The organism is Zobellella sp. An-6 (assembly GCF_052487945.1).
Window position 1 is genome coordinate 2,042,180 of sequence record NZ_CP199259.1, and the last position, 223,553, is coordinate 2,265,732.

Sequence of the window (223,553 nt, forward strand, 5' to 3'; positions counted from 1 at the left end):
GTGAGCTCAAACGCATCAAGGCCATCGTCGAGCGGGTGGGTGAGAAGGCCGGGCTGCCGGCGGAGCTGATTGCTTCCAAACGGCTGATCCATCAGTACCTGAGCTGGAAATGGCGGCTGGAAGAAACGGAGGACGTCATCCCGGCACTGCTGCTGGGCTGGCGCGGTGAGCTACTGGGCGAGCAGCTTCAATAGCTGGAAAAGGGGGCGCCTGGACGCCCCTTGTCTTTTACAGACTGGCCTTGTCTTTTTCCTTTTCCTTGTCTTCCGGCTCGGGCAGCATGATGTTCAGCTCCAAAACCGACAGGTTTTCCCCTTTCTGATCGAGTTGTACCGAGATCTGATCGAGATCGATGTTCACATATTTACGGATCACGTCGAGGATGTCCTGTTTCATCTGCGGCAGATAATCCGGGGTATCCCGCTGGCTACGTTCGTGGGCAACAATGATCTGCAGGCGCTCTTTGGCGATCTTGGCGCTGTTCTGGGTCTTTCTTGAACGAAAATAGTCCAGTAGAGACATGGTTTAACTCCCAAAAAGTCGGCTGAAAAATCCCTTCTTTTCCTCCTCGAGGAAGCGGAAGGAGCGTTCTTCGCCCAGCAGGCGGGCCACGGTGTCGGCATAGGCCTGGCCGGCATCGGACTCCTGGTCCAGGATCACCGGCTCACCGGCGTTGGAGGCCTTGAGTACCGCCGGAGACTCGGGAATCACGCCCAGCAGCGGGATGGCCAGGATCTCCTGCACGTCCTGCACGCTCAGCATGTCACCGCGACTGACTCGCTCGGGAGAATAGCGGGTCAGCAGCAGGTGTTCCTTGATCGGCTCCATGCCCTTCTCGGCACGGCGGGACTTGGAGGAGAGAATGCCCAGGATGCGATCGGAGTCTCGTACCGAGGACACTTCCGGGTTGGTGGTGACGATGGCTTCGTCGGCGAAATAGAGCGCCATCAGGGCACCGGTTTCGATGCCGGCGGGGGAGTCACAGATGATGTAGTCGAAATCCATGGCCGCCAGGTCGTTGAGCACCTTCTCGACCCCGTCCCGGGTCAGGGCGTCCTTGTCCCGGGTCTGGGACGCCGGCAGAATGTAGAGTTGCTCCACGCGTTTGTCGCGGATCAGGGCCTGGTTGAGGTTGGCATCGCCATTGATGACGTTGACAAAGTCATACACCACCCGACGTTCGCAGCCCATGATGAGATCCAGGTTGCGCAAGCCGATATCGAAATCGATCACCACGGTTTTATGGCCCAGTCTGGCCAGTCCGGTGCTGATGGCTGCGCTGGAGGTGGTTTTACCCACGCCTCCCTTACCAGATGTGACGACGATAATTCGTGCCATAGTGTTTTCCTAAAAAGTCGTAAAATTAGAGTCTGTCGAACTTAAGCTGTTCGCCCGCCAGGGAAATGCTGACGGGTTGTTCCCAATTGGCACCTTGCAAGCCGTCGCTGAGCTGATAATGGCCGGCGATGGAGATCAGCTCGGCCATCAGTTGCTGGCAATAGATACGGGCCGACTCGTTGCCCTTGGCACCGGCGACTGCCCGGCCACGCAAGGGGCCATAGATGTGAATACTGTCATCGGCAATCACTTCGGCCCCGTTGCTGACCGCCCCCAGGATCACCAGGGAACCGTTGGGCGCATAGACCTGCTGACCGGAGCGTACCGGACCACGGTGCACCTTGGTGCCCGGCTGGTTGAGCAGGGCGGCGGGGGCGTCTGGTACCGGTAGCTTGCCGGAGGTCATCACCGCGAGGCCAGCGGCCCGCACCGCGGCCCGGGTGTCGTCGTCCTTGACGCCGCTGACCCCGACCGGTACCAGGTCCAGTTCCTTGATGGCGCCGGCCAGGGCGTTGAAGTCGGGGGTATGCGAGAGTTTTTCTATATTGATGACCAAAGGGGCGGCACGGAAGAACTCCGGCGCCTGGGCTATTTTTTCAGCTAACTGCTGTTTTAGCCGCTGAATGTCGCTATCGGTAATATGGACTACCGACAGGGTAAAGCTACTGCCTTTTAATTCGATGCCACGCTCCGCCATTTGCGGCTTTCCCCCGAGGATGCAATCCTTTTTGTTATTGGTCGTGCTGATGTTATAGTTTGCCACCTTCACTGGCAATAAACCCGACGGATTATAGCAATTTCCATGTTGTGTGTAGTGTATAAAAGCCCGAAAAAGGCAGAGACCTATCTATTCGTCGAGCGGCGCGACGACTTTTCGCGCGTGCCGGCCGCCTTGCTGGAGACCTTCGGCACCCCGCAGTTGGCGATGATCGTCAACCTGGCCACCAAGACCCGGCTGGGACAGGCGGATATCGACAAGGTCAGGCTGGCGCTACGCACCCAGGGGTATTATCTGCAGTTGCCGCCGCCGCCGGAGGATCTGTTGAAGGCCCACCTGACGGCTCAAGGCAAGTCCCCGGCCTGAATCGCTGCGCGTACTGAACAGGAGCCACTTATGTACCAACATCTCGATTTACAGGGGCACCCCCTGCCTTATGCCGTCGGCAAGGTGGTCTGTGTGGGCCGCAGTTACAAGGAGCACGCGGCGGAGTTGAACAACCCGGTGCCGGAGCAACCGCTGTTGTTTATCAAACCGTCCACCAGCCTGGTTGGCCTGGATACGCCGCTGCTGCTGCCGAGGGGACTGGGGGCGGTACATCATGAGCTGGAGGTGGCCTTGCTGATCGGCCGTCGGCTCTGCCACACCGAGCCGGGCCATGCCCTGGAAGCGGTAGCCGGCGTCGGACTGGCCCTGGATCTGACCTTGCGTGACGTGCAGGAGCAACTCAAGGCCAAGGGCCACCCCTGGGAGCGGGCCAAGGCCTTCGACGGCAGTTGTCCCATCAGCCCCTTCGCCCTGCCCGAAGTACTGGATGATTTGCAGCACCTCAAGTTTTCGCTGGCCATCAACGGCCAGGAACGCCAGTCCGGCAATACCGCCATGATGCTCTGGTCCATCGGCGAACTGCTGGCGGAGATGAGCCGCTGCTTCACCCTCAATCCCGGGGATGTGGTGCTGACCGGCACGCCCAAGGGCGTGGCCGAGCTCAAGCCCAATGACCGAATCGAGATGCAGCTCGACGGCCAGTATCGTTTCGAAGCAAAGGTGGCAGGCTAGATGATGCAGCCCGATTTCTGGCATAGCAAGCGGCTCGACGAAATGAGCGAGCAGGAATGGGAAGCCCTGTGTGACGGCTGCGGCAAGTGCTGTCTCAACAAACTCATAGACGAAGACACCGATGAGCTGGTGCACACCAACGTGGCCTGCGAGCTGCTCAATACTCACAGCTGCGCCTGCAGCGACTACGCCAACCGCTTCGCCCGGGTGCCCGACTGTCTGAAGATCACGAGGGACAAGCTGGCCGACTATTACTGGCTGCCCTCCACCTGCGCCTACCGCCTGCTGGCGGAGGGCAAGTCGCTGCCGGCCTGGCATCCGTTGCGCACCGGCTCCAAGAGCGCCATGCACAAGGCCGGCCAGTCGGTGCGGGGCAAGGTGGTGCACGAATCCCAGGCCGGCGATTGGGAAGATCATATCATTACCTGGGCCAGTTGACCGGCTATCGTGATGTGTGAGGCGCTGTCTCTGATAGTAGCTCAGGGATTGACAGAGGACGTTTGTAGCTAACATAGTCGCCGCCTCACGCCTCACGCCTCACGCCTCACGCCTCACGCCTCACGCCTCAACGCACCGGCCAGCCGTACGACAATAAAGAGGGCCGCCAGGCCCGCCAGCAGCGCGAAAATGCCCATCAGCCACTGGGGCATGCTCCAGCCCAGCCAGGACCAGTCCACGTCGGCGCAATCGCCGGTGGGATGGAACAGTGCCGGCAGCCAGCGGTCCAGCGAGGCCCAGGCGGGGAATTCGGCGAAGCTGGAGCATTGGTTGAAGGGGGAGGGGTTGAGCTGGTAACCCACGTGCTCTTCCGCCAGCAGGTACCCCTTGGCGGACGCCGCCAGCCAGCCCGGCAGGGCGAGGTTGCTCAACAGGCCGTGGCGGGGGGCCAACCAGCCCAGCAGTCCGGCGAGGATGACACCGACCAACGCGGCACGCTGATAGACACACATGACACAGGGATGGTAGCCCTGTACATACTGGAAAAACAGGGCGGTCAGCAGCAGCAGGCTGGCGCCGGTGGTGAGCAGGGCCCAGGCAAAACGGGAGCGGGAAAAGGCGTACAAGTGAGGGTCCTCATGGTGTCGGGCTGTGCGGGCAGCAGAAGGGCCCGGGTGGTTGCGCTTGTGAGAAACTGGTCTGCCCTGTTATCATCATTGTCAGTCTCGCCTGCCTTAACAAATTTAACAGAGTGGTTGCATGGTCATAAAGGCACAAAGCCCAGCCAGTTTTGCAGAAGAATATATCATAGAGTCTATCTGGAACAGTCGGTTTCCGCCGGGATCCATACTGCCTGCCGAGCGAGAGCTGTCCGAACTGATCGGGGTTACCCGTACCACCCTGCGCGAGGTACTGCAACGGCTGGCCCGGGACGGTTGGCTGACCATACAACACGGCAAGCCGACCCGGGTCAACAATTTCTGGGAAACCTCGGGGTTGAACATCCTGGAGACCCTGGCCCGGCTGGACGAGGACAAGGTTCCCGAGCTGATCGAGCAGCTTCTTTCCGCCCGCACCCATATCAGCAGCATCTTTATCCGGGGGGCGGTCAAGAACGACCCCGACAGGGTCATCGCCCTCGTCGGGGCGCTGGAGCAACTGGCGGACGAGGGCGAGGCTTTCGCCCGTTTCGATTACGAGTTGCACCACCAGCTGGCTTTCGCTTCCGGTAATCCCATCTATGCGTTGATCCTGAATGGCTTCAAAGGACTCTATTGTCGGGTAGGGCGTTACTACTTCTCCCGCCCGGCGGCCCGGGCCCTGGCCGCCGACTACTATCGGACCCTGGCGGGTCTTGCGGCCGAGGGCAAGGTTGACGACGTGGCCGAGGTGGTCAGGGAGTATGGCAAGGCCTCGGGCCGGCTGTGGCACGAGATGCGCGAACATATGCCGGACAGCCTGGTACAGCACCGATAACGCACAACGCCTCCGTTCGGAGGCGTTGTTGTTTCTAGATGGCGGACGGGTTTTTCTCCGGGCAGCGACCGACGATGGTGGCACTGCCGTCCGGCTCTTCCTGCTCCAGTACGATATCGAAGCCCCATAGCCGGTGTACATGCTTGAGCACCTCGTGGCGTGAATCCGCCAGCGGAATACGGTTGTGAGGGACATGGCGCAGGGTAAGGGAGCGATCACCCTTTACTTCGACGTTGTAGACCTGAAGGTTGGGTTCCAGGTTGGACAGGTTGTACTGGTTTGACAGGGTCTGCCGCAGCTGACGGTATCCCAGCTCGTCGTGGATGGCGGAGATCTCCAGGTAGTTGCGGGTATCGTCGTCCGCCACCGCGAAGAAGTGGAAATCACGCATCACCTTGGGAGAGAGAAACTGGCTGATAAAGCTCTCATCCTTGAAGTTTTCCATGGCGAAATGCAGGGTCTTGACCCAGTCGCTGCCGGCGATGTCCGGGAACCAAACCCTGTCCTCTTCGGTCGGCCGCTCGCAGATGCGGCGCAGATCCTGGAACATGGCAAACCCCAAGGCATAGGGGTTGACGCCGGAATAGTAACGGCTGTTGTAGGGTGGCTGGAATATCACGTTGGTGTGACTGTGCAGCACCTCCATCATGAAGCGGTCGGTCACCAGCCCTTCGTCGTACATGTGCTGGGTAATGGTGTAGTGCCAGAAGGTGGCCCAGCCCTCGTTCATCACCTGGGTTTGTTTTTGGGGATAGAAATACTGACTGATCTTGCGCACTATGCGTACGATCTCCCGCTGCCAGGGTTCGAGCAGGGGGGCGTGTTTCTCGATAAAGTACAGAATGTTCTCTTCCGGCTCGGCCGGATAGCGTCTTTTCTTTTCCTGCTTGGCGTCGTCCATCCGCGGCAGGGTCCGCCACAGCTCATTGACCTGGGTCTGCAGATAGGCTTCCCTGGCTTTCTGTCGGCGCCGCTCCTCCGCCAATGACAACTTCTGGGGCCGTTTGTACCTGTCGACCCCGTAATTCATCAGGGCATGGCAGCTGTCGAGTACGGCTTCTACCTCGGCCACCCCGTATTTTTCTTCACACTCGTTGATGTAGTTCTTGGCGAACAACAAATAGTCGATGATGGACTCGGCATCGGTCCAGGTCTTGAACAGGTAGTTGTTCTTGAAGAAGGAGTTATGACCGTAGCAGGCGTGGGCCATCACCAGGGCCTGCATCGGCATGGTGTTTTCTTCCATCAGGTAGGCGATGCAGGGGTTGGAGTTGATCACGATCTCGTAGGCCAGTCCCATCTGGCCGCGCTTGTAATTTTGCTCGGTCTGGATGAATTTCTTGCCATAGGACCAGTGGTGATAGCCGATGGGCATGCCGATACTCGAATAGGCATCCATCATCTGCTCGCCGGTGATGATCTCTATCTGGTTGGGATAGGTATCCAGGCCGTAGCCGGCGGCGATACGGGCGATCTCCCGATGATAGGTCTCGAGCAGATCGAAGGTCCAGTCTGGGCCGTCGCTGAGCGGCCGGGTTTTTGCTATTGCTTCTGCCATGGTCACCTCACGCCGCTTGTTTCTTGAACAGTTCCCGGAACACGGGATAGATGTCTTCCACCGAGCGAATATGCTCCATGGCGAAATTGGGGTAACTGCGCGCTATGGTTTCGTATTCGTGCCACAGGGTCTGATGGGCCCTGTTGGTGATCTCTATATAGGCGTAATAGCGTACAAGCGGCATGATGTCGTTGTTCAGCAGTTGCCGGCACAGGGGGGAGTCATCGGCCCAGTTGTCGCCGTCGGAGGCTTGCGCCGCATAGATGTTCCACTGGTCCGCCGGATAGCGTTCCTGCATCACTTCTTTCATCATCTGCAGGGCACTGGAGACGATGGTACCGCCGGTTTCCTGAGAGTAGAAAAACTCCTGTTCGTCCACCTCCTTGGCCTGGGTATGGTGGCGGATGAACACCACATCGACATTCTTGTAGGTACGGGTCAGGAAGAGGTAGAGCAGCAGGTAAAAGCGCTTGGCCATGTCCTTGGTAGCCTGATCCATGGAGCCGGATACGTCCATCAGGCAGAACATCACCGCCTGGGTAGAGGGGATGGGGCGCTTGATGAAGTTGTTGAAGCGCAGATCGAAGGTATCGATAAAGGGCACCGCCGCGATACGCCGCTTGAGCTCGAGTATTTCCTCTTCTATATCCTGAATACGGGCATAGTTTTCCGCCGGACGCTTGCTGAGGTCGGCCAGTTCCAGCTCCAGTTCGGCCACCGTGCTCTTCTTGCCGGCCTGCAGGGCGGTGCGCCGGGCCAGGGACTGGCGCAGGGAGCGGATGATGTTGATGTTGGCCGGTACCCCATCCGAGGTATATCCGGCGCGGAAGGTCTTCATTTCGCTGATCTTGTTGAGCTTGTTTTTCTCCAGGTTGGGCAGTTCCAGGCCGTCGAACAGCAAATCCAGGTATTCGTCCTTGGAGATCTCGAACACGAAGTCGTCTTCGCCCTCGCCCTGGTTGCTGGCCTCGCCCTGACCGCCGCCCTTACCGCCGCCACCGAGCGGGCGTTCGACCCGGTCGCCGGTGATGAACTGATCATTACCGGGGTGAACCTGCTCCCGTTTGCCTCCTTTGCCCTGATGAAAGAAGGGTTCCGAGATATCGCGGGTGGGAATGGAGACACTCTCGCCCTTATCGATATCCTGAATACTGCGTTTCAGTACCGCATCCGACACCGCCTTTTTCAGTTGTTGTTTGTAGCGGCGGATAAAGCGCTGCCGGTTGACAGCGCTCTTGTTGCGGCCATTTAGTCGTCTGTCGATAAAATGCGCCATAATTTCCCCCAACATGACTCCATCAGGTTGATTTACGTACCCGCAGGTACCACTCGGACAACAGCCGGACCTGCTTGCGGGTATAACCTTTTTCCATCATCCGAGCGACAAAGTCGTCGTGTTTCTTCTGCTCGTCGGCACTGGTCTTGGCGTTGAAGGAAATGACCGGCAGCAGCTCCTCGGTGTTGGAGAACATCTTCTTCTCGATAACGGTTCTGAGCTTCTCGTAGCTGGTCCAATTGGGATTCTTGCCGGCGTTGTTGGCCCGGGCCCGCAGCACGAAGTTGACGATTTCGTTGCGGAAGTCCTTCGGATTGCTGATCCCTGCCGGTTTTTCAATTTTCTCCAGCTCGGCATTGAGTGCGGCACGGTCGAACAGCTGCCCGGTTTCCGGATCCCGGTATTCCTGATCCTGGATCCAGAAATCCGCATAGGTGACATAACGGTCGAAGATGTTCTGGCCATACTCGGAGTAGGACTCCAGATAGGCGGTCTGTATCTCCTTGCCGATAAACTCCACGTATTTGGGGATCAGGTAACCCTTGATGAATTCCAGGTAGCGGTCGTGCACATCCTGCGGAAACTGCTCCCGCTCGATCTGTTGCTCGAGCACATAGAAGAGGTGAACCGGGTTGGCCGCCACTTCGGCGTGATCAAAGTTGAACACCCGGGAAAGGATCTTGAAGGCGAAACGGGTAGAGAGCCCGGTCATGCCTTCATCCACCCCTGCGTAGTCCCGGTATTCCTGGTAGGACTTGGCCTTGGGATCCGTATCTTTCAGGCTTTCACCATCGTAAACCCGCATCTTGGAATAGAGGCTGGAGTTTTCCGGCTCTTTCAGGCGCGAAAGCACGGTAAATTGGCCCAGGGTTTCGAGGGTGCCCGGGGCACACTTGGCCTGGGACAGCTCGCTGTTGGCCAACAGCTTCTTGTAGATCTCCACCTCTTCAGTTACCCGCAGGCAGTAGGGCACCTTGACGATATAGACCCGATCGAGGAAAGCTTCGTTGTTCTTGTTATGCTTGAAGTGTTGCCATTCCGACTCGTTGGAGTGAGCCAGGATGATACCTTCGAAGGGGAGGGCGGAAAGTCCCTCAGTGCTGTTGTAGTTCCCCTCCTGGGTAGCGGTGAGCAGGGGGTGCAGCACCTTGATCGGTGCCTTGAACATTTCGACGAATTCCATCATCCCCTGGTTGGCCTTGCACAGGGCGCCGGAGTAAGAGTAGGCATCGGCATCGTTCTGGGCGTAATGTTCAAGCTTGCGGATATCGACCTTGCCCACCAGAGAGGAGATGTCCTGGTTGTTGTCGTCACCGGGTTCGGTCTTGGCGATGGCGATCTGGTCGAGCACCGACGGATAGACTTTTTCGACCCGAAAACGGGTGATGTCGCCACCGTACTCGTGCATCCGCTTGACCGCCCAGGGGGACATGATTGGCCGCAGGTAGCGGCGCGGAATCCCATATTCCTGTTCCAGGATGGGGCCGTCTTCTTCCGTGTCGAACAGGCAGAAGGGGTGGTCATTGACCGGAGAGTCCTTGAGCCGGTAGATGGGTACCTTCTGCATCAGTGACTTGAGACATTCGGCCAGGGACGACTTACCGCCACCCACGGGACCGAGCAGATACAGGATTTGTTTCTTTTCTTCCAGCCCTTGAGCCGCGTGCTTAAGATAGGACACGATCTGCTCTATGCTGTCTTCCATGCCATAGAAATCGGCAAAGGCCGGATAGCGGGCGATCACCCGGTTGGAGAAAAGCCGGCTGAATCTCGGCACCTGGGCGGTGTCGATCATTTCCGGTTCGCCGATCGCCATCAGCAGTCGCTCGGCGGCGGAAGCGTAGCAGGCCTTGTCTTCCCGGCACATGTCCAGGAATTCCTGTAGGCTGTACTCTTCTTCCTTCGCTTTTTCATAGCGCGTTTGGTAGTGCTCGAAGATACCCATAGTACTGTCCCCCATAAATCCCGGCCCTGTCATCTTGCGTTATTGCATTAAGAAGAAAGAGCCTTGCGCACACATCTTTCAGTCCTTTACTGAAAGGTTAGACAGGATTTCATTATTGCGCTTGTGTAACGCTCAGAATTACCGACGATTTTGCGAAACAGCTCCCATTTGCGAATTATTCGTATGAGTCCCAATTTGGCCGAGGTGAGGATGTGCAGGGACCGGGCAGGCAAAGGTGACACGGAGCCGCGATAAATGTGTCATTTGTTTCCTGTTACGTTAACGTAATCATGTTGCTCGTTTGCTGTTCAGTTGAACGGTTTGTGATTTTTTTACGTTGACTTCACAATTGTGCCCGGTTAGATTGAAAGGGCATCAAGGTCTAGCCAATTGCTCCAGCCTAAATTCAGCAACTTGTTAGGTATGATGCGTAGCTCTGTTTAAGCACGTTTCCGTTTGTTTGACCCTCGCTTGCGAGGGTTTTCTTTTTGTTATAAAACCAACATGTCTGAAGTTACGTTTACGTAAATGTAGTTTTTATGGTTTTTTCTTTTTCAAAATTATTGAATGTATTGTGCGTTAATTTCCGATTTCTCCCACCACTACCTTGTCCTAAAGTGGCTCCATCCGCTGAGCATGGCAGCGTGTTATGACAGCAAGATGTTAGTTCAGCATGAATCTACAGAAAAAGGAGTGGTCATATGAGCAAGACACTGGTACTGAAGTCCAGCATTCTGGGTGAATATTCGCAGTCAGCAAAACTGATAGACTACATGATCGAGCGGGCCGGTGCCGAGGGCGTGCAGATCCGTGATCTGGCCGCCGAGCCGTTGCCGATGCTGGATGGTGCCGGCGCCATGGCCCTGCGGGGCGGGGATCAGCTCAGCGAGCAACAGCAGGCTCTGCTGGCGCTGTCAGACGGGCTGGTGGAAGAGCTCAAGGCCGCCGATACCCTGATCATCGGCGCTCCCATGTACAACTTTCATATTCCGGTACAGCTCAAGGCCTGGATCGATCTGGTCTGTCGTGCCGGCATCACCTTCCGTTACACGGAGCAGGGGCCGGAAGGACTGGTGAAAGGCAAGAAGGCGGTGGTGGTGACCACCCGTGGCGGCATGCACAAGGACAGTCCCTCCGACCTGATCACCCCTTACCTGCGCACCGTGCTGGGTTTTATCGGCATCACCGAAGTGGAATTCGTCTATGCGGAAGCCTTGAACATGGGCGAGGACGCACAGAAGGCGGGCCTGGATCAGGCCAGGCAAAGCCTGGAAGCCCTGGTCGCTTAACCCTTGTCTTATGCCAACATACAAAAAACGGGCTGCCTGGGCAGCCCGTTTTTTTTCAGCCATAGAGCCGACGGATGCCCTGCTCAAGTATGCCGACGGTCTGGTCCACATGGTGTTTTTCGATGATCAGCGGCGGCGACATGGCGACGGCATCCCCCAGGGCGCGCAACATCACCCCCTGCTCCCAGGCCGCGGACTGGATCATGGCTCCGCTGGCGCCGGCTTGACCCGGCAGCGGCTCGAACTCGACGGCGGCGATCAGGGCATAGTTGCGAATGTCGATGACCCCCGGCAGCCCTTTCAGGCTGTGCAGACCCTGCTCGAAGTAACTGGCGATGTCGCCGCCCTGGGCTCCCCGGCGCAGCAGGCCGCCCTGCTCGTAGATATCCAGGGTGGCCATGGCGGCGGCGCAGGCCAGCGGGTGGGCCGAATAGGTATAGCCGTGGAAGAACTCCACTCCCGGGCCGCCGCCATCCACCACTGCCTGGTAGATATGATCGCCGGCGAACACCGCGCCCATGGGGGCGGCACCATTGGTCAGACCCTTGGCCGTGGTCAAGATATCGGGCAACACGTCGAAGGTCTGGCTGGCAAAGGCTTCGCCGGTCCGGCCGAAGCCGCAGATCACCTCGTCGAAGATCAGCAGTATGTCGTGCCGGTCGCAGATTTCACGCAGGCGCTTGAGGTACCCCACCGGCGGCGGCAGCACGCCGCCGGCGCCGGTGATGGGCTCGACGATGACGGCGGCGATACGGCTGGCGTCGTGCAGCCGGATCAGTCGCTCCAGCTCATTGGCCATGTCTACTCCACCGTGCATCGGCAGGCCGCGGGAGAAGGCGTTCAGGGCGAGATCCTGGGTGTGGGAGAGGTGATCCACCGGCAGCCACTGGCCAAAGGCCTTGTAGTTGTTGGTGATGCCCCCCACCGAGATGCCGCCGAAGTTGACGCCGTGGTAGCCCCGCTCCCTGCCGATAAACAGCTGCCTGCCGCCCTGGCCCCGGGCATGGTGATAGGCCAGCGCCATCTTGAGGGCGGTATCCACCGACTCTGAGCCGGAGTTGGTATAGAACACCTTGTTCAGGTTGCCCGGGGCCAGGGCGGCCAGACGCTCGGACAGTTCGAAGGAGAGGGGATGGCCGAAGCCGAAACAGGGGGCGTAATCCAGGGTCCTGGCCTGCCGGGCGATGGCCTCGGCGATATGGGGGTGGCCGTGGCCGGCGTTGCAGCACCAGAGGCCGGCGGTCATGTCCAGTACCTGGCGTTGATCGTCCGTGGTCCAGTACATGCCTTTGGCGCCGGTGAGCATGCGTGGTTGTGCCTTGAAGCCCTTGTTCGGGGTGAAGGGCATCCAGTGGGCGGCCAAACTCTGATGATTCATGGGTCTCTCCGTTATTCGAGTGATTTGCGGTCGGCAAGGTACCGTAGCGGGAGACAGTGTGATCAAAGTGTTAAGGTTTAAAAATCACGTCGTTTCAATGTTCAGTTTGAGCGGGCTAGACATAACCGGAGAAGCCAGGAAGACAGACACAAAAAAACCTGCGCGAGGCAGGTTCAGTAACTGGTGCGTTCTAGTGGACTCGAACCACCGACCCCCACCATGTCAAGGTGGTGCTCTAACCAACTGAGCTAAGAACGCAAAATCTTTGTGCCGTAATCTGGTGCGTCCTAGTGGACTCGAACCACCGACCCCTACCATGTCAAGGTAGTGCTCTAACCAACTGAGCTAAGGACGCATATCATTGCCGTTGTAGTAAACCTGGTGCGTTCTAGTGGACTCGAACCACCGACCCCCACCATGTCAAGGTGGTGCTCTAACCAACTGAGCTAAGAACGCAGGCCGTCTTCAGGCGCTGCGTATACTAGCCAAGGGCGGGGGCAGGGGCAAGCATTTTTTCTTATCGAACAAACGGATGAAGAACTATTGTTCAAGTCGGTGAAATATCGCACCGGGCCAGGAAGCGTTGCCACAGCCGGGCATGGGCCAGGGCCTGCTCCCGGTAGCGGGTGTAGACCAGGCTGTCGAGCCCCCGGGCGAAATGGCGGCGGTAATCGGCCAGCCTGTCGTTGCTTGGCATTGGCGGGCTCAGGGTACGTTCCAGCAGGGGGGCCAGTTGCACGAACTGGCGATCGAGCCGGCTGAAGTAGGCCTGAATGCCCCTGATGTAGTAGTGCTGCATGGCGTTGCGTAGCCGTTCGGCCTGCTCCCGGCCCCGGGGACCGCAATCGAACTGCTCAAGCTGCCGCAGGAAATCGATGCTCTGCTCGAGGTAATGGGCGGCACTGTGCAGGGAGTAGAACAACTGTCCCAGGTAATCGTTGTCATAGAGGCCGCTGAGGGCGTGATTCAGTTCCCGGCCGGTGAGAGGAACCGGCTCGGCCAGCCCCCGAGCCTGGCGATAGAGGCGATCGAACAGGGCAAAGGCCGCCACTGTCTCCTGATAGCCACCCTGCTCGGCAAAGCGCAGAGCCCGGGCACGGGGCATCAGGGCGGCGCGGATTTCCGGCTCGGCCACCATCATGTTCCAGTGGTAGCCGGGCAGCAGGGGGGCTTTCAGGGACTCGACCTCGGTCAGCCAGTCCTGCAGGGACGGATCCTCGGCCCGGACCAGGCAGTCGCGCAGTCCCTGCTGGAACTGCAGGTGATAAAGCAGTATGGCGGCGGCACTCTGACTCTTGCCCACCGGGCTGTTGTGCTCGCCGACCAGGCCGAGCAGCCGGCACTCGCCGAGCTTGAGGGTATCGAGCAGGCCGGCGGTGACCCGTTGTTGCTGCTGCTGCAGCCGCCGCTGGGGCGGCAGTGGAGGCAGAGGCGCGGGCGCGGGCAGGGACGGGGGCGAGACCTCCAGCACATTGGCCACCCGGGCCAGGTAGGTCTGGAAGTGCCGCTCCAGTTCGTTGTGGGGGTTACAGGCCGTCAGCCAGAGACAGAGCAGCCCGATCACGTTGTTCCACCCTTTCATAGATAATGCGCAACCGCCAGATCAACATGAATGCCGCTACCGATAAGCCTATCAGAAAACCGATCCAAAAGCCGTGCGGGCCCATGGCCGGGACCAGCCAGTCGGTGAGGCCCAGCACCATGCCCACGGGCAGGCCGCACAGCCAGTAGGCCACCAGGGTGATATAGAAAATCACCTGGGTGTCCTTGTAGCCTCGCAGGGCGGCGGCGGCGATGACCTGGGCCGAGTCGGAAATTTGGTACAGTGCCGCCAGCAGCAGCAGGCTGGAGGCGAGTTCGAGTACGCCCGCGTTATCGGTATAGATGCCGCTTATCCGGTCCCGGCCAAGCATGGTGGCCAGGGCGGTGAACACCGCCAGCGCACAGCCGAACACCAGGCCGGCGATGCTGGCGACCCTGGCCTGGCGGGTGCAGCCTTCGCCCAGGCTGTGACCGACCCGGATGGTCAGGGCCATGCCGAGGCTCAGGGGCAGCATGAACACCAGGCTGGAGAAGTTGATGGCGATCTGGTGGCCGGCGACCACTTCAGAGCCCAGTGGAGCCAGCAGCAGTGCCACCACGGTGAACAGGGTGACTTCGCAAAAAATGGCCATGGCGATGGGAAAGCCCAGGCGGAAGATACGGCTGATCTGGCGCCAGTCCGGGTTACTCGGCGCCCGGAAGACGGTAAAGCGTTGCAACAGGACACAGCGGCGGCTATAGATCACCATGGCCGCCAGCATGGCCCAGAACACCAGCGCCGAGGCATAGCCACAGCCCACACCGCCGAGGGCCGGCAGGCCCAGCTTGCCGTGGATCAGCACGTAATTGGCCGGCACGTTGACGGCCAGGCCGATAAAACCGATGACCATGGTCGGCAGGGTGTGGGACAGGCCTTCGCTGAAGTTGCGCAACACCTGGTAGAGGGCATAGGCCGGCATGCCCCAGAGGATACCGTGCAGATAACCGCTGGTCTTCTCGGCCAGCACCGGCTCGACATTCATCCAGTGCAACGCCAGGGGAGAATAATAGAGGGCGAGCCCGGCGGGCACCATCACCAGCAGGGTCAGCCAGAATCCCTGGTGCACGGCACCGGCCACCTCCCGATGGCGACGGGCGCCGTTGAGTTGCGATATGATGGGGGTCAGCGCCATCACCACCCCCTGTACCAGCAGGATGATCGGCAGCCAGAAGCTGGTGGCCACTGCCACCGCCGCCATGTCGGTGGCGCTGACCTGACCGGCCATGACGGTATCGACAAAGCTCATGGCAGTCTGGGCTATCTGGGCGACCAGTATGGGGCCGCAGAGCCGCAACAGGTGCAGGGTTTCGCAAAGATAGGGCTTAAGCGCCATCCTGTGGTTCTCGCTCGGCATCATGATGGGACGGATCGCTGCCGACTCACGGATTCTCGGGTCCGCTGGGTAAAGAAGGCTCGGGGAGGCCGGCAGGTGTTGGCAATATAGCCTTGTTCGTGGCATTTTCCCAGTATCTTCAACTATCTATCAATATTGGATAAGAACTATGTTTACCGGAATTGTGCAAGGTCAGGGAACTGTGCTTGAGATCATCGACAAAACCGATTTTCGCACCCATGTGGTCCGGCTGCCGGAGGCCTTGCTGCCCGGGCTGGAACTGGGCGCCTCCGTGGCCCATAACGGTTGCTGCCTGACCGTGACCCGCATCGAGGGGGACAGGGTGAGCTTCGACCTGATGGCGGAAACCCTGAGGGTCACCAACCTGGGGCGGCTTGAGGTGGGCGACAGGGTCAACCTGGAGCGGGCGGCACGCTTTGGCGACGAGATCGGCGGCCATGCCATGTCCGGGCACATCATGGCCCAGAGCGAGCTGCTGGGGCGGCAGGAGAGCGAAACCAACACCAGCCTTTGGTTTGCCTTACCGAGCGAGCTTGGCAAGTATGTGTTTACCAAGGGGTATGTCGGTATCGACGGTATCAGCCTGACCCTGGGTGAGGTACGTTCGGATCGCTTCGTCGTACACCTGATCCCCGAAACCCTGGCAAGGACCAATATGGGAAGCATCCAGGTGGGGCAGAAGGTCAATATCGAGATCGATCCCCAGACTCAGGCGATTGTGGACACGGTTGAACGGGTGATGGCGACGCGATAGTGTTATGCCAACATGCATGTGGAAGACCACACTCCGCCCGGTTCAAAAGTACTGCTCGTCGTCCGCATCCACGGTAACCGTCACCTCCTCGGTCTCCCTGTTGCATTTGATGGTGATATGCATGGAGTTACAGCAGGCCAGACAATCTTCGTAGTAGTCCTGATCGCCGTCGGAAGCATCCACCATGATGCGGGTATGATGCCCGCAATGGGGACAAACGATGTTTTGCTCGAAATAATCACGCATGGGCTTGTCCTCGGATCAGGCCTCGGGAAGTCCCCGGCAGGAGCGGCCGCCGTCCAGGGCGATGATCTGCCCGGTCAGGTAGCCTGGCCCCCCCAGCAGAAAGGCGGCGGTCTCGGCGATTTCCCGGGGTTCGCCCAGCCGTCCCATGGGAATGGACGCCAATACTCGCTGTTTTTGCTCATCGTTCAGTTCATGCTCGGGCCAGATGATGGCGCCGGGGGCGATGCCATTGACCCGCACCCTTGGGGCCAGTTCGACGGCCAGGCTCCGGGTCAGGGTGGCCAGGGCATTCTTGGCCATGCTGTAGAGCAGGTGGTGCTGTAGTCCCTTTTCGGCATGGATGTCGACCATGTTCACTATGGCGCCCCGGTTCTGCTTCAGCGCCGGGGCCAGGGCCTGGATCAGGAAATAGGGGGCGGCGGCGTTGGTGGTGGACAGCTCCTGCCACTGGGCCGGGGTCGCCTCACCGAAGGGAGTAGGGTAAAAGGCGGACGCATTGTTGACCAGACCGTCGAGGCGGCCGAAGCAGCTCAGTGCCCGATCGGCCATGTCCTTGAGTTCATCGAGCCGGGTCAGATCCTGGTACAACAGGCGAACGCTGTCGGGCCTGTGTTCATTGAGTTCCCGGGCAAGGCTGGTCGCCGCTTGTTCGCTGTGATGATAGTGCAGGACCAGCCGATAACCTGCTTGATGCAGAAAACGACTCATTTCGGCACCGATTCGCTTGGCAGCACCGGTAATCAACACCACGGGGTGGGGCATAAAGTCTCCTAGCTGGCTACGACCCGATAAAGACACTCTTTGGCTTCATCGACATAGGGCTCGCCAAAGTGGTTCACATGATTGAGCAGGTGATACAGGTTGTAGAGTTCACGCCGTTCGCCATAGCCTTCATCCAACGGCCAGACAGCGTTATAGCCTTGGTAGAACGCATGAGGAAACTGGCCGAACAACTCGGTCATGGCGATATCCGTTTCCCGATCACCGAAATAGCTGGCGGGGTCAAACAGCACCCCCATATGTTCGCTGAAGGCAAGATTGCCACGCCACAGGTCACCGTGCAACAAGGAGGCGCGAGGGTGATGGTTGGCCAGGCGCAGCTTGATGGCCCCGACAATTTCCTCGATATCGCCGAAACGGATGCCTTTTTCCTCCAATAATTTCAGTTGCCAGCCAATCCGCTGTTCGGCGAAGAAGGTTGACCACTTCTTGTGCCAGGCATTAGGTTGGACGCTGGTTCCGAGAAAATTGTCTTCGTCCCAGCCGTACATGGGCTGGCTGTGGCTCTGGTGAAGGTGGGCCAGCTGGCGACCGAACATGTGCCAGTCCTGCTCATTCGATTCGCCCAGTATCAAGTATTCCAGTACCAGGAAACTGCTGCTGACGGTGATGCCACAGCAGATAGGCTTGGGCACCAACAGGGTCTGGGTACGCAACAGATGTTCGAGGCTGTTCCATTCGCAGCGGAACATATCCACCCAGGCACGGTCATTTAACTTAACGAAGTAGCTGGTGTGGCCGTCGGACACCCGGAAGGCCTGATTGATATCCCCCCCGGACAATGGTTTCTTATCCAGGATATGGAAGTCAGTGCCGGTTGCTTCCGAGATCTGACTGGCGATCACTTGCCACATAACGCCTCCACTGACGCGTGTTTTGTCAACAGTATAGGCCATGCGGGCCAGGGCAAAACCCACCGGGATCAAAATTGGAGACTTCATGATTAATAAGATAAAAAAATGGTTTGAAGGCACCCTGCCTACTGCCCCCATCGCACTCAGTGAAGAGGTCGCCGTGGCCGCCCTGCTCACCGAGGTGATGTTGGCCGATGGCGAAGCGAACGGGCATGAACAGCGGCGCATGGAGCAGTTGCTGGCCCGCCTGTTCGGCCAGAGCCAGGAAGAAGTGCACGACTGGCTGGAGCAGGGCCGGACCCAGCAGCAGGAGGCGGTGTCCCTCTACGAATTCACCTCCCGCCTCAAGACGCTGCCGATAGGGCAGCGGGAGGCCATACTGCACGCGCTCTGGCTGATTGCCTTCACCGATGGCCGGCTGGATCCCCTTGAAGAAGCGGTGATCCGCCAGGTTGCCGATCTGCTCTACATTCCCCACAGTCGCTTTATCCAGCTGAAGCACAAGGCCGAACGGCAGGGCGGGTGACGCAGCCATGGCGACCGCCGGCCGATTCTGCTAGAGTCTGCAGTCCCCGACCTGTGCCGCCGGGTAGCACCATAAGGCGCGCCAGACTGGCAAGGTAAAGCCAGATGGTCGGAACGGTAGACCCCTTTTCACACACTACATGTGCACTTTGGTAGGGTGCACCACTGTTAAGGACATTGCATGCCGACAATTACTCTTCCCGATGGCAGCCAGCGCCATTTCGACCATCCCGTGACCGTGCTCGACGTGGCCCAGGACATCGGCGCCGGCCTGGCCAAGGCCTGTATCGCCGGCCGGGTAGACGGCGAACTGGTGGATGCCTGCGAACTCATCAACCACGACGCCACCCTGGCCATCATCACCGCCAAGGATCAGGACGGCCTGGAGATCATCCGCCACTCCTGCGCTCACCTGCTGGGCCACGCCATCAAACAGCTGTGGCCCCAGACCAAGATGGCCATCGGTCCGGTGATCGACAACGGCTTCTATTACGATGTGGATCTGGACCACACCCTGACCGAAGAAGACATCGAGAAATTGGAGGCCCGCATGCTGGAGCTGGCCAAAACCGAGTATCCGATCGTCAAGAAAAAGGTCAGCTGGCAGGAAGCGCGGGACACCTTCGCCCGTCGGCACGAGCCCTACAAGATAGAAATCCTGGATCAGAACGTCAGCCAGCACGACAAGCCGGGGCTCTACCACCACGAAGAATACATCGACATGTGCCGGGGGCCGCACGTGCCCAACATGCGTTTCTGCCAGCACTTCAAGCTGCAGAAGGTGTCCGGCGCCTACTGGCGGGGCGATTCCAAGAACAAGATGCTGCAGCGCATTTACGGTACCGCCTGGGCCGACAAGAAGGCGCTCAAGGCCTACCTGACCCAACTGGAAGAAGCGGCCAAACGCGATCACCGCAAAATCGGCAAGCAGCTCGACCTCTACCACATGCAGGAAGAAGCGCCGGGCATGGTGTTCTGGCACCACGACGGCTGGACCATCTTCCGTGAACTGGAGCACTTCGTACGCGACAAGCTCAAGGAGTACGGCTACGAGGAGGTCAAGGGCCCCTTCATGATGGACCGGGTGCTGTGGGAAAAATCGGGGCATTGGGACAAATACGCCGAAAACATGTTCACCACCAGCTCCGAAAACCGGGAATACGCCATCAAGCCGATGAACTGCCCGGGTCACGTGCAGATCTTCAACCAGGGGCTCAAGTCCTACCGGGATCTGCCGCTGCGCATGGCGGAATTCGGCTGCTGCCACCGCAACGAGCCGAGCGGTGCGCTGCACGGCCTGATGCGGGTGCGCGGCTTTACCCAGGATGATGCCCATATCTTCTGTACCGAAGAGCAGATCCAGGAAGAGGTCTCCGCCTGTATCCGCATGGTGTACGACACCTACGGCACCTTCGGCTTTACCAATATCGCGGTCAAGCTGTCGACCCGGCCGGAGAAGCGCATCGGCAGCGACGAGATCTGGGACAAGGCGGAGCTGGCCCTGGAAGAAGCGCTCAAGGCCAACGGCATCGCCTATGAGCTGCAGCCGGGGGAGGGCGCCTTCTACGGACCCAAGATCGAATTTACCCTGCACGATTGCCTGAACCGGGCCTGGCAATGCGGCACCGTCCAGCTCGACTTCGCGCTGCCGGGCCGGCTGGGGGCCAGTTATGTGGGCGAAGACAACGACCGCCATGTACCGGTGATGATCCACCGTGCCATCCTGGGCTCCATCGAGCGCTTCATCGGCATCCTGATCGAGGAATACGCCGGGCTGTTCCCGACCTGGCTGGCCCCGACCCAGGTGGTGGTGCTCAATATTACCGACAACCAGGCCGACTATGCCCGCCATCTTGCTAACAGTTTGAATAATGTTGGCATTCGGGCCAAAGCGGACTTGAGAAATGAGAAGATAGGCTTTAAAATCCGCGAGCATACTCTGAAGCGGGTACCTTTCATGCTGGTTTGCGGCGATAAAGAAGTCGAAGCCGGCCAAGTAGCGGTTCGTACCCGGAAAGGACAGGATCTCGGCACCTTCGACGTAGAAGCGCTGACCCAGCTGATTCAGCAGGAGATCCGGACCCGCGGCAAGAACACAGTGGAGGATAGGTTATAAAAGGCGCTAAAAAAGGGGGCAAACCTGCTCCTCGCAACCGACTGAATGAAGAAATCCGACTGAAAGAAGTCCGTCTGGTCGGCCTGGAAGGCGAAGCACTGGGCATAGTGTCCATCAATGAGGCACTCGAGGCCGCCGCCGCCGCAGGCGTAGACCTGGTGGAAATCAGTCCCAATGCCGAGCCGCCCGTCTGCCGTATCATGGATTACGGCAAGTTCCTCTACGAGAAGAGCAAGGCTACCAAGGAACAGAAGAAAAAGCAGAAACAAATCCAGGTCAAGGAAATCAAATTCCGGCCAGGTACCGATGAAGGCGACTATCAGGTAAAACTACGCAACCTGGTTCGCTTTTTGGAAGAGGGCAACAAAGCCAAGGTCACGCTGCGGTTCCGCGGTCGTGAAATGGCGCACCAGGAACTCGGGTTCGATTTGCTCAACCGCATCAAGGCGGATCTGGACGAATTGGCCCTGGTCGAGGCCTTTCCCAAGCTGGAAGGGCGTCAGGCCGTCATGGTGCTGGCCCCGAAGAAAAAACAGTAAGGCCCTGCAAGTAGCCGGGCAACACCGTTGCCCGGCTCGCCTTGCTGTTTGTTGTTATTAACAATGCGGAGTTTTTATGCCGAAAATGAAATCGAACAAGGGCGCTGCCAAGCGCTTCAAGAAAACCGGCTCCGGTGGCTTCAAGCGCAAGCAGTCCCACCTGCGTCACATCCTCACCAAGAAAAGCACCAAGCGCAAGCGTCAGCTGCGCGGCAAGTGTCTGGTAGCTGCGTCCGACGTCGCCCAGATCAAGTCCATGCTGCCGACCGCTTAAGAGGAGAGTGAACAATGCCAAGAGTTAAACGTGGTGTTACTGCCCGCGCTCGTCACAAGAAAGTACTGAAGCAGGCCAAAGGTTACTACGGTGCCCGTTCGCGCGTCTATCGCGTTGCCGTCCAGGCCGTAACCAAGGCCGGTCAATATGCCTATCGTGACCGTCGCCAGAAAAAACGTCAGTTCCGTCAACTGTGGATCGCCCGTATCAACGCCGCGGCCCGTCAGAACGGCCTGTCCTACAGCCGTTTCATCGATGGCCTGAAAAAAGCCTCCGTTGAAATCGATCGCAAGATCCTGGCTGATATCGCCGTACACGACAAGACCACCTTCACCGCTTTGGTCGCCAAAGCCAAAGAAGCCCTGGTTTAAGTCGCTGCGCGATATAGATGAAATAAGGAGGCTCCGGCCTCCTTTTTTGTTGGTCCCCGGCCGGCCCAGTGGTGGCGGAAAAGGGGCATTTCCTTTATTATCAAGGCCTTTCACATTATTTAGCGTCCGCCAAGGCGGGCAAGTACGAGGAACACATGGATCAGCTGGAAGACGTGATCGTCAAAGCACAGGCGGAGATCCAGGCTGCCGCCAACGCCGTCGAACTGGATGAAATCCGGGTCCACTATCTGGGCAAGAAGGGGATCTTTACCGAGCAGTCCAAGGCCCTGGGCAAGCTCTCGGCCGAAGAACGCCCTGCCGCCGGCCAGGCCATCAACCACGCCAAGCAGGCGGTCACCGACGCCATCAACAACAAGCGCGACGCGCTGCAACAGGCCGAACTGAACCAGAAGCTGGCTTCCGAGACCCTGGACATCACCCTGCCCGGGCGCCGCCAGTCGGCCGGCGGCCTGCACCCGGTGACCCGCACCATCCGCCGCATCGAAGCCCTGTTCGGCGAACTCGGTTTCCAGGTGGCGGAAGGCCCCGAGATCGAGGACGACTTCCATAACTTCGATGCCCTCAATATCCCGGCGCACCATCCGGCCCGCACCGATCACGACACCTTCTACTTCAACCCCGAGCTGATGCTGCGCACCCACACCTCCGGCGTCCAGATCCGCACCATGGAGCAGCAGCAACCGCCCCTGCGCGTCATCGCCCCGGGCCGGGTTTATCGCAACGACTACGATCAGACCCACACCCCCATGTTCCATCAGGTGGAAGGCCTGCTGGTGGACGAGAACGTCAGCTTCACCCACCTGAAGGGCGTGCTGCACGATTTCCTCAACAATTTCTTCGAGGCGGATCTGCAGATCCGTTTCCGTCCCTCCTACTTCCCCTTTACCGAGCCCAGTGCCGAAGTGGACGTGATGGGCAAGAACGGCAAGTGGCTGGAAGTACTGGGCTGCGGCATGGTGCACCCCAATGTGTTGCGCGCGGTCGGCATCGATCCCGAGCGCTACAGCGGCTTCGCCTTCGGCATGGGGGTCGAGCGCCTGACCATGCTGCGTTACGGCGTCAATGACTTGCGCGCCTTCTTCGAAAATGATCTGCGTTTTCTCAAGCAATTCCGGTAAGCGGCAGGAGCAATAATGAAATTTTCAAAATCATGGCTGGATGAATGGGTGGCGACCGGTCTGGATGCCGAGGCTCTTGCCGAGCAGATCACCATGGCCGGCCTGGAAGTCGACGACATCACCCCGGTGGCCGGTGCCTTCAGCCAGGTGGTGGTGGGGCAGGTGGTCGAGTGCGGCCAGCACCCGGATGCGGACAAGCTCAGGGTGACCAAGGTCGACGTGGGCGCAGAAGAACTGCTCGACATCGTCTGCGGCGCCCCCAACTGCCGCCAGGGCCTCAAGGTGGCGGTGGCTGTGGTCGGTGCCGTGCTGCCCGGCGACTTCACCATCAAGAAAGCCAAGCTGCGCGGCCAGCCCTCCCACGGCATGCTCTGCTCCTATAGCGAACTGGGCATGGATGTGGACTCGGATGGCATTATCGAGTTGCCGGCCGATGCGCCCATCGGTGCCGGGGTGCGCGATTACCTGCGTCTCGACGACGCCATTATTGAAGTGGATCTGACCCCCAACCGGGCCGACTGCCTGAGTCTGGCCGGCTTGGCGCGGGAAGTGGGCGTGCTGAACCAGCAGGATGTGAACTGGCCCGAGATCCCAATGGTACCGGCCAGCATCGACGAGCGGGTCGAGATCCGGCTGGACGCCCCGGCGGCCTGCCCGCGTTATCTCGGGCGGGTAGTGAAGAACATCGACGTCAAGGCCGAAACGCCCCTGTGGATGCAGGAAAAACTGCGTCGCTGCGGCATCCGCAGCATCGATCCGGTGGTGGACATCACCAACTTCGTGCTGCTGGAGTGGGGCCAGCCCATGCATGCCTTCGATCTGGCCCGGCTCGATGGCGGCATAGTGGTGCGCCAGGCGGAGCCGGGCGAGAAGCTGATCCTGCTCGACGGCAATGAGGTCAGCCTGAACGGCGATACCCTGGTGATCGCCGACAGCCAAAAAGCCGTGGCCATGGCCGGCATCTTCGGCGGCGAGGCCACCGGGGTGAATGAAAACACCCGGGACGTGTTGCTGGAATGCGCTTTCTTCAGCCCGCTGTCGATCACCGGCCGGGCCCGCAGCTATGGCCTGCACACCGACTCCTCCCACCGTTTCGAGCGGGGCGTGGATTACCAGCTGCAGCGCAAGGTGATGGAGCGGGCCACCGCGCTGTTGCTGGACATCTGCGGTGGCGAGGCCGGTCCCGTGGTCGAAGCGGTGTCCGAGGCGCACCTGCCGGTGCGTGCCAGCATCACCCTGCGCCACGGCAAGCTGACCCGGCTGCTGGGGATCAACATTCCCGCCACCCAGGTCACCGACATGCTGGCCCGCCTGGGACTGGAGGTCACCCCCACCGGCGATGACTGGCAGGTAGAGGTACCGAGCTACCGGTTCGATATCGCCATCGAGGAGGATCTGATCGAGGAAGTGGCCCGCATCTACGGCTACAACCGCATTCCCAACGTGGCGCCCCTGGCCCGGCTCGACATGTCCCGCCAGCGGGAGGCGAGCCTGCCGCTGGGTCGGCTGAAGGACGCCCTGGTGGATCTGGGCTATCAGGAAGCCATTACCTACAGCTTCGTGGACCCGGAGCAGCAGCGGCTGCTGTTCCCCCAGGTCGCGCCCCTGGTGCTGCCCAACCCCATCGCCGCCGACATGTCCGCCATGCGGGTGTCCCTGTGGCCGGGGCTTATCCAGGCGGCGGTCTACAACCAGAACCGCCAGCAGGCGCGGCTGCGTCTGTTCGAACAGGGTCTGACCTTCATCCCCGATGAGGCTGCCGAAAACGGCGTGCGCCAGACCCCGGTGCTGGCCGGTCTGTTGCTGGGCCCGGTGGTGGACGAGCACTGGGACATGGCCGCCAGGGGCGTGGACTTCTTCGACCTCAAGGGCGACGTGGAAAGCCTGCTGGCCCTCGGTGCCGATGAGCTGAGTTTCGCCTTCGCCCGCACCGACATCGAGGCCCTGCACCCGGGACAGTCCGCCGCGCTGTTGCGGGCCGGCCGTCAGGTGGGACTGCTCGGCGCCCTGCACCCCAGTCTGCTGAAGAAGCTGGGTCTCAAGTCCCAGGCCTATCTGTTCGAGATCGAGCTTGCGGCCCTCACCGAGCGGGTCGTGCCCGAAGCCGGTGAGGTGTCCCGTTTCCCGGCCAACCGCCGGGATCTGGCCCTGGTGGTGGAGCGGTCGACCGCTGCCGGCGATATCCTTGATTTAGTTAGGAAAGTTGGCGGAGATCAATTGGTTGGCTTAAACTTGTTTGACGTGTACCAAGGACAAGGTATTGCCGATGGCAAGAAGAGCCTGGCGCTCAGCTTGGTGTTGCAGGATACCCAACGGACTTTGGAAGAGAAGGAGATCGCCGAGACGGTGGCGCGCATCGTGTCCGCCCTTTCCGACGAGTTTAATGCTTCCTTGAGGGATTAAGCGTATGGCGTTAACCAAGGCCGACATAGCAGAGCATCTGTTCACCGAGCTTGGCATGAGTAAACGTGATGCCAAGGAGATGGTCGAAGCGTTTTTCGAGGAAATCCGCAGCGCGCTGGAGCAGGGTGAGCAAGTCAAGATTTCCGGTTTCGGCAATTTTGAACTACGCAACAAGGGGGAGCGCCCCGGGCGCAATCCCAAAACCGGGGAAGACATTCCCATCTCGGCCAGGCGGGTGGTCACCTTTCGCCCCGGCCAGAAGCTCAAGGCCAGGGTAGAAAACGCGACACTGCTCGACAACCCAGAGTAACCCTCCAAAGCCAGGCACATCGCCTGGCTTTTTGTTGGTTAGACTAAGGCAGCATTGGCCTGTGCTTCGCTATGCTGTTAGCCTAACCACAAGTTCATCCAGCAGAGGCATGCCTCCGTGCGCAAAGGCAATATTGTAATCCTCACCGGGGCCGGCATCTCGGCCGAGTCGGGCATCAAGACGTTCCGGGCCAGCGACGGCCTGTGGGAAGAGCATCGCATCGAGGACGTCGCCACCCCCGAGGGCTACCAGCGGGATCCCGAACTGGTGCACAGCTTCTACAATGCCCGCCGGGCGCTGCTGCAGACGGTAGCACCGAATGCCGCCCACCATGCCCTGGCCCGGCTGGAGGCGGAATGGCCGGAGCGGGTAACCCTGGTCACCCAGAACATCGACGATCTGCACGAACGGGCCGGCAGCCGGAATGTGCTGCACATGCACGGGGAATTGCTCAAGGCCCGCTGTCCCCATTCCAACCAGACGGTGGCCTGGACGGGCCCGCTGCACCACACGGATCTGTGCCACTGCTGCCAGTTTCCCGAGCCGCTGCGGCCGCACGTGGTCTGGTTCGGCGAAATGCCGCTGCTGCTGGATCGCATCTATCAGGCCCTGAGCGAGGCTACCCTCTTCATCGCCATCGGTACCTCGGGCAACGTCTACCCGGCGGCGGGCTTCGTGCACGAAGCCGCCATGCACAACGCCCATACCATCGAAATCAACCTGGAGCCGAGCCTGGTCAACAACCATTTCGACGAACACCGCTACGGCCCGGCCACCCGGATGGTGACCGCCTATGTGGAGGAGCTGCTGGCGGGCAGGAAAAAATAGCAAAAAGCCCGCATGATGCGGGTTGCCGACAGCACTTCGGGCTGGTCTAGACGGGCAACACAAATGCCAAAACAGGCGGGTAAAGGGAACAGCGCCGCTGAGCGTCACATACCAGGGATGGCATGTGTCGAGCGTCACAAGGATGTGCTTGCAGCGTGTCGGCGGAGTTGGCCCTTTGGCCGACTCATGCCGGTAAAACAGATGACGTTGTCATCCACTGGAAAGCCCGCATCATGCGGGCTTTGATCGTTATGGGGGAGGGGAAGGTCCTTAGTTGGAGCGCAGCCGTACCCAGTGCCCTTCGTAGATCGCGAGCACTTCGTCGCCCAGGTCGTCCTGGAAGTGGCCCTTGGCCACGGTCTCGCCGCTCGGGAACAGCACCTGGTTTTCGGCCACCTCGGCGGGCAGCAGGGCCTTGGCGCCCTGGTTGGGCACCGCTATGCCCAGCTCCTCGATGATGCTCGCCGCGATTTCGGGGCGCATCAGGAAGTCGATAAACTGGTGGGCGGCATCCACCGACTTGGCGTTGCTCGGAATGGCGGCGCTGTCCACCCAGAAGATGGCGCCTTCCTCCGGATAGATGTACTCCAGGTTCATGCCATCCTGCTGGGTCTTGTAGGCCTGGTCGCTCCAGATCAGGCCGAGGGAGGCCTCGCCGGTCACATAGGGCATGCGCGGGTTGTCGGAGTTGTACAGCAGCACGTTGTCCTTCAGCGCCTGCAGCTTTTCGTACGCGGCCTTGATTTCCGCCGGATCCTTGCTGTTGGCGGAATGGCCCAGGGTCAGCAGCGCCATCTGGAAGTTCTCGCGAATGTCGTCGGTCAGCATCAGCTGGCCCTGCCAGCGGCTGTCCCACAGATCGGCCCAGGAGTCCACCTCGGCGTCGGCCAGTTCGTCCCGGTTGAGGGCGATGGCGGTGCTGCCGAAGGCGTAGGGCACGCTGTAGCGGTTGCCCGGATCGAACTCCCGGTCGAGCAGGCTCGGCTCCAGCTGCTCCAGATGGGGCAGCTTGCTCTTGTCGAGCGGCTGGAGCATGCCTTCCCGCGCCATCTTGCTCAGCATGTAGCTGGAGGGGAAGATCAGATCGTAGCTTTCGCTGGCCCCGCTGGTCTGCAGCAGTTTCAGCTTGGCATAGAGCGCCTCGTTGGAGTCGAAGGTGGCGTAATCCACCTTGACGCCGGTTTCCTTGGTGAACTGGGTCAGCACGCCGTCGGGCAGATATTCGGCCCAGGCGTAGACGGAAAGACGGTCTTGGGCCTGCGCCACCAGGGGCAGGCTGGCGGCCACCGCGATGGCCAGAGGACGAAACCAGGATTGCATATCAGCGTTTATCCCTTAACAGAAATTGAGACGTCACCACCAGCACCAGCGACACCGCCAGCATGATGGTGGCCAGGGCGTTGACCTCGGGGGACACGCCCACCTTGACCATGGAATAGATTTTCAGCGGCAGGATCTCATAGGCCGGACCGGTGACGAAGGAGCTGACGATCACATCGTCCAGGGACAAGGTGAAGCTCAGCAGCCAACCGGCGGCAATGGCGGGCCTGGCCAGCGGGAAAATGATTTTCCTGAAGGTCACTAACTCACTGGCACCCAGATCCTTGGCGGCTTCCAGCATGCGCAGGTCGAACCCCTTGAGGCGTGAATACACGGTGATCACCACAAAGGGAAGACAGAAGGTGATGTGGGCAAACAGCAGCGACCAGAAGCCGAGCGAAATGCCCAACACCACGAACAGGGCCAACAGCGAGATGGCCATGACGATGTCCGGCGACATCATCACCACGAACAGCATGCCGCCCACGAAGCCCTTGCCGCGGAAGCGGTAACGGTACAGGGCCACCGCCGCCAGGGTGCCGATCAACGCCGCAAAGGTGGCGGACACCAGGGCGATGGTCACCGAATGGCGGGCCGCCTCCATCAGGCCGGCGTTGTCGAGCAGGCGGCTGTACCAGTCCCAGGTAAAGCCGTCCCAGCGGATACCGTAGCGGGAGCGGTTGAAGGAGTTGGCGATCAGCACCCCGATAGGGATGTACAGATAGGCGAACACCAGCAGCAGGAAGCCGCCCTTGAACCACTTAATCATCGATGGATACCTTCTTGTTCAGCAGCTTGCCCACCCGGTAGTAGACGAAGATCAGGGCCGCCATCAGCACCGTCAGGGTCACGCTGGTGGCCGAGCCGAAGGGCCAGTCGCGGATGTTGAGGAACTGGGTCTTGATGATGTTGCCGATCAGCAGGTTCTTGGCACCGCCCAGCAGGTCCGAGATATAGAACATGCCCATGGCCGGCAGGAACACCAGCAGGCAGCCGGCCACGATGCCGGGCATGGTCAGCGGCACTATCACCCGGAAGAAGCGGGACCAGGCACCGGCGCCCAGATCCCGGGCCGCCTCCAGCAACCGGCCGTCCAGCTTTTCGATGGCCGAATACAGCGGCAGTACCATGAAGGGCAGCAGTATGTACACCAGGCCGATGATCACCGCCACTTCGGTGAACATGATGCGCAGGGGCTGGTCGATAAGGCCGAGTCCGAGCAGGGTATTGTTGAGCAGCCCCTTGGTGCCGAGGACCACCTTGAGCGCATAGGTGCGGATCAGGGAGTTGGTCCAGAACGGCACTATCACCAGAAACAGCAGCAGCGGTCGCCAGCGCCGGGGGCACTGGGCGATGATAAAGGCGAAGGGATAGCCCAGCAGCAGGCACAGCAGGGTGGCGGTGCCGGCCATGAACACCGAGTGCCACAGCACCTGGAAATACAGGGGATCGAACAGCCGGCCGTAGTTTTCCAGGCTGAACACCAGACTTACCAGGCTGGCGTGATCCCGGGTCAGGAAACTGGTGCCGATGATCATCAGATTGGGCATGAACACGAACAGCAGCAGCCAACCGACGATCAGACCGACCGCGACGTTGCGAAAACCGTTAGTGTTGTTCATAGGGCAGGACCACCTCCCAGCGGTCGACCCAGTGAATGTCCACCTGCTGGCCGATGCGATAGTCGAAGTCGGGATCGTCCTCGTCGAAAAACTCGGAGATCAGTACCCGGTGGCCGGACTCCAGCTCCACCAGGGAGTCCAGGGTAGCGCCCTTGTAGTGGCGGTCGATGATGCGCCCGGGCACGCCCTCGGAAGGGGCATCCGGGCTGCGCACCTTCATGCGTAAATCCTCGGGACGCAGCAGCACGCACACCTTGTCGCCGGCATCGAAGGGGTACTGGCTGTGCACCAGGCAGCGCCGCCCTTCCACCTGGGCGTGCCAGGCGCCGGCCTCGCCGGCGGGGGTGAGCAGCTCGCCATCCATGATATTGATCTCGCCGATGAATTTGGCCACGAACAGGTTGGCGGGGGATTCGTAGATCTCCTTGGGGGCACCGTCCTGCACGATTTTGCCGCCCTGCATCACCACGATGCGATCGGACATGGACAGGGCCTCTTCCTGATCGTGGGTGACGAACACGAAGGTGATGCCGAGCCGGCGCTGCAACTGCTTGAGTTCGGTCTGCATCTGCTTGCGCAGCTTGTAGTCGAGGGCACTCAGTGACTCGTCGAGCAGCAGCACCTTGGGTCGGTTGACCACGGCGCGGGCGATGGCGATGCGCTGCTGCTGGCCGCCGGACAGCTGGTGGGGATAGCGGTTGGCCATCTGCTCCAGCTGCACCATCTTCAGCGCCTCCATCACCCGGGGGCGGATTTCCGCCGCCGGTACCTTCTGCATGCGCAGGCCGAAGGCCACGTTGTCGAAGATGGACATGTGGGGGAAGAGGGCATAGCTCTGGAACACGGTGTTGACGTGGCGCAGCTCGGCAGGCACCCGGGTGATGTCTTCCCCGGCCAGGTGGATATGGCCGCTGTCCGCGTCCTCCAGTCCCGAGATCAGGCGCAGCACCGTCGTTTTGCCGCAGCCGGACGGGCCCAGGATAGTGAGGAATTCGCCGTCATAAATGGATAAGTCCAGGTTGTCTATGATAGCTTTGCCGTCGAACTGCTTGCTGATACCGGTCAGGGAGACCAGCGGGGGGGTGTGTTCGGCCATTTGCCCTTATTCACCTCGATGAAAACGCGCCGCGTTCTGGTTTGAAAATGAGCGCGCATTCTAGACCCCGGCCCTCGGAAAGCAAAGCGAATTTTTATGCGTGAACGATGCGGATTTGCTGTTTGTGCTTTCGACAAATTCCCCAATTTTTATAATGGGTTAGCCTGGCTTTCCCCGGCGGCGTCATCCGTTATAATGTCGCCACCCTTGAAATGAGAACGCATTATGAATGAACCACGATTTGCCCGGTTGCAGCGCTCGCTGGAGCAGGGCTTCGAACTGGCCCCCAAGGCCGTGCTGCAGGAAGCCTGGGGACGGATCCATGGCGCCAAGCTGCCGATCCTGCTGGCCGCCATCGGCGTGGTCGGCTGCTGGCTGCTGCTCAACCAGCTGCTGGTGCTGACCGGCGGGGAAGGGGAAGAGTCCGTGTGGAGCGCCAGCCTGCTGGGCCTGGCCATCTCCATGGTGATGGCGCCCATGAGCGGGGGCCTGGACATGATGGGCATCCACCGGGCGGTGGACAGGCCCATCCGCCCCAGCCAGATCTTCGACTATTTCCGCTCCCTGCTGCCCCTGGCCCTGGCCAGCCTGCTCATGGGCATCATCACCAGCCTGTTCCTTCCCCTGGGCCAGAGCCTGGGGCTGCCGCCCATGCTGACCATGCTGCCGACCCTGGTACTGAGTGTGGCGCTGATGTTCACCTTTCCGCTGATCCTGGAGAAGGGCCTGAACCCGCTGCAGGCCATCCTGACCTCGCTCAGGCTGTTTGCCCGCCAGTGGATGGCGTTGCTGCTGCTCCATATGCTGCTGGTGCTGTGCTTCATGGCGGCGGTGATGACCTTCGGCATCGGCCTTATCTGGGTAGCCCCCCTCTACATAGTGGTCAAGGGCATCATCTACCGCGAAGCCTGCGGCGTGGAAGGCGCCGGCCCGACGGCGCGCGAAGGCGAGCCGCAGCCCTCTTCCTTCAACCAGTCCAAGGATCGTTTCGACGCATGAAGACGCCAGCGATAGTCATGCTGCTGGCCCTGGCCAGCACCGGTGCGCAGGCCGAGTCCCTTACCCTGGGATACAGCGGCTTTTACAAGCATATGGAAACCGTGGCCAAGGCCAGGGTGGAGCGGGCCGAGCTCGGCTTCTACCTGAGCCGGCAGGATGGCCAGGGCCTCTGCCATATCGAGTCCGGCACCGTGCAGGTGGCCGGGGCGATCCGGGGTGAGGTAGAGCCGCTGCCCCACGGCCAGTTCCTGCTGCCCTTCGACAAACAGCTGGATCTGGACAAGGCGGTGGTGGCCCTGGAAGTGGAGCGGCCGCAGCGGTGCGATATATCCATCCGCATCCAGGCCGAGCTGCCCGCGGGGGACGTCAGCCTGGCCGAACTGCGCCAGATACGGGATGAGATGCATGTGCTGCTGCAGAAGATGGCGGGCTGGCCGGGGAAATATTTTGTGCCGGAACTGAAAGGGTTACACCTGACACCGGCCGAGCCGGGGCAGAGCCTGAATGGCGAGGCGAGGCTGGAGCTGTCCGACCAACAGCTGGCCGCCGAGCGGAGCCTGGCGCTGCCGGCGGTGCGGATCAGTCCCTGGCTGTAACTCAAAAAGGCGCCTCGGCGCCTTTTCTTATTTCACTTCAATAATCTGCAGCCGCTCGCCGAAATCGGCTTCGTTTTCTTCACCGTCTTCGTCGATAAAGCGGGGCGAGAGCTCCGGCTTGTCGAAGGCGAGATCGCCGCCGTCGATCACCCCCGAATCCCGGTCGACGCCCTTGAAGTCGAACAGCTGGTGATCCAGCAAGTGGGAGGGCACCAGGTTCTGCAGCGAGCGGAACATGCTTTCGATGCGGCCGGGGAAACGGCGATCCCAGTCCTGCAGCATGGTCTTGATCGCCTGGCGCTGCAGGTTCTCCTGGGAGCCGCACAGGTTGCAGGGGATGATGGGGAAGGCCCTGGCCTCGGCGTAGCGCACCAGGTCCTTTTCCTTGCAGTAGGCCAGAGGACGGATCACCACGTGCTTGCCGTCGTCGCTCACCAGCTTGGGCGGCATCGACTTCAGGGTACCGCCGTAGAACATGTTGAGCAGCAGGGTTTCCAGGATGTCGTCCCGGTGATGACCCAGGGCGATCTTGGTTGCGCCCAGCTCGGTGGCGGTACGGTACAGGATGCCGCGGCGCAGGCGGGAGCACAGCGAGCAGGTGGTCTTGCCTTCCGGGATCTTGTCTTTGACGATGGAGTAGGTGTCTTCCTCGACGATCTTGTACTCCACCCCCAGCTCGTCCAGGTAAGCCGGCAGCACATGCTCGGGAAAGCCGGGCTGTTTCTGATCCAGGTTGACCGCGACGATGTCGAAACGGATGGGGGCATGGGCCTGCAGGTTGCGCAGTATGTCGAGCAGGGCGTAGCTGTCCTTGCCGCCGGACAGGCAGACCATGACCCGGTCGCCGTCCTCGATCATGTTGAAGTCGGCGATGGCTTCGCCCACGTGGCGTCGCAGCCGCTTCTGCAGCTTGTTGAAGTTGTACACTTGCTTGGCAGTTTGAACTGACATGATGACCCCGGCCAAAAAAACTGGGGCTATTATAGTGACTGGCGCCCCGAGGGCAAGGCGCCAGTGGCGGGATCGGACGGCCGTTGCGTCGTCGGCGCCGAATCAAGACTCCGATGCCGAAGACCGACGACGAAAGGCGCTCGGCGTCTGTCCGGTTACCCGGCTGAACTCGCGGTTAAAGTTGGATTTCGTCTGAAAGCCGGAATTGAGATAGACCTGAGTAATGCTTTCATCGCTGGTCAGCAGCCGCTCTTTGGCATGCCCAATCCGGTATTCGTTGAGCACCTTGGAAAGGTTACGGCCATGAACCTGATTCACGGCCATGGATATCTGCCGTGCCGGAATGGTCAGTTTTCGCGACAGGCGGCTCAGGGTTAAATCCGGATCGAGAAACGCCTGCTTTTCACGCATCAGCGTATCCAGTTTAGCGATGATTGCGTTGGCTTCGCCATCGCTGAGTACAGCTTGCGTCGGGGGATCGAGCTCGGATGGTGCGCTTTCAGCAGCCTCGTTCGGTTGAGTACTCCGGCCGACCATCACCACCGCCAGGGCCAGCGTCGGCAGCAGCAAGGTGTAACCGGTGGCGAGAATATAGATGGCATGGGCCCCATCATAGCGGGCAAAATCCAGTGTCAGTGCGCCATCGATGCAGGCCGAGAACAGCAACATGCAGCCGGCCATCCGTTCGGCATATTTCACCCATTCCACATCCGACAAGCGCACTTCCGATGCCATGGTGCCTGATGAGCGAAGCAGCGCGATCCCGTAACCGATATAGAGCATCGTCAGCATCAGATCCAGGGGGGCATGCCAGTAGGGATAGCCCAGCGCAGCGGCCGCCACGACGACCGGGCCCGCCCAGTGCAGTGGCGACAGCCGCCCCGGCTGATGGGCCCGTTTGCAACAGTACCATGCCGCCATGGGGACCAGAGCGGCACAGACCGGCTGCAACATGCGGAATATCGCCATATCCAGCGCCCATCGGAGTCCGACGATGGCGGTTGTCAAGGCACATAGACCGGCGAACAGGCCGGCCGATTTTCCTTCCCGGGACGGTTTTACCCACAAGATGACAGCCAGTAAAAACAGCAGCAGTGAGACAACAAAGGGCAGGGGAACGGCGATCATAAGGTTTCCATTTTACGGCAGAGTCCGTTAGCCGGTGTATCAAGCCTACCCATTTCCATGTATTGCGTGAAGTGCCCGATGTCCCGAAACCCGTTTTGGGAAGTCCTGGAACCGGATCGAGGACGCCGGAGCGCTGCGGTTGAGTCATCGTACCCCTGTCCGCCCGCCCCGCCCGCCCGGCTCGTGGCGTGCAATTCCAACGAGGAGATGACTAATGAAATGGTATTGGCAGACCTGGCAACGGAGCCTGGTCTTTTCAGGCCGGGCATCACGCCGGGCATTCTGGATGTTCTTTCTGATTAACCTGCTTGTCAGCGTGGCGCTGGTGGCTCTGGAAATGGGCGGGGGCACTCCGGCATGGCTGGAGATTGCCTACAGCATCGCCAGTTTTGTTCCGCTGTTGGCGGTGACGGTGCGCCGTTTGCACGATACCGGGCGTTCTGGCTGGTGGGCGGCGATATTTTTTGTCCCGGTGATCGGTGTCATCGCGTTGCTGCTGATGTTGGGGCAGCAAGGTGATCCACGAGCCAACGTATATGGCATGGCTTCATGACAGGAGAAAAGACGATGAGATCAGCCCGTGTAATGTCAGGAATGTTGCTTGCTCTGAGCAGTGCTTTGGCCGTAGCGCAGGAGACACCATCCGACGCTGACCTCCTGCCCGCCGACGTCCGGGGGATGGTTGTGATCCCGACCGTTGCAGAAGGCAGTCTGCTCTATTTGCACGGCATCGCCGGAGAAGGTGCCTATATCAGCCGCAACGAGGCGGGAGACCTCTGCATGGTGAAGCCGTTGCACATAGTGGCGGGCCACTTTGAAGAGGGCGGGATCCGCATTCATGAAACCGGGCCCCTGACGTTGCGTATCTACAGTGATCGGATTTCTGCTTCGCTGAAAAAAGGCGAGCAGGTGACCAGCGAAAGCCTGCGTGTGACCGACGAGGAGGACGATAACGGCAGCGACGTGGTGATTGAAAATGGCATGAGTCGTCGAATGCATTTCATTCTCAACCCCCGCCGAAAATGGACGTCCTGGCTGCGTGGTGAAACGCCGAAATCCAACTGCGAAACGGTAGCGGAAGAGGAAATTGAACGGCTGCTGAGTCAACGCTGATACCCGCCTCGGCCAACGAATTGGGGCCGTCGGCCGAGGCGGATACGCTGGTGAGACTCGAATGTCTGTCGCCTTGGGTCAAGAACGCCGGTTTTAATGGTTAGGCTGCATCGGGGCGCAGCACCAGCACGTCGCAGTTCAGCTTGTCGATGACATGCTCGGCGGTGTTGCCGAGCAGGGCGGCGGACAGCCCGGTACGGCCCACCGAGCCCAGGATCACCAGGCTGGCATTGATTTCGTCGGCACAACGGGGGATCACTTCTTCCGCCAGCCCTTCCTGCAGGTGCAGCACCTTGGGCTCCAGCTCGAAGCGCACCGCATATTCATAGAGCGCCCGCTCATGGTGTTTCTTCACCGCTGCGTTGTAGGCGTGGGGGTCGAAGTCGGGCAGCTCCAGCGCCATGTTCACCGGGGTAATGGGGTAGGCGTTCACCAGGTGCAGGGTAGAGGACAGCAGTCGGGCCACCTCGGCACTCTCGCCGATGATCTTGTTGTTGAGCGCCTCCTGGGCCGTGTCGTCGCTGCAGCAGTTGACCGCCGCCAGCACATGGCCGCCCATGGGCCAGTCCCGCTCCTTGACCAGCAGCACCGGACAGGGGCATTTGCGCAGCAGATGCCAGTCGGTGGGGGTGAAGATGAAGGACTGGATCAGGGCATGCTTGTGGGTGCTCTTTACCACCAAATCGTGGTTGCCGTCCTGCACCTGCTGGATGATGGCCTCGAAGGGGCGGCTGTGCCAGACCACTTTCAAATCGAAGCGGATTTTGCTGTCCGCATAGGGCTCGAGCAGGGTCTTCAGCCATTCTTCCCGCCCCTGGACCACCCCTTCGCGCATTTCGTCCCGCTCTTCGCTGGACAGCATGGAGGTCATCTCGTAGGAAAAGTCGTAGATGGGCAGGAACAGGGTGACGGCGGCGTCGTCCTCGAGGGCGGCGACGGATACCGCCCGGTGCAGGGCCGGCTGGGTCTCGGCGACCGGATCGACGACCACCAGAATGCGTTGATACTTGATCATAAACAGCCCCTTGGTTGCGAGTGATGCTCAGGTCGATGCCGGTGCGCCGGCCAAACAGGCCAGTTCGGACAAATCCAGGATACGGATATACTTGCCGTCCACCTCGATCAGGTTGCTCTTCTGGAAGCGGCCCAGCAGCCGGCTGACCGTTTCGACGGTAAGGCCGAGGTAGTTGCCGATATCACCCCGGGTCATGGTGAGGCGAAACTCGCGGGGCGAGAAGCCGCGCTGGGAATAACGGGTGGACAGACCGTGGAGAAAGGCGGCCAGGCGTTCTTCTGCGGTCTTTTTGGACAGTAGCAGTATCATCTGCTGGTCGCCATTGATTTCGTTGCTCATCAGCCGCATGATCTGCTGCCGCAGCCGGGGCATCTTGCCCGACAGATCGTCCAGGATCTCGTAGGGGATCTCGCACACCATGGCGGTTTCCAACGCCTGGGCGAAGGAGGGATGGGTGCCGGTGTTGATGGCATCGAATCCGACCAGGTCGCCGGCCAGGTGGAAGGCGGTGATCTGCTCATCGCCCTGCTCGGTGATGGTGTAGGACTTGACGGTGCCGGCCCGGATGGCATAGAGCGATTTCAGCTCCTCACCGGCCTTGAACAGCTCCTGGCCCTTCTGGATGGGTTTCTTGCGCTCTATGATGTTGTCCAGCTCGTCCAGCTCGTCGGAATTGAGACCGAGCGGAATGCATAACTGGCTGATGCTGCAGTCCTGGCAGTGGATGGCACGACCGGTGGGGGCTGCTTTGATGACTTTAGACTGATTTCCCATGGGCTCGACACTTTATCTTGGTATCACAGCACAATCATAGCACCGATGGCGGGCACTTAATAGCTTAGTAAAGCACCGGCAACACCTGGATTACTGTAAACAAACCGTAAAAAATCAATAAGATGCCAGAGCATAGCCGAAAAGTCGGGTGGTTCAGCCAATGCCGCAGGCTCCCCGCCAGCCCCCCCAACGCCAGCAGGGTGGGCAGGGTGCCGAGGCCGAACAGTGCCATCACCAGGGCTCCCTGGCCCATGCCGCCGGACACCGCGCTCCAGGTCAGCGCCGAGTACACCAGGCCGCAGGGCAGCCAGCCCCACACCATGCCGAAGGGCAGGGCGGCCAGGGGATGACGAAAGGGGACGAAGCGGCCGGCCAGGGGCCTGAGATGGCGCCACAGGTGGTTGCCGAGCCGCTCCAGCTGCAGCAGCCCGAACCACCAGCGCGCCAGATAGAGGCCGAGTAGTATCATCATCACCCCGGCCAGCAGCCGCAGCCACATCAGGCCCTGTTTGCCCAGGCTGAGATCCGCCAGGCCGGCGAAGACGCCGCCCACCAGGGCCCCGGCCAGGGCATAGCTCAGGATGCGGCCGGCGTTGTAGCTCAGCAGGTAGAGCCAGTGCAGGCGGCGCTGCTCCTTGGGGACAGCCATGGAGAAGGCCGCCGCCACGCCGCCGCACATGGCGATGCAGTGACCGGCGCCGAGCAGGCCGATCAGCAGCGCGGCCCAGGGGTCAAGCTGGCTGGTCATGGTCGTCCCTGGGTTGGGCCTGGCAATGGGCGTCCTTGTCGTCGTCGAACAGGATGTTGCTGCCCTGGCGGTCCAGATCCTCGAACTGATCGCTTTTCACCGACCAGAAAAAGAGGGCGATGGCGATGGCCACGAAGATAAGGGCGATGGGAATGATCAGGTACCAGATTTCATGGTCGTTCATGAGCGTGACAGCCTCAGGGAGTTGGTCATGACGATAAGCGAGCTGGCCGACATGCCTATCATGGCGAACCAGGGCGACACATGGCCCATGGCCGCCAGCGGCAGTATCACCAGGTTGTAGCCCAGCGCCCAGGAAAAATTCTGCTTGATCACCCGCCGGCAGCGGCCGGCCACCCGGCGGGCGGTGAGGAGGTGCCGCAGATCGTCGCCGAGCAGGATGGCGTCGGCGCTGTTCTTGGCGATGTCGGTACCGCCGGCCATGGCGAAGGAGACAGCAGCACCGGCCAGCACGGGGGCGTCGTTGATGCCGTCGCCCGTCATCAGGCAGACCTCGCCGGCGGCATCCCGGGCGCGCAGATAGGCCAGCTTGTCGTCGGGGCTGGCATTCTTGACCAGTTCGTCCACCCCCAGCCGGGCGGCCACCTTGTCCGCCTGGCCGGAGCCGTCGCCGGTGAGGATGGTGGTGGCCAGCCCCTGCTCCCGGCAATGGCGGATCAACTGCTCGGCATCGTCCCGCAGCGGATCGGTCAGCTCGAAGCGCGCCACGGGGCCCTGCTCGTCGGCCAGATAGACGCACAGCGCGTCGTCTTCGGCGCCGGGGTTGAGCCAGGCGGCGCTGCCCAGGCGCCAGCGCTGGCCGTCAATCACCCCGCGCAGGCCCCGGCCGACAAGATTTTCCCGTTCGCTTACCGCCAGCCGAGGATCCCGGTAGGCGCGAAAGGCGCGGGCGATGGGGTGCTCGGACTGGGCTTCCAGGGCGGCGGCGATGGCCAGCACCTCGGCCTCGGCGCGCGTGTCCAGCAGACTGACCGAGGCCAGGGCCACCTCGCCCCGGGTCAGGGTGCCGGTCTTGTCGAACACCATGCGGGTAGCCTTGGGCAGGGTATCCAGCACATGGCCCCGGCGGGCCAGAACGCCGGCACGGGACAGGCGGGCACTGGCCACGGTCAGTGCCGTGGGGGTGGCCAGCGACAGGGCACAGGGGCAGGTGGCCACCAGCACCGACAGCATCACCCAGAATGCCCTGTCCGCATCGAGCTGCAGCCAGACCAGATAGGTGGCCAGGGTCACCAGCAGCAGCCCCGCCACGAAGTAGCGGGACAGCTGATCGGCCAGCACCGCCACCCGTGGCTTCTCCAGCAGTGCGTCGTCCTGGGCGCGCAGGATTTCCGATACCCGGGCGTCGGCCAGGGGGCGCAGCACCCGCAGCCGCAGCGGGGACTCCACATTGGTGGTGCCGGCAAATACCCGCTCGCCGGTGCCGCGGCGCACCGGCAGATGCTCGCCGGTGAGCATGGACTCGTCCACGCTGGTGCTGCCCTCGAGAATTTCCGCATCCGCCGGGATCTGGCTGCCCGGAGCCACCAGCACCAGCTGGCCCGGGACCAGGGTCTTGGCGGCGACTTCCCGTTCGCCATCGGGCGTTTCCAGCCGGGCCAGCATGGGGATATGGTGGCTCAGGTTGGCGCTGCTCTCCGACGCCTTGCGCTTGGCGCGCATCTCCAGGAAGCGGCCGGTGAGCAGCAGGAAAGCGAACATGGACACGCATTCGTAATAGACCTCGCCGGTGTCGGTGACGGTGGCGTAGACGGAGGCGACGAAGGCGAAGATCATCGCCAGGGACACCGGCAAATCCATGTTCAGCGCCCGGTTTCTGATGCCGCGCCAGGCATTGCGGTAGAAGGGCAGGGCGGAGTAGGCCATCACCGGTACCGACAGCCAAAGGCTGACCCAGCGGAAATACTGCACCAGATCCACATCGATGTCGGGAAAGAGATCCTCGTAGAGGGCGAAACCCACCATCATCACCTGCATGCTGGCGATGCCGGCCACGCCCAGGCGCAGCAGGTAGGACTTCACCTCCTGCCGGTAAGCCTGCTCCTGCACCTGGGGCAGGAAGGGGCGGGCCTGGTAGCCGATTTCCGCGAAGGCGGCCAGCAGCCGGCTCAGGGCAACCTGCTCCGGATCCCAGCGCAGCCGGGCCCGCTCGGTGGTGCTGTTGACCTGGATGAGCCGGACCCCCGGCAACTGGGACAGATGGCGTTCGATCAGCCAGGCGCAGGCGGCGCAGCTCAGGCCGCTTATCGACAACTGCGCCTCTTTCAATTGGTCCCGCTCGCTCACGAAATCCTGCTGGATGTCGGCCAGATCGTAGTGTTGCAGCCGTTTCAGCTCGTCGGGCACGGCCTCGGCCCTGGACGCCGGCGCACTGCGGTGCAGATAATAGCTGCCGAGGCCGCAGTCGACGATGGTATGGGCCACCGCCTGACAGCCCGGGCAGCAGCAGGCCTGCTGCTCACCCTCGAATTCGAAGCGGAAGTCGACGCCGGCCGGCACCGGCTCTCCACAGTGGAAACAACCGGTCATGCTCAATGCCCGGCGCGGATGACAAGCCGGTCGGGGATGGGCAGACGGATGCGCTGCTGCATTCGCCAGCGACCGTCGAAAGCCTCTATCTGCAGGTTCCACTGGCCTTCCATCAGGGGGTGCTCAGGGCGGTAGCGGTAAATGCCGTCGCCGCTGCTGGTGAGCAGGCGCGCCAGATCCTGATCGGCCAGGGTGGGGTGGCTGAAGCGGATGCGCACGGCTTCCCCTTCGACGTGCTGCCCCTGCAGGCGCAGGGACAGCACCCCCTCCTGAAACGCGAGTTCGGCCGTCAGGCCGAGGCGCTCGGCCTCCTTCAGTTCGCTCAGATCCTGGTTGATGGCCCGGCCTTTTTTGTAGTAGTCATCCACTACCATGCTGTCGGCCCCTTGGTAGGCGATACGAAAGGTATAGAGGCTGGCCACCACGGCGCACAGGGGCAGGGTGATCAGGAACCAGGGCCAGAATTGCTGATACCAGGGACGTTGCATAACGAATTCCTACGACAAAAAAGCGGACACTAATATAACAAAAAGCCCCGGCGAGCGGGGCTTTTTCCATCAAGCCCGGTGGGCCTATCAGTTACTGTTCAGGCTGTAAACGTAAGCCGCCAGCAGGTGTACCTTGTCCTCGCCCAGGATGTTGTCCCAGGCGGGCATGACACCGGCACGGCCATGACGGATGGAGTCTTCCACCGCCGCGCGGGAACCGCCATACAGCCAGATACCGTCGGTCAGGTTGGGCGCGCCCATGGCCACGTTACCGGTGCCGTCCATGCCATGACAGGCGGCACAGACCGCGAAGCGGGCCTGCCCCTTCTGGGCTTCAACCTCGTCTACCCGGCGACCGGACAGGCTCAGTACATAGGAGGTCACTTCCTTCACGCCATCCTCGCCCAGGCTGTCGCCCCAGGCGGGCATGGCGCCCTTGCGGCCGTGCATGATGGTGGTCTTGATCTGGTCAGGATTGCCGCCATACAGCCAGTCCGCATCGGCCAGGTTGGGGAAGCCGCGAGCACCGCGGGCATCGGAACCGTGGCACTGGGCGCAGTTCTGCAGGAACAGACGCTGGCCCACCTTGGTGGCGTTTTCGTCCTGGGCAAGGTCGGCGATGGCGCGGTAGGTCTGACCGTCGGCCTCGTAGGCCAGCTCCCGGAAGCGGGCACCGAACACCTCATCGGCCTTGACCATCTCCCGGTCATACTGCACCAGCTTGCCCTGTTCACGGGCGTCGGCCGCCGCGGCGCGGGACTCTTCCAGCGAGCGGATGTCCTGGTTGGAACTCTGCCAGCCCAGCAGGCCTTTGAAGTTGCCCAGGCCCGGGTACAGCGCCAGGTAGAACAGGGAGAACACGATCATGAAAACAAACAGGTAGCTCCACCACTTGGGCAGGGGGTTGTTTATTTCCGAGATACCGTCGAAGGTATGACCGGTGGGGGCGCCTTCTTCGATGCCCATTTTGTCCTTGGTACACCAGATCAGCAGTGCCAGACAGCCGAAAATGGTTCCCAAGCTAATCACGGTTACAAAAACACTTAGAAAAGTACTCATTATTTATTAGCTCCTGCGCGATCCTGCTCAGTACCCCGGCGTTTTCCGTGCGCTTTCTCTTCCTCATCGAAGATAGAGTTGGCGGCGTCGTCAAACGAGCCTTTGCGGCGCTTGCTGTAGGCCCACCATACGATGCCTGCAAACAGCACCAGCAGCGCCAGGGTCTGAAAGCTGATCAACATGGGCTTCAGGGCTTCCAAGGTACTGATATCCATCATCGACTCCGATTATTTAAGGGCGTGTCCCAGGGACTGCAGATAGGCAATGATGGCGTCCATCTCGGACTTGCCCTTCACCGCGGCCTCGGCACCGTCGATATCGGCATCGGTGTAGGGCACACCGAAGCTATCACGGAACAGGCGCAGCTTGTTGGCAGTGTCCTGGCCGTCCAGGGTGTTGGTTTCCAGCCAGGGGAAAGCGGGCATGTTCGACTCGGGCACCACGGCGCGCGGATCGAGCAGGTGCACCCGGTGCCACTCGTCGGAGTAACGACCGCCCACCCGGGCCAGATCGGGACCGGTACGCTTGGAGCCCCACAGGAAGGGATGCTCCCACACACTCTCGCCGGCGACGGAATAGTGGCCGTAGCGTTCGGTTTCGGCCCGGAACGGGCGGATCATCTGACTGTGGCAGACGTGACAGCCTTCGCGGATGTAGATATCACGGCCTTCCATCTCCAGTGCGGTGTAGGGGCGCAGGCCTTCCACCGGCTCGTTGGTTTGCTGCTGGAAGAACAGCGGCACGATTTCCACCAGGCCACCGAAGCTGATGGCGACCACGGTCAACAACGCCAACCAGGTTACGTTCTTTTCGACCAGTTCATGACGGCTTTTCATTCACGAGTCTCCTTCTTAGGCCGGTTGGGGGATGGCTTGCAGGGAGCCTTGCGGCGCCTTGATGGTGCGGTAAGTGTTGTACAGCATCAGCAGCATACCGGCCACGAAGAAGCAGCCACCGAGGAAGCGGACGAAGTAGAACGGATAAGACGCCTGCAGACTTTCCACGAAGCTGTAGGTCAGGGTGCCGTCTTCATTCACCGCCCGCCACATCAGGCCCTGCATCACGCCGCTGATCCACATGGCGACGATGTACAGTACGGTGCCGATGGTCGCCAGCCAGAAGTGCACGTTGATCAGCTTGATGCTGTACATGCGGTCCTGGCCGAACAGGTTGGGGATCAGGTGATAAACGGAGCCGATAGACACCATTGCGACCCAACCCAGGGCACCGGAGTGCACGTGACCGACGGTCCAGTCGGTGTAGTGGGACAGGGCGTTCACCGTCTTGATCGCCATCATCGGGCCTTCGAAGGTGGACATGCCATAGAAGGACAGGGACACGATCAGGAAGCGCAGCACCGGGTCGTAGCGCAGTTTGTGCCAGGCGCCGGACAGGGTCATGATGCCGTTGATCATGCCGCCCCAGGAGGGCACGAACAGGATCAGCGACATCACCATGCCGAGGGACTGGGCCCAGTCGGGCAGGGCGGTATAGTGCAGGTGGTGCGGGCCGGCCCAGATGTAGAGGGTGATCAGCGCCCAGAAGTGCACGATGGACAGGCGGTAGGAATACACCGGCCGACCGGCCTGCTTGGGCACGAAGTAGTACATCATGCCGAGGAAACCGGCGGTGAGCAGGAAGCCCACGGCGTTATGGCCATACCACCACTGGATCATGGCATCGGCCGCGCCGGAATACATGGAGTAGGACTTCATGCCATTCAGCGGCATCGCCATGCTGTTCACGATATGCAGCACCGCCACGGTCAGGATGAAGCCGCCGTAGAACCAGTTGGCCACATAGATGTGGGAGGTGTTGCGCTTGTACAGGGTGCCGAAGAAGACGATGGCGTAGGCCACCCACACCACGGCGATGGCGATGTCGATCGGCCACTCCAGCTCGGCGTATTCCTTGCTGGTGGTGTAACCGAGCGGCAGGGTGATCACCGCAGAGAGGATGATGGCCTGCCAGCCCCAGAACACGAAGGATGCCAGGGAGCCACCGAACAGGCGGGTCTGACAGGTACGCTGAACCACGTAAAAGGAGGTTGCCATCAGGGCGCTCACACCAAAGGCGAAAATAACCGCATTGGTGTGCAACGGACGCAACCGGCTGTAGGTCAGCCAGGGAGTTTCAAAGTTGAGGGCAGGCCAGATAAGTTGTGCTGCGATAAGCACGCCCAACGACATACCCACAACGCCCCAGATCACGGTCATCACCGTCATCTGGCGAACTACTGTGTAGTTGTAGTTTGGTTGATTATTAGTTTGACTCATCGTTATAGTTCCGCTTCCACTGCTGTTATTCAGGTTTGTGCTCACCCAGGGTGCTCACGTCGGAAGGATTAAAGACAACCGTTTTTCACCGGTATGCTCAGGCACCCCGAGGCTCTCGTTAACTGTTTGTTAACAAAGAAAATCGGGAGGTACTGAAAACACCGCGCAGATGATAAATGAGTGGCTGCAAAAATAACAGTATAAACAGTAATATGATTACCACTTAACCCCGCCATAAGGCATAAGGGACCGCCTTGATCGAGATCAATCGGTGTAGTGAGTTGTATGCAATACAGGACATAAATTGGTATGAGAGACCGTCTGACCGGCCCTAAGCTGGTGCAAATCTTGTTGGTGCTGGGGATTCTGTCGGGGGCTTTTTGGTTGCGCACCTGCGCCGACGGCCACGATACCACTGTATTAGAGAAAGAAAATGTTGATTTTTGTGACATATCTCACGAAAGCTGTCTGCAGAGCCTGGAGGGGCTGCAGGCCGAGGCCCGCCTGCATGCCGAGCACCTGGCCGCCGAGCAGCCCTTCCGGCTGGAGGTGCGTTTCTCCGACCCGCAGGTGCAAGTGACCCGCAGCGTGCTGGAGGGGGAGAGCATGTACATGGGGACCCTGCCGGCCCAGCTCGAGCAGGGCGAGCCCGGCCTCTGGCGGGGCCAGGCGCTGGTGGGGGCCTGCACCGAGGCCCGCATGATCTGGGCCTGGGTGCTGGATGTCGAGCAGGGGGAAGAAAGCCGGCGGCTGAAATTCCTGTTCGAGGTGCGTCGCTGAACCTCAGCGCCCGCCCTTGTTGGGCGACACCAGGCCGTGGCGGTTGATCTTGCGGTGCAGGGTGGCCCGGCTGATGCCCAGTGCCTCGGCCGCCCGGGTGATGGTCCACTGGCAGCGCTCCAGGGTGTCCAGCAACAGTTGTCGCTCCTGCTGCTCCCGGGCCGCCGCCAGGGGCGGACGCGCTTCCTCTTCCCGTGATGGTGCGAAACCGGCGCCAAGCACCTCGTCGGGCAGGTGTTCGGGCCCGATCATGTCTTCATCGGCCATGGCCAGGGCATACTGCAGCACGCTCTTGAGCTGGCGGATATTGCCGGGCCAGGCATAGCCGAGCAGCCGTTGTTCCACGTCGGCGCCGAGCGCCGGGGCCGGCCCGGCCGCCAGCTCCGCCAGCAGCCGCCGGATCAGGGCCCGGCGGTCCTGCCGCTCCCGCAGCGGCGGCAGGCCGACCCTGAGCGCGCTGATCCGATAGTAGAGATCCTCCCGGAAGCGTCCCTCGGCCACCAGTCCGGTCAGCTCCCGGTGGGTGGCACAGATCACGTTGAGCTCGACCGACACCGGCCTGAGCTCGCCCACCGGGGTCACCTCCTGCTCCGCCAGCACCCGCAGCAGCCGGGTCTGCAGCGCCAGCGGCATGTCGCCGATCTCGTCCAGGAACAGGGTGCCGCCGGAGCTGGCGGCGATCTTGCCCTGCTTGCCGCCCTTGAGTGCCCCGGTAAAGCTGCCGGCGCCGTAGCCGAACAGCTCGCTTTCGATCAGGCTTTCGGGAATGGCGGCGCAGTTGAGGGTCACGAAGGGCTGGTCGCGCCGTGCGCTGCTGTTATGCAGGGCCCGGGCCCAGACTTCCTTGCCGGTACCGGTTTCCCCCTGGATCAGGATGCTGATGCCCCTGTCCACCATCCGCCGGCAGATGGCGGCCTGGCGCAACAGGCCGGGATCCTCGCCGGCGGCCTGCTCCAGCGGATCCGGCTCCCGGCTCGTGTTGACGGCGGGGGTAGCACGGAAGGCCGGTGCCAGTCGCCAGGCCTGCCACCGGCACAGGCCGAGGGGACAGGGCGAGTCGGGCCGGCTGGCCAGCAGGGGCTCGAGCCCGACCCCGAGCAGTTCGCTCACCGGCTGGCCCAGCAAGGGGCCCCGCTGGTGGAAGGAGAGCAGGCGCAGCAGGGCGGTGCTCAGGCCCCGCACCCGGCCGCCCTCGTCCAGGGCCAGCAGGGCGGTGGGCTCCGCCACCGGCCCCCGGGTGCTCACCGCCACCAGCAGGGTGTCGGCGTGGTGGCGGCGGAACAACAGGGCTTCCAGCTCGTCGGCGGTCTGCTGCACCAGTCCCAGGGCCAGTTGCTGGCGAACCTTGCTGCCCTGGGCGTAGGTGGAGATGTCGATGGCCCCCAGCAGGCTGCCGTCGCCGGCGAACAGGGGGGCGGTGGAGCAGCTGAAGGGGTAGAGGCCGGCATCGAAATGCTCCCCCGCGTAGACGGTGATGGGCTGGCCGGTGGCCAGGCAGGTACCCAGGCCATTGGTGCCCACCAGGGCCTCGGTCCACACCGAGCCCGGGGCCATGCCCTTGCGGGCCAGCTCGGGGCTGGCGTCCGCATCCTGGTAGCTGGCCACCACCACGCCCTGGGCGTCGGTCAGCAGCAGGTTGTAGCCGGCCTCGACGGCGCTGCGGCGCAACCGGGTCAGGGCCGGGGCCGGGACCGGCTGGTTCAGCAGCACGTCCAGGGGCTCGCGCAGGGCCTTCAGCTCGGTGGCGCTCAACCGGGGACGGGGATGGGCATGGCCGGGATCGAGCCGGTACTGCTCCAGGCAACGGCGCCAGGAGCCGATAATCAGCGGATCCGCTATCCGGTTGTCCGGCCCCAGGCGCTCGCCCAGCAATCGGGCAACGGCATCATCCGGTAACGACATGGCACCTCTCCTCGCTCTTTCCTTTGTTTCAGTATCGGCCAGCTTGCGACAGCTGTAACACCCCGGCTGCGACAGCTGTCGCAGGGCTGCAACACCTGGGTGCCGATAGCAACCGCTCGGATCCCCGGCACAGCCTGTAAACACGCCATTAACACCCTTTTATCATCTTTGGCACAGCCTTTGCGAGTGCTCCTTCGTCATCACCACAGCGAAGGAGGGGATATGAAACCCGAACGCACCCAATTGCACTGGATGTATCAACAGATGCTGGTCAGTCGCTTCTTCGAGGAAGCGATCGAGAAAATCTACATGGAAGGCAAGAGCCCCGCCTTCAACATGGCCAAGGGGCCCATCCCCGGCGAAATGCACCTGTCCAACGGCCAGGAGCCCTGTGCCGTGGGAGTCTGTGCCCACCTGTCGGCCAGCGACATCGTCACCGCCACCCACCGGCCCCACCATATCGCCATCGCCAAGGGGGTGAACCTGAACGAGATGGCGGCGGAGATCTTCGGCAAGGAAACGGGGCTGAGCGGCGGCCGCGGCGGCCATATGCACCTGTTCGACGGCCGGGTGAACTTTTCCTGCTCCGGCATCATCGCCCAGGGCATGGGCCCGGCGGTGGGCGCGGCCCTGTCGCGCAAGCTGCAGGGCAAACCCGGGGTGGCGGTGGCCTTTCTCGGCGAAGGCGCGGCCAACCAGGGCGCCTTCCACGAAACCCTGAACCTGGCGGCGGTATGGCAGCTGCCGGTGGTGTTCGTGATCGAGGACAACGCCTGGGGCATCTCGGTGGCCAAGCGCCAGTCCACCGCGGTGGACCGTAACGACGGCCGCGCCGCCGCCTACGGCATGCCCGGCACCTTCGTGCCCGGCAACGACCCCGTCGCCATCTTCGCGGCGGCGGGCGAGGCCATCGACCGGGCCCGCCGGGGCGAGGGGCCCAGCCTGATCGAAATCGAAACCTACCGCCTGGCCGGCCACTTTATGGGCGACGCCGAGGGCTACCGGCCCAAGGGCGAGAAGGAAGCGCTGCAGGCAAGGGATCCCATTCCCGCCTTCCGCACCCTGCTGCTCGAAGAGGACGCCCTGACCGAGGCGGAAGACCAGCGCCTGGTGCAGGCCGCCCGCGAGCGGGTGGACGCCGCCATCCGCTTCGCCCGGGACAGTGCCTACCCGGCGCCGGAAGCCGCCCTGGAAAAGGTATTCGTGTGATGCATGAGGAACTCACCATGAACCAAGCAACCACCATGAGCGCCGCCGTCTGGCACGGCCGCCAGGATATCCGCCTGGAGCGGGTCCCGCGTCCGGCGGCGCCGGCACCGGGCTGGGCCCAGATCAGGGTGCACTGGTGCGGCATCTGCGGCTCCGATCTGCACGAATACCTGGCCGGGCCGGTGTTCATTCCCGTCGATGAGCCCCATCCGCTCACCGGCCTCAAGGGGCAGTGCATCCTCGGCCACGAGTTCTGCGGCGAGATAGTGGCCCTGGGCGAGGGCGTCGCGGGTTTTGCCGCCGGCGACCGGGTCACCGCCGACGCCTGCCAGCACTGCGGCGAGTGCCGCTACTGCCGGGAAGGCAAGATCAACCTGTGCGAGCGGCTGGCCTTTACCGGCCTGATGAACGACGGCGCCTTCGCCGAATACGTCAACGTGCCCGCCAAGCTGCTGTACCGGCTGCCCGCGGGCTTTCCGCTCGAGGCGGGCGCCCTGATTGAACCGCTGGCGGTGGGCATGCACGCGGTCCGCCAGGCCGGCGACATCACCGGCAAGACCCTGGTGGTGGTGGGCGCCGGCACCATAGGGCTGTGCACCATCATGTGCGCCCGGGCCGCCGGCGCCGGCCGCATCATCGCCCTGGAAATGTCGACGGCGCGCAAGCAGAAGGCGCTGGAGGTGGGCGCCAGCCTGGTGCTGGATCCCGCCAACTGCGACGCCGTGGCCGAGGTGAAGGCACTGACCGGCGGCGACGGCGCCGACCTGTCCATCGAGTGCATCGGTCACAAGCAGACCGCCAAGCTCGCCATCGACGTGCTGCGCAAGGCCGGCCGCTGCGTGCTGGTCGGCATCTTCGAGGAGCCGAGCGAGTTCAATTTCTTCGACATCGTCGCCACCGAGAAGCAGGTGGTCGGCGCCCTGGCCTACAGCGGCGAATTTGCCGAGGTCATCGCCCTGATCGACCAGGGGCGGATGGACGTCACGCCGCTGATCACCGGGCGGATCCCGCTCGATCACATCATCGAGCAGGGCTTCGAGGAACTGGTACACAACAAGGATCGCAACGTGAAGATCATCGTGAGCCCCGGCCGGGCCCACGCCACAGAAGGAGCCGCATCATGACCGCCACCACCAAGGAACGCAAACTGACCATCGCCCGGGCCATGGCCGAGGCCATCGCCCAGGAGATGCGCACCGATCCCACCGTGTTCGTGATGGGCGAGGACATAGGCCCGCTCGGCGGGGTGTTCGGCAACACCCGCGGCCTCTACGACGAATTCGGCCCGGAGCGGGTGCGCGACACCCCCATCTCGGAAACCGCTTTTATCGGCGCCGCCGTCGGGGCGGCCTCCGACGGCATGAGGCCCATCGTCGAGCTGATGTTCGTCGACTTCTTCGGGGTCTGCATGGACGCCATCTACAACCTGATGGCCAAGAACACCTACTTCTCCGGCGGCAAGATCCCGGTGCCCATGGTGCTGATGGCCTCCACCGGCGGCGGCTACAGCGACGCCGGCCAGCATTCTCAGTGCCTGCACGCCACCTTCGCCCACCTGCCGGGCATGAAGGTGGTGGCCCCCTCCAACGCCTACGACGCCAAGGGGCTGATGATCGCCGCCATCCGCGACAACAACCCGGTGGTGTTCCTGTTCCACAAGGCGCTGCAGGGCATGGGCTGGCTCGGCACCGAGAAGGACGCCATCGTCCACGTGCCGGAAGAGGCCTACCAGTTGCCCATCGGCCAGGCGGCGGTGGTGCGCGAAGGCCGCGACGTCACCATCGTCGGCATCACCTCCGGGGTGCACCACGGCCTGAAGGCGGCCCGCCTCCTGGCGGAGGAGGGCATCAGCGCCGAGGTGGTGGACCTGCGCGCCCTGGTGCCGCTGGACCGCGACACCGTGCTGGCCTCGGTGGCCAGGACCGGCCGCCTGCTGGTGGTGGACGAGGACTACCACAGCTTCGGACTGAGCGGCGAGATCATCGCCTCCGTCGCCGAACGGGGCCTGGCCCTGAAGGCCCCGCCCAAACGGCTGGCCTTTCCCGACATTCCCATTCCCTTTACCCCGCCGATGGAGCAATGGGCGCTGCCCAGCGCGGACAAGGTCGTCCAGGCCTGTCGGCAACTGATGCAGGAGCAACAAGCATGAGCCACGCCATTCTCATCCCCCATGATCTCTGGGAAGAAGCCGACGACGCGGTGATCACCGCCTGGCTGTCGTCCGACGGCGACGCGGTCGAGGCCGGCCAGGTGGTGGCCGAGATCATGGTGCAAAAGATACAGCACGACATCCTGGCCCCGGCGGCCGGCCGCCTGCGTATCCTTAAGGAAGCGGACGAAGTGGTCGCCAAGGGCGAGCAGATCGCCGAACTGGAGGACGCATCATGACCACGGTTGCCGACATCCGCCGCACCCCGCTCAGGGGCATGCGCGCCATGATCGCCGGCGCCATGCGCAAGAGCCTGGACGAGGCGGCCCAGCTCAGCCACCAGGGGGAGTGCGACGTCACCGCCCTGCTGGAGCACAAGGCGGCCCTGGACGAGGCGGGCATCCGGGTGTCGCTGGAGGATCTGCTGGCCCACGGCCTGATCCGGGCGCTGCGGCGGCATCCGCTGCTCAACGGCCGGCTGGAGGGCAACGAGATCCTGCATTACGACGCGGTGCACCTGAGTTTTGCCATGGCCCTGAGCGAGACCCAACTGGTGGCCCCGGCGCTGTTCGACGCCGAGCGGCTGAGCCTGACCGAGCTGGCGGCGGCGCGCAAGGCGCTGGTGGCGCGGGCCCGGGCCGGCCGGCTGTCGGTGAGCGAGATGACCGGCGGCACCTTCACCCTCACCAACCTGGGTCGCTCGCGGGTGCGCTTCTTCACCCCGGTCATCAACCTGCCGCAGCTGGCCATCCTCGGCATCGGCGAAACCCGGCGGGTGCCGGTGGTCGGCGCCGACGGCGAGATACGGGTGCGCTCCCTGATGGGGCTGTCACTCACCTTCGACCACAGGGCGGTGGACGGCGGACCGGCCGCCGCCTTCTTCGACACCCTGTGCCGGTTGCTGGAAGGAGAACCCGATGAGCCTGCCCAACCCTGATGCCCTGCCCGGCGGGCTGCCGCCGCTGCTGAGCCCGGAGCAGGGGCTGGCCCGGGAGCAGCAACTGCTGGAGGCGGTGGTGCGCGGCGGGCGGGACTACGGCTTCCTGCTCTGGCGCAGCCGCCGTGCCCTGGTGGTGCCCACCGCCTCGAGCCGGCTGCCGGGCTTCGAGCTCGCCGGCCAGCGCCTGGCCCGGCGCGGCTGGCCCCTGGTGCTGCGCCAGACCGGGGGCGATCTCACGGTGCAGAGCCCGCACCTGCTCAACGTGGCCATGGTGTTCACCCTCACCCCGGCCCCCGGGGCCATCGGCCAGGCCTACCGGCGCTTCTGCCGGCCGCTGCTCGCGGCCCTGGCAGAGATGGGCATCGACGCCTACTGTGGCGCCGTGCCCGGGGCCTTCTGCGATGGCGATTACAACCTGGTGGTGGACGGCCGCAAGCTCGCCGGCACCGCCCAGCGGTGGCGCAAGGCGCAGGGGCGGGAGACCCAGGCGGTGCTGGCCCATGCCGCCATCCTCTGCGACGAGGACGAGGGCGAGCTGTGCCGGCTGACCAACGACTTTTACCGCTACTGCCGGCAACCCCAGCGGGTGCGGGAAGACCGGCACGTGACCGTCTCCCGCCTGCTGGGGCTGGGGCCCGGTCACAGCGCCATGGCGCTGCTGGGGCGCACCCTGCAGCAGCATCTTTCACGGAGGAATGAAGATGAAGGACAAGCATGAACGGATACCGGTGGCCGAGGTGGAGGCCAGCGCGGATCTCGGCCGGCGGCGCTTTCTGGCCGCGGGCAGCATGGTGGCCCTGGGGGTGGGCGCCCTGTCGGCCTCCGGCCTCGAGGCCTCGGCCCGGGAAGCCCTGGCCCGGGAGTTCACCCTGCTGGGCGCCGAGGCCGGCAACACCCTGCTGGTGCTGGCCCGGGACATCTTTCCCCACGACCACATCGAGGACCGCTACTACCGGCAGGCCCTGGCGCCGCTCGAGGCCCAGGCCGCCGACGACGCTGAGCTCAGGCAACTGCTGGCCGAGGGCACGGCCACCCTGGACGAGCTGGCCGGGGCGCGTTTCCAGCGGCCCTACGCCGCCATCGAGCGGGAGAGCGACCGCCTGATGCTGCTCTACCTGATCGAGCACGGCGCCTTCTTCCAGCGGCTGAAGGGCCACCTGGTCACCGGTTTCTACGACAACAAGGAAGTCTGGCCCCTGTTCGGCTACGAGGGCTCGTCCTGGGAGCAGGGCGGCTACCTCAACCGGGGCTTCAACGACATCGACTGGCTGGAGCAGGACGCCTGAGCGGGCGGCCCCGGCCAACAACCATCCCAAGGAGAGCATTATGAGCGCGACCTTCTCACTGGACGACGACAGCGTCGTGGTGATCATCGGCTCCGGCGCCGGTGGCGGCACCCTGGCCGACGAACTGACCCAAAAAGGCGTCAAGGTGGTGATCCTCGAAGCGGGCAGGCACTACACCCAGGCCGACTTCGAGAACGACGAATGGGCCATGTTCCACAAGATTTCCTGGCTGGACAAGCGCATTTCCGCCGGCGGCTGGCACCACGCCGAAACCTACCCCAACCTGCCGGCCTGGATAGTGAAGGGGGTGGGGGGCTCGACCATGCACTTCTCCGGCCTGGCCCTGCGCTTTTTGCCCCACGACTTCGAGACCCGCAGCGTCTACGGCGAGGTCAAGGGCGCCAATGTGCTGGACTGGCCCATCGGCTATGACGAGCTGGCCCCCTACTACGACATCGCCGAGCGCAAGATGGGGGTGGCGGGCAGCCGGGCCAGCGGCCTGCCGGAAATGCCGCCCAACAACCATTACCAGGTGATTGCCGCCGGCGCCCGCAAGGTGGGCTACAAGGACATCAGCCGGCCGGTGGCCTCCAACACCCGGCCCAACGACGGCCGCCCCGCCTGCCAGCAGATCGGCTTTTGCATGCAGGGCTGCAAGATAGGCGCCAAGTGGTCGACCCTGTATGCGGAGATCCCCCGGGCGCTGAAGACCGGCCTCGCCGAGCTGCGGCCCCAGAGTATGGTGCTGCGCATCGAGCACGACGCCCAGGGCAAGGCCAGCGGCGTGCTCTACGCCGACAAGGACGGCAAGCTGCAGCTGCAGAAGGCGCGGGTGGTGTGCGTGGCGGGCAATTCCATCGAATCGCCCCGGCTGCTGCTCAACTCCGCCTCTAGCCTGTTCCCCGACGGCCTGGCCAATTCCTCCGGTCAGGTGGGCCGCAACTACATGACCCACACCACGGCGGCGGCGGTGGCCATCCACAAGGGGCCGGTGCGCATGTACCGGGGCTTCGACATCGCCGCGGTGATCTCGGACGAGGCCGAGCTCAAGCCGGAGCGGGGCTTCCTCGGCGGCTACCACCTGGAAGGCCTGGCCCTGCACCTGCCCTTTACCGCCGCCTTTATGAAGCCGGGCGGCTGGGGCCGGGAAGTGACCTCGGCCCTGGAGCAGTACGACCACATGAGCTGCGTCTGGGTCTGTGGCGAGGACATGCCCCAGGAGGAGAACGGCATCAGCCTGCATGCCAGCGAAAAGGATCAGTACGGCCTGCCGGTGCCCGTGGTCACCAAGACCGATCACACCAACGACGCCATCATGCGCCGCCACGGCCTGGCCCAGTGGCGCAAGGTGTCGGAGGCGGTGGGGGCCACCCGGGTGATCGACATGCCGCCCTATCCGGCCAGCCACAACATGGGCACCAACCGCATGAGCGCCAAGGCGCGGGACGGGGTGGTCAACAAGTGGGGCCAGAGCCACGACGTGGGCAACCTCTTCGTCTCCGACGGCAGCCAGTTCACCTCCAGCTCCGCCGCCAACCCGACCCTGACCATAGTCGCGCTGGCGGTACGCCAGGCCGAATACATCGCCAACGCCATGAGCCGGCGGGAACTCTGATCCCGCCCCGAACCAGAAAGGAAGCAACAATGATAAAACAAGGACTGACCGGCAGCCTGATCGGGGCCGCCCTGGCCACCCACCTCCCGGCCGCCGCCGATCCCATGCCGGGCATGAAGGGCCTGCAGCACATCGGCATTACCGTGCCCCGACTGGAGCAGGCGGTCGACTTCTTCGAGCAGGTGCTCGGCTGCGAGCCCTTCTTCACCTTCGGCGAGTTCAGCTCCGAGGACGACTGGATGGAGCGCCACCTGAACGTGCACCCGCGGGCCCGCATCCGCGATTTCCAGATGGTGCGCTGCGGCAACGGCACCAACCTGGAGGTGTTCGAATACAGCGCCCCGGATCAGAACCGGCGCGGGCCGCGCAACAGCGATATCGGCGGCCATCACCTGGCCTTCTACGTGGACGACATGGCCGCCGCCGTGGCCTACCTGACAGAGCGGGGGATACGGGTGCTGGGTGAACCCAGCACCTTCACCGAGGGGCCGGCGGCGGGGCTGACCTGGGTCTACTTCCTGGCGCCCTGGGGCCTGCAGCTGGAGCTGGTGAGCGCCCCCGGCGGCATGGCCTACGAGCAGGGGCTGGAGCGCGGACTCTGGGATCCGCGCACGCCGGAGAAATAGCACCATTTGAGCCGGTTTCAGACTGCTGACAAAGCTTCGTCGTTCTCTGTTGTCACTCCCGCGAAGGCGGGAGTCCAGTGCACCATGTCATGGATCTTCGCCTTCGCGGAGATGGCTAGAGTTAAAACGGCTGCGCGAAAGGGAAATATCTGGAAAAAAGCAGGTAATGAACCTTGTCATCAAGCCAAGCCGGCCACCGGGCCGGCTTGGCTTATTCCAGGCTCTCCCGCAGAAATTCCTGCAGCTGCAGCCAGGAGTCCTTGTCGGCCTGGGCGTCGTAGCCGAGCGGCATGTTGAACTCGGCGGCCACGCTGTCCGCCCTGGGGTTGGTAAAGGCGTGCAGGGCGCCCGGGTAGTCCACCAGCAGGTAGTCGGCGCCGGCGGCGTCCATTTCCTGGCGGAAGGCGGCCACCTGCTCCGCCGGTACCAGGGGATCGGCGGCGCCGTTGAACACGGCGATGCGCACCGGGCTGCCGGCGGGCAGGGGCTTCGCCAGCGGTGTGAGCGAACCGTGGAAGCTGGCCACCGCCTTCAGTCCGGCGCCAACGCGGGCCATGTGCAGCACCACACCGCCGCCGTAGCAGTAGCCGATGGCGGCGATACGGCCGTCGTCGACCCGTTCGTGGGCGGCCAGCCAGTCCCGGGCGGCGTTGAAGCGCTGCTCCGCCAGGGGAAGGGAGGCCAGGGACGCCTTGGCGAACTCGCCCGCCTCGGACGGGTGTTCGGTGTTCCGGCCGTCGCCGTACATGTCCAGGGCCAGGGCGGCATAACCCAGCTCGGCCAGCATGTCGGCCCGTTGGCGCACATAGTCGTTGTGGCCCCACCACTCGTGCACCACCAGCACCCCGGGCAGGGGCGCGGGCAGGCTGTCGTCGTAGGCCAGGTAGCCCAGGTAGGACTGGCCGTCGAACTGGTAGCGGACCTCTTCGGTGACCACGGCGGCCCGGGCGGAGGCGCCCAGCACCAGCAGCAGGGGGATGGCCATTGCCTTCATGATGTTGTCTCCTTTGGGAGTGGCGTCACTCCCATTGTAGACCCGCCGGCTTGGGGGTATGGGCTACAGGGTTCATACTTTGAAGGAGAGGCGCTGCGGAGGAGGTAACCATCATGGAACTGTCAAGGCTGCACAGCGGCATGCTCTGTGCCACCCGAAAAGGCCCGGGTTGGGTGATGTCGATCGATGCCGAACACCATCGATTACACCTGAAGGCCCAAGGGGAAGAACGGGAGTTCGACGTCGATCTGGATGACGTGCTGGACGATCCCCAGGTACACAACCCGGAAGATACCTACTACTGACCATCTGACCCGCTTCGGCGGGTCAGTTTCTTAACAACTCGGCCTAATAACCTTGGGGAAGCCGGCCAAAGTGCCCACGTCACCGACACGCTGTAAATACTTCCCTGTACGCTCGCACATGCCATCCTTGGCATGTGACGGTCGGTGGCGCGGACACTTCGACCTCCTTTAGGTCATGGGCGTTGTCTGTTGCAGGGTTCCTTTGACCCGGCTTATTCCTCCTCCTGCTCTGTCGTTGCCAACTGCTGGGCGATCCAGGCGCGGGCCGTCTGCCGGAGCCGCACCGCCGCCGCGAACACGTCCTCGTCCTCTTGCCGGGGCGGCAGGGGTGCGCCCACTTCCACCTCCAGGGCGCCGTGCCGGGGCCACCAGCGTTCGGCGGGCAGCACCCATCGGCTGCCGCGGATGACCACCGGCACTACCGGCACGGCCGCGCCGGCGGCGGCGAGGAAACCGCCCAGGTGGAAGGGCAGGAGCCCCGGGCGGGCGACGAAGGTCCCCTCGGGGAACACCAGCAGCGAGCGCCCGCCCTTGACCAGCTCGGCCAGGCGGTTGGCGTCCTCCACGCTGCGCCGCAGCTCGAAGCGCTCGACGAAGGCCACCCCCAGCTTTTTCAGGTAGGTGCCCGCGACGAGCTGCTCGTACAGTTCCTGCTTGGCGACGAAGGCGTAGGGCCGGGGCAGGGCCGCCACCAGCAAGAGGCCATCCAGGTAGCTGGCGTGGTTGCACACCAGCACGCAGGGGCCCGCCGGCAGCCGCTCCAGCCCCGCCACCCTGAAGGGGATGCCGGTCAGGCGCAGCAGCCAGCGGGCCGCCCGGCCGCCCAGGCGCCAGGCCGAGGTGGGCGAACGCGTGGCGAGGGTCGCCAGCCAGGTCGGGGGGGCCAACAGCCCGAGCATCAGCATGGCGTACAGGGCGAAGGCGGCGCGGGCCAGTTTCCCGCCCAGGCGGCGCAACCAGAGCGCGGCGCTGCCTACCCCTAAGCGCAGCAGTTGCACCCGGGCCGTGGGCGCGGCCTTGCCGATGCCCCCCTGCAGGTAGAGGCTGCGGCAGGCGGCGCGGCGCACCTTGCCGCTGGACGTCTTGAGCACCGTTCGGGGAGGGGCCAGCACCACCTCGTCGGGCGGCTCGCCCAGTACCTGCAGCACGACATTCACCACGGCCTGGCGCAGGCGGTCGAGGGCGCCGTCGGCCAGGCGGGTTTCGGCCAGCACCACCAGGCGTTCGGTGCCGGTGGCCGGATCCGGGCTGCCGAACACCGCCACCCCGCCCTTGCGCACCCCCTCCACGGCGGCGACCGCTTCCTCTATTTCCTGGGGATAGAGGTTGCGGCCGCCGCGGATAATGATGTCCTTCACCCGCCCGGTGAGGTAGACCTCACCGGCGGCGACATAGGCACGGTCGCCGGTGTCGAGCCAGCCGTCGTGGAGCAGCCCGGCGGTGGCCGCGGGGTTGCGGAAATAGCCCCGGGTGGCCGAGGGGCCCTGGAACTCCAGCCGGCCCTCGATGCGCTCGCCCACCGCCTGGCCGGCCTCGTCGACGATGCGGATGGCATGGCCGGGCAAGGGGGCCCCGCAGGACACGAAACGCTGGGCGCTCTCGTCCCCCTCGGTGGCGGGCAGGGCACGGTGCTCGCGCGCCAGGGGGTCGCGCCGCACACAGTCGATCAGCGGGCCGCGCCCGAGCGGGGGAAACAGCAGGCCGACCGACGCCTCGGCCAGGCCGTAGACGGGAGTGATGGCTTCTGGTTTGAGGCCATAGGGGGCGAACCGCTCGGCAAAGCGCCGCAGGGTGTCGGGGCTGACCGCCTCGGCGCCGTTGCAGGCCAGCCGCCAGCTGCCGAGATCGAGTCCCTCCAGCGCCGCCGGCTCGATGCGCTTGAGACAGAGTTCATAGGCGAAGTTGGGGGCCGCCGAGAGGGTGCCGCGATAGCGGTGGATGGCCCACAGCCAGCGCTCCGGCCTGGCCAGGAAGGTGAGGGGCGACATCACCACCAGTGGCAGGCCCACATAGAGGCTGCCGAGGAAGGCGCCGATAAGCCCCATGTCGTGGTAGAGCGGCAGCCAGCTGACGAAGACGTCGCGCGGGCTGGCCGCCAGCACCCCCTGCATGGCGCGGATGTTGGCGAGCAGGTTGGCGTGGCTCAGCACCACCCCCTTGGGGTTGCCGGTGCTGCCCGAGGTGTACTGGATAAAGGCGGTGTCCTCGCCGCGAATGTCGACCGGGCGCAGGCCGTCCGCCGGCGCGACCAACTGCTCGGGGGTGGCCAGCCGGCGCAGGCTGCTCACCCGGGCCTGCAGCAGGCGGCCCACCACCATGGCCTCGGACACGGTGATCATCAGCACCACGGCGGCGTTGGCGAGGATGCCGGCATGGCGCAACACATGGTCTTCGAGCTGGGAGGCCCGCGCCGGCGGATAGATGGGCACCGGGATGGCGCCCATCCTCAGGATGCCGAAGTAGCAGTGGAAGTAGGCGAGGGAGGTGGGCAGCATGATGGCCACGGCCTGGCCCGGCGCGACCCCGGCCTGCTGCAGGGCGGCCGCCACCCCCCGGCTGCCGGCCGCCAGCTCGCCGTAACTGAGCCGTTGCTCGGATTCGTCGGTGACCAGGATGCTCTGTACCTGCTGTGGGTGGGCCCGCTCATGCCAGTCGAGCACCTCCGGCAGGGTGGTGGCGGCCAGCAGCCCCCGCTCGTCCGCCACCGGGGCCGGGCGGGAGAGGTCGCCCAGGGGGCGGCGCCGGTTGACCCGGGCCGCGTCGGCGCTTGGCGCCTGCTCGATGGCGAGCAGCAGATCCCGCACCGTGTCTGCCCGCTGCAGGGTGTCTTCCGGCAGGTCGACCGCGAAAGCCTGCTCGATACGCAGCAGCAGCTCCATCCGCGCCAGGCTGTCGAGGGCCAGATCCCGGTCCAGGGAACTGTCGAGCCGGGCGGGCGGCATCGCCGGGGCTTCCGGCTGCAAATCGCGCAGGGTCTGGTCGACCAGCGCGAGCAGTTGTTGCGCGCGGGCGCCGTCGGGTTGGGGGCTGTCGTCTTCGTCTTGCACCGGGTCGCCCTGATTGCGGTGGATCACGCCGCCGGGCCGGATGCGGCGGCATCCGGGTCCAGCCTGTCTCTACCAACTATAGCCGCTGGCGGCCGCCGGATTTATGGGTATATGGTAACCTTTTGTTTTGGTAAACTATTTCACTGTTTTTACGCCACCCCAAGCCATCATGCCCGAGCTTCCTCCCGTTATTCCGCTATTCGACGCCCCCCAGCACCTGGAAGAGGGCAACAGCCTGGTCAACCAGCATATCGCCGAGGTCACCCTGAACCGGGTGGCGGACGCCGCCTTTCTTTACGAACACGCCATGGACTGGCTGCTGGAAAGCCGCTACAGCGAGAATAACTACAAGACCTACCGCAGCGAGCTGACCACCTTTCTGCATTGGTGCTTCGACGTGGAGCAGCTGTCGCCGGTGGCCCTGGGCCGGCGCGGCATCCAGCGTTATGTGGACTACTGCCTGGCGCCGCCGCCGGCCCTGATCGCCTACCGCAACGTGGCCCAGTTCGTACTGGACAAGGACTGGGGCGAACGCCGGCCCAATCCCCTGTGGCGGCCCTTTCTCGGTAAGAAGGCAGACGGCCTGATCCTGCCGTATCGGCTGAGCGACAAGGCGCTCAGGACCAAGCTGGCGGTGCTGTCATCCTTTTACGCCTACCTCATCAACGAGGAGGTGACCGAGCGCAACCCGGCGGTGATGTGGATGCGCCACAGCCGCTTCGGCACCGGCCCGGCACCGGCCGGCCCCGTGGGCGAGGAGGAGGAAGTGCGGGTATTCAGCGATCTGCAGTGGTCCTACGTGATGGGCACCGCCGAGCGCCTGGCCGGGGAACAGCCGGAGCGGCACGAACGCACCCTGTTCCTGGTGTCGCTGATGTACGGCTGCTACCTGCGCATTTCGGAAGTGGCGGCCCGGCCCGGCTTCTCGCCGGTGATGAGCCAGTTCCGCCGCGATGGCAAAACCGGGATCTGGAGCTTCCATATCCCGGTGAGCAAGGGCGGCAAGCGGCGCACGGTGGCGGTATCCCGGGAGCTGCTGGCGGCACTGCAGCGCTACCGGACTTACCTCAGGCTGCCAGCATTGCCGGCACCCAACGACAACACGCCGCTGTTCGTGCGCCACCGGGCCGCGGGGCGGGGGCGGGAGCAGGGCCTGCTCAACGCCAACCTCGGTATCCGCCAGCTGCGCGAGCTGCTCGACGAACTGATGGCCGCCGCCGCCGAGGCCGCCGGGGCGGACGGCTTCGAGCAGGACGCCGCCGAGATGCGCAGCCTGACGGTGCACAGCATCCGCCACACCGGCATTACCCACGACATCAACGACAACGGCCGGCCGCTGTCCCATGTGCAGGCCGACGCCGGCCACGACAGCATCGACACCACCTCCCAGTATCTGCATACCGGCAGGGTGGAGCGCCATGAAAGCGCCGCCAACAAGCGGCTGGACCGGCTGAAGCCCTGAGGGGCGGTGCAACGGAGCCCGGCAGGGCAAGAAAGGGGCAGGGGAGACGGCACCTGCTGGCGGTGGCACACCATCTGACATTTGACGGATGCTTCGCCGATATGCGGGATCTGTGTGACTTCTGACGCTGCCTGAGGGGGACTGTGATGACCGAGTGGGGTTGTGCCGATGCCGTGGCCACCAGGGCGGCAGGGCCTTGGGTTTGATAAGGCGCCGGGATAACAGCGGCGTGCGGTTTAATATCGCGATATCCGGCTCATCGTCGCAACTGTAAATCACCCCCGGAAGCGGTGTTTCCCGGCCAACGTAGTGACGGAGGCGAAAGCCCGCCATACCGCACCGGATAATGCGCAGCTCTTATTGCCGATAATGCAGTTTATCGGCATTTCTTTTGAGGGGGCTGAGCGCCCCCCAAGTGTCAATAAACAGGGGGTATTGATGACCGTTTGCCGCGTGGCCGACCAGCAGATAGCCGAACTGCGCGAGGAGATGCGGGCTGCCAGCTTCTCCACTCTTTGACTTATCGTTGGTGTCGATTGTTTCCTTTTAATTGCATGGTGTAACCTATGAATAAATCAGGGCAGGCGAAAATCTTCATCGAGCGTTACGAATCAATCCCCAGTTCTCAAGAGGAGTATGAAGTTTGGCTCACTGATATGAGTAATGTATTTGATGATCTTGGTCTTTCAGAACAACGCATGGAATTTAGAGTGCCCATTGACACCCCTGGAATTCTTGTTCCTAAGCGCATGAGAAACAGAGGAAATCCCAAACTTCCGATGCGACCTGAGCACGAGTCTAATTGGGAAAGTTTTATCTCCATGAATGCAAAAATCTATGAAACCCTAAAACGTCGCTTATCCAATCGGTATTATGAGGAGAAACCTATGTCAGCCACACACTTTCATGGCCCTGTAAACGCACAAAATTTACAGACAGGGGCCAACAGCAACATTACCCAAACCTTCAACGCCGAAACCATCACGCTGCAAGAGTTGGTGAAGTTGATCGAGGAAAAAGGTACGCCTGAAGAAAGATCACAGCTCGGGACATTTCTGCAAGGCTTAACAGTAGCTGGAAGCATTGAAGGGCTGAAGTTGTTGCTTGGTGCTTGATTGAACGACCAAGGGCCGCCAGTGCGGCCTTTCTTTTCAGATTCGCCACTTCGCATAATGCAACACATTGTTAAATAGAGAACATTGACTTAAGAGCTTGATTTAAGTAGAAAACGGAGCTTTTAAGTTGAAAAATGCGAAACATTACAAAAATTACATCTTTCGTTGGTTCGAGTGCGGGTTAACGGTCGAAGAGACAGCAAAACTTTGCTTCAAATCTGTGATAACTGTCACAAAATGGGACTCAGGCCGCCCCATCCCGCCCGAGTGCCGATTGCTGATGAAGCTGGCCACCGGCAAACGAACAAGCCCCCTGGCCCCGGACTGGGAGGGCTGGCACTTCAGCGGGCCATACCTGATCAGCCCCGAGGGACTGCGATTCACTGCGAAACGGATACAGGCCCTACAGTATGCCGTTGACTCAGCGCAGCACATCGATCCCGAGCGAGCCCGTAGGATTAGAGAAAGGCTAAACCGAGTCCGGGGATAGCCCGGAGTCGAATTCCCCCCGTATTACTATACGGGGGGATAGTCGGCCCCAGGCGCCACAGAACGCCCCCACCCCGCCGGTACCGCATTGCTGATGCTCCCTCTTGTCATACGACCGGCAGAGCCCGAGACGCTGAAGATGCCGTGTAATGGGTCGCTTCGCTCCGGTTTGGCAGGGCGCAGGGTGGGGCCGGAGTGGGCAGCGGATGCGGAGTATGCGAAACGGGCCGGAGTGGGCGGCAGGCGCGGTGCAGTTGTCCAGCTCAACCCCTATGCCCTGGTATGCAGATCCACGGTTATCCTGGGAAGCTCTGGAAAGGCTTGGCATGGCTTCGCCATAAAACAACGAGCTGCCAGATTTTGCAGAGTTTTATCCCGTGAATGTTCAACCAGGTACGGCGTTTTACAGAATTTTATGCGGAACAAGAGTAATGGAAGGAAAAAAAGGCCCCTGCAGGGGCCTGATAGGACGTGGCCTTAGTCTTCCAGTTGGGCCACGGTGATCCCCAGGGCTGCTGCGGCCCGTTCCAGGGTACTACGGCGCGGATTGACCCCCGGCTTTTCCATTTGGGCCACGCTGGACTGACTGACACCCATACGATCAGCCAGCTCCTGCTGACTCAGGCCCTGATAAGCCCGCCAAGCGGCGAGCAGTGACAACCCCTTGTGTAGCTGCAGGCCCACCACTTCATGAGGGATGTAGGCGCCGGCTTCCTCCTGCTGGCCGGTCAGAGCCAGCCATTCATCATAGGGCACCACGGCGAACGCAGGGCGGCCCCCCTGGCTGATGATTTGCACTTCAGTATGTCTGGCCATCGCGTTTCTTTACCTCCTCGATGCTGACAACTTTTACTTCGCCATCAAAGTCAAACAAGACCCGATAGCGCCCCACTCTTAGCCGGTAGTCATATTGATGGTTGGTCAGGCGCTTGACGTTACGGCTTTCCGGAAACTGCTTTAGCTCCTCAACACCGCCATAAATAGCAACGGCATCTTGTTGAGGCAGCTTAAGCAGTTGTTTCCTGGCTTTCTTCGACCAGCTTATTGAGTTCATGACTTATATTATAAGTCTTATTATTATATTGTAAAGGCGATATAAGGTTTTTTATAAGCTTTCCTCCGGCGCGAAACAGAGGGAATGCACGAAGGGAGGCAGGTTAGCCAGCCGGGACGCCCGGCCGCAAGCGTCCGCATCCCCCCGGCTGGCTAAACCGGCTCGATGCGCAGCATGACCGATATTTCGCGCCGGTCGGCATTGTCCAGATCACCCCGGAACGCCCGGCCAATCAGCGGGATGGAACGCAACACCGGCACACCCTGGCTCGACTTCTCCATGTAGTAATCAATCAGGCCGCCGAGCACCACGGTCTGCCCCTCCTGCAGGGTGATCGTGGTATCAATGGCCCGGCTGCTGATAATGGCCCCGAACTGGTTTGTCACCTCATCGACCCGACTCACATCGGTTTTGACGGTTAGATGTATCCGCCCCGCGGAGAGCTGCACCGGCAGCACATCGAGGATAACGCCCACATCACGCCGCTCGATGCTGGCTCCCTGCTCTGTTGTGGCCGCACGGACGACGATAGGCACGTTATTACCGACGTGTATCCTGGCGGCCATGCCGGCATCAACGGCCAGCATAGGCTGGCTGACCATCGACACACCGGACTCGCGAGCCAGCCAGCGGCCAAACAGCGCAAAATCATCGAAATTGGCCTGAATACTGGCATTGCCCAGGTCTATTTTGATGTCCGGCTGCGGATTCCACACAACACCGGAGCGGCTGCCCTGGTAGCCGAAGCGGAACCCGAGTTCTTGGGCACTGATACTGCTAGTCTCGATGATATAGGCCCGGACCACGTATTGCGGCACGTCGACTTCAAACAGGCCCGCGATGGCCTGCACGGCGTCCTTGATAAACAACGGGCAATTGGCATGCACCGCCAGCGGCGAGGCCGTGACAAACGAGCACGGCGCATTGTGCACGGTCTCCAGCCACGCAAAGAGCTGGCGGAGATCATCGGCCAGGGTCGGCCTAGGGTAGCCCAGCCGCACCGGGAACATGCCGTAATCGGGCCGAGCGTTTTCGTCAAACGGATAGATATAGACCACATTGCCCACGGTCTGGATGTAAAGGCCGTTCGCCTTGATAACGGCATCCAGCACATCAACGAGGTTATCAGCCGGGTCTATACCGTACACGCGCGCGTTTATATCAAGCTCGGAATGCAACACAACATTACGACCAAGGGCGATACCCACTAAATCCGAAAACACATCAAGGGTCATGGCTTGGCCGTCTGTCTCAATAGCCTTAACGACAGATACGACGCTCACCAACAAATATACAACGACCACCAACAGCAATCGGCTGATTTTCCTGGCTAACATCCTCTTGATATAACGCATCATCATTTTCTTTAACCTCTATTATGGTTTCAGTTTCTTCTATTGCGCCACTAGCAAATACTTCTTTAAAACCGAGCTGATAAAAGACATAGCCAGCTGCACCCAAACCCACAAATAACATTAACAGGCTAGGAATTATCTTTTTATAAAAGTCCGGAACTATCTTTTTATGAGTATGAATTTCCGCTGAATAATAAGAGCCATAAAATTTCTTATCCCGCGGATGATAAGTCAAATTCAGACATTCCTTTAAACTCGATTCACTTTCAACATCCATCAATTTGGATGACTGATAGCGAACCACTTTTTCACCGTTATCAGGGTTATGAAAATGAATATGACGACCCGTTACCGAACGAATCTGAGAATCAACCAACTTCGGCTGTTGCGTTATTAAATGCAAATCAAAACCGGAATGTCGATGCACGTTCATCTTTGCAATATGCTCGGGCACTTTTGAACCGGCAGTTCTGGGCGGGAAAAACTCTTGCGCTTCATCAACAATAACAACAGAGCCATAGGGCAACTTGTGCCAATCATGGGGATTTTTCATCCGTTGCCAATGCAGATTAAACCGCTTAAGCCGGTCCTTTGTCGACTTAAAGTCAAAATGCTTACAAGCATCCAAAAAGCGCCTTAATTCCGCCGTTTTCTTTTCCGGATAAAGCTTCAAAACCCAATCAACCCAAGTCTGGTAAACCTCGCCCTGGCGCCAATAGCATACAAGAAAAGGTAAATCGTCTTCGGTAACGACATCAGAGCGCTTGTGCACAGCACGGACAATCGGGATAACCCGTTCCAAATCGGTCTCAGACGCAGACGGCAGCCAAGAGCCATAAAACCACCCCGAGAACGAAGCCGCAAAATCAATATCCAGCATCAACGCTTTGATATTGTAGTAATACACCGGGCGGCCTGAATAATCCAAATCCTCGACAACCTCCTTAACAGTATTCAACGACTTGGAAGCCCCAGGGAACCCCGTAATCAGCCTAATCATTTTGCCGCCCTAAAAGACATGATCTTTGAATCGGTAAAATCCATGGCGTAACGCGTCGCCACCGCTGACAGAATAATAGACATGGAATGATCTATTCCACCAATAGCCATAATATTCAAAATATGCCCAGGAATCCCCATCCAATACCCTTGTAGCATGCCAATTACAGAATTAAGACCAACCTGAACACCGGTGTAAACAGTAAAAAAAGCCCCCATGCTAACTAGCAGTCTAGTAATGGACTCACCAACAACGGAAAGCAGACCCAACAATATTGCTGAAACAAACGGCATTATTGCCACCCCCCACGACGAACAAGGATATAAATACAAACCATCCACGCAATAAAGACAATGGCAGGCCGAACATACGCCGCAAAATCACAAAATGGCTGATACGTTATAGCAAAAGGCTTTCCCATAACTGTGATATCAACATCAGCAGGGCATGATGCAGAGGCACTAAATATATCGGTATCAATATTCTCAGTAAAAAAATTAGACATATCAATTTCATCGACTGGAATTTCGGTCCTCGCAAACTCCGGTATTTCCGAGTTATCGAGAGAATTGAAAATTCCATCTAGCCGCGATGCCGTAGACTCAGCACCATCATTGATCGCTGCGATGATGCCTGAATCATCGAAACCAGATCCGCCTGAGCCATCACCATCGCCACCGGCACCGGCACCGGCCTGTGATTCAATAACAGCGAGGATTTGAGCCAGCAGCGCTTTCTGCTCAGCCGTTTGTGTTCTTGTGCCCTCAGTTGCGGCACGGATAGCAACCAACGCGTTATATTGATGGCCCTGGTTATTGATGATAGATAGAGCGCTGCGGTTGAGTCCGTCCTGGTTAGCAATAATGCGATTGAGGGCCGCAGTATAATCACGCGACTGGCCGGAGGCATCTACAGGGGAATCGACAGCGCCGCCAGACGTGGAGCCGCCGCCGGTTTCGAAAGCACCACCGCCGGAGCCAGAACCGAGATCTAGGGGCCGAGTCGGGTCGGTCAACCCACCGTTGGCAGGTGGATACGGATTTGTCGGATTGGGCTTATAAGGCGAGGAATAGCACTGAATGGATCCTGTAGCATCATGATTGCAAACGTCGTCAGTTGTATCAGAAGGATCACAAGAACGACCTGTCAACGTGTGGTCATGAATACCATCACCCACATCGACACAAATACCGGATTTACACGATGACTGGCAACTACTACCACTCGGAAGAGTAATGCACGCCGACGCTAACGATCCAGTCACGGAATACGGCGTATCCATATCCTCACACCCCTCATCTGCCGGCACACAATCAGAACCATCCTCAGTCGGAATGCAATCGGTAACTTCTGTCACATCAACTAATATCGTATATTGACGACCGGTAAAATCAGGATTCTCATAACCAATATAATGGTTTTTATATGTGGGAAAATTCCCCGGATTGGTGCAATACCCTTTGGAACAAAGATAAGTTTTCGCAAACGCCTTTTTAAAGGCTGAACCATAATCAGATAAAACCCCCTCACGATAGAAGACCAACTCAGCACCAGGATAGCCATATCTAGTTACCATTATTCTATAAGTGGATTCCCCCTCAGCTAACGAAATATTAGCCCAACACAGAACAAGAACACCAAGTACCCAACGAGTAACCATAAGCCGTCCGCATCCAATATCAACATGAAACACCTAGATCTAAAAAGGGGGCCGCAGCCCCCTGATAAATTGAGCCGAGATTAACGGCTAACAATGCCCTGGATTTTACGCCAGACGAACACCAGGCCATTGACCCCCATTTTTGCCGCGCCGATACCGGCAACCGCAGCAGTCAGGAGACCAATAGCAGTGAGCGCTTCAGACACATCGATGGCTTCCATTTTTTACCCCTTATTTACGAGTGAACTTACCTAAAAGACCATAGCCACCAGCCACGCATATCATTGTGGCCAGCGCCGCTACAATCGTTGACGAACCGGCCATGACGCCGGAGAGATAATATACCTCCAATGCTTGCGGATTCTGACAAACGCCGTCCACTACCGCATCACAGGCATATAACACCATTATGCTTTTTCCCAGGATACAACGACGTTACGACTGGGATTTTCCGGGTCAGCTTCAAGGATCAGCTTCACCGGCTGCATAAACGGAATGTTTTTCAGGGCCTCGATAGTCTCAGGCGTATTGAGCACACCCAAATCACGAGTATCGAACCCGTAATTGATGATATTCGTTTCCTCTTTGGTAATCGATTTGGCCGGCACCAAATAGGTGAGCTGGGCAAAATCATACGGCTTAGGCACTCCGGTTTTCCGGCTAATGCCGCTACCTTTGGTAACAGAAATCACGGCCATAACTTGCATGGTAGACATATCAACACCCTCTTAAAAAGCCGGCTCAATTGTGCCGTTGGTAGATAACAACTCATAGTTGACCGGTCGCTTTAATCGCGCCGGTATATCGTCAATGCCCAAATGGGAGGTAAGGCGGTGACAAATATCACCAGGGCTTATTCCTTCCCAACGAGCGAGATAATTAATCAGCCGTCCGGCCTGAATGGCGGCAGCCTCGATTGACCGTTGACGGTCGACCTTGAACAGGTTTTTAAACGTCCTGATACGATCAGGCTCCACTTGCTCGACCAATCCAGCCAGGGCAGGATAGGCCCCGGCAAAATACGCATCCGGGTTCAGCAGAACATCCAACGGAATCTCCCGGTCTTTAGACCTAATTTCAACTTCTGCCCGTTGCCAATTCGGATGTTCCTGGGACTGCATTTGCCGACCTTTTTCGTAGGCCCGAAACACTTTGCCAGACTCCCGAGCACCGACATAAAAGGAGCAACCCAAATCCGGCACCATGCCGTAACGCTTTTTGGCGGCTTTAGGGTCAATCAGATTGATATGGCCGGACTCGATATAGGTGTACTTGGGCGGGCGGCCACGACCGCTAAATAAACCGTCCAAGGCCATGTCACGGAAGCCGGCAGCCGAGAACGCCAGCCCCTCATAGTCATCCAGGGCCAAATCCACACGAGTGATCTTGAAACCCGGCAACCGCTGCACAATCCCGTGCAGACGAGCAAAGTCAATGGCCACACAACCGGCGCCACTGATGGACACCAGACAGCCGCCGTTTTCCGCGCCCCAAGCCACGACACCCGCGTTAGCGCCGTCGATTTTGAGCGTAGCCGAGCGGCTGTAACCGTACATGCCGCCCTGACGAGCCTCATAGCCGAAACGAGCCACACCCGTGGGGCTCAGCTCCTCATTGAGTTCCTGAACAAACGCCTCGACCTCAGCGCAGCACAGAGCATCGAGCAGTTGAACCCCGTAATGGTGCACAATATCGTTATAGGCGTCGTTATAGTCGACCCCGACGGCGATACACTCAGCCGAGCCCATGGCCTCGTCAAGCATGTCGGCCATTTCAGCCAAAAAGGCCCGATTCAGCTCCGGGTCAGAACCCGAGAACCGCTCTACACCCACCGGGCGAGGGGTCTTGATGATGGCCCCGGTACGGGCCAAGCTTTTCATGCGCACTAGAGGAGCTGGCGACCAGGTAAAAGACAAGTAATCATGGATAACCCGGTTAGCCATGGCGGAAAGCCCCCGCGTCGTGCAGTTCCTGCCAGTTGTCCGGCGTCACCTCGACCAGCTCGTAATCGTCAAACTCAAAGGCCAGATGCTGGCGAAGGCGGCTCATGCTAGGGAAAAAGTCCACGTCACCACAGATGCAGGCGGAGACCCAGCCTGGGCCAAATTCCGGTTGTTCCTGCCAGTAGATGGTGACGGTCATAACGTTAGCTCACTGTTTTGCTAGTGAAATCAGTCTAAATAACTGGCTTGCTAATCGCAACTAGCCAACAAGCGAGCAAAATCAACTAAGATCCGGATAGAAGTTCAGAAGGAGAACAAAAATATGTACTCAAAAACGCTGATTGACGCCTACATGAAGGCCAAAAACTACATTCAATACAAGCAAGTAGCCGCAGACCTAGGATTTACCACGGCTTACATTGCAGAGATAAACCAGGGACACAAAGAATTCACTGAAGAAACAGCACTTTACATTGCCAAAGAAGTAGGACTAGACGAACAAGAAGTGATACTCAGGATAGCAAGAGAAAAAGCCAAGTCAGAGACCACAAAAGCAGCCTGGGACAAGCTTTTGAAGAAGTACCAAAACAGCCTGCAAGCCGCGTCCGTGCTGGGTTTCATGCTCTTCAGTCAGTGTTTCTCTTACTTCGCATAATGTATATTATGTTAAATAGGAAATTATAAGGTTCAGGGCACCCGGGTTCTACCGCCCGGTTTTAAAGATTTATCGGTACCGTTACTTGGCCCGCTGTGTCCGGTACCCTGCTCGGTTTCGTCATTTCCGGCGATCCTCAGCAAGGCATTTCGCCAGTGTTCGAGGACATCGATGCCCTGATCATCGCCGTCAGCACACGGAAGCTGTAGTCATAGATCCCCGGCTGACCACTTTCCCTCGGGCCCGCCACGTTCAGTACCGCAATCCGCTGGGCCCGGATAAACGCCAGCACTGCCGTGCAAGCCTGCTCAACCGACACCAGCTCCATGTCGATAAGCCGGAACGGCTTTTGCTCGCGGATGCACAGCGCCAGGGTCAGCGCCGTACCGCCGGTTGGCATGCCGTGGTAAAAAATAACGGTGCCATCGGCCTCCTGCAGGTTTCTGCGGGTCCGTTGCCGGTAGCCGCCGGCCAGTTCGATCAACGGATAAACCTCGTCTATGGACCCGTCTTCCGCCCGCCGCCCGGACGGACAATACCCCCCGGCCGGAAATCCCGCCGCCATGGCCGCGTCCAGGGCCGCCCGGTCGGCGCCGGTCTGACCGCCGCTGATGATTTTTTGCAGTATGCTCATTATCGCCCTCATTACTGACAGCACCCTGGGGCCGACTCAATGGAACCCTATGACCACAATGCGCTGGCCAACGCAAATGCCCCATCTGGCCCTTGTGGCCTGAGCGCGCTTTGGCTCGAATGGCGGAGTGATACAACTTACCGATTCATTCTAACCAGGGAGCTGTTATGTACGTACTGATGGATATCATGGTCTCGCCCGGCGGCGTTGGCGTGTCGGTGTCGCCTTATGTGGCCATGTGCCAGCAAATTTTTGAGGATGCCGGTCTGGTTCACACCATGCACGGCTACGGCACCAATGTGGAAGGCGAATGGGATGAAGTGATGGCGGCGGTCAAGCGCTGCCACGAGGTGCTGCACGATGCCGGCGCCGTGCGCATTACCAGCCATATCAAGCTGGGCACCCGCAACGACCGGGCGCAGACCATGGCCGACAAGGTCGCCAGCGTGCAACAAAAGCTGGGCGGCTAGCCGGGCGTTTCACCGGCTGCGGCGGGAAGGCCAACCCTCGGCGCCTGGCCCGCCTCTACCCCAGGTCCAGCGTCAGGCTGCCGTCCGGCTGGAGTCGGAACGCCGTGCCGGTGCGTTCGCCTTCCCGGTTCAATCGCTGCGCCAGCCAGGCCACGTCTTCGGGCCGGGCCCGGCACAGCCGGAACTTGTTCAGCTGCAGCGGCACCAGGCGCAGCGACTGCAAACGGCCGCTGTCCCGCTCCAGCACCGGAAAGAACATCACCACCAGATCGGGCCGGTATTGCTCGTAACCGCGGATGCCCTCGTAGTCGTTGATAAAGTCGCCGCAGCCGTAAAGGATAAGCCGCTCCCGGTACAGCTCCAGCCCCAGCACATGGTGGGATGAATGGCCGTGCACCAGGTCGACCCCGGCTTCGTCGATCAGGGCCCGGGCGAAGTCGCGGTGGGCGGCCGGGATGGCGTAGCCCCAGTTAGGACCCCAGTGGATGGACACCAGCACCCGGTCCCCTGGCCGTTGCCAGCGCCGGATCAGGGCCTTGAGCTCGTCGAGTGCCGGCGCCGTCAGCGTCGGCAAAAAGAATACCCCAGGTCGGTCGACACCGGCCGCCCAGCTTTCCGGCACGCCGCTGGAGGCCAGGGCCAGGGCGAAGATCAGCAGGCGCCCGCCCTCCTCCGACCTAAGTCCGATCCTGGCCGGCGCCCTGGCCTCGGCGAGCTGCCTTCCGGCACCGGCGGTGCGGATGCCCTGTCGTTCCAGCCCGGCCAGGGTGTCGAGCAGCCCCCGCCGGCCCCAGTCCAGCACATGGTTGTTGGCCAGGACACAGACGTCGATGCCGGCGGTGCGGAGGATGGGTGTGTTGGCGGGATGCATACGGTAGTTGATGCCCTTGGGCTGCCAGTCTTCGCTGGTGGTGATACTGGTTTCCAGGTTGATCACCCGCACCGCAGGCCCGACCCGCGCCAGCTCGGCCAGGGCGTCGCCCCAGACATAGGCAAAACCGACCCGTCGCGGGATCCGCCCGCGCCGCTGCTCGGCCAGCCTGACATAGCCGCTCGCCCGGGTCATATAGGCTTCGTGCAGCTTGTCCGGGCAGGAGCGGGGCAGGATCTGGTCGATTCCCCTGCCCGTTATCACATCGCCGCACAGGAACAGGCTCAAGGTTCGCCGGGACATAGGGCTCCTTCCGAGAAAAGACGTACCTTACATCTCCAGTCTGGCAAAAAATGCGTATAAGTCACCAGGCATTTAACATAACGTCATCGGTTGCGCATTTATGGCTGCCTTATCCGATAGCGGGTGCTGCGGCCTCTTAAACCTTATATTCGGCTCATATATCAAGCCGATTAAGTCCTCTATTCGGCTCACCCGTTTTGTTGCTGTCCTGGTGCCGGCGGTCCCGACCCGCTACCATGGCGGCATGATCGGCGGGATAACAAGGAAAGCCCATGGAGATCCTCATCGCGGCCAGCAATGCCCTGGCCAAATGGCTGCGGCTGGAGCTGCCTCGCCTGCCCAGCCCGGACGGCAAGCGCATTGGCACCCAGCCGCTGACCACGGGTTTCGGTCGGGTGTCCTGGCAATGCCATCTGGTGGAGCATGGCCGCCCTGGCGGTCTGCGTCATTACACGGTGATCGCGGTGGAAGCCCACAGCCGCTATGCCCTGCTGCTGCCTTTTTTCGAGCCACCCACGCAGGCGGAGCTGGAGTCGATACTGCTGGAGCGCTGGGGCAACGAGGCGCTGCACCTGGCCCTGGAGAGCGGCGCCGTCAACGACGACGAGCTGCCGCTGATGGTGGAGCGTTTCTTCGCCGAAGACCGGCAGATCACCTGGGTCAACAACAACGACCCCAGCATCAACGGCCATGTCACCGATGCCGGCGAGTGGCTGAAGAGCACCCTGGCCCATGAAGAGCTGGACTACCTGGACGACAACCACTGCTACGGCCTGGGTCTGCATATCAACCAGCAGTACAAACGGATCGGCGGCAACCGCAGCCAGCCCTTCCGGCCGGTGATCCGGCTGCTGGACGATGCCCTGTTCCGCTTCGGCCAGGGGCTGGCGGTGGACTGCTATCCCGACACCCCGGTGGGGGATTTTCCCTGCCCCTATCCGGACCGGCCGGCCCGCAACAACGTGGTGCGGCTGGCCGACTACCGCCGTCGCGGTTAATTCCCGGGCAGGGTGCAATAAGAGGGAAAGCGCACCTGCCGCCAGAGACCCTCGCACAGGGAGGCGGGATCCCGCCAATCGCCGGCCAGCAGCCAGTCGACCAGATGCTCCGCCACCTCCGGATAGTGCACCGGCTCGGCGGGAGGCCGTGCCAGCCAGGTGGCCACGGCACTGCTGTCCAGCCGCTCCATCACCGAGCCCAGGTTCAGCCGCGCCAGGGCCAGGGCATTGGACAACTGCTCGAACTGTCCCCCGACCGGCTTGACCAGCAATTTTTTGCCGAGGCAGAGCGCCTCCGACGGCAGCTCGAAGCCGCTGTTGGCGATGACGCCGCCGGCATCGGCCAGATCACGCTGGAATCCCTGGCGCGACGGCGCACGCCAGTGCAGGTGGCCCTGCTCCCGCGGCTCGGCCCTGGGGTGATAGCAGTAGAAGTGGACATGGGGGAAGCCCTTGAGCAGGGCCGCGATATCCCCCGGCGCCTCGAACGGCAGGTACACCAGCACCTTGTCGGGCAAGACGGCGGTGGCGGACGGCGCCGGCTCTATCAGGGGCGGCAGCAGCCGCTGCCCGAAGTGATGCCAATGCAGACCCAACTGGCAGCCGGCCGGGGCGAAATGGCGGATAAGCCGGCGGTTCAGCCAGCTTTCCCCCTGCCTGGGGACATCGCTCAGAAAGGCGGCCTGGTGGCTGATGCCGATACAGGGTACCCCCGCCCGTCGGGCGGCCCAGGCGGTCACCGGCTCGAAGTCGTTCAGTACCAGATCGTAGTCCTTCAGCGGCAGCGCGCGGATATCCCCCAGCAGTTGCAGCGGGCGGCACAGGCCCAGGGTGGCCAAGGGATCGATGCGGCCCCGGCGGGTGACGAAGGTGAGCCCGGTGCGGCTCTGGTAGGCGCCGAATGCCGCCATGTCGAAATAGTCTTCCGGCGGGCGGCCGCTGAACAGAAAATCCACCGCCAGCCCGCGCCGGTTCAGCACCTCCCCCATGGCCCTGGCCCGGGTGATGTGGCCGTTGCCGGTGCCCTGTACTCCGTAAAGAATGCGCATCGGACTCCTTGCTTAGAAAACCAACATGGCGACCAAGCCGCCCAGCAGCAGGCCGGCGAGGATGTCGGAGGGAAAATGCACCCCCAGCCAGACCCGGGACCAGCCCACCAGCAGGGCCCAGGGCAGCACCGGCCAGGCGGCGGCGCCGAAATGCAGCAGGCTCAGGCTGGCCACCAGCATGGCGGCGGCGGTATGGCCAGACGGCAGGCTGAAACGGTCGGAGGGCGCGATATAGGCCCGGGTGTCCGGCAGGGCCAGCGCCGGCCGGCGCCGCCGGCAACCATTTTTCAGGCTGAGATAGAGCGGCAGCTCCAGGGTGAAGGCCAGCAGCAAGTCCACCACATAGGCCTGCAGCGGCGCCTCCCGGCTCAGCCAGAAGAACAGCCCCAGCAACACATAGGGCGGGCCGTCGCCGGTGCGGGAAATCCAGCGGGCCAGCCAGGCTCTCTGCTGCCAGTAGCGGCTGGCCTGGGTCCGGCGGAACAACCGGTGATCGAAGCGGGTCAATGCATCCAGTACCATGGGCTCTCCTCCCTGCTCGGCTCATGGTCGCGGGGGGAGATGACAGGGGGGTGACCATCGCATGACGATTGCGCGACAAACCGGCACAGATTTTTACACAGAGGCTCGATCTGCCGGCCGGCTCAAGTATACTGGCTGCAATTTACCTAAGTTGATGAGTTTTCGAGTGCAACCACTGAGTCCTGCCGAACTGAATCCTGCTTTCACCCTGCCTGAACTCGCGACCCTGAATGATGCCACTCCCCTGCCGTTCAGCGCGCTGCAAGCCCGGGCCGATTCCGCCTTTGCCACCCTGTCGGGGCTGAACGCCGCCAACCCGGTGCTGCTGCTGAACGGCTTTCCCGGGGTGGATTACGAAGAGTTGGTGCAGGATCTGGTAAGAAAACATGCCAATCATGCCGATCTGTTCGATCTCTGCTACGCGGAAAACCTGCACCACCCGCAAAAGCCGATCTGGCTCAGGCTCAAGGCCGGCACCGGCATCGAGTTCTGCGAGCTGGTTGGCCAACTGCTGGAGCTGTCTTCCCGCCACCTGGAGGCGGAACATATTGTCGAGCGGATCCTGAGAAAGCAGGGGCAGGACGAGAAGATTGCCGATTACCTGTCGCTGCTGTCCCAGCACGTGGCCGCAGGCCAGGGCTTCAGCCATCCCATTCTCATCAACCTGATGGTGCACCGTTACGACAACACCATTCCCATCGTCTATGCCCGCCAGTTCAGCGCCGAGCAGCTGTTCGGCGCCATCCACTTCCAGACCGAGCAGGGCTCGGTGTTCAGCCACCATCACCTGCTGGAGCCGGGGCTCATCCATCAGGCCAACGGCGGCTACCTGATAGTGCCGATCGAAGAGCTGCTGGATCAGCCCAACCTCTGGTTCCGGCTGAAAAACGCCCTGGTCACCCGCCGGGTGGAATGGAGCCGGCCGGCGGAAATGGCGGCCTTCTACTTTCAGCCCGAGCCACCGCCCCTGGACATCCACCTGATCCTGGTGGGAGATCGCATGTCGGTGGCCGAGCTCTATATGCTGGACCGGGAGCTGGATACCCTCGCCTTCCTGCGGGCCGACATCATCCCCGAGTGGGATGCGCAGGCGGATCTGCCCTCCTATCTCGCTTTCCTGGCCCATCTGCGCCGCAAGCACGATCTGCTGGACATGGACAGGGGCGCCATGCTGCGCCTGTGCCGCTACGGCAGCCGGCTCACCGAGCACCAGCACCGGCTGTCGCTGGTGGAGGCCCAGCTGCTCGCCCTGATGCAGCTGGCCGATGTGATCGCCAAACGCGAGCAGAGTGACCTCATCACCGAGGCCCAGGTGGTGCTGGCCCAGCAGGAGCAGGACTACCGGCTGAGTTTCCTGGTGGAGCATTCGGATCTGGGGGTACGCGACGGCCAGTTCCTGTTGCAGACCCGGGGCCGGGAAATCGGCCAGATCAACGGTCTCTCGGTGATCCAGATAGTGGGCCATCCCTACGACTTCGGCGAGCCGGTGCGGCTCACCGCCACCGTGCACCTGGGCGACGGCGACATCGCCGACATCGAGCGCAAGGCGGAGCTGGCCGGCCATATCCATGCCAAGGCCATGATGATCATCCACGGCTACCTGGCCAACCTGTTCGGCGCCGAGCATCCCTCGCCGCTCTCCGCCAACCTGGTGTTCGAGCAGTCCTATCACGAAATCGACGGCGACAGCGCCTCCCTGGCCGGGCTGTGCGCCCTGCTCTCGGCCCTGGCCCGGGAGCCGATTTACCAGCATTTCGCCATTACCGGCGCGGTGGACCAGTTCGGCAACGTCCAGCCGGTGGGCGGCGTCAACGAGAAGATCGAGGGCTTTTTCCGGCTGTGCCAGATCCAGGGACTCAGCGGCGAACAGGGTGTACTGATCCCGGCCAGCAACCGGCTGCAGCTCAATCTGTCCGACGAGGTCTGTGCCGCCATCGCCGCCGGCCGGTTCCATATCTACCCGGTGGCCCATGTGGAGCAGGCCATCGAGCTGCTCACCGGTTGCCCGGCGGGCGAGGTGGACAGGCCCGAGACCCTGTTCGGGCGCATCCGCGAACGGCTGGACGAACTCAACGGCCACACCATGGAAAGCGGCTTTTTGCGACGTTTGTTCCGCAGGAATTAGAGATCGGACTTGTCTGGCGAACAGCTGTTCGCTAAAGTGACGCCAATTTTGTCACCAGGCCCACGTGGTCTGCTCGAATCAGGAAAAGTGAAATGCCTTCACAGAAAGAACTGGGCAAACACGCCTTTACCAAAGACGAACTGCTGGCCTGTAGCCGTGGTGAACTGTTCGGCCCGGGCAACAGCCAGCTGCCCGCCCCCAACATGCTGATGATGGATCGTATCGCCCACATCAGCGACGAAGGCGGCGAGCACGGCAAGGGCGAGATCCTGGCCGAGCTGGATATCACCCCCGACCTGTGGTTTTTCGATTGCCACTTTCCCGGTGATCCCGTCATGCCCGGTTGCCTGGGCCTGGATGCCATGTGGCAGCTGGTCGGCTTCTTCCTGGGCTGGAAGGGTGGTCCCGGCAAGGGCCGCGCCCTGGGCGTGGGCGAGGTGAAATTTACCGGCCAGATCCTGCCCACCGCCAAGAAGGTCACCTACAAGATCACCATGAAGCGGGTGATCTGGCGCAAGCTGATCATGGGCATCGCCGACGGCATCGTGGAAGTGGACGGCCGCGTGATCTACGAGGCCAAGGATCTGAAGGTCGGCCTCTTTACCGATACCTCCAGCTTCTGATCAGGACGAAAACGTTAAGGCCCCGAATATCGGGGCCTTTTTTGTTGAAGGAGAAAATTGTTTACTTCATGAAGAGGCCAGAGCCTTTGTCTTCCATTGCGTCTCGCCAGCCCCCTAACCAATGGCCTTTGGCATCGAAATCGTTGTAGGGGCACTGCTCTTTAGAACGACCACTGACTCCAGCTTGGTAACCGCGGGTACGCGCTCTTTCCAAACGGTCACGTTTTTGTCTCTTCATAGGTATAACCCTCATTTAATCAACAAAAAGTGCACGGCCAATCCAACGGCCGCACCCTATGAATAGTTGAGTTGATGAGTGAGATCAAGGCCAATTTCTGAGCATAGCTCAGCTTACCGGATTAGCGACTGATATTTATGAAGTTTTGATGAAAGGGCAAAAGCCGGAAATGTGAGCCGGCTCACTCAGCCGGCCGCCATTTCCTCCAGCTCCTCCCAGCGGGCGAAAGCCTGCTCCAGCTCGGCTTCCACCGCCGCCAGGACCTGCAACCGGGACTGGGTGACCGCCTCCGGCTGGCCGAAGAAGTCCGGGGCGTTGATCTCCTCCTGCAGGGCGGCGATCTGCTGCTCCAGCTGCTCCAGGCGGGCGGGCAGGCCGTCCAGCTCCTGCTGCAACTTGTAGGACAGCTTCTTGCCGGACTTGGGCGCCGGCTTCTCCACCCGGGGCGCGGGCTTCTCTTCCTTCTCCCTGGCCGGCGTCGCCTCGGCCAGGTGCGCGCGCTGGAACTGCATGTCCTGGTAGCCGCCCACGTACTCGCTCACCCTGCCCTCGCCTTCGAACAGCCAGCAGTGGGTCACGGTATTGTCGATAAAGTCCCGGTCGTGGCTGACCAGCAGCAGGGTGCCCTGGTAGTCGGCGAGCAGCTCTTCGAGCAGCTCCAGGGTTTCCACGTCCAGATCGTTGGTGGGCTCGTCCAGCACCAGCAGGTTGCAGGGCTTGAGGAACAGCCGGGCCAGCAGCAGCCGGTTCTTTTCGCCGCCGGACAGCGCCTTCACCGGAGTACGGGCGCGCTTGGGCTCGAACAGGAAATCCTGCAGGTAGCCCAGCACGTGGCGGCTCCTGCCGCCCACCTCCACTTCCTGCTTGCCGTCGGCCAGGTTGTCCATCACGGTGCGCTCGGGATCGAGCTGTTCCCGGTACTGATCGAAATAGGCCACTTCCAGCTTGGTGCCGCCCTTGAGGGTGCCGCTCTGGGCCTCGAGCTGGCCCAGCAGCAGCTTGATCAGGGTACTCTTGCCGCAACCGTTGGGGCCGACCAGGGCAATCTTGTCGCCCCGCTGCACCAGGGCGGAAAAGTCCTTGAGGATGGGCTTGCCTTCGTAGCTGAAACCCAGCTTTTCCGCCTCGAACACGATTTTGCCCGAGCGGCGCACCTCGTCCAGGGTGACGTTGACCTTGCCCAGGCTCTCCCGCCGCTGGCTGCGCTCATTGCGCAGCGCCTTCAGCGCCCGTACCCGGCCTTCGTTGCGGGTACGACGCGCCTTGATGCCCTGGCGGATCCAGGCTTCCTCCTGGGCCAGGCGCTTGTCGAACAGGGCGTTCTGCTCCGCCTCCACCCGCAACGCCTCTTCCTTGTTGACCAGATAGTCGTCGTAGTTGCCGGGCCAGCTGGAGAGCTTGCCCCGGTCCAGATCCAGGATGCGGGTGGCCATCTTGCGGATAAAGGCCCGGTCGTGGCTGATAAAGACGATGGCGCCGCGAAAATCGACCAGGAAGCCCTCCAGCCAGGCGATGGCGTCGATGTCCAGGTGGTTGGTGGGTTCGTCCAGCAGCAGGATGTCGGGATCGTTGGCCAGGGCGCGGGCCAGGGCCACCTTGCGCAGCCAGCCGCCGGACAGATCCTGGAGCCGGGTGTCGCCGTTCAGGCCGAGCAGGGTCAGGCTCTGGTTGATGCGGGTGTCGAACTGCCAGCCGTCGGCGTGCTCCACCTGCTCCTGCAGCCGCATCAGCTCCTTCATCGCCTTGTCGGAGCCGTCGTGGCTCACCTTCTCCAGCTGGTGATGGTAGGCGGCCAGCAGTTCGCCCAGCTCCGCCAGGCCGCCGGCCACGTAGTCGAACACCGTCTGATCGTCGTCGACCTGGGGCGGATCCTGCTCCAGCCGGGCGATTTTCACCCCCTGCTGCAGCTGGCGACGGCCGTCGTCGAGCTGGATGTCGCCGGCGATCACCTTCATCAGGGTCGATTTGCCGGCGCCGTTGCGGCCGACGATACACAGCCGTTCACCGGCCTGAATGTTCAATTCCACCCCGTCCAGCAGCGGGGCATCTCCGAACGCCAGCTGGGCGTTCTGCAGGGTCAGCAAACTCATGATGTTACTCGGCTAAAGTCGATAAGGTCGTCGGCGGTAAAGGGCCAGCCCAGCTCGGCGCCGTCGGCGCGGCGCAGCACCGGGATGCGCACCGCGTAGGCGGCGAGCCAGCGCTCGTCGTCGATGATGTCCTTGATGTCGGTATCGGCGGCCAGCCCGGCCTGCTCCAAAAGCGTCCAGGCCTGCTCGCACAGGTGGCAGCCGTCGGTGGAAAACAGCGTCATCCGCTTACTCATGGGGTTGGCTCCAGCGGATTTCCCAGCAGTTGTGGATCTGCGGGTTGCGGGCGAAATCCTTGGGCAGGCTGGCCCTGGTGATGTCTTTCGCCGCCAGTCCCAGCTCGGCCAGGGCCTCATGATCCAGCTTGAAGTGGCGCTTGTTGTTGGAAAAGATCAACAGCCCGTCCGGGCGCAGCCGCTTGCTCAGCAGGTGCAGCAGCTCCACATGATCCCGCTGTACGTCGAAGCTGTCCTCCATCCGCTTGGAGTTGGAGAAGGTCGGCGGATCGACGAAGATGAGATCGTAATCGGCGCCGGACTGCCCGGACTGGCTCAGCCAGCCCAGGCAGTCGGCCTGGATAAACTGGTGGCGCCGGCCGGTCAGGCCGTTGAGCTGCATGTTGCGTTCGGCCCAGGCCAGGTAGGTACGGGACATGTCCACCGTGGTGGTGGACCTGGCGCCGCCCAGGCCGGCGTGCACGGTGGCGGTGCCGGTATAGGCGAACAGGTTGAGGAAGTCCTTGCCCCGGGCCAGCTCCCCCAGCCGTCTGCGGATGGGCCGGTGATCCAGGAACAGGCCGGTGTCCAGGTAGTCGTACAGGTTGACCAGCAGACGGGCGTTGTGCTCCTGCACCTCCATCCACTGCTCGCGCCGGTCCAGCTTTTCGTACTGCTCGGTGCCCTTCTGCCGGGCGCGCACCTTGAGCACCACCTTGTCGCCGGTCACCCCGGTCACCGCCATGGCAGCCTGCACCAGATCGAAGAAGCGGGCCCGGGCCTTGTGCTCGGGGATGCTCTTGGGGGCGGCGTATTCCTGGATCACCAGATGATCCCGATAGCGGTCGATGGCGGCGTTGTACTCGGGCAGATCCGCGTCGTACAGCCGGTAGCAGTCGATCTGCTCGGTCCTGGCCCACTTTTCCAGCGCCTTGAGGTTCTTGGCCAGGCGGTTGGCGAAATCCTCCGCCAGCGGGCGGGCGGCCCTGGCATCCTCGGCGATGCGGTAGTTGCGCAGCTCGCAGGCCAGGGCGCCGTTGAACAACTTGTAACTTTTCTCGGGCCGCAGCCGCAGGCAGCTGAGCAGCTCCGGGGAGCTGGAGATCAGGCTCACATGCCAGCCCTTGAACTGGTCCCGCAGCTTGTCGCCCAAGGCCTGGTGCAGGCCCAACAGGGAAGGAAACTCGCTCAGGCGCTCGCCGTAGGGCGGGTTGGAAATCAGCCAGCCCGGTTGTTCGGCGGGATTGGTGAGGTTGTCGACGCTGCCTTGCTCGAAACGCACCAGCGCCGCGACCCCGGCCGCCTCGGCGTTGTCCCGGGCGAAGCCCAGTACCCGCTTGTCCTGATCGAAGCCGAACAGTACCGGAGCTGCCTGTTTGAGGCCGCGGGTGGCGCGCACCGTGGCTTCGGCCTTGACCTGCTGCCACAGGGCGTCATCGTGACCGGACCAGGCCATAAAGCCGAACCGCGGGCGCAGCAGCCCCGGCGCCTGATCGGCGGCCATCAGCGCCGCTTCTATTAATAGGGTACCCGAGCCGCACATGGGGTCGACCAGAGGGGCGCGTCTGTCCCAGCCGCTGCGCAGCAGGATGGCGGCGGCCAGGTTTTCCTTGAGCGGCGCCTCCCCCGCCTGCTGGCGGTAGCCGCGCTGGTGCAGGGCCGGGCCGGACAGATCCAGGGTGATGCTGAGCTGGTTGCGCTTGAGGTGAGCGAGGATGCGGATGTCGGGCGCCCGCTTGTCCACGCTCGGCCGCTCGCCCCGACGCTTGCTCAGGCGGTCGACGATGGCGTCCTTGATCTTGAGGGCGCCGTACTGGGTGTTGGTGATGGCGTTGTTGCCGCCGGAAAAGTCCACCGCGAAGGTCTGGCCCTCCTGGATATGCCGCTCCCACTCGATGTTGGCCGCCCCCAGGTAGAGATCCATGTCGTCGCGCATGGTGAAGTCGGCCAGCTGCAGCATGATGCGCGAGGCCAGCCGTGACCACAGGCAGGCGCGGTAGGCGGTTTCCAGGCTGCCCCGGAAGGCCACGCCGGCCACGGTCTCCTGGAGCTCGCTGGCTCCCAGCTGTTGCAGTTCGTCGGTGAGTAAGGATTCCAGCCCCTTGGGGCAGGTAGCAAAAAACGGCAGCATAGTCAGGCTTGTCTGATAAAAGAAGGCGGTATTATACCTGAAACGACCCGGGGGCTGTAAAAATTGCCGTCGCCCTGCACGGAAGATAGGCATATAGCGGTATTATTGCGCAACCGGAATAAACTTCTGGCAAAGTCCTTGCGTTCAGTGATGGGGATCACTAGTATACGCAGCCTGAGGACGCGGGATGGAGCAGCCTGGTAGCTCGTCGGGCTCATAACCCGAAGGTCGTCGGTTCAAATCCGGCTCCCGCAACCAGTTCTCGGAAAGCAAGACAAGGTTTACCTTATCAAGGTTCAGGCGCGGGATGGAGCAGCCTGGTAGCTCGTCGGGCTCATAACCCGAAGGTCGTCGGTTCAAATCCGGCTCCCGCAACCAACTTGATAACGGACAACCTGACAAGCACGCTGTAAGACGTTAAGTATCGGACGCGGGATGGAGCAGCCTGGTAGCTCGTCGGGCTCATAACCCGAAGGTCGTCGGTTCAAATCCGGCTCCCGCAACCAACTTGATAACGGACAACCTGACAAGCACGCTGCAAGACGTTAAATACCGGACGCGGGATGGAGCAGCCTGGTAGCTCGTCGGGCTCATAACCCGAAGGTCGTCGGTTCAAATCCGGCTCCCGCAACCAATTTTCCGGTTTTCCCCTACCCCACCTTGCGCAGTTCTTCTTCCTGCTCGATTTCCTCCAGACTGATCAACCTGTCGTTCATCACCTTGATGGCGCCGAAGGTCGGCAACTGCTTGCTGTCGTTCAGGGTTGTCGGCACCGACAGGGAGACACAGACCGACGCCGAGGCCGAGGTTTCCACCACCATCAGGGTGAGCCGTTCACCCGCCACCGCCAGGCCGATCAGCTCGCCCAGCTCGGGCTGGTGATAGTCCGCCTGTTGGGTAAAAAACCAGCTCTGGGGCATCAATGGCTTGTAGAAGCGGGCCACCGCCACCCCGTTGAGGGCGGCCTGCACCCGTTGTGCCGGCGCGTGGATACCACCCAGCTTGTCGAGAAAGCTATAGTAGAGGCCGGTGTCTTCCACCGAGAAGCACTGGCTCATGCCGTCGGCACAGACCAGCTGTTTTTGCAGGTAGGGGGTGGCGAACAGCATCTCCTCCCCCAGATCCAGCATCAGGCGCCGCTCATCTCCGAGAAACCAGCGCCAGCTGTCGTTTGGTTGTAGCAGCATCTGAGTCACACCTTGTGAAAAGAAAAAATCTTGTCCCAACGCCTTAATATATATTGTATTTAGCGGTAGTGAGCAAACCTTCATCGAAATGGTGGCCTTTTGCTTACTCTATTCCGGTTCCGGCAGGCCTTCCCTGGCCGCTGTCTATTTCCGTCCGTGCTTTAAAGGTGCCTGGCCAGGGTCTGGATCAGGCCCGGGCCGTGATAAATAAAGCCGGAATAAATCTGCACCAGGCTGGCGCCGGCGGCCATTTTTTCCCGGGCCGCGGTCAGGGAGTCGATTCCCCCTACCCCGATAATGGGCAGGCGGCCGTCGAGGCGGCGGGCCAGCTCGGCGATCACCTGGGTGCTCTTGCCCTGTACCGGCCGGCCGCTCAGGCCGCCGGCCTCGTAGGCGTGGGGGAGATCGAAGATCAAGGAACGATCCAGGGTGGTATTGGTGGCGATGACGCCGTCTATTTCGAAACGCACCAGGCTGTCGGCGATCTGCTCAATTTCCTCGCTGGTCAAATCCGGCGCTATTTTCACCACCAGGGGCACCTGTTTGCCATGGCGCTCGGCCAATTCCTTCTGTTTTTGCTTGAGGGAAGACAATAAATCGTCGAGGGCATCGCCATATTGCAGGGAGCGCAGATCCGGGGTATTGGGCGAGGAAATATTGACGGTGATATAGCCCGCGTGGGGATAGGATTTTTCCATGCAGATCAGGTAATCGTCCTTGCCGTGCTCAATGGGGGTGTCCTTGTTCTTGCCGATGTTGATGCCGAGCACCCCCTGGTAGCGGGACTGTTTGACGTTCTCGAGCAGATAATCGATGCCCCGGTTGTTGAATCCCATGCGGTTGATGATGCCTTCCGCCGGCTTGACCCGGAACAACCGCGGCTTCTCGTTGCCCTCCTGGGGACGGGGGGTGACGGTGCCCACCTCGATAAAGCCGAAGCCCATGGCGGCGAAGGCATCGATGCAGTCCCCGTTCTTGTCGAGTCCCGCCGCCAGTCCCACCGGGTTGGTGAAGGTCAGCCCCATCAGTTGCACCGGGTTCTGGATCAACGGCCGACGGTACAGGGCCGCCAGGGGGCCATGCTGGGTTTTGGCCAGGCCGTTGATGGTCAGCTCGTGGGCGTGTTCGGGGTCGCATTGAAAAAGCAGGGATTTTGCCAGTGAATACACGTTGTTTTCCTCATAAAAAAACCCCGGTCATGGCCGGGGCTTTTGCGTTTTACACCGTCAGACGGCGTTCATGCAGTTGAGATGGAGCAGGTTCAACTCGCGCAGGGCGACCGAGAACTTGGCGAACTCGTGAGCGCCGGAGGTCTTGAAGTCGGCCAGCAGGTGACGCCAGCGGTTGAGCAGCTGCTCATGCTCATTAAGCCACTGGTCGAGCATACTAGCGCATTCACCCTGGGCTTTACAGTTTTTCAGTACCACCGAGGTCAGGCTGCGCTGCTGGTAATCCAGATCCTCGCGGAAGGCGGCCCGGGCCAGCGCCTGCCAGTGGTTGCCCACCGCCTGCTGGTTGATCTGATCCAGGAACCAGTGCAGTTCCAGCTCGGCGCCGAGGTGGAAATACAGCTCGGCCACCACCTGGATATCCCGCTCCTGCTCGGCGGCCACCTGGGCCAGATCCAGGGCGGAGAACAGGCTGCTCATGTGGGAGACCCGCCGCGCCACCGAGGGGGCAACCCCCTGTGCTTCCAGGCGGGCCACGGCGGCCTGGTGCTCGGTCACTTCCGCGTCCACCATCACCTCGTAGAGGTGCTCGGCCAGGGTGTCGTAGGCCGGTTTGAACTGGGCGATGGTTTCCTCGATGCCCAGGTTGCGGTTGCGGCTGCGCAGGAACCACCGGGTTGCCCGGCGTACCATGCGCCGTACCTGGTAAAACATCTCGAGCTGGGTCTCGGCCGCCACCTGGTTGTCGAGGGTTTCGATGTCCCGCAGCAGGGCATTCATGCCGAACACTTCCCGAGCGATCAGGAAGCTGGCGGCGATATCGCTCATGCTGGCGCCGGTCTCGTCCTGCATCCGGTTGGCGAAGTTGAAGCCCATGTCGTTGACCATGATGTTGGCCAGACGGGTGGCGATGATCTCGCCCCGCAGCGGGTGCTCCATCAGTGCCTCGCCGAAGCGTTCCACCAGTTGCGCCGGCATGCTGCCGGGCAGCAGGCGGGCGACATAGGCGTTGTCGGTCAGCTCGGGCACGTTGAGCAACTCTTTCAGCACCATCTTGCCGTAGGCCACCAGTATCGCCAGCTCCGGCCGGGTCAGGCCACGCCCCGCGGCCATGCGCTCGGCCAGCTCTTCGTCACTCGGCAGGTACTCGAGATTGCGATCGAGTTTGCCTTCCCGCTCCAGCCATTGCATGAAGCGTTGGTGCTCCTTGAGCGGGCTGGCGCCGCGGTGCTGGGTGATGGAGATGGTCTGTGACTGACGATAGGCGTTGGTCAGCACGATGTCGGCCACGTCCTGGGTCATGTCGTACAGCATCTGATCCCGGTGCTTCTTGGTCAGTTCGCCCTTGTCGACCAGGGCGTTGAGCAGGATCTTGATATTGACCTCGTTGTCGGAGCAGTCCACCCCCCCCACGTTATCGGTGAAATCGGTGTTGATGCGACCGCCATGGCCGGCGTATTCGATACGGCCCAGCTGGGTGCAGCCCAGGTTGCCGCCCTCGCCCACTATCTTGGCACGCACGTCCTCGCCATTGACCCGCACCGCATCGTTGGCGCGATCGCCCACGTCGGTGTCGGTTTCGCGACGAGACTTGATGTAGGTGCCGATGCCGCCGTTCCACAGCAGGTCCACCTCGGCCATCAGCAGGTGACGGATCACCTCGGTCGGGGTCAGGCTCGCCTTCTGGGTACCCAGCAACTTCTTCATCTGGGGGCTGAGCTTGATGGACTTGGCCGAGCGCAGGAAGATGCCGCCGCCTTCGGAGATCAGGGAGGCATCGTAATCATCCCAGGTGGAGCCGGGCAGGTTGAACAGGCGCTCCCGCTCCTTGAAGGTGGTCGCCGCGTCCGGCTCCGGGTCGATGAAGATGTGCATATGGTTGAATGCACCCACCAGACGGGTGTGGGGCGACAACAACATGCCGTTGCCGAACACGTCCCCGGCCATGTCGCCGACACCGACGCAGGTGAAGTCGGTCTGCTGGCAGTCGATGCCGAGTTCACGGAAGTGGCGCTTGACCGACTCCCAGGCGCCGCGAGCGGTAATGCCCATCTTCTTGTGATCGTAGCCGACCGAGCCGCCGGAGGCGAAGGCATCGCCCAGCCAGTGGCCGTATTCGGCGCTGATCTCGTTGGCGATGTCGGAGAAGGTGGCCGTGCCCTTGTCGGCGGCGACCACCAGGTAGTAGTCGTCCTCGTCGTGACGCACCACGTTCTTGGGCGGGATCACCTCCCCCTGGATGATGTTGTCGGTCACGTCGAGCAGGCCGCGAATGAACAGGCGATAACAGGCCTGGCCTTCCTTGAGGAAGGCGGCCCTGTCACCCGCCGGCAGCTGCTTGCACACGAAGCCGCCCTTGGCGCCCACCGGCACGATGACGGTGTTCTTCACCTGCTGGGCCTTGACCAGGCCGAGCACCTCGGTACGGAAGTCCTCCCGGCGATCGGACCAGCGCAGACCACCCCGGGCCACCTTGCCCCAGCGCAGGTGCACCCCCTCCACCCGCGGCGAGTAGACGAAGATCTCGAACTTGGGCAGGGGCTGCGGCATGTCGCCGATCAGATCCGGCGCAATCTTGAACGAGATATAGGCCTTGTCGCGCCCGTCGGCGGCGGGCTGATAGAAGTTGGTGCGCAGGGTGGCTTCGATCATCTCCATGTAACGGCGGATGATACGGTCGTCGTCCAGGTTGGCGACCTTGTCCAGCTCGTCGATCAGCTGCTGGTGCAGCTTCTGGATCTGCTTGGGATCCTGCTTGAGCCTGGGCGACAGCCGGCGCTGGAACAGGGTGAACAGCAGCCCGGCCAGCTCCGGATAACGGGACAGGGTTTCCTCGATATAACTCTGGCTGAAGCTGACGCCGGTCTGGCGCATGTACTTGGCATAGGCACGCAGTACGCTGACTTCCCTGCCGGACAGGCCGGCGGCCAGCACCAGACGGTTAAAACCGTCGTTTTCCAGCTCGCTGGCCCATACCTGGGCGAAGGCTTTCTGGAAACGCTCCTGGCTGGCGTCCAGGTCGAGCGGGGCACCGGTGTAGAACATGGAGAAATCGAGGATCCAGAAGGTTTCGCCGGCACACTCGATCTCATAGGGGGTTTCCCCTATCACCCGCAGGCCCATGTTTTCCAGCATGGGCAGCACGTCGGAAAGGTGGATGGGCTCGGCCCTGTGGTAAAGCTTGAGTCGTACCCGGTTGGAGTCGCGCTCTTCCTCCTGGGCCCGGTAGAACAGCATGCCGAGGGTATCGTCGTCGCTGAGCGCCTCCAGCTTCTCGATGTCGGCCACCGCCGAGCCCGGCATCACCTCTTCGGTATAGGCACGGGGGAAGGCGTTGCGGTACTTGCTCTTCAGCCGGTTGCCCTCGGCTTCGCCGAAACTGGCGGACAGGGACTGCTCCAGCTTGTCTTCCCAGCTGCGGGCGGCCTCGATCAGGTTTGCCTGGATTTCGTTCACATCAATATCCATAGAGTTGTTCTGCACCCGGATCAGGTAATGGGTGCGGGCCAGCACGCCTTCGGAGAAATAGGTGGTGAATTCCACTTCCTCGGTAGAGCCGAAATAGCGCTGGAAGATACGCTGGGTCTTTTCCCGCAGGGCGGTGTTGTAACGTTCCTTGGTGACGTACACCATGCAGGAGAAGAAGCGGCCGAACAGATCCCGGCGCACGAACAGCCGGGTCATGTCCCGCTCCTGCATGCCGAGCACGCCCATGCCGATCTCGAGCAGCTCTTTCTCGGTGGCCTGGATCAGCTCGTCCCGCGGATAGGTTTCCAGGATGTTGAGCAGCGCCTTGTAGGCGTGGGAACCGCGCTCCAGGCTGGAGGCGTCGATGATACGCTTGAGCTTGGCGCCGATCAGCGGGATCTGCATGGCACTGGTGTTGTAGATACTGGAGGCGTAGAGACCGATAAAGCGGTCTTCGCCGACGACATTGCCCTTGGCATCGAAGCGCTTGACGCCGATGTAATCGATATAGGCGGGCCTGTGTACCCGGGATTTGTGATTGGTCTTGGTCAGGACCAGGATGTCCTTGCTGAGCGCGGCTTCGCGGGCGGTGGCGGTCAGGCTGCTGAGCTTGAGGCCATCGCTGTGCAGGGCCTTGCGCATCAACCCCAGGCCGGATTCCGGTTCGGGGATCAGCTCATAATCGCCTTCGATGGCGGACACGTTGTAGCGGCGATAGCCCATCAGGGTGAAGTTGTGGTCCGCCACCCAGTTCAGAAAGGCCAGGGTTTCCTTGAGATCATCCGGATCCGTCCCCTTGGCCTGCTTGGGCAGGGCCTGGATGATGTCATTGAGCCGGTTGACCATGGCTTGCCAGTCGCCTACCGCCAATGCCACTTCCTCCACCACCGACAGCAGCTCGTGCCGCAGCAGCTCCCTGGCCTCGGCCTCGGGCTGGCGGTCGATCTCGAGCAGGAAGGCGGTTTCCACCCGGTTCTGCTGATCCTGCTCCTGGCGGCCGAGGATCCGCTGCAACTTGCCCTGCTCGTCGCGGATCAGGTGCATCGGCTGGTGCAGCATCAGGTGAGAGGTGATGCCCAGGCGATTCAGCGCCATACGGATGGAATCCACCAGGAAGGGGGCATCCTTGATGATCAGCTCGACGATGGTATGGGGAGACTGCCAGCCATGGCGGGAGAGTTCGGGGTTGTATACCCGTACATAGGGTGCTTGATCGGCACGGGTTTCAAAGGCGTTCCACAGGCTGATGGCCGCACCGTAGAGATCGCTGTCGTTACGGTGATTGAGGTCATCGTGGGTCATGCCGCCGTAAAGCTTGCTGACAAAGGTATTCACCAGGGGCGCGGTATGATCGGAAAATTTGTTTTCTACCAGTTGATTGACGTTTTCAAGCAAAACGGATGTTGCTGCGTCTTTGAATGTCATGGCGTAGTGTTCCTCGGGTACAGGCAATAACCATGGGGGAGTAGCCCCAACGGGACGCGCCCAGTTTAAGCCCGGCCCGGGCCGAATGCGAGCAAAGCAGTGAATTAAGGTCGAAAAATATCGACCAGGTCACTTGTGAGCGGAATATATACAAGGAGATAAAATGCTTTTACAAAAGAATCTGCTGAAAGTGAATGAATTGTTTCAATCCTATTGTGAATATTTAGGCGCGGCTGTCGTTAATTATTAGTAATTGCCGATTAAATAAGAGAAAAAGCCCGTTATTCGAGCTTTTTCTATGCAATGACGCGCGTGATTATGGTAACCGGCTCAACCGCTGCAGTTTATTCTGCCCGTCCAGCTCGATTTCGAAATAGCCGTTCAGACCGTCGTGGCCGACAAAGCCGCGGAAATGATGCAGGGCCAACTGCAGCCGCAGCCCCTGCTCGGTATTCACCGACAGGGCGGCGGCCCGCCCCTGGTAATAACGCAGCAGCTGCGCCTTGGAAATGGCCAGGCGAAAGCGCAGCCTCTGCATCAGACCAGGGCCTTGCTGATCTTTTCGAACAAATCCCGGGACAGCTCCGGCAGGGCCATCAGCCGTTCAAGCCGCTTCCTGATCAGGTGCTGGCGTCCTTCATCCAGACGGGCGAACTGGATAAGGGGAGTGATCAGTCTCGACGCCACCTGGGGATTGCTGTGGTTGAGCTGCTCCAGCACCTCCACCAGCAGATCGTAGCCGGCGCCGTCGGGACGATGGAACTGGACCGGATTGCCGCCGCTGAAGGCGCCGATAAGCGCCCTGACCCGGTTCGGGTTGCCCAGGCTGAAGGTGGGATGCCGCATCAGCTCCCGTACCCGGGCCAGAGTCTCGCTCGCCGGCGCCGTCGCCTGCAAGCGGAACCAGTTGTCCAGCACCAGGCCGTCGTGACGCCATTTGGCCTCGAAGTCGGCCAGCATCGCCTCGCGTTCGGCCAGGCCGGCACGCACCGCCGCCTTCATCGCCGCCAGGGTGTCGGTCATATTGTCGGCGGCGGCATATTGCCGCTCTACCCGGCCCGCCTCCCCGGCCAAGGCCAGGTAGCCCAGGGCCACGTTTTTCAGGGCCCGGCGGGCCATGTCCTGGTGCTCGATACGGTATTGGGGCGTCAGGTTGTCCTCGTAGGCCTGTTGCCACAGGGGTTGCAGCGCCTCGGCCAGCCCCCGTTGCAGGTTGTCGTGCACCCGGGCCAACAGATCGATGTCGACTCGCTCGAACAGCTCCAGCAGACTGCCCAGATCCGGCAGGGTCAGCATCTCCGCCTGCAGCGCCCGGTCCAGGGTGACATCGTCCAGGGTGGCGCGGAACACCTCGACCAGCACCCGGGGCAGTGCCGGTTGTTGGTTGCGTTGCAACTGCGCCACGTGGTCCAGCACCGTCTTGTTGACCAGCATCTGCACCGCATCCCAGCGCACGAACTCGTCGAGGCAGCATTTGGCGAGCAGGGCCAGCTGTTCGTCGCCGTAGTCGTAGTGCAGTTTCACCGGCGCGGAAAAGCCCTGCAACAGGGCCGGGGTCGGCCGGGAAGGCAGCTGTTCGAACAGGAAGTGTGCTTCCGATTCCAGCACATCCAGCACCGGGCCGACGGAGCGGCCACCGCTCATCAGCGGCACGGGCTCGCCCTGTTCGGTATAGAGCGCCAGGCTGAGCGGGATATGCAGCGGCAGCTTCTCCTTCTGGTCCAGGGTCGGCGGGGTATGCTGGCGCACGGTCAGGTGATAGTGGCCGGCCTCGGCATCGTAGTGGTCGGTCACCGTCAATACCGGGGTGCCGGACTGGCCGTACCAGCGTTTGAACCGGTTCAGATCTCGGCCGCTGGCTTCGCTCATGGCCGCCACGAAGTCATCGCAGGTGGCGGCCTGGCCGTCGTGCCGCTGCAGGTAGAGGGCCAGGCCCCGCTGGAAGGCCTGTTCTCCCAGCAGGGTGTGCAGCATGCGGATCACTTCCGAGCCCTTTTCGTACACGGTAAGGGTATAGAAGTTGTTCATCTCGATCACCGCATCCGGACGGATCGGGTGGGCCATGGGGCCGGCGTCTTCGGCGAACTGGGGGCCGCGGATGATGCGTACGTTGCGGATACGGTTGACGGTACGCGAGCCCAGATCGGAGGAGAATTCCTGATCCCGAAACACCGTCAGGCCTTCCTTCAGCGACAGCTGGAACCAGTCGCGGCAGGTGACCCTGTTGCCGGTCCAGTTGTGGAAGTACTCGTGCCCGATCACCCGTTCGATATCCAGGTAATCGTTGTCGGTGGCGGTGCTGGCGTCGGCCAGCACGAACTTGGCGTTGAAGACGTTGAGGCCCTTGTTTTCCATCGCCCCCATGTTGAAGAAATCCACCGCCACTATCATGTAGATGTCGAGATCGTATTCCAGATGGCAGCGCTGCTCGTCCCACGCCATGGCGGCCTTGAGACTGTCCATCGCGTGCCCCGCCCGGTGCAGGTTGCCCTTGTCGACATAGATCTCCAGTGCCACTTCACGTCCGCTGTGGGTGGTGAAGTGGTCGTGCAGCACGTCGAAATCCCCCGCCACCAGGGCAAACAGGTAGGCCGGCTTGGGGAAGGGATCCTGCCACTGCACCCAGTGACGGCCGTCGTCGAGCCTGCCCTGCCCCACCCGGTTGCCATTGGACAGCAGGTAGGGATAGAGGTCGGCGTCGGCGGTGATGCGGGTGCTGAACCGGGCCAGCACGTCCGGCCGGTCGAGGTAATAGGTGATGCGCCTGAAGCCTTGCGCCTCGCACTGGGTACAAAAGGCCGAGCCCGATTTGTAGAGCCCTTCCAGGGCGGTGTTGGCCGCCGGATCGATGCGGGTCTTGATGGTGAGCACGAATTCCGGGGGTAACTGGGACAGGATCAGGGCGTTCTCGGTTTGTTGATACTGCCGGGTCTCCACGCCGTTCACGGCTACCTGCAGCAGCTCGAGCTGCTCGCCGTCCAGCACCAGATCTTCACTGTGTTCGCCGTTGCGCCGGATGCGGCTGATGGCCACCACCTCGGTGGCGCTGTCGTGCAGCTGGATATCCAGATCCAGGGTCTCTATCCAGTAGTGGGGCGGCTGATAATCTTCGCGATATTGAACTTGAGGTTTGGTTTGGGTCATGGCGGAGATCTCGTTAAAGTCATCTGACGGGCTTTAATAAGAAAGCCCGGAGCCGGCAGGGCCGGAACCGGGCGAAGGGTCAGCCCAGCAGCTTGGCCAGATCGGCGGTGATGCGCGCCGCTTCTTCCAGGTAGCTGTCGTCGGGCTCGAAGTCGCCGGGCGCCTGATCGAGGGTGTCGACCGGATCCCGGCCGGCACGGCGCAGGCGGTCGTTCAGCCGGGCCAGGGAGCGGGCGTCCTGCTCATCCAGCTCCGCCTTGCGCTCGGCCAGGTTGAGGGAGACGGCATCCTTGTCCTTGAGCCGCTGATATTCCCTGATGTCCTCGAAGATATAGGCGAACTCCGGATCCTGCTCGATGCGAGCCTGATGCCACTGGCGCAACTTGCCGAGCAAGGGCGTCAGGTCCTGAAGGCGGCCGAACTCGAGGCTGGAGATCTGATCCCAGGGCAGCGCATTCTTTTCCATGCTCTCGCCGGTTTCCTCCGCCTCGATGGCGGTCGGAAACGGGATGTCCGGCTTCACGCCTTTATTCTGGGTACTGCCGCCGTTGATACGGTAGAACTTGGCGATGGTGAACTGCACGAAGCCCATGGGGTTTTCATAGAGATCGTAGATCCGCGCCAGGCTGCGATGTTGCTGCACCGTGCCCTTACCGAAAGTATTCTCACCCAGGATGATGGCCCGGCCGTAGTCCTTCATGGCGGCGGCGAAGATCTCCGAGGCCGAGGCCGAGTATCTGTCTACCAGCACTGCCATGGGGCCATCATAGACCCGCTGGTTGTCCTCATCGCTGTTGACCGAAATCCGGCCCAGGCCATCGCGGATCTGCACCACGGGACCGCTGTCGATAAAGAGGCCGGTGAGCGCCGAGGCCTCGGTCAGGGCGCCGCCGCCGTTGGCGCGCAGGTCGATCACCAGGCCACTGATCCCTTGCTGCTTGAGCTTGTCGATCTCCTTGGTCACGTCCACGCTCAGGTTGACGTAGAAACTCGGGATTTCGACCACGCCGATGCTGTCGCCGTCCACCTCGATGACCTTGCCGCTGGCGGCCCTGTCTTCCAGGCGCACGGTGTCGCGGGTGAGTTCAACCACGCGGGGCGTGGCGGCCACGGCCTGGCCACGCTGGATCTGCAGCCAGACCTTGGTGCCCTTGGGCCCCTTGATCAGGTCCACCACTTCGTCCAGCCGCCAGCCGATCACGTCCACGATCTGCTCAATGCTCTGCCCCACCCCGATGATGCGGTCTTCGGGTTGCAGTTCATTGGATTTGGCCGCCGGCCCTCCGGGCACCAGGGAGCGGATCACGGTGTAATCGTCTTCGGCCTGCAGCACGGCGCCGATGCCTTCGAGAGAGAGATTCATCTCGGTTTCGAAGCGCTCGGCATTGCGCGGGCTCAGATAGCTGGTATGGGGCTCTATGGCCCGAGCAAAGGCGTTGGCGAAGCTCTGGAAAGCGTCCTCGCTCTCGCTCTGGGACAGACGCTTGATGGCATTGTTGTAACGTTTGGTCAGGGTGTCTTTGATCTCGTCCCAGTCCTTCTCGGCCAGGGCCAGGCTCAGGGCATCGAACTTGACCCGCTGCCGCCAGAGTTCGTCGAGCTCACTGCTGTCGCGAGGCCAGTCCGCCTTGCTGCGGTCGAACTGGTACTCTTCGTTGCCATCGAAGCTCATGGGGGTATCGAGCAGTGACAGGGCGTAGACCAGGCGCTCGTACCGCCGCTGCAGGCTCTCGTTGTACATCTCGAAGGCAGTTTCGAGCCGACCGGCCTTCAGCAGATCGTCGAAGCTGTGCCGGTGACGGCCGAAGCGGGCGATGTCGTCCCGGGTGAAGATGTTCTTGCCGAAATCCAGGCTTTCGACGTAACGGTTGAAGATTTCTTCCGAGAAGGCGTCATCCAGCTGGAACTGCTGGTAATGAGAGCGGGTGAACAGGGCGGTAATCCGCTTGCTGGCGGCCGCATGTTGACCTTCCGGTGCCAAAACGGGGATGGCCGAGGCATCGATGGCCGGCGGCACGGCCCAAGCCATGCCCGCAGCCAGAATACCGGCGGCCACCAGGGACAAACGAATTCCGTGACTGGTCAAACCCTACTCCTTAGAGGATAAGATGTTCAAACTTGACGCGTACCGACATCCCGGTCTTGAGCTCCACCTGGACATCGTCCCGGGTCACTTCCTTAATGGTAGCGGGAACCGGAGACTTGCCCAGCAATACTTTGACACTCTGTTCCACGGACAAGTTCGCGGGATCGATCTTACGGGCCTTTGGACGCGGCTTCCGGGCAGCCGGCTTGTCCTTGCGGGCGCCGAACACCTTTTCCTTGCTTTCCTTGAGGGCACCTTTGGCGTGGTCGATGTGCTCTTGAGTCAGTTCACCGCAAGGGTTTCCGTCCAGATCGATCCGACTCATGCCGGCCTTGAGGCCATGCAGGTAACGCCAGCTGGATGTGTACTGGCGCAAAGCGGTACGCAGCAGCGTCTTGGATACCTTGGGGTCTTCCGCCAGGCGTTCCGCCAGGTCCTGAAAAATACCGATCTTCAGCGGTTTGGCCTCGCCGGCCGCGACGAAGCACTGGGGGAAGCGTTCCGCCAGGTAGGCGATGACTTCTTTACTGTTTTTTAGCTTTTCCGAGTTTTCCATGAAATACCTTGGGTTAAGACCTGAGGGCGTACCGCCCGTTGAAACATGCTCATTATAAAGGGCACGCGGACAAAAGCGACCCCGCCGTTACAGCTGCGGCAAGACCGTGGTCACCAGTTGCCGCAGGCCGATTTCGTCGTCTTCATCAAAACGGCCCAAGCGGGGGCTGTCGATATCCAGTACCCCCCAGATGGCCTCGCCTTGCCCCAGGGGCAGCACGATCTCTGAATTGCTGGCGCCGTCACAGGCGATATGGCCGGCAAATTCATGTACATTGGCTACGCGCTGGATCTGACCGCTGGCCACGGCGGTACCGCATACCCCCTTGCCGACCGGAATACGGACACAGGCCGGCTTGCCCTGAAAGGGCCCCAGCACCAGGGTATCCTGTTCGCGCAGGTAAAACCCGACCCAGTTGATCTCGTCCAGAGCCAGGTTGAGCAGGGCGGTCAGGTTGGCGAGCTTGGCGATGCGGTTGGGTTCGCCTTCGCACAGAGCCAGTGCCTGAGCGGTGAGGCTTTGATAAAATGCAGATTTTTCAGACATAAAAGAGAAAGCGCCGTTTATTTTCGCCTAACTTACCTGCCCTTTCTCCAAATGAAAACCCGATGATGGTGATTGATGGATAAAAAAAGTCTCAGCTCCCCGGTTTTGCAGTGGCCGGACATTATCCGCATGATGCAACGCCATCGTACCCTGTTGCTCTATGCCCACCTCTTCGCCCTGGTCGGCACCCTGCTGGCGGTGCCGGTGCCGCTGCTGATGCCGCTGCTGGTCGACGAGGTGCTGCTCGACAGCCCGGGTACCCTGCTGAGCTGGCTGGACCGGATATTGCCTGTCGCCTGGCAAGGCGGCGTCGGCTACATACTGGCGATACTGGTGGCCACCCTGTCGCTGCGCACCCTGTCGCTGGCTTTCAATATCATCCAGGGGCGGCAGTTCGCCCGGGTGGCCAAGCACCTGACCTTTCAGATCCGCCAGCGCCTGGCGCGGCAGCTGATGAAAACCCCCCTGCGCGCTTTCGAATCCATCGGTGCCGGCAGCGTCAGCTCCCACTATGTCACGGACGTAGAAACCCTCGACAAATTTCTTGGAGAAACCCTGAGCAGGCTGCTGATCAGCCTGCTGAGCGTGGTCGGCACGGCGGTGGTGCTGCTGTTGATCAACTGGCAGCTCGGGCTCTTCATCCTGCTGCTCAATCCGGTGGTGGTGTATTTCTCCAGCCGCCTGGGTGCCAAGGTCAAACACCTGAAGCGTAACGAAAACAGTGCCTTCGAACTGTTCCAGCAGGCCTTGGTGGAAACCCTGGACGGCATCCACGAGATCCGCGCCGCCAACCGGGAGCGGCACTACCTGCTGCGGGTGATCGACCGGGCACGTGCGGTGCGCGACACCGCCATCGACTACGCCTGGAAGAGCGAGGCCGCCGGCCGGGCCAGTTTCCTGCTGTTCCTCTCCGGGGTTGAGCTGTTCCGGGCGGTGGGCATGATCATGGTGCTTTACACCGACCTGACCGTGGGCCAGATTTTCGCGGTGTTCAGCTACCTCTGGTTCATGATGGGACCGGTGCAGGATCTGCTCAACATGCAGTATTCCTTCTACGCCGCCAGCGCGGCCCTGAAGCGTATCAACCGTCTGCTGTCCCTGGGGGGCGAACCGGATCCTGCGGGCAGCCTCAACCCCTTTGCGGGTGTGACCACCCTGCCGATAGAGGTCCGGGGACTGAGTTTTTCCTACAACGGTGAGCGCAAGGTGCTGGATGATGTGAGCCTGCAGATCCGGGCCGGGGAAAAGGTGGCCCTGGTGGGAGCCAGTGGCGGCGGCAAGTCCACCTTTATCCAGTTGCTCTTGGGTCTTTACCCCGCCGATGCCGGCGAAATCCGTTTCGGTGGCGTCAACTGCAAGGACATCGGCTTCGCCACCATCCGTGAACACGTGGCCACGGTGCTGCAGCAACCGGTACTGTTCAACGATACGGTCAGGGCCAACCTCAGCCTGGGGGATAAGCACGCCGATATCGACCTTTGGCAGGCGCTCAGGGTTGCCCAGCTGGATGAGGTAGTGGCCGCCATGGCGCAGGGTCTGGACACGGAGCTCGGCCGGCGCGGGGTACGGCTGTCGGGCGGCCAGCAACAGCGCCTGGCCATTGCCCGCATGGTGCTGAAAAACCCCGCCATCGTCATCCTGGACGAGGCGACCTCGGCGCTGGATACGGAAACCGAGCAGAAACTGCATCAGGCGCTGGCGAATTTTCTGAGTGGCAGAACCACCCTGATAGTGGCGCACCGACTGAGCTCGGTACGCCAGGCGGACAGGGTGCTGGTATTTGAAGACGGCAAGATCAGCCAGTCCGGCACCCATCACGAACTGCTGGAGCAGCCCGGACTCTACCGTACCCTTTACTATTGAGGGCTCAGGCGACGACTTTGATATCGGCGGCCTTGTCCGTCTTCCTGGCGGTTTTTTTCTTGGGTCCGGCAAGCTGCTCTTGGTGCTGGGCCAGATAGAGGGCCAGCGCCTCGCGGTCATCCTCGCCCAGGGCTACCGGCGCCGAGGCCAGCAGCGCGTCCAGGTGCTCGGCCAGGTCGAGCAGGCGATCATAAGCGTCCGCTTCTTTCTTGTTGGTGAACGTCATTTTCTCGATTCCGTTTCTCACTACCAAATACTGTATGGTCACGGCCATAATCAACTCCTTATCTGTATATAAATACAGTAATTCGATATCGCTCCGGTTGCAAGCCCCTCGCTCGGACGCGCCCATCGCCATCGGCGGAAAACGATAGATTATCGGGCCTTAGTGAACTTTTTCCCCCTTCTGCTGGCAGCCTCCGGGATTCTGACCAATAGTTTAGGTTGAAGCGCACCTTTTGGTGCCTTCTCACTAGCGCACGGCTCAGCATATGAGCCATTCCCCTAAGCCAGGTACACGGATTTTGTACCTGGCTTTTTTTGCCCGAGTTCACCCACCGGAGCAGGACACCGACGCTGCGCCCCTGGCAATATTATGTTGAGTTTGTGCGTGTAAAAAATAAGGGAAGCCGATGGCTTCCCGATGTCCCGCCGCTATTTCGCTGTGCCCTTCAGCAAGGCCTCGATGCTGCCTACGGCACCGAGCACACTGCTGGCCTCGTAGGGCAGAAACACCCGATCGCCCTGCTTGCCGATCTCCGGCAGTGTTTTCAGGTATTCCAGTCCCAGCAGGTAACCCACCACCAGCTGCGGATCCAGCTTCTCGTTACCGGCGGACAGTACCTTGTCGATGGCCTGGCGTTGGCCGTCGGCCATCAGGATGGCGGCTTCCCGCTCCCCTTCTGCTACCAGGATATTGGAGCGCTTTTCGCCTTCGGCCCGAGCGATGGCGGCTTCCCGCTCCCCGCTGGCCTGCAGCACCAGGGCGCGGCGTTCCCGCTCGGCGGCCATCTGTTTGCGCATGGCATCTTCCACCTCCACCGGGATATTGATGTCCTGGATCTCGACCCGGGTCACCTTGACGCCCCATTTGTTGCCCGCTTCGTCCATCACGAGTTGCAGCTTGTCGTTGATCTCCTGGCGGGACTCGAACAATTTGTCCAGCTCCATTCTCCCTACCTCGGAGCGCAAGGAGGTTTTGGCCAGGATCTCGATGGCCTGGATCAGGTTCTCGGTCTGGTACACCGCCCGCTCCGGATCGATCACCTGGAAGTAGAGGGCGCCGTTGACGGTGACACTGACGTTGTCGGCGGTGATCACCGACTGGGCCGGAAAATCGAGCACGGTTTCACGCCGGTCGATGCGGGTCTCTTCCTGCACCACGGCGACATTTTCTCCTGCTATGGCCTGGTAGCGGCGCACCTTGATGGAACGCGGCTTGTCTACGAAGGGAATGATCCAGTTGATACCGGGAGCCAGGGTCTTTTGGTAGCTGCCGAGCCGCTCTATCACCACTGCTTCGGATTGTTGCACTATCATCAGCCCCTTGATCAACAGCACCAGGATCAATAAGGAAAATATAATTGTTATCAATAACATGACATCCATGGACTCTTCCTCTTCTGTTAATCAATCACGGCGGTAATGCCGTCAAAACGACGCACCACAACCCGTTGCCCGGCCACCAGCTCGGCGCCGGAATCACTCCGCACCAGGAAGAGGTCGCCTTCCAGTTTTAGACGAAACTCCCCCGAAGCCAACTGCACCAGCTCTCCCTGCTGCCTACGGCCCTCGCCGGCCAGGGCGCTGGTTCGCCGGGAGGGAGACAGCCGGCGGAACAGGCGCTTCAGCAGCGGGGCCAGCACGGCGGCGGCCAGGGCGAAGCTGAACCACTGAACCGCGCTGCCGGCGCCCAGCAGCGCGGCGACCATGGCCACCAGAGCCGCCAGCCCCATGGCGAAGGCGAAGAAACCGGTACCCAGTAATTCTGCTAGCAGCAGTAGCAAGGCGGCCATCAGCCAGAGATGCCAGGCAAGCAAAGACGACCTCCAATGAAAGACACAAACGAGACATCGCTACTATAGTGGAGGCCGAGGGGGATGGAAATGGCTTTGGACTAACGCCACGTGAAGCGTGACGGAGAAGGCCGCTTTGCCGGCAACCGCCCCCTGGCTCCCTTGACGCACCGCCGGTGTAAAGGGGAGCAGGGAAAGCTCCTTGCTCCCCTTCAGCTTCGCGGTTTTAAACGGCCGCCCTGGCCAGCTTGAACAGCTCGAAGAAGTTGGCGGTGGTCTGTTGCGCCACCCGCTCCAGGGAAACGCCTTTCAGCTTGGCGATGTATTCCGCCACGGTACGGGTATAGGCAGGCTCATTCTCCTCCCCCCTGAACGGCACCGGAGCCAGCCAGGGGGAGTCGGTCTCCACCAGCAGCCGCTCCAGGGGCAGTGCCTTCACCACTTCGCGCAGGGTATCGGCACTGCGGAAGGTGACGATACCCGAAATGGAAATGTAGAAACCGAGCTCCATGGCCGCTTCGGCCATTTCCAGCGACTCGGTAAAGCAGTGCAGTACACCGCCGACCCGTTCGGCCCCACCGCCGCGCAGTACCGCCAGGGTGTCGTCCTGGGCACTGCGGGTGTGGATCACCAACGGTTTGTCCAGCGCCACCGCCACGTCGACGTGCTGCTCGAAGGCCCGGCGCTGGAGCGCGGCGGTCTCGGGGGCATAGAAGTAGTCGAGACCGGTCTCGCCGATGGCCACCACCGATGGATGGGCGGCCAGCCGGCGCAACAGGGCCGGATCGTTCTGTTCGTCCTGCTGGTGCAGGGGGTGTACGCCGCAGGAGGCGAACACCTGGGGAAAGGGGGCGATGGCGTCGAGCATGGCGGGAAAGGAGGACAGGCCCACACCGATGCACAGCATGTGATCAACGCCGCGTCGGGCGGCCTTGTCGATGACCTCGGCCATGTTCGCATGCTTGTTGCCGTAGTCGAGTTTGTCCAGATGGCAGTGTGAATCAACCAGCAAAACCGTCTCCTGAATGAATAGTGTCATGATGGGGGCCGGTGGCCGGTCGGGCCCAGAGAGCCAGCCACAGGCCGAGCTGCAGGCCGGCGTTGAGCGGACGACCGCTGGCGGGTTGCAGGATCCGTCGCAGTTCGACCAGACCGGCCAGGGTGGACTCGAGTCGCACCGGACCGAGTCGTCCCAGACGCCGGCTCAGCGGCTCGACGTCGGCCAGACGCAGCGGCGCCTGCAGTCCCAGGGCCAGCTGCAGGGCATCCTGCAACAGCAGGTGCAGCCAGTGCAACTGCTCCGGCTGCTCCAGCAGGGATGACTGCAAGCCCGACAGCGCCGGCCCCGGCTGCTGCGCCAGGGCGGCGAACTGCTCGAGCACCTGTTGTCGCTGCCGATCCGCGCCCCGGGCCAGGTAGTCGCGGGTATGCAAGGGCGAGCCCTGGTTCAGGTTGAGTACCGTTTGGTTGGCGGCCAGGCCTTCCCCGGCGAGCCATGCCAGCACCATGGTGGGTGAAGGCTGCGGCAGCAACCACTGCTGGCAACGGCTGCGGATGGTCGGCAGCAACCGTTCCGACCGGGAAGAAGTCAGCACCAGGGTGGCCTCTCCCGCCGGCTCTTCCAGGGTTTTCAGCAGTGCATTGGCGGCCGCTTCGGTCATTTTCTCCGCCTGCATGATGATCGCCACCTTGCCATGGCCCAGACGGGCACTCTCGCCCAGTACCCGCCCCAGCCCACGGATCGCATCGATACCTATGCTGCGCTCCTCGCCGGTGAGCATATGGAGATCCGGATGGTTGCCGGCAGCATGGAGCCGGCAGGCATGGCAGTGACCGCAGGGGGCCACATTAGTATGTTGGCATAATATTATGCGCGACAACTCGCCGGCAAGCAGCCCCTTGCCCAGGCCGGCCATTCCTTTCAACAGCAGGGCATGGCCCAGGTGCCCCTCCCTCACCCGCGCCTGCAGTTGCAGCAGAGAGGCGCTCAGCCAAGGGTACACAAGCGCCGCTCCAAACAGGCCAGCACCTCGGCCTTGACCTTATCCGGGGAATGGCTGGCATCGATCAGCTCGCAACGTGCGTCTTCCCGCACCAGCTCCAGGTAACGTGCCCGGGTGCGCTCGAAAAAGCCGAGTTGCTCCCGCTCAATACGGTCCAGCTCGCCCCGGGCTCGGGCACGGCTCAGGCCCAGGGCCGGGTCGATGTCCAGATAAAAGGTCAGGTCCGGGGCAAAGTCACCCAGCACCGCCTCCTTGATCTGGCGGATCAGACGGGGCGCTATGCCACGCCCTCCCCCCTGATAGGCTTGGGACGAGAGATCATGCCGGTCCCCCACCACCCAGGTACCGGCCGCCAGGGCCGGCTGGATACGGTTTTTCACCAGCTGCACCCGGGCCGCGTACATCAGCAGCAACTCGGCCTCCATGGTCAGGGGCTCTTCGTGCACCTCCTTCACCAGGGCGCGCATCTTCTCCGCCAAGGGCGTGCCGCCCGGTTCTCGGGTGCTGATCACGGTACAGCCCCGGGCCTCCAGCCAGGCCACCACATGCCGCTGGACCGTGCTCTTGCCGGCCCCTTCCAATCCTTCGATCACAATAAAGCGGCTCATGCTCTTACCTTTTCAGAATGTAGCGACGCACGGCACTGTTGTGCTCGCGCAGGGTCCTGGAAAAATAGTGCCGGCCCTCGCCCATGGCCACGAAATAGTAATAGTTGCTCTCCACCGGCTGCAGGGCGGCGATGATGGCCTCCTTGCTCGGCATGGCGATGGGCGTGGGCGGCAGGCCGTCTATCATGTAGGTGTTGTAGGGCGTGTGCGTCTGCAGATCCCGCTTGCGGATATTGCCGTTGAAGCTGTCGCCCATGCCGTAGATAACGGTGGGATCGGTCTGCAGCCGCATGCCGCTGCGCAGCCGGTTGACGAACACCGAGGCGATCAGCGGCCGCTCCTCGGCGATGCCGGTTTCCTTTTCGATGATGGAGGCCAGGATCAGCGCCTCGTAAGGGCTGTTGAGGGGCAGCCCTTTCATCCGCGCCGCCCAGGCCTCATCCAGGAAACGCTGCATTTCCTGGCGGGCCCGCAGCAGAATGGACACATCCGTATCACCCGGGGTGTAGCTGTAGGTTTCCGGCAGGAAGAGACCTTCCAGCCGTCCCTGCTCCACGCCCAGCCGGGCCGCCAGCTCGGCCTCGGACAGGCCGTCCGACTCCACGTCCAGATATTCCGCCTCCGCCAACCGCTTCTGCCAATCGGCCAGGCGCAACCCTTCCACCAGGGTGATCCGCAGGTGATAGATGTCCCCGTCGACAAACTTCATCAGGGCGTCGCGCAGCCGGGTGCCGGGCTCCAGTTTGTAGGTACCCTGCCGCACCGCCGTCAGTTCGGGGTGGAAACGCAGCCACAGGCGGCGATGCAGCTCGGACACCGGCTCCGGGCTCAGGCGGTTGATGAGATGGAAGGTGGTTTCCCCCCGGGCCACCACGAACAGGGGCTCGGAAGACTCGGCGATCACCATCTGCTCCAGCTTCTGCCACTGGCTGAAGCCGTAGATACCGACGCCTGCCAGCACCAGGGTCAGTACCAGCATCAGCCGTCCCAGCCATTTAATCAGTTTGTTCATAGGCTCGCTGTAATTCTCTTACCGTAGAAAAAGAAGAGGTCGTCCAATGTTCCCCGAGGGCGATGACCGGCACCACCCCCATCAGGGCGTTGCTCAGCCAGATTTCGTCGGCTGCCAGCAGGGAGGCCGGCTCCTCGTCGGCCAGCGTCAGCCGCGCTCCCAGGTAATCCCGGCACCAGGCGCGCACGGTACCGCAAACGCCGCCGTTCGACAAATCCGGTGTGAAAATCTGCGTCCCGCGCCGCCAGAACAGGTTGGCGCTCACCCCCTCCCGCACCCGGCCCTCGCCGTCGAGCACCACCCCTTCCGCCCAGCCCCGCCGCTCGAGCTCAGCCTTGAGCAACACCTGCTCCAGCCGGTTCAGGGTCTTGAGCCCCGCCAGCAGGGGACTGGCACCCAGGCGTCCGTCGCACAGGCCGATGACCAGCCCCCGCTCTCGCCAGTCGTAGTAATGAACGGGAAAGGGAGAGCTGTTCAGCACCAGGGTCGGTTCGCCGCAGCCGTCGATGCCATAGCCCCGGGCACCGGGGCCCCGCAGCAGGCTGATGCGCAACACCTGATCTGTCCCATCCAGAGCGGACTCGGCCTGCGCCTTCAGCCAGGACCAGTCCGGTTCGACCATCAGCAGACGGCGGCAGGCTTCCCGCAACCGTGCCTGGTGATAAGACCAGTGACGCAGCCTGCCGGCCTGCGCATGGAGAGTGGTGAAATGCCCGTCACCCAGTTGCCAGCCCCGGGCCAGTGCCGGCAACGGCGCGCCGGTGGTGATGATCTTCTGCATGGTACCCAAATAAAAAAGCCCGGCACGGAGGCCGGGCTGACGTTGGCCAAGAGGCCATTATAAGCGCTTGAAAATCAATGAGCCATTGGTTCCGCCAAAACCGAAGGAGTTGGACAGCGCATACTCGAACTGGCCGGACTTGGCGGTGTGGGCCACCAGATCCAGATCGCATTCATCGTCCGGATTGTCCAGGTTGATGGTAGGCGGCACCATCTGCTCCTTAAGGGCCAAAACGGTAATGATGGCCTCGATGGCTCCGGCGGCGCCCAGCAGGTGGCCGGTCATGGACTTGGTGGAGCTGACCATCACCTTGTAGGCGTGGTCGCCGAACACCTTCTTCACCGCTTTCAGCTCGGCCACGTCTCCCAGGGGGGTGGAGGTGCCGTGGGCATTGATATAGCCGATGGCCTCGGGGGCGATGCCGGCATCGCGAATGGCATTGGCCATGGCGCTGGCGGCACCGCTACCGTCATCGGGCGGCGCCGTCATGTGGTGGGCGTCACCGCTCATGCCGAAACCGACCAGCTCGGCGTAGATCTTGGCACCGCGTGCCTTGGCGTGCTCGTACTCTTCGAGCATCATCACACCGGCGCCGTCGCCCAGCACGAAACCGTCCCGCTCCTTGTCCCAGGGGCGGCTGGCCTTATGGGGTTCATCGTTGCGGGTGGACAGGGCGCGGGCAGCGGCGAAGCCACCCATGCCCATGGGGGTGGAGGCTTTCTCGGTGCCGCCGGCCAGCATGGCGTCCGCATCGCCGTAGGCGATCATGCGCGCCGCCAGGCCGATGCTGTGGGTGCCCGTGGTACAGGCGGTGGTGGCCGCGATATTGGGACCGCGCAGCCCTTTCATGATCGACAGGTGACCGGACACCATATTGATGATGGTGGACGGCACGAAGAAAGGACTCAGCTTCCGGGGACCGCTGGCGATCAGGTTGCTGTGGTTCTGCTCGATAAGGCCCAAGCCACCGATGCCGGAACCGACAGAGACGCCAACGCGATCCGCATTGGCGTCGGTAATTTCAAGACCGGAGTCGGTCATTGCCTGCAAACCGGCCGCCACCCCGTACTGGATGAACAAGTCCATCTTGCGGGCTTCTTTCTTGGCGATGCCGTGCGCTTCGGGATCGAAGTCCTTGACCAGGCCTGCGAATTTGGTGCTGTAATCGGTAGTATCAAAGTGCTCAATGTTGGTGATGCCGCTTTGACCTGCCAACAGGGCCTGCCAGCTGGCATCGACCGAGTTACCGACAGGAGAGAGCATACCGAGGCCAGTCACCACGACTCTGCGTTTGGACACAGGAGCGTCTCCGAATGGGGTTAAAACGGGGAAAAGAACCGAAGCGGCGGCTGCCACTCCGGTACAGGTTTGTTATTCCTGATTGGCGTTGATGTAATCAATCGCGGCTTGAACGGTAGTGATCTTTTCCGCTTCTTCGTCAGGAATCTCGGTGTCGAACTCTTCTTCCAGAGCCATTACCAGTTCAACGGTGTCCAGGGAATCCGCGCCCAGATCATCAACGAAAGAGGCTTCGGGTTTGACTTCTTCTTCCTTAACGCCCAGTTGCTCAACAATGATTTTCTTTACGCGTTCTTCGATGTTGCTCATGACCAGTATTTTCCTTTAGAAATACGCAAGTGCGTGTCGTTGCGGTAGTGTATTAAATTGACCGTAGTTTGCAAGCCTATTTGAGGCTGGTCTAACCAGAATTTATGCTAAAAATGCAGCAAATTCCGTCAAATAGACACTAACTGCCGGGATTTTCATCATACCATGTACATGCCGCCGTTAACGTGCAGCGTTTCGCCGGTGATGTAGCCGGCGTCTTCCGACGCTAAAAAGGCAACAGCGGAGGCAATTTCTTTCGGGTCGCCCAGACGTTGTGCCGGAACCTGTGACAAGATAGCGGCTCGTTGCTCGTCATTCAATGCGCGCGTCATGTCAGTTTCAATAAATCCGGGAGCTACCACATTTACGGTGATACCGCGGGAGGCCACTTCCCGGCCCAGAGACTTGCTGAAGCCGATGAGTCCGGCCTTGGCGGCGGCATAGTTGGCCTGACCGGCGTTGCCCATGGTGCCCACGACGGAGCCGATGGTGATGATGCGGCCGAAGCGTTTTTTCATCATGGCGCGCAATACCGCCTTGGACAGACGGAATACCGAGGTCAGGTTGGTGTCCAGGATGTCCTGCCACTCCTCATCCTTCATCCGCATCATCAGGTTGTCGCGGGTGATGCCGGCATTGTTGACCAGAATGTCGATGTCGCCGTAACGCTGCTTGATGGTGTCCAGCAGTTGGTTCATGGACTCCGCATCGGTGACGTTCAGCACCAGGCCGGTACCTTTTTCACCCAGGTAGGCGCTGATCGCCTCGGCGCCCTTGTCGCTGGTGGCGGTGCCGATCACGGTGGCCCCCCGTTCGGCGAACAGTTCGGCGGTCGCCCGGCCGATACCCCGGCTGGCCCCGGTGACCAGCACCACTTTACCGGAAAAACTCATAATGACTCCTTTAAACCGTGGGGAGGATGGTGGCGAAAAACACGCCGACTCGCCGTAGACCCATCCCTGGGGCTCGACGGCGCCATCCATGGCGCCAACGGTCGGCCTGGTTCCTCTCCACCATCCCTTATCGCATTACGTCGCTTGCAGGAGCCGGGAAAGCCCGTCTCCGTACCTCATTAACCCTTGACGGCGGCCAGCGCCTGCTCCAGGCCGGCGTCGTCGTTCACCGCCAGGCCCTCGACCCGCTTGTCGATACGCTTGGCCAGGCCGGTCAGCACCTTGCCCGGGCCCACTTCCAGCGCCAGGGTCACGCCCTGCTCTGCCATGGCCGCCACCGTCTCGGTCCAGCGCACCGGGCTGTACAGCTGGCGCACCAACGCATCCTTGATGGCGACGGGATCGGTCTCGGCCCTGACGTCGACGTTGTTGATCACGGGCACGGCCGGCGCATTGAAATTCATCTCGGCCAGGGTCTCGGCCAGCTTTTCGGCCGCCGGACGCATCAGGGCGCAGTGGGAAGGCACGCTCACCGGTAGCGGCAGGGCGCGCTTGGCACCGCTTTCCTTCATCAGCGCATTGGCCCGCTCCACTGCCGCCTTGTGGCCGGCGATCACCACCTGCCCCGGGGAGTTGAAGTTGACCGCCGATACCACCTCGCCCTGCTCCGCCTTGGCACAGTTGGCGATGATGGTGTCGTTGTCCAGCCCGATGATGGCGGACATGGCGCCGGTGCCTTCGGGCACGGCATCCTGCATCAGTTGGCCGCGCAGCTCCACCAGCTTGACGCCGTCGGCCAGCGACAGCACGCCGGCGCAGACCAGGGCGGAGTATTCGCCCAGGCTGTGGCCGGCCATCACCGCCGGCACCGCCCCGCCCTGTTGTTGCCACAGCCGCCACAAGGCGACGGAAGCGGTCAGCAGTGCCGGCTGGGTACGCCAGGTCTTGTTCAGCTCTTCCGCCGGGCCGTTCAGCACCAGCTCCGCCAGATCGTAACCCAGGGCCTGGGAGGCCTCGGCGAAGGTCTGTTTGACGATATCATGCTCGGCCAGCACGCCCGCGAGCATGCCCACCGCCTGGGATCCCTGTCCGGGAAAGGTAATGGCAAAAGTCATGGTGTTTCCTTCTCTAATAACGAACCAGGGCCGAGCCCCAGGCAAAGCCGCCGCCGAAAGCTTCCAGCAGCACCAGGTGACCGCGCCGGATGCGGCCGTCGCGCACCCCTTCGTCGAGGGCGATGGGCACGCTGGCGGCGGAGGTATTGCCGTGCTTGTCGAGGGTCAGGATGACCCGCTCGAGCGGCATGTTCAGCTTGCGGGCGGTGGCATTGATGATGCGGTAGTTGGCCTGATGCGGTACCAGCCAGTCCAGTTCGGACTTGTCGATGCCATTGGCCTCCAGGGTCTGCACCACGATGTCGCTCAGCCGCGAGACCGCCACCTTGAACACCTCGTTGCCCTTCATGTGCATGTAGGCGTCCATTTCACTGCCGCTTACCCCGCGCTGACGCTGGGGCAGTTTCAGCAGTTCGCCATAGGCACCGTCGGCGTGCAGGTGGGTGGAGAGGATACCGGGCTCCTCGCTGGCCCCCAGCACCACGGCACCGGCGCCGTCGCCGAAGAGGATGATGGTCGAACGGTCGTCCGGCGCGCACATGCGCGACAGCGCATCGGCGCCGATCACCAGCACGTGGCGCACCTGGCCGTTGCGGATAAACTGATCGGCCACACTCAGGGCATAGCTGAAGCCGGCACAGGCGGCGGCGATGTCGAAGGCCGGGATGCCGGGCACCTCCAGCATGGCCTGCACCTCACAGGCGGCGGCCGGAAAGGCGTTGTCGGCACTGGTGGTGGCCAGCACTATCATGTCCAGTTGCCGGGCACTGATGCCGGCGGCTTCCAGGGCGCGCAGCGCGGCGCCATAGGACATGGTGGCGATGCTCTCTTCCGCCCCGGCGATGCGGCGCTCCCGGATACCGGTGCGCTCGACGATCCAGTCGTCGCTGGTCTCTACCATTTGCTCCAGGTCGGCATTGGTGCGTACCGCCTCTGGCAGGTAGCTGCCAGTTCCCAATATTCTACTGTTCATAGGCGTTATCTTGCGTGACTGTCCTGTGGGGCAGTGTCAAAACGATGCGCGATGCTTGCGGGCAGGTCATGTTCGATTTCGGCAACGGCCTGCAAGATCGCATTCAAGAAGGCGAGTGAACCGGCACTCCCGTGGCTCTTGACCACACTGGCGCGTAATCCTATCAGACTCGCGCCGTTATACTGGTCGGGGTTCAGATGGGAAAGTCGCCTTTTTAACCAAAAAGTCAATATTTTCCATAAGGGGCCACGCCGCTGCCCCAGCCCCAGCAACAGCCGGGCCACCCCCTCGCTGGTCTTGAGGGCCACGTTGCCGACGAAGCCGTCGCAGACGATGACGTCGGTCTTGCCGGCGAAGAGGTCGTCCCCCTCCACATAGCCGCAGTAGTGCAGGCCGGTGATGCCCTGCAGCCGCTGGGCGGCCTCGCGCACCACCTCGTTGCCCTTGTTGGCCTCGGCTCCCACGTTGAGCAGCGCTATGCGGGGCCGGTCGATATCGAGGGTGTGGCGCGCCGCCTGCTCGCCCATCAGCGCAAACTGGACCAGTTGGCCGGCATCGCAGCTGACGTTGGCCCCCACATCCAGCAGCAGGGCGTAGCCGCCACCGGCCTGAGGCAAGCGGGTGATCAGCGCCGGCCGGTCCACGCCCGGCAGGGTGTTGAGCACCTTGACCGCCATGGCCATCAGGGCACCGGTATTGCCGGCACTGACACAGGCCCGGGCCTGTCCCGACGCCAGGGCGTCGAGCGCCTTGCGCATGGAAGAATCGGTCAGATGGCGTAGGGCATAGGCCGCCTTGTGCTCGTTGCCCACCTGCTGGGAACAGAAATGCACGGTCACCCGGGGATGGGACTCCAGTCGGAAGCGCTGTAACCAGGAAGAAAGTTCCGCTTCCGGACCGAACAGGACCAGATGGAGGGTGGGCAGAAGCGACAGTGCCTGCGCGGCGGCAGGCACTGTGACAGGGGGGCCATGATCGCCCCCCATCATATCTAACGCAACGGTCAGCTGCGACAAAAGGCAACCCTTACTTGGCGATTACCTTTTTACCACGATAGAAACCGTCGGCGGTCACGTGGTGGCGACGATGGATTTCACCGGTGGTTTGATCCACAGACAGCGCAGCAGTGCTCAGGGCATCGTGTGAACGACGCATACCACGTCTGGAACGGGTTTTACGGTTCTGTTGTACGGCCATTTGACCTCACTCCTAAATCAGTTACTTACGTTTCAATTCTTCCAGAATCGCGAAAGGATTCGGACGCTCTTCGGTGGTGGGGATATCCCCGAAGCTCATATCGTACTTGCCTTCTGCGCAATGTTCATTCTCATGAACGGGCACCAGGGGCAGGTTGAGGATAAGTTCATCCTCCACGAGCTGAACCAAGTTGATTTCGCCAACTTCATCCACTTCGAAAGTGTCGTAGGCTTCCGGCAACTCCGGCGCCTCTGCATCTTCACGCAGGGGCGTGTATGTAAACTCGGACTCTATAGTGGTATCAAACGGCTCATTGCATCTTTGGCACTGGAGCGTCACCTGTGCGCGGGCCTGGCCCGACATCACGCGCAACCCCTGGGCATCTGTACCAAAGCTCAGAGACACGTCAATATCACCATGGATACCTTGGGTCGATTCCGCCAGTCTGGGCATCAGTACCGCGGCAAAGGCACCTTGATAATCAAGGCGCTTGAGCGCGCAGCGGACGGGATCAACCTTAATGGGCAACTTTACCTTTTCCATAAGGCGCGCATATTATAGCGACAAGTCACGGGAGTCAAAGGGAAAAACAGCCAGGCCGTCAATAACCCTCCGGGCATGACGGACTCGCCCCGGCACACTACAATGCGCCCCTGGTTCTTCTTTCATATTCACATCTGCAAGGTATCCCATGGCCGACCTTATCCTCGCTTCCTCCTCCCCTTACCGCCGGCAATTGCTGGGCAAGCTGGGACTGGACTTTCGCTGCCAGAGCCCGGATATCGACGAGACCCCTCTCCCCCATGAGCCGGCCGAGGCGCTGGTGCGCCGGCTGGCGGAGCAGAAGGCCCGGGCGGTGGCGGCCGGCTGCCCGCAAGGACTCATCATCGCTTCGGACCAGGTCTGTGTGCGGGACGGCCTCGTCCTGGGCAAACCCGGCACCCGGGAGCGGGCCCGGCAACAGCTGCTGGCGGCGGCCGGCCGCAAGCTGACCTTCTATACCGGCCTGGCCGTGCTGGATGCCGCCAGCGGTGACCTGCACAGCCTGGTGGAACCCTTCTCGGTGCAGTTCCGGCCCCTGAGCGAGGCTCAGGTGGAGCGCTACCTGGACAGGGAACCGGCCCTCGACTGCGCCGGTGCCTTCAAGTGCGAGGGCCTCGGCATCAGCCTGTTCGAACGGATGGAAGGCCGGGACCCCAACAGTCTGGTCGGCCTGCCGCTGATCGCCCTGGTGGAATTGCTGGACCGCTTCGGGGTGGATGTGCCCTGAGCGGGAAGCGGGAAGCGGGAAGCGGGAAGCGGGAAGCGGGAAGCGGGAAGCGGGAAGCGGGAAGCGGGAATAGTGGAACAGAGGCCCGGGTTGTCAAGCCCCCGGGCTGTGCTGGCTTCAGGCTGCCCGCTTACCGCCCCGTCGGCCGAACGGTCACAGCCAGCGCGGAAGCTGGCGGATATCGTCAATCAGGGTTAACGGTGCATGTTGGCATAATACATCCTGGCCATGAACGCCATAGGTGACACCGATCCTGTCCATGCCGATGGCCTCGGCCATGGCCAGATCGTAACTGGAGTCGCCCACCATCACCGCCTGGGCCGGCGTCAGCCGCAGCTCATCCAAAATCTGCTCCAGCATCAGCGGATGAGGTTTGGAGCGGGCCTGGTCCGCCCCGCGCAAGGCATGGAAATAGCGGCCCAGGCCGGTCTCCAGCAGAACCCGGTCCAGCCCTTCCCGGGCCTTGCCGGTAGCGACCGCCAGCCGGTAGCCGCTTTGGTGCAGGCCGGCGACGGTGTCGGCGGCGCCCTCGAACAGCGGCGAGGGCGTGCCGTTTAGCTCCAGGTAGTGACGGCGATAGGCCAACAGCAACGCCTCCGCCTCTTCCTCCGCCAGGGGGCCGAACAACAACGGAAAGGCCAGGCGCAGGCTCAGGCCGATGATATCGCGCACCGCGCCGGCTTCGGGCACCGGCAGCCCGCATTCAGCCGCCGCTGCCTGCATGCAGGCCACGATGCGCGCCACCGAATCCATCAGGGTGCCGTCCCAGTCGAAGATCACCAGCTCGTACTTCATGCCGGCTCCAGTTTGTTCAGCAAGCGCTGCAGGCTGGGCTCCAGGGGCGCTTCCAGGGTCAGGGTCTGCTCCAGCCGCGGATGGTAGAAGCGGATGCGGCAGGCATGGAGGAACAGGCGCTCCAGCCCCAGCTCGCGCATCTTGCCGTCGAACTGGGCATCCCCGTACTTGCTGTCGCCGGCGATGGGGTGGCCCGCGTGCAGACTGTGCACCCGGATCTGGTGAGTGCGGCCGGTTACCGGGCTGGCCTCCACCAGGGTTGCCTCCCGATAACGCCGGACGATGCGGTAGCGGGTTTCCGAGGGCTTGCCTTCTTTATCGACCCGCACGATACGCTCGCCAGAAGCCAGCACGTTTTTCCTGAGCGGCGCCGTCACCGCCTTCTGGTGCGGCTGCCACTGACCACGCACCAGGGCCAGGTAGTGCTTGTCCATGGTCTTGTCGCGCAGCTGTTCGTGCAGGCTTTTCAGCATGCTGCGCTTCTTGGCGATCAACAGGATGCCGGAGGTGTCCCGATCGAGCCGGTGCACCAATTCGAGGAAGCGCGCCTCGGGACGCAAGGCCCGCATGCCCTCGATCACTCCAAAGCTGAGTCCACTGCCGCCGTGCACCGCGGTCCCCGCCGGCTTGTTCAACACGATCAGGGCCTCGTCCTCATAAAGGACGGCCGTGTCCAGGGCCTGCACCTTGTCGAGCCGGGCCGAAGGCAGGGCCTCTTCCCGCTCCGCCACCCGCACCGGGGGCACCCGGACCAGGTCGCCGGCCAGCAGTTTGTATTCCGGTTTGATGCGCTTCTTGTTAACCCTTACCTCGCCCTTGCGCAGAATTCGATAAATCAGGCTTTTGGGAACGCCTTTAAGCTGAGTCCGTAAAAAGTTGTCGATGCGCTGCCCTTCATGCTCAGCCTCGATGGTGAGCAGCCGCACGTTTTGCTGTTCTGGTTTCATGGCCGCCATTCTAACATCAGCCCGGGCGCTTTTGCTGTAAAAAAGGCGCCTTGCTAAGGCTGTGGGTAAAGTGTGATAATACATGTGTTTTTCGCGCTTTCCGCAACCGGATGGCGCAGCCTGAATACCCTTGGTTATCCGTTTGATTCGCGACCTTTGGGCTCCCCCCTTTGACGTGATAGACACCTGAAAATGCGCCTCATGCGTATCCAGCCGGGAGGCTGTACCCGTTACGCTAACAGACTCGAGGCCGGTGCCGGTCGGAACCAAATGGCCAGCCGGGGGAATAACAACACTGTGACAACGGTCAAAACCTAATAAAAAAGAGTACTCAATGAAAAGAATGCTGATTAACGCGACCCAAGAAGAGGAGTTGCGTGTTGCCCTGGTGGACGGGCAAAAACTCTATGATCTGGATATCGAGAGCCCCGGCCACGAACAGAAAAAAGCCAACATCTACAAAGGCAAGATCACCCGGGTGGAACCCAGCCTGGAAGCCGCCTTCGTCGACTACGGTGCCGAACGCCACGGCTTCCTGCCCCTGAAAGAGATCGCCCGCAACTACTTCCCCCCCGGTTACAGCTATCAAGGCCGCCCCAACATCAAGGAAGTGGTGAAGGAAGGCCAGGAAGTCATCGTCCAGATCGACAAGGAAGAGCGCGGCAACAAGGGCGCGGCACTGACCACCTTTATCAGCCTGGCGGGCTCCTATCTGGTGCTGATGCCCAACAACCCCCGCGCCGGCGGCATTTCCCGCCGTATCGAGGGTGACGAGCGCACCGAATTGAAAGAAGCCCTGGCTCACCTCAAGCTGCCCGACGGCATGGGCCTTATCGTGCGCACCGCCGGTGTGGGCAAGTCCGGCGAGGAGCTGGAGTGGGATCTGAACGTGCTGCAGACCCACTGGGCCGCCATCCAGGAAGCCGCCGAAAGCCGCCCCGCCCCCTTCCTGATCCATCAGGAAAGCAACGTCATCGTGCGTGCCATCCGTGACTACCTGCGCCGGGATATCGGCGAGATCCTGATCGACAACCCCGTGGTATTCGAACGGGCCAAGCAGCACATCCAACTGGTGCGCCCCGACTTCATCAACAGGGTCAAGCTGTACGAGGGCGAGGTGCCCATGTTCAGCCACTACCAGATCGAGAGCCAGATCGAGTCCGCCTTCCAGCGGGAAGTACGGCTGCCTTCCGGCGGCAGCATTGTCATCGATCCGACCGAGGCGCTGACCAGCATCGACATCAACTCCTCCCGCGCCACCAAGGGCGGAGATATCGAGGAAACCGCGCTGCAGACCAACCTGGAAGCGGCGGAAGAGATCGCCCGCCAGCTGCGCCTGCGCGACCTGGGCGGCCTGGTGGTGATCGACTTTATCGACATGACCCCGGTGCGCCACCAGCGCGAGGTGGAAAACCGCCTGCGCGACGCCGTGCGCCAGGACAGGGCCCGCATCCAGCTGGGCCGCATCTCCCGTTTCGGCCTGCTGGAAATGTCCCGTCAGCGGCTGCGCCCCTCGCTGGGCGAGTCCAGCACCCACGTTTGCCCCCGCTGCCTGGGTCAGGGCACCATCCGCGACAACGAATCCCTGGCCCTGGCCATACTGCGCCTGATTGAAGAGGAAGCGCTCAAGGACAACACCGGCCAGATCCATGCTCAGGTGCCGGTGGACGTGGCCGCCTACCTGCTCAACGAGAAGCGCAAATCCATCGCCGGGCTGGAAAACCGCTACAAGGCAGACATCTTTATCATCCCCAACGAGCAGTTGGAAACCCCCCACTTTGACGTGACCCGGGTCCGTACCAATGACGTGGAAGAGGTCACCAGTTACGAGCTGAAGACCAGCGTCGACAAGCCGGTGTACAGTCCCCGCCAGAACCTGGGCGCGCCCCGCAGCGAGCAACCCGCCCTGCAGGGGTTTGCCGCGCCGGCACCGGCGCCGGTGCCCAGCCGTCCCGAGCCCGTCGATACGCCGGCAGCCACCCAACCCGGCCTGCTGAGCCGCCTGTTTTCGGCCCTGGCCAGCTGGTTCAAGGGGCCGGCCGAACCGGCCCAGAGCGAGCCGGTGCCGGCCGAAAAACCGGCCCGCCAGGCCCGTGGCAATGAGCGCCGCGAAAGAGGCGAGCGCCGCAGCAACCGCGGCAACCGCAAGCCACGGGATGAAGAGCGCGCCGGCAAGGCGCCGGCCGCCGAAGCCCAGGCCGAAGCCAAGACCGACAAGCCTCGCCGTGAACGGCGCAAGCCCCGCCGCGACCAGCAGCCCCAGGAGCGCGCCAAGCCGCAGCAGAAGGAAACCGCTGCCGTTGAACTGGCCCTGGTCGCCGCCCCGGCCCCGGTCCAGGAGCAAGAGCCGGAGCAGAAAGAGCAGGCAGTGGCCGAGCGTCGCCAGCGCCGGCAGATGCGCAAGAAGGTGCGTATCGAAGCAGAAGGCAGGGCTGCCGAGATCGCCGCGCCGACCGCCGAGCAGGAAACTGCCGCCTCGCCCCAGGACATGGAGCAGACCGAGCGCCGCCCGCGCCGCCAGCCCAAGCCCCGGGTAGAGGAAGTCGCCCGGGTTGAGGCCGAGGGTGCCGAGTCCGGCGAACCGTCACAGCCCCACCAGCGCAGCGCCATGCCCAAGCGCAAACGCATCAACGAAGACAGCCGGCGTCAACGTCGCCAGGAAAGCATCGCCGCCCTGATCGCCGAGCACGGGGAAGAAAAATGGGTCGCCCAGGAGACGCCGGAAGAGGTTACCGCCGAGACCGCGCCGTCAGCCCAGGCCCCGGTCGCCGAACCGCAGGCTGAGGAAGCCCGTCCGGCCGCCGAGGCCGTGGAGCCGGCCACCATCGAGGTCGAGCCAGCTCCCGTCGCCACCGAAGCGCAGGTCGAGCAGCAGGCCGCCCGTGCCGAAGCCCAACCCGCGATCGAGCCGGAGGCCGAGCCCGCCGAGGCAGCCACCCAGGAGGCGGCTGCCGTTCGGCACCAGGCGGAGCCGGAGTCTGAACCGGAGGTGGCCATCGAGCCGGAAGCAGCCATCGAGCCGGAAGTAGTCCAGCCTGCCGCCGTGGTTACCGAGCCGGCAAGCGCCGCAGCACAGGAGCCCGTAGCCCAGCCCGAGACCAAGGCGGCCGCCGTTCAGGACACCGCCCCGGTAAACGGCAAGGCCAGGGCCTCCGGCCTCTACCGGGCCGCCCGCCAGGCTTCGGCTCCCATGGCCAAGCCGCCGGTGGTGCCGGAAGTGCCCTACGTCAAACCGGACTATCCCCCCCTGGAGCGCCAGGCCATTGCCACCAGCGGCCGCCCGGCCGGCAGCCGCGCCGCCCGGAGTGTGGCCTCGGCCCCCATGGCCAAGCCGGAATAAGGCATTCAATCCAGTCACTAAAGGCTCCCTCGGGAGCCTTTTTAGTTTGGCTTGGCTGAGCCCCTTATCTTCCTTGCCGTTGCAGATGATCCAGCAAGCCGTCACAGGCCGACTCGATCAAATCCAGCACATGCTCGAAGCCCTGTTCGCCCCCATGGTAGGGATCCGGCACTTCCTGCTCGGGCTGGTGGGCAAAACTCAACAACAGCTTCACCTTGTGCTGGTGTCCGGGTGGGCAGGCTGCCCTGAGATCCGCCAGATTGCTGCGATCGGCGGCCAGGATCAGATCAAAGTCGCCAAAGTCCTCCGCCCTTATCTTGCGCGCCCGGATCCCGCTGAAGTCGTAGCCCCTCGTCTCCCCCGCCGCCCGGGAGCGGCCATCCGGAGCCGCCCCGCTGTGGTAGCCGATGGTGCCGGCCGAGTCGATCACCATCTCCAGTCCCGCTGCCCGTACCTTGTGGCGGAATACCGCTTCGGCGGTGGGCGAGCGGCAAATATTGCCCATGCACACGAACAAAACGCTGACTTTTTTTGTTTTCAATGGGTTGCACCTTATTCGAGGCTGTTTTCCGCCTGCAGTGAGCGATAAACAAACCGAGTATATTCAGTGGATTAGAAGTCATTTTGGGGAATAGTCGCGGAAAAAACAACCTGTTGCCACCGCCCACGACACGGACAGCCGCGCCCTTGTCGCTGGCACCAGATGCCGCGGTGTCGTCAATTCGGGCATATCCTTCATCCCCTGCTACACTTTTGCCTGGGCCAACGGAGGGAATACCATGAGGCATAGCAAACCAAGGACACAAGCCCAAGGCAGGGGTTTGGCGACCGCCGAGCCGGGACTGACTCGCCGCCTGGTACTGACCGGCCCGGACACAGGGCTGGCCGGCACGGTGAAAGTGATGGGAAGGGAGCTGGTGGCCTATGGGCTGACCTCTGCACAAGCCGAGGCGGTTGCCGAGGCTTACAGGGAGGAGCAGAAGCGGTCACCGCAGGGGACAATAAAATGATCTCTGCCCTTCCGGTCGGGCTCCCCTCCCCCGTCATGCGATGGCCGCTACCCGGGATACAGGAGCACCGAAGATGTTGAGACTGCATGGCCTCCCCCTGAGTAACTACTACAACATGGTCAAGCACAGCTTGCTGGAGAAGGGGCTGCCCTTCGAGGAGGCATTCCAGTTGCCCGCCAGGGAGCCCGGCTTCCTGGCCAGGAGCCCCATGGGCAAGATACCGGTGCTGGAAACGGAGCAGGGCTGGCTGAGCGAGTCCATCGCCATCATCGAATACCTGGAAGAGATCCAGGGCTCGCCGCGGCTGCTGCCGGTGGCTCCCTTCGAGCGGGCTCGGGTGCGGCAACTGGCGCTGATGGCCGAGCTGTATGTGGATGCCCCGGCCCGACGTCATCTGGAGCATGTGCTGTTTGGCCGGCCACGCTCGTCCCAGGCCTACCGGGAAGTGCCCGCCGAGCTGGAGCGAGGCATCGAGGCCATCAGGTCACAAGCGGCGGGCTACCCCTGGCTGATCGGTGCCCAGTTCAGCTATGCGGACATCTGCCTGTTCCATGCCCTGAGGCTGGCCAGCCTGGTGGGGGAGCGGGTATACCGCCGGGATCCCCTGGCCGATTATCCGGCCCTGTGCGCCTGGCGGGAGCGGATGATGGCGCGGGAATCCAGCCGGAAGGTGCTCGAGGAGCAACAGCAGGCACTGCTGCAGCTCCAGGGCGACTGAATAAGGATGAACGGGGTGGCGAGAGCCCCCCTATCTCAGAGTTTTAGCCGGTCCAGCAACCCGGGCAGGCGCTGCTGGAGTTCATCACCCAGCTCCTCGCCCAGCTTTTCGTTGAGCCGCTGTTGCAGCCGCTCGGCTTCCCGATCCACCTTGTCTCGCAGGTAGCGATCGAATACCTGCTGCATATCCAGGCCGTACTTCGGAGCCTGGTAGGTGCCGCTGATACGCACCGGCAAGGTGATGTTTTTAAGCTCGGCGAGCTCTTCTCCGTCCTGGCCCTTGAGGGTGCCGACGATGGCGGTGTCGAGCAACACATCCAGAGATTCATCGAGCAGGCTGGTCTCCCCCTGGCCCTGAATGCGCAGCAAGGGCGACGCCATCCTGAGGTTGTCGGTCGCCACCTTGCCGTCGCCGATGCGGAAATCGGCGGTCAGGGCGCTGAAATCGGTTTTCTGCACCGCCTCTTCCACCGGCAGCGGCTGCCCTTTCACCTGGGCATAGCCACGGCGGATCATGGCCGGGATATTGACCCCGTGCAGGGCACCGTCGGTTACCTTAAGCGAACTGTTGCCCTGAACCTGACGTTTGAGGGCGTCGGCGGAAAGACCCCGGCCACGCAAATCCACCACCAGGCTCGCTTCGCCCGCCAGGTAGTCGATATCCATGGCGGCGGCCAGCAACGCCCGGGCGTCGACCCCGGTCAGCTTCTTGTTCAGCCTGAATTGAACAGGACTGGTGTTGATGTCGAGCTCGCCGCTGGCTTCAATCTTTCCCTCGTAAAGCCGGGCTTCCACCTCATCGAGCTTCAGCCTGCCCCGGTCGAGCCGTATCATCAGGGTCAGTTGCTCCAGCTCCAGGCCTTTGGCCAGCACCTTGTCGGCGCTCAGGCTGCCCTCGACAGCGAGCCCCTTGAGGAAGGACAGATCCGGCTCACGCTCGGCCACCGAGGCGGGCAAGGCCGCACCGGAAGCCGTACCGGAGGTCGGGGCGCTGTCCGGCTGCAGCCGCCATTCGGCCAGCAAGGCGTCCATATCCAGCAGCGGCGTGGCCAGGGTGAAATGGATGACCGGGATATCCTGCTGCTGTACCGACAGCGCACCGGACAGCTCCAGAACGCCCAGCTGCAACGCCATCTCGCTGAACTCCGCCCTCTTCTGCTCCAGATCATAGGCCAGCTCGCCACTCAGGCGCAGTTGCTTGGTGCCGGGAATGGCCCGGCCGGTGGCGTCCACCGCCAGTTGCAGGCCCTCCAGGCGCAGCCGATCGAAGCCCGGAGCCAGCCACAACCGGCCACCGGCATCGAGGCTGGCCTGCACTTCGTCGCTGAACAGGTTGCCGGAGAGGCTGAGCGGCACCGACTCGCCGGGAGCGAAGGCATCCAGGGTGAGGTTGACCCGGTTCAGCCGGGTCAGCCGATTGTTCGCCTCGTTCTGGAGCACCACTTCGGCGTCGGTCACGCGTATTCCCGCCAGGCTGATGCTCATGGGCCGGCGCTCGTCTTCCCGCTCCTGCCCCTCGGGCTGCCCGGCGCCCGCCTCGGCCGGCGCCTCCCGCCCGGACAGGCCGCGCAGATCGTCGAGATTGGACACCCCGTCGGCCCGGGTGATCAGGTGCAGGCGGGCGTTGTTCAGCACCATCTCCCCAATTTCGAGCCGATTGTCGAACAGTGGTCGCAGCGCCACATCCAGGCTCACCTCGCCGATGGCGAGGGTGGGCCCTTCCGGGAAGCCGGGCGGGTTGAGCAGGGCGGTGTTGCCCAGGGTGAAGCCGATGGAGGGGAAGAAGCGCCAGTGCAAGTCGCCCTCTATCACCAGGGTACGGCCGGTCTTTTCCCGGGTCTGCTCGATCAGCACCCGTTTGACCCGCTCGGTGTCCACCAGTTGGGTCAGTGCCACCAGCGCCAGCATCAGTAACAAGAGCAGGGCGCCCAGCCCGTACAGCCACTTTTTCATTGTTGTTGTCCCGTGTTGAGGTTCAGTCCTGGTTGATCCGGCTGGCGTCCGCTCCCTTCTGGGCCTTGTACTTGGCACTGGCGCGGCTCATGTAGGGCCGCTCCGCCGGTCCCGACATGGTCTCGAAATTGAGCGCGCCGATCACCATCTTGGGCCGCAGTGCCAGCGGCAGCTTGCCGCTGTTGTAGAACTCCAGCACGATGCGCCCGGACCAGCCCGGATCGATGCGGTGGGCGGTGACATGCACCATGAGCCCGAGGCGAGCCAGGGAGGAGCGGCCATCCAGCCAGCCGACGATGTCATCGGGAAGGGTAACAGACTCATGCGTTACCGCCAGTGCCAATTCCCCCGGATGCAGGAAAAAGGCCTCGCCGTCGTTGATGAAGATCTCGTCGCTCATCACCCGGTTGATGGCCTCGGACACCTGGGCGCTGGGGCCGCTCAGATCGATGTAGGGGGCGGTATGATCCTGGAACACCCGGAACTCGTTGCCGAGCAGCACGTCCACGCTCACTCCGCTGATCCGCTCGGGCAGGGGCTCGGGGGTGATGCGGATGCGGCCTTCGGCCAGGTAACGCTTGATATCACGGTCGCACAGACGCATGAAGACTCCTTGATTCGGTGATTAATCCATCAGCAGGTGACGGATGCGGGACTTGATCATGTCGGTGGCGATGCGGTTCTTGCCGCCGCGCGGCACTATCACGTCCGCATGCTGCTTGGACGGCTCGATAAACTGCAAAAACATGGGCCGCACCGTGTCCCGGTATTGTTGCAATACCGACTCCATGGAGCGGCCCCGCTCTTCCACGTCCCGCTGCAGCCGGCGGATCAGGCAGATGTCCAATGGGGTATCCATAAAGATGGTGGCGTCCATCAGCTCGCGCAGCACCGGATCCGTGAGCAGCAGTATGCCTTCGAGGATGATCACCTTCTTCGGCAGGAAGTGGATGGTCTCGGAGGTGCGGGTATGGGCCACGTAGGAATACTGGGGGATGTCCACCGCCTCGCCCCGGCTGAGGGCGCGCAACTGCTCGGCCAGCAGCTCGTGATCCAGGGCCCGGGGATGGTCGTAGTTGGTCTTTATCCGCTCTTCCATGGTCAGGTGGCCCTGATCCCGGTAATAGCAATCCTCGCTGATCACCCCGATCTCGGCGGCATCCAGCTCCGCCATCAGCTCGTTGTAAATGGTCTGGGCAATCAAGCTCTTGCCCGAGGCGGATGCACCGGCGATGCCGATGATCACACAGCTGCGCTGTTCTGACATTCTGTTACCTGAAAAATGAAAAAAGGTTCACACCAGCCGGGTATAGAGGCTGGTGGGAATGGTCTTGCCGGTAAAGTAGAGGTCGGCGGCTACCCGGGCGGCGATGTCCAGATAGGCCCGGGCAATATGCCCCTCGGGCTCGGCCTCGACCGTGGGCGTCCCCCGGTCCATCTGCCGGCAGAGGTTCGCATCCAGCGGCAACTGGCCGAGCAGGGGCACCTGGTGCTCGGTCGATACCCGCACCCCGCCCCCTTCGCCGAACAGGGCTTCCCGGTGGCCGCAGGCGCCGCACTGGTGGTAGCTCATGTTCTCGATCACCCCCAGCACCGGAATATTGACCTTGCGGAACATATTGATGCCCTTGACCGCGTCGGCCAGGGCCACGTTCTGGGGCGTGGTCACCACCAGGGCCGCCGTGGTGGGCACCTGCTGGGCGATGGTTATCTGGATGTCGCCGGTGCCCGGGGGCAGGTCCACCACCAGGTAGTCGAGCTCGCCCCAGCGGGTCTCGCGCAGGATCTGCGACAGCGCCTTGCTGGCCATGGGTCCCCGCCAGATGGTGGCGTCGTCCGCCGCGACCAGAAAGCCGATGCTGTTGGCCTTGAGGCCGTGGGCCTCGATGGGGCTCATGGTCTTGCCGTCGTCGCTCTCCGGCCGGGCGTCGGCCACGCCCAGCATCAGCGGGATGGACGGTCCGTAGACGTCCGCGTCCAGGATACCGACCCGGGCTCCCTGGCGCTTGAGCGCCAGCGCCAGGTTGACCGCGGTGGTGGACTTGCCCACCCCGCCCTTGCCGGAGGAAACGGCGATGATATTGCGCACCCCGGCCACGCCCTGGACCTCGTTGGCCCGCGCCAGGGTGGCCACGTCGACGCGCAGTTGCCAGCGCACCGACCGAGCGCCGCTCAGGGCGCACAGCTCGGCGTCCAGGCCGTGCAGCGCCGTTTCCACCGTCAGCTCGGCGAAGGGCAGCACCAGGCTGATGACCAGTTCGTCCCGCTCGAGCGCGATGCCGCGCACAAAACCGGCACTGACCGGATCCTGAGCCCAGTGCGGCGGCCTGAATTGCGCGAGCCGGGCGCTAATCTGTTCGTTGTTCATGCTGTTTGGCCTGATAGGGAATACGCCCTGCACTCTACCAAAAAGCCCGGGCCGGCGAAACGCCGGCCCGGGTCGTAAAGGGGATTAGATACGTCGAAGGGCCTACAGCAACCGCTGCTCGGTCGCCGGGTCGAACAACACTGCCTTGCCCATGTCCACCATCAGCTCCATCGGCTCGCCGGCCCGGCCCGCCTCGGCCGGGTGCACCCGGCAGTTGATGCCCTGGCCGTTGAGCTGCACCTCCACCAGGGTATCGGGCCCGGTCGGCTCCACCACTTCCAGCCGCGCCCGGAAGCGGCACACCTGCGCCAGCCCTTGCTGATGGGGGATCACCTGGGTCAGGTGCTCGGGACGGATGCCCAGCACCACCTCCTGGCCCAGCCGCCCGGTCAGGCCGCGGGTATCCGGCCCCAGGGGGAAGACGAAGGCCTCGCCGTCGCCGTTGAGCACCTGCACCCCCAGCCCCTGCTCGCCCGCCACCAGCTCGCCGCAGAGGAAGTTCATCGCCGGCGAGCCCATAAAGCCGGCCACGAACATGTTCACCGGGTTCTCGTAGATCTCCCGCGGCGTACCGAACTGCTGGACGATGCCGTCCTTCATCACCGCGATGCGGTCCGCCAGGGTCATGGCCTCTATCTGATCGTGGGTCACATAGACGATGGTGGTGCCCAGGCGCTGGTGCAGCTTCTTGATCTCGGTGCGCATCTCCACCCGCAGCTTGGCGTCCAGGTTGCTGAGCGGCTCGTCGAACAGGTAGATCTTGGGCCGGCGCGCCAGCGCCCGCCCCATCGCCACCCGCTGGCGCTGGCCGCCGCTGAGCTGGGACGGCTTGCGATCGAGCAGGTGGCTTATCTGCAACAGCTCCGCCACCCGCTGCACCTCCTGCTCCCGCTCGGCCCTGGGCACCTTGCGGATCTCCAGGCCGAAGGCGATGTTGTCGCGCACCGTCATGCTCGGGTAGAGCGCATAGGACTGGAACACCATGGCGATGTCCCTGTCCTTGGGCTGCAGCCCGGTGACCACCCGCTCGCCGATGCGGATATCGCCGGACGTCACCTCCTCCAGCCCGGCGATGGCGTTCATCAGGGTCGACTTGCCGCAGCCGGAAGGCCCCACCAGGATCAGGAACTCCCCGTCCTTGATTTCGATATCGATGCCCTTGAGCACATGGGTATCGCCAAAACTTTTCTTTACGTTCTCAATTGCCAATGCTGCCATGATGGCGTCCTCTTCAATATATTGCCGCGTCGCCATGGTGGACAGACAACGCCCTAGTCGGGTGACGGTCAAAGGGAGCGGCTACGCCGACCGTGACATGCCAGGGATGGCATGTCCGAGCCCCCATGGATGGGTTTACGGCGTGTCGGCGGAGCTGTCCCTTTGGCCGGTGCGCCGCCATTTCCTGTCACCCATGCCGCTTCATCATCCCTTCACCGCGCCGGCGGTCAGGCCGCGCACGAAATACTTGCCCGCCAGCACATACACCAGCAGGGTCGGCAGCGCCGCTATCATCGCCGCCGCCATGTCCACGTTGTACTCCTTCACCCCGGTCGAACTGTTCACCAGGTTGTTCAGCGCCACCGTGACCGGCTGGGTATTGCCGCCGGAATACACCACCCCGAACAGGAAATCGTTCCACACCTGGGTGAACTGCCAGATGACGGTCACCACAAAGATGGGCGCCGACACCGGCAGAATGATGCGCCAGTAGATGCGAAAGAAACCGGCCCCGTCGATGCGCGCCGCGCTCACCAGCTCGGTCGGCACCGCCACGTAGAAATTGCGGAAAAACAGGGTGGTAAAGGCCATGCCGTAAACCACGTGCACGAACACCAGGCCCGGGATGGTGTTGGCCAGCCCCAGCCAGCCCAGGGTCTGGGCCATGGGCAGTATCACCACCTGGAAGGGAATGAAGCAGCCCAGCAGCATGGCGCCGAAGAAAAAGTCCGAGCCCCGGAACCGCCACTTGGTCAGCACATAGCCGTTGAGGGAGCCGAGCAGGGTGGAGATCAGTACCGCCGGCACCGTGATGGCGAAGGAATTCCAGAAGTAGGGCTGCACCCCCGCGCAGCTCACCCCGGTGCAGGCGCTCCCCCAGGCCTTGGACCAGGCCTCCAGCACCCACAGCTCCGGCAGCGCCAGCAGGTTGCCGCCGCGGATGTCCGCCATGCTCTTGAACGAGGTCAGCACCATCACCAGCAGCGGCAACAGGTAGAACAGCACCGCCAGGCCCAGCACGCCATACAGCAGCCCCCGGGCGACGGGATTGGCAGCGGTTTTAACCATGACGTTTCCCCCTCAGTTCGGAATACAGATAAGGCACCAGTATCGCCAGCACCACCCCCAGCATCATCACCGCGCTGGCCGAGCCCAGGCCCATCTGGCCGCGGCTGAAGGCAGTGGTGTACATAAAGGTGGCCGGCAGATCGGTGGCATAGCCGGGGCCGCCGCCGGTCAGCGCCATCACCAGATCGAAGCTCTTGATGGCGATGTGGGAGAGGATGATAAAGGCGCTGAAGAACACCGGCCGCAGATAGGGCAGAATGATGCGCCGGTAGATAGTGAACAGGCCGGCGCCGTCGAGCTGGGCCGCCTTGATGATGTCGTCGTCCACCCCGCGCAGGCCGGCCAGGAACAGCGCCATCACGAAACCCGACGACTGCCAGACGGCGGCGATCACCAGGGTGTAGATGGCCATGTCCGGATTGACCAGCCAGTCGAAGGTGAAGGACTCGAAGCCCCAGTCCCGCATCAGCTTCTCCAGTCCCAGCCCCGGGTTCAGCACCCATTTCCAGGCGGTGCCGGTCACGATGAAGGACAGCGCCATCGGATAGAGGAAGACGGTGCGGATGGCGCCCTCGGCGCGGATCTGCTGATCCAGCAGCACCGCCAGCAGCACCCCGATGGCGAGGCAGATCAGGATGAAGAGCCCGCCGAAGAGCAGGATATTGAGCGAAGCCACGCTCCAGCGTTCGTTGTCCAGCAGCCGCTGGTACTGCAGCCAGCCCACGAAGTCGTACTTGGGCAGGAAACGGGACGAGGTGAAGGACAGCAGCACCGTCCAGGCCACGAAGCCGTAGACGAACAGCACAGTGGTGATCATGGTCGGCCCCAGCACCAGTCTGGGCAGCCAGCGCTGCAGCCGGTCCGCCGTGCCGGCGCCGGCGCGGACAGGGGCCGCTCCCCGCGGCAGGGCCCGGGTCATGGAATACTTGGTCATGTCAAATCCCTGAGATAAGACCGGAAGACGACGGGCGGGCAAGGGCCCGCCCGTCGGGCTCAGATGGCGACCTTGACCGCCCGGGCCATCTGCCGGGCCGCGTCCTCGGCGCTCATGGAGGCGCTGTTGAAGTAGTTGGTCACCACGTCATAGATGGCGCCCTGGATGGCGGAGCTGGTGGCCATGCCGTGGGCCATGCTCGGCACCAGGGTATCCTGCTCGGCGGTGCGCACGAAGTCGTCCATCGACAGGTGGGCACAGCTGTCGAACTTGTCCCGGGGCAGGCCGGTGCGGGCGGGAATGGAGCCCTTGTTGAGGTTGAAGGTTTCCTGGAAGGTCGGCTCCATGATGAGGCGTGCCAGATCCTTCTGGGCCTGGATGTCGTCGTCATCGCGCTGCTCGAACATGGCGAAGCTGTCGATGTTGAAGGTAAAGGCATCCTGGGTGTCGGGCGCGGCCACGCACAGGTAGTCCTGGCCCGCCACCTTGCCGGCGGCGCTGAATTCGCCCTTGGCCCAGTCGCCCATCACCTGCATGGCGGCGTCTCCGTTGATCACCATGGCGGTGGCGATGTTCCAGTCCCGGCCCGGGGCATCGGCGTCGATATAGTCGTGCAGTTGCTTGAACAGGGACAGCACCTCCACCATCTGCGGGCCGGACAGGGTGGCGTCGTCATGCTCGACCAGGGCCTTGCGGTAGAAGTCGACCCCGCCCTTGCCCAGGGCCACCGCCTCGAACAGGGTGGCGTCCTGCCAGGCCTGGCCGCCGTGGGCCAGGGGGGTGACACCGGCCGCCTTCAGCTGGTCGGCCACGGTGATGAATTCGTCCCAGCTGGTGGGCACCGCTACCCCGACCCGCTCGAACACCGCCGGGTTGGCCCACAGCCAGTTGACCCGGTGCACGTTCACCGGCACCGCCACATAGTGGCCGTCGTGGCGCATCACGTCCGCCACCACCTCGGGCAGCAGCTCGTCCCAGCCGCCCTGGCGGGCCACCGTTTCCAGGTTGGCGAGGAACCCCAGCTCGGCCCACTCCTGGATGTCCGGTCCCTTGATCTGGGCGGCGCTGGGCGGGTTGCCGGACACGGCGCGGGACTTGAGCACCGTCATGGCGCTCTCGCCGCCGCCGCCCGCCACCGCGAAGTCTTCCCAGCCGTGGCCTTCCGCCTCCAGCAGCTCCTTGAGCACGGCCGCCGACTTGGCTTCGCCGCCCGAGGTCCAGAAGTGCAGCACTTCCACGCTGCCCGCCCAGGCCGACGGGGCCAGCATACCGCCTAACATCACACCGAGAATGGATTTCCGTAACTGTTTCATTGGGGTTCCCTTTTGTGGTTTCACTCAATGGCAGGCTCCCACCTGGAGCCACCCCGAAATTAAAGCACGGCGGCGGAGGCGCTTGGGTTACATAAGGAAAGCAATTGTAACGAAGTGTTAACGGATCCCGACTTTATTCACACCGGGATCACATTTCAGCCGCTGCCCTTCGGCAGCCGCACCGACACCACCAGGCCGCCCCCGGCCCGGTTGGCCAGGCTCAGCTCGCCGCCGTGGGCGTGCACTATGTTGCGGGCGATGCTGAGCCCCAGGCCGGTGCCGCCGGTATGGCGGCTGCGGGAGGACTCGAGCCGGTAATAGGGCTCGAACACCAGCTCCAGGGCCGCCTCGGGAATGCCCGGGCCCCGGTCGCGGATCTGCACCTCCAGCCAGCCCCCGTCCTCGGTGAGGGTCACCTCGGCGGTGCGGCCGTAGAACACGGCGTTGTCGATCAGGTTGCCGAAGCAGCGCCTGAGCGCCAGCGCCTTGCCGTGAAAGCAGGCCGGTGCCCGTCCCTGCAGGCTGACCTCGGCCCCCATCAGGCCGGCATCGGCGCACAGTTCCTGCAACAGGGCGAAGAGATCGACCCGGGTCGCCGGCTCGCGGATATCGGTGCCCCGGGCACAGTCGAGGGCCCCCTTCACCATCAGCTCCAATGCCAGCAGATCCTGCTCGAACTTGGCCCTGATCTGGTCGTCGTCGAGCAGCTCGGCGCGCAGCCGCAGCCGGGTGATGGGGGTCTTGAGATCGTGGGAAATGGCCGAGAACAGCCGCTCCCGATCGGCCATAAAGCGGCCGATACGGTCCTGCATCAGATTGAAGGCGCGGGCGGTGGCGCGAATTTCCCGCGGACCGCTTTCGTCCAGCTTGGCCACCTCCATGCCCCGCCCCAGCCGCTCGGCCGCCCGCCCCAGGCGGCGCAGGGGCCGGTTGAGCCAGCGGAAGATCAGGGCGCCGGCCAGCAGCAGCACCAGCACCAGCAGGGTGAGGAACAGCAGCCGCTCGCCGTCCAGGTAGGACGTCGGTGCCAGCAGGGTCCGGTCGGGCAGCAGCGCCGCCAGGTAGAGCCAGTCGCCCTCGCCCATGGCCAGCTGCATCACCAGGATGGGCGGCGCGTCCGGGTCGTGGATCTGGCTCTGCTGGGCCCAGCGGGCAGGCAGGTCCAGCAGCCGCACCTCGTTCTTGTACACGTGCAGGGTCTGGGGATGGGACACCCCGATGTGCAGCTCGAGTTCGCCGCCCAGGCGCCGGCGCAGTTCCTGCTCGAAGCGGCGGGTGACGATGGCCTTGACCGGGGAATCGGGAATATCCTGGATCTCGATAAATTCCCGGTTGAGGGACACGAAGAAGCGGGTGCCGCCCATGTCCCTGAGCTGGGACAGCACCAGGTGCTGGTAGTTGCGCGGCAGGGCGCGGAAGAAGTTGACGGTGGAGGCGACGCTGTCGGCCAGCTCCTCGGCCATGCGCGCCGCCGACTCGGCCTTGTCCTTGTTGAGCTGTTGTACCCAGACCGCGTTGCTGACCAGCTGGGCCAGCACCACCCCCAGTATCATCACCAGCGACATGCGCCCGAACAGGGAGTTGGGCCAGCGCAGCCAGCGTCTCATTTCAGCTCCACCGCCACCGCCAGCACATAGCCGGCGCCGCGCACCGTCTTGATGATGTGGGGATCCTTGGCGTCCTCCCCCAGCCGCTGGCGCAGCCGGCTGAGCTGCACGTCTATGCTGCGATCGAAGGGGTTGGCCTCCCGGCCCCGGGTCAGCCCGAGCAGATCGTCCCGGCTCAGCACCTCGCCCGGCCGCTCCAGGAACAGCTGCAGCAGGCTGTAGTCGGCGCCGGACAGGGCATGCTCCTCCCCTTGCGGATCGGTCAGGCTGCGGTTCACCGTGTCGAGCTGCCAGCCGGCGAAGCAGTAATAGCGGTGCTGGCCGCCCGGTGCCAGCCCGCCCACCCGCCGGAAAATCGCTTTAACCCGCGCCAGCAGCTCCCGCGGGCTGAAGGGTTTGGGCACATAGTCGTCCGCCCCCAGTTCGAGCCCGATGATGCGATCGCTCTCGTCCGCCGAGGCGGTGAGCATGATGATGGGCACCTGGGAAACCTTGCGTACCCGGCTGCACAGGCTGAAGCCGTCCTCGCCGGGCATCATCACGTCCAGGATCAGCATGTCCGGCGACGCCAGCTCCAGCGCCTGCAACAGGCGTTCGCCGCTGTTGAGGGAACTCACCCGAAAGCCGCTTCGCTCCAGGTAGGACTTGAGCAGGGCGCAGATCTCCTCGTCGTCGTCCACCACCAGGATGTGGCGGCCCAGCCAGTCGCTCATGCCCCGGTCTCCTCCCCGGCCAGCAGGGCGGCGGCGGCCCCCAGCAGGCCGGGCTGTTCGGCCACCACCACCCAGGTGCCGATGGCTTCCAGGTAGCCCCGGAACCGGCCCTTGGCCTCGAAGCGCTCGCGGAAGCGGCTCTCGGCGAACAGCTCGGTCATGCGTGGCACTATGCCGCCGGTGATATAGACGCCGCCCAGGGCACCCAGGGTCAGGGCCAGGTTGCCGGCCACCGCCCCCAGGATGGCGAAGAAGCGTGCCACCGTTTCGACGCAGCGTTCGTCGCTGCCGGCCAGGGCATGGCGGCCGATGTCGGCGGCGCTGTAGGCTGTTGCCGTTTCGCCGTGGTAGTCGCACAGGCCCTGGTAGAGGTTCTCGAGGCCCATGCCCGACAGCAGCCGCTCGGCGGACACGTGCTCGTACCGGCGCCAGAGGTGGCGCAATATGGCGAGCTCCACCTCGTCGTTGGGCGCAAAGTCCACGTGGCCCCCTTCGGTGACCAGGGGCCGGCCATCAACCAGGCCGCCCACCCCCAGGCCGGTGCCCGGCCCGAGCAGGGCGATGGGGAAACCGGGCCGCGCCCTGCCACCGCCCACCTTGCGTTTGTCCTGCTCCGCCAGGTGCGGCAGGCTGTAGGCCAGGGCGCTATAGTCGTTGATGATGCGCAGCTCATCCAGCGCCAGTGCCCGTTGCAACGCCTGCCGGGAAAACACCCAGCCGCCGTTGGTCATCTCGATGCAGTCCTGCTCCACCGGGCAGGCGATGGCCAGGCAGGCCCGTTTGATGCCCGCCAAAGGTTGGCCCGCCTCGGCCAGGTAGTGGCGGATGGCCGGCTCGATACCGGCAAAGGCCGCGACCTGCAATACCCGGATATCCCGCACCACCAGCGATCCTTCGTCGACCAGTGCAAAGCGGGCGTTGGTGCCGCCGATATCGGCGATCAGACAGGCTGCCGTCATGTCACACTCCTTGTTCAAAACGTTTTAAAAAGGGAAAAAACTGGCGGGGAGTGTATAACAGAAAAAACTCGGGTAACATGCTCGGTCCCACGTAATTGATTCGACAAAATGGAAATTATGGCTACCGATCCACGTAAGATTCTCGTTACCTGCGCCCTTCCCTATGCCAACGGCTCCATCCACCTTGGTCATATGCTGGAGCACATTCAGGCCGACATCTGGGTTCGCTACCAACGAATGCGTGGCCATCGGGTCCATTTCATCTGCGCCGACGACGCCCACGGCACCCCCATCATGCTCAAGGCCCAGCAACTTGGCCTGGATACGGAGCAGATGATCGCCGCGGTGCAGCAGGAGCACAAAGCCGACTTCGACCGCTTCCACATCGGCTTCGACAACTACCACTCCACCCACAGCCCGGAAAACCGCGAATTCGCCGAACTGATCTATGGCAAGCTCAAGGCCAACGGCTTTATCCAGAGCCGCACCATTTCCCAACTGTACGATCCCGAACAGAGCATGTTCCTGCCGGATCGTTTCGTCAAGGGTACCTGCCCCAGCTGCAAGGCGGAAGATCAGTACGGCGACAATTGCGAGGTGTGCGGCGCCACCTACACCCCGGCGGAGCTGATCAACCCGCGCTCGGCGGTGTCCGGCGCCACCCCGGTGATGAAGGACACCGAGCACTTCTTCTTCGACCTGCCCCAGTTCGAGGGCATGCTCAAGGCCTGGACCCGTTCCGGCGCCCTGCAGGAAGAAATGGCCAACAAGCTGGAGGAATGGTTCGAGTCCGGCCTGCAACAGTGGGACATCACCCGCGACGCCCCCTATTTCGGCTTCGAAATTCCCGATGCCCCGGGCAAGTACTTCTACGTGTGGCTGGACGCCCCCATCGGCTACATGGGCTCGTTCAAGAACTATTGCGACAAGCGCGGTGACCTGAACTTCGACGATTACTGGAAGGCGGACAGCGACGCCGAGCTGTATCACTTCATCGGCAAGGACATCGTCTACTTCCACAGCCTGTTCTGGCCGGCCATGCTGGAAGGCAGCGGCTTCCGCAAGCCGAACAACATCTTCGTGCACGGCTACGTCACCGTCAACGGCGCCAAGATGTCCAAGTCCAAGGGCACCTTCATCAAGGCCGACACCTACCTCGACCACCTGGATCCCGAGTGCCTGCGCTACTACTACGCCGCCAAGCTGTCCAGCCGCATCGACGATCTGGACCTGAACCTGGATGACTTCGTGGCCCGGGTCAACGCGGACGTGGTCAACAAGCTGGTCAACCTGGCCTCGCGCAACGCCGGTTTTATCACCAAGCGCTTCGACGGCCTGCTCGCCGCCGACTGCGCCGAACCCGCCCTGTATGCCGAGTTCACCGAGGCCGCCGAGCGCATCGGCCAGTATTACGAGCAGCGCGAATTCGGCCGCGCCATCCGCGAGATCATGGCCCTGGCCGACAAGGCCAACCGCTACGTGGACGACAAGGCGCCCTGGGTGGTGGCCAAGCAGGACGGCAAGGAGGCCGAGCTGCAGGCCATCTGCTCGTTAGGATTGAACCTGTTCCGGGTGCTGCTGACCTACCTCAAGCCGGTGATGCCGACACTGGCCGAGCGGGCCGAGGCCTTCCTCGACTGTCGCCTCGAGTGGGACGCAGTGGCGCAGCCGCTGCTGGCCCACCGGGTCAACACCTTCAGCGCCCTGTTCAGCCGCATCGAGGCGGACAAGGTCGCCGCCATGGTCGAAGCCTCCAAGGAAGATCTGGCCGCCGAGCAGGCCGCCAAGCCCACCGGCCCCCTGGCGGACGATCCCATCAGTGACCCCATCAGCTTCGACGACTTCGCCAAGGTGGACCTGCGGGTGGCGCTGATCAAGAAGGCGGAAGCGGTGCCGGAAGCGGACAAGCTGCTCAAGCTGCAGCTGGATCTGGGCGGCGAGACCCGCCAGGTGTTCGCCGGCATCAAGTCCGCCTACAAGCCCGAAGATCTGGAAGGCAAGCTTACCGTCATGGTCGCCAACCTGGCCCCGCGCAAGATGCGCTTCGGCATGAGCGAAGGCATGGTGCTGGCCGCCGGTCCCGGCGGCAAGGATCTGTGGATCCTCGAACCCCAGGCCGGCGCCCAGCCGGGCATGAGAGTGAAATAAGCTGGAAGCTGGAAGCTGGAAGTGGCGCTGTTTTCAGGCGCCTCTTTAGCCGGTACACAGCCACAGCGTTGGCTGTATTGACAACAAAAAGCCCGGTTTATGAACCGGGCTTTTTACTTCCAGCTTCAGGCATCCAGCCTGACTCTTGGTCACAAGTTTTTGTTGACTTTTGATCAAGCAAAACATCGGCCAAAGCACACAGCTCCTCCGGCACGCCGTAAACCCCTCCCTGGGGGCTCCGCCGCGCCCTCCCTGGCGCGGAGGGCCGGCGGAGCTGTGCCCTTTGCCCTCTCTATCGCCTCGCAGCCGCCTGTTGGCACCACCTTCAGGCAGCGTCGGGGCTGGATAGAGGCAACAGGGATGGCCTCCGCCGACCGTCACCTGCCAGGGATGGCAGGTGCGAGCGTACAGGGATGTATTCACAGCGTGTCGGCGGAGGTGGCCCTGTTGCCTCTTATCTGCGTCAAATCAGACAGCCGGACTTGTGACTAAGAGTCAGGCATCCAGCTTCAAGCTTTTTTCCGTTCAGCATTCGATGATATTGACCGCCAGGCCGCCGCGGGCGGTTTCCTTGTACTTGGTCTTCATGTCCATGCCGGTGTCGCGCATGGTCTTGATCACCTTGTCGAGCGACACCTTGTGCTCACCGTCGCCGCGCAGGGCCAGGCGGCTGGCGTTGATGGCCTTGACCGCGCCCATGGCGTTGCGCTCGATGCAGGGCACCTGCACCAGGCCACCAACCGGGTCGCAGGTCAGTCCCAGGTTGTGCTCCATGCCGATTTCGGCGGCGTTTTCCACGTGCTCTATGGTACCGCCCACCACCGCGGTCAGGGCGCCGGCGGCCATGGAGCAGGCCACACCCACCTCGCCCTGGCAGCCCACTTCGGCGCCGGAGATGGAGGCGTTTTCCTTGTACAGGATGCCGATGGCGGCGGCGGTCATGAAATACTGCACCAGGGCGTCGTCATCCACCGGCTGCACGAACTTGTCGTAGTAATGCAGCACGGCGGGGATGATGCCGGCGGCGCCGTTGGTGGGCGCCGTCACCACCCGGCCGCCGGCGGCGTTTTCCTCGTTCACCGCCAGCGCGAACAAGTCCACCCACTCCATCACGCTCAGGGGATCCTTGTTGTACTGGGACTCGCTGGTCAGCCGGCGGTACAGGGCCGGCGCCCGGCGCTTGACCTTGAGCCCGCCCGGCAGTATGCCCTCGGTCTTGCAGCCGCGCTTGACGCAGGCCTGCATCACCCCCCAGATCTCCCGCAGGCCGCGGACTATCTCCTCCTCGGAACGGTTGACCTTCTCGTTGGCCATCATCAGGCCGCTGATCGACATGCCGTTTTCCTGGCACAGGCGCAGCAGCTCGGCGGCGCTCTTGAACGGATAGGGCGCCGGCCGGGCCACGGCCTGGGCCTGGGCGCCGGCCTTGGTGTCGGCGAACTCCTCCGCCTTGACCACGAAACCGCCGCCGATGGAGTAGTAGGACTGCTCGGCCAGCACGGCGTCACCCTCGAACACCCGGCAGGTCATGCCGTTACTGTGCAGGGGCAGGGTCTTGCGACGATGGAAGACGATGGCGCCGCTGCGGGGAAACGCCGCCGCATGCTCGCGGTTGAGCAGGATGCGCTGGCTGGCGTCCACCTCGGCCAGGAAACCCGGGATCATGTCCACGTCCACGCTTTCCGGGTCGAAGCCCCCCAGCCCCAAAATCACCGCCTTGCCGGTGCCATGGCCGATGCCGGTCTGGCCCAGGGAGCCGAACAATTCCACCTCGACCCGGCTGACCCGGGTCAGGGTGCCCTGCTCCGCCAGACCCGCCACGAAGGCATGGGCCGCCCGCATGGGACCCACGGTATGGGAGGAGGAAGGGCCGATGCCGATACTGAACATGTCGAACACACTGATCATGGGAATACTCCGAAACACAACGAGGCTGGACGCAATCATTCAACTTATATTGAATGATTGTAGGATTATTTGAGTTCCAACCCAACAGATTTTTAATGGCGGGAGAAGAGTACGCAGGATCTGTGACCGGGATCGCCTTTGGTCAGCGGGCGACCTGCAGGGCGAACTGGTGGATGACGGCGGCGGTGATGCCCCAGATCCAGATGCCGTGCCAGGGAATGAAACAGACGGTGTGCAGCCGGCCACGCCTTCGCAGGGTAAAGAGGTGGTGACGGCGCAGATCCAGGGCATAGGCCAGGGGCACCTGGAACACCTCGTCCACCTCCTGCGGATTGAGCACAAAGTGCGGCCTGCCCTCGACCAGGCCGATAAAAGGGGTAAGCGCGAAACCGGAAACGGTGTGCTGGGAAGGCAGGCGACCGAGCGGCCGGCACAGGGCCGGATCCAGCCCGATTTCCTCCTGGCTTTCCCGCAGTGCCGTGTGCCAGAGGCTGGCATCGGTGTCGTCCACCCGGCCGCCGGGGAAGCTGACCTGGCCCGGGTGCTGACGCAGGTGCCGGCTGCGCCGGGTCAGCACCAGCTCCAGCCCCCCCGCCCCGTCGAGCAGCGGCAGCAACACCGCCGCCGGCCGGGCCTGGGCGGGCAGCACAGGATCCGGCAGGGGCTGCAACAGGTTGAAGCGGGTCAGCAGTTGCTCGCGGGTCATAGGGTTTCCAGCACCGGCAAGATCTTGCCCAGCTTGTCGAACAACTCCTGGTATTCGGCACCGGCCTCGGAGTCGGCCACCAGGCCGCCGCCGGCCCAGCAGTAGAGCCGGTGTTGTTCTGCCAGCAGGGTGCGGATGGTGATGCTGGTGTCCATGCGGCCGTGGGCGCTGAGGTAGCCGATACTGCCGCAGTAACCGTGGCGGCGGTGGGGCTCCAGCTCCTCGATGATTTGCATGGCCCGGATCTTGGGCGCGCCGGTGATGGAGCCGCCGGGAAAGGTGGCCGCCAGTAGATCGGTGCCGTCGAGCCCGGGGGCCAGCTCGCCGGTGATGGTGGACACCAGGTGATGCACCGCCGGAAAGGATTCGATGGCGAACAGGGCCGGCACCCGCACCGAGCCGGGCACGCACACCCGGCCGATATCGTTGCGCAACAGGTCCACTATCATCAGGTTCTCGGCCCTGTCCTTGGGGGATGACGCCAGCGCCTCGGCCAGCCGACGGTCCTCGGCGGCCTCGGCACCCCGGGGCCGGGTGCCCTTGATCGGCTTGGTCTCGACCCGCCGCCCTTCGAGGGCGATGAAACGCTCCGGCGACAGGCTGAGCACGGATCCCTCGGGCAGTTGCAGAAAGGCGGAAAAGGGTGCCCGGTTGTGCTCGCTCAGGTGACGATAGGCGGCCCAGGCATCGCCCTCGAAGGGCGCCTCGAAACGCACCGTCAAATTGATTTGATAGCAGTCGCCGGCGGCCAGATAATCCTGCACCCGTTCGAAGTTGGCCCGGTATTGCGCCTGGGACTGGTTCGCCCGCCAGGGACCGGCCAGACGGAAGGGCGCCGCCGCCCTCTCCTGCCGTTGCCGCCACCAGTCCAGCCGGGCTACGAGCGCCGCCTCGTCGCCCAGCACCAGCAGGTGGGCACTTTGCTCCCGGGTATCGATCACCCAGGCCCAGTCGTAGAGACCCACCGCCATGTCCGGGGTGGTTAGCTCGTTGACCGCCAGCGCCGGCAGCCGCTCCAACCGCCGGCCCAGATCGTAGCCGAACAACCCCAGGGCGCCGCCGGCGAAGGGCAGATGGCGCCACGGCGCCGGCAGGCTCAGTTCGCCCAGCAGCCGCTGCTGCCATTCCTTCAACAGGGAAAAGGGGGAAGCGCTCGAAACCTGCACCCGGTCTTGATGATCGATCACCGTTTCCTCGCCCCGGGTGACCAGGGTGGCCAGGGGGTCGGCGCTGATGATATGGAAGCGGCTGTCGGCCCGCTCGGGGGCGGCCGACTCCAGCAGCATGGCCCAGGGCAGGTGGGCGACGGGGGAAAAGAAGTCATGCACAGAGCCGGAAAACGGCTGGCTGTGAACTTGCAGAAGCTGTGCCATTAAATGTAATCCACTCGACAGTTTTGGCATCCGGCCTGAGGCTGGGCTGGCAGCCGGGTGGCGCTAAGCGTATCATAGCGAAGCTTATAACAACACAGAGCTAACGCCGATAACCCAGAGGAAGCCATGAGCATTATCAAGAAGCAGGACTTTATCGACTCCGTTGCCGACGCCCTACAGTACATCTCCTACTACCACCCGCTGGACTTCGTCCAGGCCCTGGAAAAAGCCTACCAGAAAGAGCAGAGCCAGGCCGCCAAGGACGCCATTGCCCAGATCCTGATCAACTCGCGCATGTCCGCCGAAGGCCACAGGCCCATCTGCCAGGACACCGGCATCGTCACCTGCTTCGTGAAGATCGGCATGCAGGTGCAGTGGGACAGCGACCTGACGGTACAGGAGATGGTGGACGAAGGGGTGCGCCGCGCCTACAACAACCCCGATAATCCCCTGCGCGCTTCCATCGTGGCCGACCCGGCCGGCGCCCGCAAGAACACCAAAGACAACGCCCCCGCCGTGGTGCATATCGACATGGTGCCCGGCGATCACGTCGAGGTGGCCATCGCCGCCAAGGGCGGCGGCTCCGAGAACAAGTCCAAGATGGTAATGCTCAACCCCTCCGACGACATCGTCGAGTGGGTGCTGAAGACCCTGCCCACCATGGGCGCCGGCTGGTGCCCGCCGGGCATGCTCGGTATCGGCATCGGCGGCACCGCCGAGAAGGCCGCGGTGCTGGCCAAGGAAGCCCTGATGGATCCGGTGGACATCCACGATCTGATCGAGCGCGGCGCCGAGACCACCGAGGAAAAACTGCGCCTGGAGATCTTCGAGAAGGCCAACAAGCTCGGCATCGGCGCCCAGGGCCTGGGCGGCCTCACTACCGTGGTGGACATCAAGATCAAGTCCGCGCCCACCCACGCCGCCTCCAAGCCGGTGGTGATGATCCCCAACTGCGCCGCCACCCGCCACGTGCACTTCCACCTGGACGGCTCCGGCCCCGCCGAGCTGACCCCGCCGAAACTGGAAGACTGGCCGGAAGTGACCTGGGAAGTGGGCGAGAACGTGCGCCGGGTCAACCTGGACACCGTGACCCGCGACGATATCGCCCAGTGGAAGATGGGCGAGACCGTGCTGCTGTCCGGCAAGCTGCTCACCGGCCGTGACGCCGCCCACAAGCGCATCCAGGACATGCTCAACAAAGGCGAGAAACTGCCGGTCGACTTCAAGGATCGCTTCATCTACTACGTGGGCCCGGTCGACGCCATCGGCGACGAGGCCGTGGGCCCCGCCGGCCCCACCACCTCCACCCGCATGGACAAGTTCACCGACATGATGCTGGAGCAGACCGGCCTGATCGGCATGGTGGGCAAGGCCGAGCGCGGCCCCGCCACCGTCGAGTCCATCAAGCGCCATAAGGCGGTGTATCTGATGGCCGTGGGCGGCGCCGCCTACCTGGTGGCCAAGGCGGTGAAGAAGGCCCGGGTGCTGGCGTTCGAGGATCTGGGGATGGAAGCCATCTACGAATTCGAGGTGGAAGACATGCCGGTCACCGTGGCGGTGGACGCCGAGGGCAACAACGCCCACGTGGCCGGCCCCGCCATCTGGCAGGCCAAAATCGAAGAGCTGGACGCCCAGCTGAAAGCCTGACGACGGCTGGAAGCCTGACGTTATCAAAGCCCGGCACCGCCGGGCTTTTACATTTTTCTTTGAGCGCCACTGTTCAACAGCGCTCATCTCCGCGAAGGCGGGAGTGACCACAGCGTAATACGAGGGTTTGCCGGCAATCTGCAAGCCCGGCTAACCGGTCTCGAATCCCCGATGATGGCCCGGCGCCACCTCTTCCACTTCGATGCCCTCGACCGAGGCGCTGGCGGGGCCCACCTTCAACCAGTCCACCAGCCGCTGCACCTGCCCGGCCTCCCCTTCGGCCACCACCTCCACCCGGCCGTCGGGCAGGTTGTGGGCGTAGCCGCTGAGCCCCAGCTTCTCCGCCTCGCGCTGGGTGTAGAAGCGAAAGCCCACCCCTTGCACCAGACCGCTGACCCGGATTTTTTTCGCCATCTCGCCCATGATTCGGCTCCTCGTTTGTGTTTTACCGCGCCGCCCCCTAGAATTGTGGCCCCTTATTTTCAGCAGCTCCAGCCTATGACCGCAGCCATTACCCTTATCGCCGGACGGGAGAAGTCCCTCCTGCGCCGCCACCCCTGGGTGTTTTCCCGTGCCATCGACAAGGTGCAGGGCCAGCCCAACGCCGGGGACACCGTCGACATCCTGAGCCACAACGGCCAGTGGCTGGGCCGGGGCTTCTACTCGCCCCAGTCCCAGATCCGCGCCCGGGTGTGGACCTTCGATCAAAGCGAAACCGTGGACCAGGCCTTTTTCCTGCGCCGGCTGCAACGCGCCAAGGAGGGCCGCCAGCCCCTTATCGAGGAGCAGGGCCTCACCGGTTACCGCCTGTGCGCCGCCGAATCCGACGGCCTGCCCGGGGTGACCATCGATGTCTACGGCGAGGTGGTGGTGTGCCAGCTGCTCAGCACCGGTGCCGAGCGCTGGCGCCCGGCCATCGTCGAGGCGCTCAAGCAGCTCTATCCGGGCGCCTGTATCTACGAGCGTTCCGACGTGGCGGTGCGCAAGAAGGAAGGCCTGAAGGAGCGCAAGGGCCTGCTGGCGGGCCAGTTGCCGCCCCAGCCCGTGGTGATCGAGGAAAACAACGGGGTACGCATCCTGGTGGACGTGGAAAACGGCCACAAGACCGGCTTTTATCTGGATCAGCGCGACAACCGCCGTATCGCCGGCCGCTACTGCAAGGGCAAGCGGGTACTGAACTGCTTCAGCTACACCGGCACCTTCGGCGTCTATGCCCTCAGGGGCGGCGCCGATGAGGTGATCAACGCCGACGTGTCCGAGTCGGCCCTGGCGCTTGCCCGCCAGAATGCCGAGCTGAACGGCCTGGACCTCGGCCGGGCCCGCTTCGAGCAGGCGGACGTGTTCAAGCTGCTGCGCGATTACCGGGAGCAGGGCCAGCGTTTCGACGTCATCGTGCTGGACCCGCCCAAGTTCGCCGAGAGCAAGGCCCAGCTCAACGGCGCCTGCCGCGGCTACAAGGACATCAACATGCTGGCCTTCCTGCTGCTCAACCCGGGCGGCGTGCTGCTGACCTTCTCCTGCTCCGGGCTGATGACCTCGGATCTGTTCCAGAAGATAGTGGCGGACGCCGCCCTCGACGCCGGCCGCGACGCCCAGATCCTGGAGCGGCTCAACCAGGCCGCCGACCACCCCATCGGTACCGCCTATCCGGAAGGCCACTACCTCAAGGGGCTGGTGGTCCGCGCCTGGTAACGGCCATGGGCCGCTTGCGGCCCCTCGGCTTGATGACGCCGCCATTGTCATGATCGTAGAAGTCGGCCAAAGGGCCAACTCCGCCGACACGCTGTGAATACATCCCTGTACGCTCGCACATGCCATCCCTGGCATGTGACGGTCGGCGGAGCCGTTCCCTTTATCCGCCTGTTTGGACGCCGCTGTTGCCTGCCAAGGTAAGCCCGAAGGTTTGTCAGCCAGGTAGTCTAACCGTTACTATTAGCATTTTCCGTTTGTGACCAAGGAATCCGCAGTGGACCCCATTCGCCTAACCCAATACAGCCACGGCGCCGGCTGCGGCTGCAAGATCTCGCCCAAGGTGCTCGACACCATACTGCACAGCCAGCTGCCCGCCTTTGCCGATCCCCGCCTGGTGGTGGGCAACGCCAGCCGGGACGACGCCGCCGTGGTCGACATCGGCAACGGCATGGGCATCATCTCCACCACCGATTTCTTCATGCCAATAGTGGACGACCCCTTCACCTTCGGCCGCATCGCCGCCACCAACGCCATCAGCGACATCTACGCTATGGGCGGCACCCCCATCGTCGCCATCGCCATCCTCGGCTGGCCGGTCAACCTGCTGCCGCCGGAAGTGGCCCAGCAGGTGATCGACGGCGGCCGCCAGGCCTGCCATGACGCCGGCATTTCACTTGCCGGCGGCCACAGCATAGACGCGCCCGAGCCCATCTTCGGGCTGGCGGTCACCGGCCAGGTGCCGCTCGCGCGGGTCAAGCGCAACGACACCGCCGGTGCCGGCGACCGGCTCTATCTCACCAAGCCGCTCGGCATCGGCATCCTCTCCACCGCCCAGAAGAAGGGGCTGCTGCGGGAAGAAGACGGCCTGCTGGCGCCCGAGGTGATGTGCCAACTCAACAAGCCGGGCCAGGACTTCGCCGCCCTGGAGGGGGTTACCGCCATGACCGACGTCACCGGCTTCGGCCTGCTGGGCCATCTGCTGGAGGTGTGCGAAGGGGCCGATGTCAGCGCCCGGCTGGAAATGGCCGCCATCCCCCTGCTGCCCAACCTGGATCACTACCTGCAGGCCGGCGCCATGCCCGGCGGCACCCTGCGCAACCTGGACGCCTACGGCCACAAGCTGGCGCCGCTGAGCCTGCGCCAGCAGCAGATACTGTGCGATCCCCAAACCAGCGGCGGCCTGCTGGTGGCGGTGCGCCCCGAAGCGGAGCCCGACTTTCTGGCCCTGGCCCGTCGGCACGATCTCGAACTCGCCCCCATCGGTCGACTCACCGCCCCCGGTACCCATCGCATCGAGGTGAGCGGTGACTGAGCTGACCGCCGATTACGATGTGCTGCTGGGTGAAGATGTGCCCATGCTGGATCTGCGCGCCCCGGTGGAATTCACCCAGGGCGCCTTTCCCTCGGCCAGCAACCTGCCGCTGATGACCGACGACGAACGGGCCCGGGTCGGCACCTGCTACAAGCAACAGGGCCAGGCCGCCGCCATCGAACTCGGCCACCGGCTGGTCTCCGGCGAGGTACGCGCGGGGCGGCTGCAGGCCTGGCTCGACTGGCTGGACGCTAACCCCCGGGGCGTTATCTACTGCTTTCGCGGCGGCCTGCGCAGCCAGACGGTGCAGCAGTGGCTGGCCGAGGCCGGCCGGCCCGTCACCCGGGTGGAGGGCGGCTACAAGGCCCTGCGCCGGCGGCTGCTGGCCGTTATCGAGCAAGAGTTCCGCCAGCCCGGCTATGTGCTGGCGGGCCTGACCGGCAGCGGCAAGACCGACTGGCTCAGCCGTACTCCCCTGGCCCTGGATCTGGAAGCCCACGCCCACCATCGTGGCTCCAGCTTCGGCCACTGGGGCGAGCCCCAGCCCACACCCATCGACTTCGAGAACCGGCTGGCCATCGCCCGGCTCAAACAGCGCCGGGCCGGTATCACGCCCTGGCTGGTGGAAGACGAAAGCGCCATGATCGGCCGCTGCCCCCTGCCCCTGTCACTTTACCAGCGGATGCAGCAATCGCCGCTGCTGGTGCTGGAAGTGCCTTTCGAGCAGCGGGTACGGCAGATCCAGCACGACTACGTGGACTTGATGCAGGCCCGCTTCGGCAATGACATGGCCCGCCTCGGCGACTACCTGCAGGGCGGCCTCAAGCGCCTGTACAAGCGCCTCGGCGACCGGGAGTGGCGCCGACTCTCCGCCATCATGGACGAGGCCCTGGCCGCACAAGCCCGCGGCCTGGGCAGCGACGGCCACCGGGCGTGGATCACCGAGCTGCTGGAGCGCTACTACGATCCCATCTACCGCCGCCACCTGGCCGCGAAGGAAGCCCGTGTAGTCAAACGCGGCGACGCCGGGGAGCTGGCCGGCTGGCTGGCCAGTCGGCACCAGGCCGACACTTCGCCCACCATCACATTATGTTAAAAATGGAAACTCAGCATGCTTGAACGAATCACCCTGCCGGTGACCCCCTTCGCCCAGAACTGCAGCCTGATCTGGTGCAGCCAGAGCCGCAAGGCCGCGCTCGTCGACCCCGGCGGCGAGACCGAGCGGCTGCTGGCGGCGGTGGCAGAGCGCGGCCTCGAGCTGGAAAGCATACTGCTCACCCACGGCCACCTGGATCATGTGGGCGCCACCGGCGAGCTGAAGGCAAAGACCGGGGTGCCCATCATCGGCCCCGGCCGGGACGACGCCTTCTGGATAGAAGCCCTGGCGCAGCAGGCGCAGATGTTCGGTTTTCCGCCGGTCCAGGGCTTTGCGCCCGACCGCTGGCTCGCGCAGGGCGACAGCGTCACCGTCGGCGAGGAAACCCTGGAGGTGTATCACTGCCCCGGCCATACCCCGGGCCATGTGGTGCTGTTGCACCGGGCGCAGCGGCTGGCCTTCGTGGGCGACGTGCTGTTCCGGGGCAGCATCGGCCGTACCGACTTTCCCCGAGGCAACCACCAGCAGTTGATCGACAGCATACTGCACACCCTGCTGCCGCTCGGCGACGACGTCACCTTCGTGCCCGGCCACGGCCCGGAAGGCACCCTGGGCGAAGAGCGGCTGCACAACCCCTTCCTGCGCTGAACGCCGCCTTCTGCCACACTGAGGGCAGGAGGTGTCCCATGGTCAAACCCAAGCAGGGGCCGCGCAATCCGCCGGCCCCGCATTTTCCGCCCAAACGCCCCATATCGCCATTCCGGCCCAAGCCGGCGCGGCATCACTCGGCTGCACCCCAATGCTGAAGCAGGGCGTCTTTCAATACCTGCAGTTTGGCCGAATGCTGCCTTGACGGCTGATAGACCAGGGAAAGCGGATGCGGCGGACGAGTGTAATCGGCAAGAATAGCTTGCACTTCCCCCCTGGCGAGGGCCTCCCGGGCATAGAACGCCATCACCTGTACTATGCCGACCCCCTGGCGGGCGGCGTCCAGCAAGGGATCGCCATGGTCAAACACCAGATTGCCATCGACGCCGACCTCGCAGGTCCGGCCCGACTCGCTAAAGCACCAGTTGTCAGGTCGGCCCGTATGCTGGCTGCGTACCCGCAGGCAATTGTGGGCCACCAGCTCGCGGGGATGTCCGGGGATACCCCGGCGTGAAAGATAATCCGGGGAGGCAATGGTCACCCAGTCGAGGGGCGCCAGAGGCCTGGCGATAAGGCGCTGATCCCCTATGGTCCCCGTGCGCAGCACGGCATCGAAGCCCTCGTCCACCAATTCGACCATCCGGTCCGTCATCACCATGTCAACCTGCAACTGCGGATGGCGCTCGAGCAACCGGGCCAGGATCGGCATCAGTACCACCCGCCCGAAGGCGGATGGCGCGCTGAGCTTCAACACCCCCGACGGAGAGCAGCGGCGCTCCTGCAACTGCCTTCTCAGTTCCTCCAGCCCCCCCACCAGCGGCGCACTACGCTGGTAGAACAGGATGCCATCCGGTGTCAGGCTGAGCCCCCTGGTATTGCGGTGCAGCAGACGTACTCCCAGTTGTTGCTCCAGCCGGCTGATGGCACGGGACACCCCGGACTGGGTCACCCCGAGTTGCAGCGCCGCCTCGGTAAAACTCTGGCACTCGGCCACCTTGAGGAACTGGCGAACCGCGTTCAAATCCATGATTAAAGTCATTTCTGAAATCACTTTTAAGCAATTAATAAAACTTAAATCATAGGAAATACTGTCGCAACTATCGTGACAACCAACAACAGGTACAATACATGCCCAAGCAACACACCTCCTCCATTCCCGTTTCCGTCTATTTGCTGGCCTTTGGCATCTTCGCCATGATCAGCTGCGAGCTGCAAGTCCTGGGCATGATGCCCCTCATGGCCCGGGATCTGGATCTCAGCATCCCGCAGGTGGGCTATCTGGTTTCCCTCTATGCCGCCGCCATGGCGATAGGCGGCCCGCTGCTGACACTGCTGCTGGCCGCCCAGCCTCCCAAACGGGCAATCTACCTGCTCTACGCCATCTTTATACTGGGGGAAAGTCTGGGGGCCCTGTCCTGCTCCTACGGGCAACTGGTGGTCTCACGCCTGGTCACCGGTGCTGTTTCCGGTGCCTTCTTCGGCATCGCGATAGGCATGTGCGGCCGTCTCGTTCTCCCCGGCCTCGCCATCCGCGCGGTGGCCATCGTCCTGGCCGGGATCATGGTGGGCACCATACTGGGTCTGCCCCTGGCAAGCCTGGTGGGGGAACACTACGGCTGGCGCGCCAGCTTCTGGCTGGTGGTGGCCCTCGCCCTGCTGGGTGTCCTCGGCAGCGTCGCCCTGCTGCCAGCCTTGCCCGCCGCGACGAGGATAAGCCTGGCCCAGGAACTGGCGGCGTTCCGCAATCGGTCGCTCTGGTATGTCTACTCCACCAGTTTCTGCGTAATAGGCGCCACCTATGCCGCCTTCAGCTACTTAGTGCCCATCCTCACCCAGGTCGCCGGCTTTGCCAGCAGCAGCGTTTCCCTTCTGCTCTTCGTTTATGGCATCGCCATGCTGCTCGGCAACCACCTGGTGGCCATGCTCGCCGGCAGGCGGAACATCCTGATCCTGGCCATTGGATTGGTGCTGCAAATCCTGTTCCTGTCATTGCTGGCCCTCTTCATCCAGCACTCGTGGGTCTCAGTCGCAGCCGTGATCGGCCTCGGGCTGGTGGGAGTCAGCATGAACCCGGCCATGGTCAGCCGGATCATGCAGCTTCCTCATGGCGAACGTCCCCTGGTCAATACCGTCCATGCCTCTGTGATCACGCTGGGCATCATGTTCGGCAGTTTTGCCAGCGGCCAGGTCCTGGAGCAGGGCTACAGCCTGCTCTCCCCCATGTGGGTCGGCGTGGTCGTGGCGCTGGCCGGTCTGCTGACCCTGATGTTGAACACCACCGGAAAAACCGCGCCAGTATCATCGGCAATCGACCGCGGGCAGGAGGTTTCAGGCCCTACCCCGCCAGATGCTCGCTAAGGAACGCCAGGGTGCGGGACCAGGCCAGCTCCGCCGCCTCGGGGTGGTGGCGGGGGGTGGAATCGTTGTGGAAGCCGTGCTGGGTGCCCGGGTACTGATAAGCCTGGTAGCGTACGCCGTGGCGTTGCAGGGCGGCTTCATACTCCGGCCAGGCGGCGTTGATGCGCGCGTCCATCTCGGCCATCTGGATCAGCAGGGCGGCCTTGATGTCGACCACCTTGTCCAGTGCCGGCGGCATGCCGTAGAAGGGCACGGCGGCACTGACCCGTTCCGGCAACTCGGCGGCCAGCTTGTTGGCGATAAAGCCGCCGAAGCAGAAACCCACCACCCCGAGCCGGCCGTTGCCCCCTTCCAAGGGTTGCAGGAAGCGGGCGGCGGCGGCGAAGTCGGCGGCTACCTTGTCGCCGTCCAGTTGCTGCTGCAGGGCACGGCCGTCATCGTCGTTGCCCGGATAGCCGCCCAGCGGGAAGAGCGCATCGGGGGCGAAGGCGATAAAACCGGCCTTGGCCAGGCGTCGGGCCACGTCCTCGATATAGGGGTTGAGGCCGCGGTTCTCGTGCACCACCAGCACCAGGCCGGGCGGAGACGATGGGTTACGGGGCTGTACCAGATAGCCCCGGCCCCTGCCGTGGCCTTCGGGGGAATCGAACTCCCGGTAGCTGGCCAGGATGTCAGGATCGTTGAAGGACACCTGCTGCGCCCGGGCGTAATCGGGCATCAGCGCACTGAACAGGGCGGCGGCGCTCATGCCGCCCACCGCCACGCCGGCCAGGCCGGTCATAAACTGGCGGCGATCGATCTGGCCGTGGGCATATTTATCGTACAGCTCGAAGGCGCGCTTCGGGATCGTGGTGGACTCTCGCGAGGTCATGGCAACAGGCTCCTGCTTGGATGAAGATGCCCATGCAGTATAGCAACCGGGCTCAATCGTCCCAGTCGTCCTCTTCGTCCCCGGCGGGCTCGTCGCGGGACGGAACCGCCACCGCCGGCGCCAGTACCGCTATGGTGTCCAGCAGCCTGCGCCGGGATTGCCAGTTGCCGACAAAGCCGAACCGATAGCGGTTCTCATCGAGCCTGAAGCGGTCTTCCACCTGGGCGCCCAGGGCCTCGTTGATCTGTGCCAGCTCCTGCTCGTTCAGGGACAGGTCCAGAGTGAAGGCGATGATGGCGCCGTCGTGGCCGGGAAGCTTGCCCCGGTTGACCGCCAGCACCCGCTCCCGGGGCAGTGCCATGGCCACCCCGCTCACCCCGTTGACGATATAGAGCCGCTCGGCGTCGAAGGCCAGGTTGATCAAGCGCTGCCGGCTCCAGCTCGGCGGCCACAGACTGATCAGCAGCACCACGCCACCGAAGATCACTCCCACCCAGTGGATCAGGCCGAAGCCGTCCCGGCCATCCCAAATGGCCAGCACCACCGCCGCCAGGCTGGCCAGCAGCACCAGGCCGTGGGTAAGGTAAAAGCGCAGCGCGGGCGGGCAGAGCACGAATTCCAGGGGTTGTTCGAGTAGCTGTTGCAGGGGCAGGCGCTGCACTGTCATCATCTTGTCCATCGGGGTTAGGGGTGACAACCCTAGCAAAAAAAACGGGAGCCATAAATAATGGGCCTGGTCGGACATGAGGGAGAGATACCGATGGTCAGATGGTGCTGGTTACTGTGGCTGCTGCCGGGCGCCCTCTGGGCCGAGGCCATCGGCGGCTATTCCGCCGGTTGTCAGATGAACGCCCAGGCCCTGCCCGGCAGCGGCCCCGGATATTACGTGATAAGAAGCGAACGGCAGCGCTACTACGGCCAGCCGCAGATGATCCACTACCTGCAGGATCTGGGACGCAGGGTCGGCCAGGCCGGGCTGCCGCCCATGCTGGTGGGGGATATCGCCATGCAACGGGGCGGGCCTTTCGCCTATGGTCATCGCAGCCACCAGACCGGGCTGGACGCGGACATCTGGCTGCGCAGTCCACCGGACAATCCCCTGCCCCGACAACTGGAAACCATCGAGGCGGTGGACATGGTCGATCACCGCCACTATATCCTGACCGCCGACTTCCAGGACAACCAGCGCCGGCTGATCGCCCTGGCGGCCCAGGATCACCGGGTGAGCCGCATCTTCGTGCACCCGCTGATCAAGCAGGCCATGTGCCAGGCCTACGATGACGCCTCCTGGCTCCGGAAGATCCGGCCCTGGTTCGGCCATTCCAGCCACTTCCATGTGCGCCTCGCCTGCCCTCAGGGCCAGGCCCGCTGCCAACCCCAGGCGCCGGTACCTGCCGGCACCGGCTGCGGCGCCGAGCTGGCCGGCTGGCTCAACGACAGGGCCGGCGAAATCACCGCCGGCCCGCGCGCGCCCTGGCGCCCCGTTTTACCCAAGGCCTGCGTGGGCTGGGTCAGGCCCTGAAGCCCCGCACCATCCGCTCCAGCCCGGCGTTGGCCTCGCCCAGCAGGCGGCTACTGTCCTGGTTATGCCTGTCCTGGGCCACCAGGGTGCCGACCATGTCGCTGATGCTGACCATGTTTTCATCGATCTGGCGGGAGACGGTGCGCTGCTGCTCGGCGGCACCGGCGATCTGCTCGGTCAGGCCGTGGATGCGGTCCACCGCCGAGGCCAGTTGATCCAGCCCCTGGGTCACCGCCGTCGTATGGCCGGCGGTGGCCTGGCAGCTCTGCCGGGTGGTGGCCATGGCCGACACCACGGACGCCACCCCACCGGTCAGCCGCGCCAGGCGGGCACCGATTTCCTCGGTGCTGGCCTGGGTCCGGGCCGCCAGGGCCCGCACTTCCTCCGCCACCACCGCGAATCCCCGTCCCTGCTCGCCGGCCCGGGCCGCCTCGATGGCGGCGTTAAGCGCCAGCAGGTTGGTCTGCTCGGCGATACCGGCGATGCTGTCGAGGATGGGGGTGATCTGCTGCACCGCCTCGCGCATCTGCGCCACCTGGCCGCTGGTGCCCGCCACTTCCTCCTGCAGCGCCGCCACCGCCGCCGAGGCCTGCTGGACCAGTTCCCGGGATGAGCGCGCCTGACGGTTGACCTCGCGGATAAAGCCGGCGCTGTCCCTGGCGCTGCCGGCCACCTCGTCGGCGCTGGCGCTCATCTGGTTGACGGCGGCCACCACCTGCTCCGTTTCCCGGGCGTGGGCATCGAGCACCTCGCCGCTGCGCCGGGCCCCTTCACCCAGCTGCTGCAGGGCCTGGCGGATATCGCCGCTGGCCTCGCCCAGGCGGGCGACCATCTGCTGCAGATAGGCCATGAAACGGTTGACCGAGTCGCCGATGTCGTCGATCTCGTCCCCCCGGCCCAGGGCCAGGCGACGGCTCAAGTCCGCCTCCCCGGCGGACAGCCGGTCGATGCCGGCCTTGAGCATCATCAGGCGGTTCATCAGCCGATGTAACGCCAGCGCCGCCACCAGCAGCAGCAACAGCAGGGCCGGGAGTTGCAGGCCCAGCAGCAACCGCACCATGGCCTGGCTCTGCTGTTGCAGCCCGGCCGAGGGCAGGCTGGCCGCCATCAACCAGGGCGTGCCGGAAATGGGCTCGAGCAGCAGGGTCAGGGCCTCGCCCCCGGCGCCCTGGTATGCCAGCCGCATCGGCTCCGCCCGTTCCAGATCCAGCGCCGCCAGCCGGCGGGCGATATCGGCACGCTCGGCCTGCTCGGCCACCGTGCTCAGCACCACCTCTCCCGCCATGGCGGAGGTGTTGCTCACCAGGGTTCCGTCCCGCTCCAGGATCAGCACCTGGGCGCCGATGCGCGCCTCGCTGCGGCGCACCAGCTCGTTGAAAAAGCCCAGGGTCACGTCCAGGGTGGCGACCCCGTAGAGGGTACCGTCCCGGTAGATGCCCATGGCGCAGTTGGTACGCGGTTCGGCGCTGGCCCCGTCCCGATAGGCCTTGGCCCAGGCGCACTGCCCCCGGGGCGCCTCGCGCCCGTTCCGGTACCAGGGCTGCCGGTAGTAGGCGGGCGCTTCGGCGGAGTTCCAGTAGCGGTTGACCACCAGCTGCCCTCCCTCGGCGCGATGATAGAAGCTGCTGTGCCTGTCCCGATCCGGCGTTCTCGCCCGGGGCAGGGGCCAGATGCCGCCGCCGAACACCTTGGGCTCGCCGTACTGATCGAGCAGGCTAGGCAACTGGGCATCGATCTGCTCGCTGGCAAGCTCGGGCACCAGTTGGGTGATGGCCCGCTGCTGGGCCTGCACCTGGGCCAGTTCCCGCTGTATCTCCTCTCCTATCAACACCAGCTCGTGGCGGATCAGCTCGCTTTCCATGGCCATCAGCCTGGGGGTGAGCAGCCAGCGCAGCCCGGCGATGGTCAGCAGCAAGACCCCGGCCATAAACAGCAGGAGCAGCAGGTTGTAACGGGTTTTAAGCCTGAGTGGCATCACGGCCTCCTTGTCGTTTGACTAAAAAAATGCCGGGCATCCGCCCGGCCAAAGATCGCCTTCCCCCACCGTCATGGGTGGAACCCACACCAAAACGATCACATTCGAGCATAAAAATACATTCATGACCGTAAAAGACAAGCAAAAACTGGCAGTCCTTTATCGGGAATCAAGCCCGAGAGCGACGACAAATAGCCGATAAGCGTCACTCAATGACCAAAACAAGGCGCCATAAGAGAACCAGCTGCACTGTCAGCAGTACGCAATAAGTGATAGTCATGTGTCACAACGAAGGAAAAAGGTCAAAAATAAGTGATCAAGAACACAAATCCACTAACACAATGTTTTCGAATACGAACAAATAACCCAGAATTCGAGTGGCAGTATGACTGTACACACACAATGGAGTAGGAAAATGTCTATCAAACGACCAAACACCCTGTTCGGAGAATGCCTTGCGGAGTTTATCGGCACCGGATTGCTGATCTTCTTTGGCGCCGGTTGTGTTGCCGCCCTGGTGGTGGCCAATGCCAGCTTCGGACTCTGGGAAATCAGCATCAGCTGGGGGGTGGGCGTGGCCATCGCCATCTACGTGGCGGGCGGCGTGTCCGGTGCCCATATCAACCCGGCGGTCACCCTGGCCTTGACCCTGTTCCGGGGCTTCGACAAACGCAAGGTGCTGCCCTATATAGGCGCGCAACTGGCGGGCGCCTTCTCGGCCGCCGCCCTGGTCTACAGCCTGTACCAGCCGCTGTTTATCGAATGGGAGCAGGCGGCGGGTGTGCTCAGGGGCAGCCAGGAGAGCCTGGCCCTGGCCGGCATTTTTTCCACCTATCCCCACAGCCTGTTGTCCAATGGACATGCCTTTATGGTGGAGCTGGTGATCACCGCCGTGCTGATGATGGCGATACTGGCGCTGACCGACGATCGCAACGGCGGCCCCAAGGGGATGGCTGCGGCCCTGCTGATCGGCCTGCTGATCGCGGTGATCGGCGCCGCCACCGGCCCGCTCACCGGCTTTGCCATGAACCCGGCGCGGGATTTCGGCCCCAAGCTGTTCGCCTGGCTGGCCGGCTGGGGCGACATGGCCCTCTCCGGCGGACGGGACAATCCCTATTTCTGGGTGCCCATCCTGGGCCCGGTGGTGGGTGCCTGCCTGGGTGCCTGGCTGTACGATAACACCATCGCCCGCTTCCTGCCGGCGGACAGGGCCGAGGCCGGCGACGCCCCAGAACAGCACACCGCCCAGGAGCGCAAGGCCACGGCCTGAGCCAGATTTCGATACGACTTCGACAAGGAGAAGCACAGATGTCCCAAGAAAAGCAGTATGTCGTCGCCCTGGATCAGGGCACCACTTCCTCCCGCGCCATCATCTTCGACCAGGATGCCGCCATCCAGGGCGTGGCCCAGCGGGAATTCGGCCAGATCTACCCCCAGGCGGGCTGGGTCGAGCACGACCCCATGGAGATCTGGGCCAGCCAGCGCTCCACCCTGACCGAGGTGCTGGCCAAGACCGGCATCAGCCCGGATCAGATCGCCGCCATCGGCATCACCAACCAGCGGGAAACCACGGTGGTGTGGGAAAAGAGCACCGGCAAGCCGGTCTACAACGCCATCGTCTGGCAGTGCCGGCGTACCGCCGACATCTGCGAGCAGCTGAAGGAACGCGGCCTGACCGACTACATCCGGGAGAACACCGGCCTGGTGCTGGACGCCTACTTCTCCGGCACCAAGCTCAAGTGGATCCTGGACAACGTCGAGGGCGCCCGGGAGAAGGCCAACAACGGCGAGCTGCTGTTCGGCACCATCGATACCTGGCTTATCTGGAAACTGACCGACGGCCGGGTGCACGTCACCGACTACACCAATGCCTCGCGCACCATGCTGTTCAATATCAACAGCCTGGAATGGGATCAGAAGCTGCTGGATGAGCTCGGCATTCCCGCCGCCATGCTGCCCGAGGTGCGCCCCTCCAGCGAGGTGTACGGCAAGACCAACATCGGCGGCAAGGGCGGCACCCGCATTCCCATCGCCGGTATCGCCGGCGACCAGCAGGCGGCCCTGTTCGGCCAGCTGTGCTTCAACAAGGGCATGGCCAAGAACACCTACGGCACCGGCTGCTTCCTGCTGATGAACACCGGCTCGCAGAAGGTCAGCTCCAGCCACGGCCTGCTCACCACCCTGGCGGTGGGCGCCCGGGGCGAGGTCAACTACGCGCTGGAAGGCTCGGTGTTCATGGGCGGCGCCACCATCCAGTGGCTACGGGACGAGCTGGGCCTTATTCGCGAGGCGGACGACACCGGCTACTTCGCCGAGAAGGTGAAGGACAGCAACGGCGTCTACCTGGTGCCGGCCTTCGTCGGCCTGGGCGCCCCCTACTGGGACCCCTACGCCCGCGGCACCCTGGTGGGCCTGACCCGGGGGGTAAACCGCAACCATATCATCCGGGCGGCACTGGAGGCGGTGGCCTACCAGAGCCGGGACGTGCTGGAGGCCATGCAGGAGGATGCCGGGCTCAGGCTGGCCGCGCTCAAGGTGGACGGCGGCGCCGTGGCCAACGACTTCCTGATGCAGTTCCAGTCGGATATCACCAACGCCAGGGTGGTGCGCCCCCGGCAGACCGAGACCACCGCCATGGGGGCGGCCTTCCTCGCCGGCCTGGCGGTGGGGGTCTGGCAGAGCACCGACGAGCTGGCCGACAAGTTCGCGGTCGATCGGGAGTTCAAACCGCAGATGGACAAGGACACCCGCGCCACCCTGTACCGGGGCTGGCAGAAGGCGGTGGCCCGCTCCCTGGACTGGGCCGAGCACTGAGCGAAAACGAACACACCAAGGGCGCCGCGAAGGCGCCCTTTTAGACTGCTTACAAATCTTGGGGCTTACCTACACAGACAGCACCCATGTCAAAAAAGCGGACAAAGGGAGCGGCTCCGCCGACCGTCACCTGCCATGGATGGCAGGAGCGAGTACTTGCGGCGTGTCGGCGGAGTTGGCCCTTTGGCCGGCTCATATCAGTGAAACAGACGACGTTGTCTTCAAGCTGCAAGGGCGCCGCAGGCGCCCTTTCCCTTTAATCGGTCCGCTCAGTGGGCGATATGGCAGGCGACCTGGTGCTCTTCCATGATCTTCTGCAGCGAGGCCGGCGGCGGGGCATCGGTAAAGAGGGCGGTGATCTGGCTGATATGGCCCAGGTTGACCATGGCGTTGCGGCCAATCTTGCTGTGGTCCGCGGCCAGGAACACCTGCCGGCTGTTGTTGATGATGGCCTGGGCGATGCGCACCTCGTGATAGTCGAATTCGAGCAGGGAGCCGTCGGTGTCGATACCGGATATGCCGATGATGCCGTAGTCGGTGCGAAACTGCTGCACGAAATCGCGGGTCGCCTCGCCGACGATGCCGCCGTCCCGGTTGCGCACCTCGCCGCCGGCGATGATCACGGTAAAGTCCTCCTTCTGGCTGAGGATGCTGGCCACATGGATGTTGTTGGTGATCACCCTGAGTTCCTGGTGGTCGAGCAGCGCCCTGGCCACCGCCTCGGTGGTGGTGCCGATATCGATGAACAAGGAGGCGCCGTCGGGGATCTCGGCGGCGATGGCGCGGCCGATGCTGTCCTTCTCCTTGGCATACATCACCTTGCGGGAATCGTAGGCGGCGTTGACCGTGCTCGACATCAAGGAGGCGCCGCCATGATGGCGGCGGATGCGGTTGTGTTCGGCCAAATCGTTCAGATCCCGGCGGATGGTTTGCGGGCTCACGTCAAACTGGGCAACCAGATCCTCGGTGCTGGCAAAGCCTTTCTGCTTGAGCAATTCAAGGATCTGCTGATGACGCAGGGTTTGCTTCACGCGGTAACTCCCTGTAATGGATGAAACTTCATCGCCCGATTGTACTCGTTCAATGCCCAAATGCACAGCAGGCGGGACCCGGCCCGGACGAGACGGGTCATTCGCCATCAATGAGGTAGCGCGGGACGGGAAAGAAAACCGAATCATCACCATACGAACATTCAGGCCCGACAAAAATGCGCGACTTAGTTAAAAAAAATACAAAATGTACTAAAATGTTGCTTGATGTTTGTTTTGTGGTTGGTTATTTTCTTTTTCGAAGATTATAATCCAACTATGGTGACTGACTATGACCCCCACCCCCAAGGCACAGGGACGCCGCGCTCCGGTTCTGGCTTCCCTGGAGGAGAAGAGAAGCATGACCGCTGAGCACACCCTTTATGATCTGATGGTTATCGGTGGCGGCGTCAATGGCGCCGGCATCGCCATGGACGCCGCCGGCAGGGGACTGAAGGTGGCGCTGTGCGAGATGAACGATCTGGCCTCGGCCACCTCCTCCAACAGCAGCAAGCTGATCCACGGCGGCCTGCGTTACCTGGAACACTACGAATTCCGGCTGGTGAAAGAGGCCCTGGCCGAGCGGGAATCCCTGCTGCGCAACGCGCCCCACATCATGTGGCCGTTGCGCTTTCGCCTGCCCCACCGACCGCACCTGCGCCCGGCCTGGATGATCCGCATCGGCCTCTTCCTCTACGACCACCTGGCCAAACGGGAGCTGCTGCCCGGCTCCAACGGCCTGCGCTTCGGCGCAGACAGCCCCCTGGTGGGCGAGATCACCCGGGGCTTCGAGTATTCCGATGGCTGGGTGGACGACGCCCGTCTGGTGGTGCTCTGCGCCATGGCGGCCCGCAGCCACGGCGCCGACATCAGGACCCGCACCCGCTGTGTCCGGGCCGAACGGCAGGACGGCCTCTGGCTGGTGACCCTGCAGGATACCGACACCGGCCGGCAACAGCGCTACCGTTGTCGCGCCCTGGTCAACGCCGCCGGCCCCTGGGCCAGCAAACTGTTCGACGAGACCCTGGCCCTCAAGGCGCCCAAGCAGATCCGCCTGGTCAAGGGCAGCCATATCATAGTGCCGCGCCTGCATGACGAGCCCGAAGCCTATATCCTGCAGAACGAAGACAATCGCATCGTGTTCGTGATCCCTTATGAGGACAACTTCTCCCTGATCGGCACCACCGACGTGGATTACGACGGCAACCCGGCCGAGGCCCGCATCAGCGATGAAGAAGTGCAGTATCTCTGTACCGTGGTCAATGCCCACTTCAAACGCAAGATAAGCGCCGCCGATGTGGTGTGGACCTACTCCGGGGTACGGCCGCTGATGGATGACGAGCATGGCGCAGCACAGAAAGCCTCCCGCGACTACAGCTTCGAAGTGGACGCTCCCGAGGGCGAGGCGCCGCTGCTGTCGGTGTTCGGCGGCAAGATCACCACCTACCGCAAGCTGGCGGAAGCCGCCACCAACGCCATCTGCCGCTTCTTCCCCGAGGCCAGGGGCCCCTGGACCAAGACGGCGGCACTGCCCGGCGGCAACTTCGAGCATCACGACAGCCTGGCCGCCACGCTCGGTCGGCAGTTTCCCTGGCTGCCCGAGGCCATGATCACGCGCTTTGTGCGCAGCTACGGCAACCTCTGCCACCACTTCCTCGACGGCTGCCAGCGGCTCGAGGACCTGGGCGAGGCCTTCGGCGCCTCACTGTACCAGAAGGAAGTGGATTATCTGGTGGAGCATGAGTGGGCCAGGACGGTGGAAGACGTCATCTGGCGCCGCAGCAAGCTGGGGCTGTATCTGACGGAGGCGGAAAAAGCCCGGCTGCAGGGCTACCTGCAGTCCAGGCTGGGAATGGAGCAAAGCCGGTTGGCCGGTTAAGGCCAAGGCGGCACAACTAACCAGCGGCTCCGAATAGTAGATCACCGCCGACAGCGGCCGGGCTGCTAAGCAGACCCTGCGTGCGGTACCCGGTCGATGTCGCACTATCAGAATCCGCTATTCAGGGGGGTCCCCGCCCTCGAGCAGGTGCCTAACCTCCGCCACCGGCAGCGGCCGGTAAAAATAGTAGCCCTGCACCGTCAGCGATCCCAGGCCGGTCAGCAGGGCCAGCTGCTCCTTATGCTCCACCCCTTCCACCACCAGGCTCAGTGACAACTGCCGGGCCAGGGCGACGATGGTCTTGAGCAGGATATAGGCCCGCTCGTTCTGGCTGGCCTCCACCATGAAGCTGCGGTCGATTTTCAGCTCGTCGAGAGGAAACTGGTGCAGACAGGACAGTGCCGAGTAACCGGTACCGAAGTCGTCCAGGGAAATGCGAAACCCCCGTTGCCGCAGCAGTCCCAGCATGGCCACGCAGGATTCCTTGTGTTCCATCATGGTGGTTTCGGTCACTTCCAGCTTCAGCTGCCGGGGCTGGACACCGGCGCGTGTCACACAGGCCTGCAGCCAGTCGGCGAAGTCGGGCTGGCTGAACTGCTGGGCGCCGAGGTTGACCGACACCACCGGCAGCGCCGGACAACGTTGCTGCCACTCGGCCACCTGCTCGCAGACACGTTCTATCACCCAGCGATCCAGCCGTACCGACAGGCCGCCCTGCTCCGCCACCGGGATGAACTCCCCGGGGGAAAGGGCCCCGAGCACGGGATGCTGCCAGCGCAGCAGAGCCTCCAGGCCACAGAGACGGCCACTCTCCGGGCAGATCTGGGGCTGAAAATGCAGGCTCAGCCCGGCACCGTCGGCGGTACTCAGCACATGGTTGAGGCTGTGCTCTATCACCAGCTCCCGGTGGTGCAGCTCGTGCTGGCGCTGATCGACAAACTGAAAGCGGTTGCGCCCCTCCCGCTTGGCCATGGCATGGGCGTACTCCGCCGCCTGCAGCAGGCCCTCCTTGTCCTTGGCATCCCGCGGGAAGACGGCGATGCCGATGCTCGGCTGCAGGCTGACGATGTTCTGATCCGCCAGCACGATGGGCTGGCGCAACAGCCCCAGCAACTTGTCGGCCAGTTGCGCCATGGTGGCATCCTGGGCCTTGCTGTGGCGCAGCACCGCGAACATGTCCCCCTGCAGCCGCACCAGGGTGTCCGCCTCGTCGATGGCCGCCTGCAGGGTGCGCGCCTGCTGGCGCAGCACATCGTCGCCCCAGGTCAGCCCCAGCTGCTCGTTGACCGGCTTCAGCCGGCCGATATCCAGCACCATGAGCCCGACCCGGATCCGGTTGCGCCGGGCCTCGGCCAGGGCCTGATCCAGCCGGCTGGTAAGCAGTTGCCGGTTGCCCAGCTGGGTCAGGGGATCCTTGAAGGTAAAGAGGGTGCGCTCACTCTGGGTGGCCTTGAAGGAACTCAGATCATGGCCGATGGCCACCCTGTGGGTAACCTGACCGCGATGGTCGGTCAGGGTATTGATGCTGAGCCATTGCAGATAGGTTTCGCCCGACTTTCGTCTGTTCCACACCTGGCCGCTCCAAGTGCCGGTGAGCAGCAGTTGCTGCCACATGTCCCGGTAGAAATCGGGATCATGCCGGGCCGACTGCACCAGCCTGGGGGTCTGGCCGATGGCCTCCTCGGGGCTGTAGCCGGTGATCCGGGTAAAGGCGGCGTTGACCCGCTCGATCACGCCGTGGGCATCCGTGACCATGATGGACTCCATCGCATGATCGAACACATGCTGCAGCAGCTGACTCTTGAAATGGATCCTGTGCTCTAGAAAGTGCAGCGTTCCGGCCATGACCGGCCGCTCTTTCACGTAATTGTTTATATTCTGCACGGCTCGGGTATCCTTACCTGATGCACTATGTCGTTGATTATTCTGCCACAATAATCAAATGTGAACGGAAAGTAAAATTCAGCTTTGTCCTTGTTTTTAATCTAGCCGTGCACTCCGCCCTGCAGCTTGTTCCGGATCAAAAAACAACCAGGACGGCGAAAAAAAGGGCGCCGAAACGCCCGGGTGATGACGGCTCAGCGGATCACTTCCCGCCGGTTGAAAGTTTTGTCATTGCCTCGCAGACGGCCCTCTTCCACTATCTTGAGAATCGCGACCGGATTGGTCAGTTCTCCCTCTTTCCATTGCTGTAACCAGGGTTCGACCCCCAGAGAAACCTCTATTTTCTCCTGGGCCGATGCATAGGGAGAGACCAGCACCCCCTTGGCGACCGGACTCAAGTCAATGGCGGGATTCAACAGCGGGATGGCACCGATAGCCGCCTGCCCGATATGCTCGGCCATATTAAACCCCGCTACAACAGCCGGTACATCGTCTCCGTCATAGTAACTGAGCCTGGCCTGCATGATCCCGGAGGTATTAATCGGCAGCTCCAGGGCGGAAAAATCCAGATAACCGTAACGCACCGTCCCTCGTTCAACCAGGTTAACCTCCTGGGCTACCTGAGCCAAACCATCTTTAGTCAACGCCACGACCAGGGTCAGCGGGTGCAGGACCCTAGACTCGGCAAAGGGCGCTTCCTTGAGAAAAACCAGGCTGTCATTGAGCAGGCTGATCCTATGGTCGCCATCCGCCTGCAGCTCAACCTTGGCTTGTAAAGAGTCGGCGATCACGGGAGTCGAAGGGCCGTCGGACGCCAGGCTCACCGACTGCGTATCCATCAGGCCCCCGGCAAATTCTCCACTATAGCTCGCCAACACCCGGCCTTGAGTATCCAATCCCTGCACAATAAAAGACGGGGTTGAGACAAAAGCCACGGGCTTATCGGCATAGACAGCGTCCTGTTCGAAGGCACCGCTCTGACCGGTCAGTTGCAGCGAGGCGGGCACGGTACGGCCTATGGTCTGGTCATCACCGTGAGTCATCAGCGCACTATCTCCGGACGGGATATAACCGGCCTCCCAGTCCTCCACCTGTACCGACGCAACCCCGACAATATCCGGTTCGGCACTCAGGCCACCGCCGCCAAGCCCCTGCGAGAGAGCATAGCCGTGCTCGCCATTGGACACCGTGAATCTAATCAGGTTGTTATCATTGACCTGACTTGCCAACCAGCCAAGCGGCAAGGGATCGTTGTTGATATCGAGGGCAGACACGCTGAAGTTGACCCGCTCCCCCACCTTGGCCAGCGGAGTGCAGCTGTCGGCAAAGAGCTCATAATCGAACCGGTCGGCATTATCCAGGCACTGCCTGGCCTCGTTGACGAGCCATTGCTTGGGCACAAAGGCGACCTGATCCTGGCTGGTGCTGCCCGTCTCCGCCTCCTTCACCGTCAGGGTGATCAGGTCGGCATCCGGATAGCTCAGCGTCACCCCGTTCAGCGGTAACGTCAGGCTCCGGGACTGGCCCGGCTGCAAGCTGGCCGTCCCCTCTGGCCAACGTATTGTTAAGTCATTATTCTGGCCGCTGGCGGTGGCAAAGCTCAAGACCAGCTGCACTTGTCCTGTGGAGGCAGTACAGCCGTTACTCTCCATGCTGACCATGGCTTCACCACCTGCATAGGCGGTATCGGCAGCAAAACGAAAGCCACCACTGCCGTCCCCTGTCGAATTTCTGCCGTTAACGGTGCAGGTACGCTGGCCATCCACATAACAGACCAGCCCGGCAGCCGGCTTGGGGGAAAGATTACCGCCATTACCTTTCGCCTGGTAACCCAGGGTGAAACGATAATTCAGATGCTCCGCCGCTTGTGAGATATCTTGCTGGGCCAGCCCCAAGAAATGATTGAAGTTGGCGATATTGCGCGGTGGATGTCCCTGATTCTGCACATGGATAGTCGCCTTTTCATCGTAGAGTACGGAGCAGTTCTCGTCACCGCATGCCTTGGCCGTCAGCAGGGCGGTACAGCTGTTGAAATGTAATTCATAGTGATGCAGCGACGCCGGCAGAGCGACCTCCGCGGGGCGATAGAAAATGGCCGAACTGCCCTCCATCTCCAGATCCACCACGTTGGCGGCACCATAGATCCTGGTCGAGCCATTCATGTCGAGATCACCCCGGGCATAAACATGGCCAATAATGGAAGCGGAGCCTTCCAGCTCGACCTTGGCGTCATCGGCATTCCCCTGTTCGCCGCCATGCACAAAGATGATCAGCGGCATGTCTTCTGTGCCGATGCGCGCACTCCCCTTGACTTCGACCTTGCTCCTGACATGGAGGCTGCTCGAGCCGCTGCCGCTCGGGATCAGCTGAGCGCTGCCGACGACCTCCAGCCTGTCAAACCAGTATTCTCCACTCTGCTGGTACAGCTGGGCACTCCCTCCCAGTTCGAGGGAGCGGGCCTGAACCGTCCCATACAACTTGCTGCTGCCGAGGATCTCGAGATCGCCCCGGCTGTAAAGATCGCCATGCCAGGTCAGGCTGCCATTCAGTACAATGTCCCTTTCGGAATAGTGATAGAGATTAACCGGGGCATCCTCACTGCCGAGGGGGGAACTGCCGTTGAGGTTTGCCTCGCTCTTGACATAGAGGTTCACTTCCCCCGGCGTGGTCACAATCAGTTTGGAACTGCCGGACAGGCTCAGGGAATCCATCCAGTAATTGCCGGCGGCAAGATATAGATCGGAGCTGCCACTGACTGCCAGCTCTCCCTTGATCACGACATCGCCGTCATTGCTCAAATACAGCTTGCAGCTGCCACTGGCAGAAACGGACTCATATTTATCACCACCGAAGCTCAGGCTACCGGAGCCGCTGCATTTGGCCTCTTTATTGCTGTTGCCCGATTTAAACGCCGGTAATGACAACGGCTCGTCGTTAAATGCCGGCAACGGATAACTGGGGCCGGAATCACCGGTAATGACGCAACTGAAGCCGTCGCACTGGCCATGCAAGGTGCCGCTTTGCTTGTTAAAGTCAAGGTACCCCTTCTTGCCATTGTATTGGCGGGCACCGGTTATCGAGGTGCTCCAGTTCATGGCCAGTGTGCCATTGCTGGCATGACTCTGGGCCGCATAGGGAAACAGGGAAGAAAGATCCTGCGCCAGCGTAGGCGCAGCCAGGCAAAGGGATACAATAAAAACCGTCGTTGCTTTGTTCATTCGATGATTTCAACCTCGAGGTTGCGTTGTACCGTTAACTCGCCGCTGCTGCACTCGCTGTGCGCCAGCACATTCATCTGAGCCGCCGTGCTGCCTGCGCCAACCCGGGCAATGGCGGTACAGCCATTCAAGCTGATCTGTGCGTCCCCTACCGCGTCCGTATCGGCGAGCAACTCAAAGGCTTTCTGCTCCAGTACGCTTTCCGTGGCCATGCGGGCCTTCAGCACCAATACCTCGTAGAGCAGCGCCCTGTTGCCCTGGCTGGTGAAGATGGCCACCCCGGCCATCAGCCCGCCCATCAGCAACATCATAAAAATGGCACTCAGCAGCATGCTGCCGCGCTGGTTAGGGTTCATAAAGCACCTGAATCTGGGTAGGCAAAACCAAGGTCCCTTCCCGGGTTTGTAGTGACAGCTCAAAATCCAGCAGTTGAATGGACTCATCGTAACCCGAAAACCGCGTGCCGGGGGTGATATCGGTCAACATTAAGACCGGCTCCGACCAGGAAGGACCGGTTTTTTCCGCCCGCCACAGCTGGTCATCCGCGATGCAGTAACGCAGTTGCAAGGAAGACAGCAAGGTATAGCGCTTGCCGGCGCTTTCCCGGGGGAAAGACCAGTTTTCCGGCCATGAGCCTTCCGCTTCACTGAAGCTCGCCTGCGCCGGCGCACTCTCTTGCCCGGGAAAAGCGGCGACCCCCTCGGGAAGGGCGGCGGGATAGTCCGCCCAACCGGTGCTGTCGGCCATGATGGCGATATGGCTGTCGGCGATATCTTCGCCCTGGAACTGCAACGGGAACACCAGGGTCATGTCCCGTCCCGTCGCGCTGTCGTTATAGCGGCTGGACGCGATCACCGGCACAAAGTGCACACAACGGTCGTCGTCGCTCAGGTAGACACTGGGTCCATAAGCCACGTTCAGCTCCCGTTTCAGTCGCTCGAGTGCAAAACGGGCATCCGCCAGTCCCTGGGCCCGCTCCCGGCCGCCGACATAGCTGCTGGCCGCATCGGCAATAAAGCGGGAGCCAAACACCGCGGTGATGCCGATTAACACCAGCACCACAACCAGCTCCAGCAGGGTGAAGCCCTTGTCCTTCATCGCAGGTTATACCTGTGCAGGGTAAAGTCGAGGCTGGCGTCGCCCTGACTGGCGATGGTAATGTCCACTACCTTGAAATGGCTATCGGCATCGTTCTCACCGTAACTAACGCAGGCCTGGATGTCGAAACGCTGATAAAGGACCGAATTGGCCAGCCCCAGCCCCGCCGCCAGCTCGGCACCGCTGACCGGGCTCTCGCACCAGGCATGGAAGTCATCCACATCATTGAATTGCTCAAGAGCAGCTTCACCGGACTCCGCTCCCAGGGTTGAACTGCAGGGCGGGCTGCCGGCCTCGATGCCGCAGCGAAGCTGGGTATAGGGATTGTTCTGCTCATCGTATCTCACCGCCAGCACCTGCTCCACCAGGGCCTCGACCAGGGCCACCGCCCGATATTGAAACACTATGTCCAGGCCACGGGGCTGGTTGGCGAAAAACAGGGTAGAGCCGAGCAGCACGATGGCAAGAATCGTTATCCCGAGCACGAACTCCAGCAGGCTGAAGCCACGATCAGGGCGCATGGATATAGCCCTCGGGCTCGATCAGCAGGGTTTTTCCGGCCACCGTGATGGCCAGGGTCCCGGCCAGGCGCTGCAGGCTACCGCCCTGCTCCACGTAGGGCCGTCCCAGGCGGCTGTCCTGACTCAAAAACTGGGCCTCATCGGCGATAACGCCGAATTGCAGCACCAGCGGCAACGCCCGGGTCGCGGAAATCGGGAGCGGCTCGCCAACGCCGACATAACCGCCCTGGGATAACAGCTGGCCATTACCATCGCCAGTAATGCCGGTATCGCCGGCGGACAACAGCCCTTGCCCACAGTCTTTGGCCACACTGAAACGCTCGGCGGTAATCACCACCCGGCCACAGCGGGCAGGACCGGTTCCGGCTTGCAGGGCCTGGGTATCGTTCATCGCCCTGAGCTGGGCCAGGCGCAACAGCCCGACCAGATTATCGGCCTGCACATGCTGTGCATACTGGCTCCCCAATGGCAGGCGCGGCAACGCCACGGCGGAGAGGATGCCGATTAATACCAGCACCAGCACCAGTTCAATTAGGGTAAAGCCGGCTTGCTTCATCAAATAAGATATGAAAAAGGCGACCGGGGTCGCCTTGACGGTTAGCTGTTACAGCCGGAAGTATCAGCTTCAATTGTCGCCGGCGTGGCGCCATCAGCCTGGGTATAAGTGATCTGACAAGTCGCTATATTACGATTGGCGGGGCGGATAGTAATGGCTGCCGGATCCGAACCTTCGACTTCCGCGATCAAGTAGGCGGCAGTGTCGATATCCTGTAGAGCGCCCAAGATACCATCGGTAAAGCCTTCATCTTCAGTGCCCGCGATGGGGTAAGCATCGACAAAAGTTACCCCGTCAAAGCCAGTCACAGTAGTACTGTCTTCTTTCCCATCGAGAATGGCACGAGTATTAGCCAAGGTTGCTGCCGACTGGATAGAGCCTTTTAATGCATTCACATTGGCCTCATAGGCATCCCCTTGCAGGTTGATAAACCTCGGCGCGGCCACGGCGCCCAAAATCCCCAAAATCACAATCACGATCACCAGCTCGATCAGGGTAAAACCCGCTGCTTTTCTCATTCTTTCCTCGTCTCTTAAAAATTGCCTTTTTGTTATGAAAAAGTATCGTTTCTTCATAAAAGCGGATGCTTTAACGCGGCGCTATGATACTTTTCCACCGCTCGCCGATCTAGCCCCTCTGGATGAAAATACGACATTTCCCACAGTTTCCGCATTGATATCCAAACAGGTCTACCTACCCTTGGCCACGTTGACCATATCCCACATGGGGGTGAAGATGCCCAGCGACAGGATCAGCACCATGATGGAGATGCCGACAATCAGTATGGGCTCGATCTTGGCGGTGAGGTTGGCGATGTCGTAGTCCACTTCCTCTTCGTAGAAGCGGCCCGCCTCCGCCACCATCTCGTCCACCCGGCCGGTTTCTTCGCCCACCCTAAACATCTGTAAAATCAAGGGAGTAAAAACCCGGCTCTGGGTCGCCACCGCCGACAGGCTGCTGCCCGAGGCCAGCCCCTCCCCCATGCCGAGGATGGCGCGGGTGAGAAAGGCGTTGTTGGTGGCGGTACCGGCCAGGGTCAGCACCCGGGTGATGGGCACACCGGCGGCCAGCATCATGGCGAAGCTGCGGCAAAAGCGGGCCAGCAGGATGCGCTTGATCAGCGGCCCGACGATGGGAATGTGCAGCTGCCAGCGGTGCCAGCGTAGCCTGCCGGCGGGCGTGCCGATATAGCGCCACAGCAGCACCGCCGCCACCGCCAGGGCCGCCGCCAGATGGCCGATATAGTGGGTGAAGAAATGGGAGGTGCCCAGCAGAAAACGGGTGGTCCAGGGCAAGTCCGCGCCCAAACGGGCAAAAATGCCACTGAAGGCCGGGATCACATAGAGGTTGAGCACCACCATGGCCGCCACCATGGCCAGGGTCACGAACAGCGGATAACGGATGGCCGCCTTGATCCGCCGCCGGGTATCCAGCTCCAGCTGGTAGTAATGGGCCAGCTGCAAGAAAGCCTGCTCCAGCTGGCCGGTGCTTTCGCCCACTTCCACCAGCGACACGAACAGGGCGTTGAACAGATGGGGATGGGCCGCCAGGGCGTTGGCCAGGGTCTGCCCCTGGTTCAGCGCCTGGCTCACCTCGCCCAGCGCATCGCGCAGCACCTTGCTGTCGGTGGTGTCCCGCAGGCCCTCGACGATACGCAGGATGGGGATGCCGGCGCGGGTCAGGGAAGCGAACTGCCGGCTCAGGATCAACAGGACCTCCGGCCTGAGTCCGCCTTTCAGGAACTGGCGCAGCCGCAGCCAGGCCTTGGTGCCCTGCTTGGCTTCCCGCAACTCGATGGGGATAAGGCCGGCATTGCCCAGGCTGTCGGCGGCGGCCTGGGGCGAGGCCGCTTCCAGCCGTCCTTCGCTCAGCTGTCCCTGCCGGTTACGCGCCTTGTAACGGTAGAAGGCCATCAGTCCATCCACTCGGCCAGGCGCAGCACTTCGGCGGCGGCAATCTCGCCCCGCAGCGCCAGCCGCAGGGCCGACTGGGCCAGGGTGGTAAACCCGGGCGTCGCCGCCACCAGGCCGTTGAAGGTTTCGATGTCGTGCTCGCGCAGGGCATCGGCCATCTCGTGGTTGATCTCCAGCCATTCATAAACGCCGACCCGCCCCTTGTGGCCGCTGTGGTTACAGCTGGCACAGCCGGGGGCATGATAGAAACCGCCTTCCGCGACCGCCGGGTTCAGGTGCAGCAAAAATTGCAGTTCGTTCTCCTCCAGCCGGTGCGGCTGCTTGCAATGCTCGCACAATTTGCGCACCAGGCGCTGGGCCAGCACCGCCTTCAGGGTGCTGGCCACCAGGTAGCCCGGCACCCCCATGTCCATCAGCCGTACCGCCGAGCTGGGGGCGTCGTTGGTGTGCAGGGTGGACAGCACCAGGTGGCCGGTAAGGGCGCCGCGCATGGCGATTTCGGCGGTTTCCTGATCCCGCATCTCGCCGATCAGCAGCACATCGGGATCCTGGCGCAGGCTGGTGCGCAGTATGCGGGCGAAGGTCAGGCCGATCTTGGCGTTGACCTGTACCTGGTTGATGCGCGACAGGCGATACTCCACCGGATCCTCGGCGGTGATGATCTTGCGGTCCGGGGTATTGAGTTCGCCCAGCGCCCCGTAGAGGGTGGTGGTCTTGCCGCTGCCGGTGGGGCCGGTCACCAGTATGATGCCGTTGGGGCTGGCCAGGCGGCGCCGAAAGGCGGCGAGCAGGGCCGGCGGCATGCCGGCCTGGGTCAGGCTGCGCACCCCTTGCGATTGATCCAGCAAACGCAGCACCACGGCCTCGCCGTGCTGTACCGGCATGGTGGCCATGCGCACATCCACCGGGTTGTCCTTGAGCCTGAGTTCGAAGCGGCCATCCTGGGGCAGGCGTCGCTCGGCGATGTCCAGCCCGGCCATCAGCTTCAGGCGGGAAACCAGGGCCGGCGCTATGCCGACCTCCTTCAGCTCGGTCTCCTGCAGCACGCCGTCCACCCGCATGCGCAGCCGGATCACCTTCTGATCCGGCTCGATATGGATGTCGGACGCCCCCACCTGCAGCGCGTCCTCGAACAGGGAGTTGAGCAGCTTGGCCACGGTGGCGTCGCTGTCGTCCAGTCCTCCCGCCTCCACTGCCGGGCGGCTGGGCGTGTGCTCCACGTGCAGCTGTTCGGCCAGGTTGGCGATGTCGTCGGTGCGACGATAGAGCTGGTCGTAAAGCGCCAGCAACTGCCCCTGGGGGGCCACCGCCAGGTGAATCTCCCGCGGGGCCAGCAGGTTGGTAATGGCATCCTGGGTGTCGAGATCCGCCGGATCCGACAGCACTACCGTCGCCTGGCTGTCGTCGCCGTCGATCACCAGGGCGCGGTAGCGGCGGGCATACACCTCGGCCAGCAGCTTGACCGCCTGCCGGTCGATCCGGGTCTTGTTCAGATCCAGCAAGGGCAGGTCCAGCTGGCGGGACACGAAGCCGAGCAGCTCCATCTCGCCGAGGATGCCCATCTGCACCAGCAGGGTGCCGATGCGGCCACCTTCGCGCTGCTGCTGCTGCAACACCGCATCCAACTGCTGCAAGGAGATCACCCCGTGCTCGATCAGCAACTCGCCGAGGCGTTTAGTGAGTTTGTGTTGTGCCATGGTGCTCCAATTGCTGCTCGACAAAACGTAGCGAGGCATTGCCCAGATCGGCGCTGGCCCTGGCCTGGGTAAAGGCCCGGGTAAAGTCCTGGCCCAGCTCGCGCTGGCATAGCCCCAGTCCCAGCCACCAGGCCCCGACATGACCGTGATCCAACAGCCGTTGATACAGCTCGACGGCCAGATCGCAGCGGCCGCTGCGCCGGGCCATCTCCGCCTTCAGGCTGTAATAATCCAGGTGGCGGTGCAACAGGGGACTGACGTCGTCCAGCACGCGCAAGGCGGCGGCATAACGCTCCTGGCTGGCCAGCAGCCGGCCCAGGGCCAGGCGCAGGTCCGCATGATCCGGCGCCAGCTCCAGTCCCTGCTGCAGCTGCACCCGGGCCTGATCCAGGGCGCCGCGGCCGAACAGCATGGCCGCCAGCCGCAGCCGGATAGCGTGGGCGTCGGGAAACTCCGCCAGGGCCTGGGCCAGGCGGTGTTCGGCCCTGGCCCAGTCCCCGGCGGCCAGGGCCACATCGGCCTGCTTGTTGGCCTCCGCCAGCCAGCCGGCCCGGTCCAGGGTCACCTCGGTGATGCTGAGTTCGGCTTCCGGGGCGGGCACTTCCACCATCAGATCGGCCCAGTCGACCGAATTCCAGTCTTCCTCGTACGACTCGGCCTGTGCCGGTAGCGCAAAAGGCAGCAAGGTCAGCAGCAAACGGGTCCAATAACGTGAACGCTTCATTACCTTATCCCACTGTGCAGGGCGTTGAGCGGCTCGGGCAGCGGAGGATACCATTTTTCCAGCAGATCCCGCGACCGCTGCAGTTCGTTCTGCCAGGTGTTGTCTTCCACCACCACGGGCCGCAGCATGATCACCAGCTCGCTCTTGCGGGTACTGAGGTTGCGGTTCTTGAAAAGATTACCCAGCACGGGGATCTGGCTGAGCACCGGCACCCCGGACTCGGTTTGCCCCTGGCGTTCCTGCATCAGGCCGCCGATGACGACTATCTCCCCCGAGCGGGCTTCCACTATGGTATCCGACTCCCGGATGGTGCTGCTGGCCAGGGGCAGGCTGACCGAGTTATCGCCAAACTCGATGATCTTGGTGGTGTCGGTCACCTCGGTGACCGACGGATGTATATGCAGCAGCACCTTGTTGTCTCCGGCGATCTGGGGGGTCACGTCCAGCGAGATCCCGGAAAAGAACGGGGTCAGTTCGATATCGGGGGTCACTTCGGTCGTGGCGGAGCTGGTGGTGGTGGTCAGCGAAAAGTCGGTCACGAAGTATTCATCGGTGCCGACCTTGATCACCGCCTTCTGGTTGTTGCTGGTGGTCACCCTGGGGTTGGACAGGGTATTCACCTCCCCTTGAGTCTGCAACAAATTGACCACCACATCGAAGTTGCCGTCCGTGTAAGTAAAGACGGCGCCGCCCCCAAGCCGATTGGTGATCGGGCTGAGAAAGCCCGGATAGGGGAAAGTGTTTCCGGTTGCATTCTGGCCCGAACCGTCGCTGCGGCTGCGCGCACTGAGGTTGTTCCACTCGATCCCCTGCTCATAACCATCGCTGAGTTCCACCTCGAGAATGCGGGCCTCCAGTATTACCTGGCGCTTGAGCTGGCGCTGGGCCTGGTTCAGAAAATCCTCCACCAGCGCCAGCTCGTCGGGGGCGGCGCGCACGCTCACCAGCCCGGCCTGGGGATTGGTCACCACCACCCGGCCCTGCTCGTTGCCGATCAGGCGGGAGAGCGCCGACTCCAGGTCACGCCAGAAGTCGTTGTCGGACTGGGTATTGATACGGGTCGAGCTGCCGCCGCCGCCACCTTCGCCGCCATCGCCATTCGCCAGGCTGCTGCCGCTGATGGCGGTCTGCGACTGGCCGCTGCGCGACAGCATCAGGTAATTGACGTTAAAGGTACGGGTACGCACCCCGTTCGGGAAAATCTGGTAGACGTCCCCCTGTTTTTCCACGCCGTAACCGTAGAGGTTGGAAATGGCGGCCAGGGTATCGGGCAGGGTGACCTGGCGCAGGTTCAGGCTGATGTTGCCGGCCACCTCCGGGTGTACCGCTATGCTGATGCCATGCTGGCTGCCCAGGGCGGCGAAGAAGCTGCGCGCCTCCACCTCGCTGGCGGCAATGTCAAAACGGCGCAGGCGGGGTTCGCCGGCCGGCGCCGGCGCCAGGGGGCGGGCACTCAGCAGTTCCTGCTCCACCGCCGCCGGGACCGGCTCGGGGCGGGTCTTCAGGGCCTCGTCCAATACGGCCTTGGGGAGGGAGCCATCCGGTGCATTAACACAAGCGGCCAAGGAGGCCCCGAGCAGGGCCACGGCAAAAGGTCGTTTCGTTAAGTTCATTGGCTACCCAAAATTGACAGAGACGGAAACAAGGTCAGCTCCAGTGACTCACCCTGACCTTCAAGCAACACCTGATCCCGGCTAATCCGTACCAGGCGATACTCCCCCACGGCGTCGCCCGCATGGTAACGCCGGCCGTCGAGGATGGCGCTGGCCCGGCCGCCACCGCTGAAGATGGCCTCCAACCTGGGGGTGAGCACGCGGTCCGGCCGGGTCTCGGTCGCCGTGATCACCGCCTGCGGCGACAACGGCCGGGTGGGATCCTGCAAGCCGGAGGCGGCGCTCAGAGCCAGCAAAAGCAGTGTATTAACCACGCAACAGCTCCTTGTGTTGACTGATGGTGAAAAAATCCAGGCGAATGCTCCCCTCGGGGTACTGCTCCAGCTCAAACTCCAGGCCCTGCCAGAAAATCCGCCCGGAAAGCTGCTCGAGCCGTTCGACATAGTCGAGCAACGGCAGGTAGCCGCCGCTCAGGTGCAGGCTGAGATCGTGCCGGTACAGGGGCTCCCCCTCCCCGGTGTCGAGGGGCTGGGGCGGCCGGTTGCTGAGCTGGTGCAACACCAGTCCCTGACTCTGCTCCAGTATCGACAGCAGCAGGGTCGCCATCTGCTCCGGCCCCACCAGGGTACGCATCCGTTGCTCTACGTTTTCGTTGAGCCGGCTCAGGCGTTGATTCAGCCGCTCGAGCCGTTGCTGCTCGCTGTCGCCCGACAGCCTGGCGATCCCCTGATTCAGCTCTTCCCGCTGCCGTTGTTGCTCCTCAAGCGTGCGGTTCAGCTGCTGCTGCTGCTGGCGCAGGCTTGCCACCCCGGCAGCCAGGGTCTGCTCATACAGCACCAGCCCCATCCAGGCCAACAGCGCCCAGACCGCCGCCAGCAGCAACCAGCGCTCCCGCCGGGGCCGGGCCATAAACCAGTCATCGACCTGTTGTTTCCAGGCGGTCATGGCGCCGCTACTCCTTCGCTGTACAGGGTAAAAGCCCAGCCTCCCTCGGTCTGCCGAGTGATCTCCAGCCGCCCGAAGGCATGGTCCCGCAGGCTGTCGCTCTGCTCGAAGCCCAGGATCCAGGCCGGCACGGCGGCACTCCTGGCCGCCTCCCCACTCAGTATCATATGCTTGCCATTCAGGGTCAGCCCCTGCAGGGCCACGTCCTGCCAGGGGATCCGGGCCAGATCCCGCAGGGTGGCGCCATAGGACACGAAGCTCTCCCGGTTCAACACCCCCAGCAACCGCTGCCGGGCCCGGATATCCCGCTCCAGGCGCAGCCGTTGTGAATCATCCTGGTTGCGGTTCAGGGCCGCCAGGCTCTGCTGCAGCTGGGCCAGTCCCGTCTCCCCCGCCGTTACCGCGGCCCTTAACTGATGGTTTTGCTCCCGCAGGCGGTAACCGTCGAACGCCGCCCAGGCCGCGACCAGGCCCCACAGCAGCAGGATCGCCCCTGCCCCCCGCAGCCCCCAGGAAAGGGTGGGCCTTTCCTGGGAGGGCCTGAGTCCCGCCTGGTAAAACTCGATGCGCGAGCGCGGGTGCGCACCAAGCGTCGGGCCCTGCTCCTGCAAGATCCCGAGCGCCGGCAGGCAGACCGGGCCCAGCTGCTCCGTGGTCAGCGTCTCGGGCTTGATATCGAAGACCTGGCCGATGGCCGCCTGTATGGCCGGGGTGACCCGCTGAGGCAGGGCCAGGTACCAGCGGTTGGGCACGTTCAGTTTCAGTTGCCCGACGGCATAGTCGATACTGCGCTGCAGTTCCAGCAGCAGGTTGTCGAACACGAACTGATCGATGGCGGCCTGTTCGTCATCCAGCGCCTGAAAACCGCGGATGGTGCGCGAAAAATGCCATTGACGCTGGTGAATGAAGGTCAGGGTCAGCTCCTGGCCGGGGACCTTGTGCAGCAACAGGCCGCGGACCTCGGGCTCCAGCAGGTTGGCCATCGCCAGCTCGTCCACCCCTATGGTGGCGATATCGCACTGGGGCGTCAGCGCCTTGACCAGGGCCGAGAGCCGCTCCCGGCCACAGTAGTACACCGCGATGCGCGGTTGTCCCTGAGGGCTCGGCGGCAGATCGATATAATCGAACAGCAGGGAGTCCACCGGCTCGCTCACCAGCTCGCGCATGCACCAGGGCAAGGCCTGGGACAGCTCCTCGTCCGGCATCAACGGCTTCTCCATTTGGGTCTGCTGATACCAGTGGCGGCTCAATGCCAGATGCAGGCGCCGGCCCTGCCAGCCCTGCTCGCCGATCAGGGCCAACAGGGCCGAGGCCGGCGATTCGGTGCCGCCAATGGGGCGCTGCACCACTTGCTGCGGCTGCTGTTCATCTATCGCAAACAGGCCGTTCTGAGTGAGGTAAACCCCCACCGAAGATGACGTCTTAGCGGATTTGAGCCAGTGAGAAAGAAATGCCATCTGCCCTGCACGAAAGAGGTAAAGCGCCAGTATAAACGGATAAAAGCGGTATAGAAACAAGCCGCTATCTACTTGAAAACAAAAAAGGAGCGCCGCGGCGCTCCTGCATAACAATCTTTGATCGGAATCAATGATCGTGGGCGGCACCGGCCCCTTTCGGAAAGCGGATGCTCTCCACCAGCTCCTGCACCTCTTTCGGGGTCTCGGTGGTCAGCTTGGCCACCACCAGCGACACCGACAGGTTCACCAGCATGCCCAGGGTGCCGATGCCCTCGGGGGAGATACCGAACCACCAGTTTTCCGGGACGCTGGCCGCCGGGTTGATGAACTTGAAGTAGATGATGTAGGCGGCGGTAAAGGTGATGCCGCACAGCATGCCGGCGATGGCGCCTTCCTTGTTCATCTTCTTGTAGAAGATGCCGAGCACGATGGCCGGGAAGAAGGAGGCCGCCGCCAGGCCGAAGGCGAAGGCCACCACCTGGGCCACGAAGCCGGGCGGGTTTATGCCGAGGTAACCGGCGCCGATCACCGCCACCGCCGCCGCCAGCCGTGCCGCCAGCAGTTCCTGCTTGTCGGTCATGTCGGGCTTGAAGCCTTTCTTCAGCAGGTCGTGGGCGATGGAGGTGGAGATCACCAGCAGCAGGCCGGCCGCGGTAGAGAGCGCCGCCGCCAGGCCACCGGCCGCCAGCAGGGCCACCACCCAGTTCGGCAGGCGGCCGATTTCCGGGCTGGCCAGCACGATGATGTCCGGGCTGATGGTCATTTCGTTGCGCTCGTCGCCGGCATAGAACATGCGACCGTCGCCGTTCTTGTCTTCCCATTTCACCAGGCCGGTCTTCTCCCAGTTGCCGACCCAGCCCGGGGCCTGCTCGGCGATCACGCCCTGACCGTCGGTGCCGTTCAGGCCCTCGATCATGTTGGCGCGGGCGAAGGCGGCCACGGCGGGGGCGGTGGTGTACAGGAAGGAGATGAACAGCAGCGCCCAGCCGGCGGAGATGCGGGCATCGCGCACCTTGGGCACGGTGAAGAAGCGGATGATCACGTGGGGCAGGCCGGCGGTGCCCACCATCAGCGCGGCGGTGATGAAGAACACATCGATGCCGGACTTGGTGCCCGAGGTGTACTCGGTAAAGCCCAGCTCCTGGGACAGGCCGTCCAGCTTGTCGAGCAGGTAGACGCCGTCGGTGGTCTGGCCGATGAAGCCCAGTTGCGGCACCGGGGTGCCGGTGACCAGCAGCGACACGAAGATGGCCGGCACCAGGAAGGCGAAGATCAACACGCAGTACTGGGCCACCTGGGTGTAGGTGATGCCCTTCATGCCGCCCATGACCGCGTAGAAGAATACGATGGCCATGCCGATGATAACGCCCAGGTTGATGTCCACCTCGAGGAAGCGGGAGAACACCACGCCCACGCCGCGCATCTGCCCGGCCACATAGGTGAAGGACACGAAGATGGCGCAGAATACCGCCACCATGCGCGCGGTCTGGGAGTAGTAGCGATCGCCGATGAAGTCCGGCACCGTGAACTTGCCGAACTTGCGCAGGTAGGGCGCCAGGCACAGCGCCAGCAGCACATAGCCGCCGGTCCAGCCCATCAGGTAGACGCCGCCGTCGTAGCCGGCGAAGGAGATGATGCCGGCCATGGAGATGAAGGAAGCCGCCGACATCCAGTCCGCCGCCGTGGCCATGCCGTTGGCGATGGGGTGCACGCCGCCGCCGGCCACGTAGAACTCGCCGGTGGTGGCGGCCCGGGCCCAGATGGCGATGCCGATATAGAGGGCGAAACTCAGGCCCACCAGAATAAATGTCCAGGTTTGGATATCCATGTCCTACCCCTTACGCTTCGTCTACGTTGTATTTCTTGTCGAGCACGTTCATTCGCCATACGTAGACGAAGATCAGCACCACGAACACATAAATGGAGCCTTGCTGGGAAAACCAGAATCCCAGCTTGGCGCCGCCGATGGTGAAGGCATTGAGCAGATCCACCAGTACGATGCCGAACAGGAAGGACACCGCAAACCAGACGGCCAGCAATATGGCCATCAGCCGCAGGTTTTCGCTCCAGTAGGCTTTTGCTTTTTCCTGACTTTCGAACGCCATTCTCTTTCTCCTTGAATAGCCGAATACGGTTCGAAAGTAACAGTACTCCGTTAAGGCCCTGTTGAAACTTAGACTTTGGTATTAACGGTTGATTAACAAAATTGAAACACAAGCTCCAGGCCACGGGGGCCTGGTCGAGGCGGGTATCAGAGGTAGGTCAGGGTAAGATAGACCACCAGCGGGATGGTGACTACCGACAGGGCGTTGCCGAGCAGCACTATGCTGGCCATCTTGTCCGGCTGGCAACGGTATTGCTCGCACAACAGGTAGTTGAGCACCGCCGGCGGCAGCATCACCGACAGCGCCAGCAGGCGCAGCCAGTCGGCACTCAGCGGCAGCCACCAGGCCACCAGCAGGAAGCTGGCCGCTCCCGCCAGCAGGTAGGCGAGATTGACCCTGAACGCCATGCCCAGATCGCCCATCTCCCCGCCCGACAGCCGCACCCCCAGGGCGAACAGCATCAGCGGCACCGCTATCTGGCCCAGCAGATCGGCGCTGGTATAGACGAACTCCGGCAGCATGGCCCGATGATCCGACAGCAGCACTCCCAGCATCGCCGCCCACACGTTGGGGTTTTTCAGCCATTGCCAGCGGCCCGCGTCCTTCGACAGGATAAAGAGCCCCAGGGAAAAGTGCAGCAGGTTGGACAACACGAACAGAATGATGATGGCACCCAGTTGATCGGCGCCATAGGCCAGCATCATCAGCGGAATGCCGATGTTGCCCGCGTTACGGAACATGCCGGCTACGACTAAAGTACGTCGTTCCAGGCCACGGAACCGGATCAGGGCCAGCAGCAGGCCGGGCAGTACGATGGTGAGCACACCGGCCAGGATCAACGGCCAGCTTTCGGTCACCGACACCGGGTTCTGGATCAGCGCCGAAAACACCAGCGCCGGACAAAACACCACCACGTTGGCGAGGTTGACGAAGCCCATGTCCGCGTGGCGCTGGTGGCGACCGAAAGCGAAACCCACCGCCACCACGGCGAACACCGGCACCACGATATTGAGCAGGGTAAGAAGCATAAGAAAGGACGGGGCCAAAAGACGCCAGTATGGCGCCTCGGCCCCGCCCTGTCCAGACGCCGGTCTTCACGCTTCCGGCCTCTGTCTTCCAGCTTCTGGCTTAAGTCAGCCGTAACGGCTGAAGGCCAGGCCGTTATCGTCGATTTCCGGCCGCTGGCCGCTGATCAGGTCGGCGATCAGCTTGCCGGAGCCCGGGCCCATGGTCCAGCCCAGGGTGCCGTGGCCGGTGTTGAGCCACAGGTTCTTGTAGCGGGTGCCGCCGATGATGGGGGTGCCGTCCGGGGTCATGGGGCGGAAGCCGGTCCAGAAGATGGCTTCATCCACCTTGCCGCCTTCCGGGAACAGGCTCTTCACCGAATGGGCGATGGTCTCGCGGCGCGCATTGGGCAGATCGCCGTTGAAGTCGGCCAGCTCGGCGGTACCGGCGGCACGGATGCGGTTGTCGAAACGGGTGATGGCCACCTTGAAGGTTTCGTCCATCACCGTGGACTGGGGCGCATCCGCGTCGTTCTTCACTTCGATGGTCAGGGAGTAGCCCTTCACCGGATAAATCGGCAGGCGGATACCCAGGGGGTTGAGCAGGAAGGGCGAGTAGCTGCCCATGCACACCAGCACCTGATCGGCGGTTTCCAGGCCGCTGGCGGTCTGTACCCCGCGGATCCGGTCGCCGTCGTTCACCAGCGCCTTGATCTCGGTGTTGAACTTGAAGGTCACGCCCTTTTCCTGGCATTTCTTCACCAGCGCCTTGGTGAACAGGTTGCAGTCGCCGGTCTGGTCGTCGGGGAAGTGCAGGCCGCCCACCAGCTTGTCCTTGACCCGGGCCAGGGCCGGCTCGCGGGCGATGCACTCGTCCACGTTGAGCATGGCATGAGCCACCTTGAACTCCTGCAGCACCTTGATGTCCTTGGCGGCGTCATCCACCTGCTTCTGGGTGCGGAATACCTGCAGCAGGCCCTTCTTGCGGCCTTCGAACGGCAGTTGCAGCTCTTCCTGCAGGGCGTTGATGCACTGGCGGCTGTACTCCGACACCCGCACCATGCGCGACTTGTTTACACCGTAGGATTTTTCGTTGCAGTTGGCCAGCATGGACAGCATAAACTGCCACTGCGCCGGGTTGAGGCTGGGCCGCACCTTGAGGGGGGCGTGGGACTGGAACATCCACTTGATGGCCTTCTGGGGAATGCCGGGACCGGCCCAGGGGGAGGACATGCCGAACGAAAGCTGGCCGGCGTTGGCGAAGCTGGTTTCCTCGGCCGCATCGGGCTGGCGATCGACCACCACCACCTCGTGGCCCAGCTGGGACAGATACCAGGCGCTGGTCACGCCGACAACACCACTACCCAACACTAATACTTTCATAACACTCCCCTATCAAGATGCGTTCACGGCGCCAATATCATCTAAAAAAGAAATAAAATCCAGAGTAAAAAAAAGCCCGCTCACGGTCGGGAGTCGACGGTAAACGGGCAGTGAATACGGGGGCTCCATCTTCATCTGAACGAAGTTTTTCTTACAATATAAAATTCCAATAAATCACAAAAATTAAGAATAAAATCCAATACAAAAATTAAATGTGACAAGCATCTCAAAACTGCAAGATCCGGGTGTCAGCCGTTATCGACGGGCGGACCGCTCAGTTGGGCGAGCGCCTCTCCCAAGGCCGTCAGCCGGGTCGGCTCCGGCCGCTGCTGTCGGCCCAGCTCCAGCTCCAGCTCCCGGGCCAGGCAAGCCAGCTCCCTGGCCCCCTGTACCTCGGCACCGGCCGCCAATCCACGCAACAGCCCCCGTGCTTCCTCCCAGTCCGGCACGGCCAGGGCGGCCTGCAGCAGCCAGACATCGTCCTGATGCTGCTCGGCAAAGTGCGCCAGGGCCCCCTGCCGGTCGTGGCTCTCCACCGGGGGGCTGGCAGGCGGGCTACCCCCGTCATTGATTTTCGTTTCCCCCTGCCCCCCCAGCACCTGTACCAAGGCCTGATAAAGATCGAGGCGGTTGACCGGTTTGGTGACATAACCGTTCATGCCGGCCTTCAGGCTGGTTTCCCGGTCGCCGCGCATGGCGCTGGCGGTCAGGGCGATGATGGGAATATCGTGATGCACCCTGAGCTTGCGGATCTGGCGGGTCGCTTCTACCCCATCCAGGATCGGCATCTGCAAATCCATCAGAATGGCATCGAAGGTCCGTCTGGCCATCTGCTCCACCGCCTGACGGCCGTTGTCCGCCAGGGTCACCGATACCTCGACCCTGTTCAGAAATTCCACTATCAGCTGTTGGTTGACCCTGTTGTCTTCCGCCAGCAGTATCTGCCGCCCCGCCAGCAGCCGACGATAAGCGTCGGCATCGAGCTGGTCGGCAGGCGCCACCGGCTCATCGGGCTCTGCCGTCTTATTCAGCACCCGGGTCAGGCAGTTGAGCAGACTGCTCTGGGTAACCGGCTTGGACAGGTAGTGGGAAATGCCCAAGGCCCGCATCTGCGCCGAGGGCCGATCCCGGCCGAAGGCACTGATGATGATGACATCGATGCCGCCGAGGGAAGGCTGCTGCACCAGGTGGCGGGCCACGTCCAGGCCGTTGTCCTGTCCCAGGCAGCAGTCGATCAGCGCCAGCCTTAACTCGTGACCCCGTTTCTGGATCATCAGCCGGGCGCTCTCCACATCCTGGGCGGCATACACCACGAAGCCCGCCTGGCGCAGCATCCGGCCCATCACCTCCAGCACCAGGGGATTGTCATCCACCAGCAGCACCTTCTGTCCCGGTATGAACCGCGGCTGCACACCCTCCGTCTTGCCCTCTTCCGCCGGCCTCAACGGCAGGCTGACGGTAAAGGTCGACCCCCGTCCCGGCAGGCTCCACACCCGGATGCTGCCGTCCATCAGCTGTACCAGATGGTGGCAGATGCTTAAGCCCAGGCCGCTGCCACCATACTTGCGGGTGGTGCTGGCATCGACCTGAGTAAAGGACTGGAACAGCTTGTCGAGCTGCTCCGGCACGATGCCGATGCCGGTGTCCCTGACCTCGAAACACAACCTGGGCGCCGGCTCGTGACGGCACGACACCGTCAGCACCACCTCCCCCCGCTCGGTGAACTTGACCGCATTGCTGACCAGGTTGACCAGTACCTGTCCCAGCCGCAACGGATCCCCATAGAGACGATCCGGCACCTCCGGCGACTTGTTGATGATCACCTCCAACTGCTTCTGCTCGGACATGTCGGCGAACAACCCCGACAGCCGTTCCAGCTGCTCGTTGAGATCGAAGGCGATGTCTTCCAGCTCCAACTTGCCGGCTTCCACCTTGGTCAGGTCCAGAATGTCGTTGATCAGCAGTAGCAGGTTGTCGGAAGAGCTTTTGATCTTCTTCAGGTATTCGGCCTGCTGGGCATCCAGCGGGGTCTGCTGCAGCAGGGAGGAAAAACCGATAATGGCGTTCATGGGAGTACGGATTTCATGGCTCATGTTGGCCAGAAAGTCGGTCTTGGCCTGAGCCAGGGAATAGGATGCCCGGCTCGCCTTCCGCAGCTGGCGGTTGCGTACCGAGAGCAGCAGCAAGCCCAGGCTGAAGATCAGCAACAGCACCAGGCTCGAAGCCAGCACCAGCCTGTCCCGGCGGAGGTCGGCCCGCGCTTGCCACACCGCCTTGCGATGCAGCAAGGCCGATATGTCATCGGCAGCGATCTGCCGCCGCAGCCGGATCAGGGTGGCCAGGCTGTCGCGGAACAGGCGATGGCTGTAGAGGACAGGCGCGAGCGCCTCTCCCGCCAGCCGTTCCAGCCGGGCGGCTTCCTCCTCCAGGGCATGAAGGAACAAGCCACCGGTGGCATTCAGGTAGAGCTGGCTGCGCTGCCATAGCCGCTCCAGGGCGTCCCGGGTCTGGCTGTCGCCGGCGATGGCAATACCGTCAACGAAAACCTGCAACCGATAGCGGCTATGAATATCGGCATCCTGCAACAAGCGCAGTTGATCCAGGTAGTGATTGAACTCATTGACGACCTCTTCCCTTTCCGCCGCCGGCAGGGGCTGACGCTCCAGAAAGCGGATGAACTGGGACACCTGCAGTGACAGCGAGCGGACGCGTTCGTCCAGCAGCAGGCCGCTGTCGAACTCGCTCATCACCTTATGGTGAAGATGGTGCAGCTGCTCGATCACCGGCTCGGCCTCCAGCTGCAACTGCAGGTAGTGGCGATACTGCTGGTACTGTTTGGCACCGTAAAATACGACCAGCAGCAGCAAGAGTAGCCCGACAATCAGCAACAGCCGGCGCAGGCTAACAAAAACCAGAGGTGTTACAGGACGCATCATCTGTTGTATCCATCGCTTGGTGATATACTTACAACTCCATACAAAACAATAACATAATGAGAAATAAAGATGTCTGTAGACCACTCGCGGCCAGCCGGCAACATCAGTGCCAAGTGGGGCATATTGGCCGCCAACATCGTCCTCTTCCTGCTCCTGCTCACGACCCTGCCCTTCGAGAACAGTGTCAACAAAGGGTTGAGCCTGCTCGTCTTTATTGCCGTGCTCTGGCTCACCGAAGCGATCCATATTACCATCACCGCCCTGCTGGTGCCGCTGCTGGCGACCCTGCTCGGCATTCTCAATACCGACGCCGCCCTCGGCAATTTTTCCAACTCCATCATCTTCCTGTTCCTCGGTGGCTTCGCCCTGGCCGCGGCCATGCACCGCCAGCAGCTCGACCGGCTGATCGCCGGCCGCATCCTGCTGCTGGCCCGGGGCCGGCTGAGGATGGCGGTGCTGCTGCTGTTTGCCACCTCGGCCTTCCTCTCCATGTGGATCAGCAACACCGCCACGGCCGCCATGATGCTGCCGCTGGCACTGGGCCTGCTTTCCTGCCTGGATGAGGAGGAGCACCGCAGCACCTTCGTGTTCGTGCTGCTGGGAGTGGCTTACAGCGCCAGTATCGGCGGTATCGCCACCCTGGTGGGCAGTCCGCCCAACGCCATTGCCGCCGCCGAGACGGGCCTGGGCTTCAGCGACTGGATGGCCCTGGGACTGCCGGTGGTCCTGTTGCTGCTGCCGGTGGCCATAGGGGTATTGTATCTGCTGTTCCGCCCCCGGCTGAATGATCGCATCGAGCTTGAGCAGGAGCACATCGGCTGGAGTGGCAAGCGCAAGCTCACCCTGGCCATCTTCCTGCTGACGGTCGGCCTGTGGATCTTCTCCACCCCCATCTCGGCCGCTCTCGGTGGCCTGGCCGCCTTCGACACCCTGGTGGCGCTGCTGGCCATCATCCTGATCGGCATCAGCCGGGCCGCCGACTGGAAGGACATCGAAAAGCATACCGACTGGGGCGTATTGCTGCTGTTCGGCGGTGGCCTGACCCTGAGCCACATATTGCGCGAAACCGGCACCAGTCTGTTCCTGGCCGACCATCTGGCCGAGCTGCTGGGCAGTGCCAGCCCCTTCATCACGCTGCTGGCGATCACCGCCTTCGTGGTGTTCCTGACAGAGCTGGCTTCCAACACCGCCAGCGCCGCCCTGTTGATCCCGGTGTTCGTGGCGGTGGCCGAGGGCCTGGGGCTGACGCCGGTGATGGTGGCCTCGGTAATCGCGGTGTCCGCCTCCTGCGCCTTTATGCTGCCGGTGGCCACCCCACCCAACGCCATCGTGTTCGGCTCCGGTCTTATCCGTCAGCAGGACATGATGAAGGCCGGCTTCTTCCTGAATCTGGCCTGTATCGGCCTGCTGGCCTGCTATTTCTACGTGCTCGGCTGAGTAACGGACCCATAACGCAAAAAAGCCGCCGGAATATCCGGCGGCTTTTTATGGGCGCATCCTTGCGGGAGATTACTGTTGCCAGAACGGCTTGCTGACTTCCTGATAGCGATCCGCTTCGTTCAGACCGATGTCTTTCAGCAGGTAGGTCGGCAGCTCGGACAGCTGACGGCGGGTGCGGCTGCGTTGCAGCCAGAGGCCGAGGGTGGCCAGCAGGCCGGGTTGAGTAGCGTGCCTTTCGGTGTGGACAAGGTCCCGGGATGAGTAGTCGATTGAGCTCATGATGCGCCTCCTGATGTGATTCTGGGCACAGGATAGTGAGGCCAATGGCCGCCCTCAACCGACTTTTATTCGATAACAGAATTAGAATTTCTAATGGTTAATATCCCAAAGACAACATATAAACCATTGTTTAATAAAAAATTAACAAAATAAAAACAATGCACTGCCATCACCAATTTTTAGCAATTTTTATCATCACCTAAGTATCCTTTTCAACTACCGCTTTATGCACCGATCCGCCATCTCACACCGGCTTTCCCGGCCTGCCCCGCATAATTATTGGCATACCTTCTTCCTTCCGGCGCCGTCCTCCGCCGAGGGCCATTCTGGCTCGCCACCAGGCCCCGGCAACCTGCTCGCAACATAAAAAATGGGCGGCCTCCGGCACCTTATCTATCCTTAGATGCAAAGAGCCTGTTCGAGGAGTCGTCTTATGCAACGAGAACAATGGGGCAGCCGCGTCGGTTTCGTGCTCGCCGCCGTGGGCTCGGCCGTGGGGCTGGGCAATATCTGGCGCTTCCCTTACATGGCCTACGAAAACGGCGGCGGGGCCTTTTTTATCCCCTACCTGTTCGCCCTGCTCACCGCCGGCATTCCCTTCATGATCCTGGAGTTTACCCTGGGCCACAAATACCGTTCGGGCGCCCCGGGCATCCTCAAGGCCCTCAACGCCCGCTTCGAATGGCTGGGCTGGTTCCAGGTGATGATCTCCGCCATTATCGCCTTCTATTATGTGGTGGTGATCGCCTGGGCCATCTCCTATGTCTATTTCGCCCTCGGCCAGTCCTGGGGCGAAGACAGCAATGCCTTCTTCTTCGGGGAGTTTCTGGGCCTCACCGGCGATAACTCCCCTTCTCGCCTGGGCGGCCTGCAGTGGCACCTGCTGCCCCCCCTGGGCCTGGCCTGGGCCGCCACCTATTACGCCACCTACCGAGGCGTGAAGGGCGGCATCGAAAAGATCAACAAGGTGCTGATGCCCCTGCTGTTTCTGCTGGTGCTGGTGCTGATCGGCCGCATCGTCTTCCTGCCCGGGGCGCTGGACGGCATCAACTGGATGTTCACTCCCGACTTCAGCAAGATCTGGGAGCTCAAGGTATGGTCCGCCGCCTACGGCCAGATCTTCTTCACCCTGAGTGTGGGCTTCGCCATCATGCTGTCCTATGCCAGCTACCTGCCGGAAAAATCCGATATCAACAACAATGCCGCCATGACGGTGCTGATGAACTGCGGTTTTTCCATGCTGGCCGGCATCATGATCTTCGGCGCCCTGGGCTACATGGCCCTGGCTCAGGGCAAGGCCTTGACCGAAGTGGTCAGTTCCGGCGTGGGCCTGGCCTTCGTCACCCTGCCGGCGGCCATCAACCTGCTGCCGGCACCGGGCCTTATGGGCCCCCTGTTCTTCCTGGCCCTGGTGTTCGCCGGCATCAGCTCCCATATCTCCATCGCCGAGGCAGTCACCGCCGGGCTGATGACCAAGCTGGGCTGGAGCAGAGCCAAAACCGCTACCGTCTTCTGTGGCGGGGGCTTTCTGGTGAGCCTGCTGTTTATCACCCAGGGCGGCCTGCTGCTGCTGGATCTGGTGGACTACTTTATCAACAACATCGCCCTGCTCGGCTCCTGCCTGCTCGAATTGCTGCTGGTGGGCTGGCTGTGCCGGCTGGAAGACTTTCGCGCCCATGCCAACCGCCTCTCCGACTTCGCTGTCGGCGCCTGGTGGCTTGTTTGTATCAAGTATGTGTCGGTCGCCATGCTGGTCGTGATCCTGTTCAGCAACCTGTTGGGCGCCTTCCGGGAAAATTACGGCGGCTATTCCAACAACGAAGTCCTGTTCATGGGGTGGGGCATGATAGCGGTGATGCTGATGCTGGCCATCGTTATCAACACCGCCAGCAAGAAGGAGACCAGCGCATGACCACGGGGGCCATTATCATGATGGTGATCGGACTGGGCATCACCTGGGGCGGGGCCGCTCTTTGTATCTACCGGGCAATCCGCCAGCGGAAACGCTGAAAGCCGGAAGCCGGAAGCCGGAAGCCGGAAGCCGGAAGCCGGAAGCCGGAAGCCGGAAGCATCTAGCTTCAAGCTTCAAGCGTCCAGCCTATTTCTCCCGCACCGGCTGGATATAGAGGCGGGCCGGATCGATCAGCACATCCCTGGCCATGAATTCCCGCCCCAGCAGTACCGGGTAGATCATGCGGGTACGATCCTTGAGGGTGAATTCCACCTCCTTCTCCATACCGCCCAGTTGCACCGGCAGCAGGATGACGGGCCGCCGGTCCAGCTTCTTGCTGTTGGCCTGGCGGATGCGCACATAGCGGCTGAGCGGGGCCTCCAGCCGTTCCAGGTGGTTCTTGTGGTTGAAGCTGAACCGGATCCAGCGTTTGCCGTCCTTCCTGAACTCTTCGATGTCGGTGGCACTCATGGAGGAGGTCTTGGCGCCGGAGTCGATACGCGCCTTGACGTTATCGCCCAGCACCGGCAGCCACAGCCACTCCACTCGCCCCAGCAGCCACTTGTCGCCTATTTTGACGTCCTCCAGGCCCGGGGGCTGGGCATGGGCATTGGGGCTCAGCAGACTCATAACGAATACCAGTGAAAACAACCATTTCATCAGCACACTCCTCGGGTGCGGCAGAATTTGACGGCGCTATCTTATCCAAGCCGGTGACGATGGGAAATGGGTTGATACCAAGAATTATCGCTCATTTTATCCTGATCTCGGCGCCGACTCGGGGTATCCTTTGCGGTTTTCATCCATCTGGGCAGTAAGGAATGGACTGGGATCTCGCTTTTACCGGGCGCAACGCCATATTGGCGCCGCTGGCCGAACTGATACCGATAAACAGTGCCGACTGGCCTTCCCTGGCCGAGCTCAACCGACAACTGGCAGGCCCGTTGCCGGTGCGCTTTATCGACGACGACCACTTCGCCGAGCTGGGCTGCTACTACGAGCAGGCGGTGGCCCATGGCCTGGTACCCACCCGCTCCGCCAACTGGCACGATTTCTTCGGGGCGTTGATCTGGTACCTGTTTCCGCGCACCAAGGTCCTGCTCAACCGGCTGCACATGGTCGATATCGCGGCCCACGGGGCCAAGCAACGCACGCCCAGGCGCGACAGGGTGACCCATTTCGACGAATGCGGCCTGGTGCTGGCCGTCCCCGAAGGGGAAGAGATCGCCGCGCCGCTGCGCGAACACGACTGGCCGGGGCTGTTCCTCCGCCACCGCGCCCGCTGGGGCCGGGACTGGCAGCCCTTCGTATTCGGCCATGCCCTCTACGAGCAGGCCCTGGCCCCCTTCGTCGGCCTCACCGGCAAGTGCGTGGTGCTGGAAATGGAGCCCGCCTTTTTCACCCTGCCCCCCGCCGTCCGCCAGGCCCGCCTCGACAGCAGCCTGGCCGAGCATCTGGAGCAGAGCGCGCTGTTCGATCGGCCTCGCCCGCTGTTGCCCCTGCCGCTGCTCGGCATTCCGGGCTGGTGGCCGGCCAACGAGGATCCCGCCTTCTACCTGAACCGGGATTACTTCCGCCCCAAGCGCAACAGATGATCTGGCCCGCGTTTTTTCTTACACTTGGCGCCCCGTCTTCGAGAGGATGATGTTATGTCCGGGCACGATCCCGTTTATGACCACGCGTTCAACCCCCGTTACCTGCACCCCAGATACTGGCCGACCTGGCTGGCCATCGTCGCCCTCTGGCTGCTGGCCTGGGTGCCCGTCCGCCTGCGCGACCGCCTCGCCGCCGCCTTCGCGCCCCTGCTTATCCGCTTCGCCAAGAAGCAGTGCTACATCGCCCGCACCAACATCCGGCTGTGTTTTCCCGAACTGCCCGAGGCGGAGCGGGAACAAATGCTGCGCCGCTCCATCGAGGTGGGGCTGATGGGCTTTTTCGGTTACGGCGAGTGGACCGCCCGCGGCAAGACCTATCTGCAGAACCGCTTCCGGGTGCGGGGCCGGGATCATCTGGACGCCTGCCTGGCGGCCGGTGACAGGATCATCTTCATGATCCCCCACACCTGGGTCCTCGACGCCGGCGGCCTCTATCTCAACTCCCTCGGACTGCCCATGTGCACCATGATGCACAGCGCCAAGAACGAGCTGTTCGACTGGTTCATCAACCGCCAGCGGGCCCGCTTCGGCGGCCTGATCTATGAGCGGGACGCGGGCATCAAATCGATCATCAAGACCCTCAGAGAGGGCAATCACTTCTTCTACCTGCCGGACCAGGATCATGGCCGGGAAGCCAGCCTGTTCGTGCCCTTCTTCGCCGAACTCAAGGCCACCCTGCCGGCCCTGCCCAAGCTGGTGCGGCTCACCGGCGCCAAGGTCTTGCCGGTGCTCTCGGTCTACAATCCCGAACAGCATCGCTACGAGCTCATTATCCGTCCGGTCATGGCGCCCTATCCCACCGCCGATCTGACCGCCGACACCCGGGCCATGAACGCGGAGATCGAGGCCCTGCTCACCGACTGGCCGGAGCAGTACATGTGGTTCCTGAAGTATTTTCAGACCCAGGTGGACAGCGATGAAGGCCGCTACGAAGCGGGTATTCGCCGGATCAGGGGAAAATGATGACCTGGCTTCAGTATCTGCTGCTGCTGGCCGCCGGCCTGCTGGTGCTCTGGCTGGTGGCCAGGATAGACGACTGGCTGATAGCGCGGGAAAAACGGCGTGAGGGGGAAGCGTAAGGTGCCCCCTCACCTTTCTTGCCCCTCACGCCTCACCTTCTTACCTCTCACCCTCTTTAATCAGCCCGGGAAGAACAGGAACTTGGCGCCCACCAGGATCAAAAAGCCGGCAAAGGCCCGCCTTAGCGCCGTGGCGGACAGCTTGTGCGCCAGTATGGCGCCGAAGCGGGCAAAAGGCATGCTGGCCAGGCTGATGCCGATCATCGCCGGCAGATAGACATAACCCCAGGCCTCGGCGGGCAGCCCCTGATGCGGCAACCCATGCACCACATAGCTGAGCGCCCCCACCAGGGCGATGGGAAAACCACACACCGCCGACACCGCCACCGCCCGCTGCATGGGCACCGAACACCAGCTGAGAAAGGGCACCGTCAGGGAGCCGCCACCGATACCGAAGATGCCCGAGGCCCAGCCGATAACGCCCCCCACCGCCACCTGCGCCGGTTTTCCGGGCAGGCTGGTGCCGCCCCTGGGGGCGAGATGAAACAACATCTGGGCCGCCATGGCCCAGGCGAAGAGGCCGATCAGCATCTGCAGGTGCAGGCCCGACAGCTTGTCGGCAGTAAAGCCGCCCAACCAGGCCCCCACCACGATGCCGAGCGACAGCTGTGCCGCCAGCCGCCAGTCGATGGCCTTGCGACCATGGTGGGTGTGGATGGCGCTCAGGGAGGTAAACATGATGGTGGCGAGCGAGGTGCCCACCGCCATGTGCGCCACCAGCTCCCCACCGATCCCCTGCAATTTAAAGCTGAAGATCAGCACCGGCACTATGATGAGGCCGCCGCCCACCCCAAACAGGCCGGCCAGGGTGCCGGCAAAGGCCCCCAGTACCAAGTACATCAACCAGGTCATTCGATTGTCCCCAAGAAACACAAAGGGCCATAAGCTACCCAAGACCACGGCAAAAGCCAATGGCCGCCGGGGATTTTAGAGTCGTTCGCGGCCCAGGCTTATCACCACCCGGCGGTTGCTGTCACGCCCTTCCGGGGCGCTGTTGTCGGCGATGGGCCGCCGCTCGCCGTGTCCCTCGAGGGAAATCGCGCCTTCCGGCAGCCCCAGCTCCATGAATTGGCCCTTGATGGCCTCGGCCCGGCGCTGGGACAACTGCTTGTTGTGGTATTCGGTACCGAAGCTGTCGGTGTAGGTGTTGATCACCACCTCGTTGATCTCGGGATCAGCCTTGACGTATTCGGCGATCATCGCCAGCCGCTGGCGGGAATGAGGGGTCAGTCCGTCGGCGTTGTTGACATAGTTGAGCACGCTGAAGGCGATGTCCTCGAAGCCGTAGGGCAACAGGTTGTGCTGACAGTCGAGAAAAGCGGCGTAACGGGCGCGGAAGTTGACCGACGACAGCCCCACTCCCGTCGCCTGGTTGTTGCGGTACCAATCGTCAAAATAGAAGGTGGGCCAGCGGCCCTGGCTCAGCTCGTCGAGCATGATCCAGGCGGACTGCTGCTCCACCATGGCATCGAACTGCTGATAGAAGGTCACCCGGGTGAGATCCCGCGCGCCCCGCCCCGGCTGCCAGTGGGGCGACTCGCTCCTGAGGGCGGCGGACTGGGTGCGCGGCAGCGCCCGCAGGGGGTTGAGTTCGAACACCAGGTTGATGTTCTTCGACGCCCGGCTGACGAAGGCGCCGGTGCCGAAACCGGGAATGGGATGCTCCAGGCGGCATTCCACCGCCGAGTCCGACGTCAGCCGCCACAGGGATTGTTCGATATCCGCGATAAAGGTACGGGGCTGGGCCCAGGCGCCCGAGCACCAGGCCAGCCCCGCCAGCAGGGGAAAAATGCGCACGCCGTGTCTCCTGTTGACCATTAGGCTCTGTATCGGCAACCGGCGGCACAGCTTTAGTGTTTTAGTTTGATGCCCGCCGCCTCGCCGTAGGCGCGCACCTCCCGGGTCAGCACCGCCTTCTCCTCCGGCGACAGCCAGCAGGCTTCCACGCTGTTCAGGGCCATCTGCAGCAGTTCGCCGTCGGTGGCTCCCAGCCCTTGCTGCAGGGCCTGGTAGTTGGCGTTCATGTAACCACCGAAATAGGCCGGATCATCGGAATTGACGGTCACGCACAGGCCGGCGTGCAACAGCTTGAGCATGGGATGCTCGCCCATGTGCTCCACCACCCTGAGCTTGAGGTTGGACAGGGGGCAGACGGTCAGTGGAATACGCTCCCGGGCCAGCCGCTCCATCAGGTGCCTGTCGTGCACCGCCGCCACCCCGTGATCGATGCGCTCCACCTTGAGCAGATCCAGGGCATCGTGGATGTACTGGGGCGGCCCTTCCTCGCCCGCATGGGCCACCAGCCGGAAACCCTGCTCCCGGGCCGCGGCATAGACGCGGACGAACTTGGACGGCGGATTGCCCTTTTCCGAGGAGTCCAGCCCTATGCCGGACAGCTGGTGACGGAAGGGCTCGGCGTGGTGCAGGGTCTCGAAGGCGCTCTCCTCCGACAGGTGCCGCAGGAAGGACATAATCAAGCGACTGGACAGCCCCCACTGCTGCCGGGCCTGCTCCAGCGCCCGGTGGATGCCGCCGATCACCGCCGCCAGCGGTACCCCCCGGTCGGTGTGGGCCTGGGGATCGAAGAAAATCTCGGTGTGGCGCACCCGCTCGGCATGGGCCCGCTCCAGGTAGGCCCAGGTCATGTCGAAGAAATCCTGCTCGGTCAGCAGCACCTGCATGCCCTGGTAGTAGACATCGAGGAACGACTGCAGATCCTTGAAGTCGTAGGCGGCCTTCAGCGCCCCTTCATCGGCGTAATCGAGGGTGATACCATTGCGCCTGGCGAGGGCGAACACCATCTCCGGCTCCAGGGTTCCTTCTATGTGCAGATGCAGTTCCACCTTGGGTAGTTCGTTGATAAATGTGGACATGGCGTTTCTCCCTTGCTCCCGGATACCTTAAAGATAACAAAATGTTAACCCTTGTTATCGCAAAAACATAACCTTCTGGTCAATAAATTGATACCCGGCCGCCCCCGCTCTGCCGGCACCAGCAAACGGACCTTATTTTGATGATATCTCTGCTCAAGCGTTGTCTGCTCTGGCTGGCCGCCCTGCTGGTGCTGGCGCCGCTGCTGCTCACCCTGGCCTACCGCCATGTGCCGGTGCCGGTGACCCCGCTGATGATAATCCGGCTTGTCGAAGGGGAAGGCCTGTCTAAAGACTGGCAGCCGTCGGCCCGGATTTCCAATCATCTGAAAATGGCGGTGATCGCCTCCGAAGACAACCTGTTCTGTCGCCACAAAGGCTTCGACTGGAAAGCCTTCGGCGATGTGCTCAACGAGTTCCGCAACGACGGCCGGCTGCGCGGCGGCAGCACCATCACCATGCAAACCGCCAAGAATCTCTATCTGTGGCCGGGCAGGAGCGTCACCCGCAAGGTGCTGGAGGCGCTCTATACCCCCATGCTGGAGCTGATACTGACCAAGGAGCGCATCCTCACCCTCTACCTCAACATCGCCGAGTTCGGCCCCGGCGTCTACGGTGCCGAGGCGGCGGCGCGCGCCTATTTCAACACCTCGGCCGCCAACCTGAGCCGCCAGCAGGCGGCCCAGCTGGCGGCGGTGCTGCCCAACCCCAGGGTGTACCACGCCGGTCGCCCTTCGGCCTATATCCAGCGCCGCGCCGCCACCATCCAGACCCGCATCAACCAGTTGGGGCCTCTGCTCGCCTGCATCCGGGAGCCATAAAGCCCTACGCTTTGTCATCGATTTGTCATAAGCTGCCATGACAGTGGGAACAGCGCCGGAACCGACCGGCGACAAGGAGAGCGAATGAATAAAAAAAACCTGATCTGTGATATCGACGGCGTCATCCTGCACAACAACGATCTGATCCCCGGCGCCGACGGCTTTATCCGCCGGGTGCTGGAGCAGGAGATGAACCTGCTGTTCCTCACCAACTACCCGGCCCAGACCCCGAAGGATTTACAGAACCGTTTCTATTCCGCCGGCATCGAGGTGCCCGAGCACTGCTTCTACACCTCGGCCATGGCCACCGCCGACTTTCTCAAGCGCCAGAGCGGCGAAAAAGCCTATGTGATCGGCGAAGGGGCCCTTATCCACGAGCTGTACAAGGCCGGCTTCACCATCACCGACATCGATCCGGACTTCGTGGTGGTGGGCGAGACCCGCAACTACAACTGGAGCATGATCCAGATGGCGGCCAAGTTCGTGGCCGGCGGGGCCCGCTTTATCGCCACCAACCCGGACACCCACGGCCCGCACATGCACCCGGCCTGCGGCGCCCTGTGCGCCCCCATCGAACGGATGACCGGCAAGAAGCCCTTCTACGTGGGCAAGCCCAGCGCCTGGATAGTGCGCGCCGCCCTCAACCACATGGACGCCCATTCCGAAAACACCCTGATCGTGGGCGACAACCTGCGCACCGACATCCTCGCCGGCTTCCAGGCCGGGCTGGAAACGGTGCTGGTGCTCACCGGCGTCAGCCAGGTCGCGGATATTGACAAGATGCCCTTCCGTCCCCAGCATATCTACCCTTCCGTCGCCGATATCGACCTGTTCTGACACACCCGACGCACTTTCTGTACCGCTGCCGTTTCGCCGAGCCCCAGCGGTACCTAGCAACAGAGTATGAAACTGCCCTCTTATGATTGAACAGACACTCACCCAATTACTGCTCCTCCTCGGGTTGACGGTTTTTATCGTGCTGGTGTTTCAACGCCTGCGTATCCCCCCAAGCCTCGGCTACCTACTGGTGGGGGTGTTGCTCGGCTCCCATACCGCCGGCCCGGTGCTGGAGGAACACTACATCAAGCTAATCGCCGAATTCGGCATCGTCTTCCTGCTGTTCACCATCGGTCTGAGCTTTTCGCTCTCCCAGATTTATGCCCTACGCCACCTGATACTGGGACTGGGTACGGCTCAGGTGGCATTGACCACCGCCGTGGTCGCCCTGCTGCTGTGGGCCATGGGCATGCCCGGCATCGCCGCCTTCGTGATCGGTGCCGTCTTTGCCCAGTCCTCGACCACCATCATCAGCAAACAGCTCACCGAGCAAGGGGAGGAGCAGACCCGGCACGGCAGGTTGGGCACCACCCTCTCGGTGTTCCAGGACATTACGGCGGTGCCCTTCGTCATCATCATTCCCGTGCTCGGCGTGGCCGCCGCCCAGGAGGTGGCTGGGGCCCTTGGCATCGCCCTGGTCAAGGCCCTGCTGGCCTTCGCCGCCGTCTTCCTGGTAGGACGTTATTTACTGCGTCCCTTTTTCCATCTGGTGTCCGAGCAACGCTCGGCCGAACTCTTCACCCTGACGGTGCTGTTCGTATCCCTGATCGCGGCCTGGACCACCATGAGCCTGGGGCTTTCCATGGCATTTGGCGCCTTCCTGGCGGGCATGATGCTGGGGGAAACCGAATTTCGCCATCAGGTGGACTCCACCATCAGGCCCTTCAGGGACGTATTGCTGGGACTGTTCTTCGTCAGCATCGGCATGCTGCTCGATCCCGCCCTGCTCCCCGACATCTGGCTGGAAGCCCTGCTCGGTGCCTGCGCCCTGCTGCTTATCAAGCTGCTGCTGGTCACTGCCATCGTCAGATGGGCAAAAATAGACAGCACCACCGCTTTTCGTATCGGCATGATCCTGGCCGTGGGAGGAGAGTTCGGCTTCGCCCTGCTGGCCATCGCCCTCGACGCCCGGGTGATAGCGGTACTGCCCGCCCAGATAGCCCTGACCGCCGTCTTCTTTTCGATGATCCTCGCGCCTTTCCTGATCCGCTTTAACCAACCCCTCGCCACCTGGCTGTTCAGCGCGCGCCATCCCGGCACCATGGGCGAGCAAGGCCACGACGTACCGGAAGGGCATCATCTTAGCCATCACGTCATCGTCTGCGGCTATGGCCGTATCGGCCAGATAGTGAGCCGTTTCCTGGAAAGCGAGCGCATCCCCTACATTGCACTGGATATGGACGCCAAGCGGGTCAAGGACGCCCGCCTTTCCGGTGAGCCCGTTTTTTTCGCCGACTCGGCAGATCCCGCCGTGCTGGAAGCCGCCGGCGCCGGCAAGGCGCGCTTGCTGCTGATCAGCCACGACGACCTGAGCGCGGCCCTGAAAACCCTGGCTTACGTAAGGCGCCACCACCCCGGGCTGCCCATCATGGTGAGGACCCGTGACGAAACCCACGTGGAGGACCTCCGCGCCGCCGGCGCCACCGAAGTCATTCCCGAAACGCTCGAAGCGGGCATGATGATGGCCTCCCACGCCATGCTGTCCCTGCGGATCCCCCTGCATAAGGTGGCGAGCTACATCCAGCAGCAGCGCACCAGCCGCTACCAGATGCTGAGGGAACTCTTCCCCGGTACCACCGCCTCGCTGGAAGGGCTGGACGAGCAAAAGGCGGACCGGCTCTACCCGGTGCAGCTGCAGGCAGAAAGCCCGGCAATCGGCAAGCGCCTGGCCGAGCTCGAGCTGGACAGCCGGGGGGTGATCGCCACCGTCCTGGTGAGGAGCGGCAAGAGATCGCTTGCTCCCGGGCCGGACACCCTGTTGCAAGTCGGCGACGTGCTGGTGCTGTTTGGTCCCCCGGATGAACTGGAGCAGGTTGGCTGGCAACTCGGGGCAGGACAGCCCGGCCCGTCAGGGATGGGCTGAACGGGTATCCGCAGGACCTAAGGGAATGGCGCTCAATGCCTGTCGTGGGCAGCGACAAGCCGGCTTGCATGAACCCCAAAATATGCGGCCCCATGGTGGCGTGACCGACGAATACCTCAAAACGCCCCCGGGCCGCACGCCCCTGCGCCTGCTAACACCCTATTTTAGGGTTGTGTCGTCGGACTCAGGCCATGCAGCCATTCCCGCCAGATGGCCACCAGCAGCGCCATCAGCACGGGCCCCACGAACAGGCCGACGATGCCCATGGTGGTGACGCCGCCGATCAGGCCGAAGAAGGTCGGCAGGAAGGGCAACTTGATGGGCCCCCCCACCAACCGCGGGCGAATGGTTTTATCCACGATAAACAGCTCCACCGAGCCCCAGAGGAACAGGCCCACGCCGGCGACCATCTCGCCCGACCCGATCAGATAGAGCGATGCCAGGGTAAAGCACAGGGGCGCGCCACCCGGGATCAACGCCATGAAGCCGGTCAGCACGCCCAGGGCGACCGGGGAAGGCAGGCCGGCAATGGCATAGGCGATGCCCAATATCACGCCCTCCCCCAAGGCGATCAGCCCCATGCCGGTGACCGTCGAGCTGACGGTGGCGGGCACCATGCGGGAAAACCTGGCCCAGTGCCCCCCCAGCAGCGCTTCGCCCGCCCGATCCAACTGTTTGGCCAGCGCCGGCCCATCCTTGTAGACGAAGAACAGGGTGATGATCATGAACACCAGGATCAAGAGCAGGTGGAAGGCCCGGCTGCCGAAGGCGACCAGCCAGCGGTAGAGGGTACCGAGTTGCTCGCCGCTGAGCAGTTGCACCAGTTCGCTCAGGGCCTGGGGATGGGCGATGTAACGCTCCCAGTAGGGCGTCAGCCAGTCGCCCAGGCCGGGCAGGCGGTAAAGCCAGGGCGGCATGTCCGCCCCCTGGCTGTTGATCACGATCAGCCATTCCACCCAGCCCTTGATTTCCTTGAAGGCGTAGGAGAAAGCGAAGGAGATCGGGATCACCAGCACCATGATGATGATCAAGACCGCGATGCTGGCCGCCAGCAGGGCATTGTGACGACACAGGGCCAGCAGGCGGAGATAGAGGGGCCAACTGGCGAAGCCGATGATCAACGCCCCCAGCACGGGCACCAGGAAGGCGTGGAAGAAGTAGACGGCCAACCCCAGCAGCAAGAGCAGTATCCAGCGAGAGGTTCGGTTATCGGGCAAATGGGTCAACATCGGTCTCTCTATTCCCTGGGCGTATCGGCACTGACGGGCGGAAGGCACATGGTAGCACAGTGAACGGCGATGTGCCCCAACGAAGCCCGGCGGCGATCGTGTTCCGTTTTTCCCGGGGCTTCCAAGGGCTGCGGCATGGGGCAATATCAGGATATTCGGGGTATGAGCACTTTTGTTTTTATAACCCTCATATTATTGGGTTTTTCATGGTTTAAACAGGCACTTTCATGGGAAAGTAAAGCAGGTTTTGGCGTGTAAAGTCCATGTATAATAATGATATTTTTGTGTTTCTGTAAAAAAATCGCATTGCATGATGACTTTGTGTCTGATACTTTTTTTTCGGCGTTTAGATGATGGTTGGCCTCGGCCGGAACCCACTCCAAGATAGCGCCGATGTTCGAATCGGACCCGGGCCTGGGCGGTAACTTGGCTAGCTGCCTTGACGTTAACCCCTCGTCCCCCGTGTCCCTCCATGTCGCTCACTGAACAGGATTCACATCCGGATGCTACTACTGTTTTTGTGCCTTCTGCCTTTCCTCGGAAGCGTTGTCGCGGCTTTCTTACCTTCGAACGCACGTAACACCGAAGCCTGGCTGGCTGGTGGCGTCGCCCTGGTCGGGGTGATCATCAATCTGTTGCTCTACCCCCAGATCACCGAGGGGGTGCTCCGCGTTCAACTGGCCTGGCTGCCCGGTAGCGGACTCGATGTCGTGCTGCGGCTGGACGGCCTGGCCTGGCTGTTTTCGATGCTGATCACCGGTATCGGCCTGTTGGTGGTGATCTACGCCCGTTACTACATGTCGCCCAAGGATCCGGTGCCCCGCTTCTTCTCCTTCCTGCTGGCCTTCATGGGGGCCATGCTGGGCGTGGTGCTGTCGGGCAATTTGATCCAGCTGGTGCTGTTCTGGGAACTGACCAGCCTGACCTCTTTCCTGCTGATCGGCTACTGGCATCACCGGGTCGATGCGCGCCGGGGGGCGCGGATGGCCTTTACCGTGACCGCCTGCGGCGGCCTCTGCCTCTTCGCCGGCGTTTTGCTGATCGGCCACATGGTGGGCAGCTATGATCTGGACCTGGTGCTGGCCGCCGGCGATCTGCTGCGCGAACACCCGCTCTACCTGCCCATGCTGATCCTGGTGGCCCTGGGCGCCCTGACCAAAAGCGCCCAGTTTCCCTTTCATTTCTGGCTGCCCCACGCCATGGCGGCCCCCACGCCGGTCTCTTCCTATCTGCACTCGGCCACCATGGTCAAGGCCGGGGTCTTCCTGCTGATCCGCTTGTGGCCGGTGTTGGCCGGCACCCCGGAGTGGTTCTGGCTGATCGCGGGCGCCGGTGTCTGCACCCTGCTGCTGGGTGCCTTCATCGCCATTTTCCAGCACGATCTCAAGGGGCTGCTGGCCTATTCCACCATCAGCCACCTCGGGCTCATCACCCTGCTGCTGGGCATGGGCTCACCCTTGGCCGCGGTGGCGGCGATCTTCCATGTGGTGAACCACGCCACCTTCAAGGCGTCGCTGTTTATGGCGGCGGGCATTATCGATCACGAAAGCGGCACCCGGGACATGCGGCGGTTGAGCGGGCTCTGGCGCATGATGCCGATCACCTCGACCCTGGCCATGGTGGCGAGTGCCTCCATGGCGGGGGTGCCGTTGCTCAATGGCTTCCTGTCCAAGGAGATGTTCTTCGCCGAGTCCCTGCTGGTGGGGGAGGATTGGTGGATGTCGGTGGCGGCCACGGTGGCGGGGATCTTCGGGGTCACCTATTCGCTGCGCTTCATTCATGACGTCTTCTTCGGCGCCCCGGCGCAGGACTTGCCACACCAGCCCCACGAGCCCAACCGCTGGATGCGCCTGCCGGTGGAGCTGCTGGTGCTGCTGTGCCTGGTGGTGGGGGTGTTCCCCGCCATCAGCATAGGGCCTTACCTCTATGCCGCCGTCTTCTCGGTGCTCGGCGAGCAGACCCCGGAATATAGCCTGGCCGTATGGCACGGGTTCAACCTGCCGCTGTTGATGAGCCTGCTGGCGCTGGTGGGCGGCGTGCTGCTGTACCTGGCGTTGCGCCGCTGGGGCAACCTGGCCCGGAACGAAGGGGTGCCGCTGCTGCACCGCTTCAACGGCAAGCGCGCCTATGAATACACCCTGCTCCGGTTGACCCGGGGCGCTTCCTGGCTGGAACACCGGCTGGCGAGTACGCGCCTGCAGCCCCAGGTGCTACTGATGGTGCTGGTGGCCGTGGCGCTGGCGGCCCTGGCCCTGCGCCCGGCGGCGCTGCTGCCGGGCGAACGGGCCCTGACCCCGCTCGATCCCCTGTTTGTCCTGCTCTGGCTGGTGGGCGGCGCCTGCGCCATCGGGGCCGCCTGGCAGGCCAAGTTCCACCGGCTGGCGGCCCTGGGAATGCTGGGCGCGACCGGGGTGGCGGTGTGCCTCACCTTCGTCTGGTTCTCGGCCCCCGACCTGGCCCTGACCCAACTAATGGTGGAAACCGTCACCACTGTGCTGTTGCTGCTGGGCCTGCGCTGGCTGCCGAGCCGGATCGAATCCCGGGAACTGGGACTGGCGACCCGAGCCCAGGACCGCTTGCGTCGCCTGCGGGATCTGGTGGTGGCGGCGGCGGCGGGCCTGGGCCTGGCCGCCTTGAGCTACGCGGTGATGACCCGGCCGGTGGGGGAAAACATCGCCGGTTTCTTCCTGGCCCGGGCCCTGCCCGAGGGCGGCGGCAGCAACGTGGTGAACGTCCTGCTGGTGGACTTCCGTAGCTTCGATACCCTGGGGGAGATCAGCGTGCTGGCGGTGGTGGCATTGACGGTATACGCGCTGTTGCGCCGTTTCCGGCCCGCCCCCGAGAGCATTCCCTCGCCCAGGCAGCAGAGCAGCCTGAAGAACGATCCCGCCTTCGGCCAGACGGCGGCGGAGCAGGCCGAGCGGGGCTATCTGATGGTGCCGACCCTGTTTATGCGGGCCTTGTTCCCGATCATGGCCCTGGTGGCGGCGTATTTCTTCATGCGCGGCCATAACCTGCCCGGCGGCGGCTTCGTGGCGGGGCTGATCTTCACCGTGGCGGTCATCGTGCAGTACATGATGGCGGGAACCCACTGGGTGGAAAGCCACCTGCGCTACCATCCGCACAACTGGATCGCCGCCGGCCTGGCATGTGCCCTGTTCACCGGCCTGGGCGCCTGGCTGGCCGGCTATCCCTTCCTGACCACCCATACCGCCCATGTCACCCTGCCCTGGCTGGGGGAAATCCACCTGCCCAGCGCCTTTATGTTCGACCTGGGGGTGTTTGCGTTGGTGGTCGGTGCCAGCCTGCTCATCCTGGTCGCCCTGGCGCACCAGTCGGTGCGGAGCCACCGGGTGGAAGAACATCGGCAACAAACCGAACAACAGGAGCCTGTTTCATGGAAATAATCCTTGCCCTGGCCATCGGGGTGATGGCGGCCTCGGGGGTCTGGCTGTTGCTCAGGCCGCGCAGCTTCCAGCTGATCATTGGCTTGCTGCTGCTGTCTTATGCAGTCAACCTCTTTATTTTTTCGATGGGCCGTCTGACCGTGGATCAACCGCCCTTGATCCTGGACGCGGCGGTGGATCTCGTCCAGTACGCGGATCCCGTGCCCCAGGCCCTGGTGCTGACCGCCATCGTGATCGGCTTTGCCACCACGGCACTCTACCTGGTGGTCTTGCTGGGCGCCCGCGGCCTGACCGGTACCGATCACGTGGACGGTAAGGAAGCGGACAAATGAGCACGACCCTGATAGACAAGCTGATGATGCTGCCGGTGTTGCTGCCGCTGTTGACCGGCGCCTTGCTGGTGCTGCAGCGGGAACAGCATCACGAGCGCAAGTGGTGGCTCAACCTGGGCTCGACCCTGGTGCTATTGGTGGTGGCCTCGGCCCTGGTCTGGCTGACCGATGCCCACTCCTCCCCCTGGCCCCAGGGCATCGGGGTCTACCTGGCCGGCAACTGGGCCGCCCCCTTCGGCATCGTGCTGGTGGTGGATCGGCTGGCCGCCCTGCTGTTGCTGCTGACGGCGGTGATGGCGGTGATGGCCCTGCTGTTCGCCTCTGCCCACTGGGGCCGGCTGGGGGTGCATTTCCACTCCCTGTTCCAGTTCCTGCTGATGGGGATCAACGGCGCCTTCCTGACCGGGGATCTGTTTAACCTTTTCGTCTTCTTCGAGCTGATGCTGGCGGCCTCCTACGGCCTGGTACTGCACGGCTCCGGGGTGACCCGGCTGCGGGCGGGGATGCAGTACATCGTGGTCAACCTGGTGGCCTCGGCCTTCTTCCTGATCGGTGTCGCCCTGATCTATGCCAATACCGGTACCCTCAACATGGCGGATCTGGCGCGGCTGCTGCCGCAACTGGCCGGGGATGAACTGAGCCTGCTGGAGGTCGGGATCGCCATCCTGGCGGTGGCCTTCCTGGTCAAGAGCGCCGCCTGGCCGCTCAACTTCTGGCTGCCCACCACCTATGCCGCCGCCTCGCCGCCGGTGGCCGCCATGCTGGTGGTGATGACCAAGGTGGGCGTCTACGTCATTTACCGATTGTGGCTGCTGTGGTTTTCCGCAGACAGCGTCGAAGGGCTGGGCGCCGAGCTGCTGTTGTGGGGGGGCATGGCCACCCTGCTGTTCGGGGCCATCGGCATGCTGGCGTCCCAGGACATGGGCCACATGGGCGGCTACAGCGCGGTGATCTCCTCCGGTACCCTGCTGGCCGCCCTGGGCTTCGGCCAGCCCGGCCTGGTGACGGCGGCGCTCTTCTACCTGCTGAGCTCGACCCTGGCGCTGGGGGCCTTCCTGCTGTTGGCGGAACTGGTCGAACGCAGTCGCAGCCAGACGGATCTGGTGCTGGCACTGAGTTTGGAAGCCTTTATGGTGGAGGATTCGCCCCGGGATCCGGTCGGGGTGAGCATTCCCGCCGCCATGGCCTTTCTCGGCTTGAGCTTCGCGGCCTGTGCCCTGGTGCTCACCGGCATGCCGCCACTGTCGGGCTTCGTGGCCAAGTTCGTCCTGTTCGATACCCTGCTGACTCCCCCTGGGGACGCGCCGGGAGCGGGCCACTGGCTGCTGCTGGTACTGGTGATCCTGTCGGGGCTGGCCGCGACCATCGCCATGATGCGCTTCGGGGTACGGGCATTCTGGGCGGCGGATCGCGGCAGCCTGCCCGCCCTGAGGCCCGTGGAAGCGGCCCCGGTGGCGGCGCTGGTGCTGGGCTGTGTGCTGATGACGGTGCTGGCCGGCCCCATCATGGCGTATCTCGAACGAACCACCGAGGCCCTGTACCAACCGGAGCGCTATATCGAGCGGATCCTGTCGGTACCGGCCAAGCCGGGTCCCACCACGGAGGATGTACGATGATGCATCGCTGGTTGCCTTTTCCCCTGTTGTCATTCGGCCTGTGGCTGATGTGGCTGATGCTGAACCAGAGCCTGGCGCCCGGCCAGCTGTTGCTGGGGGCCCTGCTGGCCCTGGCCGCCCCCCTGCTGGCACGGCCGTTGGGACTGCGGCTGACCCGGCCGGCCCGGCCGCGGGCCGTGGCACGCCTGTTTATCTTCAGCCTGATCGAGATCATCCGCTCCTGCTACGGGGTCAGCCTGATCATCCTCGGGCGGCGGGAACACAATTCCCAGTTTATCCGCGTGCCCTTGACCTTGCGGGATCCGACCGGTTTGGCGGTGCTGGCGTGCATCATCAACTCCACGCCGGGGACCGTCTGGATCGAGATCCTGCCGGAAGGGCATCAGTTGGCCCTGCACGTACTGGATTTGCATGACGAACAGTGGTGGCTCGACACCATCCACCGGGTTTACGAGCAGCCCTTGCTCGAGATCTTTGAAAGCGGGGAAACGCGATGACACTCTTGTTAACGGTTACCATCTATTTTGCCTTGCTGGCGGTCGGTCTGAGCATGGCGCTCTGTACCCTGCGCCTGTTGCGCGGCCCCTCGGCCCAGGATCGCATACTGGCGCTGGATACCCTGTGGATCTGCGCCATGCTGCTGTGCCTGCTGCTGGGGCTCTATTTCGGGACCGAGCTCTACTTCGAGGTGGCCCTGCTGGTGGCCCTGACCGGTTTCGTCTCGTCCATCGCGCTGGCGAAATTCATCATGCGGGGAGAGATCATCGAATGAACGAACTCGAGCTGCTGCCCCTGTGGGCGGCCATTCCGGTGCTGTTGCTGCTGTGGTGCGGCAGTATCGTGATCCTGATCGGCGCCCTCGGCCTGGTGCGGCTGCCGAACTTTTACCGCCGCATCCACGGCCCGGCCATGATCGCCACCCTGGGCACCGGCTGCATCCTGCTGGCGTCCATGCTGTTTTTCACCGGCTTGCAGACCCGCGTCGTGGTACACGAACTGTTGATCACGGCCTTCATTTTGATGACGGCGCCGATCACCGCCATGCTGTTGATGCGGGCCGGCGTCTATCGCGAGCTGAGGGCCAAGCGTCCGCCGGAGAACGGCCGCAAGCACTATGTGCTGCCCGAGGACAAGGAAGAGGATTGAGGGCCGCTACGGCCCTGCCGTCGCTCGCGCGCAGTGGGGCCAGCTCACGGCCATCTTCCCTCGTTCCAAACCGCCGCGGATGCATCACCCGCGGCTCAATGCCCGCCTTCATCCTTGTCGTAGGGATAGTGGACATGGCCGAAGCGGATCACCAGTATGGCCACGGCCAGCACCAGGGCGGCCCCCGCCACCGTGATCAACCGCCAGCTGTCCATGCCCTTCATGTCCAGGATGAGGTAGCGGGCCAGGGCGACGATGGCGATATAGAGCGGAATGCGAATGGGCAGCTTGCCCGAGCGCAGGTAGATGGCCACCATGGCCAGCACTTCCAGGTAGATGAACATCAGCAGCAGATCGGCCAGGGTCACGGTCCTGGCCCGCCACATGGTGTTGACTTCGATCCCCACCGCCACCACGGTAGAGATGGCGACGATAATCAGGCCAATATGCTGAAGCGTATCCAGCACCTTGCTGCCCAGCATCCGTTTATTATCCATAGATCCCCTCCCGGTGTTGTCATTATCCAAAGCTGTCGTTACTTAATGCAGGCAAAATCAGTGCCATAATATCCGGCCGCGAACCCAGCGGTAAACTCCCCGCCAAGGCGGGATTCGGCCTTGTCCCTGGACGGCCGGCCACCTATAATAACCGCTGCCTAACGGACAGAGCTTATAAAAAATTAAACTTTTATGAAATTTTTGAATAAAGCGATTACGCCACCCTAGCCTTAATGCCCCGCTGTTACCGCACCCCGCGGTATCTCTGCTCGCCCTCATGCGAGCGCTTTGCTCTACCCGAAAACTTGAATCCCGTACCGCTGCGCCCGCCTTTCGCGCCGGCCGGTTATGGACTGCCTTTAGTCACAACCCTGGAACCAACAAGAATGCTCCCGAACATCAAGCAAACCTGGTTTTCGAACATACGCGGCGACGTGCTCGCCGGCCTGGTGGTCGCCCTCGCCCTGATCCCGGAAGCCATCGCCTTCTCCATCATCGCCGGCGTCGACCCCAAGGTCGGCCTCTACGCCTCCTTCAGCATGGCGGTGGTGATCGCCTTCGCCGGCGGCCGCCCGGGCATGATCTCCGCCGCCACCGGGGCCATGGCGTTGCTGATGGTCACCCTGGTACGCGAGCACGGCCTCGAATACCTGCTGGCCGCCACCCTCTTGTGCGGCCTGTTGCAGATCGTCGCCGGCTACCTGCGCCTGGGCGAACTGATGCGCTTCGTGTCCCGCTCCGTGGTCACCGGCTTCGTCAACGCCCTGGCCATCCTGATCTTCCTGGCCCAGCTGCCGGAGCTGACCGACGTCGGCTGGCACGTCTACGCCATGACCGCCGCCGGCCTCGGCATCATCTACCTGCTGCCGCTGGTGCCGGTGGTGGGCAAGCTGCTGCCCTCCCCGCTGGTGTGCATCATCAGCCTGACCATAGTAGCCATCGCCTTCGGCATCGATGTGCGCACCGTGGGCGACATGGGCGAGCTGCCCGATACCCTGCCGGTGTTCCTGTGGCCGGACGTGCCGCTCAACCTCGATACCCTGGCCATCATCTTCCCCTATTCCCTGTCGCTGGCGGTGGTCGGCCTGTTGGAGTCGATGATGACCGCCACCATAGTGGACGACCTCACCGACACCAAGAGCGACAAGAACCGCGAGTGCAAGGGCCAGGGCCTGGCCAACCTGGCCACCGGCGTGCTCGGCGGCATGGCCGGTTGCGCCATGATCGGTCAGTCGATCATCAACGTGAAGTCCGGTGGCCGCGGCCGGCTGTCCACCCTGGTGGCCGGCGTGGTGTTGCTGATCCTGGTGGTCTTCCTCGGCCCCTGGGTGTCGCAAATTCCCATGGCCGCCCTGGTGGCGGTGATGATCATGGTGTCCATCGGTACCTTCAGCTGGGGCTCCATCCGGGATCTGAAAGTGCACCCCAAGAGCACCAGTCTGGTGATGATCGCCACCGTGGTGGTGGTGGTCTATAGCCACAACCTGGCCTACGGCGTGCTGGTAGGCGTACTGCTCAGCGCCCTGTTCTTTGCCAACAAGGTGGGGCAAATCCTCTATGTGGGCTCCGAAAAAACCGACGACAACCGCCGCGAATACCAGGTGGTGGGCCAGGTGTTCTTCAGCTCCGCCGAGCGGTTTGTTGCCGCCTTCGACTTCAAGGAGGTGATAGGCCAGGTGCGCATCGATCTCAGCCGCGCCCACTTCTGGGACATCACCGCCATCAGCGCTCTCGACAAGGTCATTCTCACCTTCCGCCGGGAAGGCACCGAAGTGGAATTGATCGGCCTGAATGAGGCCAGCGCCACACTTGTAGACCGTTTTGCTGTTCACAACGATCCCAAAGCGGTAGAAAAGCTGATGGGCCACTAACAAAGAGGAATGACCATGACCACCAACGTCTTGGCATGTATCGACGGCTCCAGCCTCGCCACCGCCGTCTGCGACTGGGCCTGCTGGGCCAGCCTGCGTCTGGCGGCGCCGCTGACCTTCGTCCATGTGCTGGATAAGGCACCGCAGCCGGGCCTGGCCGACCTGAGCGGCAGCATCGGCCTGGGCAGCCAGGAGCACCTGCTGGAAGAGCTGGCCGAGCTCGATGAAAAACGTGGAAAACTGGCCAGGGAGCAGGGCCGCATCCTGCTCGAGGCCGCCAAGCGCCGCGCCATCGACGACGGCGTGAGCGAGCCCGCCGCCCTGCAGCGTCACGGCAAGCTGGTGGAGACCCTGGTGGAATTCGAGCCCGACACCCGGCTGCTGGTACTGGGGCGCCACGGCGAGGAATCCGCCTCGGCCTACGCCCACCTCGGCAGCCACGTGGAGCAGGTGATCCGCGCCCTGCATCGCCCCATCCTGGTGACCCTGGGCGAATTCAGGGCCCCACAAAAGATCATGCTGGCCTTCGACGGCAGCGCCACCACCCGCAAGGGCGTGGATATGCTGGCCAGGAGCCCGCTGTTCAACGGCCTCGAGCTGCACCTGGTGCTGGTGGGCGCCGACACCGACGACAACCGGGAGCAGCTCAACTGGGCCAGCACCACCCTGGCCCAGTCCGGCATCAAGGCGCAGGCCGCCATCGTCCCCGGCGAGGTCGACAAGGCCCTGCCGCAATATCAGCAGCACAACGGCATCGACCTGATGGTGATGGGCGCCTACGGCCACTCCCGCATCCGCCAGCTGCTGGTGGGCAGCACCACCACCGCCATGATCCGCTCGACCCGGGTGCCGCTGCTGGTACTGCGCTGACAACGCCATGAGCAGGCGCCATCGTCCCCCCCGGCCGAAGGCGCATTACACTGTATCCAGGGGCCCGGCAGCCGGGCCCGCCGTCAACCGGGGGAAAATCATGATCACTCAACTGATGGCCTGTATCGATGGCTCCCGCCAGGCCGGCGCGGTCTGCGACCTGGCCAGTTGGGCCAGCCTGCGCCTGTCCGCACCGCTGACCCTGCTGCACGTGCTGGATCAGAGCCAGTATATCCACGAGGCCGACTTCAGCGGCTACCTGGGTATAGAGGCCCGGCGGAAACTGCTCCAGGAGCTGGCCCGCCTGGACGAGCAACGCAGCCGGCTGGCGGTGGAGCAAGGCAGGCTTATCCTCGCCGCCGCCCGTGAGCGGGCCCTGGCGGCCGGGGCTGTCCAGGTGGAGTGCCTGCAGCGCCACGGTGCCCTGGTCGACAACCTGGTCGAGCTGGCGCAGGACGACCGGCTGCTGGTGCTGGGCGCCCACGGGGAGCAGAGCGCCGGCGCCCTCGCGCACCTGGGCAGCCAGGTGGAGCAGGTAATCCGCGCGCTGCACCAACCCATACTGGTGGCCCAGCCGGAGTTCAAGGCCCCGCAAAAGATCATGCTGGCCTACGACGGCAGCCCCAGTGCCCGCAAGGGGCTCGCGCTGCTGGCCCAAAGCCCGCTGTTCCGGGGGCTGGACACACATCTGGTGCTGGTGGGCCCGGACAATGGCGAGCACCGGGCCTTGCTGGACGACGCCCGGGCCTTGCTGACCGGGGCCGGGGCCGAGGCTCGCACCCTTGCCCTCCCCGGCGAGCCGGAGTTGGTGCTGCCCCGTTATCAGCAGGACAACAGCATCGACCTGATGGTGATGGGCGCCTACGGCCACTCCCGCCTGCACCGCTGGCTGCTGGGCAGCACCACCACCGCCATGATCCGCTCGGCCCGGATCCCCCTGCTGGTGCTGCGCTGAGCTCGGGTCCCGGCAGGCCGCCGGCCCGACGGCGGGCGGCCTGCCGTTAACCAAAGGTTAAAAAATACAAATAAAACAAACCGATAAAAATGTGACCCAGACTACAAAAGCCTAAAAAACTGTCCTTTAATAAAATGAAAGAACACTAAAAAGCCGGCCCCTGGATGCGGGCACTGGGTGGCAACCATCGAGCCGGCTCCAGTTTGAATGATGGCAAGAGGTAGTCCTTATGGGTGGCGCTGAATACACGGGTGTGACAAACACCGCTTTTCTCTATCCAGATTCCAGCCTGCACCGACTATGGCAGGAATTGCTGGCCGACGCCGGTATCGAAGTAAACGGTCCCCAACCTTGGGATATGCAACTGAAGGCGCCGGGCGTGCCGGAGCGCATCTTCGCCGAGGGCAGCCTGGGGCTGGGTGAAAGCTACATGGACGGCGCCTGGGACGCCCAGCAGCCCGACGAGCTGATCTGCCGTCTGTTAAAGGCACGCCTGCACCGGAAAGTGCACCCCTCCCGCCTGCTGCTCCATGCGCTCAAGGCCCGGCTGCTCAATCGCCAGACCAGCAAGCGGGCCTGGCAGGTGGGGGAAGCCCACTACGATCTGGGCAACGACTTCTATGCCGCCATGCTCGACGAACGCATGACCTACACCTGCGGCTACTGGCAAAACGCCGCCACCCTGGAACAGGCACAAGAGGCCAAGCTGGATCTGATCTGCCGCAAGCTCGGGCTCGAGCCCGGCATGCGGGTGCTGGACATCGGCTGTGGCTGGGGCAGCTTCATGGGCTATGCCGCCGAACACTACGGGGTGGAATGCGTGGGCGTGACCATCTCCCGGGAGCAGGCCCAGTGGGCCAGGCAGCGCTACCCCAAGCTGCCGCTGGAATTCCGCCTGCAGGATTATAGAGACCTTAACGAGTCTTTCGATCGGGTGGTGAGCGTGGGCATGTTCGAGCACGTGGGCCACAAGAACTACCGCACCTACATGGAAGTGGTCCATCGCTGCCTGCAGGACGGCGGCCTCTTCCTGCTGCACACCATCGGCAAGAACGAACGCCGCCCTCACACGGATCCCTGGATAGACAAATACATCTTCCCCAACGGCGAGCTGCCGTCCATTGGCCAGCTAGGCGATGCGGTGGACAGGTTGTTCGTGGTGGAGGATCTGCACAACTTCGGCGCCGACTACGACAAGACCCTGATGGCCTGGCACGCCAACTTCGAGCAGGCCTGGCCCCGCTTCCGGGAGCAATTGGGCGATCGCTTCTATCGCATGTGGCGCTACTACCTGCTGGCCTGCGCCGGTGCCTTCCGCGCCCGGGACATCCAGCTGTGGCAGTGGGTGCTGGCCAAGGGCGGGGTGGAGCAGGGCTACCGGCGGGTCAGCTAGCGTTACACCACGCCCTGCTCGCGCAGGTACTCCTCGTAGCTGCCGCTGAAGTCGCGGATGCCGTTTTCGCTCAGCTCCAGGATGCGGGTGGCCAGGGACGACACGAACTCCCGATCGTGGGACACGAAGATCAGGGTGCCCTGATACAGCTCCAGCGCCATGTTCAGCGACTCGATGGATTCCATGTCCAGGTGGTTTGTGGGCTCGTCCATCACCAGGATATTGGGCCGCTGCAGCATCAGCTTGCCGAACAGCATGCGTCCCTGCTCGCCCCCGGACAGCACCCCCACCTTCTTCTTGATGTCGTCCTGGCCGAACAGCAGCCGGCCCAGCACACCGCGAATGGTCTGCTCGTCGTCGCCCGCCTGCTGCCACTGGCTCATCCATTCGAACACCGTCAGATCCTTATCGAAATCGGCGGCATGATCCTGGGCGTAATAGCCGATGGTGGCGTTTTCGGACCACTTGAACTGGCCCTGATCGGGGCCAAGCTCGCCCACCAGGGTCTTGACCAGGGTCGACTTGCCGATGCCGTTGGTGCCGAGGATGGCGATGCGCTCACCCACTTCCACCAGCATGTTCAGGCCCTTGAACAGCGGGCCCTCGCCATAGCCCTTGGCCAGGCCCTCCACCTCCAGCACGTTGCGGTACAGCTTTTTCTCCTGCTCGAAGCGGATGAAGGGGTTCTGCCGGCTGGACGCCTTCACTTCCTCCAGCTTGATTTTTTCGATCTGCTTGGCGCGGGAGGTGGCCTGGCGCGCCTTGGAGGCGTTGGCGCTGAAGCGGGCCACGAAGGATTGCAGATCGGCGATCTGAGCCTTCTTCTTGGCGTTGTCGGACAGCAGCCGCTCCCGGGCCTGGGTCGCCGCCAGCATGTAGTCGTCGTAGTTGCCCGGGTAAACCCTGAGTTCACCGTAGTCCAGATCCGCCATATGTGTGCAAACGCTGTTCAGGAAGTGGCGATCGTGGGAGATGATGATCATGGTGCTGTTGCGTTGGTTGAGCACCTCTTCGAGCCAGCGGATGGTGTCGATGTCCAGGTTGTTGGTCGGCTCGTCAAGCAGCAGAATGTCGGGGTTGGAGAACAGGGCCTGGGCCAGCAGCACCCGCAGTTTCCAGCCCGGGGCCACTTCGCTCATGGGGCCGTTGTGCTGTTCCAGAGGAATACCCACCCCCAGCAGCAGTTCGCCGGCACGCGACTCGGCGGTGTAACCGTCGTATTCCGCTACCTTGCCTTCCAGCTCCGCCGCCCTCATGTAGTCCTCGTCGCTGGCCTCCAGGTTGGCGTAGATGGCGTCGCGCTCATGAATGGCGGCCCACAGCTCGCTGTGTCCCATCATCACCACGTCCAGCACCCGCGCCTCTTCATAGGCAAACTGATCCTGGCGCAGCTTGCCCAGCCGCTCGTTCACGTCCAGGCTGACGTTACCGGCGGTGGGCTCCAGATCGCCGCCCAGGATCTTCATGAAGGTGGACTTGCCGCAGCCGTTGGCGCCGATCAGGCCATAGCGGTTGCCGTCGCCGAATTTGACGGAAATGTTCTCGAACAACGGCTTGGAGCCGAACTGCATGGTAATGTTGTTGGTGGAAATCAAGGAGCAGACTCACAGTTAACGAAAGAAGATGGTCCCAGGACCGCAGGGTGCCAAGGATACCGGCACGGACGGGAAAGTTCAAAGTCTGCGCGGCATTAATGGTTGGCCAGCACCGGCACCGACACCAGGGCCGGACAGGCACTCAGGATCACGCACCAGAAGGGGAGCTGCTGCCGGCTCCAGTATTCCGCCGTTTCATTCATGATGTCGAGCAGGGTCAGCCAGCCCGGCTGCTCGCGACAGACGAAGCCTTCCACCTGTTGCAGGCAGAGTACGACGCCCCGTTCGCCGACCAGCTCCGGCTCGGTCAGGGCATCGCTCAGGGCGTCCCAGTTATGTCCGAACCAGGCCGGCAGCGCCAGGGCACCGGCCAGTTGCAGCAGGCAGCCGGCCTTGGAGTCCACCCCGGCGAAGTCGATCGGATAGAAGCCCAAATCCAGCCGGCGGGCGGCCAGTTCCAGGGCCAGCAGGGACTGGGGCTCCAGGCAGCAGGCGCGGGCCGGGCCGGCCTTCAGCAGCCGGGTCAGTTCGGTTTCGTTCATGGTTAACCTTGAGTTCGGTAACACGGCGGTATGATGTTCGGTACAGTCCTGCCCCCTCGCCGGGGTGACGCATAGCCAGGGCGCCATCGGTTGAGCAGGAGCGACCGATGCCCGACGATGGCCTCCCCACCCAAGATGCTCGGCTCAGGCCACCCCTTCACTCGGCAAGCAGTGGACGCTACCGGGCTTCGTTATTCCACTTCCGGGGGAGAGGGCAATATCAGCACACCCTCGAACGGACTGCCAGTCGACCAGTTGCCTTCGACCACCGCGTCTGCCGCATCGAAAATGGTGTGGCCGCAGATGTTCATGGCAACAAACTTGTCCGGCCAGACGAGCAGTGCCGGCGAGTAAAACTTGCCAGCTTTGTCAATGAGCATCACTCTGCTGTTTGTTGGCAAAGAGGACAGCAACTCGATAAGCTCCCCTGCCGTCAATCCCTGGCTGATATCCATAGTGCCCTCCGTTGCGGGCAGCTTTCCCCGGAGCTCTAAGCATAGCCAAAGGCGCCAAATATTGAACCATATCAACAGCCCCCTCCGACCTGGCAACCGATGGGGCTCACTCGCGTTTCAGCTCAACAAAGCTGCGGTAGTGGTCTTGCGTATAATACCAGACCTCGGGCGGATGGCCTCCGGTCACCACCCGCCGGGGGCCGCGATGGCTCAGCCCGGGCGTGTCCACCGTGTATTCCCGGTAATAGCCCCGGGGCCGGGCCGGCAGCCGCCCTTCCCGGTTATGAAAGGTGGTGCCGTCCTGGCGGTAGGGAAAAGGGCCGCCCCGGTCGATAAGGCGCAGGGTCTCGGTAAGCTGCGGATGGCCAGCGGGGTCATAGCCCCCCGACCACAGGCCCTGGAGCAGCAGCGCCAGGCCGAGCAGCAGGGCGCCGCCCAGCAGGCGGAAGTTGAAGCTCCGTCTGCGTCCTCGCCTAGTCATTCAGCACCTCGGGATTGGCAATGTTCACCGGCCGGCCCTCGGCGTAGGCCAGGATATTATCGAAGGCCGCGCCGAAATATAGCTCGTAGCCGCCCTGCTCCACATACCCCAGATGGGGTGAACAGAGCGCATTGGGCAGGGTCAGCAACTGTTGCAGCTGCTCACCGTCCGGCTCCTGCTCGTAGACGTCCAGGGCGGCAAAGCCCGGGCGGCCGGCACTCAGCGCCGCCGTCAGGGCACCGGGCTCGATCAGTTCGGCCCGGCTGGTGTTGACCAGCAGCGCGTCCGGTTTCATCCGGGCCAGGTCGGCGGCCCTAACCCGATGACGGGTCGCCTCGTTCAGCCGCAGGTGCAGGCTCAGCACATCGCTGCTGGCGAAAAAGGCGGCCTGGTCGGGGGCGGCCATCAGGCCGTCGTTTCTGGCCTGCTGCCGTGAGGCTTCACTGCCCCACACCTGCACCTGCATGTCGAACGCCTGACCGAAGCGGGCGATGCGCCGCCCTATCTTGCCGTAACCCCAGATACCGAGGGTTTTGCCGGACAGGGCACGCCCCAGCCCCAGTCCGCCGTTCTGCTGCCAGTGGCCCGCCTTGAGCGCGCTGCAATAGGGCAGCAGTTGCCGGCTGGCCGCCATGATCAGGGCCCAGGTCAGCTCCGCCGGCGCCACCGGTGATCCCACCCCCTCCGTCAGGGCCACGCCGGCCCGGGTGCAGTCCTGCAAGCGGACATGGTGGCTTATCTTGCCGGTCTGGCTGATGAGCCGAAGCCGCGGCAAGCGGGCCAGCAGCTCGGCGTTTATCTCGGTGCGCTCCCGGATCAGCACCAGGGCCTCGAAGGGGGCGAGCCGCTCGGCCAACAGCGCCAGGTCGTTGCAGTGGTCGGTGAACACCGTCACCTGGTGGCCGGCCAGGCGGGAAAAGCAGGGCAGGCTTCTCACCAGATCCTGGTAATCGTCCAGTATGGCTATCTTCATGGCATGTCCTTGTGGTTGGGAATGGGCGGCGTTTTTTTATATCATACAAGGCCTTTTTCACGTCACCCCCATGGAGAGCATGGTGCACTCAGACTACATCACCGCCGAACTGGTCGCCGAGGTGGAGGCCATCGCCCGGGACGCCGGCGCCGCCATCATGGCCATCTACGGCCGGGACTTCTCGGTCGAGGAAAAGGCCGACAAGTCTCCCCTGACCGAGGCGGACGCCGCCGCCCATCAGCTTATCGCCGGTCGCCTGGCCGCCCTGCCCCTGCCACTGCCGCTGCTGTCGGAGGAAGACACCGGCCACTTCGCCGGCCCCGACACCCGGGGGCGCTACTGGTTGGTGGATCCCCTCGACGGCACCAAGGAGTTCATCAAGCGCAACGGCGAGTTCACCGTCAATATCGCCTTGATCGAGCAGGGCCGGCCTGTGCTGGGCGTGGTCTATGCCCCGGCGCTGGGGCTGTGCTACAGCGCCGCCCGCGGCCTGGGCGCCAGCAAGGTGGACGCCGAGGGTCAACGCCGGTCCATCCGGGTGGCCGAGCACCGGGCGGGCACGCCCTGGCGCATCGTCGGCAGCCGCTCCCATGCCGGCGAGGAAATGCCGCGCCTGCTGGCCAGGCTGGGCGAGCACGAACTGGTGCCCATGGGCAGCTCCCTCAAGCTGTGCCTGGTGGCGGAAGGGGCGGCCGACGCCTATCCCCGGCTGGGCCCCACCTGCCTGTGGGACACCGCCGCCGCCCATTGCGTGGCGGAGCAGGCCGGCGGGCGGGTGGTGCAGCTGGACGGCACCCCGCTCGGCTACGCCCATCCCGAACAGCCGCTCAACCCCCATTTTCTGGTACTGGGCCAGAGCGAGCAGGACTGGACCACCCTGTTCTGATACGACAAGGCCGGGGAAACCCGGCCTTGTCTTGATCACAACGTCGTGGTCATGACCGCATCAGTCAGCCAAAGAGCCCACTCCGCCGACACGCCGTCAATCCATCCCTGGAGGCTCCGCCGCGCCCTCCCTGGCGCGGAGGGTCGGCGGAGCCGTTCCCTTTGTCCGCCTGTTTGAGCATGGGCGTTGCCTGTCCAGATAAGCCTGAGGGTTGGTCAACAGTCCAAGGCCGGGGAAACCCGGCCTCGGTTTACATTCCCCCTCAGCGGGCAACCAGCACGTCGCAGGGGGGCATGCTCAGGAAGCTCATGGCGATGCTGCCGATCAGCAGCCGGCTGATGCCCTGGCGGCCGTGGGTCCCCAGCACCAGCAACCGGGGCTGGTGCTTGCTCACCGCGTTATTCAGGCAGGCCTGGGTCTCGCCGGCCATGATCTCGGTACTGATCCGGCTTTGATCGTCGTCGGCCAGAAAGTGGGCCATCTCGGTTTTGACCTCATGCTCGATGCGCGCCTTCTGGTGATCCCGCAGGGTTTCGACGTCCAGCTGGTCGTGGCGGATAAAGCCCATGAAGGGCGGCTCGAACACATGCACCAGGCGCACCTGGGCCTTGGGCGCCAGCTTCAGGCCGGCCTGCAGGGCATGATGGGAGCTGCGGGAAAAGTCGGTGGCGGCCAACACCTGCTGGTAAGGCTGGTCGGGATCGCCCGCCACCATCAGCAGGGGAACGTCGCAATGACGCAGCAGGCGCTCGGCGGTGGTGCCGAGGAAGAGATCCCGCATCGGCTCCATGTGATGCTTGCCCACGATGACCAGATCGGCCTTGAGTTCGGCAGCTTTTCTGGCCAGTGCCCGGTCCGGCTTGCCCAGCAATACGTGCCGCTCGCTGTCGGGCTTGATCTCGCCGGGCAAACCATCGAAGAAGCCATCCAGGGCGGTTTCCGCCGCCTGTTTCAAGCGATGCCGTACCGGTATCTCCACCAGGGGCTCGTAGAGCGTCAGGGCATCGTCCACCACATGTACCAAGTGCAGGCTGGCCTTGAGCTGTAATGCCAGCTCGGCAGCCCTCTTCACCACCCGTTTGGAATCCTGCTCCAGATCGACGGCGACAAGCAGCGTTTTCATCTTGGCTTTCCTTCTCGACAGAGGGAGCGCTCGCAGGCAACTCCTTGATTGGCCTAACATGAAGCATTCCCGCTTTTGGTGACAAAAGCAAATGCCGGCGGTGCGCTGTGCCGCAAGTCCGTCATCGAGGCAGCCGGTCTCGATAGCACCTCGAGCGAGCGGCTCCAGCCGCCGCGCCGGCTTTTGATTCTCCTCGACCGCCCTTTGGTTTACACTAGCGCCCTTTCAGGTTCAATTTTTCGGGAATTTCAGTGTTAACAGCAGAAATCGCCATGCGCTGGCTCACCGCCGGCTATATCGACCATTACATCTGTGAAAACTGCCACGGCATCCATCTGTCCGAGCTGCAGGGTCTGGATGGCGTGCTGGAAAGCCGGCTGTTCGTTGAGCATGAGGACGCCATCATCACCACCGAAGTCGAGATCCGGCCCACCGCCCTGCTGGCACTGGTGGCCGATCTGGGCCGGTTGAACATGAACTACCCCAGCCTCAAGGTGTTTGTCGACATCGTCGACGACAACCTGCCCCGCCTTATCGTGGCGGACTACCTGCATACCCAGGCCGGCCTGGAGCAACACCAGTTCCTGTGGATAGTGCAGCAGACCATGCTGGCCACCCAGCAACTGGTACAGGAAATCACCGAACTGGGCTTTCTGATGCAGGACGAACCGCAGAGAATGCCTTCGGCTGTGCATTAAGCCCGCAGATTGCGCAGGCTTCGAGCACTTGCACAGACACCCGCTAAAAAGCCTTGAACAACCGCCGGCAAGTCGTTACATTACGCCCCGTTCCCAAGCGGGGCCGGTGAAGGTAACACCGATAACAAAAAACGCCGCGACAATTTGGTGAGGTGTCCGAGTGGCTGCCAAGAGGCGAAGCCGGGGCAAAAGCACGCAGCGTGCTGCGTCAGCCCGAGGACAGTCATACAAAGATGAAAAACCGGTGACGGTAACACCGATACAAAAAACGCCGCAACAATTTGGTGAGGTGTCCGAGTGGCTGAAGGAGCACGCCTGGAAAGTGTGTATACGGCAACGTATCGAGGGTTCGAATCCCTCCCTCACCGCCAGATTGAAACCCCGAGCAGAGATGCTCGGGGTTTTTTCGTTACTGCTCAGCCGGCGCTGCGCCCGAACAGCCCCCGGTACAGTCCGCGAAGCCCGCGTTGCAGGGTCCAGAGGACCCCCAGGCTCCACACCAGGAAGGATCCCAGCCACAGCAGCAGGGAGGCCATCAGCAGCGACAGCCGGTAGAGGCCCTTGCCCGCATCCGGCAGTAGCCGTAGCACCCCGCGGTAGCCACCGCGATACCCCGACGACACCTGCTCCAGCCGCAACAGCTCCCGCACCGAATCGGCCCGCCCAAGGGAGTCCATCGCGCCCCGCGCACCGCCGTGGCCGGCGATGTTGCGCACCGCCCGACCGGTGGAGGCCAACTGCCCGGCCGCATCGGTGCCGACGATGCGCCCGGCCGCCAGCGCCAGCTCATCGAGTTCCGCCCGGCCCAGTTGCTTCAACTCCAGCCGCCCCAGGCGCTGGCCCAGCTCCCGTGCCGCCCGGCCGTCGATGGCATCCCGGCTCAGGCGGTAGAGTTGCTCCCCCAGTTGCCGGCTCATGCGACCGCTCTTGCGGGCCACCTTCAACAGCGACAGCCCGGCCCGGGCCGGGGTTGTGGCACCGCCGCTGGCCAGGGTCAGGGCGCTGAGCCCGAGGCCGGTGCCGGCCAGGGCCAGCAACAGGGGATCGTGATCCGGCCAGGCCAGGCCTTCACGGGCCAGATCCCGCAGATCCCCCAGCAGGGTCAGATCGGTGATCACCGCCGCCGCCATGCCTTCGGCGCTGTCGGCCCGACCGGTGCTGAGCCCCTGCCAGATGTCCCCGGCGGAGCGCAGCATCCGGGCCTGCCAGCGATCGGCCGCCTGCAACCGGGCGACCAGGCTCTCGTCCAACGCCACGCCTTGCTCCTGCGCCAATTGATAGAGGGCGAGGGCCAGCTCCAGGTCCTCCTCCTGCAGCGCCTGCTCCATCGCCACCGCGTAGCGGGCCGCCGGCAGCCACTGCAGGCGGAACTGCACCATGGTGAGGGGGTCTCCCTGCAGCCAGAAGATCCGTGCCGCGTCCCGGGCCTGGGGCAGCACGGTGCCGGCGCTCAGCACCAGGCCGGACAGCATCATCACGAACAAGAGTCTTTTTATCAGCCTCATCACCGCCGATACCGAGTGGATCATCCCATCCCCTATTATCGTTGCCCGGGACAGCGTTCGGAAAGAGGTCATGCGGGCGGATGTCGGAGCCCCGCAGAAAGATTATTTTATTTGACGTACAGTTTTTCTCACTGGCGACCAGGGCCGCTATGGGTGTACATAGGCGCTCCTACTGGAGGGTTTACCGCTTGAATACCGTGTCGCAGCTAGAACAAGTCTTTGATGAGGTGGTGGACGCCATCGCCGGGCCGGGTATCGGCATCTTCCCCGGCTTCCTGGACGCGGCGCGGGTCGCGGCCCTGCTCCACGACTTCACCACCCTGCCGCCCTGGCAGCTCACCCCCGCCGGCATCGGCCGGGAGCAGGCCCACCATACCAATGAGCGCATCCGCACCGACAAGACCCGCTGGCTCGAGGGCGACAGCCCGGCTCAGCGTGACTACCTGGCGCTGATGGCCGGCCTGCAGCGGCAGGTGAACCGCCAGCTGTTCATGGGGCTCAAGGACTACGAGTGCCATTATGCCCGCTACGACGAAGGCGACTTCTACAAGAAACACCTGGACGCCTTTCGTGGCCGTGGCAACCGCCGCCTCACCACAGTGCTCTATCTCAACGAACACTGGCGGGATAACGATGGCGGAGAACTGCTGGTCTATCCGGAGAAGGGTCAGGAAACCTTGCATCGGGTGCGACCCGAGGCCGGCACACTGGTGTGCTTCCTGTCGGAGCGGTTTCCCCACGAAGTGCTGCCGGCCCGGCGGGAGCGGCTGAGCATCGCCGGCTGGTTCCGTATCGACGACCCCCTGGCGCCGGCGGTGCTGCGGTAGGTTCCGTCGGTCCCCCAACCAGCCTTTCACTCAGAGAAACAGCCTGGCAATGTCCGCCGTGGCACCTGTACCCACGGTGTCGCCATGTTCCGCCAGCCAGGCGCAGGCCCGGGCCCGGCCCTGATCACGCAGCATCTCCAGAAACGACCGGCTGGTCGTCAGCTTGGATTCCATCGCCAGCCGGCCGACCAGATCCCCGGTATCGATCAGATGCATCCTGGTGCGGGCAAGGCGTCGTTCCAGCCGTCCCCCCGGCCACAGCGTCCGGCGGGAAAACTGACGCGCCAGCGCCAGGCTGTGCAGCTCACGCAGCAAGGTGCTCTTGAACGCCAGCTCCTGGGTGCGATGGTGAATTTCCTCATGGGTCAACGGGAGTTGCGTATGTTCGAAGGGACTGAGCAATACCAGCAGGATATCCGCCGAGGACGCCTCGTAAACCAGGGGAAAGATAGCCGGATTGGCGGCAAAGGCGCCGTCCCAATACGGCTCGCCATCGATCAATATCGCATGGTGCAGGGTCGGCAGGCAGGCAGAGGCCAGCAACATGTCCGCCATCAGCTCGGCCGTCCGGAACAGCCGCAACCTGCCGGTATTGGCATGAGTGGCGGCGATGAACAGTTTCAGCGGGCAATGCTCACGCAACCGGTCAAAATCGATTTGCCGACTGACAATATCCCGTAATGGATTGATACCATAAGGATTAAACTGTTGTGGTGAAAATTGCTGCGTCCAATACAGGATGATCCTGATGGCGGTGGCCAAGCGGCCGCTTTCACTGTCGGCGCCGGCATTGAGCATGGGGGCGCAGTCGGCGACGTCTTCCCAGAAACGGGCCAGCGCCTCCCGGGCGCCCTCGTTGCCGCCCTGCAGCAGGCCGTGGGCCAGTACCACGGCGTTCATGGCGCCGGCGCTGGTTCCGCTGATCCCTTCTATGACAAAGCGGCCGTCTTCCAGCAGGGCGTCGAGTACACCCCAGGTAAAGGCGCCGTGGGCGCCGCCGCCCTGAAGGGCAAGGCTGACGGAACGACGCCGAGATGAACGAAACAGCATAAAAGCCTCCGAATGGTGCCAGGCTCCCGCCGTGCCACTGCCGCGGTGCCTTGGCAACCGTAGTTCCTCACTGCCTGCCCCGATAAGTCACCGGTGCCAGGACTGCACGGGCGGACAGGCCTGCTACCGGAACCCATCCTCCTGTACCATAGCCTCCCCCGCACATCGCTTTGATGACAGCGGCGGAACAAAGGCCCGCCAACCCGGATGAAGGCTGGCAAACCGGCCGGCAAGCTCGCCGCCAGCCGGGCCCCGGATGACCCAGCCCGAACATTTTTAACGAATAATCAATATAACGGCACTTTAATTATCCATTTACCAAATAAATCCTCTTTTAATACGGAATAAAAGTTTAGTTACCTTTTTTTATAAATTTTCTTCATTTCCGCTTTTCATCCCGGTTTGACTCTGGCAACCTTCGTTCATTCATGTAGATCAGCACGTTAAGGACAAGCCCCCATGTGTTCCATTTTCGGTATTCTCGAACTCAAATCCGAACCCGCCGCCCTGCGCAGCCGCGCCCTGGAATTATCCAAGCTGTTGCGTCACCGCGGCCCCGACTGGTCCGGGGTGTACAGCAGCGACAACGCCATACTGGTGCATGAGCGCCTGGCCATCGTCGGCCTGGACAGTGGCGCCCAGCCGCTGCTGAACCCGGCCAAGACCCACGCCCTGGCGGTGAACGGCGAGATCTACAACCACAAGGAGCTGGAAGCCGGCCTTACCTGCGGATTCGAGTTCCAGACCAAGTCCGACTGCGAGGTCATCCTCGGCCTCTATCAGGAAAAAGGCCCCGAATTCCTCGACGACCTCAACGGCATCTTCGCCTTCGTGCTCTATGACCAGGAGAACGACGCCTATCTCATCGGTCGTGATCACATGGGCATCATCCCGCTCTACACCGGCCACGACGAGCAGGGCAACTTCTACGTTGCTTCCGAGATGAAGGCGCTGACCCCGGTGTGCAAGACCATCAGCGAATTCCCCCCCGGCCACCTGCTGTACAGCAAGGAAGGCCAGCCGCGCCGCTATTACCAGCGCGACTGGGAGAGCTACGACGCGGTCAAGGACAATGTCTCCAGCGTGAGTGAGCTGCGCGAGGCGCTGATGGCGGCGGTCAAGCGCCAGCTGATGTGCGACGTGCCCTACGGCGTGCTGCTGTCCGGCGGCCTGGACTCCTCCATCATCTCGGCCGTGGCCAAGATCTACGCCGACCGCCGGGTCGAGGACGACGACAACAGCGAGGCCTGGTGGCCACGCCTGCACTCCTTCGCCGTGGGCCTGGAAGGCGCCCCGGATCTGGTGGCGGCACGCAAGGTGGCGGACCACCTGGGCACGGTGCACCACGAGCTGCACTACACGGTGCAGGAAGGCCTGGACGCCCTCAAGGACGTCATCTACCACCTGGAAACCTACGACGTCACCACGGTGCGCGCCTCCACCCCCATGTACCTGATGGCCCGCCGCATCAAGGCGATGGGCATCAAGATGGTGCTCTCCGGCGAAGGCTCCGACGAGCTGTTCGGCGGCTACCTCTACTTCCACAAGGCGCCCGACGCCCGGGAGTTCCACGAGGAGACGGTGCGCAAGCTCAAGGCGCTGCACATGTTCGACTGCCTGCGCGCCAACAAGTCCATGGCAGCCTGGGGGGTCGAGGCCCGGGTGCCTTTCCTCGACAAGGAGTTCATGGACGTGGCCATGCGCCTGAACCCGGCCGACAAGATGTGCGGCAACGGCAAGATGGAAAAGCACATACTGCGCGAGGCCTTCAGCGACCTGCTGCCCCACGAGGTGGCCTGGCGCCAGAAGGAGCAGTTCTCCGACGGCGTGGGCTACTCCTGGATCGACAGCCTCAAGGCCATGGTGGAAGAGCAGGTCACCGATCAGATGATGGCCACGGCGGCGTTCCGCTTCCCGCTGAACACCCCGGTCACCAAGGAAGCCTACTACTACAGATCCATCTTCGAGGGCCACTTCCCTCAGGATTCCGCCGCCAACTGCGTACCCTGTGGGCCTTCCGTGGCCTGCTCCACCCCCAAGGCGCTGGAATGGGACGAGCAGTGGAAGAACATGGCCGACCCCTCCGGCCGTGCGGTCAAGGGCGTGCACACCCAGTCCTACTGACAGCCGAAGCCCCCCGCGTGGGGGCTTTCTACTTGCACCCCCTGCCGCCGGGCTTACCTTGCGCGTCCCGCTCAGAACTCGGTGATCACGGTCACGCCGGTTCCTTCAAATTTATCCATGTTCATCAGCGCATCAATTGACTGTTCCAGATTGATGGTGTTGCCAATGAGTTTTTCGGGAGCCAGTTTCCCCGATTGCAACATGGCGAGCATGGCGTCATAACGATGTGCCTGCATGCCGTGGCTACCCAGTATTTCAAGCTCGTGGGCGATCACTTTGCTCATGGGAATGGCCGGCGTGCTGTTTTCCGCCAGCATCAGCCCAACCTGTACGTGCTTGCCGCGTTTGCGCAGGTTGCTGATTGAATTGAAGCATGTTGTGGGATGCCCCAGCGCATCCAGGGAAACATGCACACCGCCCCGGCTGATCTCGATAACCGCTTCTGCAACATTGGCGACCCTGGTCGCGTTCAGGGTGGCGACCGCCCCCAGGGTACGGGCCAGCTCGAGCTTTTCGTCGGAGATGTCAACGGCAATGACATGGGCGCCGACCGCATTGGCGATCATGATGGCTGACAGGCCGACCCCTCCACAGCCGTGCACCGCCACCCATTGCCCGGCGGAAGTTTTCCCCTGGTCGACGACGGCGCGGAACGAGGTAACAAAGCGGCAGCCCAAGCTGGCGGCCGTGGCAAAGTCCAGCGTCTCCGGCAACGCCACCAGATTGATGTCCGCCTGGTGAATCCCCACATACTGGGCAAAGGATCCCCAGTGGGTGAAGCCGGGCTGAAACTGCCTGTCACAAACCTGCTGGTTCCCGGAATGGCACTCGGGGCAAGTGCCGCAGCCCCCCACGAAGGGGACCGTGACGCGGTCGCCGATTTTCCATTTACTCACGTCCTTGCCGACCGCCTCGACGATGCCGGCCAGCTCATGCCCCGGAACATGGGGGAGCTGAATATCGGGATCATGGCCAACCCAGCCATGCCAGTCGCTCCGGCATACACCGGTCGCCATCACCTTCACGACCACGCCATGCGTTTCCGGTGCCGGGTCCGGGAGCTGCTGTACCCGGGGTGGAGCGGAAAAGGTTTCATAAACCACTGCCTTCATAAAACACTCCTTTTGCAAAAAACTCTTCCACTATAATGCGCCCTTGCTGAAATTACCTTTCTGTTTAAATTGACCAAATGACAGAAATTGAAATACTCTTTCCCGATACCCGATATGCTTGCAAGGACGTATCCAGATGGACGCGCTTGACAAAATTGATGTCGCCATAGCCGATCGGCTGCAGCAGGATGGAAGGCTGTCCAACGCCAGGCTGGCCGAGCAGCTCGCGCTGAGCGAGGCGTCGTGCTGGCGCCGCCATAAACGCCTGGAGGAGTCGGGCGTTATCGAAGGCTACCAGGCCATTCTGAACCGGCGTAAGCTGGGAGGAGGCGTACTGGCCTTTGTGCAGCTCACTTGCACACAGCATAGCGAGGAGGTGACGGCAGAGTTCGAGAACATCATCCAGGCATGCTCCCGCGTGCTCAGTTGCCACAATACCACCGGAGAGGCGGATTTTTTGTTGCAGGTCGTCGCCAAGGATCTCGATGATTACAGCCGGTTCGTCGAGCAGGTGCTGAGAAAACTGCCCGGCGTGTCGAGCATCCGTTCAAATATTTCCCTGCGGGAAATGAAAGCAACAAACAGGCTACCCATTTCAGAGTTGCTCGTAACCTGACCCCGGGCAGCCCACCTCGGGGACACGTTTTCGCACGACAGTCCGCGGCGCCGAGCAGGCTGGGCCGGCGCGACGGCTTGTTAACCCCCGCCGCCCGGTTTACACTGCCCGCCCGTTCCGCTTTGCCCAAGAATCCATGTCTTCCCATCCCGGCGGCGCCCAGGTGCTGCGACAACAGGGTTTTCTGCCCTTTCTGATCGCCCGGCTGGCGGCGGTGTTCGCCATGCAGATCCAGGCGGTGGTGGTGGCCTGGCAGGTGTACGACCTGACCCGGGATCCCCTGGCCCTGGCCTACGTGGGTCTGGCCCAGTTCATTCCCATGCTGCTGCTGTTGCTGCCGGCCGGTGATCTGGCCGACCGCCACTCCCGCAAGCGCCTGCTCGCCGGCAGCTGGCTGGTGCAGGCCCTGTGCAGCGCCCTGCTGTTGATGCTGTCGCTCTCCCCCCAGCCGGACGTGCGGCTCTACTACGCCGTGCTGGTGCTCTACGGCTGCGCCCGGGCCTTCACCGGCCCCACCCTGCAAAGCCTGCTGCCGCAGATAGTGCCCCGCGACCAGCTGGCCCGGGCCATCGCCGTCAACAGCATGATCATGAAGCTCGCCGTCATCGGTGGCCCCTTAATCGGCGGCCTGCTCTACGCCCTGGGCGGCAGCCTGGCCTATGGCGTTTGCCTCGGCGCCTTTTTGCTCGCCCTGGTGCTGCTGGCCCCGGTGCAAACCCGCTACGCCGGTGGCGCCAAACCGCCGGAAGCCGCCGCCTGGCACCGCTTCACCGCCGGCATCGGCTACATCCGCTCGCGCCCCATCATCCTCGGCGCCATCTCGCTGGACCTGTTCGCGGTGCTGCTCGGCGGCGTGGTGGCGCTGTTGCCCATCTACGCCCAGGAGGTGCTGATGGTGGGACCGGAGGGCCTGGGCGCCCTGCGCAGCGCCATCGCCCTCGGCGCCCTGCTGATGGGAGTGGTGCTCAGCACCTGGTCGCTCAACCGCCGGGTGGGGCCGGCCATGTTTATCGCCGTCCTGGTGTTTGGCGTGGCCAACCTGGTATTCGCCTTCTCCACCCTGTTCTGGCTGTCCTTCGCCGCCCTGCTGGTGGCGGGCGCGGCGGACATGATCAGCGTCTATATCCGCTCCACCCTGATCCAGCTGGCCACCCCGGACGAGATGCGCGGCCGGGTCAGCGCGGTGAACATGCTGTTTATCGGCTCCTCCAACGAGCTGGGGGAATTCCGCGCCGGCACCAGCGCCGCCTGGTTCGGCACCGTGCCCGCCGCCGTCATCGGCGGAGTCTCCACCCTGGCGGTGGCCGGCACCTGGATGTGGGGCTTCAGGGCCCTGCTGCGGGTCGACCGGTTCGGCGACATCGAGCCCCAGGCCACCCCGGCTCACCAGGGCCAGGTCGTCCGGCCCCAGGGATGACAACGGCCGGCGCCGTCGGGACTCAGTCGAAATACCATTCCCAGCGGATGCTGGCGATGCGATCGCCCCGCAGCCGGAAGGTCACGCTTTCGGTGGTTTCGGCGGACTGGTAGCGCAGCAGTTGCGGCCCCTCACGGGCCGGCCGTCCCAGCTCGGCCACCAGCCCCGCCCGGCCGGCACCGATGTTCATGAAGGGCGGCAGCCCCGGCTGGGGACCGGACACCTCCAGCAGTATCGGCATGCCGTTGGGGTTGGCCGCCGCCTCCGACAGATAGGTCTGCGCCACCCATCCCGGACAGCGCAGGGTTTCCACCTCGTCGATAAGGGCGGGCACATGGGGGTTTTCCACCTGCCGGTAGCTGAGCTGGGGCCGATCGCATTCCCGGGCCAGCAACCGCTCGGCAATATCGTTCAGTTGCCTCATGGCCTGCTCCTGCTGGCTGGCGCAACCGGCCAGGGGAAGCAACAACAGCCACCAGATATGACGTTTCATGCGACACCTCCCGGCTCTCCCCAGAGCATAATCCCAGTCCGGCGCCTTTGCATACCGGGGCGTCCAAAGGCTTCTGTCCCCCGGGGCGGATATGGTAGTGTGGCCCATTCCCAGCCATCCAGGTATCAAGCGGACGTGAAATTTCAAGACCCCGTAACGGCGGACCTGCCGGTCGAACGGCTGATGCAAACCGGGCTGCTCAGCTGCGGCCCCGACACCCCGCTGCGCGAGGCGGCCGAGCGCATGGCGTCGCGCCGCTGCAGCTCCATGCTGATCATGGAAGGCGACCGGCCCCTGGGGATCTGGACCGAACGCGACAGCCTGCGCCTCGACTTCAGCGACCCCCAGGCCCTGCTCACGCCCATAGGCCGGGTGATGAGCAGCCCGGTCAGCCAGCTGCACCTTGCCACACCCATGGCGGAAGTGATCACCCGTTTTCGCACCGAAGGACACCGGCACTTCCTGGTAGTGGACGACCAGGGCCGGCCCCGGGGCATCGTCTCCCAGACCGACCTGGCGCTGAAGCAGGGCCTGGAGCCCTACCTCGGCCTGCGCGAGGTGCATGAGGCCATGGACACGCAGCCCCTGACGGTGGCGGGGGAACTGCCTCTGGCACGGCTGGCGGCCAGCATGTACCAGGCCGGACAGGACGCCGCCGTGGTGGCCTGCACCGACGGCGGCTACGGCATCCTCACCGAACGGGACATGGTCCGCTTCGTCGCCCGCCATCCGGGCAACACCCCGGTCGCTGGCCTGGCCAGCCGGCCGCTGCTGACCGTGAACCGGGACGATACCCTGCTGCGCGCCCGGGACCTGCTGATCGACCACCGGGTGCGCCACCTGGCGGTGCTGGACGGCGGCAACCGGGTGGTGGGCCTGCTCGGCTTTCGCAACATCCTCGACGGCGTCGAACAGCGCTACCAGCAGCAGCTGCGCCAGGCACTGGAGCAACGCGACCGGGCGCTGAACCACTCCCGGCTGAACCTGGAGCTGGCCGAGCGGGTGATAGAGGCTTCCCTCGAAGGCATCATCATCACCGACGCCGAGGGCCGTATCGAATTCGTCAACCCGGCCTTTTCCCACACCACCGGCTACAATCCGGAAGAAGTGCTGGGCCGCACCCCGGCGGTGCTCTCCTCCGGCCGCCACGACGGTGCCTTCTACGCCGAGATGTGGCGGACGCTGCGGGAAAAAGGCTACTGGCGCGGCGAGATCTGGAACCGGCGCAAGAGTGGCCAGCTCTATCTGGAACTGCTGACCATCACCGCCATCCGCGATGGCGAGGGGCAGACCAGCAACTATGCCGCCCTGTTCACCGACATCACCCATATCCGCGAAAACGAGGATCAGATCCGCCGGCTGGCCTATTACGATCCCCTCACCCGCCTGCCCAACCGCCGCCTGCTGGAGGATCGGCTGGAGCTGGCCATCCGCCACGCCCACCGCCACCAACGGCGGCTGGCGGTGCTGTTCATCGACCTGGATCACTTCAAGCAGGTCAACGACAGCCTGGGCCATGCCGCCGGCGACGAGCTGCTGCTCGAGGTGTCCCGCCGCCTCGGTGGCCGGTTGCGGGAGGACGATACCCTGGCCCGACTGGGGGGCGACGAGTTCATCGTGCTGCTGCCCGACCTGGAGGAGGCGGACGAAGTCACCCGCGTCGCCCGGCGCCTGATCGACGCCATCGGCGAGCCCTTTCACATCGGCAAGCAGAGCTTCCGCATCGGCTGCAGCCTCGGCATCAGCCTCTACCCCGACGACGCCAGCGGTGCCGAGGAGCTGGTGCACCACGCCGATGCCGCCATGTACCGGGCCAAGCAGGAAGGACGCAACGGCTACCGGTTGTTCCGCCGGGACATGGGCCTGCAGGAGCACCGCTGGTTGCAGATGGAAACGGCCCTGCGCGACGCGGTGGAAAGCGGCGAGGGCCTCATCCTGCATTACCAGCCCCAGGTCGAGCCCGGCAGCCGGCAAGTGCGGGCCGCCGAGGCCCTGGCCCGCTGGCAGCACCCGGAGCTGGGCGCGGTGTCGCCCGCCGACTTCATCCCCCTGGCCGAACGCGCCGGGCTCATGGTTCCCCTGGGCCGGCGGCTGATGCGCATGGCCGCCGCCCAGTTGCGCACCTGGCTCGACGAGGGACTGGCGCCGGTACCGGTGTCGGTCAACCTGTCGGCCCAACAGTTCTGGCAGCAGGATCTGGTGGCCGAGGTCAGCGGCCTGCTCGCGACTCACCGGTTGCCGGCCGGGCTGTTCGGCCTGGAACTGACCGAGAGCATGCTGCTCGACAAGCAACAGCAGGCGGGGCAGTTGTTGCAGGCGCTGCGCGAGCTGGGCTGCCCGGTGGCCATCGACGACTTCGGCACCGGCTATTCGTCGCTCAGCTACCTGCACGCCCTGCCGGTCACCAGCCTGAAGATAGACAGATCCTTTGTCCACCGGCTCGGCCAATGCCGCAGCAGCGCCGCCGTGCTGGCGGCGGTGACCGGGCTGGCCCGGGAGCTGGAGCTGCAGGTGGTGGCCGAAGGAGTCGAAACCCCGGCACAGCTCGAGGCCCTGGGGCGCTATCCCCTGACCCTGGTACAGGGCTGGCTCACCGGCCGGCCCATGCCGGCGGCCGACTTCGCCGCCTGCTGCCTGAGGCCGACGGACCCTATCCGGCCGGCGCCGACGTCCTGATCCTGTCCATCCCGAGCGAACCATGCCATGACCCACCTCATTTTCCGTGCCGCCCCGTTGCTGGCCAGCTTGTTCACCATCTCCGCCTGGGCAAGCCAGTTGGTCGTCCTGCCCGATGGCCGGCAGGCCGTGCTCCATGACGATTTCACCTGGTCCTATGTGGCGCCAGCCGACCAGGCCGATTTGCCCCTGCCGCTGCCACCTCCGGCGACGCCGGCAGGGGTCCTGGTCGAACCCGGCACCGACAAAAACCTGCTGCAGCTCGACAAGGGCGGTATCGAAGTGCTGCTGCAGCCCGCCCGCTACCATCGGGAACACCTGATCATTCCGGTCCGGCTCGCCAACCAGAGCGGCAAATCGGTGGTCTCGGTGGTGGTACGGCTGCGGCTCACCGACGTCGATGGCCGGACGCTGGCCGAAGGAGAACATCGGCTCTGGACCGCCATCAAACGCCTGCCGGAGAGCTACCTCCGGCCTGGCAGCAGCCAGGAGGGCAAGGACATCGAGCTGAAGGTGCCCCGGGCCGACCGTTATCAGCTGACCGCGGAAATAGGCTCGGTGGAATATTGGTAAAACGGGGACAGTACTGAGGCAACCCCATCCGGTTAGGACAAGGC

At 62.8% G+C, this 223,553-nt stretch carries 214 protein-coding genes and 8 tRNA genes (1 of these 222 cut by a window edge); 86 read left to right on the top strand and 136 right to left on the bottom strand.

All coding sequences use genetic code 11. The features are described 5' to 3' along the window. Nucleotides 1–194: the 3' portion of a ribonuclease D gene (rnd, locus tag ACT7DK_RS09450; RefSeq protein ID WP_445398521.1), read on the top strand. 904 nt of this gene lie to the left of the window's left edge; only the last 194 of its 1,098 coding nucleotides appear in the window; its start codon lies beyond the left edge, outside the window; its stop codon occupies nt 192–194. Nucleotides 195–228: 34 nt separating this feature from the next. Here the strand turns inward: rnd and minE are convergent, their stop codons facing one another. From minE to minC, 3 genes are read right to left on the bottom strand one after another with little or no spacing between them, the layout of a single operon-like run. Beyond that, the gene (gene minE, locus ACT7DK_RS09455; RefSeq protein WP_445398523.1) at nt 229–522 is read right to left on the bottom strand and encodes a cell division topological specificity factor MinE; all 294 of its coding nucleotides are present in this window, start codon (nt 520–522) and stop codon (nt 229–231) included. A gap of 3 nt (nt 523–525) precedes the next feature. Then, nucleotides 526–1,338, bottom strand: a complete 813-nt coding sequence (gene minD, locus ACT7DK_RS09460; protein ID WP_445398525.1) for a septum site-determining protein MinD — start codon at nt 1,336–1,338, stop codon at nt 526–528. A gap of 25 nt (nt 1,339–1,363) precedes the next feature. Further along, entirely contained in the window at nt 1,364–2,035 is a 672-nt protein-coding gene (gene minC / locus ACT7DK_RS09465; protein WP_445398527.1) for a septum site-determining protein MinC, read from the bottom strand. Between the two features lie 105 nt (nt 2,036–2,140). On the opposite strand from minC, the gene ACT7DK_RS09470 reads away from it, so the two are divergent. From ACT7DK_RS09470 to ACT7DK_RS09480, 3 genes are read left to right on the top strand one after another with little or no spacing between them, the layout of a single operon-like run. Continuing rightward, nucleotides 2,141–2,422: a YcgL domain-containing protein gene (locus ACT7DK_RS09470; protein ID WP_445398529.1), complete on the top strand. Its 282-nt coding sequence runs from the start codon at nt 2,141–2,143 to the stop codon at nt 2,420–2,422. A 30-nt stretch (nt 2,423–2,452) separates the two neighbouring features. After that, a complete protein-coding gene (locus ACT7DK_RS09475) occupies nt 2,453–3,115 on the top strand; it encodes a fumarylacetoacetate hydrolase family protein (protein ID WP_445398531.1) in 663 nt (220 codons plus the stop codon). A gap of 3 nt (nt 3,116–3,118) precedes the next feature. Then, nucleotides 3,119–3,553 carry a YcgN family cysteine cluster protein gene (locus tag ACT7DK_RS09480; protein ID WP_445402316.1) on the top strand — a complete coding sequence of 145 codons (435 nt, stop codon included), beginning with the start codon at nt 3,119–3,121 and terminating at the stop codon, nt 3,551–3,553. A gap of 113 nt (nt 3,554–3,666) precedes the next feature. Here the strand turns inward: ACT7DK_RS09480 and dsbB are convergent, their stop codons facing one another. Continuing rightward, nucleotides 3,667–4,179: a disulfide bond formation protein DsbB gene (gene dsbB, locus ACT7DK_RS09485; RefSeq protein WP_445398533.1), complete on the bottom strand. Its 513-nt coding sequence runs from the start codon at nt 4,177–4,179 to the stop codon at nt 3,667–3,669. A gap of 133 nt (nt 4,180–4,312) precedes the next feature. Here dsbB and fadR point away from each other — a divergent pair, with 133 nt between their 5' ends. Beyond that, the gene (fadR, locus tag ACT7DK_RS09490; protein ID WP_445398535.1) at nt 4,313–5,029 is read left to right on the top strand and encodes a fatty acid metabolism transcriptional regulator FadR; all 717 of its coding nucleotides are present in this window, start codon (nt 4,313–4,315) and stop codon (nt 5,027–5,029) included. A 34-nt stretch (nt 5,030–5,063) separates the two neighbouring features. On the opposite strand, the gene ACT7DK_RS09495 is transcribed toward fadR, so the two are convergent. The 3 genes from ACT7DK_RS09495 to ACT7DK_RS09505 are packed head-to-tail and all read right to left on the bottom strand — an operon-like array spanning nt 5,064 to nt 9,808. After that, nucleotides 5,064–6,587 (bottom strand): SpoVR family protein, encoded by a 1,524-nt coding sequence (locus ACT7DK_RS09495; RefSeq protein ID WP_445398537.1) that lies wholly within the window; start codon nt 6,585–6,587, stop codon nt 5,064–5,066. Nucleotides 6,588–6,594: 7 nt separating this feature from the next. Next, entirely contained in the window at nt 6,595–7,863 is a 1,269-nt protein-coding gene (locus ACT7DK_RS09500) for a YeaH/YhbH family protein (protein WP_445398539.1), read from the bottom strand. A gap of 22 nt (nt 7,864–7,885) precedes the next feature. Continuing rightward, nucleotides 7,886–9,808, bottom strand: coding sequence for a PrkA family serine protein kinase (locus ACT7DK_RS09505; protein ID WP_445398541.1), 1,923 nt, complete (start codon nt 9,806–9,808; stop codon nt 7,886–7,888). A gap of 701 nt (nt 9,809–10,509) precedes the next feature. On the opposite strand from ACT7DK_RS09505, the gene ACT7DK_RS09510 reads away from it, so the two are divergent. Beyond that, nucleotides 10,510–11,097: an FMN-dependent NADH-azoreductase gene (locus ACT7DK_RS09510; RefSeq protein WP_445398543.1), complete on the top strand. Its 588-nt coding sequence runs from the start codon at nt 10,510–10,512 to the stop codon at nt 11,095–11,097. A gap of 55 nt (nt 11,098–11,152) precedes the next feature. On the opposite strand, the gene ACT7DK_RS09515 is transcribed toward ACT7DK_RS09510, so the two are convergent. The 6 genes from ACT7DK_RS09515 to ACT7DK_RS09540 all read right to left on the bottom strand — a co-directional run bounded on the left by ACT7DK_RS09515 (nt 11,153) and on the right by ACT7DK_RS09540 (nt 15,411). Then, nucleotides 11,153–12,475, bottom strand: a complete 1,323-nt coding sequence (locus ACT7DK_RS09515; RefSeq protein ID WP_445398545.1) for an aspartate aminotransferase family protein — start codon at nt 12,473–12,475, stop codon at nt 11,153–11,155. Between the two features lie 181 nt (nt 12,476–12,656). Beyond that, nucleotides 12,657–12,733 (bottom strand) — tRNA-Val (locus ACT7DK_RS09520). Between the two features lie 20 nt (nt 12,734–12,753). Then, nucleotides 12,754–12,830: transfer RNA gene (locus ACT7DK_RS09525), tRNA-Val, on the bottom strand. A gap of 24 nt (nt 12,831–12,854) precedes the next feature. Beyond that, nucleotides 12,855–12,931, bottom strand: a tRNA-Val gene (locus ACT7DK_RS09530). 91 nt (nt 12,932–13,022) lie between these two features. Further along, nucleotides 13,023–14,057 (bottom strand): DUF3080 family protein, encoded by a 1,035-nt coding sequence (locus ACT7DK_RS09535; protein WP_445398547.1) that lies wholly within the window; start codon nt 14,055–14,057, stop codon nt 13,023–13,025. Then, nucleotides 14,002–15,411 (bottom strand): MATE family efflux transporter, encoded by a 1,410-nt coding sequence (locus ACT7DK_RS09540; protein WP_445402318.1) that lies wholly within the window; start codon nt 15,409–15,411, stop codon nt 14,002–14,004. The genes ACT7DK_RS09535 and ACT7DK_RS09540 overlap by 56 nt, the downstream gene beginning before the upstream one ends. 148 nt (nt 15,412–15,559) lie before the next feature. Here ACT7DK_RS09540 and ACT7DK_RS09545 point away from each other — a divergent pair, with 148 nt between their 5' ends. After that, nucleotides 15,560–16,165, top strand: coding sequence for a riboflavin synthase subunit alpha (locus ACT7DK_RS09545; protein ID WP_445398549.1), 606 nt, complete (start codon nt 15,560–15,562; stop codon nt 16,163–16,165). 42 nt (nt 16,166–16,207) lie between these two features. Here ACT7DK_RS09545 and ACT7DK_RS09550 read toward each other — a convergent pair whose 3' ends face one another. Genes ACT7DK_RS09550 through ACT7DK_RS09560 form a run of 3 tightly spaced genes read right to left on the bottom strand, consistent with a single transcriptional unit; the run spans nt 16,208 to nt 18,045 of the window. Then, the gene (locus tag ACT7DK_RS09550) at nt 16,208–16,411 is read right to left on the bottom strand and encodes a CPXCG motif-containing cysteine-rich protein (protein ID WP_445398551.1); all 204 of its coding nucleotides are present in this window, start codon (nt 16,409–16,411) and stop codon (nt 16,208–16,210) included. A 15-nt stretch (nt 16,412–16,426) separates the two neighbouring features. Then, nucleotides 16,427–17,173: a pteridine reductase gene (locus ACT7DK_RS09555; RefSeq protein WP_445398552.1), complete on the bottom strand. Its 747-nt coding sequence runs from the start codon at nt 17,171–17,173 to the stop codon at nt 16,427–16,429. Nucleotides 17,174–17,181: 8 nt separating this feature from the next. Beyond that, nucleotides 17,182–18,045 carry a fructosamine kinase family protein gene (locus ACT7DK_RS09560; RefSeq protein WP_445398554.1) on the bottom strand — a complete coding sequence of 288 codons (864 nt, stop codon included), beginning with the start codon at nt 18,043–18,045 and terminating at the stop codon, nt 17,182–17,184. Between the two features lie 85 nt (nt 18,046–18,130). Here ACT7DK_RS09560 and ACT7DK_RS09565 point away from each other — a divergent pair, with 85 nt between their 5' ends. The 9 genes from ACT7DK_RS09565 (at nt 18,131) to cobB (ending at nt 26,550) form a co-directional block, all read left to right on the top strand. Further along, nucleotides 18,131–18,571: a tellurite resistance TerB family protein gene (locus tag ACT7DK_RS09565; RefSeq protein ID WP_445398556.1), complete on the top strand. Its 441-nt coding sequence runs from the start codon at nt 18,131–18,133 to the stop codon at nt 18,569–18,571. A gap of 180 nt (nt 18,572–18,751) precedes the next feature. Continuing rightward, nucleotides 18,752–20,686: a threonine--tRNA ligase gene (gene thrS, locus ACT7DK_RS09570; RefSeq protein WP_445398558.1), complete on the top strand. Its 1,935-nt coding sequence runs from the start codon at nt 18,752–18,754 to the stop codon at nt 20,684–20,686. A 41-nt stretch (nt 20,687–20,727) separates the two neighbouring features. Next, the gene (gene infC, locus ACT7DK_RS09575; protein ID WP_445402320.1) at nt 20,728–21,225 is read left to right on the top strand and encodes a translation initiation factor IF-3; all 498 of its coding nucleotides are present in this window, start codon (nt 20,728–20,730) and stop codon (nt 21,223–21,225) included. 76 nt (nt 21,226–21,301) lie between these two features. Then, nucleotides 21,302–21,499: a 50S ribosomal protein L35 gene (gene rpmI, locus ACT7DK_RS09580; RefSeq protein WP_014292509.1), complete on the top strand. Its 198-nt coding sequence runs from the start codon at nt 21,302–21,304 to the stop codon at nt 21,497–21,499. Nucleotides 21,500–21,513: 14 nt separating this feature from the next. After that, nucleotides 21,514–21,870 (top strand): 50S ribosomal protein L20, encoded by a 357-nt coding sequence (gene rplT, locus ACT7DK_RS09585; protein ID WP_094038210.1) that lies wholly within the window; start codon nt 21,514–21,516, stop codon nt 21,868–21,870. A gap of 155 nt (nt 21,871–22,025) precedes the next feature. Next, complete coding sequence (gene pheS / locus ACT7DK_RS09590; protein ID WP_445398561.1) at nt 22,026–23,009, top strand: phenylalanine--tRNA ligase subunit alpha; 984 nt, start codon at nt 22,026–22,028, stop codon at nt 23,007–23,009. Between the two features lie 15 nt (nt 23,010–23,024). Then, nucleotides 23,025–25,412 (top strand): phenylalanine--tRNA ligase subunit beta, encoded by a 2,388-nt coding sequence (pheT, locus tag ACT7DK_RS09595; RefSeq protein ID WP_445398563.1) that lies wholly within the window; start codon nt 23,025–23,027, stop codon nt 25,410–25,412. A 4-nt stretch (nt 25,413–25,416) separates the two neighbouring features. Then, nucleotides 25,417–25,722, top strand: a complete 306-nt coding sequence (gene ihfA, locus ACT7DK_RS09600) for an integration host factor subunit alpha (RefSeq protein ID WP_445398565.1) — start codon at nt 25,417–25,419, stop codon at nt 25,720–25,722. 117 nt (nt 25,723–25,839) lie between these two features. Continuing rightward, nucleotides 25,840–26,550, top strand: coding sequence for a Sir2 family NAD+-dependent deacetylase (gene cobB, locus ACT7DK_RS09605; RefSeq protein WP_445398567.1), 711 nt, complete (start codon nt 25,840–25,842; stop codon nt 26,548–26,550). Nucleotides 26,551–26,820: 270 nt separating this feature from the next. Here cobB and ACT7DK_RS09610 read toward each other — a convergent pair whose 3' ends face one another. Genes ACT7DK_RS09610 through potA form a run of 4 tightly spaced genes read right to left on the bottom strand, consistent with a single transcriptional unit; the run spans nt 26,821 to nt 30,588 of the window. Continuing rightward, complete coding sequence (locus ACT7DK_RS09610; RefSeq protein WP_445398569.1) at nt 26,821–27,870, bottom strand: extracellular solute-binding protein; 1,050 nt, start codon at nt 27,868–27,870, stop codon at nt 26,821–26,823. A gap of 1 nt (nt 27,871) precedes the next feature. Further along, nucleotides 27,872–28,639, bottom strand: a complete 768-nt coding sequence (gene potC, locus ACT7DK_RS09615) for a spermidine/putrescine ABC transporter permease PotC (protein ID WP_445398571.1) — start codon at nt 28,637–28,639, stop codon at nt 27,872–27,874. Continuing rightward, nucleotides 28,632–29,492: a spermidine/putrescine ABC transporter permease PotB gene (potB, locus tag ACT7DK_RS09620; RefSeq protein WP_445398573.1), complete on the bottom strand. Its 861-nt coding sequence runs from the start codon at nt 29,490–29,492 to the stop codon at nt 28,632–28,634. Before potB ends, potC begins: the two co-directional genes overlap by 8 nt. Further along, entirely contained in the window at nt 29,479–30,588 is a 1,110-nt protein-coding gene (potA, locus tag ACT7DK_RS09625; RefSeq protein WP_445398575.1) for a spermidine/putrescine ABC transporter ATP-binding protein PotA, read from the bottom strand. The genes potB and potA overlap by 14 nt, the downstream gene beginning before the upstream one ends. Nucleotides 30,589–30,813: 225 nt before the next feature. Between potA and ACT7DK_RS09630 the strand changes: the two genes are divergently transcribed. Continuing rightward, nucleotides 30,814–31,587 carry a hypothetical protein gene (locus ACT7DK_RS09630; RefSeq protein ID WP_445398577.1) on the top strand — a complete coding sequence of 258 codons (774 nt, stop codon included), beginning with the start codon at nt 30,814–30,816 and terminating at the stop codon, nt 31,585–31,587. Further along, a complete protein-coding gene (locus ACT7DK_RS09635) occupies nt 31,584–32,183 on the top strand; it encodes a DUF2987 domain-containing protein (protein ID WP_445398579.1) in 600 nt (199 codons plus the stop codon). Before ACT7DK_RS09630 ends, ACT7DK_RS09635 begins: the two co-directional genes overlap by 4 nt. Nucleotides 32,184–32,210: 27 nt before the next feature. Here the strand turns inward: ACT7DK_RS09635 and ttcA are convergent, their stop codons facing one another. Together ttcA and ACT7DK_RS09645 are read right to left on the bottom strand one after the other, a co-directional pair. Then, a complete protein-coding gene (gene ttcA / locus ACT7DK_RS09640) occupies nt 32,211–33,134 on the bottom strand; it encodes a tRNA 2-thiocytidine(32) synthetase TtcA (protein ID WP_445398580.1) in 924 nt (307 codons plus the stop codon). 102 nt (nt 33,135–33,236) lie between these two features. Further along, nucleotides 33,237–34,262, bottom strand: coding sequence for a helix-turn-helix domain-containing protein (locus ACT7DK_RS09645; protein ID WP_445398581.1), 1,026 nt, complete (start codon nt 34,260–34,262; stop codon nt 33,237–33,239). Nucleotides 34,263–34,476: 214 nt separating this feature from the next. On the opposite strand from ACT7DK_RS09645, the gene ACT7DK_RS09650 reads away from it, so the two are divergent. Together ACT7DK_RS09650 and ACT7DK_RS09655 are read left to right on the top strand one after the other, a co-directional pair. Beyond that, complete coding sequence (locus tag ACT7DK_RS09650; protein ID WP_445398583.1) at nt 34,477–34,815, top strand: DUF805 domain-containing protein; 339 nt, start codon at nt 34,477–34,479, stop codon at nt 34,813–34,815. Between the two features lie 14 nt (nt 34,816–34,829). Beyond that, nucleotides 34,830–35,375 (top strand): hypothetical protein, encoded by a 546-nt coding sequence (locus ACT7DK_RS09655; RefSeq protein ID WP_445398585.1) that lies wholly within the window; start codon nt 34,830–34,832, stop codon nt 35,373–35,375. A 100-nt stretch (nt 35,376–35,475) separates the two neighbouring features. Here ACT7DK_RS09655 and uspE read toward each other — a convergent pair whose 3' ends face one another. From uspE to ccoN, 10 genes are all read right to left on the bottom strand, one after another. Beyond that, the gene (gene uspE / locus ACT7DK_RS09660; RefSeq protein WP_445398587.1) at nt 35,476–36,390 is read right to left on the bottom strand and encodes a universal stress protein UspE; all 915 of its coding nucleotides are present in this window, start codon (nt 36,388–36,390) and stop codon (nt 35,476–35,478) included. A 27-nt stretch (nt 36,391–36,417) separates the two neighbouring features. Continuing rightward, a complete protein-coding gene (locus tag ACT7DK_RS09665) occupies nt 36,418–37,164 on the bottom strand; it encodes an FNR family transcription factor (RefSeq protein ID WP_445398589.1) in 747 nt (248 codons plus the stop codon). Between the two features lie 64 nt (nt 37,165–37,228). Beyond that, nucleotides 37,229–37,912, bottom strand: a complete 684-nt coding sequence (locus tag ACT7DK_RS09670) for a sulfite exporter TauE/SafE family protein (RefSeq protein ID WP_445398591.1) — start codon at nt 37,910–37,912, stop codon at nt 37,229–37,231. Then, nucleotides 37,896–38,096: a cbb3-type cytochrome oxidase assembly protein CcoS gene (gene ccoS / locus ACT7DK_RS09675; RefSeq protein ID WP_445398593.1), complete on the bottom strand. Its 201-nt coding sequence runs from the start codon at nt 38,094–38,096 to the stop codon at nt 37,896–37,898. Before ccoS ends, ACT7DK_RS09670 begins: the two co-directional genes overlap by 17 nt. After that, on the bottom strand, nt 38,093–40,462 hold the full coding sequence (locus ACT7DK_RS09680) for a heavy metal translocating P-type ATPase (RefSeq protein ID WP_445398595.1): 2,370 nt from the start codon (nt 40,460–40,462) through the stop codon (nt 38,093–38,095). The genes ccoS and ACT7DK_RS09680 overlap by 4 nt, the downstream gene beginning before the upstream one ends. Nucleotides 40,463–40,464: 2 nt before the next feature. Continuing rightward, nucleotides 40,465–40,950 carry a FixH family protein gene (locus tag ACT7DK_RS09685; protein WP_445398597.1) on the bottom strand — a complete coding sequence of 162 codons (486 nt, stop codon included), beginning with the start codon at nt 40,948–40,950 and terminating at the stop codon, nt 40,465–40,467. An 87-nt stretch (nt 40,951–41,037) separates the two neighbouring features. Beyond that, the gene (gene ccoP / locus ACT7DK_RS09690; protein WP_445398599.1) at nt 41,038–42,009 is read right to left on the bottom strand and encodes a cytochrome-c oxidase, cbb3-type subunit III; all 972 of its coding nucleotides are present in this window, start codon (nt 42,007–42,009) and stop codon (nt 41,038–41,040) included. Further along, nucleotides 42,009–42,227 carry a cbb3-type cytochrome oxidase subunit 3 gene (locus ACT7DK_RS09695; RefSeq protein ID WP_445398601.1) on the bottom strand — a complete coding sequence of 73 codons (219 nt, stop codon included), beginning with the start codon at nt 42,225–42,227 and terminating at the stop codon, nt 42,009–42,011. Before ACT7DK_RS09695 ends, ccoP begins: the two co-directional genes overlap by 1 nt. A gap of 9 nt (nt 42,228–42,236) precedes the next feature. Next, a complete protein-coding gene (ccoO, locus tag ACT7DK_RS09700) occupies nt 42,237–42,845 on the bottom strand; it encodes a cytochrome-c oxidase, cbb3-type subunit II (protein WP_445398603.1) in 609 nt (202 codons plus the stop codon). 15 nt (nt 42,846–42,860) lie between these two features. Then, nucleotides 42,861–44,285 carry a cytochrome-c oxidase, cbb3-type subunit I gene (gene ccoN / locus ACT7DK_RS09705; protein ID WP_445398605.1) on the bottom strand — a complete coding sequence of 475 codons (1,425 nt, stop codon included), beginning with the start codon at nt 44,283–44,285 and terminating at the stop codon, nt 42,861–42,863. A gap of 309 nt (nt 44,286–44,594) precedes the next feature. On the opposite strand from ccoN, the gene ACT7DK_RS09710 reads away from it, so the two are divergent. Continuing rightward, nucleotides 44,595–45,065, top strand: a complete 471-nt coding sequence (locus ACT7DK_RS09710) for a hypothetical protein (RefSeq protein ID WP_445398607.1) — start codon at nt 44,595–44,597, stop codon at nt 45,063–45,065. A gap of 3 nt (nt 45,066–45,068) precedes the next feature. On the opposite strand, the gene ACT7DK_RS09715 is transcribed toward ACT7DK_RS09710, so the two are convergent. After that, nucleotides 45,069–46,967 carry a sigma-54-dependent Fis family transcriptional regulator gene (locus ACT7DK_RS09715; protein ID WP_445398609.1) on the bottom strand — a complete coding sequence of 633 codons (1,899 nt, stop codon included), beginning with the start codon at nt 46,965–46,967 and terminating at the stop codon, nt 45,069–45,071. 222 nt (nt 46,968–47,189) lie between these two features. Here ACT7DK_RS09715 and ACT7DK_RS09720 point away from each other — a divergent pair, with 222 nt between their 5' ends. From ACT7DK_RS09720 to ACT7DK_RS09760, 9 genes are read left to right on the top strand one after another with little or no spacing between them, the layout of a single operon-like run. Next, nucleotides 47,190–48,176: a thiamine pyrophosphate-dependent dehydrogenase E1 component subunit alpha gene (locus tag ACT7DK_RS09720; RefSeq protein WP_445398611.1), complete on the top strand. Its 987-nt coding sequence runs from the start codon at nt 47,190–47,192 to the stop codon at nt 48,174–48,176. Between the two features lie 17 nt (nt 48,177–48,193). Continuing rightward, nucleotides 48,194–49,300: a 2,3-butanediol dehydrogenase gene (locus ACT7DK_RS09725; RefSeq protein WP_445398613.1), complete on the top strand. Its 1,107-nt coding sequence runs from the start codon at nt 48,194–48,196 to the stop codon at nt 49,298–49,300. Beyond that, nucleotides 49,297–50,325, top strand: coding sequence for an alpha-ketoacid dehydrogenase subunit beta (locus ACT7DK_RS09730; RefSeq protein WP_445398615.1), 1,029 nt, complete (start codon nt 49,297–49,299; stop codon nt 50,323–50,325). Before ACT7DK_RS09725 ends, ACT7DK_RS09730 begins: the two co-directional genes overlap by 4 nt. Further along, nucleotides 50,322–50,564, top strand: coding sequence for a biotin/lipoyl-containing protein (locus ACT7DK_RS09735; RefSeq protein WP_445398617.1), 243 nt, complete (start codon nt 50,322–50,324; stop codon nt 50,562–50,564). Before ACT7DK_RS09730 ends, ACT7DK_RS09735 begins: the two co-directional genes overlap by 4 nt. Continuing rightward, nucleotides 50,561–51,262 carry a 2-oxo acid dehydrogenase subunit E2 gene (locus ACT7DK_RS09740; RefSeq protein ID WP_445398619.1) on the top strand — a complete coding sequence of 234 codons (702 nt, stop codon included), beginning with the start codon at nt 50,561–50,563 and terminating at the stop codon, nt 51,260–51,262. Before ACT7DK_RS09735 ends, ACT7DK_RS09740 begins: the two co-directional genes overlap by 4 nt. Next, nucleotides 51,243–51,983, top strand: a complete 741-nt coding sequence (locus tag ACT7DK_RS09745) for a lipoate--protein ligase family protein (protein WP_445398621.1) — start codon at nt 51,243–51,245, stop codon at nt 51,981–51,983. The genes ACT7DK_RS09740 and ACT7DK_RS09745 overlap by 20 nt, the downstream gene beginning before the upstream one ends. Continuing rightward, entirely contained in the window at nt 51,967–52,551 is a 585-nt protein-coding gene (locus tag ACT7DK_RS09750) for a hypothetical protein (protein WP_445398623.1), read from the top strand. Before ACT7DK_RS09745 ends, ACT7DK_RS09750 begins: the two co-directional genes overlap by 17 nt. A gap of 40 nt (nt 52,552–52,591) precedes the next feature. Then, nucleotides 52,592–54,166 carry a GMC family oxidoreductase gene (locus tag ACT7DK_RS09755; RefSeq protein WP_445398625.1) on the top strand — a complete coding sequence of 525 codons (1,575 nt, stop codon included), beginning with the start codon at nt 52,592–52,594 and terminating at the stop codon, nt 54,164–54,166. A 29-nt stretch (nt 54,167–54,195) separates the two neighbouring features. Then, complete coding sequence (locus ACT7DK_RS09760; protein ID WP_445398627.1) at nt 54,196–54,792, top strand: VOC family protein; 597 nt, start codon at nt 54,196–54,198, stop codon at nt 54,790–54,792. A 211-nt stretch (nt 54,793–55,003) separates the two neighbouring features. Here ACT7DK_RS09760 and ACT7DK_RS09765 read toward each other — a convergent pair whose 3' ends face one another. Further along, a complete protein-coding gene (locus tag ACT7DK_RS09765; RefSeq protein ID WP_445398629.1) occupies nt 55,004–55,786 on the bottom strand; it encodes a dienelactone hydrolase family protein in 783 nt (260 codons plus the stop codon). A gap of 113 nt (nt 55,787–55,899) precedes the next feature. On the opposite strand from ACT7DK_RS09765, the gene ACT7DK_RS09770 reads away from it, so the two are divergent. Next, complete coding sequence (locus tag ACT7DK_RS09770; protein ID WP_445398631.1) at nt 55,900–56,091, top strand: hypothetical protein; 192 nt, start codon at nt 55,900–55,902, stop codon at nt 56,089–56,091. A 212-nt stretch (nt 56,092–56,303) separates the two neighbouring features. Here the strand turns inward: ACT7DK_RS09770 and ACT7DK_RS09775 are convergent, their stop codons facing one another. Then, nucleotides 56,304–59,165 (bottom strand): AMP-binding protein, encoded by a 2,862-nt coding sequence (locus tag ACT7DK_RS09775; RefSeq protein ID WP_445398633.1) that lies wholly within the window; start codon nt 59,163–59,165, stop codon nt 56,304–56,306. A gap of 142 nt (nt 59,166–59,307) precedes the next feature. Between ACT7DK_RS09775 and ACT7DK_RS09780 the strand changes: the two genes are divergently transcribed. The 3 genes from ACT7DK_RS09780 (at nt 59,308) to ACT7DK_RS09790 (ending at nt 62,205) form a co-directional block, all read left to right on the top strand. Further along, entirely contained in the window at nt 59,308–60,600 is a 1,293-nt protein-coding gene (locus tag ACT7DK_RS09780) for a tyrosine-type recombinase/integrase (protein ID WP_445398635.1), read from the top strand. Nucleotides 60,601–61,166: 566 nt separating this feature from the next. Further along, nucleotides 61,167–61,715, top strand: a complete 549-nt coding sequence (locus tag ACT7DK_RS09785; RefSeq protein ID WP_445398637.1) for a hypothetical protein — start codon at nt 61,167–61,169, stop codon at nt 61,713–61,715. Nucleotides 61,716–61,995: 280 nt separating this feature from the next. Continuing rightward, nucleotides 61,996–62,205 carry a DUF3653 domain-containing protein gene (locus tag ACT7DK_RS09790; RefSeq protein WP_445402322.1) on the top strand — a complete coding sequence of 70 codons (210 nt, stop codon included), beginning with the start codon at nt 61,996–61,998 and terminating at the stop codon, nt 62,203–62,205. Between the two features lie 476 nt (nt 62,206–62,681). On the opposite strand, the gene ACT7DK_RS09795 is transcribed toward ACT7DK_RS09790, so the two are convergent. The 10 genes from ACT7DK_RS09795 to ACT7DK_RS09840 form a co-directional block, all read right to left on the bottom strand. After that, a complete protein-coding gene (locus tag ACT7DK_RS09795; RefSeq protein WP_106728260.1) occupies nt 62,682–63,020 on the bottom strand; it encodes a type II toxin-antitoxin system prevent-host-death family antitoxin in 339 nt (112 codons plus the stop codon). Further along, the gene (locus tag ACT7DK_RS09800) at nt 63,004–63,258 is read right to left on the bottom strand and encodes a type II toxin-antitoxin system RelE family toxin (protein WP_445398639.1); all 255 of its coding nucleotides are present in this window, start codon (nt 63,256–63,258) and stop codon (nt 63,004–63,006) included. The genes ACT7DK_RS09795 and ACT7DK_RS09800 overlap by 17 nt, the downstream gene beginning before the upstream one ends. A gap of 152 nt (nt 63,259–63,410) precedes the next feature. Next, nucleotides 63,411–64,619, bottom strand: coding sequence for a type II secretion system protein GspD (locus tag ACT7DK_RS09805; RefSeq protein WP_445398641.1), 1,209 nt, complete (start codon nt 64,617–64,619; stop codon nt 63,411–63,413). Beyond that, nucleotides 64,519–65,613, bottom strand: a complete 1,095-nt coding sequence (locus ACT7DK_RS09810; protein ID WP_445398643.1) for a zonular occludens toxin domain-containing protein — start codon at nt 65,611–65,613, stop codon at nt 64,519–64,521. The genes ACT7DK_RS09805 and ACT7DK_RS09810 overlap by 101 nt, the downstream gene beginning before the upstream one ends. Continuing rightward, a complete protein-coding gene (locus ACT7DK_RS09815; protein ID WP_445398645.1) occupies nt 65,610–65,906 on the bottom strand; it encodes a DUF2523 domain-containing protein in 297 nt (98 codons plus the stop codon). The genes ACT7DK_RS09810 and ACT7DK_RS09815 overlap by 4 nt, the downstream gene beginning before the upstream one ends. Then, nucleotides 65,906–67,273, bottom strand: coding sequence for a virulence factor TspB C-terminal domain-related protein (locus ACT7DK_RS09820; protein WP_445398647.1), 1,368 nt, complete (start codon nt 67,271–67,273; stop codon nt 65,906–65,908). The genes ACT7DK_RS09815 and ACT7DK_RS09820 overlap by 1 nt, the downstream gene beginning before the upstream one ends. Nucleotides 67,274–67,353: 80 nt before the next feature. Continuing rightward, the gene (locus ACT7DK_RS09825; RefSeq protein WP_445398649.1) at nt 67,354–67,494 is read right to left on the bottom strand and encodes a major capsid protein; all 141 of its coding nucleotides are present in this window, start codon (nt 67,492–67,494) and stop codon (nt 67,354–67,356) included. Nucleotides 67,495–67,680: 186 nt separating this feature from the next. Further along, nucleotides 67,681–67,989: a hypothetical protein gene (locus ACT7DK_RS09830; protein WP_445398651.1), complete on the bottom strand. Its 309-nt coding sequence runs from the start codon at nt 67,987–67,989 to the stop codon at nt 67,681–67,683. Nucleotides 67,990–68,001: 12 nt separating this feature from the next. Next, nucleotides 68,002–69,153 (bottom strand): replication initiation factor domain-containing protein, encoded by a 1,152-nt coding sequence (locus ACT7DK_RS09835; protein ID WP_445398653.1) that lies wholly within the window; start codon nt 69,151–69,153, stop codon nt 68,002–68,004. A gap of 55 nt (nt 69,154–69,208) precedes the next feature. Next, the gene (locus ACT7DK_RS09840) at nt 69,209–69,415 is read right to left on the bottom strand and encodes a hypothetical protein (protein ID WP_106728253.1); all 207 of its coding nucleotides are present in this window, start codon (nt 69,413–69,415) and stop codon (nt 69,209–69,211) included. A gap of 123 nt (nt 69,416–69,538) precedes the next feature. On the opposite strand from ACT7DK_RS09840, the gene ACT7DK_RS09845 reads away from it, so the two are divergent. Then, a complete protein-coding gene (locus ACT7DK_RS09845) occupies nt 69,539–69,871 on the top strand; it encodes a DUF3693 domain-containing protein (protein WP_445398655.1) in 333 nt (110 codons plus the stop codon). A 136-nt stretch (nt 69,872–70,007) separates the two neighbouring features. Here ACT7DK_RS09845 and ACT7DK_RS09850 read toward each other — a convergent pair whose 3' ends face one another. Next, nucleotides 70,008–70,505: a putative molybdenum carrier protein gene (locus ACT7DK_RS09850; RefSeq protein WP_445398657.1), complete on the bottom strand. Its 498-nt coding sequence runs from the start codon at nt 70,503–70,505 to the stop codon at nt 70,008–70,010. 167 nt (nt 70,506–70,672) lie between these two features. Here ACT7DK_RS09850 and ACT7DK_RS09855 point away from each other — a divergent pair, with 167 nt between their 5' ends. After that, nucleotides 70,673–70,975, top strand: coding sequence for an MTH1187 family thiamine-binding protein (locus ACT7DK_RS09855; protein ID WP_094038816.1), 303 nt, complete (start codon nt 70,673–70,675; stop codon nt 70,973–70,975). Between the two features lie 55 nt (nt 70,976–71,030). On the opposite strand, the gene ACT7DK_RS09860 is transcribed toward ACT7DK_RS09855, so the two are convergent. Further along, nucleotides 71,031–72,149, bottom strand: a complete 1,119-nt coding sequence (locus ACT7DK_RS09860) for a CapA family protein (RefSeq protein WP_445398660.1) — start codon at nt 72,147–72,149, stop codon at nt 71,031–71,033. A gap of 272 nt (nt 72,150–72,421) precedes the next feature. On the opposite strand from ACT7DK_RS09860, the gene ACT7DK_RS09865 reads away from it, so the two are divergent. Continuing rightward, complete coding sequence (locus ACT7DK_RS09865) at nt 72,422–73,147, top strand: hypothetical protein (protein WP_445398662.1); 726 nt, start codon at nt 72,422–72,424, stop codon at nt 73,145–73,147. On the opposite strand, the gene ACT7DK_RS09870 is transcribed toward ACT7DK_RS09865, so the two are convergent. Further along, on the bottom strand, nt 73,144–74,196 hold the full coding sequence (locus tag ACT7DK_RS09870; protein ID WP_445398664.1) for an MJ1255/VC2487 family glycosyltransferase: 1,053 nt from the start codon (nt 74,194–74,196) through the stop codon (nt 73,144–73,146). The two genes, ACT7DK_RS09865 and ACT7DK_RS09870, sit on opposite strands and share 4 nt — an antisense overlap. A 12-nt stretch (nt 74,197–74,208) precedes the next feature. After that, complete coding sequence (locus tag ACT7DK_RS09875) at nt 74,209–74,718, bottom strand: phosphatase PAP2 family protein (RefSeq protein ID WP_445398666.1); 510 nt, start codon at nt 74,716–74,718, stop codon at nt 74,209–74,211. Between the two features lie 166 nt (nt 74,719–74,884). On the opposite strand from ACT7DK_RS09875, the gene ACT7DK_RS09880 reads away from it, so the two are divergent. Both ACT7DK_RS09880 and fabA read left to right on the top strand, forming a co-directional pair. Then, nucleotides 74,885–76,843 (top strand): Lon protease family protein, encoded by a 1,959-nt coding sequence (locus tag ACT7DK_RS09880; RefSeq protein ID WP_445398668.1) that lies wholly within the window; start codon nt 74,885–74,887, stop codon nt 76,841–76,843. Between the two features lie 92 nt (nt 76,844–76,935). Further along, a complete protein-coding gene (gene fabA, locus ACT7DK_RS09885) occupies nt 76,936–77,466 on the top strand; it encodes a 3-hydroxyacyl-[acyl-carrier-protein] dehydratase FabA (RefSeq protein ID WP_202083971.1) in 531 nt (176 codons plus the stop codon). A 61-nt stretch (nt 77,467–77,527) separates the two neighbouring features. On the opposite strand, the gene rmf is transcribed toward fabA, so the two are convergent. The 4 genes from rmf to rlmKL all read right to left on the bottom strand — a co-directional run bounded on the left by rmf (nt 77,528) and on the right by rlmKL (nt 82,140). Next, nucleotides 77,528–77,704 (bottom strand): ribosome modulation factor, encoded by a 177-nt coding sequence (gene rmf, locus ACT7DK_RS09890; RefSeq protein ID WP_094038823.1) that lies wholly within the window; start codon nt 77,702–77,704, stop codon nt 77,528–77,530. Between the two features lie 185 nt (nt 77,705–77,889). Then, entirely contained in the window at nt 77,890–79,794 is a 1,905-nt protein-coding gene (gene uup, locus ACT7DK_RS09895; RefSeq protein WP_445398671.1) for an ATP-binding cassette ATPase Uup, read from the bottom strand. Next, nucleotides 79,791–80,030 carry a glutaredoxin family protein gene (locus tag ACT7DK_RS09900; protein ID WP_445398673.1) on the bottom strand — a complete coding sequence of 80 codons (240 nt, stop codon included), beginning with the start codon at nt 80,028–80,030 and terminating at the stop codon, nt 79,791–79,793. The genes uup and ACT7DK_RS09900 overlap by 4 nt, the downstream gene beginning before the upstream one ends. Continuing rightward, nucleotides 80,023–82,140 (bottom strand): bifunctional 23S rRNA (guanine(2069)-N(7))-methyltransferase RlmK/23S rRNA (guanine(2445)-N(2))-methyltransferase RlmL, encoded by a 2,118-nt coding sequence (rlmKL, locus tag ACT7DK_RS09905; protein ID WP_445398675.1) that lies wholly within the window; start codon nt 82,138–82,140, stop codon nt 80,023–80,025. The genes ACT7DK_RS09900 and rlmKL overlap by 8 nt, the downstream gene beginning before the upstream one ends. A gap of 181 nt (nt 82,141–82,321) precedes the next feature. Here rlmKL and ACT7DK_RS09910 point away from each other — a divergent pair. The 4 genes from ACT7DK_RS09910 (at nt 82,322) to ACT7DK_RS09925 (ending at nt 82,774) form a co-directional block, all read left to right on the top strand. Beyond that, a tRNA-Met gene (locus ACT7DK_RS09910) sits at nt 82,322–82,398 on the top strand. Nucleotides 82,399–82,441: 43 nt separating this feature from the next. Then, nucleotides 82,442–82,518, top strand: a tRNA-Met gene (locus tag ACT7DK_RS09915). Nucleotides 82,519–82,569: 51 nt separating this feature from the next. After that, nucleotides 82,570–82,646, top strand: a tRNA-Met gene (locus ACT7DK_RS09920). A 51-nt stretch (nt 82,647–82,697) separates the two neighbouring features. Next, nucleotides 82,698–82,774, top strand: a tRNA-Met gene (locus ACT7DK_RS09925). Between the two features lie 16 nt (nt 82,775–82,790). Here ACT7DK_RS09925 and ACT7DK_RS09930 read toward each other — a convergent pair. The 8 genes from ACT7DK_RS09930 to ACT7DK_RS09965 form a co-directional block, all read right to left on the bottom strand. Next, entirely contained in the window at nt 82,791–83,327 is a 537-nt protein-coding gene (locus ACT7DK_RS09930; protein ID WP_445398677.1) for a cell division protein ZapC, read from the bottom strand. Nucleotides 83,328–83,488: 161 nt separating this feature from the next. Then, nucleotides 83,489–84,496: a quinone-dependent dihydroorotate dehydrogenase gene (pyrD, locus tag ACT7DK_RS09935; RefSeq protein WP_445398679.1), complete on the bottom strand. Its 1,008-nt coding sequence runs from the start codon at nt 84,494–84,496 to the stop codon at nt 83,489–83,491. A 57-nt stretch (nt 84,497–84,553) separates the two neighbouring features. After that, on the bottom strand, nt 84,554–89,389 hold the full coding sequence (locus tag ACT7DK_RS09940; protein WP_445398681.1) for an NAD-glutamate dehydrogenase: 4,836 nt from the start codon (nt 89,387–89,389) through the stop codon (nt 84,554–84,556). Nucleotides 89,390–89,705: 316 nt separating this feature from the next. Continuing rightward, nucleotides 89,706–89,927: a DUF2835 family protein gene (locus ACT7DK_RS09945; RefSeq protein ID WP_445398683.1), complete on the bottom strand. Its 222-nt coding sequence runs from the start codon at nt 89,925–89,927 to the stop codon at nt 89,706–89,708. Continuing rightward, the gene (pepN, locus tag ACT7DK_RS09950; RefSeq protein WP_445398685.1) at nt 89,927–92,533 is read right to left on the bottom strand and encodes an aminopeptidase N; all 2,607 of its coding nucleotides are present in this window, start codon (nt 92,531–92,533) and stop codon (nt 89,927–89,929) included. Before pepN ends, ACT7DK_RS09945 begins: the two co-directional genes overlap by 1 nt. 79 nt (nt 92,534–92,612) lie before the next feature. Beyond that, entirely contained in the window at nt 92,613–94,619 is a 2,007-nt protein-coding gene (prc, locus tag ACT7DK_RS09955; RefSeq protein WP_445398686.1) for a carboxy terminal-processing peptidase, read from the bottom strand. Nucleotides 94,620–94,629: 10 nt separating this feature from the next. Further along, complete coding sequence (gene proQ / locus ACT7DK_RS09960; protein ID WP_445398688.1) at nt 94,630–95,175, bottom strand: RNA chaperone ProQ; 546 nt, start codon at nt 95,173–95,175, stop codon at nt 94,630–94,632. A gap of 87 nt (nt 95,176–95,262) precedes the next feature. Continuing rightward, nucleotides 95,263–95,721 carry a GAF domain-containing protein gene (locus ACT7DK_RS09965; RefSeq protein ID WP_445398690.1) on the bottom strand — a complete coding sequence of 153 codons (459 nt, stop codon included), beginning with the start codon at nt 95,719–95,721 and terminating at the stop codon, nt 95,263–95,265. 75 nt (nt 95,722–95,796) lie between these two features. Here ACT7DK_RS09965 and ACT7DK_RS09970 point away from each other — a divergent pair, with 75 nt between their 5' ends. Further along, nucleotides 95,797–97,584: an ABC transporter ATP-binding protein gene (locus ACT7DK_RS09970; RefSeq protein WP_445398692.1), complete on the top strand. Its 1,788-nt coding sequence runs from the start codon at nt 95,797–95,799 to the stop codon at nt 97,582–97,584. 4 nt (nt 97,585–97,588) lie between these two features. Here ACT7DK_RS09970 and ACT7DK_RS09975 read toward each other — a convergent pair whose 3' ends face one another. From ACT7DK_RS09975 to yceD, 16 genes are all read right to left on the bottom strand, one after another. Beyond that, entirely contained in the window at nt 97,589–97,858 is a 270-nt protein-coding gene (locus ACT7DK_RS09975; protein ID WP_445398694.1) for a YebG family protein, read from the bottom strand. Nucleotides 97,859–98,238: 380 nt separating this feature from the next. Then, entirely contained in the window at nt 98,239–99,183 is a 945-nt protein-coding gene (locus tag ACT7DK_RS09980; protein ID WP_445398696.1) for an SPFH domain-containing protein, read from the bottom strand. A gap of 26 nt (nt 99,184–99,209) precedes the next feature. Next, nucleotides 99,210–99,623, bottom strand: a complete 414-nt coding sequence (locus tag ACT7DK_RS09985) for an NfeD family protein (protein ID WP_445398698.1) — start codon at nt 99,621–99,623, stop codon at nt 99,210–99,212. 202 nt (nt 99,624–99,825) lie between these two features. Further along, nucleotides 99,826–100,638, bottom strand: coding sequence for a TatD family hydrolase (locus ACT7DK_RS09990; RefSeq protein WP_445398700.1), 813 nt, complete (start codon nt 100,636–100,638; stop codon nt 99,826–99,828). Further along, entirely contained in the window at nt 100,601–101,602 is a 1,002-nt protein-coding gene (holB, locus tag ACT7DK_RS09995; protein WP_445398702.1) for a DNA polymerase III subunit delta', read from the bottom strand. Before holB ends, ACT7DK_RS09990 begins: the two co-directional genes overlap by 38 nt. After that, complete coding sequence (gene tmk / locus ACT7DK_RS10000; RefSeq protein ID WP_445398704.1) at nt 101,587–102,210, bottom strand: dTMP kinase; 624 nt, start codon at nt 102,208–102,210, stop codon at nt 101,587–101,589. Before tmk ends, holB begins: the two co-directional genes overlap by 16 nt. A 4-nt stretch (nt 102,211–102,214) precedes the next feature. Beyond that, nucleotides 102,215–103,222: an endolytic transglycosylase MltG gene (mltG, locus tag ACT7DK_RS10005; protein WP_445398706.1), complete on the bottom strand. Its 1,008-nt coding sequence runs from the start codon at nt 103,220–103,222 to the stop codon at nt 102,215–102,217. Continuing rightward, nucleotides 103,206–104,003 (bottom strand): aminodeoxychorismate lyase, encoded by a 798-nt coding sequence (gene pabC, locus ACT7DK_RS10010; RefSeq protein WP_445398708.1) that lies wholly within the window; start codon nt 104,001–104,003, stop codon nt 103,206–103,208. Before pabC ends, mltG begins: the two co-directional genes overlap by 17 nt. A gap of 57 nt (nt 104,004–104,060) precedes the next feature. Next, entirely contained in the window at nt 104,061–105,302 is a 1,242-nt protein-coding gene (fabF, locus tag ACT7DK_RS10015; protein ID WP_445398710.1) for a beta-ketoacyl-ACP synthase II, read from the bottom strand. Nucleotides 105,303–105,374: 72 nt separating this feature from the next. Beyond that, on the bottom strand, nt 105,375–105,611 hold the full coding sequence (gene acpP, locus ACT7DK_RS10020) for an acyl carrier protein (RefSeq protein ID WP_094040981.1): 237 nt from the start codon (nt 105,609–105,611) through the stop codon (nt 105,375–105,377). Between the two features lie 158 nt (nt 105,612–105,769). After that, a complete protein-coding gene (fabG, locus tag ACT7DK_RS10025; RefSeq protein ID WP_445398713.1) occupies nt 105,770–106,504 on the bottom strand; it encodes a 3-oxoacyl-ACP reductase FabG in 735 nt (244 codons plus the stop codon). Nucleotides 106,505–106,683: 179 nt separating this feature from the next. Next, nucleotides 106,684–107,619, bottom strand: coding sequence for an ACP S-malonyltransferase (gene fabD / locus ACT7DK_RS10030; protein ID WP_445398715.1), 936 nt, complete (start codon nt 107,617–107,619; stop codon nt 106,684–106,686). A 13-nt stretch (nt 107,620–107,632) separates the two neighbouring features. After that, nucleotides 107,633–108,592, bottom strand: a complete 960-nt coding sequence (locus ACT7DK_RS10035) for a beta-ketoacyl-ACP synthase III (protein WP_445398717.1) — start codon at nt 108,590–108,592, stop codon at nt 107,633–107,635. 5 nt (nt 108,593–108,597) lie between these two features. Continuing rightward, the gene (gene plsX / locus ACT7DK_RS10040; protein ID WP_445398719.1) at nt 108,598–109,608 is read right to left on the bottom strand and encodes a phosphate acyltransferase PlsX; all 1,011 of its coding nucleotides are present in this window, start codon (nt 109,606–109,608) and stop codon (nt 108,598–108,600) included. A gap of 10 nt (nt 109,609–109,618) precedes the next feature. Further along, the gene (rpmF, locus tag ACT7DK_RS10045) at nt 109,619–109,789 is read right to left on the bottom strand and encodes a 50S ribosomal protein L32 (RefSeq protein ID WP_094040976.1); all 171 of its coding nucleotides are present in this window, start codon (nt 109,787–109,789) and stop codon (nt 109,619–109,621) included. A 21-nt stretch (nt 109,790–109,810) separates the two neighbouring features. Continuing rightward, nucleotides 109,811–110,332 carry a 23S rRNA accumulation protein YceD gene (gene yceD, locus ACT7DK_RS10050; RefSeq protein ID WP_445398721.1) on the bottom strand — a complete coding sequence of 174 codons (522 nt, stop codon included), beginning with the start codon at nt 110,330–110,332 and terminating at the stop codon, nt 109,811–109,813. Nucleotides 110,333–110,480: 148 nt separating this feature from the next. Between yceD and ACT7DK_RS10055 the strand changes: the two genes are divergently transcribed. Next, a complete protein-coding gene (locus ACT7DK_RS10055) occupies nt 110,481–111,059 on the top strand; it encodes a Maf family protein (RefSeq protein ID WP_445398723.1) in 579 nt (192 codons plus the stop codon). 153 nt (nt 111,060–111,212) lie between these two features. On the opposite strand, the gene ACT7DK_RS10060 is transcribed toward ACT7DK_RS10055, so the two are convergent. Next, nucleotides 111,213–111,854 (bottom strand): HAD family hydrolase, encoded by a 642-nt coding sequence (locus ACT7DK_RS10060; protein WP_445398725.1) that lies wholly within the window; start codon nt 111,852–111,854, stop codon nt 111,213–111,215. Beyond that, on the bottom strand, nt 111,851–112,801 hold the full coding sequence (gene rluC / locus ACT7DK_RS10065; RefSeq protein WP_445398727.1) for a 23S rRNA pseudouridine(955/2504/2580) synthase RluC: 951 nt from the start codon (nt 112,799–112,801) through the stop codon (nt 111,851–111,853). The genes ACT7DK_RS10060 and rluC overlap by 4 nt, the downstream gene beginning before the upstream one ends. 334 nt (nt 112,802–113,135) lie before the next feature. Here rluC and rne point away from each other — a divergent pair, with 334 nt between their 5' ends. Then, nucleotides 113,136–116,141 (top strand): ribonuclease E, encoded by a 3,006-nt coding sequence (gene rne / locus ACT7DK_RS10070; RefSeq protein ID WP_445398729.1) that lies wholly within the window; start codon nt 113,136–113,138, stop codon nt 116,139–116,141. A gap of 64 nt (nt 116,142–116,205) precedes the next feature. Here rne and ACT7DK_RS10075 read toward each other — a convergent pair whose 3' ends face one another. Then, complete coding sequence (locus tag ACT7DK_RS10075) at nt 116,206–116,682, bottom strand: low molecular weight protein-tyrosine-phosphatase (protein WP_445398731.1); 477 nt, start codon at nt 116,680–116,682, stop codon at nt 116,206–116,208. Between the two features lie 280 nt (nt 116,683–116,962). On the opposite strand from ACT7DK_RS10075, the gene ACT7DK_RS10080 reads away from it, so the two are divergent. Next, nucleotides 116,963–117,151 carry a hypothetical protein gene (locus ACT7DK_RS10080; RefSeq protein WP_445398733.1) on the top strand — a complete coding sequence of 63 codons (189 nt, stop codon included), beginning with the start codon at nt 116,963–116,965 and terminating at the stop codon, nt 117,149–117,151. A 73-nt stretch (nt 117,152–117,224) separates the two neighbouring features. Next, nucleotides 117,225–117,869: a glutathione S-transferase family protein gene (locus ACT7DK_RS10085; protein WP_445398735.1), complete on the top strand. Its 645-nt coding sequence runs from the start codon at nt 117,225–117,227 to the stop codon at nt 117,867–117,869. 35 nt (nt 117,870–117,904) lie between these two features. On the opposite strand, the gene ACT7DK_RS10090 is transcribed toward ACT7DK_RS10085, so the two are convergent. The 11 genes from ACT7DK_RS10090 to glk form a co-directional block, all read right to left on the bottom strand. Beyond that, nucleotides 117,905–119,821: an AsmA family protein gene (locus tag ACT7DK_RS10090; protein ID WP_445398737.1), complete on the bottom strand. Its 1,917-nt coding sequence runs from the start codon at nt 119,819–119,821 to the stop codon at nt 117,905–117,907. Nucleotides 119,822–119,843: 22 nt separating this feature from the next. Beyond that, complete coding sequence (dcd, locus tag ACT7DK_RS10095) at nt 119,844–120,425, bottom strand: dCTP deaminase (protein WP_094039755.1); 582 nt, start codon at nt 120,423–120,425, stop codon at nt 119,844–119,846. Between the two features lie 21 nt (nt 120,426–120,446). Then, nucleotides 120,447–121,088, bottom strand: coding sequence for a uridine kinase (gene udk / locus ACT7DK_RS10100; RefSeq protein ID WP_445398740.1), 642 nt, complete (start codon nt 121,086–121,088; stop codon nt 120,447–120,449). Between the two features lie 27 nt (nt 121,089–121,115). Further along, the gene (gene apbC / locus ACT7DK_RS10105) at nt 121,116–122,189 is read right to left on the bottom strand and encodes an iron-sulfur cluster carrier protein ApbC (RefSeq protein ID WP_445398742.1); all 1,074 of its coding nucleotides are present in this window, start codon (nt 122,187–122,189) and stop codon (nt 121,116–121,118) included. Nucleotides 122,190–122,291: 102 nt separating this feature from the next. After that, entirely contained in the window at nt 122,292–123,407 is a 1,116-nt protein-coding gene (locus tag ACT7DK_RS10110) for an ABC transporter ATP-binding protein (protein WP_445398744.1), read from the bottom strand. Nucleotides 123,408–123,611: 204 nt separating this feature from the next. Next, the gene (locus ACT7DK_RS10115; protein WP_445398746.1) at nt 123,612–124,475 is read right to left on the bottom strand and encodes a carbohydrate ABC transporter permease; all 864 of its coding nucleotides are present in this window, start codon (nt 124,473–124,475) and stop codon (nt 123,612–123,614) included. Beyond that, a complete protein-coding gene (locus ACT7DK_RS10120) occupies nt 124,468–125,409 on the bottom strand; it encodes a carbohydrate ABC transporter permease (protein ID WP_445398748.1) in 942 nt (313 codons plus the stop codon). Before ACT7DK_RS10120 ends, ACT7DK_RS10115 begins: the two co-directional genes overlap by 8 nt. Nucleotides 125,410–125,468: 59 nt before the next feature. Then, nucleotides 125,469–126,722, bottom strand: coding sequence for an ABC transporter substrate-binding protein (locus tag ACT7DK_RS10125; RefSeq protein WP_445398750.1), 1,254 nt, complete (start codon nt 126,720–126,722; stop codon nt 125,469–125,471). A 155-nt stretch (nt 126,723–126,877) separates the two neighbouring features. Then, nucleotides 126,878–128,329 carry an ATP-binding protein gene (locus tag ACT7DK_RS10130; RefSeq protein ID WP_445398752.1) on the bottom strand — a complete coding sequence of 484 codons (1,452 nt, stop codon included), beginning with the start codon at nt 128,327–128,329 and terminating at the stop codon, nt 126,878–126,880. Then, on the bottom strand, nt 128,326–129,042 hold the full coding sequence (locus ACT7DK_RS10135; RefSeq protein WP_445398754.1) for a response regulator: 717 nt from the start codon (nt 129,040–129,042) through the stop codon (nt 128,326–128,328). The genes ACT7DK_RS10130 and ACT7DK_RS10135 overlap by 4 nt, the downstream gene beginning before the upstream one ends. Further along, nucleotides 129,039–130,001, bottom strand: coding sequence for a glucokinase (gene glk, locus ACT7DK_RS10140; protein ID WP_445398756.1), 963 nt, complete (start codon nt 129,999–130,001; stop codon nt 129,039–129,041). The genes ACT7DK_RS10135 and glk overlap by 4 nt, the downstream gene beginning before the upstream one ends. A gap of 117 nt (nt 130,002–130,118) precedes the next feature. Here glk and metG point away from each other — a divergent pair, with 117 nt between their 5' ends. Further along, nucleotides 130,119–132,149 (top strand): methionine--tRNA ligase, encoded by a 2,031-nt coding sequence (gene metG, locus ACT7DK_RS10145; protein WP_445398758.1) that lies wholly within the window; start codon nt 130,119–130,121, stop codon nt 132,147–132,149. Between the two features lie 525 nt (nt 132,150–132,674). On the opposite strand, the gene ACT7DK_RS10150 is transcribed toward metG, so the two are convergent. From ACT7DK_RS10150 to pabB, 3 genes are all read right to left on the bottom strand, one after another. Continuing rightward, on the bottom strand, nt 132,675–134,057 hold the full coding sequence (locus ACT7DK_RS10150) for an L-serine ammonia-lyase (RefSeq protein WP_445398760.1): 1,383 nt from the start codon (nt 134,055–134,057) through the stop codon (nt 132,675–132,677). A 142-nt stretch (nt 134,058–134,199) separates the two neighbouring features. Further along, nucleotides 134,200–134,763 (bottom strand): CoA pyrophosphatase, encoded by a 564-nt coding sequence (locus ACT7DK_RS10155; protein WP_445398762.1) that lies wholly within the window; start codon nt 134,761–134,763, stop codon nt 134,200–134,202. Next, nucleotides 134,760–136,136 carry an aminodeoxychorismate synthase component I gene (pabB, locus tag ACT7DK_RS10160; RefSeq protein WP_445398764.1) on the bottom strand — a complete coding sequence of 459 codons (1,377 nt, stop codon included), beginning with the start codon at nt 136,134–136,136 and terminating at the stop codon, nt 134,760–134,762. The genes ACT7DK_RS10155 and pabB overlap by 4 nt, the downstream gene beginning before the upstream one ends. Nucleotides 136,137–136,262: 126 nt before the next feature. Between pabB and ACT7DK_RS10165 the strand changes: the two genes are divergently transcribed. Continuing rightward, nucleotides 136,263–137,783 carry a fumarate hydratase gene (locus ACT7DK_RS10165; protein ID WP_445398766.1) on the top strand — a complete coding sequence of 507 codons (1,521 nt, stop codon included), beginning with the start codon at nt 136,263–136,265 and terminating at the stop codon, nt 137,781–137,783. Between the two features lie 150 nt (nt 137,784–137,933). On the opposite strand, the gene yccX is transcribed toward ACT7DK_RS10165, so the two are convergent. Then, complete coding sequence (yccX, locus tag ACT7DK_RS10170) at nt 137,934–138,206, bottom strand: acylphosphatase (RefSeq protein WP_445398768.1); 273 nt, start codon at nt 138,204–138,206, stop codon at nt 137,934–137,936. 75 nt (nt 138,207–138,281) lie between these two features. Here yccX and ACT7DK_RS10175 point away from each other — a divergent pair, with 75 nt between their 5' ends. From ACT7DK_RS10175 to ACT7DK_RS10190, 4 genes are all read left to right on the top strand, one after another. Beyond that, entirely contained in the window at nt 138,282–139,475 is a 1,194-nt protein-coding gene (locus ACT7DK_RS10175) for a class I SAM-dependent methyltransferase (protein WP_445398770.1), read from the top strand. A gap of 274 nt (nt 139,476–139,749) precedes the next feature. After that, nucleotides 139,750–140,787, top strand: coding sequence for a selenide, water dikinase SelD (selD, locus tag ACT7DK_RS10180; protein WP_445398772.1), 1,038 nt, complete (start codon nt 139,750–139,752; stop codon nt 140,785–140,787). After that, nucleotides 140,780–141,883 (top strand): tRNA 2-selenouridine(34) synthase MnmH, encoded by a 1,104-nt coding sequence (gene mnmH, locus ACT7DK_RS10185; RefSeq protein ID WP_445398774.1) that lies wholly within the window; start codon nt 140,780–140,782, stop codon nt 141,881–141,883. Before selD ends, mnmH begins: the two co-directional genes overlap by 8 nt. 15 nt (nt 141,884–141,898) lie before the next feature. Next, nucleotides 141,899–142,531 (top strand): MBL fold metallo-hydrolase, encoded by a 633-nt coding sequence (locus ACT7DK_RS10190; RefSeq protein WP_445398776.1) that lies wholly within the window; start codon nt 141,899–141,901, stop codon nt 142,529–142,531. Nucleotides 142,532–142,664: 133 nt separating this feature from the next. Here ACT7DK_RS10190 and ACT7DK_RS10195 read toward each other — a convergent pair whose 3' ends face one another. Beyond that, a complete protein-coding gene (locus ACT7DK_RS10195; RefSeq protein WP_445398778.1) occupies nt 142,665–143,558 on the bottom strand; it encodes a LysR family transcriptional regulator in 894 nt (297 codons plus the stop codon). A 101-nt stretch (nt 143,559–143,659) separates the two neighbouring features. Here ACT7DK_RS10195 and ACT7DK_RS10200 point away from each other — a divergent pair, with 101 nt between their 5' ends. Further along, nucleotides 143,660–144,889: an MFS transporter gene (locus ACT7DK_RS10200; protein ID WP_445398780.1), complete on the top strand. Its 1,230-nt coding sequence runs from the start codon at nt 143,660–143,662 to the stop codon at nt 144,887–144,889. On the opposite strand, the gene ACT7DK_RS10205 is transcribed toward ACT7DK_RS10200, so the two are convergent. Next, nucleotides 144,867–145,760, bottom strand: coding sequence for a dienelactone hydrolase family protein (locus ACT7DK_RS10205; protein WP_445398782.1), 894 nt, complete (start codon nt 145,758–145,760; stop codon nt 144,867–144,869). The two genes, ACT7DK_RS10200 and ACT7DK_RS10205, sit on opposite strands and share 23 nt — an antisense overlap. A 52-nt stretch (nt 145,761–145,812) precedes the next feature. Next, nucleotides 145,813–146,430, bottom strand: a complete 618-nt coding sequence (locus tag ACT7DK_RS10210; protein ID WP_445398784.1) for a hypothetical protein — start codon at nt 146,428–146,430, stop codon at nt 145,813–145,815. A gap of 90 nt (nt 146,431–146,520) precedes the next feature. Here ACT7DK_RS10210 and mepA point away from each other — a divergent pair, with 90 nt between their 5' ends. Next, the gene (mepA, locus tag ACT7DK_RS10215) at nt 146,521–147,282 is read left to right on the top strand and encodes a penicillin-insensitive murein endopeptidase (protein WP_445398786.1); all 762 of its coding nucleotides are present in this window, start codon (nt 146,521–146,523) and stop codon (nt 147,280–147,282) included. On the opposite strand, the gene ACT7DK_RS10220 is transcribed toward mepA, so the two are convergent. After that, nucleotides 147,272–149,257 carry a methyl-accepting chemotaxis protein gene (locus ACT7DK_RS10220; RefSeq protein ID WP_445398788.1) on the bottom strand — a complete coding sequence of 662 codons (1,986 nt, stop codon included), beginning with the start codon at nt 149,255–149,257 and terminating at the stop codon, nt 147,272–147,274. The genes mepA and ACT7DK_RS10220 overlap by 11 nt on opposite strands. A gap of 415 nt (nt 149,258–149,672) precedes the next feature. Between ACT7DK_RS10220 and ACT7DK_RS10225 the strand changes: the two genes are divergently transcribed. Both ACT7DK_RS10225 and glpK read left to right on the top strand, forming a co-directional pair. Further along, a complete protein-coding gene (locus ACT7DK_RS10225) occupies nt 149,673–150,527 on the top strand; it encodes an MIP/aquaporin family protein (RefSeq protein ID WP_445398790.1) in 855 nt (284 codons plus the stop codon). Between the two features lie 38 nt (nt 150,528–150,565). Continuing rightward, entirely contained in the window at nt 150,566–152,071 is a 1,506-nt protein-coding gene (gene glpK / locus ACT7DK_RS10230) for a glycerol kinase GlpK (protein ID WP_445398792.1), read from the top strand. Nucleotides 152,072–152,340: 269 nt separating this feature from the next. Here glpK and ACT7DK_RS10235 read toward each other — a convergent pair whose 3' ends face one another. Further along, nucleotides 152,341–153,102: a DeoR/GlpR family transcriptional regulator gene (locus tag ACT7DK_RS10235; RefSeq protein ID WP_445398794.1), complete on the bottom strand. Its 762-nt coding sequence runs from the start codon at nt 153,100–153,102 to the stop codon at nt 152,341–152,343. Nucleotides 153,103–153,460: 358 nt separating this feature from the next. Between ACT7DK_RS10235 and glpD the strand changes: the two genes are divergently transcribed. Further along, a complete protein-coding gene (glpD, locus tag ACT7DK_RS10240; protein ID WP_445398796.1) occupies nt 153,461–154,978 on the top strand; it encodes a glycerol-3-phosphate dehydrogenase in 1,518 nt (505 codons plus the stop codon). Between the two features lie 117 nt (nt 154,979–155,095). On the opposite strand, the gene ACT7DK_RS10245 is transcribed toward glpD, so the two are convergent. The 19 genes from ACT7DK_RS10245 to ACT7DK_RS10335 form a co-directional block, all read right to left on the bottom strand. Continuing rightward, nucleotides 155,096–156,862: a putative bifunctional diguanylate cyclase/phosphodiesterase gene (locus ACT7DK_RS10245; protein ID WP_445398798.1), complete on the bottom strand. Its 1,767-nt coding sequence runs from the start codon at nt 156,860–156,862 to the stop codon at nt 155,096–155,098. A gap of 194 nt (nt 156,863–157,056) precedes the next feature. Beyond that, nucleotides 157,057–160,080, bottom strand: coding sequence for a hypothetical protein (locus ACT7DK_RS10250; protein WP_445398800.1), 3,024 nt, complete (start codon nt 160,078–160,080; stop codon nt 157,057–157,059). Further along, a complete protein-coding gene (locus tag ACT7DK_RS10255; RefSeq protein WP_445398802.1) occupies nt 160,077–160,436 on the bottom strand; it encodes a hypothetical protein in 360 nt (119 codons plus the stop codon). The genes ACT7DK_RS10250 and ACT7DK_RS10255 overlap by 4 nt, the downstream gene beginning before the upstream one ends. Continuing rightward, nucleotides 160,426–161,178 carry a prepilin-type N-terminal cleavage/methylation domain-containing protein gene (locus tag ACT7DK_RS10260; RefSeq protein WP_445398804.1) on the bottom strand — a complete coding sequence of 251 codons (753 nt, stop codon included), beginning with the start codon at nt 161,176–161,178 and terminating at the stop codon, nt 160,426–160,428. Before ACT7DK_RS10260 ends, ACT7DK_RS10255 begins: the two co-directional genes overlap by 11 nt. Further along, nucleotides 161,175–161,699, bottom strand: a complete 525-nt coding sequence (locus tag ACT7DK_RS10265) for a type IV pilus modification PilV family protein (RefSeq protein ID WP_445398806.1) — start codon at nt 161,697–161,699, stop codon at nt 161,175–161,177. The genes ACT7DK_RS10260 and ACT7DK_RS10265 overlap by 4 nt, the downstream gene beginning before the upstream one ends. Beyond that, the gene (locus ACT7DK_RS10270) at nt 161,689–162,255 is read right to left on the bottom strand and encodes a prepilin-type N-terminal cleavage/methylation domain-containing protein (RefSeq protein WP_445398808.1); all 567 of its coding nucleotides are present in this window, start codon (nt 162,253–162,255) and stop codon (nt 161,689–161,691) included. Before ACT7DK_RS10270 ends, ACT7DK_RS10265 begins: the two co-directional genes overlap by 11 nt. Nucleotides 162,256–162,296: 41 nt before the next feature. Next, entirely contained in the window at nt 162,297–162,830 is a 534-nt protein-coding gene (locus tag ACT7DK_RS10275) for a pilus assembly FimT family protein (RefSeq protein ID WP_445398810.1), read from the bottom strand. 114 nt (nt 162,831–162,944) lie between these two features. Continuing rightward, nucleotides 162,945–164,168: a type II secretion system F family protein gene (locus tag ACT7DK_RS10280; RefSeq protein ID WP_445398812.1), complete on the bottom strand. Its 1,224-nt coding sequence runs from the start codon at nt 164,166–164,168 to the stop codon at nt 162,945–162,947. After that, on the bottom strand, nt 164,168–165,865 hold the full coding sequence (locus tag ACT7DK_RS10285; RefSeq protein WP_445398814.1) for a GspE/PulE family protein: 1,698 nt from the start codon (nt 165,863–165,865) through the stop codon (nt 164,168–164,170). The genes ACT7DK_RS10280 and ACT7DK_RS10285 overlap by 1 nt, the downstream gene beginning before the upstream one ends. Beyond that, nucleotides 165,843–166,589 (bottom strand): tetratricopeptide repeat protein, encoded by a 747-nt coding sequence (locus tag ACT7DK_RS10290; RefSeq protein ID WP_445398816.1) that lies wholly within the window; start codon nt 166,587–166,589, stop codon nt 165,843–165,845. The genes ACT7DK_RS10285 and ACT7DK_RS10290 overlap by 23 nt, the downstream gene beginning before the upstream one ends. Then, a complete protein-coding gene (mshL, locus tag ACT7DK_RS10295; protein ID WP_445398818.1) occupies nt 166,589–168,202 on the bottom strand; it encodes a pilus (MSHA type) biogenesis protein MshL in 1,614 nt (537 codons plus the stop codon). The genes ACT7DK_RS10290 and mshL overlap by 1 nt, the downstream gene beginning before the upstream one ends. Further along, on the bottom strand, nt 168,199–168,516 hold the full coding sequence (locus ACT7DK_RS10300; RefSeq protein ID WP_445398820.1) for an MSHA biogenesis protein MshK: 318 nt from the start codon (nt 168,514–168,516) through the stop codon (nt 168,199–168,201). The genes mshL and ACT7DK_RS10300 overlap by 4 nt, the downstream gene beginning before the upstream one ends. Then, entirely contained in the window at nt 168,509–169,147 is a 639-nt protein-coding gene (locus ACT7DK_RS10305; RefSeq protein ID WP_445398822.1) for an MSHA biogenesis protein MshJ, read from the bottom strand. The genes ACT7DK_RS10300 and ACT7DK_RS10305 overlap by 8 nt, the downstream gene beginning before the upstream one ends. Continuing rightward, nucleotides 169,144–170,604 (bottom strand): hypothetical protein, encoded by a 1,461-nt coding sequence (locus tag ACT7DK_RS10310; protein ID WP_445398824.1) that lies wholly within the window; start codon nt 170,602–170,604, stop codon nt 169,144–169,146. The genes ACT7DK_RS10305 and ACT7DK_RS10310 overlap by 4 nt, the downstream gene beginning before the upstream one ends. 127 nt (nt 170,605–170,731) lie before the next feature. After that, a complete protein-coding gene (locus ACT7DK_RS10315) occupies nt 170,732–172,432 on the bottom strand; it encodes a sodium:solute symporter family protein (protein ID WP_445398826.1) in 1,701 nt (566 codons plus the stop codon). A gap of 10 nt (nt 172,433–172,442) precedes the next feature. Continuing rightward, nucleotides 172,443–172,709, bottom strand: a complete 267-nt coding sequence (locus ACT7DK_RS10320; protein WP_445398828.1) for a DUF4212 domain-containing protein — start codon at nt 172,707–172,709, stop codon at nt 172,443–172,445. 146 nt (nt 172,710–172,855) lie between these two features. Beyond that, on the bottom strand, nt 172,856–173,737 hold the full coding sequence (locus ACT7DK_RS10325; RefSeq protein ID WP_445398830.1) for an AEC family transporter: 882 nt from the start codon (nt 173,735–173,737) through the stop codon (nt 172,856–172,858). Between the two features lie 105 nt (nt 173,738–173,842). Next, the gene (locus ACT7DK_RS10330) at nt 173,843–175,096 is read right to left on the bottom strand and encodes a D-amino acid dehydrogenase (protein ID WP_445398832.1); all 1,254 of its coding nucleotides are present in this window, start codon (nt 175,094–175,096) and stop codon (nt 173,843–173,845) included. Between the two features lie 248 nt (nt 175,097–175,344). Then, nucleotides 175,345–178,032 carry a response regulator gene (locus tag ACT7DK_RS10335; RefSeq protein ID WP_445398834.1) on the bottom strand — a complete coding sequence of 896 codons (2,688 nt, stop codon included), beginning with the start codon at nt 178,030–178,032 and terminating at the stop codon, nt 175,345–175,347. 69 nt (nt 178,033–178,101) lie between these two features. On the opposite strand from ACT7DK_RS10335, the gene ACT7DK_RS10340 reads away from it, so the two are divergent. Beyond that, nucleotides 178,102–179,469, top strand: coding sequence for an SLC13 family permease (locus tag ACT7DK_RS10340; RefSeq protein ID WP_445398836.1), 1,368 nt, complete (start codon nt 178,102–178,104; stop codon nt 179,467–179,469). Between the two features lie 72 nt (nt 179,470–179,541). Here ACT7DK_RS10340 and ACT7DK_RS10345 read toward each other — a convergent pair whose 3' ends face one another. Further along, nucleotides 179,542–179,751 carry a DUF1127 domain-containing protein gene (locus tag ACT7DK_RS10345; protein ID WP_445398838.1) on the bottom strand — a complete coding sequence of 70 codons (210 nt, stop codon included), beginning with the start codon at nt 179,749–179,751 and terminating at the stop codon, nt 179,542–179,544. A gap of 433 nt (nt 179,752–180,184) precedes the next feature. Between ACT7DK_RS10345 and ACT7DK_RS10350 the strand changes: the two genes are divergently transcribed. Next, on the top strand, nt 180,185–181,663 hold the full coding sequence (locus ACT7DK_RS10350; RefSeq protein WP_445398839.1) for a sodium-dependent transporter: 1,479 nt from the start codon (nt 180,185–180,187) through the stop codon (nt 181,661–181,663). Nucleotides 181,664–181,683: 20 nt separating this feature from the next. Further along, nucleotides 181,684–181,761 (top strand): MetS family NSS transporter small subunit, encoded by a 78-nt coding sequence (locus ACT7DK_RS10355; protein WP_445402324.1) that lies wholly within the window; start codon nt 181,684–181,686, stop codon nt 181,759–181,761. 88 nt (nt 181,762–181,849) lie between these two features. Here ACT7DK_RS10355 and ACT7DK_RS10360 read toward each other — a convergent pair whose 3' ends face one another. Next, entirely contained in the window at nt 181,850–182,362 is a 513-nt protein-coding gene (locus tag ACT7DK_RS10360; RefSeq protein WP_445398841.1) for an ATP-dependent zinc protease family protein, read from the bottom strand. 161 nt (nt 182,363–182,523) lie between these two features. Here ACT7DK_RS10360 and ACT7DK_RS10365 point away from each other — a divergent pair, with 161 nt between their 5' ends. Beyond that, entirely contained in the window at nt 182,524–183,297 is a 774-nt protein-coding gene (locus ACT7DK_RS10365; RefSeq protein ID WP_445398843.1) for a DUF3025 domain-containing protein, read from the top strand. Nucleotides 183,298–183,351: 54 nt separating this feature from the next. Further along, complete coding sequence (gene lpxM, locus ACT7DK_RS10370) at nt 183,352–184,320, top strand: lauroyl-Kdo(2)-lipid IV(A) myristoyltransferase (RefSeq protein ID WP_445398845.1); 969 nt, start codon at nt 183,352–183,354, stop codon at nt 184,318–184,320. 176 nt (nt 184,321–184,496) lie between these two features. Here the strand turns inward: lpxM and ACT7DK_RS10375 are convergent, their stop codons facing one another. The 3 genes from ACT7DK_RS10375 to ACT7DK_RS10385 all read right to left on the bottom strand — a co-directional run bounded on the left by ACT7DK_RS10375 (nt 184,497) and on the right by ACT7DK_RS10385 (nt 187,309). Continuing rightward, nucleotides 184,497–185,288, bottom strand: coding sequence for a sulfite exporter TauE/SafE family protein (locus tag ACT7DK_RS10375; RefSeq protein ID WP_445398847.1), 792 nt, complete (start codon nt 185,286–185,288; stop codon nt 184,497–184,499). Between the two features lie 75 nt (nt 185,289–185,363). Next, nucleotides 185,364–186,233 (bottom strand): flagellar protein MotY, encoded by an 870-nt coding sequence (locus ACT7DK_RS10380; protein WP_445398849.1) that lies wholly within the window; start codon nt 186,231–186,233, stop codon nt 185,364–185,366. 53 nt (nt 186,234–186,286) lie between these two features. Further along, nucleotides 186,287–187,309: an adenosine deaminase gene (locus ACT7DK_RS10385; RefSeq protein WP_094039459.1), complete on the bottom strand. Its 1,023-nt coding sequence runs from the start codon at nt 187,307–187,309 to the stop codon at nt 186,287–186,289. Between the two features lie 140 nt (nt 187,310–187,449). On the opposite strand from ACT7DK_RS10385, the gene mtgA reads away from it, so the two are divergent. From mtgA to ACT7DK_RS10400, 3 genes are all read left to right on the top strand, one after another. Further along, nucleotides 187,450–188,127: a monofunctional biosynthetic peptidoglycan transglycosylase gene (gene mtgA, locus ACT7DK_RS10390; RefSeq protein ID WP_096779115.1), complete on the top strand. Its 678-nt coding sequence runs from the start codon at nt 187,450–187,452 to the stop codon at nt 188,125–188,127. A gap of 84 nt (nt 188,128–188,211) precedes the next feature. Then, nucleotides 188,212–188,964 (top strand): HAD-IIA family hydrolase, encoded by a 753-nt coding sequence (locus ACT7DK_RS10395; RefSeq protein WP_094039461.1) that lies wholly within the window; start codon nt 188,212–188,214, stop codon nt 188,962–188,964. A 139-nt stretch (nt 188,965–189,103) separates the two neighbouring features. Further along, nucleotides 189,104–191,047, top strand: coding sequence for a cation:proton antiporter domain-containing protein (locus ACT7DK_RS10400; protein WP_445398852.1), 1,944 nt, complete (start codon nt 189,104–189,106; stop codon nt 191,045–191,047). 164 nt (nt 191,048–191,211) lie between these two features. On the opposite strand, the gene ACT7DK_RS10405 is transcribed toward ACT7DK_RS10400, so the two are convergent. After that, nucleotides 191,212–192,276, bottom strand: a complete 1,065-nt coding sequence (locus ACT7DK_RS10405) for an AI-2E family transporter (RefSeq protein ID WP_445398854.1) — start codon at nt 192,274–192,276, stop codon at nt 191,212–191,214. 503 nt (nt 192,277–192,779) lie between these two features. On the opposite strand from ACT7DK_RS10405, the gene ACT7DK_RS10410 reads away from it, so the two are divergent. The 6 genes from ACT7DK_RS10410 to mnhG are packed head-to-tail and all read left to right on the top strand — an operon-like array spanning nt 192,780 to nt 198,777. Continuing rightward, nucleotides 192,780–195,683 carry a monovalent cation/H+ antiporter subunit A gene (locus ACT7DK_RS10410; protein ID WP_445398856.1) on the top strand — a complete coding sequence of 968 codons (2,904 nt, stop codon included), beginning with the start codon at nt 192,780–192,782 and terminating at the stop codon, nt 195,681–195,683. Beyond that, nucleotides 195,674–196,015, top strand: coding sequence for a Na+/H+ antiporter subunit C (locus ACT7DK_RS10415; RefSeq protein WP_445398858.1), 342 nt, complete (start codon nt 195,674–195,676; stop codon nt 196,013–196,015). The genes ACT7DK_RS10410 and ACT7DK_RS10415 overlap by 10 nt, the downstream gene beginning before the upstream one ends. Beyond that, the gene (locus tag ACT7DK_RS10420; protein ID WP_445398860.1) at nt 196,012–197,631 is read left to right on the top strand and encodes a monovalent cation/H+ antiporter subunit D; all 1,620 of its coding nucleotides are present in this window, start codon (nt 196,012–196,014) and stop codon (nt 197,629–197,631) included. The genes ACT7DK_RS10415 and ACT7DK_RS10420 overlap by 4 nt, the downstream gene beginning before the upstream one ends. After that, a complete protein-coding gene (locus tag ACT7DK_RS10425; protein ID WP_445398862.1) occupies nt 197,628–198,128 on the top strand; it encodes a Na+/H+ antiporter subunit E in 501 nt (166 codons plus the stop codon). Before ACT7DK_RS10420 ends, ACT7DK_RS10425 begins: the two co-directional genes overlap by 4 nt. Then, nucleotides 198,125–198,403 carry a K+/H+ antiporter subunit F gene (locus ACT7DK_RS10430; RefSeq protein ID WP_445398864.1) on the top strand — a complete coding sequence of 93 codons (279 nt, stop codon included), beginning with the start codon at nt 198,125–198,127 and terminating at the stop codon, nt 198,401–198,403. Before ACT7DK_RS10425 ends, ACT7DK_RS10430 begins: the two co-directional genes overlap by 4 nt. After that, nucleotides 198,400–198,777: a monovalent cation/H(+) antiporter subunit G gene (gene mnhG, locus ACT7DK_RS10435; RefSeq protein ID WP_445398866.1), complete on the top strand. Its 378-nt coding sequence runs from the start codon at nt 198,400–198,402 to the stop codon at nt 198,775–198,777. The genes ACT7DK_RS10430 and mnhG overlap by 4 nt, the downstream gene beginning before the upstream one ends. A 95-nt stretch (nt 198,778–198,872) precedes the next feature. Here mnhG and ACT7DK_RS10440 read toward each other — a convergent pair whose 3' ends face one another. Beyond that, nucleotides 198,873–199,274 carry a phosphate-starvation-inducible protein PsiE gene (locus ACT7DK_RS10440; RefSeq protein WP_445398868.1) on the bottom strand — a complete coding sequence of 134 codons (402 nt, stop codon included), beginning with the start codon at nt 199,272–199,274 and terminating at the stop codon, nt 198,873–198,875. Between the two features lie 386 nt (nt 199,275–199,660). Here ACT7DK_RS10440 and ACT7DK_RS10445 point away from each other — a divergent pair, with 386 nt between their 5' ends. The 4 genes from ACT7DK_RS10445 to cfa all read left to right on the top strand — a co-directional run bounded on the left by ACT7DK_RS10445 (nt 199,661) and on the right by cfa (nt 204,363). Next, nucleotides 199,661–201,145, top strand: coding sequence for a SulP family inorganic anion transporter (locus ACT7DK_RS10445; RefSeq protein ID WP_445398870.1), 1,485 nt, complete (start codon nt 199,661–199,663; stop codon nt 201,143–201,145). A 15-nt stretch (nt 201,146–201,160) separates the two neighbouring features. After that, nucleotides 201,161–202,015, top strand: a complete 855-nt coding sequence (locus tag ACT7DK_RS10450) for a universal stress protein (RefSeq protein ID WP_445398872.1) — start codon at nt 201,161–201,163, stop codon at nt 202,013–202,015. Between the two features lie 100 nt (nt 202,016–202,115). Beyond that, complete coding sequence (locus ACT7DK_RS10455) at nt 202,116–202,970, top strand: universal stress protein (RefSeq protein ID WP_445398874.1); 855 nt, start codon at nt 202,116–202,118, stop codon at nt 202,968–202,970. A gap of 253 nt (nt 202,971–203,223) precedes the next feature. Further along, a complete protein-coding gene (gene cfa / locus ACT7DK_RS10460; RefSeq protein WP_445398876.1) occupies nt 203,224–204,363 on the top strand; it encodes a cyclopropane fatty acyl phospholipid synthase in 1,140 nt (379 codons plus the stop codon). A gap of 2 nt (nt 204,364–204,365) precedes the next feature. Here the strand turns inward: cfa and ACT7DK_RS10465 are convergent, their stop codons facing one another. The 5 genes from ACT7DK_RS10465 to ACT7DK_RS10485 all read right to left on the bottom strand — a co-directional run bounded on the left by ACT7DK_RS10465 (nt 204,366) and on the right by ACT7DK_RS10485 (nt 208,409). Then, nucleotides 204,366–205,958, bottom strand: coding sequence for an ABC-F family ATPase (locus ACT7DK_RS10465; RefSeq protein WP_445398878.1), 1,593 nt, complete (start codon nt 205,956–205,958; stop codon nt 204,366–204,368). Nucleotides 205,959–206,053: 95 nt separating this feature from the next. Then, nucleotides 206,054–206,500 (bottom strand): barstar family protein, encoded by a 447-nt coding sequence (locus ACT7DK_RS10470; RefSeq protein ID WP_445398880.1) that lies wholly within the window; start codon nt 206,498–206,500, stop codon nt 206,054–206,056. A 191-nt stretch (nt 206,501–206,691) separates the two neighbouring features. Further along, a complete protein-coding gene (locus tag ACT7DK_RS10475) occupies nt 206,692–206,955 on the bottom strand; it encodes a hypothetical protein (RefSeq protein WP_445398882.1) in 264 nt (87 codons plus the stop codon). A 106-nt stretch (nt 206,956–207,061) separates the two neighbouring features. After that, the gene (locus ACT7DK_RS10480; protein WP_445398884.1) at nt 207,062–207,436 is read right to left on the bottom strand and encodes a ribonuclease domain-containing protein; all 375 of its coding nucleotides are present in this window, start codon (nt 207,434–207,436) and stop codon (nt 207,062–207,064) included. Then, complete coding sequence (locus ACT7DK_RS10485; RefSeq protein ID WP_445398886.1) at nt 207,429–208,409, bottom strand: D-2-hydroxyacid dehydrogenase family protein; 981 nt, start codon at nt 208,407–208,409, stop codon at nt 207,429–207,431. Before ACT7DK_RS10485 ends, ACT7DK_RS10480 begins: the two co-directional genes overlap by 8 nt. A gap of 79 nt (nt 208,410–208,488) precedes the next feature. Here ACT7DK_RS10485 and cysQ point away from each other — a divergent pair, with 79 nt between their 5' ends. After that, a complete protein-coding gene (cysQ, locus tag ACT7DK_RS10490) occupies nt 208,489–209,295 on the top strand; it encodes a 3'(2'),5'-bisphosphate nucleotidase CysQ (protein WP_445398888.1) in 807 nt (268 codons plus the stop codon). Between the two features lie 262 nt (nt 209,296–209,557). Here the strand turns inward: cysQ and ACT7DK_RS10495 are convergent, their stop codons facing one another. Continuing rightward, nucleotides 209,558–210,418 (bottom strand): universal stress protein, encoded by an 861-nt coding sequence (locus ACT7DK_RS10495; RefSeq protein ID WP_445398890.1) that lies wholly within the window; start codon nt 210,416–210,418, stop codon nt 209,558–209,560. Between the two features lie 272 nt (nt 210,419–210,690). Between ACT7DK_RS10495 and ACT7DK_RS10500 the strand changes: the two genes are divergently transcribed. Then, nucleotides 210,691–211,116, top strand: coding sequence for a YbjN domain-containing protein (locus tag ACT7DK_RS10500; protein ID WP_445402326.1), 426 nt, complete (start codon nt 210,691–210,693; stop codon nt 211,114–211,116). Nucleotides 211,117–211,399: 283 nt separating this feature from the next. Next, nucleotides 211,400–211,487: transfer RNA gene (locus tag ACT7DK_RS10505), tRNA-Ser, on the top strand. A gap of 45 nt (nt 211,488–211,532) precedes the next feature. On the opposite strand, the gene ACT7DK_RS10510 is transcribed toward ACT7DK_RS10505, so the two are convergent. Then, a complete protein-coding gene (locus ACT7DK_RS10510; RefSeq protein ID WP_445398892.1) occupies nt 211,533–212,645 on the bottom strand; it encodes a hypothetical protein in 1,113 nt (370 codons plus the stop codon). Nucleotides 212,646–212,809: 164 nt separating this feature from the next. On the opposite strand from ACT7DK_RS10510, the gene ACT7DK_RS10515 reads away from it, so the two are divergent. Then, entirely contained in the window at nt 212,810–213,448 is a 639-nt protein-coding gene (locus ACT7DK_RS10515; protein ID WP_445398894.1) for a 2OG-Fe(II) oxygenase, read from the top strand. Between the two features lie 30 nt (nt 213,449–213,478). On the opposite strand, the gene ACT7DK_RS10520 is transcribed toward ACT7DK_RS10515, so the two are convergent. Next, a complete protein-coding gene (locus ACT7DK_RS10520) occupies nt 213,479–214,498 on the bottom strand; it encodes a patatin-like phospholipase family protein (protein ID WP_445398896.1) in 1,020 nt (339 codons plus the stop codon). 459 nt (nt 214,499–214,957) lie between these two features. Between ACT7DK_RS10520 and asnB the strand changes: the two genes are divergently transcribed. Then, nucleotides 214,958–216,622, top strand: coding sequence for an asparagine synthase B (asnB, locus tag ACT7DK_RS10525; protein ID WP_445398898.1), 1,665 nt, complete (start codon nt 214,958–214,960; stop codon nt 216,620–216,622). A gap of 71 nt (nt 216,623–216,693) precedes the next feature. On the opposite strand, the gene ACT7DK_RS10530 is transcribed toward asnB, so the two are convergent. Continuing rightward, entirely contained in the window at nt 216,694–217,734 is a 1,041-nt protein-coding gene (locus tag ACT7DK_RS10530; RefSeq protein WP_445398900.1) for a zinc-dependent alcohol dehydrogenase family protein, read from the bottom strand. A gap of 136 nt (nt 217,735–217,870) precedes the next feature. Here ACT7DK_RS10530 and ACT7DK_RS10535 point away from each other — a divergent pair, with 136 nt between their 5' ends. Together ACT7DK_RS10535 and ACT7DK_RS10540 are read left to right on the top strand one after the other, a co-directional pair. Further along, nucleotides 217,871–218,350, top strand: coding sequence for an Lrp/AsnC family transcriptional regulator (locus tag ACT7DK_RS10535; protein WP_445398902.1), 480 nt, complete (start codon nt 217,871–217,873; stop codon nt 218,348–218,350). 136 nt (nt 218,351–218,486) lie between these two features. Beyond that, nucleotides 218,487–219,767, top strand: coding sequence for an MFS transporter (locus ACT7DK_RS10540; protein WP_445398904.1), 1,281 nt, complete (start codon nt 218,487–218,489; stop codon nt 219,765–219,767). 22 nt (nt 219,768–219,789) lie between these two features. Here ACT7DK_RS10540 and ACT7DK_RS10545 read toward each other — a convergent pair whose 3' ends face one another. Continuing rightward, nucleotides 219,790–220,260: a hypothetical protein gene (locus ACT7DK_RS10545; RefSeq protein ID WP_445398906.1), complete on the bottom strand. Its 471-nt coding sequence runs from the start codon at nt 220,258–220,260 to the stop codon at nt 219,790–219,792. 135 nt (nt 220,261–220,395) lie between these two features. Between ACT7DK_RS10545 and ACT7DK_RS10550 the strand changes: the two genes are divergently transcribed. Further along, nucleotides 220,396–222,936 carry an EAL domain-containing protein gene (locus ACT7DK_RS10550; RefSeq protein ID WP_445398908.1) on the top strand — a complete coding sequence of 847 codons (2,541 nt, stop codon included), beginning with the start codon at nt 220,396–220,398 and terminating at the stop codon, nt 222,934–222,936. A 27-nt stretch (nt 222,937–222,963) separates the two neighbouring features. Further along, nucleotides 222,964–223,509, top strand: a complete 546-nt coding sequence (locus ACT7DK_RS10555) for a DUF3157 family protein (protein ID WP_445398910.1) — start codon at nt 222,964–222,966, stop codon at nt 223,507–223,509. Nucleotides 223,510–223,553 lie beyond the last annotated feature (44 nt).

Excerpts from the sequence above, each read along its gene's own strand:
- ACT7DK_RS10450 (WP_445398872.1), top strand. The coding sequence starts at position 201,161 with ATGACCACCAACGTCTTGGCATGTATCGACGGCTCCAGCCTCGCCACC.
- ACT7DK_RS10340 (WP_445398836.1), top strand. The coding sequence starts at position 178,102 with ATGTCTGTAGACCACTCGCGGCCAGCCGGCAACATCAGTGCCAAGTGG.
- ACT7DK_RS10360 (WP_445398841.1), bottom strand. The coding sequence starts at position 182,362 with ATGAAATGGTTGTTTTCACTGGTATTCGTTATGAGTCTGCTGAGCCCC.
- ACT7DK_RS09740 (WP_445398619.1), top strand. The coding sequence starts at position 50,561 with ATGACCACGGTTGCCGACATCCGCCGCACCCCGCTCAGGGGCATGCGC.
- ACT7DK_RS10540 (WP_445398904.1), top strand. The coding sequence starts at position 218,487 with ATGTCTTCCCATCCCGGCGGCGCCCAGGTGCTGCGACAACAGGGTTTT.
- ACT7DK_RS10395 (WP_094039461.1), top strand. The coding sequence starts at position 188,212 with ATGAATAAAAAAAACCTGATCTGTGATATCGACGGCGTCATCCTGCAC.
- ttcA (WP_445398580.1), bottom strand. The coding sequence starts at position 33,134 with ATGTCAGTTCAAACTGCCAAGCAAGTGTACAACTTCAACAAGCTGCAG.
- ihfA (WP_445398565.1), top strand. The coding sequence starts at position 25,417 with ATGGCGTTAACCAAGGCCGACATAGCAGAGCATCTGTTCACCGAGCTT.
- ACT7DK_RS10335 (WP_445398834.1), bottom strand. The coding sequence starts at position 178,032 with ATGATGCGTCCTGTAACACCTCTGGTTTTTGTTAGCCTGCGCCGGCTG.
- ACT7DK_RS09725 (WP_445398613.1), top strand. The coding sequence starts at position 48,194 with ATGAACCAAGCAACCACCATGAGCGCCGCCGTCTGGCACGGCCGCCAG.
- ACT7DK_RS10115 (WP_445398746.1), bottom strand. The coding sequence starts at position 124,475 with ATGGTTAAAACCGCTGCCAATCCCGTCGCCCGGGGGCTGCTGTATGGC.
- ACT7DK_RS10310 (WP_445398824.1), bottom strand. The coding sequence starts at position 170,604 with ATGGCATTTCTTTCTCACTGGCTCAAATCCGCTAAGACGTCATCTTCG.
- ACT7DK_RS10285 (WP_445398814.1), bottom strand. The coding sequence starts at position 165,865 with ATGGCACAACACAAACTCACTAAACGCCTCGGCGAGTTGCTGATCGAG.
- ACT7DK_RS09930 (WP_445398677.1), bottom strand. The coding sequence starts at position 83,327 with ATGCTGCTACAACCAAACGACAGCTGGCGCTGGTTTCTCGGAGATGAG.
- potB (WP_445398573.1), bottom strand. The coding sequence starts at position 29,492 with ATGAACAACACTAACGGTTTTCGCAACGTCGCGGTCGGTCTGATCGTC.
- ACT7DK_RS09970 (WP_445398692.1), top strand. The coding sequence starts at position 95,797 with ATGGATAAAAAAAGTCTCAGCTCCCCGGTTTTGCAGTGGCCGGACATT.
- ACT7DK_RS09850 (WP_445398657.1), bottom strand. The coding sequence starts at position 70,505 with ATGAGCATACTGCAAAAAATCATCAGCGGCGGTCAGACCGGCGCCGAC.
- ACT7DK_RS10425 (WP_445398862.1), top strand. The coding sequence starts at position 197,628 with ATGATGCATCGCTGGTTGCCTTTTCCCCTGTTGTCATTCGGCCTGTGG.
- mshL (WP_445398818.1), bottom strand. The coding sequence starts at position 168,202 with ATGAACTTAACGAAACGACCTTTTGCCGTGGCCCTGCTCGGGGCCTCC.
- mnhG (WP_445398866.1), top strand. The coding sequence starts at position 198,400 with ATGAACGAACTCGAGCTGCTGCCCCTGTGGGCGGCCATTCCGGTGCTG.
- rpmF (WP_094040976.1), bottom strand. The coding sequence starts at position 109,789 with ATGGCCGTACAACAGAACCGTAAAACCCGTTCCAGACGTGGTATGCGT.
- ACT7DK_RS10375 (WP_445398847.1), bottom strand. The coding sequence starts at position 185,288 with ATGACCTGGTTGATGTACTTGGTACTGGGGGCCTTTGCCGGCACCCTG.
- ACT7DK_RS10165 (WP_445398766.1), top strand. The coding sequence starts at position 136,263 with ATGAGCATTATCAAGAAGCAGGACTTTATCGACTCCGTTGCCGACGCC.
- ACT7DK_RS10155 (WP_445398762.1), bottom strand. The coding sequence starts at position 134,763 with ATGACCCGCGAGCAACTGCTGACCCGCTTCAACCTGTTGCAGCCCCTG.
- ACT7DK_RS09825 (WP_445398649.1), bottom strand. The coding sequence starts at position 67,494 with ATGGAAGCCATCGATGTGTCTGAAGCGCTCACTGCTATTGGTCTCCTG.
- ACT7DK_RS10530 (WP_445398900.1), bottom strand. The coding sequence starts at position 217,734 with ATGAAGGCAGTGGTTTATGAAACCTTTTCCGCTCCACCCCGGGTACAG.
- mltG (WP_445398706.1), bottom strand. The coding sequence starts at position 103,222 with ATGAACAAACTGATTAAATGGCTGGGACGGCTGATGCTGGTACTGACC.
- fadR (WP_445398535.1), top strand. The coding sequence starts at position 4,313 with ATGGTCATAAAGGCACAAAGCCCAGCCAGTTTTGCAGAAGAATATATC.
- pheT (WP_445398563.1), top strand. The coding sequence starts at position 23,025 with ATGAAATTTTCAAAATCATGGCTGGATGAATGGGTGGCGACCGGTCTG.
- ACT7DK_RS09670 (WP_445398591.1), bottom strand. The coding sequence starts at position 37,912 with ATGACCAGCCAGCTTGACCCCTGGGCCGCGCTGCTGATCGGCCTGCTC.
- ACT7DK_RS10090 (WP_445398737.1), bottom strand. The coding sequence starts at position 119,821 with ATGAAAAAGTGGCTGTACGGGCTGGGCGCCCTGCTCTTGTTACTGATG.
- ccoO (WP_445398603.1), bottom strand. The coding sequence starts at position 42,845 with ATGAAAAGCCGTCATGAACTGGTCGAAAAGAACGTAACCTGGTTGGCG.
- rlmKL (WP_445398675.1), bottom strand. The coding sequence starts at position 82,140 with ATGCTGCCGTTTTTTGCTACCTGCCCCAAGGGGCTGGAATCCTTACTC.
- ACT7DK_RS10125 (WP_445398750.1), bottom strand. The coding sequence starts at position 126,722 with ATGAAACAGTTACGGAAATCCATTCTCGGTGTGATGTTAGGCGGTATG.
- ccoP (WP_445398599.1), bottom strand. The coding sequence starts at position 42,009 with ATGAGTACTTTTCTAAGTGTTTTTGTAACCGTGATTAGCTTGGGAACC.
- ACT7DK_RS09845 (WP_445398655.1), top strand. The coding sequence starts at position 69,539 with ATGTACTCAAAAACGCTGATTGACGCCTACATGAAGGCCAAAAACTAC.
- ACT7DK_RS09510 (WP_445398543.1), top strand. The coding sequence starts at position 10,510 with ATGAGCAAGACACTGGTACTGAAGTCCAGCATTCTGGGTGAATATTCG.
- ACT7DK_RS09785 (WP_445398637.1), top strand. The coding sequence starts at position 61,167 with ATGAATAAATCAGGGCAGGCGAAAATCTTCATCGAGCGTTACGAATCA.
- ACT7DK_RS10520 (WP_445398896.1), bottom strand. The coding sequence starts at position 214,498 with ATGCTGTTTCGTTCATCTCGGCGTCGTTCCGTCAGCCTTGCCCTTCAG.
- ACT7DK_RS09650 (WP_445398583.1), top strand. The coding sequence starts at position 34,477 with ATGAAATGGTATTGGCAGACCTGGCAACGGAGCCTGGTCTTTTCAGGC.
- ACT7DK_RS09800 (WP_445398639.1), bottom strand. The coding sequence starts at position 63,258 with ATGAACTCAATAAGCTGGTCGAAGAAAGCCAGGAAACAACTGCTTAAG.
- ACT7DK_RS09865 (WP_445398662.1), top strand. The coding sequence starts at position 72,422 with ATGGAGATCCTCATCGCGGCCAGCAATGCCCTGGCCAAATGGCTGCGG.
- ACT7DK_RS10055 (WP_445398723.1), top strand. The coding sequence starts at position 110,481 with ATGGCCGACCTTATCCTCGCTTCCTCCTCCCCTTACCGCCGGCAATTG.
- ACT7DK_RS10280 (WP_445398812.1), bottom strand. The coding sequence starts at position 164,168 with ATGGCCTTCTACCGTTACAAGGCGCGTAACCGGCAGGGACAGCTGAGC.
- fabD (WP_445398715.1), bottom strand. The coding sequence starts at position 107,619 with ATGACTTTTGCCATTACCTTTCCCGGACAGGGATCCCAGGCGGTGGGC.
- potC (WP_445398571.1), bottom strand. The coding sequence starts at position 28,639 with ATGATTAAGTGGTTCAAGGGCGGCTTCCTGCTGCTGGTGTTCGCCTAT.
- ACT7DK_RS09980 (WP_445398696.1), bottom strand. The coding sequence starts at position 99,183 with ATGTTATTGATAACAATTATATTTTCCTTATTGATCCTGGTGCTGTTG.
- fabG (WP_445398713.1), bottom strand. The coding sequence starts at position 106,504 with ATGAGTTTTTCCGGTAAAGTGGTGCTGGTCACCGGGGCCAGCCGGGGT.
- ACT7DK_RS10485 (WP_445398886.1), bottom strand. The coding sequence starts at position 208,409 with ATGAAGATAGCCATACTGGACGATTACCAGGATCTGGTGAGAAGCCTG.
- ACT7DK_RS09975 (WP_445398694.1), bottom strand. The coding sequence starts at position 97,858 with ATGGCCGTGACCATACAGTATTTGGTAGTGAGAAACGGAATCGAGAAA.
- ACT7DK_RS09870 (WP_445398664.1), bottom strand. The coding sequence starts at position 74,196 with ATGCGCATTCTTTACGGAGTACAGGGCACCGGCAACGGCCACATCACC.
- glpD (WP_445398796.1), top strand. The coding sequence starts at position 153,461 with ATGACCGCTGAGCACACCCTTTATGATCTGATGGTTATCGGTGGCGGC.
- ACT7DK_RS10430 (WP_445398864.1), top strand. The coding sequence starts at position 198,125 with ATGACACTCTTGTTAACGGTTACCATCTATTTTGCCTTGCTGGCGGTC.
- tmk (WP_445398704.1), bottom strand. The coding sequence starts at position 102,210 with ATGAGCCGCTTTATTGTGATCGAAGGATTGGAAGGGGCCGGCAAGAGC.
- potA (WP_445398575.1), bottom strand. The coding sequence starts at position 30,588 with ATGGCCGAACACACCCCCCCGCTGGTCTCCCTGACCGGTATCAGCAAG.
- ACT7DK_RS10470 (WP_445398880.1), bottom strand. The coding sequence starts at position 206,500 with ATGAACGAAACCGAACTGACCCGGCTGCTGAAGGCCGGCCCGGCCCGC.
- ACT7DK_RS10195 (WP_445398778.1), bottom strand. The coding sequence starts at position 143,558 with ATGGATTTGAACGCGGTTCGCCAGTTCCTCAAGGTGGCCGAGTGCCAG.
- ACT7DK_RS09560 (WP_445398554.1), bottom strand. The coding sequence starts at position 18,045 with ATGTGGCAAGTGATCGCCAGTCAGATCTCGGAAGCAACCGGCACTGAC.
- ACT7DK_RS09965 (WP_445398690.1), bottom strand. The coding sequence starts at position 95,721 with ATGTCTGAAAAATCTGCATTTTATCAAAGCCTCACCGCTCAGGCACTG.
- ACT7DK_RS09820 (WP_445398647.1), bottom strand. The coding sequence starts at position 67,273 with ATGGTTACTCGTTGGGTACTTGGTGTTCTTGTTCTGTGTTGGGCTAAT.
- ACT7DK_RS09535 (WP_445398547.1), bottom strand. The coding sequence starts at position 14,057 with ATGAAAGGGTGGAACAACGTGATCGGGCTGCTCTGTCTCTGGCTGACG.
- ACT7DK_RS10495 (WP_445398890.1), bottom strand. The coding sequence starts at position 210,418 with ATGAAAACGCTGCTTGTCGCCGTCGATCTGGAGCAGGATTCCAAACGG.
- ACT7DK_RS10500 (WP_445402326.1), top strand. The coding sequence starts at position 210,691 with ATGCGCTGGCTCACCGCCGGCTATATCGACCATTACATCTGTGAAAAC.
- ACT7DK_RS09765 (WP_445398629.1), bottom strand. The coding sequence starts at position 55,786 with ATGAAGGCAATGGCCATCCCCCTGCTGCTGGTGCTGGGCGCCTCCGCC.
- uspE (WP_445398587.1), bottom strand. The coding sequence starts at position 36,390 with ATGATCAAGTATCAACGCATTCTGGTGGTCGTCGATCCGGTCGCCGAG.
- ACT7DK_RS09550 (WP_445398551.1), bottom strand. The coding sequence starts at position 16,411 with ATGCGTGATTATTTCGAGCAAAACATCGTTTGTCCCCATTGCGGGCAT.
- yceD (WP_445398721.1), bottom strand. The coding sequence starts at position 110,332 with ATGGAAAAGGTAAAGTTGCCCATTAAGGTTGATCCCGTCCGCTGCGCG.
- minC (WP_445398527.1), bottom strand. The coding sequence starts at position 2,035 with ATGGCGGAGCGTGGCATCGAATTAAAAGGCAGTAGCTTTACCCTGTCG.
- ACT7DK_RS10260 (WP_445398804.1), bottom strand. The coding sequence starts at position 161,178 with ATGAAGGACAAGGGCTTCACCCTGCTGGAGCTGGTTGTGGTGCTGGTG.
- ACT7DK_RS09610 (WP_445398569.1), bottom strand. The coding sequence starts at position 27,870 with ATGCAATCCTGGTTTCGTCCTCTGGCCATCGCGGTGGCCGCCAGCCTG.
- minE (WP_445398523.1), bottom strand. The coding sequence starts at position 522 with ATGTCTCTACTGGACTATTTTCGTTCAAGAAAGACCCAGAACAGCGCC.
- ACT7DK_RS10350 (WP_445398839.1), top strand. The coding sequence starts at position 180,185 with ATGCAACGAGAACAATGGGGCAGCCGCGTCGGTTTCGTGCTCGCCGCC.
- ACT7DK_RS09745 (WP_445398621.1), top strand. The coding sequence starts at position 51,243 with ATGAGCCTGCCCAACCCTGATGCCCTGCCCGGCGGGCTGCCGCCGCTG.
- ACT7DK_RS10220 (WP_445398788.1), bottom strand. The coding sequence starts at position 149,257 with ATGCCACTCAGGCTTAAAACCCGTTACAACCTGCTGCTCCTGCTGTTT.
- ACT7DK_RS10455 (WP_445398874.1), top strand. The coding sequence starts at position 202,116 with ATGATCACTCAACTGATGGCCTGTATCGATGGCTCCCGCCAGGCCGGC.
- pabB (WP_445398764.1), bottom strand. The coding sequence starts at position 136,136 with ATGGCACAGCTTCTGCAAGTTCACAGCCAGCCGTTTTCCGGCTCTGTG.
- uup (WP_445398671.1), bottom strand. The coding sequence starts at position 79,794 with ATGAGTTTGCTGACCCTGCAGAACGCCCAGCTGGCGTTCGGAGATGCC.
- ACT7DK_RS10110 (WP_445398744.1), bottom strand. The coding sequence starts at position 123,407 with ATGGCAGCATTGGCAATTGAGAACGTAAAGAAAAGTTTTGGCGATACC.
- rmf (WP_094038823.1), bottom strand. The coding sequence starts at position 77,704 with ATGAAGAGACAAAAACGTGACCGTTTGGAAAGAGCGCGTACCCGCGGT.
- ACT7DK_RS10150 (WP_445398760.1), bottom strand. The coding sequence starts at position 134,057 with ATGATCAGTGTGTTCGACATGTTCAGTATCGGCATCGGCCCTTCCTCC.
- ACT7DK_RS10315 (WP_445398826.1), bottom strand. The coding sequence starts at position 172,432 with ATGGATATCCAAACCTGGACATTTATTCTGGTGGGCCTGAGTTTCGCC.
- ACT7DK_RS09750 (WP_445398623.1), top strand. The coding sequence starts at position 51,967 with ATGAAGGACAAGCATGAACGGATACCGGTGGCCGAGGTGGAGGCCAGC.
- ccoN (WP_445398605.1), bottom strand. The coding sequence starts at position 44,285 with ATGAGTCAAACTAATAATCAACCAAACTACAACTACACAGTAGTTCGC.
- ACT7DK_RS10535 (WP_445398902.1), top strand. The coding sequence starts at position 217,871 with ATGGACGCGCTTGACAAAATTGATGTCGCCATAGCCGATCGGCTGCAG.
- ACT7DK_RS09710 (WP_445398607.1), top strand. The coding sequence starts at position 44,595 with ATGAGAGACCGTCTGACCGGCCCTAAGCTGGTGCAAATCTTGTTGGTG.
- ACT7DK_RS09645 (WP_445398581.1), bottom strand. The coding sequence starts at position 34,262 with ATGATCGCCGTTCCCCTGCCCTTTGTTGTCTCACTGCTGCTGTTTTTA.
- ACT7DK_RS09635 (WP_445398579.1), top strand. The coding sequence starts at position 31,584 with ATGAAGACGCCAGCGATAGTCATGCTGCTGGCCCTGGCCAGCACCGGT.
- fabA (WP_202083971.1), top strand. The coding sequence starts at position 76,936 with ATGCCTTCACAGAAAGAACTGGGCAAACACGCCTTTACCAAAGACGAA.
- ACT7DK_RS10290 (WP_445398816.1), bottom strand. The coding sequence starts at position 166,589 with ATGAAGCGTTCACGTTATTGGACCCGTTTGCTGCTGACCTTGCTGCCT.
- ACT7DK_RS09715 (WP_445398609.1), bottom strand. The coding sequence starts at position 46,967 with ATGTCGTTACCGGATGATGCCGTTGCCCGATTGCTGGGCGAGCGCCTG.
- ACT7DK_RS09860 (WP_445398660.1), bottom strand. The coding sequence starts at position 72,149 with ATGTCCCGGCGAACCTTGAGCCTGTTCCTGTGCGGCGATGTGATAACG.
- ACT7DK_RS09735 (WP_445398617.1), top strand. The coding sequence starts at position 50,322 with ATGAGCCACGCCATTCTCATCCCCCATGATCTCTGGGAAGAAGCCGAC.
- pepN (WP_445398685.1), bottom strand. The coding sequence starts at position 92,533 with ATGACCCAAACCAAACCTCAAGTTCAATATCGCGAAGATTATCAGCCG.
- ACT7DK_RS10410 (WP_445398856.1), top strand. The coding sequence starts at position 192,780 with ATGCTACTACTGTTTTTGTGCCTTCTGCCTTTCCTCGGAAGCGTTGTC.
- ACT7DK_RS09990 (WP_445398700.1), bottom strand. The coding sequence starts at position 100,638 with ATGACACTATTCATTCAGGAGACGGTTTTGCTGGTTGATTCACACTGC.
- ACT7DK_RS09835 (WP_445398653.1), bottom strand. The coding sequence starts at position 69,153 with ATGAAAAGCTTGGCCCGTACCGGGGCCATCATCAAGACCCCTCGCCCG.
- ACT7DK_RS09685 (WP_445398597.1), bottom strand. The coding sequence starts at position 40,950 with ATGCAACGTCCCTGGTATCAGCAATTCTGGCCCTGGTTCCTGATCACC.
- cysQ (WP_445398888.1), top strand. The coding sequence starts at position 208,489 with ATGGTGCACTCAGACTACATCACCGCCGAACTGGTCGCCGAGGTGGAG.
- mtgA (WP_096779115.1), top strand. The coding sequence starts at position 187,450 with ATGATATCTCTGCTCAAGCGTTGTCTGCTCTGGCTGGCCGCCCTGCTG.
- ACT7DK_RS10305 (WP_445398822.1), bottom strand. The coding sequence starts at position 169,147 with ATGACCGCCTGGAAACAACAGGTCGATGACTGGTTTATGGCCCGGCCC.
- ACT7DK_RS10415 (WP_445398858.1), top strand. The coding sequence starts at position 195,674 with ATGGAAATAATCCTTGCCCTGGCCATCGGGGTGATGGCGGCCTCGGGG.
- ACT7DK_RS10250 (WP_445398800.1), bottom strand. The coding sequence starts at position 160,080 with ATGAACAAAGCAACGACGGTTTTTATTGTATCCCTTTGCCTGGCTGCG.
- ACT7DK_RS09695 (WP_445398601.1), bottom strand. The coding sequence starts at position 42,227 with ATGATGGATATCAGTACCTTGGAAGCCCTGAAGCCCATGTTGATCAGC.
- apbC (WP_445398742.1), bottom strand. The coding sequence starts at position 122,189 with ATGAACAACGAACAGATTAGCGCCCGGCTCGCGCAATTCAGGCCGCCG.
- glpK (WP_445398792.1), top strand. The coding sequence starts at position 150,566 with ATGTCCCAAGAAAAGCAGTATGTCGTCGCCCTGGATCAGGGCACCACT.
- ACT7DK_RS10420 (WP_445398860.1), top strand. The coding sequence starts at position 196,012 with ATGAGCACGACCCTGATAGACAAGCTGATGATGCTGCCGGTGTTGCTG.
- ACT7DK_RS09720 (WP_445398611.1), top strand. The coding sequence starts at position 47,190 with ATGAAACCCGAACGCACCCAATTGCACTGGATGTATCAACAGATGCTG.
- ACT7DK_RS10355 (WP_445402324.1), top strand. The coding sequence starts at position 181,684 with ATGGTGATCGGACTGGGCATCACCTGGGGCGGGGCCGCTCTTTGTATC.
- ccoS (WP_445398593.1), bottom strand. The coding sequence starts at position 38,096 with ATGAACGACCATGAAATCTGGTACCTGATCATTCCCATCGCCCTTATC.
- ACT7DK_RS09665 (WP_445398589.1), bottom strand. The coding sequence starts at position 37,164 with ATGGGAAATCAGTCTAAAGTCATCAAAGCAGCCCCCACCGGTCGTGCC.
- ACT7DK_RS09480 (WP_445402316.1), top strand. The coding sequence starts at position 3,119 with ATGCAGCCCGATTTCTGGCATAGCAAGCGGCTCGACGAAATGAGCGAG.
- ACT7DK_RS10120 (WP_445398748.1), bottom strand. The coding sequence starts at position 125,409 with ATGACCAAGTATTCCATGACCCGGGCCCTGCCGCGGGGAGCGGCCCCT.
- ACT7DK_RS10480 (WP_445398884.1), bottom strand. The coding sequence starts at position 207,436 with ATGACTAGGCGAGGACGCAGACGGAGCTTCAACTTCCGCCTGCTGGGC.
- asnB (WP_445398898.1), top strand. The coding sequence starts at position 214,958 with ATGTGTTCCATTTTCGGTATTCTCGAACTCAAATCCGAACCCGCCGCC.
- ACT7DK_RS09770 (WP_445398631.1), top strand. The coding sequence starts at position 55,900 with ATGGAACTGTCAAGGCTGCACAGCGGCATGCTCTGTGCCACCCGAAAA.
- ACT7DK_RS10275 (WP_445398810.1), bottom strand. The coding sequence starts at position 162,830 with ATGAAGAAACGATACTTTTTCATAACAAAAAGGCAATTTTTAAGAGAC.
- ACT7DK_RS09730 (WP_445398615.1), top strand. The coding sequence starts at position 49,297 with ATGACCGCCACCACCAAGGAACGCAAACTGACCATCGCCCGGGCCATG.
- ACT7DK_RS10320 (WP_445398828.1), bottom strand. The coding sequence starts at position 172,709 with ATGGCGTTCGAAAGTCAGGAAAAAGCAAAAGCCTACTGGAGCGAAAAC.
- ACT7DK_RS09540 (WP_445402318.1), bottom strand. The coding sequence starts at position 15,411 with ATGCCGAGCGAGAACCACAGGATGGCGCTTAAGCCCTATCTTTGCGAA.
- ACT7DK_RS09515 (WP_445398545.1), bottom strand. The coding sequence starts at position 12,475 with ATGAATCATCAGAGTTTGGCCGCCCACTGGATGCCCTTCACCCCGAAC.
- mepA (WP_445398786.1), top strand. The coding sequence starts at position 146,521 with ATGGTCAGATGGTGCTGGTTACTGTGGCTGCTGCCGGGCGCCCTCTGG.
- ACT7DK_RS09680 (WP_445398595.1), bottom strand. The coding sequence starts at position 40,462 with ATGACCGGTTGTTTCCACTGTGGAGAGCCGGTGCCGGCCGGCGTCGAC.
- minD (WP_445398525.1), bottom strand. The coding sequence starts at position 1,338 with ATGGCACGAATTATCGTCGTCACATCTGGTAAGGGAGGCGTGGGTAAA.
- ACT7DK_RS09470 (WP_445398529.1), top strand. The coding sequence starts at position 2,141 with ATGTTGTGTGTAGTGTATAAAAGCCCGAAAAAGGCAGAGACCTATCTA.
- ACT7DK_RS09830 (WP_445398651.1), bottom strand. The coding sequence starts at position 67,989 with ATGTCTACCATGCAAGTTATGGCCGTGATTTCTGTTACCAAAGGTAGC.
- pheS (WP_445398561.1), top strand. The coding sequence starts at position 22,026 with ATGGATCAGCTGGAAGACGTGATCGTCAAAGCACAGGCGGAGATCCAG.
- ACT7DK_RS10440 (WP_445398868.1), bottom strand. The coding sequence starts at position 199,274 with ATGGATAATAAACGGATGCTGGGCAGCAAGGTGCTGGATACGCTTCAG.
- ACT7DK_RS09630 (WP_445398577.1), top strand. The coding sequence starts at position 30,814 with ATGAATGAACCACGATTTGCCCGGTTGCAGCGCTCGCTGGAGCAGGGC.
- ACT7DK_RS10085 (WP_445398735.1), top strand. The coding sequence starts at position 117,225 with ATGTTGAGACTGCATGGCCTCCCCCTGAGTAACTACTACAACATGGTC.
- ACT7DK_RS10475 (WP_445398882.1), bottom strand. The coding sequence starts at position 206,955 with ATGGATATCAGCCAGGGATTGACGGCAGGGGAGCTTATCGAGTTGCTG.
- rne (WP_445398729.1), top strand. The coding sequence starts at position 113,136 with ATGAAAAGAATGCTGATTAACGCGACCCAAGAAGAGGAGTTGCGTGTT.
- ACT7DK_RS09500 (WP_445398539.1), bottom strand. The coding sequence starts at position 7,863 with ATGGCGCATTTTATCGACAGACGACTAAATGGCCGCAACAAGAGCGCT.
- acpP (WP_094040981.1), bottom strand. The coding sequence starts at position 105,611 with ATGAGCAACATCGAAGAACGCGTAAAGAAAATCATTGTTGAGCAACTG.
- lpxM (WP_445398845.1), top strand. The coding sequence starts at position 183,352 with ATGTCCGGGCACGATCCCGTTTATGACCACGCGTTCAACCCCCGTTAC.
- ACT7DK_RS10135 (WP_445398754.1), bottom strand. The coding sequence starts at position 129,042 with ATGAGCGACTGGCTGGGCCGCCACATCCTGGTGGTGGACGACGACGAG.
- ACT7DK_RS10255 (WP_445398802.1), bottom strand. The coding sequence starts at position 160,436 with ATGAACCCTAACCAGCGCGGCAGCATGCTGCTGAGTGCCATTTTTATG.
- ACT7DK_RS10200 (WP_445398780.1), top strand. The coding sequence starts at position 143,660 with ATGCCCAAGCAACACACCTCCTCCATTCCCGTTTCCGTCTATTTGCTG.
- rpmI (WP_014292509.1), top strand. The coding sequence starts at position 21,302 with ATGCCGAAAATGAAATCGAACAAGGGCGCTGCCAAGCGCTTCAAGAAA.
- ACT7DK_RS09855 (WP_094038816.1), top strand. The coding sequence starts at position 70,673 with ATGTACGTACTGATGGATATCATGGTCTCGCCCGGCGGCGTTGGCGTG.
- ACT7DK_RS10325 (WP_445398830.1), bottom strand. The coding sequence starts at position 173,737 with ATGCTTCTTACCCTGCTCAATATCGTGGTGCCGGTGTTCGCCGTGGTG.
- ACT7DK_RS09810 (WP_445398643.1), bottom strand. The coding sequence starts at position 65,613 with ATGATTAGGCTGATTACGGGGTTCCCTGGGGCTTCCAAGTCGTTGAAT.
- ACT7DK_RS10270 (WP_445398808.1), bottom strand. The coding sequence starts at position 162,255 with ATGAAGCAAGCCGGCTTTACCCTAATTGAACTGGTGCTGGTGCTGGTA.
- ACT7DK_RS10060 (WP_445398725.1), bottom strand. The coding sequence starts at position 111,854 with ATGAAGTACGAGCTGGTGATCTTCGACTGGGACGGCACCCTGATGGAT.
- ACT7DK_RS09805 (WP_445398641.1), bottom strand. The coding sequence starts at position 64,619 with ATGATGATGCGTTATATCAAGAGGATGTTAGCCAGGAAAATCAGCCGA.
- ACT7DK_RS09545 (WP_445398549.1), top strand. The coding sequence starts at position 15,560 with ATGTTTACCGGAATTGTGCAAGGTCAGGGAACTGTGCTTGAGATCATC.
- ACT7DK_RS10210 (WP_445398784.1), bottom strand. The coding sequence starts at position 146,430 with ATGATGACAGTGCAGCGCCTGCCCCTGCAACAGCTACTCGAACAACCC.
- ACT7DK_RS09875 (WP_445398666.1), bottom strand. The coding sequence starts at position 74,718 with ATGGTACTGGATGCATTGACCCGCTTCGATCACCGGTTGTTCCGCCGG.
- ACT7DK_RS09495 (WP_445398537.1), bottom strand. The coding sequence starts at position 6,587 with ATGGCAGAAGCAATAGCAAAAACCCGGCCGCTCAGCGACGGCCCAGAC.
- ACT7DK_RS09475 (WP_445398531.1), top strand. The coding sequence starts at position 2,453 with ATGTACCAACATCTCGATTTACAGGGGCACCCCCTGCCTTATGCCGTC.
- proQ (WP_445398688.1), bottom strand. The coding sequence starts at position 95,175 with ATGGAAAACTCGGAAAAGCTAAAAAACAGTAAAGAAGTCATCGCCTAC.
- ACT7DK_RS10205 (WP_445398782.1), bottom strand. The coding sequence starts at position 145,760 with ATGACCTCGCGAGAGTCCACCACGATCCCGAAGCGCGCCTTCGAGCTG.
- ACT7DK_RS10130 (WP_445398752.1), bottom strand. The coding sequence starts at position 128,329 with ATGAGACGCTGGCTGCGCTGGCCCAACTCCCTGTTCGGGCGCATGTCG.
- ACT7DK_RS10225 (WP_445398790.1), top strand. The coding sequence starts at position 149,673 with ATGTCTATCAAACGACCAAACACCCTGTTCGGAGAATGCCTTGCGGAG.
- ACT7DK_RS09940 (WP_445398681.1), bottom strand. The coding sequence starts at position 89,389 with ATGACATTCAAAGACGCAGCAACATCCGTTTTGCTTGAAAACGTCAAT.
- ACT7DK_RS10445 (WP_445398870.1), top strand. The coding sequence starts at position 199,661 with ATGCTCCCGAACATCAAGCAAACCTGGTTTTCGAACATACGCGGCGAC.
- ACT7DK_RS10405 (WP_445398854.1), bottom strand. The coding sequence starts at position 192,276 with ATGTTGACCCATTTGCCCGATAACCGAACCTCTCGCTGGATACTGCTC.
- ACT7DK_RS10265 (WP_445398806.1), bottom strand. The coding sequence starts at position 161,699 with ATGCGCCCTGATCGTGGCTTCAGCCTGCTGGAGTTCGTGCTCGGGATA.
- ACT7DK_RS09795 (WP_106728260.1), bottom strand. The coding sequence starts at position 63,020 with ATGGCCAGACATACTGAAGTGCAAATCATCAGCCAGGGGGGCCGCCCT.
- ACT7DK_RS09840 (WP_106728253.1), bottom strand. The coding sequence starts at position 69,415 with ATGACCGTCACCATCTACTGGCAGGAACAACCGGAATTTGGCCCAGGC.
- ACT7DK_RS10555 (WP_445398910.1), top strand. The coding sequence starts at position 222,964 with ATGACCCACCTCATTTTCCGTGCCGCCCCGTTGCTGGCCAGCTTGTTC.
- ACT7DK_RS09945 (WP_445398683.1), bottom strand. The coding sequence starts at position 89,927 with ATGCAGAGGCTGCGCTTTCGCCTGGCCATTTCCAAGGCGCAGCTGCTG.
- ACT7DK_RS10545 (WP_445398906.1), bottom strand. The coding sequence starts at position 220,260 with ATGAAACGTCATATCTGGTGGCTGTTGTTGCTTCCCCTGGCCGGTTGC.
- ACT7DK_RS10035 (WP_445398717.1), bottom strand. The coding sequence starts at position 108,592 with ATGAACAGTAGAATATTGGGAACTGGCAGCTACCTGCCAGAGGCGGTA.
- ACT7DK_RS09505 (WP_445398541.1), bottom strand. The coding sequence starts at position 9,808 with ATGGGTATCTTCGAGCACTACCAAACGCGCTATGAAAAAGCGAAGGAA.
- metG (WP_445398758.1), top strand. The coding sequence starts at position 130,119 with ATGGCTACCGATCCACGTAAGATTCTCGTTACCTGCGCCCTTCCCTAT.
- ACT7DK_RS10510 (WP_445398892.1), bottom strand. The coding sequence starts at position 212,645 with ATGATCCACTCGGTATCGGCGGTGATGAGGCTGATAAAAAGACTCTTG.
- ACT7DK_RS09790 (WP_445402322.1), top strand. The coding sequence starts at position 61,996 with ATGAAGCTGGCCACCGGCAAACGAACAAGCCCCCTGGCCCCGGACTGG.
- rplT (WP_094038210.1), top strand. The coding sequence starts at position 21,514 with ATGCCAAGAGTTAAACGTGGTGTTACTGCCCGCGCTCGTCACAAGAAA.
- thrS (WP_445398558.1), top strand. The coding sequence starts at position 18,752 with ATGCCGACAATTACTCTTCCCGATGGCAGCCAGCGCCATTTCGACCAT.
- ACT7DK_RS10190 (WP_445398776.1), top strand. The coding sequence starts at position 141,899 with ATGCTTGAACGAATCACCCTGCCGGTGACCCCCTTCGCCCAGAACTGC.
- ACT7DK_RS09755 (WP_445398625.1), top strand. The coding sequence starts at position 52,592 with ATGAGCGCGACCTTCTCACTGGACGACGACAGCGTCGTGGTGATCATC.
- ACT7DK_RS09565 (WP_445398556.1), top strand. The coding sequence starts at position 18,131 with ATGATTAATAAGATAAAAAAATGGTTTGAAGGCACCCTGCCTACTGCC.
- ACT7DK_RS10385 (WP_094039459.1), bottom strand. The coding sequence starts at position 187,309 with ATGTCCACATTTATCAACGAACTACCCAAGGTGGAACTGCATCTGCAC.
- glk (WP_445398756.1), bottom strand. The coding sequence starts at position 130,001 with ATGACGGCAGCCTGTCTGATCGCCGATATCGGCGGCACCAACGCCCGC.
- ACT7DK_RS09555 (WP_445398552.1), bottom strand. The coding sequence starts at position 17,173 with ATGCCCCACCCCGTGGTGTTGATTACCGGTGCTGCCAAGCGAATCGGT.
- yccX (WP_445398768.1), bottom strand. The coding sequence starts at position 138,206 with ATGGGCGAGATGGCGAAAAAAATCCGGGTCAGCGGTCTGGTGCAAGGG.
- rluC (WP_445398727.1), bottom strand. The coding sequence starts at position 112,801 with ATGAAACCAGAACAGCAAAACGTGCGGCTGCTCACCATCGAGGCTGAG.
- pabC (WP_445398708.1), bottom strand. The coding sequence starts at position 104,003 with ATGCAGAAGATCATCACCACCGGCGCGCCGTTGCCGGCACTGGCCCGG.
- ACT7DK_RS09780 (WP_445398635.1), top strand. The coding sequence starts at position 59,308 with ATGCCCGAGCTTCCTCCCGTTATTCCGCTATTCGACGCCCCCCAGCAC.
- ACT7DK_RS10365 (WP_445398843.1), top strand. The coding sequence starts at position 182,524 with ATGGACTGGGATCTCGCTTTTACCGGGCGCAACGCCATATTGGCGCCG.
- udk (WP_445398740.1), bottom strand. The coding sequence starts at position 121,088 with ATGTCAGAACAGCGCAGCTGTGTGATCATCGGCATCGCCGGTGCATCC.
- ACT7DK_RS10330 (WP_445398832.1), bottom strand. The coding sequence starts at position 175,096 with ATGAAAGTATTAGTGTTGGGTAGTGGTGTTGTCGGCGTGACCAGCGCC.
- ACT7DK_RS09815 (WP_445398645.1), bottom strand. The coding sequence starts at position 65,906 with ATGCCGTTTGTTTCAGCAATATTGTTGGGTCTGCTTTCCGTTGTTGGT.
- ACT7DK_RS09760 (WP_445398627.1), top strand. The coding sequence starts at position 54,196 with ATGATAAAACAAGGACTGACCGGCAGCCTGATCGGGGCCGCCCTGGCC.
- ACT7DK_RS09900 (WP_445398673.1), bottom strand. The coding sequence starts at position 80,030 with ATGAGTAAGCGGATGACGCTGTTTTCCACCGACGGCTGCCACCTGTGC.
- ACT7DK_RS09655 (WP_445398585.1), top strand. The coding sequence starts at position 34,830 with ATGAGATCAGCCCGTGTAATGTCAGGAATGTTGCTTGCTCTGAGCAGT.
- ACT7DK_RS10345 (WP_445398838.1), bottom strand. The coding sequence starts at position 179,751 with ATGAGCTCAATCGACTACTCATCCCGGGACCTTGTCCACACCGAAAGG.
- ACT7DK_RS10175 (WP_445398770.1), top strand. The coding sequence starts at position 138,282 with ATGACCGCAGCCATTACCCTTATCGCCGGACGGGAGAAGTCCCTCCTG.
- dcd (WP_094039755.1), bottom strand. The coding sequence starts at position 120,425 with ATGCGTCTGTGCGACCGTGATATCAAGCGTTACCTGGCCGAAGGCCGC.